The sequence below is a fragment of the Leptolyngbya sp. FACHB-1624 genome (genome assembly GCF_047649235.1).
In the GTDB taxonomy this organism is placed as follows: Bacteria; Cyanobacteriota; Cyanobacteriia; order Leptolyngbyales; family Leptolyngbyaceae; genus Leptolyngbya; species Leptolyngbya boryana.
The window spans coordinates 5,736,869-5,967,554 of the sequence record NZ_CP180258.1; the positions used below are offsets into that span (position 1 = coordinate 5,736,869).

The 230,686-nt window shown below is 47.3% G+C and carries 214 protein-coding genes and 1 tRNA gene (2 of these 215 cut by a window edge); 102 read left to right on the forward strand and 113 right to left on the reverse strand.

All coding sequences use genetic code 11. From position 1 onward, the window contains the following. Positions 1-588: the beginning of an alpha/beta fold hydrolase gene (locus ACMUEV_RS27345; protein WP_017286020.1), read on the reverse strand. 645 nt of this gene lie to the left of the window's left edge; only the first 588 of its 1,233 coding nucleotides appear in the window; its start codon is at positions 586-588; its stop codon lies off the left edge, out of view. Positions 589-775: 187 nt separating this feature from the next. On the opposite strand from ACMUEV_RS27345, the gene ACMUEV_RS27350 reads away from it, so the two are divergent. From ACMUEV_RS27350 to ACMUEV_RS27365, 4 genes are all read left to right on the forward strand, one after another. Then, a complete protein-coding gene (locus tag ACMUEV_RS27350) occupies positions 776-973 on the forward strand; it encodes a hypothetical protein (protein WP_017286019.1) in 198 nt (65 codons plus the stop codon). Between the two features lie 9 nt (positions 974-982). Continuing rightward, positions 983-2,158, forward strand: coding sequence for a hypothetical protein (locus tag ACMUEV_RS27355; protein WP_190651424.1), 1,176 nt, complete (start codon positions 983-985; stop codon positions 2,156-2,158). Between the two features lie 14 nt (positions 2,159-2,172). After that, complete coding sequence (locus ACMUEV_RS27360) at positions 2,173-2,562, forward strand: DUF2267 domain-containing protein (protein WP_190651426.1); 390 nt, start codon at positions 2,173-2,175, stop codon at positions 2,560-2,562. A 386-nt stretch (positions 2,563-2,948) separates the two neighbouring features. Next, positions 2,949-3,734 (forward strand): hypothetical protein, encoded by a 786-nt coding sequence (locus ACMUEV_RS27365; protein WP_190651428.1) that lies wholly within the window; start codon positions 2,949-2,951, stop codon positions 3,732-3,734. Here the strand turns inward: ACMUEV_RS27365 and ACMUEV_RS27370 are convergent. Continuing rightward, positions 3,712-4,137 (reverse strand): VOC family protein, encoded by a 426-nt coding sequence (locus ACMUEV_RS27370; protein ID WP_190651430.1) that lies wholly within the window; start codon positions 4,135-4,137, stop codon positions 3,712-3,714. The genes ACMUEV_RS27365 and ACMUEV_RS27370 overlap by 23 nt on opposite strands. A 55-nt stretch (positions 4,138-4,192) precedes the next feature. Between ACMUEV_RS27370 and ACMUEV_RS27375 the strand changes: the two genes are divergently transcribed. Continuing rightward, a complete protein-coding gene (locus ACMUEV_RS27375) occupies positions 4,193-4,960 on the forward strand; it encodes a TIGR00297 family protein (protein ID WP_190651432.1) in 768 nt (255 codons plus the stop codon). A gap of 75 nt (positions 4,961-5,035) precedes the next feature. Here ACMUEV_RS27375 and ACMUEV_RS27380 read toward each other — a convergent pair whose 3' ends face one another. Beyond that, positions 5,036-6,157 carry a glycosyltransferase gene (locus tag ACMUEV_RS27380; RefSeq protein WP_190651434.1) on the reverse strand — a complete coding sequence of 374 codons (1,122 nt, stop codon included), beginning with the start codon at positions 6,155-6,157 and terminating at the stop codon, positions 5,036-5,038. Positions 6,158-6,380: 223 nt separating this feature from the next. Here ACMUEV_RS27380 and shc point away from each other — a divergent pair, with 223 nt between their 5' ends. Further along, complete coding sequence (shc, locus tag ACMUEV_RS27385) at positions 6,381-8,402, forward strand: squalene--hopene cyclase (protein ID WP_190651436.1); 2,022 nt, start codon at positions 6,381-6,383, stop codon at positions 8,400-8,402. 84 nt (positions 8,403-8,486) lie between these two features. Here shc and ACMUEV_RS27390 read toward each other — a convergent pair whose 3' ends face one another. The 4 genes from ACMUEV_RS27390 to ACMUEV_RS27405 form a co-directional block, all read right to left on the reverse strand. Beyond that, positions 8,487-8,855 (reverse strand): phosphomannose isomerase type II C-terminal cupin domain, encoded by a 369-nt coding sequence (locus ACMUEV_RS27390; protein WP_036045191.1) that lies wholly within the window; start codon positions 8,853-8,855, stop codon positions 8,487-8,489. 62 nt (positions 8,856-8,917) lie between these two features. Beyond that, complete coding sequence (locus ACMUEV_RS27395) at positions 8,918-10,408, reverse strand: MBOAT family O-acyltransferase (RefSeq protein ID WP_190651439.1); 1,491 nt, start codon at positions 10,406-10,408, stop codon at positions 8,918-8,920. Between the two features lie 363 nt (positions 10,409-10,771). Then, entirely contained in the window at positions 10,772-12,922 is a 2,151-nt protein-coding gene (locus tag ACMUEV_RS27400; RefSeq protein ID WP_190651440.1) for an FG-GAP-like repeat-containing protein, read from the reverse strand. Positions 12,923-13,331: 409 nt separating this feature from the next. Beyond that, the gene (locus tag ACMUEV_RS27405) at positions 13,332-13,679 is read right to left on the reverse strand and encodes a DUF4870 domain-containing protein (RefSeq protein ID WP_190651443.1); all 348 of its coding nucleotides are present in this window, start codon (positions 13,677-13,679) and stop codon (positions 13,332-13,334) included. A 116-nt stretch (positions 13,680-13,795) separates the two neighbouring features. Between ACMUEV_RS27405 and prfC the strand changes: the two genes are divergently transcribed. The 5 genes from prfC to ACMUEV_RS27430 all read left to right on the forward strand — a co-directional run bounded on the left by prfC (position 13,796) and on the right by ACMUEV_RS27430 (position 21,968). After that, complete coding sequence (prfC, locus tag ACMUEV_RS27410; RefSeq protein WP_017286007.1) at positions 13,796-15,424, forward strand: peptide chain release factor 3; 1,629 nt, start codon at positions 13,796-13,798, stop codon at positions 15,422-15,424. Between the two features lie 137 nt (positions 15,425-15,561). Next, positions 15,562-17,751 (forward strand): zinc metalloprotease HtpX, encoded by a 2,190-nt coding sequence (locus ACMUEV_RS27415; RefSeq protein WP_190651445.1) that lies wholly within the window; start codon positions 15,562-15,564, stop codon positions 17,749-17,751. A gap of 562 nt (positions 17,752-18,313) precedes the next feature. Beyond that, positions 18,314-18,769, forward strand: coding sequence for an RNA recognition motif domain-containing protein (locus ACMUEV_RS27420; protein ID WP_017286004.1), 456 nt, complete (start codon positions 18,314-18,316; stop codon positions 18,767-18,769). 100 nt (positions 18,770-18,869) lie between these two features. Continuing rightward, the gene (locus ACMUEV_RS27425) at positions 18,870-19,748 is read left to right on the forward strand and encodes a hypothetical protein (RefSeq protein WP_017286003.1); all 879 of its coding nucleotides are present in this window, start codon (positions 18,870-18,872) and stop codon (positions 19,746-19,748) included. Between the two features lie 396 nt (positions 19,749-20,144). Beyond that, entirely contained in the window at positions 20,145-21,968 is a 1,824-nt protein-coding gene (locus tag ACMUEV_RS27430) for a ShlB/FhaC/HecB family hemolysin secretion/activation protein (RefSeq protein ID WP_017286001.1), read from the forward strand. Positions 21,969-22,108: 140 nt separating this feature from the next. Here the strand turns inward: ACMUEV_RS27430 and ACMUEV_RS27435 are convergent, their stop codons facing one another. From ACMUEV_RS27435 to ACMUEV_RS27455, 5 genes are all read right to left on the reverse strand, one after another. After that, positions 22,109-23,545, reverse strand: coding sequence for a hypothetical protein (locus ACMUEV_RS27435; protein WP_190651447.1), 1,437 nt, complete (start codon positions 23,543-23,545; stop codon positions 22,109-22,111). Between the two features lie 95 nt (positions 23,546-23,640). Continuing rightward, a complete protein-coding gene (locus ACMUEV_RS27440; RefSeq protein WP_394359053.1) occupies positions 23,641-23,796 on the reverse strand; it encodes a DUF433 domain-containing protein in 156 nt (51 codons plus the stop codon). A gap of 39 nt (positions 23,797-23,835) precedes the next feature. After that, positions 23,836-24,933 carry a tetratricopeptide repeat protein gene (locus tag ACMUEV_RS27445; RefSeq protein ID WP_190651449.1) on the reverse strand — a complete coding sequence of 366 codons (1,098 nt, stop codon included), beginning with the start codon at positions 24,931-24,933 and terminating at the stop codon, positions 23,836-23,838. A 24-nt stretch (positions 24,934-24,957) separates the two neighbouring features. Then, positions 24,958-25,671: a 16S rRNA (uracil(1498)-N(3))-methyltransferase gene (locus ACMUEV_RS27450; protein WP_190651451.1), complete on the reverse strand. Its 714-nt coding sequence runs from the start codon at positions 25,669-25,671 to the stop codon at positions 24,958-24,960. 67 nt (positions 25,672-25,738) lie between these two features. Further along, positions 25,739-27,079, reverse strand: coding sequence for an NAD(P)/FAD-dependent oxidoreductase (locus ACMUEV_RS27455; RefSeq protein ID WP_190651453.1), 1,341 nt, complete (start codon positions 27,077-27,079; stop codon positions 25,739-25,741). Positions 27,080-27,463: 384 nt separating this feature from the next. Between ACMUEV_RS27455 and ACMUEV_RS27460 the strand changes: the two genes are divergently transcribed. The 3 genes from ACMUEV_RS27460 to ACMUEV_RS27470 all read left to right on the forward strand — a co-directional run bounded on the left by ACMUEV_RS27460 (position 27,464) and on the right by ACMUEV_RS27470 (position 30,823). Further along, complete coding sequence (locus ACMUEV_RS27460; RefSeq protein ID WP_017285994.1) at positions 27,464-27,751, forward strand: YiaA/YiaB family inner membrane protein; 288 nt, start codon at positions 27,464-27,466, stop codon at positions 27,749-27,751. Positions 27,752-27,868: 117 nt separating this feature from the next. Beyond that, positions 27,869-30,136, forward strand: a complete 2,268-nt coding sequence (locus tag ACMUEV_RS27465) for a PBP1A family penicillin-binding protein (protein WP_190651456.1) — start codon at positions 27,869-27,871, stop codon at positions 30,134-30,136. Between the two features lie 414 nt (positions 30,137-30,550). Then, the gene (locus ACMUEV_RS27470; RefSeq protein ID WP_144056127.1) at positions 30,551-30,823 is read left to right on the forward strand and encodes a hypothetical protein; all 273 of its coding nucleotides are present in this window, start codon (positions 30,551-30,553) and stop codon (positions 30,821-30,823) included. Here ACMUEV_RS27470 and ACMUEV_RS27475 read toward each other — a convergent pair. After that, positions 30,816-31,286, reverse strand: coding sequence for an ureidoglycolate lyase (locus tag ACMUEV_RS27475; RefSeq protein WP_017285991.1), 471 nt, complete (start codon positions 31,284-31,286; stop codon positions 30,816-30,818). The two genes, ACMUEV_RS27470 and ACMUEV_RS27475, sit on opposite strands and share 8 nt — an antisense overlap. A 104-nt stretch (positions 31,287-31,390) precedes the next feature. Here ACMUEV_RS27475 and ACMUEV_RS27480 point away from each other — a divergent pair, with 104 nt between their 5' ends. Then, positions 31,391-31,831 carry a hypothetical protein gene (locus tag ACMUEV_RS27480; RefSeq protein ID WP_190651457.1) on the forward strand — a complete coding sequence of 147 codons (441 nt, stop codon included), beginning with the start codon at positions 31,391-31,393 and terminating at the stop codon, positions 31,829-31,831. Here the strand turns inward: ACMUEV_RS27480 and tsaB are convergent. The 4 genes from tsaB to ACMUEV_RS27500 all read right to left on the reverse strand — a co-directional run bounded on the left by tsaB (position 31,828) and on the right by ACMUEV_RS27500 (position 33,792). Then, a complete protein-coding gene (gene tsaB, locus ACMUEV_RS27485; RefSeq protein ID WP_190651459.1) occupies positions 31,828-32,427 on the reverse strand; it encodes a tRNA (adenosine(37)-N6)-threonylcarbamoyltransferase complex dimerization subunit type 1 TsaB in 600 nt (199 codons plus the stop codon). The two genes, ACMUEV_RS27480 and tsaB, sit on opposite strands and share 4 nt — an antisense overlap. Positions 32,428-32,557: 130 nt before the next feature. Next, positions 32,558-32,866: a DUF3593 domain-containing protein gene (locus ACMUEV_RS27490; RefSeq protein ID WP_017285988.1), complete on the reverse strand. Its 309-nt coding sequence runs from the start codon at positions 32,864-32,866 to the stop codon at positions 32,558-32,560. Continuing rightward, on the reverse strand, positions 32,863-33,168 hold the full coding sequence (locus ACMUEV_RS27495; protein WP_017285987.1) for a DUF2499 domain-containing protein: 306 nt from the start codon (positions 33,166-33,168) through the stop codon (positions 32,863-32,865). Before ACMUEV_RS27495 ends, ACMUEV_RS27490 begins: the two co-directional genes overlap by 4 nt. Positions 33,169-33,219: 51 nt before the next feature. Continuing rightward, positions 33,220-33,792 (reverse strand): Uma2 family endonuclease, encoded by a 573-nt coding sequence (locus ACMUEV_RS27500; RefSeq protein WP_190651461.1) that lies wholly within the window; start codon positions 33,790-33,792, stop codon positions 33,220-33,222. A gap of 258 nt (positions 33,793-34,050) precedes the next feature. On the opposite strand from ACMUEV_RS27500, the gene csaB reads away from it, so the two are divergent. Beyond that, positions 34,051-35,100, forward strand: coding sequence for a polysaccharide pyruvyl transferase CsaB (gene csaB / locus ACMUEV_RS27505; RefSeq protein ID WP_190651463.1), 1,050 nt, complete (start codon positions 34,051-34,053; stop codon positions 35,098-35,100). Here csaB and ACMUEV_RS27510 read toward each other — a convergent pair. Both ACMUEV_RS27510 and ACMUEV_RS27515 read right to left on the reverse strand, forming a co-directional pair. After that, positions 35,080-36,666: a glucose-6-phosphate isomerase gene (locus tag ACMUEV_RS27510; protein ID WP_190651465.1), complete on the reverse strand. Its 1,587-nt coding sequence runs from the start codon at positions 36,664-36,666 to the stop codon at positions 35,080-35,082. The genes csaB and ACMUEV_RS27510 overlap by 21 nt on opposite strands. Positions 36,667-36,799: 133 nt before the next feature. Beyond that, positions 36,800-37,759, reverse strand: a complete 960-nt coding sequence (locus tag ACMUEV_RS27515; RefSeq protein ID WP_190651467.1) for a M48 family metallopeptidase — start codon at positions 37,757-37,759, stop codon at positions 36,800-36,802. Between the two features lie 7 nt (positions 37,760-37,766). Between ACMUEV_RS27515 and ACMUEV_RS27520 the strand changes: the two genes are divergently transcribed. Further along, the gene (locus ACMUEV_RS27520; RefSeq protein ID WP_190651469.1) at positions 37,767-38,387 is read left to right on the forward strand and encodes a CpcT/CpeT family chromophore lyase; all 621 of its coding nucleotides are present in this window, start codon (positions 37,767-37,769) and stop codon (positions 38,385-38,387) included. A 16-nt stretch (positions 38,388-38,403) separates the two neighbouring features. On the opposite strand, the gene ACMUEV_RS27525 is transcribed toward ACMUEV_RS27520, so the two are convergent. The 4 genes from ACMUEV_RS27525 to ACMUEV_RS27540 form a co-directional block, all read right to left on the reverse strand. Further along, positions 38,404-38,856, reverse strand: a complete 453-nt coding sequence (locus ACMUEV_RS27525) for a MarR family winged helix-turn-helix transcriptional regulator (protein ID WP_190651470.1) — start codon at positions 38,854-38,856, stop codon at positions 38,404-38,406. A gap of 56 nt (positions 38,857-38,912) precedes the next feature. After that, positions 38,913-39,734 (reverse strand): carbohydrate ABC transporter permease, encoded by an 822-nt coding sequence (locus tag ACMUEV_RS27530; protein ID WP_017285980.1) that lies wholly within the window; start codon positions 39,732-39,734, stop codon positions 38,913-38,915. A 33-nt stretch (positions 39,735-39,767) separates the two neighbouring features. After that, positions 39,768-40,568, reverse strand: coding sequence for a class I SAM-dependent methyltransferase (locus tag ACMUEV_RS27535; RefSeq protein WP_190651472.1), 801 nt, complete (start codon positions 40,566-40,568; stop codon positions 39,768-39,770). Between the two features lie 75 nt (positions 40,569-40,643). Next, positions 40,644-41,918, reverse strand: coding sequence for a glycosyltransferase (locus tag ACMUEV_RS27540; protein ID WP_017285978.1), 1,275 nt, complete (start codon positions 41,916-41,918; stop codon positions 40,644-40,646). A gap of 401 nt (positions 41,919-42,319) precedes the next feature. Here ACMUEV_RS27540 and ACMUEV_RS27545 point away from each other — a divergent pair, with 401 nt between their 5' ends. The 3 genes from ACMUEV_RS27545 to ACMUEV_RS27555 all read left to right on the forward strand — a co-directional run bounded on the left by ACMUEV_RS27545 (position 42,320) and on the right by ACMUEV_RS27555 (position 46,667). Continuing rightward, positions 42,320-44,689: a glycoside hydrolase family 9 protein gene (locus ACMUEV_RS27545; RefSeq protein ID WP_190651474.1), complete on the forward strand. Its 2,370-nt coding sequence runs from the start codon at positions 42,320-42,322 to the stop codon at positions 44,687-44,689. Positions 44,690-44,698: 9 nt separating this feature from the next. Further along, positions 44,699-46,081, forward strand: a complete 1,383-nt coding sequence (locus tag ACMUEV_RS27550) for an oligosaccharide flippase family protein (RefSeq protein ID WP_190651476.1) — start codon at positions 44,699-44,701, stop codon at positions 46,079-46,081. 136 nt (positions 46,082-46,217) lie between these two features. Then, a complete protein-coding gene (locus ACMUEV_RS27555) occupies positions 46,218-46,667 on the forward strand; it encodes a ferritin-like domain-containing protein (protein WP_017285975.1) in 450 nt (149 codons plus the stop codon). Here ACMUEV_RS27555 and crcB read toward each other — a convergent pair. The 3 genes from crcB to ACMUEV_RS27570 are packed head-to-tail and all read right to left on the reverse strand — an operon-like array spanning position 46,659 to position 48,480. Beyond that, complete coding sequence (crcB, locus tag ACMUEV_RS27560; protein WP_017285974.1) at positions 46,659-47,042, reverse strand: fluoride efflux transporter CrcB; 384 nt, start codon at positions 47,040-47,042, stop codon at positions 46,659-46,661. The genes ACMUEV_RS27555 and crcB overlap by 9 nt on opposite strands. A gap of 31 nt (positions 47,043-47,073) precedes the next feature. Then, positions 47,074-47,544, reverse strand: a complete 471-nt coding sequence (locus ACMUEV_RS27565) for a hypothetical protein (RefSeq protein ID WP_017285973.1) — start codon at positions 47,542-47,544, stop codon at positions 47,074-47,076. Between the two features lie 51 nt (positions 47,545-47,595). Then, positions 47,596-48,480, reverse strand: a complete 885-nt coding sequence (locus ACMUEV_RS27570; protein WP_017285972.1) for a PhzF family phenazine biosynthesis protein — start codon at positions 48,478-48,480, stop codon at positions 47,596-47,598. A gap of 199 nt (positions 48,481-48,679) precedes the next feature. Between ACMUEV_RS27570 and ACMUEV_RS27575 the strand changes: the two genes are divergently transcribed. Beyond that, a complete protein-coding gene (locus ACMUEV_RS27575) occupies positions 48,680-49,858 on the forward strand; it encodes a septal ring lytic transglycosylase RlpA family protein (RefSeq protein ID WP_017285971.1) in 1,179 nt (392 codons plus the stop codon). Here the strand turns inward: ACMUEV_RS27575 and ACMUEV_RS27580 are convergent. After that, complete coding sequence (locus ACMUEV_RS27580; RefSeq protein ID WP_190651585.1) at positions 49,852-50,472, reverse strand: helix-turn-helix domain-containing protein; 621 nt, start codon at positions 50,470-50,472, stop codon at positions 49,852-49,854. The genes ACMUEV_RS27575 and ACMUEV_RS27580 overlap by 7 nt on opposite strands. A 174-nt stretch (positions 50,473-50,646) precedes the next feature. Here ACMUEV_RS27580 and ACMUEV_RS27585 point away from each other — a divergent pair, with 174 nt between their 5' ends. After that, positions 50,647-51,279: a J domain-containing protein gene (locus tag ACMUEV_RS27585; RefSeq protein ID WP_017285969.1), complete on the forward strand. Its 633-nt coding sequence runs from the start codon at positions 50,647-50,649 to the stop codon at positions 51,277-51,279. 87 nt (positions 51,280-51,366) lie between these two features. Continuing rightward, positions 51,367-51,633 carry a DUF3143 domain-containing protein gene (locus ACMUEV_RS27590; RefSeq protein WP_017285968.1) on the forward strand — a complete coding sequence of 89 codons (267 nt, stop codon included), beginning with the start codon at positions 51,367-51,369 and terminating at the stop codon, positions 51,631-51,633. On the opposite strand, the gene ACMUEV_RS27595 is transcribed toward ACMUEV_RS27590, so the two are convergent. From ACMUEV_RS27595 to ACMUEV_RS27605, 3 genes are all read right to left on the reverse strand, one after another. Continuing rightward, the gene (locus tag ACMUEV_RS27595; RefSeq protein WP_190651586.1) at positions 51,630-52,577 is read right to left on the reverse strand and encodes a glycosyltransferase; all 948 of its coding nucleotides are present in this window, start codon (positions 52,575-52,577) and stop codon (positions 51,630-51,632) included. The two genes, ACMUEV_RS27590 and ACMUEV_RS27595, sit on opposite strands and share 4 nt — an antisense overlap. Before the next feature lie 94 nt (positions 52,578-52,671). After that, on the reverse strand, positions 52,672-54,393 hold the full coding sequence (locus ACMUEV_RS27600; RefSeq protein WP_190651478.1) for a diflavin flavoprotein: 1,722 nt from the start codon (positions 54,391-54,393) through the stop codon (positions 52,672-52,674). A 126-nt stretch (positions 54,394-54,519) separates the two neighbouring features. After that, on the reverse strand, positions 54,520-56,256 hold the full coding sequence (locus ACMUEV_RS27605) for a diflavin flavoprotein (protein ID WP_190651480.1): 1,737 nt from the start codon (positions 56,254-56,256) through the stop codon (positions 54,520-54,522). 115 nt (positions 56,257-56,371) lie between these two features. Here ACMUEV_RS27605 and ACMUEV_RS27610 point away from each other — a divergent pair, with 115 nt between their 5' ends. Then, the gene (locus tag ACMUEV_RS27610; RefSeq protein ID WP_190651482.1) at positions 56,372-57,154 is read left to right on the forward strand and encodes a pantothenate kinase; all 783 of its coding nucleotides are present in this window, start codon (positions 56,372-56,374) and stop codon (positions 57,152-57,154) included. 245 nt (positions 57,155-57,399) lie between these two features. On the opposite strand, the gene ACMUEV_RS27615 is transcribed toward ACMUEV_RS27610, so the two are convergent. From ACMUEV_RS27615 to ACMUEV_RS27625, 3 genes are all read right to left on the reverse strand, one after another. Then, positions 57,400-58,194 (reverse strand): phytanoyl-CoA dioxygenase family protein, encoded by a 795-nt coding sequence (locus tag ACMUEV_RS27615; protein WP_190651484.1) that lies wholly within the window; start codon positions 58,192-58,194, stop codon positions 57,400-57,402. Positions 58,195-58,385: 191 nt separating this feature from the next. Then, positions 58,386-58,919 (reverse strand): GNAT family N-acetyltransferase, encoded by a 534-nt coding sequence (locus ACMUEV_RS27620; RefSeq protein ID WP_190651486.1) that lies wholly within the window; start codon positions 58,917-58,919, stop codon positions 58,386-58,388. 100 nt (positions 58,920-59,019) lie between these two features. Further along, positions 59,020-60,294, reverse strand: coding sequence for a glycosyltransferase (locus tag ACMUEV_RS27625; protein ID WP_190651487.1), 1,275 nt, complete (start codon positions 60,292-60,294; stop codon positions 59,020-59,022). Between the two features lie 119 nt (positions 60,295-60,413). Here ACMUEV_RS27625 and ACMUEV_RS27630 point away from each other — a divergent pair, with 119 nt between their 5' ends. Continuing rightward, positions 60,414-61,028: a TetR/AcrR family transcriptional regulator gene (locus tag ACMUEV_RS27630; RefSeq protein WP_190651489.1), complete on the forward strand. Its 615-nt coding sequence runs from the start codon at positions 60,414-60,416 to the stop codon at positions 61,026-61,028. A gap of 69 nt (positions 61,029-61,097) precedes the next feature. Here the strand turns inward: ACMUEV_RS27630 and ACMUEV_RS27635 are convergent, their stop codons facing one another. The 5 genes from ACMUEV_RS27635 to ACMUEV_RS27655 all read right to left on the reverse strand — a co-directional run bounded on the left by ACMUEV_RS27635 (position 61,098) and on the right by ACMUEV_RS27655 (position 65,644). Further along, complete coding sequence (locus ACMUEV_RS27635; protein WP_190651491.1) at positions 61,098-62,111, reverse strand: methyltransferase; 1,014 nt, start codon at positions 62,109-62,111, stop codon at positions 61,098-61,100. Positions 62,112-62,472: 361 nt separating this feature from the next. After that, on the reverse strand, positions 62,473-63,612 hold the full coding sequence (nspC, locus tag ACMUEV_RS27640) for a carboxynorspermidine decarboxylase (RefSeq protein ID WP_017285958.1): 1,140 nt from the start codon (positions 63,610-63,612) through the stop codon (positions 62,473-62,475). Positions 63,613-63,615: 3 nt separating this feature from the next. Next, entirely contained in the window at positions 63,616-64,815 is a 1,200-nt protein-coding gene (locus tag ACMUEV_RS27645) for a saccharopine dehydrogenase family protein (protein ID WP_190651493.1), read from the reverse strand. A gap of 135 nt (positions 64,816-64,950) precedes the next feature. Next, positions 64,951-65,253 (reverse strand): hypothetical protein, encoded by a 303-nt coding sequence (locus ACMUEV_RS27650; protein ID WP_017285956.1) that lies wholly within the window; start codon positions 65,251-65,253, stop codon positions 64,951-64,953. A gap of 70 nt (positions 65,254-65,323) precedes the next feature. Beyond that, entirely contained in the window at positions 65,324-65,644 is a 321-nt protein-coding gene (locus ACMUEV_RS27655) for an RNA recognition motif domain-containing protein (RefSeq protein WP_017285955.1), read from the reverse strand. Between the two features lie 236 nt (positions 65,645-65,880). Here ACMUEV_RS27655 and ACMUEV_RS27660 point away from each other — a divergent pair, with 236 nt between their 5' ends. Beyond that, entirely contained in the window at positions 65,881-67,803 is a 1,923-nt protein-coding gene (locus ACMUEV_RS27660; protein ID WP_190651494.1) for a S9 family peptidase, read from the forward strand. A gap of 173 nt (positions 67,804-67,976) precedes the next feature. On the opposite strand, the gene ACMUEV_RS27665 is transcribed toward ACMUEV_RS27660, so the two are convergent. Beyond that, positions 67,977-68,489: a hypothetical protein gene (locus tag ACMUEV_RS27665; protein WP_144056124.1), complete on the reverse strand. Its 513-nt coding sequence runs from the start codon at positions 68,487-68,489 to the stop codon at positions 67,977-67,979. On the opposite strand from ACMUEV_RS27665, the gene ACMUEV_RS27670 reads away from it, so the two are divergent. Then, complete coding sequence (locus tag ACMUEV_RS27670; RefSeq protein ID WP_017285952.1) at positions 68,464-69,069, forward strand: hypothetical protein; 606 nt, start codon at positions 68,464-68,466, stop codon at positions 69,067-69,069. The two genes, ACMUEV_RS27665 and ACMUEV_RS27670, sit on opposite strands and share 26 nt — an antisense overlap. A 207-nt stretch (positions 69,070-69,276) precedes the next feature. After that, positions 69,277-71,469, forward strand: coding sequence for a DEAD/DEAH box helicase (locus ACMUEV_RS27675; RefSeq protein ID WP_190651497.1), 2,193 nt, complete (start codon positions 69,277-69,279; stop codon positions 71,467-71,469). Positions 71,470-71,541: 72 nt separating this feature from the next. Here ACMUEV_RS27675 and ACMUEV_RS27680 read toward each other — a convergent pair whose 3' ends face one another. Then, positions 71,542-71,901: an STAS domain-containing protein gene (locus ACMUEV_RS27680; RefSeq protein ID WP_197693294.1), complete on the reverse strand. Its 360-nt coding sequence runs from the start codon at positions 71,899-71,901 to the stop codon at positions 71,542-71,544. Positions 71,902-72,093: 192 nt separating this feature from the next. Beyond that, the gene (gene hemF, locus ACMUEV_RS27685; protein WP_190651499.1) at positions 72,094-73,155 is read right to left on the reverse strand and encodes an oxygen-dependent coproporphyrinogen oxidase; all 1,062 of its coding nucleotides are present in this window, start codon (positions 73,153-73,155) and stop codon (positions 72,094-72,096) included. A gap of 328 nt (positions 73,156-73,483) precedes the next feature. On the opposite strand from hemF, the gene ACMUEV_RS27690 reads away from it, so the two are divergent. The 4 genes from ACMUEV_RS27690 (at position 73,484) to ACMUEV_RS27705 (ending at position 76,702) form a co-directional block, all read left to right on the forward strand. Beyond that, positions 73,484-73,990: a hypothetical protein gene (locus tag ACMUEV_RS27690; RefSeq protein ID WP_017285948.1), complete on the forward strand. Its 507-nt coding sequence runs from the start codon at positions 73,484-73,486 to the stop codon at positions 73,988-73,990. 50 nt (positions 73,991-74,040) lie between these two features. Continuing rightward, a complete protein-coding gene (locus ACMUEV_RS27695; RefSeq protein ID WP_017285947.1) occupies positions 74,041-75,111 on the forward strand; it encodes an Mrp/NBP35 family ATP-binding protein in 1,071 nt (356 codons plus the stop codon). Between the two features lie 12 nt (positions 75,112-75,123). Continuing rightward, positions 75,124-76,410: a rod shape-determining protein RodA gene (rodA, locus tag ACMUEV_RS27700; RefSeq protein WP_190651501.1), complete on the forward strand. Its 1,287-nt coding sequence runs from the start codon at positions 75,124-75,126 to the stop codon at positions 76,408-76,410. A gap of 97 nt (positions 76,411-76,507) precedes the next feature. Continuing rightward, on the forward strand, positions 76,508-76,702 hold the full coding sequence (locus ACMUEV_RS27705; RefSeq protein ID WP_017285945.1) for an NAD(P)H dehydrogenase subunit NdhS: 195 nt from the start codon (positions 76,508-76,510) through the stop codon (positions 76,700-76,702). A gap of 97 nt (positions 76,703-76,799) precedes the next feature. Here ACMUEV_RS27705 and ACMUEV_RS27710 read toward each other — a convergent pair whose 3' ends face one another. From ACMUEV_RS27710 to ACMUEV_RS27725, 4 genes are all read right to left on the reverse strand, one after another. Further along, complete coding sequence (locus ACMUEV_RS27710; protein WP_190651503.1) at positions 76,800-77,672, reverse strand: alpha/beta fold hydrolase; 873 nt, start codon at positions 77,670-77,672, stop codon at positions 76,800-76,802. 211 nt (positions 77,673-77,883) lie between these two features. Then, positions 77,884-79,350 (reverse strand): M16 family metallopeptidase, encoded by a 1,467-nt coding sequence (locus ACMUEV_RS27715; RefSeq protein WP_190651504.1) that lies wholly within the window; start codon positions 79,348-79,350, stop codon positions 77,884-77,886. Positions 79,351-79,355: 5 nt separating this feature from the next. Further along, positions 79,356-80,882 (reverse strand): M16 family metallopeptidase, encoded by a 1,527-nt coding sequence (locus ACMUEV_RS27720; protein ID WP_190651506.1) that lies wholly within the window; start codon positions 80,880-80,882, stop codon positions 79,356-79,358. Between the two features lie 55 nt (positions 80,883-80,937). Then, complete coding sequence (locus ACMUEV_RS27725) at positions 80,938-81,246, reverse strand: hypothetical protein (RefSeq protein WP_017285939.1); 309 nt, start codon at positions 81,244-81,246, stop codon at positions 80,938-80,940. A gap of 373 nt (positions 81,247-81,619) precedes the next feature. Here ACMUEV_RS27725 and ACMUEV_RS27730 point away from each other — a divergent pair, with 373 nt between their 5' ends. Beyond that, positions 81,620-82,144 carry a photosystem I reaction center subunit XI gene (locus tag ACMUEV_RS27730; RefSeq protein ID WP_017285938.1) on the forward strand — a complete coding sequence of 175 codons (525 nt, stop codon included), beginning with the start codon at positions 81,620-81,622 and terminating at the stop codon, positions 82,142-82,144. 104 nt (positions 82,145-82,248) lie between these two features. On the opposite strand, the gene gmk is transcribed toward ACMUEV_RS27730, so the two are convergent. Further along, a complete protein-coding gene (gene gmk, locus ACMUEV_RS27735) occupies positions 82,249-82,821 on the reverse strand; it encodes a guanylate kinase (protein ID WP_017285937.1) in 573 nt (190 codons plus the stop codon). A gap of 135 nt (positions 82,822-82,956) precedes the next feature. Further along, positions 82,957-83,202 carry an extracellular matrix/biofilm regulator RemA gene (remA, locus tag ACMUEV_RS27740; RefSeq protein ID WP_017285936.1) on the reverse strand — a complete coding sequence of 82 codons (246 nt, stop codon included), beginning with the start codon at positions 83,200-83,202 and terminating at the stop codon, positions 82,957-82,959. A gap of 60 nt (positions 83,203-83,262) precedes the next feature. Between remA and ACMUEV_RS27745 the strand changes: the two genes are divergently transcribed. Next, positions 83,263-85,005 (forward strand): NFACT family protein, encoded by a 1,743-nt coding sequence (locus ACMUEV_RS27745; protein ID WP_190651508.1) that lies wholly within the window; start codon positions 83,263-83,265, stop codon positions 85,003-85,005. A 456-nt stretch (positions 85,006-85,461) separates the two neighbouring features. Here ACMUEV_RS27745 and aroF read toward each other — a convergent pair whose 3' ends face one another. Next, a complete protein-coding gene (gene aroF, locus ACMUEV_RS27750) occupies positions 85,462-86,307 on the reverse strand; it encodes a 3-deoxy-7-phosphoheptulonate synthase (protein ID WP_190651510.1) in 846 nt (281 codons plus the stop codon). A gap of 367 nt (positions 86,308-86,674) precedes the next feature. Further along, on the reverse strand, positions 86,675-87,475 hold the full coding sequence (locus tag ACMUEV_RS27755) for a mechanosensitive ion channel family protein (RefSeq protein WP_190651512.1): 801 nt from the start codon (positions 87,473-87,475) through the stop codon (positions 86,675-86,677). Between the two features lie 123 nt (positions 87,476-87,598). On the opposite strand from ACMUEV_RS27755, the gene ACMUEV_RS27760 reads away from it, so the two are divergent. Both ACMUEV_RS27760 and ACMUEV_RS27765 read left to right on the forward strand, forming a co-directional pair. Then, positions 87,599-87,862, forward strand: a complete 264-nt coding sequence (locus tag ACMUEV_RS27760; protein WP_190651514.1) for an AbrB/MazE/SpoVT family DNA-binding domain-containing protein — start codon at positions 87,599-87,601, stop codon at positions 87,860-87,862. Continuing rightward, on the forward strand, positions 87,856-88,176 hold the full coding sequence (locus ACMUEV_RS27765; protein WP_242044452.1) for a type II toxin-antitoxin system PemK/MazF family toxin: 321 nt from the start codon (positions 87,856-87,858) through the stop codon (positions 88,174-88,176). Before ACMUEV_RS27760 ends, ACMUEV_RS27765 begins: the two co-directional genes overlap by 7 nt. Before the next feature lie 126 nt (positions 88,177-88,302). Here the strand turns inward: ACMUEV_RS27765 and ACMUEV_RS27770 are convergent, their stop codons facing one another. The 3 genes from ACMUEV_RS27770 to ahcY all read right to left on the reverse strand — a co-directional run bounded on the left by ACMUEV_RS27770 (position 88,303) and on the right by ahcY (position 91,315). Then, positions 88,303-88,482 carry a hypothetical protein gene (locus ACMUEV_RS27770; protein ID WP_415354709.1) on the reverse strand — a complete coding sequence of 60 codons (180 nt, stop codon included), beginning with the start codon at positions 88,480-88,482 and terminating at the stop codon, positions 88,303-88,305. Positions 88,483-88,492: 10 nt separating this feature from the next. Next, on the reverse strand, positions 88,493-89,917 hold the full coding sequence (locus ACMUEV_RS27775) for a GUN4 domain-containing protein (protein WP_190651521.1): 1,425 nt from the start codon (positions 89,915-89,917) through the stop codon (positions 88,493-88,495). Between the two features lie 120 nt (positions 89,918-90,037). Beyond that, positions 90,038-91,315 (reverse strand): adenosylhomocysteinase, encoded by a 1,278-nt coding sequence (ahcY, locus tag ACMUEV_RS27780; protein WP_190651522.1) that lies wholly within the window; start codon positions 91,313-91,315, stop codon positions 90,038-90,040. Positions 91,316-91,717: 402 nt separating this feature from the next. Here ahcY and ACMUEV_RS27785 point away from each other — a divergent pair, with 402 nt between their 5' ends. The 4 genes from ACMUEV_RS27785 (at position 91,718) to ACMUEV_RS27800 (ending at position 93,352) form a co-directional block, all read left to right on the forward strand. Beyond that, on the forward strand, positions 91,718-92,056 hold the full coding sequence (locus ACMUEV_RS27785; RefSeq protein ID WP_190651524.1) for a hypothetical protein: 339 nt from the start codon (positions 91,718-91,720) through the stop codon (positions 92,054-92,056). Between the two features lie 59 nt (positions 92,057-92,115). Then, the gene (locus tag ACMUEV_RS27790) at positions 92,116-92,385 is read left to right on the forward strand and encodes a hypothetical protein (RefSeq protein ID WP_017285925.1); all 270 of its coding nucleotides are present in this window, start codon (positions 92,116-92,118) and stop codon (positions 92,383-92,385) included. Positions 92,386-92,473: 88 nt separating this feature from the next. Next, positions 92,474-92,848: a hypothetical protein gene (locus ACMUEV_RS27795; protein ID WP_190651526.1), complete on the forward strand. Its 375-nt coding sequence runs from the start codon at positions 92,474-92,476 to the stop codon at positions 92,846-92,848. Between the two features lie 165 nt (positions 92,849-93,013). Further along, a complete protein-coding gene (locus tag ACMUEV_RS27800) occupies positions 93,014-93,352 on the forward strand; it encodes a helix-turn-helix domain-containing protein (protein ID WP_190651528.1) in 339 nt (112 codons plus the stop codon). On the opposite strand, the gene ACMUEV_RS27805 is transcribed toward ACMUEV_RS27800, so the two are convergent. Further along, positions 93,336-94,817, reverse strand: a complete 1,482-nt coding sequence (locus ACMUEV_RS27805) for a dolichyl-phosphate-mannose--protein mannosyltransferase (RefSeq protein WP_190651530.1) — start codon at positions 94,815-94,817, stop codon at positions 93,336-93,338. The genes ACMUEV_RS27800 and ACMUEV_RS27805 overlap by 17 nt on opposite strands. Before the next feature lie 267 nt (positions 94,818-95,084). Here ACMUEV_RS27805 and ACMUEV_RS27810 point away from each other — a divergent pair, with 267 nt between their 5' ends. From ACMUEV_RS27810 to ACMUEV_RS27830, 5 genes are all read left to right on the forward strand, one after another. Continuing rightward, positions 95,085-95,795, forward strand: coding sequence for a response regulator (locus ACMUEV_RS27810; protein ID WP_017285921.1), 711 nt, complete (start codon positions 95,085-95,087; stop codon positions 95,793-95,795). Between the two features lie 76 nt (positions 95,796-95,871). Continuing rightward, positions 95,872-96,111 carry a hypothetical protein gene (locus ACMUEV_RS27815; protein WP_017285920.1) on the forward strand — a complete coding sequence of 80 codons (240 nt, stop codon included), beginning with the start codon at positions 95,872-95,874 and terminating at the stop codon, positions 96,109-96,111. Positions 96,112-96,213: 102 nt separating this feature from the next. After that, positions 96,214-97,620: an argininosuccinate lyase gene (gene argH / locus ACMUEV_RS27820; RefSeq protein WP_190651532.1), complete on the forward strand. Its 1,407-nt coding sequence runs from the start codon at positions 96,214-96,216 to the stop codon at positions 97,618-97,620. Between the two features lie 5 nt (positions 97,621-97,625). After that, positions 97,626-98,084: a thioredoxin-dependent thiol peroxidase gene (bcp, locus tag ACMUEV_RS27825; protein ID WP_017285918.1), complete on the forward strand. Its 459-nt coding sequence runs from the start codon at positions 97,626-97,628 to the stop codon at positions 98,082-98,084. A gap of 71 nt (positions 98,085-98,155) precedes the next feature. After that, entirely contained in the window at positions 98,156-98,611 is a 456-nt protein-coding gene (locus ACMUEV_RS27830) for an NUDIX domain-containing protein (protein WP_017285917.1), read from the forward strand. Positions 98,612-98,701: 90 nt separating this feature from the next. On the opposite strand, the gene ACMUEV_RS27835 is transcribed toward ACMUEV_RS27830, so the two are convergent. Beyond that, the gene (locus ACMUEV_RS27835; protein WP_190651535.1) at positions 98,702-99,511 is read right to left on the reverse strand and encodes a prepilin peptidase; all 810 of its coding nucleotides are present in this window, start codon (positions 99,509-99,511) and stop codon (positions 98,702-98,704) included. An 82-nt stretch (positions 99,512-99,593) separates the two neighbouring features. Continuing rightward, positions 99,594-99,836: a hypothetical protein gene (locus tag ACMUEV_RS27840; protein WP_017285915.1), complete on the reverse strand. Its 243-nt coding sequence runs from the start codon at positions 99,834-99,836 to the stop codon at positions 99,594-99,596. Positions 99,837-100,079: 243 nt separating this feature from the next. Between ACMUEV_RS27840 and ACMUEV_RS27845 the strand changes: the two genes are divergently transcribed. Next, the gene (locus ACMUEV_RS27845; RefSeq protein WP_190651537.1) at positions 100,080-100,616 is read left to right on the forward strand and encodes a hypothetical protein; all 537 of its coding nucleotides are present in this window, start codon (positions 100,080-100,082) and stop codon (positions 100,614-100,616) included. Continuing rightward, the gene (ribD, locus tag ACMUEV_RS27850; protein ID WP_190651539.1) at positions 100,616-101,704 is read left to right on the forward strand and encodes a bifunctional diaminohydroxyphosphoribosylaminopyrimidine deaminase/5-amino-6-(5-phosphoribosylamino)uracil reductase RibD; all 1,089 of its coding nucleotides are present in this window, start codon (positions 100,616-100,618) and stop codon (positions 101,702-101,704) included. Before ACMUEV_RS27845 ends, ribD begins: the two co-directional genes overlap by 1 nt. Here ribD and ACMUEV_RS27855 read toward each other — a convergent pair. From ACMUEV_RS27855 to ACMUEV_RS27870, 4 genes are all read right to left on the reverse strand, one after another. Next, entirely contained in the window at positions 101,696-101,911 is a 216-nt protein-coding gene (locus ACMUEV_RS27855; protein ID WP_017285912.1) for a hypothetical protein, read from the reverse strand. The two genes, ribD and ACMUEV_RS27855, sit on opposite strands and share 9 nt — an antisense overlap. Positions 101,912-102,071: 160 nt before the next feature. Continuing rightward, positions 102,072-103,028 (reverse strand): DUF362 domain-containing protein, encoded by a 957-nt coding sequence (locus tag ACMUEV_RS27860; protein ID WP_190651541.1) that lies wholly within the window; start codon positions 103,026-103,028, stop codon positions 102,072-102,074. Positions 103,029-103,234: 206 nt separating this feature from the next. Then, positions 103,235-103,846 carry an SAM-dependent methyltransferase gene (locus ACMUEV_RS27865; RefSeq protein WP_190651543.1) on the reverse strand — a complete coding sequence of 204 codons (612 nt, stop codon included), beginning with the start codon at positions 103,844-103,846 and terminating at the stop codon, positions 103,235-103,237. 20 nt (positions 103,847-103,866) lie between these two features. Continuing rightward, on the reverse strand, positions 103,867-105,219 hold the full coding sequence (locus ACMUEV_RS27870) for an APC family permease (RefSeq protein ID WP_190651545.1): 1,353 nt from the start codon (positions 105,217-105,219) through the stop codon (positions 103,867-103,869). A 215-nt stretch (positions 105,220-105,434) separates the two neighbouring features. Between ACMUEV_RS27870 and ACMUEV_RS27875 the strand changes: the two genes are divergently transcribed. After that, on the forward strand, positions 105,435-106,496 hold the full coding sequence (locus tag ACMUEV_RS27875; protein WP_190651547.1) for a peptidoglycan-binding domain-containing protein: 1,062 nt from the start codon (positions 105,435-105,437) through the stop codon (positions 106,494-106,496). Between the two features lie 15 nt (positions 106,497-106,511). Here ACMUEV_RS27875 and ACMUEV_RS27880 read toward each other — a convergent pair whose 3' ends face one another. The 3 genes from ACMUEV_RS27880 to ACMUEV_RS27890 all read right to left on the reverse strand — a co-directional run bounded on the left by ACMUEV_RS27880 (position 106,512) and on the right by ACMUEV_RS27890 (position 110,692). Then, complete coding sequence (locus ACMUEV_RS27880; RefSeq protein ID WP_017285907.1) at positions 106,512-106,973, reverse strand: Fur family transcriptional regulator; 462 nt, start codon at positions 106,971-106,973, stop codon at positions 106,512-106,514. Positions 106,974-107,206: 233 nt separating this feature from the next. Beyond that, complete coding sequence (gene sigC / locus ACMUEV_RS27885) at positions 107,207-108,451, reverse strand: RNA polymerase sigma factor SigC (protein WP_017285906.1); 1,245 nt, start codon at positions 108,449-108,451, stop codon at positions 107,207-107,209. A 357-nt stretch (positions 108,452-108,808) separates the two neighbouring features. After that, positions 108,809-110,692, reverse strand: a complete 1,884-nt coding sequence (locus ACMUEV_RS27890) for a DNA/RNA helicase domain-containing protein (RefSeq protein WP_190651549.1) — start codon at positions 110,690-110,692, stop codon at positions 108,809-108,811. Positions 110,693-110,769: 77 nt separating this feature from the next. Here ACMUEV_RS27890 and ACMUEV_RS27895 point away from each other — a divergent pair, with 77 nt between their 5' ends. Continuing rightward, the gene (locus tag ACMUEV_RS27895) at positions 110,770-111,894 is read left to right on the forward strand and encodes an extracellular solute-binding protein (RefSeq protein WP_242044443.1); all 1,125 of its coding nucleotides are present in this window, start codon (positions 110,770-110,772) and stop codon (positions 111,892-111,894) included. On the opposite strand, the gene ACMUEV_RS27900 is transcribed toward ACMUEV_RS27895, so the two are convergent. Next, positions 111,872-112,456 (reverse strand): hypothetical protein, encoded by a 585-nt coding sequence (locus ACMUEV_RS27900; protein ID WP_017285903.1) that lies wholly within the window; start codon positions 112,454-112,456, stop codon positions 111,872-111,874. The two genes, ACMUEV_RS27895 and ACMUEV_RS27900, sit on opposite strands and share 23 nt — an antisense overlap. A gap of 130 nt (positions 112,457-112,586) precedes the next feature. Between ACMUEV_RS27900 and ACMUEV_RS27905 the strand changes: the two genes are divergently transcribed. Together ACMUEV_RS27905 and ACMUEV_RS27910 are read left to right on the forward strand one after the other, a co-directional pair. Next, the gene (locus ACMUEV_RS27905) at positions 112,587-113,012 is read left to right on the forward strand and encodes a hypothetical protein (protein WP_017285902.1); all 426 of its coding nucleotides are present in this window, start codon (positions 112,587-112,589) and stop codon (positions 113,010-113,012) included. A gap of 67 nt (positions 113,013-113,079) precedes the next feature. Then, positions 113,080-113,604, forward strand: coding sequence for a DUF456 domain-containing protein (locus ACMUEV_RS27910; protein ID WP_017285901.1), 525 nt, complete (start codon positions 113,080-113,082; stop codon positions 113,602-113,604). 27 nt (positions 113,605-113,631) lie between these two features. On the opposite strand, the gene ACMUEV_RS27915 is transcribed toward ACMUEV_RS27910, so the two are convergent. After that, entirely contained in the window at positions 113,632-114,666 is a 1,035-nt protein-coding gene (locus ACMUEV_RS27915; protein WP_190651551.1) for a type IV pilin-like G/H family protein, read from the reverse strand. A 314-nt stretch (positions 114,667-114,980) separates the two neighbouring features. On the opposite strand from ACMUEV_RS27915, the gene ACMUEV_RS27920 reads away from it, so the two are divergent. The 3 genes from ACMUEV_RS27920 to ACMUEV_RS27930 all read left to right on the forward strand — a co-directional run bounded on the left by ACMUEV_RS27920 (position 114,981) and on the right by ACMUEV_RS27930 (position 118,444). Continuing rightward, positions 114,981-115,910: an Hpt domain-containing protein gene (locus ACMUEV_RS27920; protein ID WP_190651553.1), complete on the forward strand. Its 930-nt coding sequence runs from the start codon at positions 114,981-114,983 to the stop codon at positions 115,908-115,910. 39 nt (positions 115,911-115,949) lie between these two features. Continuing rightward, entirely contained in the window at positions 115,950-116,831 is an 882-nt protein-coding gene (locus ACMUEV_RS27925; RefSeq protein WP_190651555.1) for an NAD(P)-dependent oxidoreductase, read from the forward strand. A gap of 335 nt (positions 116,832-117,166) precedes the next feature. Further along, a complete protein-coding gene (locus ACMUEV_RS27930) occupies positions 117,167-118,444 on the forward strand; it encodes a glycosyltransferase family 4 protein (RefSeq protein ID WP_190651557.1) in 1,278 nt (425 codons plus the stop codon). 59 nt (positions 118,445-118,503) lie between these two features. Here the strand turns inward: ACMUEV_RS27930 and ACMUEV_RS27935 are convergent, their stop codons facing one another. After that, on the reverse strand, positions 118,504-119,187 hold the full coding sequence (locus ACMUEV_RS27935) for a hypothetical protein (RefSeq protein ID WP_190651559.1): 684 nt from the start codon (positions 119,185-119,187) through the stop codon (positions 118,504-118,506). 286 nt (positions 119,188-119,473) lie between these two features. Here ACMUEV_RS27935 and ACMUEV_RS27940 point away from each other — a divergent pair, with 286 nt between their 5' ends. The 7 genes from ACMUEV_RS27940 (at position 119,474) to ACMUEV_RS27970 (ending at position 125,743) form a co-directional block, all read left to right on the forward strand. Continuing rightward, the gene (locus ACMUEV_RS27940) at positions 119,474-120,526 is read left to right on the forward strand and encodes a Fe(3+) ABC transporter substrate-binding protein (RefSeq protein WP_190651561.1); all 1,053 of its coding nucleotides are present in this window, start codon (positions 119,474-119,476) and stop codon (positions 120,524-120,526) included. Continuing rightward, a complete protein-coding gene (locus ACMUEV_RS27945; protein WP_190651563.1) occupies positions 120,526-121,179 on the forward strand; it encodes a MotA/TolQ/ExbB proton channel family protein in 654 nt (217 codons plus the stop codon). Before ACMUEV_RS27940 ends, ACMUEV_RS27945 begins: the two co-directional genes overlap by 1 nt. Positions 121,180-121,201: 22 nt before the next feature. Then, the gene (locus ACMUEV_RS27950; protein ID WP_190651564.1) at positions 121,202-121,576 is read left to right on the forward strand and encodes an ExbD/TolR family protein; all 375 of its coding nucleotides are present in this window, start codon (positions 121,202-121,204) and stop codon (positions 121,574-121,576) included. Positions 121,577-121,663: 87 nt separating this feature from the next. Beyond that, positions 121,664-123,472: a proline--tRNA ligase gene (locus ACMUEV_RS27955; protein WP_190651566.1), complete on the forward strand. Its 1,809-nt coding sequence runs from the start codon at positions 121,664-121,666 to the stop codon at positions 123,470-123,472. 235 nt (positions 123,473-123,707) lie between these two features. Continuing rightward, positions 123,708-124,196, forward strand: coding sequence for a GNAT family N-acetyltransferase (locus tag ACMUEV_RS27960; RefSeq protein ID WP_268182574.1), 489 nt, complete (start codon positions 123,708-123,710; stop codon positions 124,194-124,196). A gap of 4 nt (positions 124,197-124,200) precedes the next feature. Continuing rightward, complete coding sequence (locus ACMUEV_RS27965; protein ID WP_190651570.1) at positions 124,201-124,977, forward strand: DUF2993 domain-containing protein; 777 nt, start codon at positions 124,201-124,203, stop codon at positions 124,975-124,977. Positions 124,978-125,083: 106 nt separating this feature from the next. After that, a complete protein-coding gene (locus ACMUEV_RS27970; RefSeq protein WP_017285887.1) occupies positions 125,084-125,743 on the forward strand; it encodes a GerMN domain-containing protein in 660 nt (219 codons plus the stop codon). A 3-nt stretch (positions 125,744-125,746) separates the two neighbouring features. On the opposite strand, the gene ACMUEV_RS27975 is transcribed toward ACMUEV_RS27970, so the two are convergent. Further along, positions 125,747-126,103 (reverse strand): ArsR/SmtB family transcription factor, encoded by a 357-nt coding sequence (locus tag ACMUEV_RS27975; RefSeq protein WP_017285886.1) that lies wholly within the window; start codon positions 126,101-126,103, stop codon positions 125,747-125,749. A 461-nt stretch (positions 126,104-126,564) separates the two neighbouring features. On the opposite strand from ACMUEV_RS27975, the gene ACMUEV_RS27980 reads away from it, so the two are divergent. Next, on the forward strand, positions 126,565-127,647 hold the full coding sequence (locus tag ACMUEV_RS27980; protein WP_017285885.1) for a Gfo/Idh/MocA family protein: 1,083 nt from the start codon (positions 126,565-126,567) through the stop codon (positions 127,645-127,647). Positions 127,648-127,776: 129 nt separating this feature from the next. Here the strand turns inward: ACMUEV_RS27980 and ACMUEV_RS27985 are convergent, their stop codons facing one another. After that, a complete protein-coding gene (locus ACMUEV_RS27985; RefSeq protein ID WP_190651571.1) occupies positions 127,777-129,192 on the reverse strand; it encodes a glycosyltransferase in 1,416 nt (471 codons plus the stop codon). Positions 129,193-129,340: 148 nt separating this feature from the next. After that, positions 129,341-129,961, reverse strand: coding sequence for an acetoacetate decarboxylase family protein (locus ACMUEV_RS27990; protein ID WP_190651573.1), 621 nt, complete (start codon positions 129,959-129,961; stop codon positions 129,341-129,343). 87 nt (positions 129,962-130,048) lie between these two features. Here ACMUEV_RS27990 and ACMUEV_RS27995 point away from each other — a divergent pair, with 87 nt between their 5' ends. From ACMUEV_RS27995 to ACMUEV_RS28005, 3 genes are all read left to right on the forward strand, one after another. Continuing rightward, entirely contained in the window at positions 130,049-130,789 is a 741-nt protein-coding gene (locus ACMUEV_RS27995; RefSeq protein WP_190651575.1) for a DUF2993 domain-containing protein, read from the forward strand. Between the two features lie 116 nt (positions 130,790-130,905). Further along, positions 130,906-131,742, forward strand: a complete 837-nt coding sequence (locus ACMUEV_RS28000) for a tetratricopeptide repeat protein (RefSeq protein WP_190651577.1) — start codon at positions 130,906-130,908, stop codon at positions 131,740-131,742. 9 nt (positions 131,743-131,751) lie between these two features. Continuing rightward, positions 131,752-132,576, forward strand: a complete 825-nt coding sequence (locus tag ACMUEV_RS28005) for a tetratricopeptide repeat protein (RefSeq protein ID WP_017285880.1) — start codon at positions 131,752-131,754, stop codon at positions 132,574-132,576. Here ACMUEV_RS28005 and ACMUEV_RS28010 read toward each other — a convergent pair. Then, positions 132,540-133,043: a universal stress protein gene (locus ACMUEV_RS28010; RefSeq protein ID WP_017285879.1), complete on the reverse strand. Its 504-nt coding sequence runs from the start codon at positions 133,041-133,043 to the stop codon at positions 132,540-132,542. The two genes, ACMUEV_RS28005 and ACMUEV_RS28010, sit on opposite strands and share 37 nt — an antisense overlap. A 215-nt stretch (positions 133,044-133,258) precedes the next feature. Further along, positions 133,259-134,539 (reverse strand): beta strand repeat-containing protein, encoded by a 1,281-nt coding sequence (locus ACMUEV_RS28015; protein ID WP_190651579.1) that lies wholly within the window; start codon positions 134,537-134,539, stop codon positions 133,259-133,261. A gap of 102 nt (positions 134,540-134,641) precedes the next feature. On the opposite strand from ACMUEV_RS28015, the gene ACMUEV_RS28020 reads away from it, so the two are divergent. Next, positions 134,642-135,775 (forward strand): ISAs1 family transposase, encoded by a 1,134-nt coding sequence (locus tag ACMUEV_RS28020; protein ID WP_415354710.1) that lies wholly within the window; start codon positions 134,642-134,644, stop codon positions 135,773-135,775. Between the two features lie 3 nt (positions 135,776-135,778). Here ACMUEV_RS28020 and ACMUEV_RS28025 read toward each other — a convergent pair whose 3' ends face one another. From ACMUEV_RS28025 to ACMUEV_RS28055, 7 genes are all read right to left on the reverse strand, one after another. Next, positions 135,779-137,188: a filamentous hemagglutinin N-terminal domain-containing protein gene (locus ACMUEV_RS28025; RefSeq protein ID WP_242045016.1), complete on the reverse strand. Its 1,410-nt coding sequence runs from the start codon at positions 137,186-137,188 to the stop codon at positions 135,779-135,781. 100 nt (positions 137,189-137,288) lie between these two features. Continuing rightward, entirely contained in the window at positions 137,289-139,748 is a 2,460-nt protein-coding gene (locus ACMUEV_RS28030; protein WP_242045018.1) for a beta strand repeat-containing protein, read from the reverse strand. Between the two features lie 103 nt (positions 139,749-139,851). Next, positions 139,852-140,643, reverse strand: a complete 792-nt coding sequence (locus tag ACMUEV_RS28035; protein WP_190653909.1) for an S-layer family protein — start codon at positions 140,641-140,643, stop codon at positions 139,852-139,854. Between the two features lie 75 nt (positions 140,644-140,718). After that, positions 140,719-141,464, reverse strand: a protein-coding gene (locus tag ACMUEV_RS28040) for an IS1 family transposase (protein ID WP_415354656.1) whose coding sequence is annotated in 2 segments (ribosomal slippage) — positions 140,719-141,209 and positions 141,209-141,464 — 747 coding nt in all. Because the reading frame shifts where the segments join, the coding sequence is not laid out codon by codon here. Positions 141,465-141,518: 54 nt separating this feature from the next. Further along, positions 141,519-143,189, reverse strand: coding sequence for a filamentous hemagglutinin N-terminal domain-containing protein (locus ACMUEV_RS28045; RefSeq protein ID WP_190653033.1), 1,671 nt, complete (start codon positions 143,187-143,189; stop codon positions 141,519-141,521). Between the two features lie 114 nt (positions 143,190-143,303). Beyond that, positions 143,304-145,706 (reverse strand): S-layer family protein, encoded by a 2,403-nt coding sequence (locus ACMUEV_RS28050; protein ID WP_348251551.1) that lies wholly within the window; start codon positions 145,704-145,706, stop codon positions 143,304-143,306. Between the two features lie 258 nt (positions 145,707-145,964). Then, positions 145,965-148,451, reverse strand: a complete 2,487-nt coding sequence (locus tag ACMUEV_RS28055; RefSeq protein ID WP_190653031.1) for a filamentous hemagglutinin N-terminal domain-containing protein — start codon at positions 148,449-148,451, stop codon at positions 145,965-145,967. A 177-nt stretch (positions 148,452-148,628) separates the two neighbouring features. Between ACMUEV_RS28055 and dps the strand changes: the two genes are divergently transcribed. Beyond that, positions 148,629-149,195, forward strand: a complete 567-nt coding sequence (gene dps, locus ACMUEV_RS28060; RefSeq protein WP_190653030.1) for a DNA starvation/stationary phase protection protein Dps — start codon at positions 148,629-148,631, stop codon at positions 149,193-149,195. Here dps and hemW read toward each other — a convergent pair. Continuing rightward, positions 149,185-150,363: a radical SAM family heme chaperone HemW gene (gene hemW / locus ACMUEV_RS28065; RefSeq protein ID WP_190653029.1), complete on the reverse strand. Its 1,179-nt coding sequence runs from the start codon at positions 150,361-150,363 to the stop codon at positions 149,185-149,187. The two genes, dps and hemW, sit on opposite strands and share 11 nt — an antisense overlap. Positions 150,364-150,683: 320 nt before the next feature. On the opposite strand from hemW, the gene ACMUEV_RS28070 reads away from it, so the two are divergent. The 5 genes from ACMUEV_RS28070 (at position 150,684) to ACMUEV_RS28090 (ending at position 155,512) form a co-directional block, all read left to right on the forward strand. After that, positions 150,684-151,763, forward strand: a complete 1,080-nt coding sequence (locus ACMUEV_RS28070; protein ID WP_017285872.1) for a PIN/TRAM domain-containing protein — start codon at positions 150,684-150,686, stop codon at positions 151,761-151,763. Between the two features lies 1 nt (position 151,764). After that, entirely contained in the window at positions 151,765-151,944 is a 180-nt protein-coding gene (locus ACMUEV_RS28075; protein ID WP_017285871.1) for a hypothetical protein, read from the forward strand. 26 nt (positions 151,945-151,970) lie between these two features. Further along, on the forward strand, positions 151,971-152,822 hold the full coding sequence (locus ACMUEV_RS28080) for a 3'(2'),5'-bisphosphate nucleotidase CysQ (protein ID WP_017285870.1): 852 nt from the start codon (positions 151,971-151,973) through the stop codon (positions 152,820-152,822). A 75-nt stretch (positions 152,823-152,897) separates the two neighbouring features. Beyond that, the gene (locus ACMUEV_RS28085) at positions 152,898-153,590 is read left to right on the forward strand and encodes a Crp/Fnr family transcriptional regulator (protein WP_026148354.1); all 693 of its coding nucleotides are present in this window, start codon (positions 152,898-152,900) and stop codon (positions 153,588-153,590) included. A 116-nt stretch (positions 153,591-153,706) separates the two neighbouring features. Beyond that, entirely contained in the window at positions 153,707-155,512 is a 1,806-nt protein-coding gene (locus tag ACMUEV_RS28090) for a M61 family metallopeptidase (RefSeq protein ID WP_190653028.1), read from the forward strand. Between the two features lie 76 nt (positions 155,513-155,588). On the opposite strand, the gene lysS is transcribed toward ACMUEV_RS28090, so the two are convergent. Beyond that, positions 155,589-157,109, reverse strand: a complete 1,521-nt coding sequence (gene lysS / locus ACMUEV_RS28095; protein ID WP_190653027.1) for a lysine--tRNA ligase — start codon at positions 157,107-157,109, stop codon at positions 155,589-155,591. A 175-nt stretch (positions 157,110-157,284) separates the two neighbouring features. Between lysS and cysE the strand changes: the two genes are divergently transcribed. Next, positions 157,285-158,058: a serine O-acetyltransferase gene (gene cysE / locus ACMUEV_RS28100; protein WP_190653026.1), complete on the forward strand. Its 774-nt coding sequence runs from the start codon at positions 157,285-157,287 to the stop codon at positions 158,056-158,058. Positions 158,059-158,140: 82 nt separating this feature from the next. Here cysE and ACMUEV_RS28105 read toward each other — a convergent pair whose 3' ends face one another. The 5 genes from ACMUEV_RS28105 to ACMUEV_RS28125 form a co-directional block, all read right to left on the reverse strand. Continuing rightward, a complete protein-coding gene (locus ACMUEV_RS28105) occupies positions 158,141-159,097 on the reverse strand; it encodes an NAD-dependent epimerase/dehydratase family protein (protein ID WP_190653025.1) in 957 nt (318 codons plus the stop codon). Then, positions 159,094-160,218, reverse strand: coding sequence for a hypothetical protein (locus tag ACMUEV_RS28110; protein WP_190653024.1), 1,125 nt, complete (start codon positions 160,216-160,218; stop codon positions 159,094-159,096). The genes ACMUEV_RS28105 and ACMUEV_RS28110 overlap by 4 nt, the downstream gene beginning before the upstream one ends. A 63-nt stretch (positions 160,219-160,281) precedes the next feature. Beyond that, on the reverse strand, positions 160,282-161,547 hold the full coding sequence (locus ACMUEV_RS28115) for an FAD-dependent oxidoreductase (RefSeq protein ID WP_190653023.1): 1,266 nt from the start codon (positions 161,545-161,547) through the stop codon (positions 160,282-160,284). 43 nt (positions 161,548-161,590) lie between these two features. Then, positions 161,591-163,129: a phytoene desaturase family protein gene (locus ACMUEV_RS28120; protein ID WP_190653022.1), complete on the reverse strand. Its 1,539-nt coding sequence runs from the start codon at positions 163,127-163,129 to the stop codon at positions 161,591-161,593. Positions 163,130-163,366: 237 nt separating this feature from the next. After that, positions 163,367-164,101 (reverse strand): GerMN domain-containing protein, encoded by a 735-nt coding sequence (locus tag ACMUEV_RS28125; protein ID WP_190653021.1) that lies wholly within the window; start codon positions 164,099-164,101, stop codon positions 163,367-163,369. Positions 164,102-164,327: 226 nt separating this feature from the next. Here ACMUEV_RS28125 and ACMUEV_RS28130 point away from each other — a divergent pair, with 226 nt between their 5' ends. The 5 genes from ACMUEV_RS28130 (at position 164,328) to ACMUEV_RS28150 (ending at position 169,301) form a co-directional block, all read left to right on the forward strand. Beyond that, complete coding sequence (locus ACMUEV_RS28130) at positions 164,328-166,721, forward strand: response regulator (protein ID WP_190653020.1); 2,394 nt, start codon at positions 164,328-164,330, stop codon at positions 166,719-166,721. A 100-nt stretch (positions 166,722-166,821) separates the two neighbouring features. After that, the gene (locus tag ACMUEV_RS28135) at positions 166,822-167,469 is read left to right on the forward strand and encodes an Hsp20/alpha crystallin family protein (protein WP_190653019.1); all 648 of its coding nucleotides are present in this window, start codon (positions 166,822-166,824) and stop codon (positions 167,467-167,469) included. A gap of 22 nt (positions 167,470-167,491) precedes the next feature. Next, positions 167,492-167,665, forward strand: a complete 174-nt coding sequence (locus ACMUEV_RS28140) for a hypothetical protein (RefSeq protein WP_017285856.1) — start codon at positions 167,492-167,494, stop codon at positions 167,663-167,665. 68 nt (positions 167,666-167,733) lie between these two features. Continuing rightward, positions 167,734-168,243 carry a Cys-tRNA(Pro) deacylase gene (gene ybaK / locus ACMUEV_RS28145; RefSeq protein ID WP_017285855.1) on the forward strand — a complete coding sequence of 170 codons (510 nt, stop codon included), beginning with the start codon at positions 167,734-167,736 and terminating at the stop codon, positions 168,241-168,243. 65 nt (positions 168,244-168,308) lie between these two features. Beyond that, positions 168,309-169,301: a glycosyltransferase family 2 protein gene (locus tag ACMUEV_RS28150; protein ID WP_190653018.1), complete on the forward strand. Its 993-nt coding sequence runs from the start codon at positions 168,309-168,311 to the stop codon at positions 169,299-169,301. 5 nt (positions 169,302-169,306) lie between these two features. On the opposite strand, the gene ACMUEV_RS28155 is transcribed toward ACMUEV_RS28150, so the two are convergent. From ACMUEV_RS28155 to ACMUEV_RS28170, 4 genes are all read right to left on the reverse strand, one after another. After that, positions 169,307-170,230: an RluA family pseudouridine synthase gene (locus ACMUEV_RS28155; RefSeq protein WP_190653017.1), complete on the reverse strand. Its 924-nt coding sequence runs from the start codon at positions 170,228-170,230 to the stop codon at positions 169,307-169,309. A 23-nt stretch (positions 170,231-170,253) separates the two neighbouring features. Then, the gene (locus ACMUEV_RS28160; protein ID WP_242044733.1) at positions 170,254-170,571 is read right to left on the reverse strand and encodes a nucleotidyltransferase family protein; all 318 of its coding nucleotides are present in this window, start codon (positions 170,569-170,571) and stop codon (positions 170,254-170,256) included. Positions 170,572-170,588: 17 nt separating this feature from the next. Further along, positions 170,589-171,398: a uroporphyrinogen-III C-methyltransferase gene (gene cobA, locus ACMUEV_RS28165; protein ID WP_190653016.1), complete on the reverse strand. Its 810-nt coding sequence runs from the start codon at positions 171,396-171,398 to the stop codon at positions 170,589-170,591. A 129-nt stretch (positions 171,399-171,527) separates the two neighbouring features. Then, the gene (locus ACMUEV_RS28170; RefSeq protein ID WP_190653015.1) at positions 171,528-172,256 is read right to left on the reverse strand and encodes a sirohydrochlorin chelatase; all 729 of its coding nucleotides are present in this window, start codon (positions 172,254-172,256) and stop codon (positions 171,528-171,530) included. A gap of 94 nt (positions 172,257-172,350) precedes the next feature. Here ACMUEV_RS28170 and ACMUEV_RS28175 point away from each other — a divergent pair, with 94 nt between their 5' ends. Next, positions 172,351-173,409 carry a hypothetical protein gene (locus tag ACMUEV_RS28175; RefSeq protein WP_017285848.1) on the forward strand — a complete coding sequence of 353 codons (1,059 nt, stop codon included), beginning with the start codon at positions 172,351-172,353 and terminating at the stop codon, positions 173,407-173,409. Positions 173,410-173,414: 5 nt separating this feature from the next. Here the strand turns inward: ACMUEV_RS28175 and ACMUEV_RS28180 are convergent, their stop codons facing one another. After that, positions 173,415-174,695: a hypothetical protein gene (locus ACMUEV_RS28180; protein ID WP_190653014.1), complete on the reverse strand. Its 1,281-nt coding sequence runs from the start codon at positions 174,693-174,695 to the stop codon at positions 173,415-173,417. Between the two features lie 417 nt (positions 174,696-175,112). On the opposite strand from ACMUEV_RS28180, the gene pds reads away from it, so the two are divergent. Together pds and ACMUEV_RS28190 are read left to right on the forward strand one after the other, a co-directional pair. After that, entirely contained in the window at positions 175,113-176,528 is a 1,416-nt protein-coding gene (pds, locus tag ACMUEV_RS28185; protein WP_190653013.1) for a 15-cis-phytoene desaturase, read from the forward strand. An 11-nt stretch (positions 176,529-176,539) separates the two neighbouring features. Continuing rightward, entirely contained in the window at positions 176,540-177,508 is a 969-nt protein-coding gene (locus tag ACMUEV_RS28190; RefSeq protein ID WP_316425900.1) for a phytoene synthase, read from the forward strand. Here the strand turns inward: ACMUEV_RS28190 and ACMUEV_RS28195 are convergent. Further along, positions 177,505-178,317: a C39 family peptidase gene (locus ACMUEV_RS28195; RefSeq protein ID WP_017285844.1), complete on the reverse strand. Its 813-nt coding sequence runs from the start codon at positions 178,315-178,317 to the stop codon at positions 177,505-177,507. The two genes, ACMUEV_RS28190 and ACMUEV_RS28195, sit on opposite strands and share 4 nt — an antisense overlap. A 149-nt stretch (positions 178,318-178,466) precedes the next feature. On the opposite strand from ACMUEV_RS28195, the gene ilvD reads away from it, so the two are divergent. The 3 genes from ilvD (at position 178,467) to ACMUEV_RS28210 (ending at position 183,421) form a co-directional block, all read left to right on the forward strand. Further along, positions 178,467-180,152: a dihydroxy-acid dehydratase gene (gene ilvD, locus ACMUEV_RS28200; RefSeq protein WP_017285843.1), complete on the forward strand. Its 1,686-nt coding sequence runs from the start codon at positions 178,467-178,469 to the stop codon at positions 180,150-180,152. 355 nt (positions 180,153-180,507) lie between these two features. After that, the gene (locus tag ACMUEV_RS28205) at positions 180,508-182,376 is read left to right on the forward strand and encodes a GTPase family protein (RefSeq protein WP_190653012.1); all 1,869 of its coding nucleotides are present in this window, start codon (positions 180,508-180,510) and stop codon (positions 182,374-182,376) included. A 97-nt stretch (positions 182,377-182,473) separates the two neighbouring features. Continuing rightward, the gene (locus ACMUEV_RS28210) at positions 182,474-183,421 is read left to right on the forward strand and encodes a GDSL-type esterase/lipase family protein (RefSeq protein WP_190653011.1); all 948 of its coding nucleotides are present in this window, start codon (positions 182,474-182,476) and stop codon (positions 183,419-183,421) included. Between the two features lie 130 nt (positions 183,422-183,551). Here ACMUEV_RS28210 and ACMUEV_RS28215 read toward each other — a convergent pair whose 3' ends face one another. From ACMUEV_RS28215 to ACMUEV_RS28225, 3 genes are read right to left on the reverse strand one after another with little or no spacing between them, the layout of a single operon-like run. Continuing rightward, the gene (locus ACMUEV_RS28215) at positions 183,552-184,217 is read right to left on the reverse strand and encodes a GAP family protein (protein ID WP_190653010.1); all 666 of its coding nucleotides are present in this window, start codon (positions 184,215-184,217) and stop codon (positions 183,552-183,554) included. Continuing rightward, positions 184,210-185,445 carry an ATP-binding protein gene (locus ACMUEV_RS28220; protein WP_190653009.1) on the reverse strand — a complete coding sequence of 412 codons (1,236 nt, stop codon included), beginning with the start codon at positions 185,443-185,445 and terminating at the stop codon, positions 184,210-184,212. The genes ACMUEV_RS28215 and ACMUEV_RS28220 overlap by 8 nt, the downstream gene beginning before the upstream one ends. 4 nt (positions 185,446-185,449) lie before the next feature. Next, the gene (locus ACMUEV_RS28225) at positions 185,450-186,910 is read right to left on the reverse strand and encodes a site-2 protease family protein (protein ID WP_017285838.1); all 1,461 of its coding nucleotides are present in this window, start codon (positions 186,908-186,910) and stop codon (positions 185,450-185,452) included. 104 nt (positions 186,911-187,014) lie between these two features. Between ACMUEV_RS28225 and ACMUEV_RS28230 the strand changes: the two genes are divergently transcribed. Continuing rightward, the gene (locus tag ACMUEV_RS28230; RefSeq protein ID WP_017285837.1) at positions 187,015-187,743 is read left to right on the forward strand and encodes a hypothetical protein; all 729 of its coding nucleotides are present in this window, start codon (positions 187,015-187,017) and stop codon (positions 187,741-187,743) included. Here ACMUEV_RS28230 and ACMUEV_RS28235 read toward each other — a convergent pair. Then, positions 187,735-189,774, reverse strand: a complete 2,040-nt coding sequence (locus ACMUEV_RS28235; protein WP_190653008.1) for a PAS domain S-box protein — start codon at positions 189,772-189,774, stop codon at positions 187,735-187,737. The two genes, ACMUEV_RS28230 and ACMUEV_RS28235, sit on opposite strands and share 9 nt — an antisense overlap. 200 nt (positions 189,775-189,974) lie before the next feature. Between ACMUEV_RS28235 and ACMUEV_RS28240 the strand changes: the two genes are divergently transcribed. Further along, positions 189,975-193,748, forward strand: a complete 3,774-nt coding sequence (locus ACMUEV_RS28240; RefSeq protein ID WP_190653007.1) for a DUF4912 domain-containing protein — start codon at positions 189,975-189,977, stop codon at positions 193,746-193,748. A 15-nt stretch (positions 193,749-193,763) separates the two neighbouring features. After that, positions 193,764-194,603, forward strand: a complete 840-nt coding sequence (locus tag ACMUEV_RS28245; RefSeq protein WP_017285834.1) for a carbonic anhydrase — start codon at positions 193,764-193,766, stop codon at positions 194,601-194,603. Positions 194,604-194,682: 79 nt separating this feature from the next. Here ACMUEV_RS28245 and ACMUEV_RS28250 read toward each other — a convergent pair whose 3' ends face one another. The 6 genes from ACMUEV_RS28250 to crtR all read right to left on the reverse strand — a co-directional run bounded on the left by ACMUEV_RS28250 (position 194,683) and on the right by crtR (position 202,728). Then, positions 194,683-195,654, reverse strand: a complete 972-nt coding sequence (locus ACMUEV_RS28250) for an ABC transporter substrate-binding protein (RefSeq protein WP_190653006.1) — start codon at positions 195,652-195,654, stop codon at positions 194,683-194,685. A 133-nt stretch (positions 195,655-195,787) separates the two neighbouring features. Continuing rightward, the gene (locus tag ACMUEV_RS28255; protein ID WP_017285832.1) at positions 195,788-196,045 is read right to left on the reverse strand and encodes a hypothetical protein; all 258 of its coding nucleotides are present in this window, start codon (positions 196,043-196,045) and stop codon (positions 195,788-195,790) included. A 145-nt stretch (positions 196,046-196,190) separates the two neighbouring features. Continuing rightward, positions 196,191-196,556, reverse strand: a complete 366-nt coding sequence (locus ACMUEV_RS28260) for a phage holin family protein (RefSeq protein ID WP_026148352.1) — start codon at positions 196,554-196,556, stop codon at positions 196,191-196,193. 91 nt (positions 196,557-196,647) lie between these two features. Further along, the gene (locus tag ACMUEV_RS28265) at positions 196,648-199,917 is read right to left on the reverse strand and encodes an efflux RND transporter permease subunit (protein WP_190653005.1); all 3,270 of its coding nucleotides are present in this window, start codon (positions 199,915-199,917) and stop codon (positions 196,648-196,650) included. A gap of 38 nt (positions 199,918-199,955) precedes the next feature. After that, positions 199,956-201,392: an efflux RND transporter periplasmic adaptor subunit gene (locus tag ACMUEV_RS28270; protein ID WP_017285829.1), complete on the reverse strand. Its 1,437-nt coding sequence runs from the start codon at positions 201,390-201,392 to the stop codon at positions 199,956-199,958. Positions 201,393-201,792: 400 nt separating this feature from the next. After that, a complete protein-coding gene (gene crtR, locus ACMUEV_RS28275) occupies positions 201,793-202,728 on the reverse strand; it encodes a beta-carotene hydroxylase (RefSeq protein ID WP_017285827.1) in 936 nt (311 codons plus the stop codon). A 226-nt stretch (positions 202,729-202,954) separates the two neighbouring features. On the opposite strand from crtR, the gene ACMUEV_RS28280 reads away from it, so the two are divergent. After that, on the forward strand, positions 202,955-203,752 hold the full coding sequence (locus ACMUEV_RS28280) for a COP23 domain-containing protein (RefSeq protein WP_190653004.1): 798 nt from the start codon (positions 202,955-202,957) through the stop codon (positions 203,750-203,752). Positions 203,753-203,879: 127 nt separating this feature from the next. On the opposite strand, the gene ACMUEV_RS28285 is transcribed toward ACMUEV_RS28280, so the two are convergent. Next, a tRNA-Gln gene (locus tag ACMUEV_RS28285) sits at positions 203,880-203,952 on the reverse strand. A gap of 169 nt (positions 203,953-204,121) precedes the next feature. On the opposite strand from ACMUEV_RS28285, the gene ACMUEV_RS28290 reads away from it, so the two are divergent. Continuing rightward, positions 204,122-204,547, forward strand: a complete 426-nt coding sequence (locus tag ACMUEV_RS28290; RefSeq protein ID WP_017285825.1) for a hypothetical protein — start codon at positions 204,122-204,124, stop codon at positions 204,545-204,547. Here ACMUEV_RS28290 and ACMUEV_RS28295 read toward each other — a convergent pair. The 7 genes from ACMUEV_RS28295 to ACMUEV_RS28325 all read right to left on the reverse strand — a co-directional run bounded on the left by ACMUEV_RS28295 (position 204,531) and on the right by ACMUEV_RS28325 (position 210,650). After that, positions 204,531-204,857 carry an MGMT family protein gene (locus ACMUEV_RS28295; RefSeq protein ID WP_190653003.1) on the reverse strand — a complete coding sequence of 109 codons (327 nt, stop codon included), beginning with the start codon at positions 204,855-204,857 and terminating at the stop codon, positions 204,531-204,533. The genes ACMUEV_RS28290 and ACMUEV_RS28295 overlap by 17 nt on opposite strands. Positions 204,858-204,861: 4 nt before the next feature. Beyond that, on the reverse strand, positions 204,862-205,224 hold the full coding sequence (locus ACMUEV_RS28300) for a hypothetical protein (RefSeq protein ID WP_017285823.1): 363 nt from the start codon (positions 205,222-205,224) through the stop codon (positions 204,862-204,864). Positions 205,225-205,250: 26 nt separating this feature from the next. Beyond that, positions 205,251-205,673 carry a hypothetical protein gene (locus tag ACMUEV_RS28305; protein WP_190653002.1) on the reverse strand — a complete coding sequence of 141 codons (423 nt, stop codon included), beginning with the start codon at positions 205,671-205,673 and terminating at the stop codon, positions 205,251-205,253. 283 nt (positions 205,674-205,956) lie between these two features. Further along, complete coding sequence (locus ACMUEV_RS28310; protein WP_190653001.1) at positions 205,957-206,850, reverse strand: tetratricopeptide repeat protein; 894 nt, start codon at positions 206,848-206,850, stop codon at positions 205,957-205,959. Positions 206,851-206,918: 68 nt separating this feature from the next. After that, a complete protein-coding gene (locus tag ACMUEV_RS28315) occupies positions 206,919-208,466 on the reverse strand; it encodes an ABC transporter ATP-binding protein (RefSeq protein ID WP_190653000.1) in 1,548 nt (515 codons plus the stop codon). A gap of 135 nt (positions 208,467-208,601) precedes the next feature. Beyond that, a complete protein-coding gene (locus ACMUEV_RS28320; RefSeq protein ID WP_017285819.1) occupies positions 208,602-209,549 on the reverse strand; it encodes an ABC transporter permease in 948 nt (315 codons plus the stop codon). Positions 209,550-209,555: 6 nt separating this feature from the next. Further along, positions 209,556-210,650: an ABC transporter permease gene (locus tag ACMUEV_RS28325; RefSeq protein WP_017285818.1), complete on the reverse strand. Its 1,095-nt coding sequence runs from the start codon at positions 210,648-210,650 to the stop codon at positions 209,556-209,558. A 116-nt stretch (positions 210,651-210,766) separates the two neighbouring features. Between ACMUEV_RS28325 and ACMUEV_RS28330 the strand changes: the two genes are divergently transcribed. From ACMUEV_RS28330 to ACMUEV_RS28340, 3 genes are all read left to right on the forward strand, one after another. Further along, a complete protein-coding gene (locus tag ACMUEV_RS28330) occupies positions 210,767-212,173 on the forward strand; it encodes an ArnT family glycosyltransferase (RefSeq protein ID WP_190652999.1) in 1,407 nt (468 codons plus the stop codon). After that, the gene (gene folB, locus ACMUEV_RS28335) at positions 212,170-212,532 is read left to right on the forward strand and encodes a dihydroneopterin aldolase (protein WP_190652998.1); all 363 of its coding nucleotides are present in this window, start codon (positions 212,170-212,172) and stop codon (positions 212,530-212,532) included. Before ACMUEV_RS28330 ends, folB begins: the two co-directional genes overlap by 4 nt. Positions 212,533-212,878: 346 nt before the next feature. Beyond that, positions 212,879-213,013 carry a hypothetical protein gene (locus ACMUEV_RS28340; RefSeq protein WP_277880452.1) on the forward strand — a complete coding sequence of 45 codons (135 nt, stop codon included), beginning with the start codon at positions 212,879-212,881 and terminating at the stop codon, positions 213,011-213,013. Between the two features lie 3 nt (positions 213,014-213,016). Here the strand turns inward: ACMUEV_RS28340 and ACMUEV_RS28345 are convergent, their stop codons facing one another. From ACMUEV_RS28345 to ACMUEV_RS28355, 3 genes are all read right to left on the reverse strand, one after another. After that, positions 213,017-213,673: a hypothetical protein gene (locus ACMUEV_RS28345; protein ID WP_190652997.1), complete on the reverse strand. Its 657-nt coding sequence runs from the start codon at positions 213,671-213,673 to the stop codon at positions 213,017-213,019. Between the two features lie 148 nt (positions 213,674-213,821). After that, positions 213,822-214,190: a hypothetical protein gene (locus ACMUEV_RS28350; RefSeq protein WP_190652996.1), complete on the reverse strand. Its 369-nt coding sequence runs from the start codon at positions 214,188-214,190 to the stop codon at positions 213,822-213,824. A gap of 116 nt (positions 214,191-214,306) precedes the next feature. Beyond that, on the reverse strand, positions 214,307-214,918 hold the full coding sequence (locus ACMUEV_RS28355; protein ID WP_190652995.1) for a hypothetical protein: 612 nt from the start codon (positions 214,916-214,918) through the stop codon (positions 214,307-214,309). Positions 214,919-215,519: 601 nt separating this feature from the next. Between ACMUEV_RS28355 and ACMUEV_RS28360 the strand changes: the two genes are divergently transcribed. From ACMUEV_RS28360 to ACMUEV_RS28385, 6 genes are all read left to right on the forward strand, one after another. Next, entirely contained in the window at positions 215,520-219,449 is a 3,930-nt protein-coding gene (locus ACMUEV_RS28360) for a PAS domain S-box protein (RefSeq protein ID WP_190652994.1), read from the forward strand. Positions 219,450-219,455: 6 nt separating this feature from the next. After that, positions 219,456-219,905, forward strand: coding sequence for a response regulator (locus ACMUEV_RS28365; RefSeq protein WP_242044732.1), 450 nt, complete (start codon positions 219,456-219,458; stop codon positions 219,903-219,905). Between the two features lie 178 nt (positions 219,906-220,083). Next, on the forward strand, positions 220,084-221,625 hold the full coding sequence (locus tag ACMUEV_RS28370) for a sensor histidine kinase (protein ID WP_190652993.1): 1,542 nt from the start codon (positions 220,084-220,086) through the stop codon (positions 221,623-221,625). A gap of 313 nt (positions 221,626-221,938) precedes the next feature. Beyond that, on the forward strand, positions 221,939-223,465 hold the full coding sequence (gene bchB / locus ACMUEV_RS28375; RefSeq protein ID WP_190652992.1) for a ferredoxin:protochlorophyllide reductase (ATP-dependent) subunit B: 1,527 nt from the start codon (positions 221,939-221,941) through the stop codon (positions 223,463-223,465). Between the two features lie 367 nt (positions 223,466-223,832). Further along, complete coding sequence (locus ACMUEV_RS28380; protein WP_190652991.1) at positions 223,833-224,753, forward strand: DNA polymerase III subunit delta'; 921 nt, start codon at positions 223,833-223,835, stop codon at positions 224,751-224,753. 180 nt (positions 224,754-224,933) lie between these two features. After that, positions 224,934-226,283: an FAD-dependent oxidoreductase gene (locus ACMUEV_RS28385; protein WP_190652990.1), complete on the forward strand. Its 1,350-nt coding sequence runs from the start codon at positions 224,934-224,936 to the stop codon at positions 226,281-226,283. 15 nt (positions 226,284-226,298) lie between these two features. Here ACMUEV_RS28385 and ACMUEV_RS28390 read toward each other — a convergent pair whose 3' ends face one another. Both ACMUEV_RS28390 and ACMUEV_RS28395 read right to left on the reverse strand, forming a co-directional pair. Beyond that, a complete protein-coding gene (locus tag ACMUEV_RS28390) occupies positions 226,299-227,678 on the reverse strand; it encodes a serine hydrolase (protein ID WP_190652989.1) in 1,380 nt (459 codons plus the stop codon). Between the two features lie 148 nt (positions 227,679-227,826). Next, entirely contained in the window at positions 227,827-228,546 is a 720-nt protein-coding gene (locus ACMUEV_RS28395; protein ID WP_190652988.1) for an RNA methyltransferase, read from the reverse strand. Positions 228,547-228,606: 60 nt separating this feature from the next. Here ACMUEV_RS28395 and ACMUEV_RS28400 point away from each other — a divergent pair, with 60 nt between their 5' ends. From ACMUEV_RS28400 to ACMUEV_RS28415, 4 genes are all read left to right on the forward strand, one after another. Beyond that, positions 228,607-228,765 carry a DUF2256 domain-containing protein gene (locus tag ACMUEV_RS28400; RefSeq protein ID WP_071596137.1) on the forward strand — a complete coding sequence of 53 codons (159 nt, stop codon included), beginning with the start codon at positions 228,607-228,609 and terminating at the stop codon, positions 228,763-228,765. Between the two features lie 61 nt (positions 228,766-228,826). Continuing rightward, on the forward strand, positions 228,827-229,780 hold the full coding sequence (locus ACMUEV_RS28405) for an isoaspartyl peptidase/L-asparaginase (RefSeq protein WP_017285807.1): 954 nt from the start codon (positions 228,827-228,829) through the stop codon (positions 229,778-229,780). A gap of 288 nt (positions 229,781-230,068) precedes the next feature. Next, positions 230,069-230,251 carry a hypothetical protein gene (locus ACMUEV_RS28410; RefSeq protein ID WP_190652987.1) on the forward strand — a complete coding sequence of 61 codons (183 nt, stop codon included), beginning with the start codon at positions 230,069-230,071 and terminating at the stop codon, positions 230,249-230,251. An 81-nt stretch (positions 230,252-230,332) separates the two neighbouring features. Next, on the forward strand, positions 230,333-230,686 hold the 5' end (the start) of the coding sequence (locus ACMUEV_RS28415) for a valine--pyruvate transaminase (RefSeq protein WP_190652986.1). The gene runs 915 nt beyond the window's last position; the window shows 354 of its 1,269 coding nt (coding positions 1-354); the start codon lies at positions 230,333-230,335; its stop codon lies off the right edge, out of view.

The following is a 230,686-nucleotide window of genomic DNA, read 5'->3' on the forward strand; positions in this document are numbered from 1 at the left end:
GCAAGTCCGCCAAAAATCATGAAGCTGTTCGACCCAAAGTTCGATCGAGTAATCAATATCAGGCTTATCAGACGCGCCAAAGCCTAATAAGTCGATCGCATAAACACTATGATGTTTTGCCAGCACAGACATATTCTGCCGCCAATGCCCGATCGAGCCACCAAAGCCATGCACAAAGATCACAGGCACTTGACTTCTAGGATTGGGAATCACGGAATGATTGATTTTCCAGTTGTGCCAGAAGAACGTTTGCTGATAGCCCAGTTTCCGCAATTGCGCGATCGAGGGTACAGATTTGACCGAGTGTAGATCAGAAAAAACGGGCTGAAAGAATTCGGTCAGTCGAAGCGCCAATTCCTCGGATCGAGGACTCAGCAATGCCCACCCCATTGCCATTAAGGTTGTGACAAAGAGTTGAATTAGTTCGACAGCAGAGGGAAATCCACCCGAAAAGAGGGCAAAGGTACGATCAACGATCGCCAGCAGCCAAGCCAGAATTCCAAACTCCCACAAGTCAATTTTGAACTGATCCAGAAATGGCTGAAAGTCCTCTAGGGTAAATTGGCGTTCAGTGGTTTGGCAAAACATAGAATCTGTGTCTTCTACAGAACAGTTCCTTTACTGTGGAACGCGATCGCCAAAGTTTCCTCTATTGAAGTGAGTGCTCTACGAAAATCTCAAGGTGCATCTTAACAACGGCTAACCTTTCCTCCGACAGATTTCGCCCCTTCAAACATTAGTTGAATGGAAAGAAGAACCGATGAGGAACATAGCTATGCCTGATTCATATAGCCATAGAAGTAGCCCAACGAAAACCAACACGAATCAAAACGGGCTGATTGATACTAATCCTGGAGATACACCGACTGAACCAGATTACAGTCGGGATGATCAAGAAATAACTCCGGTGAATGAAGCAGCTTTAGAAAGACCTACAGAGAAAGCACCTCAAGAGAATCAAGAAAAATCATAGGAGATTGTCGTGAGTGTTTTAACGATCGAGGAAGTGAAAGGATTAGTTGAGCGATCAAAGAGTTGGTGCGTTTCGATTTACCTGCCAACCGTTGTCGCTGGAACTGAGACTCGACAAAATGAAATTCGATTTAAGAACCTTTTTCGAGAAGCGCTGCAAAAATTACAGGACAACGGACTCTCTGAGGACGAAGCCAATGATTTTTTGCGCCCCGTGACTGACCTGATTGAGTCGGAAGACGATTTTTGGCAGCAACAAGATTCGGGTCTTGCACTGTTCATCACGGATGATTTTTTCCGTTACTACAAAGTGCCACTCGATTTGTCTGAGCTAGTTGTGGTCACGGATCAATTTCATCTCAAGCCGCTTTTGCCGCTGCTGACGGGAGACGGGACATTTTATGTGCTCGAACTCAGCCAGAAGCAAGTGAAATTGTTTGAAGGCGATCGCTACCATCTCCGGGAAATCAATGTTCCCAACTTGCCGCAGGCGATGGATGAAGTCTTGCAGTATGACGACAATGAACAGCGAGGACAATTCCGCATCGGCACGACGAGTGGAACTGCGAATTTCACGAATTCATCAGCCGGAACAGGTGTGTTTCATGGGCAAGGTGCGCCTGAGCAAGATGATGTGAAAAAAGACTATGGTCAGTTTTTTCACGCGATCGATAGTGCGTTGCACGATTTTCTCAATGGGAAGCGATCGCCTTTAGTGCTTGCTTGTGTGGAGTATTTAATGCCGATTTACCGGGAAGCAAATACTTATCCCCATCTGATCGAAGAAGGCATTACCGGAAATGTCAAAGACACTGCAATCGCCGAGTTGCATCAGCAAGTTTGGTCGATCGTGGAGCCTTACTTCTTGCAGGCACAAGAACAAGCAGCGCATGATTATCACGACTTATCAAACACAGAATTGATCTCGACCAAGCTCGAAGAGACTGTTCCGGCAGCTTACTATGGGCGAGTCGATCGATTGTTTGTTGCAGTCGGCGTACAGAAGTGGGGCAGATTTGATCCGAATGCCAATGAGATCCAAATTCATACCAATGCTGAAGTAGGAGACGAGGACTTACTAGATGCAGCGGCAATTCAGACATTGATCAATGGAGGAATAGTCTATGCAGTGGAGCCAGATGTGATGCCTGCTCCTGCGCCGATCGCGGCAGTGTTTCGTTACTAATTGGAGACTAATTGATGAATTACGATCAGTTCATTCGAGCAGTAAAAGAGTCGGCATCATTTGAATCGCGAGAAGGTGCAATTCAAGCAACAAAAGCAACGTTAGAAACAATGCGAGAAAGATTACTCGGAGATGAAGCTAGCCATCTTGCGGCACAGCTTCCCAAAGAATTGGGAGACTGTCTGCGCGGGCGTGAAGGACAAATGGGAGAGCATTTCAAAGTTGATGAATTCTATCGCCGAATTGCAGAGCGCGAAGGCGTAGATGCGGATGTTGCACAAAGTCATGCGACGGCAGTGATGTCTGTGCTGCGCCAAGCTGTGAGTTCAGGAGAATTTGCAGATGTGCGCCTCGGATTTGCCAAAGATTACGACGAATTGTTTGCTGCGATCGCAAATTCTTAGAACTTCCTCATTTTCAGATGCAGTGGGAGGCATATCTATGCCTCCCATTTTTCATGTTGAAATCATTCCAGTGAAGACGCTCTTATTCTCAGCCAGCACCTTCTCCAAATCGATGCTCAAACCCTTGAAGATTTCTCAGTAGCGTTACGGATTACTCACAACTCTTATATTTGGATTGTGTTAATTTACACTTCAACTTTATGAAATTACTGTAGAGCAGATTTCAAAGTACCTGATGTTACTTAAGAAACTCAGTAGAGTTGCACGTAATATTTATTTTTTCAGACATTACACGACCGTAATTTCCCCTCAGTATTGACCTCCTACCCTCCCTTGCTGCAGAAGAGTGCTTCTCAAACTTGATCCATGATTAGGAGCGTTGCTCAATGAAATTCACTATCCAAACCGTTATGCAGGGCTTGATGTTGACAGCCCCGATCGTGATAAGTTCCACGATCGCTATTGCACCAAGCCAAGCGGCAAGTCTTGCAGCATCCAGCAGCAGTTTACTCCTGAACAACTTTACCTGGCAGGGAAATAACCTCAACTCAGGTATCACAACTTCCACCAAGACAATTTCATCTCCTGGCTCTGGCGCGTTCGCTGAGGCTCCCGCAGATGCACTCACAACCGTAGACGAATTAGATCAATTCTCAGAAGCATTCGCCACAGGGATGGGATCAAACTATTTTGCAACTGCTGAAAGCTTATCCTTTACTGAAATTAACTTTGATACGCAATGTGGCTGTTTTCAGTTCGATTTTGAGGCTGCACTTGCTGCGATCGCATTTGCCACTGAACCAGGAGAGTACGCCAGCGCAAATAGTCTTGTCGCGTTCGGCATCTTCAATGGTGAGAATTTGATTGATTCATTTGAAGCAAGCTTATCCGCAAACAATCCCTTTAATCTGATTCGCAGTAGCGACTTCATCCACATTGACGCTATCTTCGACAGTGGATTCGGGGTCGAAATCGCCGGGTTTTATCAGCGGCACTTTGAGCCTGAAACCCAGTTGACGGTACACGGCATCACTCGAACCGATGCCACAGCCACAGTCCCAGAACCTCCTATGTTTGCAGCTTTAGTCATTTTGCCGGGACTGTTCTGGCTCAAACGTCGATCGCAGATGAAAGCACTGCCTCAAGAAATTAGCGATCGCCAATCTGATTAAGATCGCCGCCGAAAATGGCAGTCGAATCGGTGTAGTGTTTGTACTCCATCAAATTGCCAAAGGGGTCAATCAGAAAAAAGGTGGAATGTTCAAGCGGCATACCCACAAAGCGGTGTTTCGGTTGTTGATAGAACGAGAGTTGTTTTTGCTGAGCGCGATCGAGCAACGCTTGCCAATCGGACTTGTTGGTAAAAATCAGCCCAAAGTGACGCGGATAGATCCCTTTTTGTGGAGTTATTTCATCCTGCGTTACATGGGCAACCAATTGATGATCGTATAAGTTCAAAATTGCAGCTTGATCATTTTCTCGCCCTAAACCGCAGCCTAAACCGTCCACATAGTAAGCCTTTGTCGTGGGAATATCCCGCACTGGAAAGGCGAGATGAAATAGCACTGAATTCATGATTTCGCCGCTCGTTGATGTCAGAATCAATTATGGCGAATTTTTTTCTGTGCGTATGCCTCCAGCAATTCCTTCGATGACAGATTGGCTGATCGCGATCGTGCTGAATGCGGTTTTGTTAGGACTGCTGGCGATCGCGCCTAAGAAGCTTCTAACTCCGGGCGGCATTGTCAATGCTTGGATTTTAGGTGTGATTGTTTGGGGCTGTTTGGGCTGGCGAGGTTACTTGCTGGTCGTCTTTTATTTTCTAGTTGGTTCAGGCGTAACATTCGTTGGCAAGGCGCAGAAAGAAGCATTAGGGATCGCAGAAGCGCGATCGGGCGCAAGAGGGGCAGGAAATGTTTGGGGATCGGCGCTAGTCGGGGCGATTTGTGCCTTATTGGTGTTGGGTTTAAATGTAACGCAGTTCGCAATCGATTTCATTCCACTCTTGGCATTGGGATATGTCGCGAGTTTTTGCACCAAGCTTTCTGATACTTGTGGAACTGAGATTGGTAAGGCTTACGGGCAGAGAACTTTCTTAATTACGACATTAAAACCCGTCCCCCGTGGAACAGAAGGCGCGGTGAGTTTGGAAGGCACGATCGCAGGAGTTGTGGGATCGGTTGCGATCGCAATCGTCGGCTGGTCGCTAGGATTAATCAGTCCGATTGGCATTGGAATTTGTGCGATCGCGGCTTTTGTAGCCACGACGATTGAAAGTTTGATCGGAGCGACGATCGAGGATAAAGTCCCATTTCTAACGCATGATGTCGTGAATATTTTGAATACATTGATTGGGGCGATTGGGGCGATCGCGATCGGATTGCTCCTGCCTCGCTAAACTGACCGATCCTTAGCACTAGCTTAACGTCGTAAATACCTCTGATTTTTCGGAATGGGTTAGGATTGCAAGATTTTATGTGCCATAGGTGCGACCTTTCCAGGCTCCGCCTTTACCTTGCCAATGTTGGAGTGCAGAGTCGATCGTCATTAAGGTATACAGAAACGCGATCGCGGGCAAACAAAATGCAGACCAAGCGGGACAGCGATAAAATCGCACAATCGGAAAATAAGCGATCGACATCAACACATACGTCACGAACCCGATCCAATTCAGCACAAGAATCGGAGCAAGGTAAACCAAACCCATTCCTAGCACCGATCCAACCAGCAAGATTGGCGAATAGTTCAATTGGGTATAAGCCGTTCGAGCGACCATTTTCCAAATCGTATCGAGTGAATCGTAAGGACGGAGGCTAATTGTCGATCGCGTTAATCCGAGCCAAATCCGTCTCGTTCCACTTGCCTTAATCGCATCTGCCAGAGCACAATCATCAATTAACGCCTGCCGAATGGCATACATTCCACCAATTCGCTCCAATGCCTCGCGTCGAATTAAACTACAACCTCCTGCCGCTGCCGCTAGCGTTCGAGTCGGATCATTTGCCCAGCGAAACGGATATAACTTGGCAAAAAAGAACACAAATGCTGGAATTAATAGCTTCTCCCAAATGCTCACACAGCGTAAGCGCACCATTAGCGAAACTAACTCTCGATCGTCTGCGATCGCCCAACTCACTAAATCCCGCACATTCCCTGAATCATGTTGAATATCTGCGTCCGTCAGCAAAATGTAGTCCGGCTTTAGCTCTATTGCTCGTTCAATTCCCTGCTGCACCGCCCAAAGCTTCCCTGTCCAGCCACTCGGCAAAGGCTGAGCTGGAATGATCTGCAACCGAGCAGATTGATTGCATTCTTCAGCCGTTGATCGCGCAATTTGTGCTGTGCCATCCGTGCTGTGATCATCGACGAGAAAAATCGTGAGAGAGCCTGAAAAATCTTGTGTCAAGAGCGATCGTAACGTCAGCGGCAGCATATCCGCCTCATTGCGCGCTGGAATCACCACACAAACCGACGCACTCTGAATTTCACCTGTTGGCAACCGCTGATCCATCCGCCAAAACTGACCTCTGAACGCTAGCAAATAGACCCAAATCAAGAAACTCACGATCGAAATCCCAAGAACGATATCAGACATGTCAAGCTCACCATGAAGGCACGAATTTTAGCGGAGCGCTGGAAATGGCATTTCTTCGCGTCGATGAAAACGTTACCTTAAATTCCCAATACATCGTCAAGGTAAAGTGGAAATTCAAGAGGATTTACTCTAGAACAAAAAACAAGATCAGTGCAATCAGCACAGTCTGGCAGAGAAGCCGATGCAGATGATAAGGTTTGGGTTGGTGTGAGGAGTATCTAAGATGTCAGCGCTAGAAAATGCGATCGAAGCCAGTCAGCAATATCTACTGTCGTTACAAAAACCAGAAGGCTATTGGTGGGCAGAACTCGAATCGAATGTGACCATCACCGCAGAAACGATTCTGCTGCATAAGATTTGGGGCACTGATCAAGAGCGACCGTTGCAGAAAGCTGAGCAATACTTGCGATCGCAACAACGAGAACATGGAGGCTGGGAACTGTATTACGGCGACGGCGGCGATCTCAGTACCACCGTTGAGACGTACATGGCACTCCGGTTATTAGAAGTTCCGGCAACTGATTCCGCTTTGATCAAGGCAAAAGAATTTATCCTGGCACGCGGCGGAATTAGCAAAACTCGCATTTTCACAAAATTCCATTTAGCGTTGATTGGATGCTACGACTGGCACGGCATTCCATCTATTCCACCTTGGATTATGCTGCTGCCGTCACTGAAAATTGAGGTTCCCAATCCATTTGGATCAGAGCCGCTATTTTCGGGACATACGTTCAGTATTTATGAGATGTCGAGTTGGGCGCGGGGCAGTACTGTACCTCTGTTAATCGCGTTCGATCGTAAGCCTGTCTTCATTACAAATCCGACGATCACGCTCGATGAGCTTTACGTCGAAGGCGTGAACAACGTCAAATATGAATTGCCCAGAAAATCAGACTGGACAGATTTATTTCTCGACCTCGATCGAGCTTTCAAATTTGCAGAAGAGTGGAACCTTGTCCCGCTCCGAGAAGAAGGAATTAAAGCTGCCGAAAAATGGGTTCTCGAACGGCAAGAAGCAACCGGAGACTGGGGCGGAATAATTCCCGCGATGATCAATTCTCTGATTGCATTACGGTGCTTAGGATATGACGTAAATGATCCTTACGTGATCAGAGGCATGAATGCGATCGATCATTTTGCGATCGAAGAAGAGAACAGCTATCGAATTCAGCCTTGTGTTTCTCCCGTTTGGGACACTGGATTAGTCGTTCGATCTCTGATCGAATCTGGGGTAGCTCCAGATGATCCAACACTGGTCAAAGCAGGAGAATGGTTGCTCGAAAAACAAATTCTCAGTTACGGAGATTGGGCAGTTAAAAACACTCAAGGCAAGCCCGGAGCCTGGGCGTTTGAATTTGAGAATCGATTCTACCCAGACGTAGACGATTCGGCTGTTGTGGTGATGGCACTCGACTTGATCCACATGCCGAATCAAGGTTTAAAGCGACAAGCGATCGCTCGTTGCGTCGAGTGGATCAGCACAATGCAGTGTAAACCGGGGGGCTGGGCAGCTTTTGATCTCGATAACGATCAAGACTGGATCAATGAGGTTCCTTATGGCGATCTCAGAGCAATGATTGATCCGAATACTGCTGATGTGACTGCGAGAGTGCTGGAAATGTTGGGGCAGATTGAGCCAGAGGTAGGAGTTGCCATTACTCCAGAAAAGCTCGATCGTGCTCTGCGCTATCTCACCCGCGAACAAGAAAAAGATGGCTCATGGTTTGGACGTTGGGGCGTGAACTATCTCTATGGAACCAGTGGTGTTTTAGCTGCCCTCGCAAAAGTTGCTCCGAATACGCATCGGCGAAGTATTCAGCGCGGTGCTAATTGGATTGTGAGTGTTCAGAATCCCGATGGAGGTTGGGGCGAAACTTGCGAAAGTTATAAGAATCCAGCGCTAAAAGGACAAGGAGCGAGTACTGCCTCTCAAACCGCTTGGGCATTAATTGGATTACTTGCAGCAGGCGATGGAACAGGCGACTATGAATGGGAAGCGATCGACAAGGGAGTCGCTTATCTAATTAGCACTCAGCAAGATGGAGCCTGGAATGAAGATTGGTTCACAGGCACTGGATTTCCGGGTCATTTCTACCTGAAATATCATCTCTATCAGCAGCACTTCCCCTTAACAGCTCTCGGTCGCTATCAGACCAGTTTAAAACAGCGATCGAGTTTGAAAGTACCGCTGAATCTGAAAGTTAAAGAAGTGGATACAGTTCAAGCTGGAGGACAAGAGCTATAGCGATTCTGTTTGAGTTGTGAATGCGTGGAAAAGAGTGGGGAGTAGGGAATGCTCTGAGTTAGGTTTTCCCCATTCCCCATCTCCTCAAGAATTCGGATCTTTCTCAAACCGAACAATATCGTCCTCACCCAAATACTCCCCATTCTGCACCTCGATCATCACGAGCGGAATCACTCCCGGATTATCCACCCGATGTGGCGTTGCCATTGGGACATAAGTGGATTGTTTCTGCATTAATACCTTCTCTTCTCCACCACAGATCACTCGGGCTGTCCCAGACACGACAATCCAATGTTCACTGCGATGGTAATGCATCTGAGTACTAATATGTGCTCCCGGCTTAATCTCAATTCGATTAATTCGATATCGCTTCGATTCTTCTAAAACCGTCACCGTTCCCCAAGCCCGAATCTCTGTTACCTCTGCCGGGCTAGCTGTTTCTTCAGTTTTCATAGCAGAAACTTCAGTTACTCCACTCTCCATCATGCAAGAAAATCCTCCTAAATCCGAATGAATTAGAAATCAAAGTAAATGTATTGCGTACCTGCTTCTGGAGCAAGTTGCCATACCACGTACCAACACAGGGGAACTAGCAAAAGCTTCAAATGCCAAGTTAAATTCAACTTCAAGCTGCGCTGTAACAGATAAGCGAAGACCATGATCAACGCGATCGCGCTCAAGACCATGACAATCTGAGGCGGATTCAACCCAACTGCTTCTATATAAACTTTTTGAGCATATTGCACATCCGCCGAATAGCCCCAAAGTCGCTCTACCACCTTCAACGCAGAATCAACATTCGGCAACCGGAAAAAGATCCACGAAATGAAGACCAACGATTGAGTCAAAGCCCAAGCGACTAACATCCCAGGCAAACTTGACCAAGCTGCTGCAATCCAGGTGAATTGTTTTGCGATCGCGACATTCAATCGGTGGATGGCGAGTCCAATTCCATGAATCACACCCCACGCCAAAAATCCCCACGCTGCTCCGTGCCAAATTCCCGCGATCGTCATCACAATCAGCAAATTCAAACAAGTCCGAAACAATCCGCGCCGCGATCCACCCAAAGGAAAATAAAGGTAATTGCGCAACCAATCGCCCAAGGTCATGTGCCAACGTCGCCAAAAATCAGCCAGGCTTGTCGTCAGATAAGGAAAATTAAAATTCTCTGGAAGTTTGATCCCGAGGAGCAATGCACTTCCGCGTGCTACATCCACGTAGCCACTAAAATCGAGATAAAGCTGGAACCCATACGCAATAATTGCTAACCACAGATCTGCACTTCCTGCGCGTTGAATATTGTCAAAACTTAAATTGACGAGGACATTTAAGCGATCTGCCACTAATCCTTTCTTAATCGCTCCACAGGCAATTAGCCAAAGCCCTTCTGTAATCTGCGGCATTTGAGGCGCTTGAACTGCCTGGATCTGTCCGACAAACGGGTGATAGCGCGTAATCGGACCAGAAATCAACTTGGCAAAAAACAGCTTATAGGCTGCAAAATCGAGAAACCCTTGAGCCGCAGGCGCTCCCCGATACACATCGACTAAATACGCAATACATTCAAAACAGAAAAAGCTCAGTCCAAAAGGTGCAATGAGGTGAATATCTGTCCAGTTTGCAGTTTGTTGAATCGTTGGAATATCTAAGATTTCTCCGATCGTTCCAAACACAAACGGCACATATTTAAATCCTACGAGCAACAGGACATTGAGAAAAATCCCCGCGCACAGCACGCGCAACCGTCGCTGATTCCAGTCAGCTTGAGCAAACTGCCAATCTTCAATTCGCCAATCTGGCGGCACTCCCATCGCCCGCCCTAGCCAATAGTTAATCACTGTCGCGACCAGCAACAGCGGAATATACTGGGCTTGAAGTGACGCATAAAACACTAAACTGGCGAGAAAGATTAACCAAGATCTCAACCAAGTTGAACGTGCCGACCAGTACACTCCGATCACACAAAGCAAGAAAATGGCGTACAGGGGCGAGAGAAATTGCATAGACGACTAGCGCGGAAAAAAGAACTCGATCGCGTCTAGTGTACTGTCAAACCTGTAGTTCAAAGCAAGAAAAAAGCAGCTGAATCGCTGCTCTTAAAGATATCAAGGGTGATCTAAAAACATCAAACCAACGATGCAGAAGTATATCTCAGGACTCCAGCCCACACTGGTATCTATAAGTGTGTGTCCATTGAAGCGATCACGATCGCTTCAATGGACACTCCAACAACCGTCCCTCGTTTCCCGAAGATCTCGCTAACTCCTGACCATAATAGGCTTAGCGTTTAACTGTCCCTATGCCCTGCAACTCAATTTGAGTTCGGGGCAGTTTTGTTTTAAGGCAATTTTGCTTTAAACAGGGGTTTAAGCCGTTGCCTGAATCTGATCAGACAACCTAGGCGAAAGAATCTCTGTCCGTACGGCTGCTAAACAGCCTCTACAGCCGCATTTGTAGCTCAACAGAGCTGCTCCACCCGGATTCGGCGACGTGCTCGCCGTTACACTGGCAAGATTGGGCAGCGCATAAGGTTGAATTGCGCCAAAATTCACGCTCCATCCCAAATCGCGTAACGCTCCCAAAGTTAGGCTGCTCATTGGCATTGCGACTCCCGGAGATTCCGCAAACGGAGTCATCAACTCGATATCAAACCGCCGCTCATCCCAGTGGAAAAAGACCTGTGGCTCGATCGGAACCGCAGTTGCAGTGCCCGTGCCTAACAAATCGCCATAGGCTGCTGCTGCATAACTGTTGGCGCGATACGTGGCGCTGGTGCGATCGATCCAAGTCTGACCTGCTCTAACCCGCGTTCCGTCTGAGTAGGCAAATTCAAGCGGCTCCCAAATTGTCCCAAATCCGAAGACGTGAGCCAACTCATGAATCATGATGTCGCGTAAATAAATCGGATTTGCATTGAATTCAGCAATCTTCCGAGTATTGAGCGTACTCGCGCCGCGGGTAATCACGAGATTATTTGCTGAGTCTAGCGTGAGCGTTGGTCCGGATAATGCCAATGTGCCAGTATCAGCAGTGCCATCTTGGGCAACAAGATTTTCACCCGTTAATGCAATGTCTAACGTATTCGATCGTGTGATGCCTGTGCGATTGAGAATCACTCCTTCCCAGAACCTTGCTGCTTGATTAATTGCATCACGTGCAGCGGAATTTAATCCAGCTAGAGAATCGGCGAACGTCAGCGCAATCCGAAACTGCTGATCATCACTAGCAGCAGCCGTAAAATTACTCGAAACGGTGTAGTTCGCTGCTTGATTTCGGTAGCTTAGAACTTCTACAAGATAAGTCCCAGGATTGATAAATCGACGAATCGATTCTGCCGCTGTGCCGCGTTCCCATTGCCAAGCGAGAATTTCGCCGCTATCGATCACGCCATTGCTATTTACATCCTGAATCAACCGGATATCTGAATCGCCCGTAAGTCCAGTCAAACTCGCGGTGAAGATTCCAGATTGACCAATCGTGAAGCGGTAAAAATCGCTCGTGTTGCCAGCATCGACGCGATCGCTGCGCGAAAAGATTGGAGCTTGATTCTCGGCGGTCGCAATTGTTCCGCCACTGGTCAGTGTGCCTGTGCGTGACGTTGAAGTTGTCGGCGTGATCAAGAGCGAAGCAGAGCGCTCGAGAGTCGAGGTCGGTTGCCAATCTAAATTCGGTTCTGTGAAGACGGTTGTGGCATCGGCTACACTGCCATTTCTGACAAACCAACCTAATAATTCTCCAGTTGATGAATTGCGCCAGAGTAAATCGGTTGTTCCATCCCCATTGAGATCCGTTCTACTCAGCGATTGCCAATCAGAACTGAGCGATCGTCCTGCTGTGGTTTGAACGCGCTGTATGCCGTTGTAGAGCCAAAACTGCGTCTCCCCGGTTGTCTCATTCCGCCAGACCAAATCCGAAAAGCGATCGCCGTTAAAATCTCCAATGCCCGCAATTTTCCAATCCAAGCTAGGCGCAGGATCAAGATACAATCCCTGGGCGAAAACCCCATTGTTGAGGGTCCAGACTGCGGTTTGTCCGGTATTGAGGTCATACCAAATTAGATCCGGAGAGCGATCAAGATTCAGATCCGTAATGCCCTGAATTCGCCAGCCCCCTGGTCCCGTTGAAGCGATCCCTGTTTTCTGTGCGATCGCTGTATTATTCAACAGCCAAAGTGAAGTTTCTCCACTCTCAGTATTCTGCCAGAGAATATCAACGGAGCCGTCATTATTAAAGTCAGCTAATCCTGCAACACGCGAATTGAGGTCAATGACGGGATCTAGTGCGATCGTCTGAGCAGTGCCATTCTCCAACTGCCAGATTCGCATTGCTCCCGTGCGAAAATTCCGCCACAGGAGATCTTGTTGCCCATCTCGATTGAAGTCTGCGATCCCTGCAACTTGCCAATTCGCATCGGCTTCAGTCGGTAAATCATTCCGCACGACTGGGCTTGAACTTGCGATCGACCAAATCTGATTTGCGCCTGTTGTCACATTGCGCGCCAGCAGATTAGTTGTCACTGTAGTGTTAAAACTGCTAGCTCTCGCGTAGATGGATCGAGTCGCTCGGCTCGATAATATCCTTTCTAGAATAGAATCTGAACCGAGGATCATTGCCTCTGCACTCAAAGAATGGTTGAGACTCATTGTTGTCCCTCCCGCTGCTGAGAGTTTCCACACGAAATTTTGCCCCAACCCGGGTAGACGAACCGCTCGAACACTTTAGCCACCGTATTTCTCAACCCTCAAATAGGCTTTGAGCAAGATCGCCTCTACGTGCGATCGCGCTTAAAATTTACTCGTCTCTGACAAGCTCAATCCTGAGTGGTAGATTTCCTGAACCCTGGCGACTATTTTATGGGGAAAGCTCCGAGATTAAACGGTCGGTTTCATCAAGCTTTCACAAAGTAAATGCAAAGCGTACGTAAAGTTACAGCAGTCTTAAGATAAATGGATATCTATACGGTTGTTCAGGTCGCTCAATCACCTTGACGATCGCCAAAATCGGAAACAGCCAACTACAGATCAAAAGTCCAATGCCGATAACCATCGCAATCGGGATACCAATAACGGTGGCAGCGAGCACCCCTGCTAAAATTCCATATGCGTATAAATTGATATGAAAATTCAGTGCTTCACGGGCATTGTCTTTAATGACCCAGTCGTCCGTGATCAGCAAAATTGCGATAGGAATCCCGATGGAAACGAGGGTAGCACTAAAGAAAATTGATCCGTGACACAGTGCGGAGAGAAGTTTTTGTTGTCCGATGGATTGCATGAGGAGAATCAAACTCGATGCTTTTGAATCTAGCGACAATCCCACCGAATTTGTTGTTAGCTTTAAGATATCGTTATGAATTGGGATTGCCCGCACTCTAACTCTGAGCCACTAGCATGTCGATCGAACTTCAGTCCGAATTGCAGGAAGCCGTAGAACGGCGACGAAATTTTGCGATTATTTCTCACCCCGACGCTGGGAAAACGACGCTGACCGAAAAGCTGTTGCTGTATGGAGGTGCGATTCATGAAGCGGGTGCGGTGAAGGCTCGTCGCGCGCAACGTCATGCGACTTCAGACTGGATGGCGATGGAGCAACAACGGGGTATTTCGATTACCTCAACCGTGCTGCAATTTGAATATCAGCAGTGTCAGATCAATCTGCTCGATACGCCAGGGCACCAAGATTTTAGTGAAGACACGTATCGCACCTTAGCGGCGGCGGACAATGCCGTGATGTTGATCGACGCAGCTAAAGGTCTAGAACCGCAGACGCGCAAGTTGTTTGAAGTCTGTCGCATGCGATCGCTGCCGATCTTTACCTTTGTCAATAAGCTCGATCGTCCGGGTCGGAGTCCGATTGAACTGATGGACGAAATCGAGCAAGAACTGGGGATGCAAACCTATGCTGTGAATTACCCAATCGGCATGGGCGATCAATTTAAAGGAGTATTCGATCGACGATCGCGCAAGATTCATTTATTCGAGCGCAGCAAACATGGGAGCCGTGAAGCGGTCGATACTGTTATCGATTTGGGCGATCCGAATATTGAGGATCTGCTAGAGAAAGATCTGTATTACCAATTCAAAGACGAACTGGAATTAGTCGAAGAAATTGGGTCTGAATTTGACCTAGAAGCAATTCACAAAGGGCAAATGACGCCGCTCTTTTTCGGAAGTGCCATGACGAATTTTGGGGTTGAACTATTCTTGAATTCGTTCTTAGATTACGCTTTGAAGCCCGGTGGACATACGAGCACAAAAGGTGAAATTGAACCCACTTATCCGGAGTTCTCGGGTTTTGTCTTCAAGCTGCAAGCGAATATGGACCCGAAACACCGAGATCGCGTTGCCTTTGTGCGAGTCTGTTCGGGCAAGTTTGAAAAAGATATGGTCGTCAGCCATGCTCGAACTGGAAAAACTGTGCGATTGTCTCGTCCTCAAAAGCTATTTGCTCAAGATCGAGAAGTCATTGAAGAGGCATATCCAGGTGATGTGATTGGTTTAAATAATCCCGGCGTTTTCGCGATCGGTGACACGATTTACAACGGTCAAAAGCTCGAATACGAAGGGATTCCTTGCTTTTCGCCAGAATTATTTGCGTATTTGAGAAATCCCAACCCGTCGAAGTTCAAGCAATTCCGCAAAGGAGTGTCAGAACTGCGGGAAGAAGGAGCCGTTCAGATCATGTATTCCGCCGATGAAGCAAAACGAGATCCCATTCTCGCAGCTGTCGGACAACTTCAAATGGAAGTCGTGCAATTCAGATTGCAGAATGAATACGGCGTGGAGACAACGGTTGAATATTTGCCCTACACGGTTGCTCGCTGGGTAGAGGGTGGCTGGGAAGCGCTCGAAAAAGTCGGGCGAATTTTCAATACGGTCACGGTGAAAGACAGTTGGCAGCGTCCTGTGTTGCTGTTCCGCAATGAATGGAATTGTCAGCAGTTGCAAGGCGATCATCCGGAGTTGAAATTGAGTGCGATCGCGCCTGTGGTGTCGGGGCAGCAACCTGTGGAGATTTAGTAGGGAGTAGGGAGTGGGGAGTGGGGGGAATGTTCCCTACTCCCCGCTCTCCACCCCTTCATCTGACTAAGCCACGAGCCGAAATTTAAATTTTTACCTGGGTACTCTAAGAACGCTGTATTTTAGGGAATCCTACTATGTCTTCTTTTCCGGAATCGGCTTCTCGTTTAGAAGGGCTAGAAGCAGGATTGGCAGCGCTTCAGAGCGAAAATTACCCAGGCGCGATCGCGCAACTTTCAGAATTTCTGGCATCTGCATCGGATCTCGATCAACCTGATGCGTTAAAGGCGCGAATTGGCATCATTCGAGCCAAAATCCAGAGTGGACAGACCGAAAGCGCGATCGCACTCTGTCAAGAACTTCAGCACAGCCAGAACGAACAAGCACGGGCTTGGGCAACTCAAACGATCGCTAAACTCACGCCTGTCGAAACAGGATTTGTTCCGATCGAGCCGAAACAGAAAACGCGGCGAAAACGAGTGCAGCAAGCTCAGCCGATTCAGCAAGTTCAGCCGATTCAGGAAACCCAGGAATCTAGCAGCGCATCGTCTCAAGCCGCGCTGGCTCAACCCGAAAAAACTCAGCATGTTTGGCAAAATGCCGGACGCGCACAACGCTGGCAACCCTTGCGCCGCCTGAATCCTGCTCGCCTGCAATGGGCAGAAATGGGCGCAGTTGTGATGCTTTTTCTCACACTCTACGGTATCTGGTCAGCCGCGATCGCAGCGTCTTGGTTTTGGTTTCGGGTGCAGCGATGGTTAAATCTGAGTCCACTCATTCCAGAGGGCGAAGTTCCTGCACTAGGCTTAGGTTTGAGTCTCGTCATTGCCTTCATTGCCTCCCCGTGGATTTTAGATGCGATTCTGAAGCAGTTTTATGGACTCAAGCCTCTGTCTACTGCTGCACTGACTCGTCATAGTGCGGAATCTTCCCGATTACTTCAACGCTTTTCTCAACAGCAAAAAGTTCCGATTCCAAAACTCAGGATTTTGCCAACTCAAGCGCCAATCTCTTTTACTTATGGCTGTTTTCCTAAATTCGCTCGAATTGTCGTGAGTCAAGGATTATTCGACAGTTTAACTGAAGAAGAAATTGCTGCAATTTGTGGATATGAATTAGGTCATATTGCTCAATGGGATTTTATCTGGATGTCGCTGATTGCAGTTGCGCTACAAATTCCTTACATCTTGTATCAACAGTGCGCGATCGCGAGCGATTCACTGAAAGCTATTCGGATTCAAAATGCTTTTTTAACTAAATTGTTTCAAGTTTTAAGTGCGGTAGCTTCGATCATTTCTGCACTTTCATATGGATGCTTTTCGCTTTTTCGTTACTCAGGATTGTGGCTATCTAGACAACGAATTGTCTATAGCGATCGCCAAGCTTGCAATTTAACGGGCAATCCAAATGCATTAGCTCGCGCCCTAGTCAAAATTGCGATCTCGACTGACGAAACAATTCAGCACGAAAAGCAAACTCCTGCTGTGCTAGAAAGCTTTGAGTTACTTAGTCCAATCAGCTATCGCAGCGCTACTACACTCGCCAGCTTATTCAAGCATCTTCCGATCTCTACCCTATTTCAATGGGAACAAGCGAATCGAAATCGCATTGAACTTATGCTGAATCAGTCCCATTCGCTCTTGGGAATTCGCCTCAATCAACTCATAAATTATTGTCAGGAATGGCACATCACACCTGAGTTTGAAATTGATTCTTCTGTCGTCGAGAATCGCAAGCGCAATCTTGTTGAGCTTGCACCTTGGTTAGGACTAATGCTCGGTAATGCGATCGCAATACTCTTATGGAGTATTGCTTATCTCCTCCATAGCCGTGGCATTTATCAACTCAATTGGCTTGCGAGTGACTATAGCTTATTTACTGCCTTTTCACTCATCGGCTTCGGTCTAGGAATGCTAGTGCGATTTAATCGATTTTTTCCTGAATCTCAGACCGAACAAGCTCATCTCATTCGCTTTCTGACTCAGCCAACGCTCACTCCAATTGATAGCCCGAAAATTCGTCTTGAAGGAAGATTAATCGGGCGTACTGGCACTCGCAATCAACTTGGACAAGATCTAATTTTGCAAACTGAATCCGGTTTAATTCACTTGAATTACTGCTCGCAATTTGGCGCGATCGGCAATCTCTTCTATCGGTTTTCAATCGGACAACCTGTAGTTGTGACGGGCTGGCTGCGTCGGAATGCCACGCCTTCGGTTGACGTTGAAACACTGCATAGTGGATCGCTCTTGCGAAGCGGGCATCAAACCTGGTCAGTTGCGGTCGCGATGGCTACGATTCTACTTGGACTGCTGCAAATTCTGTAAAGAATTGTTGCAATTCCCCGACAAAACTGTTACATTTTGTAGCAAGGAGTTCAACTCGCCGAATGTGGCTAGGTCGAATGCGAAATCGACCCTTCAAACTCTCGGTAACAGGTTTTCTCCTCCCAACACAGCAAGCTGAACCAGTCGATTGAAATGATCGGCTGGTTTTTAATGTGGAGCAGTCCGGCACAATCTACCAAGAAGGCATAGAACTCAAGAGGGAAATTGCAGCATCTACTCGAATCTGACAGACGAGCATGATACCTTTAAGAGTGGCGCATCTCCTGAAGGGACACAGTAACCTTGTTACTGATCCTGTAATCCTCTAGTGATCACTAAGCCTACTGAGTGCGATCGGTTATTCCTAAACTTTCCGGGTTCAGTTTGAATCCCATCGGAAGAGGTTTTCGGTAAGATCGTAACTTGCGGCAAAGCTGGCTGCGGGAGGTAACGGAAATGTCATTCAGCCGTATCCTTCGCCCATCACGTCAGAGTGTTAGTTTAGATGAATGTTGCCCTAGCGCTCTCTTAATTCGGATTCCAAGTCTGGAGGTGTCTCGATATGTCAGTTCGTTTATATGTGGGTAATTTACCCGAAGATTTAAGCCGTCAAGACCTCGAAGCTGCATTTGCGGATGCAGGGGAAGGCGTTACGGCAAAGCTGATCACCGATCGTAAAACGGGTAAATGTCGTGGCTTCGGCTTCGTCACCGTCAAAACTGATGAGTTGGCAGATCAATTCATCGAGAAATACAACGGAGTCAGCATCAAAGACAACGCGATCAAAATTGAGAAAGCGTTGCCTCGTACCAAAGATAAGGCAGATGAACCTGAAGCAGCAGCTTCAAATGCTGGTGGATCTTCGGCAAAACGCAGTAAAGGCGGCAATAACAATAACAAAGCTCGCCGTTCGACGACTCCTGCTGGCGATTCGGATTCGGTTCAACCTGATCCACGTTGGGCACAAGAGTTGGAAAAACTCAAACAGATGTTGGCGACTCAAGCCACCAACTCTTAACTCAGTGACGCTGATCCAGGATTAGCGTCATTTCTTCTTGCGTTTCAATCGCTTCTGGGCGGGAATTCTAAAGCCTGTATTGGTTTGGTTTTAGCTTGAAATGAAGCGTTTGAACGATCGTGCATTTAACCTCCTCCAGACCGAAATTCGTCGGTGTCTTGGTGCTAATGGGATTGGGCAAGTTCAAGCTGAACTTGCCCTTCGTCGTTTGGAAAAGCTGCGCCAACAAACTGGCAGTCCTGTGATGGAATCAGAGTTACAAGCTGCGATCAGTGATTTGATTCCTCAAGCGAATCCGAAAGTTTTCTCTCAAGCAGCCAAGATTAATCGTCCTGCCTCTAAATTTTGGGCGAGACTGAAGTTTGGAACGGCGTTGCTCGTATTGGGTGCAGGGACGGTCGGCGTTGCCAATTTACCGATTCCGGGGATTCGGAATGTCGTTTTGAAAGAGGCTCCGTTTTTACTAGCGCCGACTCACATGTCGATGCATCATCACTATCGAAGTGCGATCGCGCTCATCGAGCAGGCAGATCAACTGGTGAACCAAGCCACTGCGTTTGAAGATCACGAATTCGGGGCTGAGAAAGTTAAAGCTGCACAGACGCATTTAGATCAATTGCCAGTTTCACTGCTAGAAGATCCGGAGGATTACTGTAATGCGGCAGGATGTAGTTTTACGACGGATGAGTTTCGAGTAGCCCGTCAAACGGTCGCTCGCATGGAGGCAAAGCTATTTCAGGAGAAGAATGCTCAGACTCGGTTTGAGCAGAGTAATCAGAGGTTAGCTGAGTCGATTCGGATGATCGATAATGGCGCGTTAGGCAACGATCGAGCCAGAGCCTTAGCAGATTGGCGATCAGCAATCGATGCATTAGATCAATTGCCGAAAACGACTTTGGCAGGTCGGCTAGCTCAAAATAAAATCACTGCGCTGGAACGGGATTTTCGGGCGATTGTGGGATCAAATCCAAAGAATTGAATTCCAATTCATTGCGTTGACTTTGGAATGTTTGAGGAATTTCAGGAGTTAAAGCCGCCTCGAAGCGAAATTACCCGTATACGACGACTGTAACTCGTTGGTCAACGAAAATCTTCGATCGTGGATCAATCTTCGCCCTAAAAATCAGATTCGTCTTCGGGTAAAACATCATCGCTGCCCCCGAAATTTCCTAAAAAACTTACAAAATATTACACAGTTAAACCTTCCACCGTTCGACTCAGGAAGGTTTTCTAGTGGTATGGACTCCCTGCCGATGAGGATTTGTGGAATCGATCGTAGCGTAAAAGCCTTGAGTTGATTTCCGACTTTTATTCCTGGGAATACTACTTCTATCCCGGTAACAGCTTCGCCGTCGATCATCTTTAGGTTACTACTATGTCTTCCCAATCCCCCTGGACGCTTGCTTCTTTGAATTTTCTGGGCGTACTGACTTTGGCAGGTTTAAGCTTCCAAGATATTGCTCTGGCAAATGTACCGGATAGCCTTGCCGTTTACGTTGGTAACGTAGCATCCCGCCCTAGAAATCTTGAAAAGCTTAAAGCTGAGATTCCTGCTGAAGGTTCGACCGAATCCAAATCTTCGACTGCACCTTCAACTACATCTTCGACTGAATCCGAAACTACATCTTCAACTACCTCCTCATCAGAATTGTCGGCTCCTGAAGTGCTTCCTGCACCCAAGCTTCCAGAGCTAGAATCGACCGAAACTGCAACTGCAACTTTCCGAGTCGATCGCTTTGACATCACAGGCAGCACAATCTTCAAACCCGAAGATTTCCAATCCGCAACAGCTCCTTATGTCGGGCGAGATCTTACCTTTACGGATCTGCTCCAAGCACGAGCAGCCATCACCAAGCTCTATACGGATCGCGGATACACTACCACTGGCGCATTGATCGAACCCCAAACAATGGAAGACGGGGTTGTCAAGGTGCAAGTTGTGGAAGGGACGCTCGAAGATGTCAAAGTCAATGGAAACCACCGATTAAACGCAGACTACATTCGCAAGCGAATTCAGCTTGGTGCAGGTGCGCCGCTTAATGTTGCTCGCTTGCTCGAAAATCTTCAGCAGCTTCGTCTCGATCCACGAATCAGTAACGTTTCTGCGGATTTACAATCGGGAGTTCGCCCGGGCACAAACTTACTGCAAGTAGATGTCCAAGAGGCAGATAGTTTTAGCGTTAGCACTTCATTTGATAATGGTCGCTCTCCTAGTGTTGGCAGTTTCCGCCGTAAGTTAGAACTGCGAGAAGGTAATCTACTAGGTTTCGGTGATGCGCTGACGTTTGGCTACTCTAATACGCGAGGCAGTAATACGATCGATTTAAACTATACAGTCCCAGTCAATGCCCGGAATGGGGCACTCTGGTTTAGCTATGGCTCCGGTCGTAACAATGTGATTGAAGAACCTTTTAGTGTTCTTGATATTCAATCAAAATCGCGATATTACGAATTTGGGTTTCGTCAACCGTTGCTTCAACGTCCTACTAAAGATTTAGCGATCGGACTGGTTTTCTCTCGTCAAGAAAGCCAAACAGAACTCGGGTTAGATGGCATCGGTGGCTTTCCACTGTCTCCGGGTGCAGACTCAGAGGGACGCACGAAAGTTTCTGCACTGCGATTTTTCCAGGAGTATACACAGCGGAGTACGCAGCATGTATTTGCGTTGCGATCGCAGTTTAGCTTAGGACTCAACTGGCTGAATGCGACCGTGAACGAGAACGCTCCTGATAGTCGCTTCTTTTCGTGGCGGGGGCAAGGTCAATGGCTAAGACAAGTTGCACCTGAAACCTTGTTCTTAGTTCGGGGTGATGTGCAACTTTCGGGCGATTCGATGCTGCCGCTGGAGCAGTTTGGCTTGGGTGGGCAAATGACGGTGCGCGGCTTCCGTCAAGATGCACTGTTAACGGATAGTGGGGCATTGTTGTCGGCTGAGTTTCGGTTTCCGATTGCCCGATCGCGTAATCTCGGAACTTTCCAACTGGCTCCTTTCATTGATTTAGGCACAGGCTGGAACATTGGCAGCGCAAATCCTGAATCCAATACGCTCTTAGGTGCAGGGCTAGGATTGATTTGGCGACAGAGCGATCGTATGTCGGTTCGACTGGATTGGGGGATTCCAATTACGTCTTCTGGGGGCGATAAGCGATCGCTACAAGAGAAAGGACTCTACTTCTCAGTTAACTATACTCCGTTCTAATTTGCCTCAAAGCCTAATCTTCAGAGATTAGGCTTTTTTTAAGTGAATCGCTATTTGCAGATATACAACTGAGAACGCCTCTATCACCGTCAGGGAGTAGAGGCGTTTAGCAAAGAAGTCAAGACTTATACTTCGCAAATTTAGAAGAGTTCAGCTTTGAATTTCTCATTGATTCGATCAATAATTTCTGCCTCTTCAGCCGTGACTACACCGTCTAGCTGAGCAATTTTCTGACATTGCGCGAGCAGAGAAACAGCAAAATCCTGATTGACTTGATCAAGCAAAGTCTCTAGAGAAGGTGGAGAGTGTAAATTGGCTGCGATCGCTTCTAACGAAGCGGGGCTGAAATTCATTTGCTTCAGATCTGGAAAAATTTGCTGCCAGGTTGTGTTCGGCTGCCCAGCAACCATCAGATGGACTAAAATCTGATCCATGATGACTTCTTGAGCCATCGCGCCTTTTAGATATGCTTCACCTGTAGATTGAAAGTCTTCTAATGTTGGTGGCAGGGCTGTTTGACTAATTTTTGCCTCATAAAACTGACAGGCTGCATGACCTAACGCATAAAGCATCACGGCATTGCTGCTTGCTCCGATCGCTGCTCCCGCAACGGGTACATTCCGCAGCAAACCTAATCCAGCTTTAATCGCATGTTGTCCACCAAGTGCTAACCCGAAAATCGTTACAACTTCACCTTTTCGTTCCGATGCTTTCAGATCCATTCCATATGCACAGGCTATCTGATAGACCATCTCCGCTTGCAAAGCCATGGTTGCTGCTAAATCGACAACAAAGACCGCAGCTGCGGCTCCAGGTACTAAGCTACTGGCTAAGCCTGTGCCCCCAGCGTAGATTGATTTCTCTACTATGATTCGATGAGCAATGTTGTAAGGCTTTTCGTTTGGATATTTCTCTTTGAGATGTGCAACGTGCGCCTCTGCTCGGACAACATCGACTTGGCTAATGGATGCCAGCACCAAATCCATCTTTAACACTTTGGTTGCTTCTTTCAGCAAAGGGCTATCACTCACGACATCAACGAGATAGCCCACACTTGCTGGAGCTTGCATGACTGTATTGGCGATCGCGCCACCTGCCCCAACTGCGCCAGTTGCTATCGCTTGCCCGGTTTGAGTTGCTGCATTCCCAATTGCTCCTGCGGTTCCAACCACTGCTCCAGTTACGCTTCCTCCGACTTGGGTCGCTGTTTCAGTGACAGCGCTTGCTGCACTTGCGATCGCGCCAAACATTGATCCAAACATTGAAGTGCTTGGTTTTGAAACGATCTGAAATTCTTCCTGCCAGTCAGGAAATTCTTCGTCTGCTTGCTTGCCAGAAACTTTGACGATCGCAATCTCAGAATTCTGCAATTTTGCAATCTCTTGACGAATGAACTCTACTGATGTCTTCTGATCAGGAGTCTGTGCGCCTTCAAGGACAATCTTTAAACAACGATCTTTCAATGCGGTCTTTGCTTCAATCTGTTGTGGGTGAAGATGCTGATTGATCAGAGTTGCAATTGCCGTAGTTGTATCACCTTGTTGGGCAAGTGCTGTCAGGTTGGATTGGGAATTCATAATCGCAGTTTCTGCATGATTTCCTCAAAATTCCCTCATTACGTTTTTCCATAACGTAATCCTAGTCTTTGTTATAGAGAGTTAGACAGTAGGTGTTAATGGTTAATGTTGAGTGCTTCTCGATCGAGATAAATTGCCAGTAGCTCAATGACCCGACGAACAGTAAGGCGGAGATTACGAATGCAGGGTTGTCCATTCATCCGCTTTGGATTACTGGTAATACGATCTAACTTTATGGGAAGCGCCGCAATGGTTCATCATTATCTTAGCTTTTAGTTTTGTCACACACTCTATCGGTGAGCATTACGGTTAAAAGCGAGACTGCTATAGAGATGAAAGGCGGAACTCCAAAGGGCGTGATCGTACTCTTGCACATGAGCAGGCAACCTTTCGAGCAACATTGGAAACTCGATCGCGGTTTCTCCAAAGCTACTAAAATCTGCCCATAACGGCTGTTTGAGAAGCTGCTCATTTAGGAAGTTTTTCAAGCTATTCCAGTGCTGGCGATTCATCGCTTGATCAAGTTCGATCGTGGCATCTCCCATCGCGCCAAATTCGATCCCTTGATCAAACTGATAGCGCCAATCACACATGCGCAGAATACAACGACGCTTTGGTAGATGCAGATCATACACTTGCAGATAGTCCAACGTTTCTGCTTTACTCCGTCGTTTGACTTCTCTACCAAGAATGACATCGGTTACATTTTCTAGGATGGGTAACTGTCCCTCCACTCGCTGACTGACTTCTGACCAATCAAAGCTCAGTGAGCCTAGTTGTCCTTGCTGATCTTGACAAACGACGATCGCTTGAGGCGCATAGTCTTCAAAATACTGCACTTCAAAGACTGAAACCTGTTGTAAATCGACCTCAGTTACGCAGAATGCCGGAATATTCGCGGTTCTGAGTTGTTCGGTGTAGAGATTCATTTCTCCGATCGCACCTAAGCGATAAATCTTCCAACCGCGATTTGGTAGGTGCAATCGAGCCGTGTACACATCCAAATTCATGATTTGAGCCAGAGCTTTTGCCGCTTGAGCACGAATTTCCGGCGCGATCGCTTCAAGAATCAATAAGCCCGGTTCTGTATTTTGAGGATCAGATTTGGCGGCCGCGATCGCTTGTTGACGTTTGACTTGTAATCGCGCTTCAATGCGTTGCAGTCCTTGCCGCGCGTGAGACACAATTTTCGGATGTGTGACACTTTTCAACAGTTGCTGGTAGATTGCTGTTGCATTTTCAAAATGTTCTGACACTTCGTACAAACGCGCTTTGTAGATATGCCCCCAAGGGTTTTGAGGTGATTCTTTGAGGAATTCTTTTAGCAAACGAGCGGCAAGATTGTAATCTCGACGATCGAACGCCGCAGCAATTTGATCCAGCGACATACATTAATGCGAAAATCTGCTCTTCTAGTCTTCACTCGCAGCGCGGCTTTCTACCATTCCGGCAATCAGAGAAAGGGCTGTGACCGGAGCCGTGACTGCTCTTAAAATGCGTTTTCCTAATGTGACAGGCTGATAGTGGTGTGCGATCGCCAGTTCAATTTCTTGCGCTGTCCAACCTCCTTCACAGCCGATCGCGATCATGACCGATTTGCCCAACTCACAATTGAGTAAATGCTGAGATGAGCCTCGCTCGGCACAGAGAAATTTTGAATCGGCTGGCAGATCTAATGCGGTTTTGAAGGGCAACGGTTCTAAAATCGTGGGCACAATTTGCCGCTCGGATTGTTCAGCAGCTTCTTGAGCAATGCGCCGCCAGCGATCGAGTTTATTGCCACTGGGATTGAGTAACGTGCGATCGCTGATCACGGGCACAATACAGCTTACGCCTAGCTCAGTCACTTGCCGAACTACGTCATCAAATCCGGTTTTCGGCAGAGCTAACATTAATGTGACCGAGACTGTTAGCTCTGATGATGCGTGGATTGATTCAATCAATGTGGCTTGATCTGATTCTAGAATGGCAGCCCAAGTTTGACCTTTGCCATCGAGTGCAATAAAGCGATCGCCATTTTTCAATCTCAACACGCGTTGAAGATAATGCTGCTGTTCTGAAGATAAAGCAACGATTGAACCTTTGACCTGAGATTCAACAATCACTAGCCTTTGGAGTTGGGACATCTGAACAAACACAAAAAAACAGGCACTCGGTTTTAACCCTGTGCCTGTTTATTATCAATCGATCGGGTTACACCTCGACCGGGGTTTCTTGTCTGGGTCTTGCAGGTGGAGCTTCTATAGGTGCTGGAACCCCTCCTGTAATAATCCGCGCTCCGCGTGCCCGAGTGATATAGTTCCACGCCCACTGAATCATCACGACGAGCTTATTATCAAACTCGATCAGGAAGTAAACGTGTGCCACAATCCAAATAAACCAGGCGATGAATCCCGACAGGTGGAATCCGCCGACATTCGCAACGGCTTTATTTTGTGCAATGACTGCAAGGCTGCCCAAGTCTTGGTATTTAAACACGGGTAGTGCTTTGTTTTCGACTCGCGCCTTGATCAATTTCGCAACAAATTTTCCTGCCTGCATTGCGACGGGGGCAATCCCAGGCAACGGTTTGCTTTCTGAATCTGCCCAGTGTGCTAAATCGCCAATCACGAAGATATTTGGATGATTCGGAACACTCATATCCGGCTCAACCATCACCCGACCAGCGCGATCGAGTGATGCCCCAGTCCGATCAGAAATCACTCGACCTACGCCTGAGGCTTTCACCCCAGCCGCCCAAATGATCGTCTTGGCAGAAATTACTTCCCGCTCGTCGTTGTATTCCAACGTCACGGTTTCGCCATCGATGTTGATCACCTTGGTCTTCGTCCGCACCGTTACCCCTAGTTTTTCAAGGGATTCAGCCGCTTTGACCGACAAATCAGCCGGATACGGAGGCAAAACTCGATCCAAGCCTTCAACGAGCAGAATTTGAGCTTCTGTCGTATCGATGCTCCGAAAATCATTCTTCAGCGTTTCTTTTGCAAGTTCTGCGATCGCGCCTGCAATCTCAACTCCGGTTGGACCCGCACCCACGACCATAAAGGTCAGCAGCGATCGGCGCTTTTTGGGATCAGTCTCTTTCTCGGCCGCTTCAAATGCCGAGAAAATCCGGCGACGCATTTCGACTGCATCTTCGACCGTCTTCAAACCCGGTGCATCGTCTTTCCATTGGTCATTGCCAAAGTAGTGATGGCTTGCACCCGTTGCCACGATTAAGCTGTCGTAAGGAATCGTGCCACGTCGAGTCACAACTTGATGATTCTCAGGATCAATATCGATCGCTTCTTCCATCAAAACGCGAGCATTTTTCTGACGGCTGAGCACAGAGCGCAGCGGTGAAGAAATGTCCGCTGGCGAAAGTGTCCCAGTCGCAACTTGATAGAGGAGCGGTTGGAACAGATGAAAATTGCGTTTATCAATGAGCGTTACTTCAACATCGGCGCGGTTGAGGCTTTGAGCGGCATATAAGCCCCCAAATCCACCCCCGATAATAACCACACGATGCTTGGGCGGTGTTGTCACAGGTTCCATAGGTTGTCAACAATGCTGATGTGGGAAGGCAGTTACGTAAAGCGCACTCTGAACGGCAGAAACAATCCGAAGAGCCAAAAATCCGTAATAAAAACGTGTGTCTAACTCATCGATCGCTGTCCCTCGCTCCTCGTTCAAAAATGCCCGATCTCTACTCAAGTGTAATTAGCCCGTTCGTAAATTTGTGACAAATTGTAACTGAAATTGGGATATTTTACTATTTCGTCACAATGTCTTGATGATTCGAGTCGCTTCTTTCATCTTCTACGGACTTCTTAAGGCGAAACAGGACGAATTAGAGAGTGTCCTATTTTTTATCCTACGTATCCGAATTAAACACTACCGTTAGAGACATCAAAACCGTTCTTGAATTTAGAGGTCACCATGCAAAAGTATGATAGTTCCACTCAAGCTCACAGCAGCGCTTGGATTTTTCAGTCTTGGGCATCGTTTGTGATTTCACTATCGGCGACGACGATCGGGATTTGTTATCTCCCGGTTGATGGCTGGGTGAAAGGTTACATCGGCATGGGAACGATTTTCACAGTGGCATCTACCTTTAGCGTGGCAAAGACGACTCGCGATATGCACGAAGCGAAACGAATCATTTCACGAGTCGATGAAGCGAAATTAGAACGAATGTTAGCGGAACACGATCCCTTCAATAAGTAGTTAAGTGGGAAATAGAGGAAGAGATCTGGAAAAGTGGGAGGCAGTTTTCCCCCACTCCCCACTCCCCACTCCCTACTTTGACTAGAATATTGTCAGTTCTTACCGATCCCGCCCCGCATGACTCAACCGCCTCTGCCCCCTCGCCGTTCCCAAACCGTCCTCGGCACGCTCACTCAAGCTGTGAAGACCACCTTCACGCGGATCGACTTTTCTAAGCTGAAGTTGAAGCCAAATGCGCGAGTGCCAGAGCTGTTGATTCAAGATGCTGACGCTCCAAAAGCACAAGTTTTTCCGCTTTTGGGCGATCGCTATACGGTGGGGCGCAGTTCTAAGTCTTGCGATATTGTGGTGCGCAATCCCGTGGTCAGCCAAGTTCATGCGGTGATTAAGCGCGATCGCAAACGGAAATTTTTAGGATTGCCTACACGATCGAGATTTGTGATTCGCGATGAAGGGTCAACGAATGGCATGTATCGCGGCAAACGCAAGCTAAAATCGACGATTCTTTACAACGGAGACATTATTACGCTTGGGCCGCCTGAACTTGAGGCAGCCGTTCGAGTGCAATATAAAGACCCCTTACCCTGGTATCTGAAAGCCGTTCGATATGGACTATTTGGGGTGAGTGGGCTGAGCGCGATCGCAACGTTAGCGATCGCCTTTGAGTGGCAAAGATTTTCTGTCTATCCGTTGCCCGAATCGGTTCAAGGACCAGTCGTGGTGAATTCACGAGATGGTCAACCTTTGCGGACACCAAGAACCGATCGACATATTGAAATTCAAAATCTCTCGGAGTTTTCGCCCTACTTGCCGAGAGCCGTTATGGCATCTGAAGATTCTCGCTATTACTGGCATTTTGGGGTCGATCCGATCGGGACACTTCGAGCAGTCGTTACGAACGTTCGAGGCGGCGAGATTCGAGAAGGCGGAAGTACGATCACTCAGCAACTTGCGAGAAGTGTTTTCCCAGATTACGTAGGACGGCAAGATTCGGCGGCTCGGAAGATTCGAGAAGCGATCGTCTCACTCAAACTCGAAACCGTTTATAGCAAAAACTTTCTGCTCAGAATGTATTTGAACCGAGTTTATCTGGGCAGCGGGATTTACGGATTTGAAGATGCGGCTCAGTTCTACTTTGGTAAAGCGTCTAAAGATTTAACGTTATCCGAAGCCGCCACACTGGTGGGAATTTTGCCTGCGCCGAACAGTTTTAACCCAGTGACCAACTACAAAGCGGCAGTTGAATATCGCGATCGCGTGTTGGAACGGATGGCACAACAAGGCATGGTGTCTCAAGAAGAAGCCGATCGTGCTCGTCGATCGCGGATCGAAATTAGTCCAAAAGCACGGCAAGAATTGCAGGGATCAATTGCGCCTTATTTCTACAGTGCAGTGTTTGATGAACTGGATTCTTTGCTCGGCGGGAGATTGGCAAGAGAGGGGAATTTCATTGTTGAAACCGGACTCGATCGTAAAATGCAAGCCGCTGCTGAGCGCAGTCTAAAAAATAGCGTTGAAACGAACGGAGCGAGTGCTGGATATTCTCAAGGCGCAGTGGTGACGATCGATGCGAAAACCGGAGCAGTCCTGGCACTGGTCGGCGGTGTGGATTATCAAGAAAGTCAATTTAACCGCGTGACTCAAGCCCTACGTCAACCCGGATCAACCTTCAAAATTTTTGCTTACGCCGCTGCCCTAGAACAAGGGATTTCTCCCGGAACCACCTACTCTTGTGCGCCTCTAAACTGGGGAGGACAGACTTTTGCGGGATGTTCAGGCGGTGGGGATTTCTATACGGGTATGGCTCAATCGTTGAATGTTGTTGCGCTGCGAGTGGCTCAAGATGTGGGCTTAGATAAAGTGGTGCAGATGGCACAGCGCATGGGGGTGCAATCCACCTTGAAAGCCGTTCCGGGTTTAGTCTTAGGACAGAGTGAAACGACTCCTTTGGAAATGACCAGCGCGTTTGGAGTCTTGGCAAACGAAGGCGTTCGGAATCGTCCGCATACGATTAAACGCATTATCGATAGTGGGGATTGTCAAAATCGTCAAGATATCTCGACGTGTCGAGTGATTTATCAGGCGGATCAAGATAGTGAGAATAATGCACAAGTGATCCAGCCTGAAGTCGCCAATACGATGACAACATTGCTGCGCGGGGTTGTGCAATCAGGCACGGGGCGCAGTGCGGCGATCGGGCTTGGCGAAGTGGGCAAAACGGGAACCACCAACGACAACAAAGATCTCTGGTTTATTGGCTATGTCCCCAGTCAGAAGATTGTCACGGGGGTTTGGCTCGGAAACGACGATAATAAGCCGACTGACGGAAATAGTGGCTTAGCGGCAAAACTCTGGGGCGATTACATGCGACAAGTTGTACGGTGAAATTTTCATAGGCTGAAAGGAGGATCGATCGCAAGATCAGGATGTTCCGAAGTGTTCGGGGGTCGCGTCCATGCTCATTTCAGCTTCACGAATCTTGAATTGGATAGCTCCGAAGAAATACGGACAGATAAATTTCATCTATTGGCGATTTAGTCAATTGTGTAGAGAAATCGCCATCTGAATCTGAAATTGGCTCAATTTCAGGCATTTTTAATTATTATTTCAGTAGAAAAACCTCTACCTGAAGGTAGATTGTCTAAAAACTTTGTGAAACCTTTAATGTTGTCAAGTGTGAAAACACTGGCTCTCCCCTACTACCAGACTGAGATGACTAAGATCAGGGCGCAAGTTCAATCATTTTTGTCGATCGACACCTTGTCCGAATCGTGTGATTCCCAATTTTTTTGTGAAACTATGACATCCTCCCTTTTAAGTAAAATTCCACCTGAGCGAGTCGGTTTGACTGGCGAATATGACCACAGTGGTTTAGCAAAACGAGTTTTACAGGCTTTTCAAGCTGAATTTTCTTCTGAGGAGCTAGAAGGTGTCAGAGTCACGCAACGCGGCAAGATTGTGGTTCTGCTCGGGAGTGTGGCAGACGATCACATGCTGGCGAGATTGGTCTGGATTGCTCTGCGAGCCGAGGGCGCGATCGGGGTTGAAACGACCGGAATTCGGCTCAAATAATCTCAAATTCAGTTCCATAGGTCGATTTCAAATCGCAGGTGTCGTGATCGACGAGATTGGTGTCGCTAAGTTCGAGATTGTAAAAGTCAACGACATCGCTATCGAAGTAAGGTCCGGCATGCCAGGTTCCGAGATCGAGCTTGATGAAGCAATTGCCGGGAATTCGGAAGGCAGTCAGATCTGCGATCGCGGGTGCAGCGGCTTCAGATGGAGGTGCGACGGCGATTAGCCATTCTCTGCCTTCTAAAGCGCCGAGACACTGCGTGCATTGCTGATGACGGGTGATTTTATGAAACGTTCTCCCCCGATGCTGCAATCGCATAATGTAGAACCGGGGGATGCCATTTTGCAGGTGAAGTTGGGCATCTTCTCGATCGAAAGTTTTGCCATCGACAGAGGCTTGAATCACTTGTCCAAAGGGGCGGAAGCTTTCAGGGGTAATCAGATTTGCTTGAAGCTGCATTGATCTCTTTCCAACGGTTTATGGTGAACCTTTCTTGGGATTGACGATCGAGGGAATTCATTCCTTCTAGGATTCATACGTCGTCAATGTTGAGGATATGACTGATGAATACATTAAACCGAGTTGTGCGCGAAATTCGCCGAATTGTATTGGTGATTTTTATTGTAGGAATTGCTGTGATTGCACCGATGCAGGCAGCTCATGCAGCCGATCCATCCTATTCTCCGGGTGCGCCGGATAGCCCCAGTGCTAAGCAAAGAACGATCTATGAAGGGAAAGGGGCATCGAGTGCTGAGGCTCAACCAGGCGCAAAGCAAATGATGCAGAAGATCAATCGCGACTTGGATAGCAATAACAGCGATCGTCCTAAAACGACGGGTGAATGGAATCGCGAAGCTCGTGAAACTGAGGGTAATCTTGGACAACGGGTGAAGCGGATTGCTGAGGAAACGAAGGAAGCCGTGAAAGATTTCGGGCAAGTGTATCCGGATACGGCAGAGCGCAGTGGCGATGCATTGCAAGAGAGTCTCGATCGCTCGAACTAATTTGCTTTGATTGCAACTGGATGTTGACCGTAGTGGGGGAGCGCTTCTGACCAATGGGGGCGCTCCCCTTTTTGCCACTGTTGCAGCGCGATCGCTAAGATTCCCTCAACATACTGCCCTTGTTCTGAACCGACCTCAATTCGGCGATCGATGGAATGCTGATCCAAAGCATCTCTCCATTGCTCAGTTGTCATCACGGCATCCGATTGAATTGCTTCGCCATTTCGGTAGATTGCTGTGTGGAGTTCACCTCGCTGAGCAGGCATCTGTAGCGCGATCGTGCCTGTGTGACCTGATGCAACGGCTGCCAAACTCGAAACCCCGAACAGAGGAATTTCTAACTGTTGGGCTAAAGTGCGAGCTAGCACTACACCGATTCGAGTTCCCGTAAAGCCTCCCGGCCCGATCGCCACGGCAATAAAGGCTAAATCTTGCCAGGTTTGAGGGGCGAGAAATTCGACTAGATGGGTGTGTAATAGACTTGATAGGTCGCGTCCTAGGGGTTGAACCGACAATCGAGATTCACCTGAGAGAGAAGCGATCGCGAGTCCTAAATCAGGACTACTGGTATGAATTGCAAGGGCAAAGTTTGGCATAAGGGAAGAGATGGATCAATCGAGAGAATGCGTTGCGACTTCGTTCCACACTCGCTTCAGTAAAGAATGTTCGGCTTCAGTAGCTTTCGTAGGTTGAGCGAAGTCAGAACCTCATGCCTACGAACTGGTTTTAATTCGACTCTTCTTGAACGGGTGGCTTTTTCGCAATCAAAGCTTGGCGAAATCCCAAAACCACTAAAATGTTTGACAACGTGAGAAAAGACTCTGCACTGCCATGTAGCCAATCTACATCTGCAAGCTGCTTGCCGTAATGAATCTTGGCATAAATTCCCGCTGGAATTGTGATCGCAACAAATACAAGTGTCATGTAAAAGCCAATCAGGGCGAGTCGAGGCGTTTTACCCGATCGCGTTAAAAACCACAAAAACCCCAAGTAGGGAAACAGCGACATTGCAAAAAGCGTTTCTTTAGAAATCATGATTCCGAATTTTGAGTAGAGCGCCAAATCCACCAGCCCGCTGCACAACAGGTACAGTTTCCAACGACGGTCATCGCTGCTTGAAGGGTAACGAGCCAATCGAGCGCAGGTGGATTGTCAAAGAAATGCCAGGTACAAGCGCACATTGCGCTGACGAGTGCAGGCAACATTCCAAAAGAGAGCGATCGCCAAACCAAATCGCCACTTACTTCGGCATATCGCCAAATCAGCCAAATCGCTGCAATCCATTCGATCACGCTGGAAACGTGAATAATCCAAGTGGGAATTGAGAGAGCCGTCATAGTAGAGTGAGAGACACTCGTTCAATTCTAGAGGTTTCGAGCCTCGCTAATTTAAGAAATTGCGAGTTTCAGCCAGCTAAACAAATCGCCGACAGTTAGCTGCAAGTTTGACATAAAAGCAGGAACGGGTAGCAAATGTTCTGGTTCCTGAAGAAAGTCGGGTTGTTGATCGGATGGATAGGCAAAAACTGATTTCAATTTGGGATCAATGAGCCAACCCATTTGGCAGCCAAACTTCAGACAGTGCAAGATGTTTGCGGTTACCTTCGATTGATTTTGGTCGGGAGAAAGAATCTCGATCGTCCAATCAGGAGCAGCATTGAACGTGTTCGCAATATCTCCCTCCTCATCTAAAGGAATTCGATTCCAAGTAAAGACTGCAATATCAGGCACGATTGAGCGGTCTCCAAAGGTGCAACGCAGTTCTGGAAGTGCTAATGCCATCTGGTCTGATTCAGCAATGGAGTTGATCTCTGTCACGAGTTTCCCTTGTAGTTTGCTGTGCCTTCCTTGTGGTATGGGCTTTTGCACCAATTGACCTTGAAGATATTCGGTGGCAGGCTTGGTTTCTGGAAGCCGCAAAAACTCTGCTAACGTTAGCGCTTTGTCAGAAATCTGCACCATCGTCAATTCCCCAACGTGCTGATGATTTGGAATATTGCATCATCATAGCGATTCCGACGATCGCTAACCCAGGAATGAACAGGTCGATTGCTTCGCTGCATCATTTCCATGAGCGCAACGACTTTTTGATGGTGCAGAAAACGACTTGATTGGGCTTGAGAGATGAATCATCCAAATAATCTAGGTGGGAATTGAGAGAGCCGTCATAAAAGTCGTAAAGTGATCCTGTCTAATTCTAGAAGCTCTTAGGCTCCGAATATGCGTGTTGTTTTATGCGGCTACTATGGCATGGGAAACGCTGGAGATGAAGCCTTGCTCGCTTCGCTTCTGCAACTTCTCCCGAAACAGGTTGAGCCGATCGTGCTTTCCGGCGATCCGGCTCAGACGGGCGATCGCTACGGTGTCGAAAGCTGTCATCGCAAATCTTTTCCAGAGGTCTTCAGCGCATTACGACGATCGCAAGCCTTTATCTGGGGCGGCGGCAGTTTGATGCAGGATTCCACCAGTGCAATGAATCCCATCTATTACGGTGGTTTGATGCGCTTAGCGCAGTTCATGGGGTTGAAAACGATCGCTTGGGCACAGGGAATTGGGCCGCTTCAGCGATCGTGGGTCAAAGGTTTTACAAAATCGACGTTTCAACGTTGCACAAAAGTCAGCGTTCGAGATCAGGCTTCGGCTGCTTTATTGAATCAGTGGCAAATTCCTTTCACTCTTGCGCCTGATCCCGTTTGGGCAATGGAATCGACTCCAGTTGAGGGCTTATGGAATTTATCTGCGCCGCGAGTAGCAGTGAATTTGCGATCGCACAAACATCTCACGCCAGAGCGAATTGCAGTTTTCACCCGTGCATTGATTGATTTTCAAAAAGCGACGCAGACGTGTCTATTACTTCTGCCGTTTCAAGCGAGCCAAGATTTTGCCCTCGCTCAATCGCTGCATGAAGCACTTCCCGAAGTTAGTCATATTTTGCAGATCAAACACCCGCAAGAATTAAAAGGCGTGTTTCGAGGCGTGGAAATGACGATCGCGATGCGACTACATGCCTTGATCATGGCAGCGTCAGAAGGCTGTCGCTGTTTTGGACTAAGCTACGACCCGAAAGTGACTCAACTCATGAGCGATCTAGAGATGGCAGGATGTGCGATCGCAGGTTTGCCAACAGATCCAAATGAGTTGAGTCACCTATGGATCGAGCTTTATGCCAATGGCGACTCACTCTCAGAGAATCAAATTCATTCCTTAGTCGATCGAGCTTTCTTGCATCAAACTATTCTTGAAGAAGTGTTAGGTGGCGCTGACCGTTAGGCTTCCCGGTTTCGCAGGATCACCATGAAGAGTGATGCCACGATTGTTCGCCGCTAAATGCCGCACAATTTTGTAGACGGATTCAACATCATCTGGCACACCTGCATTGAGTGCCAAAGTTGCAAGTGGAATTGGTGTGTTCTCTTTTTTGAGGGCTTCCATCACCTTGCTTTGAACATCCAAAACAACCGCAGCAGCTTTCTTACCTGCTTCTACACCCGGTTGATGGTACGAATTGATATTGACTAAAAATCCGTATAGACCCACAGCCCGATCGTATAACGCAATCAAAGCTCCAACCATTCGCGGGGTCACTTCTGGAATCGTTAAAGTGATGGAATCCCGTTCATTTTCATACAAAGCTTTACGAGTTCCTTGGAGCAATCCAGAAAGATAATCGCCCGAAGTAACACCGGGTTCAACTTCGATCGAAGAACTCGATCGATCTTTCAAAACTTCAATAAAGGTGAGAAAGAAATTCGGCACACCCTCCCGCAGTTGTTGAACATAAGCGTGCTGATCGGTTGTGCCTTTGTTGCCATAGACTGCGATGCCTTGATGCACCACATTGCCATCGAGATCCTTTTCTTTGCCCAAGGATTCCATGACTAGCTGCTGAAGATAGCGGCTGAACAAGAGCAAGCTGTCTTTGTACGGCAAGACCACCATATCTTTTTTGCCTTTGCCATCGCCGGAAAAGTACCAGCAAAGCGCGAGCAGTGCCGCTGGATTGGATTTGAGATCAGGAATGCGCGTGGCGATATCCATTTCTTTCGCGCCTTCTAGCATTTCGTGAATGTTGATGCCTTGCAGAGCGGCTGGAACCAGCCCAACGGCTGAGAGTTCTGATGTTCGACCGCCCACCCAATCGTGCATCGGGAAGGTAGTGATCCAGCCTTCGGATTTTGCTAATTGGTCGAGATTGCTGCCTGTTCCGGTAATTGCGATCGCTTGCTTGCTGAAATCCAACCCTTTTTCTCGGAAGGCGTTCTGAACTTCTAGCATGCCGTTCCGAGGCTCTGGAGTGCCACCGGATTTAGAAATCACAACGACCAGAGTCGTGCTTAAGCGATCGCCCAATTTGGCTAAGACGCGATCGATTCCGGCGGGATCAGTGTTATCGATAAAATGGATTGCCATTGCAGGCGCATCCGCACTCAAGGCTTCGGCTACAAATTGAGGACCGAGCGCTGATCCCCCAATCCCGATCGATAAGACATCGGTAAATTTGGTGGCACTCGGGGGATGGATTGCACCAGAATGAACATCGTGCGTGAACGATTCGATTTGCTGAATCGTTTCGACGATATCTTTTTTCAGATCCGCATTCGGGGCAAGGTCGGAATTTCTCAGCCAGTAATGTCCGACCATACGATTTTCGTCTGGATTCGCGATCGCGCCTGCTTCGAGGTCTTTCATCTGAGCAAAAGCGTGCTCGAATTTTGGCAGCATCGTTTCTACAAAGCGATCGTCAAACCGCATTCGGCTGATATCGAGATAGAAGTCTAACCCCTCATGATAATACAGCCAGTCTTGATAGCGTTGCCAAAGTGCAGAAGCAGTCATACCCGTAGCCCTCAATTTGTAGCTCTGATGATTAGTTTATAAGGGGTGGGGGCTTCGAGAGTAGACGATAGGGAAGATTTAAGGAAAATTGGGGAGTGGGGAGTGGGGAGATAGGGGATGGGGAGAGAATTTTTTAGTCTGGTCGTTTCAAGCGCTCGATTTCTTTCTGTAATTCTTCGATTTCGCGTTTTAGGCGGTCGGCTTCTTCGGTTCGGGGTTCTGTGTCTACGGAACCTTCTGCGCCCACTCGGACATAATTGCCTTGCCGGATATTTTGGAATTCGGAAGAAGTTGACCATTCTTGCAAAAAGCGAATTCGCTCGATCGTGAATGGATGTGATTGAAATACGCCGCTTGACAAATCGTTATAGAGCGAAAATTTATAGAATTGGTTCAGTTGATCCTCGTCTAAGGCTTGATAGCGATCGCTCTGTTTGATCAATTCATCGAGGTTCATTTCGTGAGCATATTTTTTAGATCCGCCTGCTAGACGCATCATGCCTGTGAGAGTCAGGTTCAAATCGTCCATGACGAGAAGAGACGCACGATCGGCAGAAAGTTCTGCTTTTCTCAACCATTCATAAAATGCCATCAGTAAGCCTGTGCTAATCAGGCTGCTCAGTCCAAAGGTCAATTCAGACAGACCCGCGATCGCAAAATATGCCCAGGTTGCCATTTGCATCAGGGTGGTGTGCCCGCATTTTAAGTGACCTAATTCGTGAGCAATCACCGATCGCAATTCTGTCTCACTCAATAAATCCAGCAATTCAGAATTCAACACGACACAAGGGCGTTCTTGTCCCAAGGCATAGGCGTTGACGACGGGCGATTGCGAGACGAACAAAGCGGGTTCTGGTGAAATGTCTAAACTTTGCAAGCATTCGCGAAAGATTTGGTAGACCGAAGAGAATTGTCTCGCTCCGACTTGAATCGAATTTCCCATCAAATAGATGTAGCGAGGACGTTCATAGATAAATTCAACAAATTTACGAGCGACGAGATCGAAACCGGGGACACGTCTCAAGGCATCTTCAGCTTGGCGATCGAGCGGATGACGAAAGGCTTCACTCGAAATTCCGGGATAGTTTGGCATAATAACTGTGCTAAGCGATCGTATTTATCGTAGCGAAATCGATCGAGAGAGAAACCAGGAAATTAACGTGCTTTCAACGCTGGCAGAGTACCTTGCAGGAGAATTTGACAATCGTGCTCAGGCGATTGAAAGTCCAATCTGGTTTGTGCATCTGCGACTGTGGCAGCGTCCGGTCAAGCTTTTTACCGAAGATAGCTTCACGATTTTTGCAGAACAATCGAACGTTTTGAAGTTGGATCAGCCTTATCGACAGCGATTGTTGAGATTGCAGGAAACCGCAGGTGTAATCACGGTTCAGTACTATCAATTTAAAGATCCAAATTTAGTGCGAGGAGCCGGACAACGCCCGGAACTTCTCGAAGGCTTAAGCGAATCGGATATCGAACGACTTCCAGGGTGCGTTTTGCAGGTAAGTGAGTCGGCAGGGCGGTTTATTGCATCTGCACCTCCTGAAACCTGCTGCAAGTTCTCACTCCAGGGAACTGTGATTCAAGTTTCTTTGGGCTTTGAAGCAATGCGCGATCGCTTTTTGAGCTACGACAAGGGCATTAATCCCGAAACGCAACAGGCGATTTGGGGGGCATTAATGGGCGCGTATGAGTTTGAGAAACTGCGATCGTATGAATGAACGCTCACCTCAGCAATCACTGAAAAATTGACTTCAGACGACTGAGCGCTGCTTGAATCTCTTTCAATTCGGTCGGACTTAAGCGATCGAATCGTTCTTTTAGATAAAGCGTATGTTGCGGAAAAATCTGCTCAAATAATTGCTCGCCTTCTGGAGTTAGCACAATCAAAAAACAGCGCCGATTTTCCGGTGGAACTTCTCGCCGAACCAGTCCTTTTTGTTCTAAGCGATCGACGATTCCGGTTAAGGTGCCTTTTGTGACTAAAGTTTTCTCAGCTAACTGATTCATGAACATGCCGGATGTATTGCCGAGCGTGCAAATCACATCGAACTGAGGTGGGGTCAGTCCTGTTTCTCGGATATGGGCTTCGTCGTAGGCACAGAAGGTCTGGTAAGTGGTTGCGAGTTCGCGCACAGTAGGGTAGAAGGGCTGTTTTGCAGCGGTTTTAGAATCAAGCTCAACGTTCACAGCAATGCTTTATCAGGGTTCAGTTACTATTTTACATCAAACTGTTTTAATTAGAACTATCCTTTCACCCCGCTTCCGGCTTCCGTCGGAACGATATAGCGCTGCATCACCAAGAAGAAAATCAGAATCGGCAAAATCGAGATGACGGATCCTGCGGCAATTAAGCGCCAGTCGAGTGTGAACGTTCCCGCAAGATTTGAGACTCCCAGTGGCAGCGTGAAAAATTCAGGTCGATCGAGGATCAACAGCGGCCACAAGAAATCACTCCACGATCCGATAAAGACAAAAATCGCCAACGTGACTAAAGCCGGACGAATCGAGGGAATCATCACATGCCACCAAATTCCTAATTCTGAGCAGCCATCCATTCGCGCGGCTTCTTCGAGTTCTTTTGGCACACCTTGAAAAGCTTGACGTAATAGAAAAATTCCGAATGCAGACGCGATCGCCGGAAAAATAATGCCGAGATAAGTATTTCTCAGCTCTAAATTGACGGCTAAAACATACAGCGGAATCATCACAATCTGAAATGGAATCAGAATCGTTGCGACGATCGCGCTGAAAATCACTTCTCGTCCAGCAAAATTCAATCGTGCTAATGGATAAGCTGCCAATGAGCAGAATAGTAAATTCAATCCAACCGTCAACACAGAAACCAACGTGCTATTGAACAGATATCGTCCGAATGGATTACTATTCCAAACGGTAACGAAATTCTCAAGCGTCGGTTTGACCGGAATAAAGCGCGGCGGAAATTGAAAAATATCTTCAGTCGGAGACTTGAACGCTGTGCTGATGAGCCAAACGAGCGGAATCAGCATCAGAACTGCGATCGCGCTTAATAATCCGTAGGTTAATATCGATCGACCAATCCGCATAAGTTCCCCCGCAAACTGATCGTCGATTTTATATTACTTCGTTGCCACCACTGCTAAATTCCAAGCCATCCGCTTCATCAACGGCAATTTTTTCAGAATCTTGTCTAATTTTTCCAATCGCAAGTAGGTTTTCTCTAATCGAGCTTGTTCGAGAATAATTTTCTTCCAATACCGTTCTTGATTGGGATTCACTCGCTCGATCAGATAGAACTGCAAGAAAATCCAGAGCGTTGCAATCCAAAAGGTATCGAAATCGGTTTTGGCATAAATCGATCGAATAAAGTTGACAATGCCAATATCCAAAGGAGTTTCATCCTCTGTCCGCACTTCTGTCGCCATGAGACGGTAGACATTAATCACCGGATTATGCCGCAACGGATCCCAAAAACAAGCCTTGCCACCAGGTTTGAGAATTCGATGCATTTCTCGCAGAGTGATTTTCGGATCAGGAATGTGATGTAAGAGATTCGAGGCATAAACAATATCGAAGGTATTGTCAGGAAAATCGATCGCCATTGCATTCACGACGCGCCCTTCAATTTTCACGCCATTTTTCTCAGCCAATTGCAGCGCTACATCCACCATTCCCGGCGAATAATCTGCGGCAACACACCGCGCTCCCAGTTTGGCAAAATACACGCTATTCTCACCCGCTCCACAGCCGAGATCGAGCAGCAATTTCCCACGCACATCCCCAAGTTTTCTGAGAATAAAGCGATTTTCAGGAGCCGTACATGCCTCGAAATAGTCCGAAACTCGAATGCCATCGACATCGATCGTACTTGCCCACTGATCGTGAAATTCCTGTTCTCGACTTAAGAAATCTTCCTTCATGAATGCCAAGCGATGAAGTTCGCTTTATTGTACTGTGGCGGGAATGAGATCGCCGCTTTACGATTGCGGAAAGATTCAACCCACAGTTGCAACCTCTCGCTTCGTTGCTAAACTGCCCGGAACCACATACTGCTTGATCAAATTACTGCGATGCTCAAAAACCGTTGCCTCATCGTAAAGGGTTCCAGATTTCGCCGCTTGCTGAACAAGCTCACAGAGCTTTTCGCGATCGCGATCCAATGCCACAATCTGATCAGCTAAGGCGGTTGGATTATTCAATGGGGTGAAAATCCCGCCGCCGTATTGAGCGACCAAGCCGCGTGGATAAGGACTGTCATACCCAACAATCGGCAAGCCAGAAACTAACGCTTCTACCAGACAGCGCGGCGATTCCGGCGTTTTGTGGCAGAACATAAACACATCATTCTGATGCATGGTTTCTAACATCTGAGCGCGATCGCTGACAAATCCACCAAACGTGATCAGATCGGCGATGCCTAACTCGATCGCCATTTGCTTCATCTGATCGAGCAGATGCCCATCACCAAGCCAAGTTGCTTCAAGCTGCAGCCCCCGCTGATGCAACTGGTGAATGATCGTCACCCAATCAAATGCCCCTTTCATCTCGACCGCACGACCGACATAGCAAATTTTCAGCGGTTGATTACGCTTGAGTCGATCGAGCTTTTCTGCTAATTGTGCTGCGCTAATCTGATCGGATTTCTGCGTGTGAATGTCATAGACGCAATAGGAATTCGGATTTAAAGGAGAATACGCGGTAAAACAATCTTGCCCTTGAAACAATCCAATCTCCGCCTGTCGAATTGCCTGCTGCACATATTTCTGTGTCAACGGCAAGGTTAGCGTTTCCTTGACTCTGATCTTCAGCGTTTCTTCTTTCAGCAGTCGTCGGGTCACTTCATACTCGACCCGATCTGCCCACACAGCATAAGACCGATTGAGCCGAACTGCCTCCTGGCAGGCGACCGTTGCCCAATCTCCAATCCAAACCGCAGGCGCAAAGCAGAGCAGTTGGCATTCTTGAATCTTTTCTCGTAGGAGATTACGGATCTTCCGATACTGACGCACGTAAATAATTGGTTTATAGGCAAATGGTAAAGGCACTAATTCAATCTGGTCGGCACAAGGCAAATCCTCGATCGCTCTCCAAGTTTCGGTTTTAGAAAGTTCCTGTGCTTCTGCCTCTGGCAAAACTGGCGCTGCCATCACAACGCGACCAAAATGCTCAACCCACCGAATCAAGCCGTCACAAGTTTGCTCATCCAACCCATAGCGTCCGTCCACGACTCGGAACGGAACGGGAACGACGAGTAACAAACTAGTATCCATAGCGTAAAAATCCCCTGCCTACAATAAAGTCAAGAATTGGGTCAAGTAGCGAATTGCATTTGTGAACAAATTGTGAACAAATTATGTCAAAAGGTGGGTGAACCCGGACTTTTGGCTAAATTGCCCTGCAATTCTATGGTCTGCAACAGTCAATAAGTATAACTACTGAACCTTTGTGCGGGAGAGCTTCATAGAAACAACACAATTGTGAAGCGTCTGCTTATTCTCCTGAAATCCAATTAAATTCTAGTGTCCTGCCTAGTGAAAATTGCTTAAATCGGGCGAGAGAAAATTGTTTCTTTAAACACTTGATCAAATTCCGCAAGGTTTCCATAAACTTACGGTTCTGGGTGAGATTGGATTGCAGAATAGATAGGGAGATTTGCGGAAAGCGTAATTTTATGAAGCTTCAATCCTTGATTCCACTAGGGTTAGGTCTAGCGTTGACCGGCTGTAATGTTTCGGGTGTCGATGCAGGCAACCGCCCTCAGATTAAAGTGAATCAGGCTTACTTAGTCAAGCCTGACCTTTTGGCAATTCGGATTGAAACCGGAAAGATCATTCACGCTCAACAGACTCCCTACAAACCCCAAGCGGGCGATCGCATTGAGCAACCTCGTCCGGTGGACGAAGATTGGGTGATTCGCAACGGTAAAGCGATCGGGTCTTTAGTGGGCAAACAGCGCAACATCTTATATCCATTTGATCAATTTGTCCCGTCTCCGTTTGATTCCCAATGGGCGGATCGCATGACCAGCTACCGGATTACTTCCCAAGAAGACTCCACCTATTCGGCAAATCTTAATCCAACCGCGGTCTATCGCAAATCTAAACCCACCGACATGGCACGCGTCGGTCAATGGAAATTTGAATTTCCGATGCTGCATACGATGTATCTGAAACTTCCGAGCGCGCTGAAAGCTGGAAAGACTTATCAGATCAACTTTCCAGGCAGCAGTGTTGAAACTGTCTCGTTTAAATTTGAGCCAAATCGGACGCGAAGTGAAGCGGTGCATGTTTCACACATCGGATTCACTCCGAAAGAAACCGCCAAGGTTGCGTTTCTCTCAACTTGGCTCGGAAACGGGGGACGACTGGAATATGGTGCAGGTCTGCCCTTTGCTGTGATTGACGAGCAGACGAATCGCAAAGCCTTTACCGGGAAGACTCAACTCTCGCGCACGAGTCAAGAAAATGAAGATCCGCGATCGCGCAATTACACGAATACCAACGTGTACATGATGGATTTCACCGCTCTGCAAACTCCTGGGAAATATCGAGTTTGCGTCGAAGCGATCGGGTGTTCTGGTTCTTTTGAGATTCGACCCGATGTTTGGAAAAACGCCTTCTCCATCTCAGCTCGTGGACTTTATCATCAACGCAGCGGCATTGCCTTAACAGCACCCTATACCCAATGGACGCGCCCGCGGGCGTTCCATCCGCAAGACGGCACGGTTGTGTATCAATCCAAAACGCCAATTTCTCAAGTTGATCAAGGCATCGGCACTGCAGAATATCCCAAAGCACTCGCGGCAGGTGAAACGAAGCAAACTGTCCCGGATGCTTGGGGCGGCTATTTTGATGCGGGCGATTGGGATCGCCGGATTCAACATGTCGAAGTCTCGCGGCACATGCTTGAATTGGCAGAACTCTTTCCGAACTACTTCGATCGCGTCTCTCTGAACATCCCAGAATCCAAAGACCGCTTACCCGATGTGGTCAATGAAGCCCTTTGGACGATCGACTTCTTCCGCCGCCTCCAAACGCCTGACGGTGGAATTCGCGGCGGCATCCAATCCCAGCGCGATCCGCGTTTAGGGGAAGGAAGCTGGCAAGAGTCTTACAAAATTTATGCCTATGCTCCGGATGCCTGGTCAAGCTACCTCTATGCAGGCGTTGCCGCGCGAGCCGCGCACTGGCTCAAGTCTAGAGATGCCCAACTCGCAAAAACTTATCAAGAGAGTGCCCTGCGAGCGATGGCATATGCAGAACGGGTTTCAAGTGGAACTTCAATGCCGAAACCCGTTCGTGACAGTCGTAACTTAGCCGCGCTAGAACTTTATCAACTAACAGGCAGTGGCTCCTGGCATCAGATCTTTCTACAAACGACCGTCTTCAAAGATCCCGCCCAGGATGTGATCGTCTGGGATGAACATGATCAGCGCGATGCGGCATTCTTGTATGCGCGAATGCCGAGAGAATTAGTCGATGCAACCGTTCAGAAAAATGCGAATAATGCCCTAGTGCGGGATGCGGATACTGCATTAGCCGTGGGCGAGCAAACTGCTTTCAAATGGTCAAAAGAAATGCCGATGCATCCGATCGGGTGGGGAAATGGTCTTGGTGCGCCGAAAGCAGTGTCTTTGGTTCGCGCTCATTACTTAAGTCAAAATCCGAAATATCTACGATCGAGCGTGCTCGCAACTCAGTTTTCACTGGGCGCAAATCCCGATAACATGTCCTACACGACAGGAGTCGGATACCGCACTCCGCGCAATCCGTTGCTCATTGACCAGCGCGTGCGGGGCATTGAACCGCCGCCTGGCATTACCGTATACGGTCCGTATGACCCAGTGTTTTATAGTAAGACCTGGACGATCGACCTATTCAAAGATGTTCTGTTCCCTGCCCCGATGGACTGGCCCGCCACTGAATCGTATTTTGATATTTTTCTGTTTCCGATGGCGACAGAATTTACGGTGATGCAGTCCATTTCTCCGACCGCTTATCTCTGGGGCTATTTAGCTGCCCATACTGCTAGGAACGACTAGAGCAAACATATGACCAACTCACTCAAGAAAGTGGCGCTCAGGGGAGCATTCTGGACAATTGCGGGTTACGGTAGTCAACAAATTCTCAGGCTAGGCAGCAATCTGATTCTGACGCGCTTATTGGTGCCAGAGTATTTTGGTCTTATGGCTCTGGTCAACACGATCAGAATCGGAATCGAGCTATTTTCCGACTATGGGATTACGCAGAGCATTATTAGCAATAAGCGCGGTGATGACCCCCTGTTTCTTGATACTGCTTGGTCATTGAAAGTGATTCGCGGCTTTCAAATTTGGGCGATTAGTATTTTGCTCGCCTACCCGATCGCTCAACTTTATCAAGCCCAAGATCCGCAGGGGCAACTCCTATTTCTGTTGCCCATTACCGGCTTTACAGCGGTCTTAGAGGGGGCAGCTTCGACCGCGGTGCTGACTTGGGAGCGCCATATCGAAATCAAGAAGATCATGCTCTACGACATGAGCATTACTATCGTGACGCTTCTGATTTTGGTCTTGCTGTGTTGGTGGCATCCGTCTGTCTGGTCATTGGCAATCGGAGGTGTCGCTAGCTCGGCAATTAACATGGTGGCGAGCCATTTCGTCAATCGTAAACATCACAATCGCTTTCGGTTTGATAAAGAGATTCTCAAAGAAATTCAGAATTTTGGAAAATGGATTGCGGTGGCATCGTCGATGATGTTTTTGGCGGATCAAGCCGATCGCTTTATTTTGGCAAAGCTCCTCTCGTTTGAGAGGTTGGGGGTATATACGATCGCTTACACGTTAGCGAGTATTCCGCGGAGTGTGATTCAAGAATTGAGTGTAAAGGTGATCTTTCCCACCATCTCGAAGCAGTTGGATTTGTCGCGATTGCAGCTTCGCGCCAAAATTGTGAAACAAAGATGGTTACTTTTGGTGGGTACAGCAGTCTTTCTAGCCGGATTGACGGTGTGCAGCGATTGGTTCATTATGCTGCTGTATCAAGGGCGAAATAAGCATTGGGAGCAATACCAGGATGCAACTTGGATGATGCCAATTCTGTGTTCTGGAATTTGGTTTTCGATTCTGTTCTATACGACTAGCCCGACTTTAGTGGCAATTAACAAGCCGATGTATTCGGCGCAAAGTAATTTTGCTCGACTGAGCATCGTGGGCTTAGGGATGCCGTTAGCATTTTCTCAATTTGGTGAACTCGGTGCGATCGTGGTTGTGGCGATGAGTGATTTTCCGTTGTATGTGGTGAATCTTTACGGGTTGAAGCAAGAAAAGCTATCGTGTACGATGCAGGATGTTTATTGTACGGCTTTCTTTGTAACGACGCTTTCTCTCTTGCTTTTGCTGCGATACTCATTGGGTTTAGGTGTCCCAATTCATGTGCTGTTGCAAGGGTCTTAATAAAGTACAGCCTTTGATCATTTAGGAGAGGGTTACTTTGCAAAACAACCAAAGACAACCTTAGAGATTAAAAATGCCTAAATGAATCAGAATTGCTGTTAAGGTGTGAGATCCTAATCTTTTACAGAGTTCGTCCATGATGAAAGATCTTGATCTCGACAAAACAACTTACTTACTCAATTCCATTATGGAAGCAGAATTGGCGGGAGTTGTTCGGTATACGCACTATGCTCTCATGGTGACAGGACCCAATCGGATTCCGATCGTGCAATTTCTAAAAGCCCAAGCGAGTGAATCCCTGCTACATGCTCAGCAAGTTGGGGAGATTCTGACGGGATTAGAGGGACATCCGAGTTTGCGAATTGCCACGATCGAAGAAACCGATAAGCACTCGGTCTATGATATTTTGCTGGAAAGTTTGAACCATGAAACGAATGCCTTGAATCTATACAAACAACTGCTGGATGTTGTTGAGGATGCCAGCATTTATTTAGAAGAATTTACACGCGGAATGATTGGACAGGAAGAATTGCACGGCATGGAATTGAAGAAGATGCTGCGCGATTTTCATCCGAATTTAGCTTAGTCTACGTGCCAGGAAGCTGCCGAACTCTAACCCGAGATAGCCAATTGCGGCGCTTCCTAGCCAGTACAGTAAAGCAAGGCTATGATTGCCAGATTTGACCAGCACTGAGGTTTCGAGTGCGTAAGTCGAAAATGTCGTGTAAGAGCCGAGAAATCCGACCGCAAAAAATAGCCGTAGTTCTGGTGTGCCGATGCCTCGATCGAGAAAATACGCCACAAAAAATCCCATCAGCATTGCCCCGGTAATGTTGATGAAAAAGGTTCCATAGGGAAATTGCACCCCAAACACCCGCCCAAACCATAAGGTGAGATAGTAGCGACTGAGTGCGCCTGGAATTGCACCCAGACTAATGGCGATCGCAGAAGAAACGTTCACGATTATAGATTTGTAGATGATGGACTGCGAGCTAGTTTTGAGCGTTTTGATTTTTGCGTGGATTCAGTTCTGCACATTTTGCAACGGCAGCTTCGTAGGCTTGAGTGTACTCTTTGCCACCTAGCATCAAATCTCCGTAATATTCATACGGGGTTGATCCATAAATCGGCAGTGGATCATCTTCTGGATAGTCCTCTTGCGCTTCTTCTAAAGCTTTTCTCAACTGTTTAGCTGTTAATTTTTGAGCAGGATAGTAGTGAATGTGTTCAGGCTTGCGGTTGAGATGTGGCAAAGACGGATCGAGAATGCGATCGCTTAACTCTAACCAGCCATGCTCGATCGGTTTATAGGGCGCACCAACACAAGCTACAAAGCCCTGCACATACAATGCGCCATCGACGACTGAAACTGCTTTCGAGGCATTTTGAAAACTTGATTTGGCTTTACTCTTGATGCGAGTCGCAAGCTCGATCGATTGGTCTGGATCTAGAGGTTTATCCATATTACATCAGTAGGATTCAGGCTCTTTCTAGGGTATCGAGAAACGGGCAATTTAAACAAATTCACCTTTTGCGACCAAAATCGTTTTGCCGCCCACAGAAATATCAAAGGTCTGATTTTCCTGGCTAGCTCGTAAGAACAACACTGAAGGTCGTCCGATCATATACCCTTGTTCGACTCGAATATCAATCTCCGTTTGCCCAAAGTAGGCATGTTGGACTAAATATGCGGCAAGGCATCCATTCGCACTGCCTGTTGCCGGATCTTCAGGAATGCCTAACCCATCGGCAAAGACGCGTACGCTCAGTTGATTGGCTGCATTGAGTGGCTCAGGGCAAAATACAAGGATTGCTTTCGCGTCCATCGTCTTGATGCGTTGGAAAAATAAATCTTTGTTCACTTTCGCCTGTTGCAAAGCGTCTTGAGTTTTCAGCGGCACGATCAAGAATGGAACGCCAGTCGAGACGGTTTCGATCGCAAACCGATCGTCAATTTGATCTAAACTCAGCCCTAGGATAGATGCAACTTCAGCACGATCTAGACCCATACCAAACGTAGGTTGATTCTGCTGCATCCAAAGCATGTCAATGGACTGATCGGCATACTCGATCGTCACTGGAATCTGCCCAACTTGCAAATTTAATCTCACGATTGATACTGAATCTTGGATAATCATCTGTTGCAAAACGAACGCGGTGCCAAGCGTGGGATGCCCCGCAAATGGCAACTCCTGCTCTGGTGTAAAAATCCTCACGTTATAACCTTCTGATTGCGGACTTTCAGACAGAATAAAGGTCGTTTCAGAATAGTTCATTTCCTTTGCAATCGCCTGCATTTCCTCGGTAGTGAGTTGGGTACTAGCTCGAAAAACAGCAAGTTGATTGCCTGCAAATTTGTGTTCAGCAAATACATCTACGATATAGAACGGTAATGGCATAGTTTTAAGTTGTGGGAATGTGCCAAAAGGTACACGATTAAGCCAAAAAAGGCAGCTAGCCTAGTGAAATTACGCCTTGGGGATAATCCATTTTGTGTCGCGAGAACTTTATAATAACCCTTGGTAAAAGTGTATTGCTAAATACAATCTTGAGATTTAACCTCATCACAAATAACCAAAAATGTTGATACTCGGACTTATGTGGGTCGCTTCGTGGTTTAGTGGAATCCCGAGTTTTGGGACGAAGCTACTAGAAACGCCCAAATTTCTCACCCATGTTCTGTGTAACAGCCGCGCGTGCCATTCTACCGTGCTACCTTCTTCTTCGCTTCAACCGCTGGTACTCGGAACATCCCCTACTTCTTCTGCTACTTCTTCTGTCTCGCTCGATCGCTCAGAAACTTCCACTTCCCAAACCTGGTTGAGCACAGTCGAGACACTCGTCTTTAATTCAGAAATTGCTCCAAATCTCAATACGATTCATCCGGTAACGCAGTTTATCGATGCAATGCAGTCTGTGTTTGATCAGTTGCCAGTCGTGGCTGACTCGAAACAGATGGACAGAGCGATTGCGATCGTTGAAGTGGGCTATGACGGAGCGCTGCTCGGCGAAAATCCTCCTATTCTCCCGAAACTGGGATTTTGGCAATGTCCAACCTGGCAAATTGGCTCGTCTGATTCGATTGGAGGCTATCAAATCTGGCTCAAGGGCTGCCAAATTGCAACGGTTCGCGATCGTTCGACCGCAGAACTGTTTAGAAAAGAGTTACGTCGAATGATGACGACTCCGAATTTCGATGCTTCAAAGGTGCGGGCTGCAATGGAATTGGGTCAGCCAAGGTTGAAGTTCGGAGATCGCAGCCTCTTGACGATTACGGATCAGATTGCTGCCCAAACTGGTCGTCCAGCGGAAATGATCGCGATCGAATGGGCAAACAATCTCCGCATCGCACTGGGGCAACCTAGCTTGGCTTTAGCAGATGCCCAAGCCCAGATGTATGGATTAGAGCCAACCCAGCAGTTTATCGATGGCATGGCATCCTGGTATGGACCCTATTTTCACGGTCGCCAGACGGCAAATGGAGAAATTTTCGATCAAAACGATCTGACGGCGGCACATCCGACCTTGCCTTTGGGGACATTTCTCAAAGTGACGAATCAACTCAACGGCAAGAGCATTGTCGTGCGGGTCAACGATCGCGGTCCGTATTTTGACAATCGCGTTCTCGATTTGTCGAAGCGCGCTGCTGCCATCATCAATGGCGAAGAGCGGGGCGTTGTCCCGATCGAAGCGGTAGTCATGCAGTCGGCGGTCGTCGCTCGGACTCCCATCAACAAACCCCCGCAGCAGGTGGCGCGCTTGGTGACAGGCTATTGATGCAAAATGATGTGGCGCTTGGTGTCGATCGAGAGCCAGCCAGCTTGTTTCAATTGACCGAGTAATCGAGTAACGGTCACACGAGTTGTGCCGATCGCGTTGGCTAATTGCTGATGCGTCAGGCGAATTGTGAATCGGGTGCCGCGTTGAGTCGGCTGCCCGATTTCATGCTGGAGCAGAATCAGTAACTGTTTCAGGCGTTCTTCAACGCGACGGCAGCCCGATAGCGCCAAAAATGCTTCTGATTGTTGAAGTCGGCGGCTGAGGTGGCGAAACAGTCCTTGACAGAGTGCAGGAGAGCGTTCGACTTCTGAGATCGTCAAGGGCAGCAGATCGACATCGGTTAATGCGATCGCTTGATAGGGTGTAATCCAGGTCAGCGGTAATCCAAAGGGCATCGAAGGAGTCACGATACTGAGGAGTGCTTCATCGCCTGTTGGATGCAAGGTGTTGATCACGACCACACCGCGACAAGTTACCCAAATCTGATCAGGGCGCAATGGAATTCTCTGACCGCTTCGGAAGGGTTGAAGGGTTCGTTCTCGGTAAAGTTGTTCTAAAAGTCGTCTAGAATCGGGTAGCTCAATCTGTGGTGGTGCGAACGATTGAATCATGAACTCTGCTCCATCTTGAAAGCCCGCCATTCACTGTAGTCTTTGAAGATCAAGGGCAGGTAATCCCTGGGTTTGGATTGGGTTAAGATTTGCAGCACACTCCAAAACCGCGAAAGTCTTGCAGAGTTTTGCTAGGGCGACAATAATAGTCCTAATGCTTTGAAGGACGAGCCAGTGGCAGAGGAAAAACGATCTGATTCAGGAAACGAGCCAAATCATTATGCGTTGTTAGGGCTGCATCCTTCGACTTCGGTGCGGGAGATTCGCCAGGCGTATCGGGAACTGAGTAAGCTTTATCATCCGGATACGACAGAACTGCCGACCGCGATCGCAACGAGGAAGTTTCAGCGTTTAAATGAAGCATACGCGACCTTGAGCAATCCGGAGCGTCGTACAGCATACGATCGCGCAATCGGATATTCGCGGGTAGTTGTGGTGCGCCCTTTGCCGAGCTTGCACAAGCCGAATCAGCCTGAACCGAAGTCCTCAGCGTATTTGGATGCAACGGATCGACCTTTATCTCCGGGCGAATTGTTTGCGCTATTCATCCTGGGTGTAACGTTTGTTGGATGTTTGATTTTGGCGATTATGATCGGCATTACTCGCGGTGATCAAGCATTTCAGCCACTCACGGCTCAACATTTCACAGTGAAAGAAATTGTAGAAGAAGTGCAGCCAGTTCAAGAGACACCTGCACAAGAACTTTTACCCTCGCCGGAGACTGCATCTGAAAATTCTGCATTGAACTCTGCATTGACCACAGAGATTGAGCAAAAGACTGAGCCATCCAATCCGCCAGTGTCTTAGAGAACTTGGCTTTGAATTGAGGAATGAGCCAATCGTTGATAGAAATGAGATATACCCCAAATCCTTACAGGTGAAATTACTCTAGCTATGGCTTTACCTTCTGCCGACACTCCGCTTTACAATCATCCGCTGCCTGCGATCGAAGAATGGCTTTCTGATATGGGCTGCGAACAAGATAGCCAGGAACTTCACTGCTGGACGATCGAACGCCCAAAATGGCAGGCTGAACTGATGTTAGATGTCGATCAACTGAGCGTGCGATATCTCAACATTGAGGGGCGTGATATTCAGCGATCGTTCAAATATTCGCTCAGTCGTCAAGATGTTGAGGATGCGGTATTTGGTGGTCCTTAGGGCTTGAGTTTGCGAAGTCCTTGGAAGGCAGTTTGTCGCAGCGATTTGGGCAAGAGCGAGAGGGCTAAACCTGTATAGGCTTTAGAAATTGAAGCGAACTTGCCCGATCGCACCAAGTTTCGTCCGGTTTCGGTATCGCCGATTTCGATCAGGCGCAATCCAAGCAGCAATTGAGTTTCAGCGAGCCGCGATCGCCGAATTTTCTCTAAACCTGAATCAGGGAATTCAAAATTGGTGAGATAAGTGAGCTTGTCTTTGAGATAGGGAATGGCGCGATCGATGCCTTGCTGTTCCGCATGAACACGGTATTCCATGAGGCGTTGAGGTAAGTAATATCCTTGCTTTCCCTCTAAGGCTAATCTGACGAACAAATCATTATCTTCGCAGTTTTGAATGTTGGGGCGCATGTAGTCTACCTCATGCAATGCTTGTGTTCTAAACAGCGTTGCCCCAATTTGAAAACTTTGTTTGACGAAGACTGTTGCGAGTAGGTTATCGGGAATGCCTTCGGATAGTTCTGTTCTGCCCCATTTGTGAGAGTTATGATCGCTAAAAGCATGGTCTCTCTGCCCTTTGGAATCGATGATCCAATGATCAGTTCCGACAAAATCGATCGTTGAAGTGCGATCGAGAATTTCACTTGTTTTCTCTAAGAACTCAGGCGTTAAGCGATCGTCATCGTCGAATTTAATAAAATACGTTCCGGTCGCGACTTCAAAGCCCGAACGCATGTTGTTACTTTTGCCAACATTGCGAGAATGCCGGATGTATCGAATTCGGGGGTCGTGATAGCGCGATAACACTTCTGGCGTGGCATCTTTTGAGCCATCGTCACAGATGATCAACTCCCAATCGGCGATCGTTTGTGCAAAAACACTGTCGATCGCATCCGGCAAAAGGTGGGCGCGATTATAGGTGGGAATACAGATGCTAATTTTGGGCATATCGAAAGGGAGGTGGGTTCCCATTCAATATCGACAAGATTGGGGCGTGAATATCAGAGGGAGTGGGGACTTCCCATTCCCCTACTTCCCCACCTTAATAGGCAGTCGCAGACTTACGATGCTGAATCGCAGTCATTCCCGTCGTTTCGAGGACTTTGCCATTCTCGACAGTCGCGTACAGTAACCAATGATCGCCGCAGTCCATCCGGTTTTGGATTTTGCACTCTAGATAGGCGAGTGCATCGAGTAACACGACACAGCCGTTTGCCGCAGTTTCCGTACTTAATTCAGCAAAGCGATCTTCTCCGGGGGCAGTCATCTTGATGAAATTCCGTCTGACATTTCGACCTTCTCTCAGAATGTTCAGAACAAACGGCGTTTCAGCTTGATCGAGCACACCCTCAGCCCGACCTTTCGGAACCGCGATCGTCACACCAGGTGGTGTAAAAGTCGCTTGCGAAACCCAAGAAGTGAGAATTCCAAACGGCGTTTCTCCCTGATTTGCGGTAATGACGCATAATGACCCAATGACACGACCTAAAGCTTGCTCAGTACGATCGCTTTGAACTTCTGCAACAACTTGACGAGGCGCACGCGCTTTTTTCGCTTTCTTCAATGCCTGAGCGAATTCTGTCCCTGCCTTTTCACAGTGCTGTAAGTCTTCCTCAGTCGGCTTGAACTTGACGCGAATGGTGTCAAATCCAAAGGCAAATCCAGCATCTTGCAGTTTACTTTCGAGTAAGTCGATCGCTTCTCCACTCCAACCGTATGACCCAAACACGCCCGCAATCTTGGTCTTAGAGGCAGTAGAAAGGACTAAACCTAATGCAGTTTGCATTTGAGTGGGGGCATGTCCGCCGAGGGTTGGAGAGCCGATGACAAAGCCATCACATTGCTCGATCGCGGCTGTAATCTCTGCCGGATCGGCGAGTTCACAATTGATCGATTCGACGTTGATTTCAGAATCGGTTAAGCCTTTCGCAATCGCGTGAGCGACCGTTGCGGTATTGCCATAGGCGGAAGTGTAAAGCAGGGCGACGGAGAGTTCTTGAGTTTCTTGCTGCTCGCACCATTCGAGATATTCAAGTTTTAGGCGGCTTTGGCTGTAGCGAACAATCGGGCCATGACCGACTCCATACCATTTGGGGCGGAAGCGGGAGAGTTTGTCGATCGCATCTTCAACTTGTTTGGACTGAGCTGCATGTAGACAATCGAAGTAGTAATGTCGATCGTCATCGAGTTTTTTCCAGTTCTCATCGAAGATCGGATCATCGCAAACGTGAGCGCCAAAGAACTTGTCTGTATAGAGAATTCGAGTCGCTGGATCGTAGGTGCAGATTCCATCGACCCAGCGTGGAGTGGGTGTAAATGCAAACTGCAATTCATGCCCTTTTCCGAGATCGAGCACTTCTTCCCCTCGAACTGCGTAGAGGTTGAGTTCTTGATTGGGAAACGCCGCTTTCAGAGTATTGACCGCAGGTTTAGAGCACACGATCGTAATCTGTGGCGCAATTTCCAGCAGTCGCTTGATAGTCTCAATCCGATTGGAGTTCACGTGACCGAGAATCACGTAATCCAGCTTTTGAAAGTATTGATGATCGTGGAGTTCTTTCAGAAAAATATCGGTGAAGGATTCTCCGGGCGGATCAATCAGGGCACTTTTCTCAGCCTGAATGAGATAGCTATTCGCGGTTGTGCCTTTTTGTCGCGCGTATTCGACTTCAAACTTGAGACGATCCCAAGTGCGAGATCGTAAAACTCGCGTATTTTGGGCAATTTCGGCAACTTGGACATCTCGCGATCGAGGTTGAACCATAGGACAAATCAAGGGTTAGGGGGTAGGGAGTGGGGGAATGGGGGAGTAGGGAAATGATAAGAATTTGCTCTTTGAACCATGAGGTGCGAACTAATCTACTCCCCATTCCCCTACTCCCCCACTAGATTAATAGTGGTTTCCAACTTTCCGATGATGAACCGCTGTCAGCGAATCTGCTTTCGCAACTCGTCCAGCAGTCACGGTGCTGTAAACAATCCAGTGATCGCTACATTCCATTCGGCTGACGACTTCGCATTCCATGTAGGCCAAGGCATCCGCCAGAATCGGTGAACCATTGGTCGCGGGATAGTTTGCGACATCGGCAAAGCGATCAGCCCCCGGTGCAAATCGCTTTAAGAAGTGCTTCATCAAGGTCTGATACTTGCCTTCCTCTAGCGCATTCAACACAAAGCGATCGCCGACATGTAGGAACGATTCAATTGCTCGATCTTTGGCAACCGCGATCGAGACTCCTAACGGCTCAGAACTCGCTTGAGCAACCCAAGAAGCCAACATCGCACTAGAGATGTCGCCCTTTTTCGCCGTGATGATGTACAAACCGCCGCTAATCCGACCGAGGGCTTTATCTAACTCGGTATCGAGCGCTTTCATCTGTTTGACGGTGCGATCGCGCGTTAGCCATTGTCCTAAGTCGGTTCCAGATTCTTCGCAAAGCTGATAAATTGCTTCGGTGGGTTCGACTTCAATCTTGATCGGCTCGAACTTCTCAGTTAATCCAATTTCACGGAACTGGTTGCGAATCGGGTAAACGGCTTCATCGTTTCCGCCCCCGACTTCAAATAATCCAAAGTTCTGTTTGGAGTTCGCCGCTGCCAGAATAGTTCCCAGTGCTGCCTGCGCGTTTTCTGCAATTTCGCCCACTTGAGGAGCCATGCCTAGCACGACCGCGCTGGATAATTCAACCAATTCCCGCACGTCTTGAGGTTCTGCAACTCGCAGATCCATCATTTCAACCGCAACGCCTGTTTTCGTGATTCCGGCTGCGATCGCTTGGGCAATGCGATCGCCATACCCATATCCCGAAACATAAAACAACCCGACGGTTGTGGTTGCTTTTGCTTGGCTCTGGCTCCAATCTTTGTAGCGTCCAACTAATTCTGCAATGTTGTAGCGCAGCAGCGGGCCGTGACCAGTCGCGATCGTGGTGAATTCTGGCAATTCGCTGATGCGTTTGATAGCACCAAGTACTGATCGAGCATTCGGAGCCATCAAGCAATCGTAGTACAGACGAAATTCAGCTTCGAGAATTTCTAAATCTTCGTCGTAGGTGTGATCGTCGCAGAAGTGCATCCCGAACGCATCACAGGTAAAAAGCGTCTGGGTTTTGTGGTCGTAAGTAAAAATGGTGTCAGGCCAATGCAGATTCGGAGCAGAGACGAATTCGAGTTCGTGACCGTTGCCGAGATCTAAGCGATCGCCACTTTTAACAATCTTGCTCTTGAAAGACTGATGCACGAGTCCTTCTAAAAACTGAATCGCCACTTTTGCCCCAATCACCGTAATCTCAGGGTTGAGCGCTAAGACATCGCGGACTAAGCCGCTGTGATCCGGTTCAGTGTGGCTGATGATGAGATAATCAATTTCCTTCGGATCGATCAACTCATTCAGTGCGTCTAAATAGAGTTCTTGAAATTTGGCGTGAGAGGTATCAACGAGCGCGACTTTCTCACTTTTAATCAGAAAAGAGTTGTAGGTTGTACCGTTTTCGAGTGAGAATTCGATGTCGAAGCGATCGCGATCCCAGTCTAAACAGCGGATCGTCGTTGTCTCAGGAGCAATTTCAGCGATTTCAGTTGTGAGGCGCACTCTTGATCGAGCGGGGCGAGAAGCAGAAGCGACCATATACCAATCTCCCTACGAACAATATGTTAACGGTAAAACAATTTTCTTAATCTGTTTCAATTCTCTCTCGTTATAACTCAGTTTGTAAAGTTTTAATAAGCAAGGATACCTATAAATGAATCTAATCGATCGTGAATGGCTTGCGCTCAATATCGGCAATTCCCGGCTGCACTGGGCTGTATTCAAAAATGATCAGATTCAAGCAAAATGGGATACCCCGCATATTGTCGAGAAAACACAGGATTTATTGACTTATTTTCCTTCTAATCGTATATCACATCTGATTAATTTTACTAATCAATCAAAGCCACGGAATGATATTGACTGCGAGCTATGGATCGCGTCTGTTGTTGCGAAGCAATCCAATTACTGGTCTGATTATCCTCAACTGTATTCAATTCAATTGCAAGATGTTCCGATTCAGCAGCTTTATCCAACTTTGGGTATCGATCGAGCTTTAGCGCTTTGGGGTGCAATTCAAGTTTATGGGAGTCCAGTGCTGGTAATCGATTGTGGAACAGCGCTGACTTTTACCGGGGCGAATGAGAATAATCAATTGGTTGGAGGTGCGATCGCGCCTGGTGTGCGGTTGCAATTTCGATCGTTGGGAAATCACACATCGGCATTACCAACGATCGAGCAAGTTGCAACGTTGCCGAATCGCTGGGCAACCGATACGGTTCACGCGATCGAGAGTGGGATTTTGCACATTCTCTTAGCAGGTATCCGAGATTTTATTGCCGATTGGCATCGACAGGTGGGAGAAAGCGCGATCGTGTTAACGGGAGGAGATGCAAATTTGATTGCTCAATTCTTGGAGTTGGAACAGGTTCAGACTGATTTAGATTTGGTGTTTTGGGGAATGCGATCGCTTCGGAATCATCAGAAAATGGTTTAGAGGATGTGGTCAGCTTTTTCGATCGTAAACTCTGCGTTGCTGCAATTCATGGCTCTCCTCCAAGAAAGACCGGATTGATTGCAGCACGGCAAACGTCGGTTAAAAGAAAATGAACGGAACGTCAGAAGAACTGACTTCATTACGCTTCAGGAAGTAATCAAATTACTCAGATGAGTAATTTGATTGCTCAAGAGTAAACCTCTGCATAACGATGGCGCTCACAAGCCGCAGGTAATCTCTGCACCTTAACCAATTACATTTGGGTGTTCCGGTGCATTGCGGGTGTTGGACTGCAATTTCTGCACGTCCTTAAAAATAGCAGACTGAAACTCATGTCCGAGTAACTGTTTGAGTTTTGGGCTTGCCTGTTCTAGAAAAGTTGGCGACATCTGCTGTGCTAGGTTTTCCAGCGGACGGACAAACTTTGGATTGTAATTTCCTAGAACTGAAACGCGCGGCTTATCTGAGTGATTTGTAGATGTGTCATGCCAACAAAGTCCGTGAGAAAGAACGACTGAACCTGCTGCTCCAGTGACTTTATAGGCTGAGCTCGAAAACTCCTCTCGCTTAGGAAATTGGCAAAGCTTCTGGGTGTCTGCTGCAAATAAAGGAGCGCCGTTAGTTTCTGTAAAGTCTTCCATCATCCAGATTGCTTGAACTTCCATCACAGGGGTTGCTGGATAGGGAGGAGTCATGGTGAAGTAAGGATAATCGACATGTGCGCCCATACTACTAGCACCTGGATAAAGGATATGTGCAGAGAACCCACCAAGGGTCATATCGCTTCCGAGAATTGCCTCCAAAACCTCTATCACTTTCGGATGCTGTACCATTTGCTCAAAGATTTTTGCTTCTTCGAGCAATCTGTATAGGCGTGATCTCTCCCCCGTCTTTAAAAATCTTCCTGCTGGTTCTTCTGAGGCGAGTTTGAGGATTTGCAATCTAGCTTCAGAAACTTCTTTAGGTGTGAATAACTCTGGCAATAGAACATAGCCTTTGCCTTGAACAATTTCTTCTGCTAAGGATGTAACATCCCACATAGATTATTTCCTCTAAGTACCAGCATTGTTACCATACAATGAAATTAACGCGAATCCCAAAGCAGATAGCTTGAACAACGAACAGTTGTAGTTATCAGATGCAGATAATCTTCGCTAGCCCCTAGTATCCTTCAAAGTTTCAGTGCATTGCGGTCCTCATACTACGATCGCTCACCATTTTCTTTTGGACCCTACTTACTAATTGCATAGCAATAACAGTCTCGTGGCTCTTCGGAAATATTTGGGTGAATGAACCATCGTTTCAAAACCCCTTCTCTCTGCATTCCAACTTTCTCCATCACTCGTGCCGATGCAGGATTTTCAACATCACAGAAAGCCCAGACTCGATAGATCTCATTCTGTGCTAATGCCCAATTCGTCAGTGCTTGCATCGCTTCTGTTGTATACCCTTTACCCCATTCTGACCTTGCAAGAACATATCCTAAATCTGCTTTGTACTGATTAATGCGAATTTCTATCATCCCAATCAGTTGGGCATCTTGCTTGCAGATCAGTACATAAGGAAATGCAGAGTGATTCGCCCAAACCGAAATACATCGATCGATGAACTCATCGGTCTCTCTAATAGACTGATGAGGTTGCCAACTCAGATACTTCGTTACCTCTGGGTCTTGTGCGTATTGCTCAAATATCAATCCTGCATCTTCAGGTATTGGCTGCCTCAAGCATAATCGCTCCGTTTCTAGAGTTTTTGGTGGTTTCATAGCACATTCCCAAGTTCCAGACTCAACTCACAGCTTACTAGATAGACAAGGGCAGTGCAGACTCAACTCAGAATTTTAGCGCTAGGTTTCTCCAGTGTCGTCATAGAAAAGTGTGGAGCTTTTCTAGCTCTTGTACGATTTCGACTGCATGAGCAACTCCATCTTCAGCTTGAATCTTTGCTCCTAGATCGGCAGCACGTTGGCGCATTGCTGAATCGTTCATAACCTGCTGAATTGCTTTTGCCAATCTTTCAGCAGTAAGGTCTTTACGAGGAATCGGTGCTGTCCCTACGCCTAATTCTGCAACGCGATGTCCCCAAAAAGGCTGATCACCAAAGAAAGGAATCACAATGGTCGGTATCCCTGCTCTGAGTCCCGCGGCTGTTGTCCCTGCACCCCCATGATGAACGACAGCCGCGACCCGTGGAAACAGCCAAGAATGGGGAATTGAATCCACCATAAAAACCGTATCTGGCAAATCACGCTTACCCAGACCCCGCCAACCCGATTGCAAGATAGCACGTTGTCCCGTAAGTGCGATCGCTTGTAAGACTAGATCTGCTGTTTCTTCTGGATTTCGACTCACCATACTCCCAAATCCAATAAACACAGGGGGAGAACCATTTTGCAGAAACTCTAGTAAAGCGAGAGGTGGAGACCAATTGGGAGGCTCATCTAAGAACCAATAGCCAGTCATATGAGTATTCTGCCAATCCGAGGGTTTCGCAATCACAGATGGACTTAACCCATACAGGATGGGATAACGCTGAAGATGAACCGAATGATAATTTCCCCAAAATGGGGCAGCGGGCAACTCTAGCACTTGTTGTCGTGCTAATCCATCCCCTGTCCGCGCTCCCTGCCACATGATCTGTCGAAAGACATGATGCGACAGTCGATTGACAGTTCCGCCAAATTTAGCAATAGATTGAGGAAACAAAACAGCGGGAAAGGCTTGAGTCGGCGTAAAAGGAAAGATGTATGCCTGAAGCAACGGGATCTTCAGCTTCTCAGCAAGGGAAACACCGAGGAAGAGTCCGCCTACGCCTGCAACTAGCAGATCCATTCCCTGAGCCGCGACCAATCCGCCCTCTGCCCAATCGATCGCGGCTCGTTGAGAAGCTTTCGCTGTACGTGCATTAATCGCCAGAAAATTCCCGCTTTCTAGCAACTGACGGTTCGCGGGGTCTTCTAGAAAAGCTTGGACGTTGCCCTTAAGCGGATAGAACTCTAGCTCATATGAATTGACTAACGATTCAAAGTTTTCGTGGGTGGCGAGTCGAACGCTGTGTCCTGCGGCTTTCAGCCCTTTGCCTAAAGCAACGTAAGGCTGAACATCTCCTCGACTTCCCATCGCCATAATCATGATTCGCATTATTGATCCTCTCTTTTCATTGCTCGCTGTAGAACTTGCCTGTAAAATGTGAGTAATTGCTCATAATTTTATGGGCGATCGCACTCCTCTGACAACTCGCATTTCCAGAAGCCCTACCGATGTCTCCTAAACCTTCTGCAACCCCACGTAAACAACCAAAACAAGAGCGATCGCAAGTCACTGTTGAAGCGATTCTCTCGGCAACGGCTCACATTTTGACGGAAAACGGGTATAACCAACTGACGACGAATCGGGTGGCTGAACGGGCTGGTGTGAGTATCGGCTCGCTGTACCAATACTTTCCGAATAAGGAAGCTTTGATTTTTGCTTTAGCGGAGCAGCATGCTAATGAAATGGTGCAATTAGCAAAGCAGCATTTAGAAGGACTCAGCGATCGCACAATTCCAGAGGTGCTGCGACAAATTATTAAAGCAGCATTGGCGGCTCATGCTGTGAACCCTAAGCTTCATCGCGTTTTGCATGAACAGATTCCCCACAGTGAAGTGATGAAACGCTTAGATCAGGCAAAGATAGAAAATCTGCTGCAATCATTTCTCGCACAACGCTCTGATCAGCTTCGACCCAAGAATCTAGAGTTAGCAGTTTTTATGGTTGAGCGCACGATCCGAGCTTTGATTCATGGGGCGATGATCGATCATCCTGAGTTGCTCAAGACTGGGGAATTGGAACAAGAACTAACGCTGATGTTGTCAGCATATTTAGTCAAAAGTTGACCAGAGTAGATTCAAGATTTGCTTCAACAGATGGCTTTTAACATAAAAGTATTGGGCAGCCATTTTCTGCTATTTAATCCCAATCACCATCGAATCTGGGCCAACTAAATGCTCAACCCGGATCTGAGAAAAACCAGCTTCTTTCATCCATCCAGAGCAGTTAGCACCTGTGTAGTCGAAGCCTCCCGGTGTCTCGATTAGCATGTTCAGGCTCATCATCAAACCAAAGGCATTCTTTGAGCGATCGTCATCAATGAGTGCTTCATATACGACGAGAGCACCTCCAGATGGAACAGCATCGAATGCTTTTGCAATCAGCATTTTCTTCGTCGGTAGATCCCAGTCGTGCAGAATATGCCCCATCAGTACTACGTCAGCTTTGGGCAGATCGTGCTGGAAAAAATCACCTGGCACAAACGACAGACGGTCTGCTACCCCTGATGTCGTGCTGTACTCTTTAAAGAAAGGAGCAACCTGGGGCAAGTCGAATCCGAAACCCTGTAAATGCGGGTTTGCTTTTGCGATCTGAACTGCTAAATCACCTTGGGCTGTGCCTACATCTACGAAGGTGCGGTAGTCTTTCCAGGGAAAGCGTTGTGCGATCGCGACATTAGAACCTCGGCTCACTCCTGTCATCGCAGAAAGAAATTCTTTCAAGCGGTCTGGCTCGGCATAGAGGGTTTCAAACAGACTAGGATCACCTGTCCGATATTCGTTTTGCGGTTGCCCAGTGCGGAGAGCGTCAGTGAGATGACCCCAGAAGGGATACAAGCGGTGGTTCGCCATCTCTAGGATTCCTCCGACGTAGGAGGGCTTGGTTCGATCGAGGAATAGATTAGTCTCGATCGTATTCGAGTAGAGATCGCCTGTGCGTTCCAGGAAGCCAAGCGCGACTAACGCATCGAGAAAGTCACGCGCCGAGCGTGGGTGCAACCCTACCAGATCTCTGATTACGTCAAATGGCTTGGCACCATCTGCCAGTTTAGTAAATAGGTCGATTTCGATAGCACTCAACAGCGTCTTTGATGCCCAGAAAGCTAGCCCTGTTTGCAAGATTTTCTCTGGACTTGGTTGTTCACTCATGCTGTTCTCCTAAAACCCAAAAGTCGCGCTCAGATATTATTTTTGTTTACTATTTACGATAGATTTACCCAACTTGTACAGACGAACTATTGTTCCGAATCATACCTTTCGACAGCCGATTAGACAGACAATTTAAGGATTTCTTCTCGAAGCGCTTAGCGCTCAAAAAAGTTCGTCTGTCTCAGAATGAATGAAATATTGGGGAGCTTCATCCCTGCAACAAGTCATGCGATCGGCGGAAGTTTAGCGCTCTCACAAAAAACTAGTAGATTGCTAAGATTGCCTCTCGCTTACTAACAAAAGCACTCCAAGTCTTTCAAAGACTTGGAGTGCTTATCTTATGAACTAACCTAATTACAAACTAGCCCATTCGAGATCGATAGTCCTCATACCCAAACGTTCGCCACAATTCAAACGAACCATCTTGTTTGAGACAACCGATCGATGGATGCGTTACCCCGTTAAACATTGTTGTTTTAACCATGGTGTAGTGCATCATGTCCTGGAACAATAAGCGATCTCCAACCTCTAAAGGTCGATCAAACTGATAATCTCCCAAGAAATCTCCAGCCAAACAGCTAGCACCACCTAAGCGATACCCAGTTTGACCTTCTGGCAACACAGAGGCTCCAGTAATCTCTGGCTGATAAGGCATCTCTAAGCAATCTGGCATATGTGCTGTGAATGAAACATCTAGCATCACATGCGTCATGTTCGGCATTGGAATCAGATCCAATACTGAGCTTAGTAAAAAGCCTGTCTGCCAAGCGATCGCTGAACCCGGCTCTAGCATCAATTGCAAGTTCGGATACTTCTCATGGAAAGCTTTCAGAACTGCGATCGCATGATCGACATCGTAGGTTTCATGCGTCATCAGATGTCCGCCCCCAAGATTGAGCCATTTCAACTGAGGCAGTAAATGACCATAGTGTTCCTCAATGTTGAGCAGCGTTTTCTCCAAAGCAAACGAATCACTTTCACAGAGGTTATGCGAGAGAAACCCCTCAATTCCATCCGGTAAGCGATCGCCCAATTGCTCAGGTAGTACCCCCAAGCGTGATCCTGGCACACAAGGATTGTAGAGCGCAGTTTTCACAGGAGAAAAGAGCGGATTGATCCGAATCCCGATCGAAGCATTGCGCGGGAATTTGAGCGATCGCTCCCACTGACTCAAAGAATTGAACGTCAAATGCGAAGCAGACGCGAGTAACTCCGGTAAGTCCTCGTCCCGATAAGCAGGCGAGTACACACACAGCGCACCCCCGAAAAACTCCGATGCCAGTTGCGCTTCCCACAGTGAACTTGCAGACGCTCCATATAGACTTTCGCGAATCATCGGAAAGCTATGAAACAGCGCAAAGCCTTTCAGCGCCAGTAACACTTTTACGGGCGCATCTCGCTGAACCCGCTCGAAAATTTGCAGGTTGCGTCTCAGCTTTGCCTCTTCCAGCACAAAACACGGCGAAGGAATATTCGCCAAGACCTCATTGACTTGTTCCATCAGTTAGATCGCCTCAAAGGGAGAAGGTTGACCAATGACTTCATGCCAAGGCAGCCCCATGTCACCCAACTTTGCTAAGAATGGATCAGGATCTAGCTGTTCAACGTTGAACACACCTGGCTTTTGCCAAGTTCCATTCGCCACCATGAGAGCACCTAGCGCTGCCGGAACGCCTGTGGTGTAGGAAATTGCTTGTGCCCCGACTTCTTGATAAGCCGCAGCATGATCGCAATTGTTGTAGATGTAGTAGGTCTTTTCTTGACCATCTTTGATGCCGCGAATGTGACATCCGATCGACGTTTGCCCAGTGTAAGTTGCTGCTAGAGAAGCCGGATCAGGAAGCAGCTTCTTCAACATTTTCAGAGGCACAACGGGTGTCCCTTCATAGTCGATCGGATCAATTCGGGTTAATCCGAGCGTTTCTAGCACCTGAAGGTAGTTGATATAGCTCTGTGAAAAGGTCATCCAGAACCGTGCTCGCTTCAAAGTCGGAATGTGCTTCACCAGCGATTCGAGTTCTTCGTGATAGAGCAAGTAAGATTCGCGATCGCCGATATGGGGATAATCAACAGGGCGATGAATTGATAAAGGCGGAACCGTGATCCATGCGCCTTTTTCAAAATAGCGTCCCGGCTGAGTAATCTCGCGAATATTAATCTCTGGATTGAAATTCGTTGCAAATGCTCTGCCATGGCTACCGGCATTGCAATCGACGATATCTAGCTCGTGAATCTCATCAAAATGATGTTTCAGAGCGTGAGCAGTAAAAATGCCGGTCACACCTGGATCAAAGCCACAGCCTAGAATCGCAGTTAGTCCGGCATCATAAAAGCGGTCTTGATAAGCCCACTGCCAGCTATACTCGAATTTCGGATTGTCTGGAGGCTCGTAATTCGCCGTGTCAAGATAATGCACACCTGCATTCAGGCAAGCATCCATCAACGCCAGATCTTGATAGGGCAATGCCACATTCACCAAGACATCTGGACGGAACGACTTCAAAAGAGCCACAGTTTGAGAGACATCATCCGCATCGACTTGCGCGGTTTGGACATGCCTACTGGAAATACTTTCTGCAATCTGGTTACACCTTTCTACCGTTCGGCTGGTAAGCAGAATTTCCTCGAATTCTTCCAGTGCAGCAAGTTTGTGAGCCACTACTCTGCCAACCCCGCCTGCGCCAACGACCATCACTCGTGCCATTTTTTCTCCTTTGCGCTTCGTTTAGAAGTCCGCGATTATCGATCCCCTAGATACTTCTAGATTTTCTGGACACATCATTATGACACGGGATCTTGTCCGTCGTTATGTATCAACAACACAATCTGGAAATTTCATTCAATCCACTGATAGGCGCGTTGAAATCGATCGCAATTCGTCTGGAATTTCACTGACTTCTGGAAATTCCAACAGCGTCTCAGACAATCCTAAGTATCCGGATTCTGCGAACGATAACAGCATTCGTTGTAATGCAAACCAAACTTCCGGCTCAAATTCCCAGTCGCGTCCTCGTTTGGCTCGACCTGCGATCGACTTTAATGCCCAAAAGTAACTATTCCGGACGATTGACCCACCTTTTTTGAAGGGCGGGACATCTTCGTGATGCAGATACAAAATATCCGACTCAATTCTTGCTCTCATCTGTCTTGAATCCAAAAGAAATTCCCCTAATGCACACACATTAGGGGAACCTAAATTTTAGCGAATCAAATTAATAGCGCTGCGAGAATCCACCGCTACGACCGCCACGACCGCCGCCACTGCGACCACCGCCGCCGCTACCCGATTCTTCACGGGGCTTCGCCTTGTTGACGCGCATGTCGCGACCCATCCATTCCGCACCATCGAGTGCCTCGATCGCTGCGTCCTCTTCGGCATCCGAAGACATTTCGACAAACCCGAACCCACGCATCCGTCCAGTTTCACGATCAACGGGAAGCTGAACGCGCTTAACAGATCCGTATTCTGCGAAGATCTCAGTTAAATCCTCGCGTGTAACCTCATAGGACAGGTTACCTACATAAATCGACATTGAAAGAATTCTCCAGAACCAGAAATGAACGAGGCAATCGTATCGGAGGGTGTGCCTGCTTTAGCGCTAACAAACTTGCAAGTTTTAATGGAAAACGAACGAGTCACTGTCTAGGAAAAACAAACTGAATCAGCCGAGCTAAATACCTCTCATTACTCACTGTAACACGAATCTTTATTGCAGACCGTTTGATTCAATTACACTTGAGAAGTTTCGATGTTGTCGCGGAGATGGCTATGGCTGTTGCATCTTATGGGGCGTGGAAGTCCCCGATTAGCTCAGATTTGATTGTGGCGGGCGCGATTGGGCTAGGTCAAATCAAGCTCGATGGAAAAACAATCTATTGGAGCGAATCGCGCCCGACCGAGGGCGGAAGGAATGTGATTATTCGACGTTCAGAGAACGGTCAGACAGTCGAGGTCACACCTACTGCGTTTAACGCTCGTACCCGAGTGCATGAATATGGAGGTGGGGCGTTCACAATCATTGATGAGACAGTTTATTTCTCAAATTTTGCTGACCAGCGCTTGTATCAGCAGAAGGTTGGAGAGGAACCGATCGCGTTAACTCCCGAAGCTGCGATTCGCTACGCAGATGTGATTTTAGACAAAAAACGCGATCGCTTAATTTGCATTCGAGAGGATCATCAAAATGCAGATCGAGAGGCAGAAAATACGATCGCGAGCATCTCTCTCAAGGATCACTCTCAAACTACCTTAGTCGCTGGATCTGATTTCTACATGTTTCCTCGATTAAGTCCGGATGGATCTCGATTGAGTTGGATTTGCTGGCATCATCCTGACATGCCTTGGGATGGAACCGAATTATGGACAGCGAAAATTCAGGATGATGGTACATTAGCAACGCCTAAAAAAATTGCAGGTGGACGAGAAGAAGCGATTTTTCAACCGGAATGGTCGCCCGATGGAAATCTGATTTTTGTCAGCGATCGTACAGGCTGGTGGAATTTTTACCGCTGGAATCCAACGACTCAAACTGTAGAAGCCCTGTGCGAAAAAGCGGCTGAATTTGGATTGCCGCTTTGGGTGTTTGGCATGTCTACCTATGGATTTGCAGGCAACAACATTATTTGTGCTTATACCGAGAATGGGATGAGCAGATTGGCGAGTCTGGATCTCAACACACTTGAGCTTAAAAATCTTGAATCTCCCTATACCAGCATTGCAGGTGTTCAGGTTTGTCCAGATCATGCGGTTTTTGTTGGCGGATCATCAACTGAACCGAGCGCGATCGTCAAATACGATTTCAACACTCAACAGTTTGAAGTCCTCAGACGAGCCAGTGAACTCAGGATTGATCCAGGCTATTTGTCCATTCCAGAAGCGATCGAGTTTCCCACGGAGAACAATCTCACGGCTCATGCGCTTTACTATGCGCCGAAGAACAAAGACTTTCAAGCTCCCGAAGGCGAGCTTCCTCCGATGTTAGTTAAAAGTCATGGAGGCCCAACGGCTGCAACTTCTGCTTCATTCAACTTGGGCATTCAGTACTGGACGAGCCGTGGGTTTGCTGTCCTTGATGTGAACTATGGAGGCAGTACTGGATATGGTCGAGCCTATCGAGAAAGACTCAAAGGGACTTGGGGAATTGTCGATGTGGCTGACTGTGCAAATGGAGCAAAGCATCTCGCAGAACAAGGTAAAGTCGATGGCGACCGCTTAGTGATTGCAGGCGGAAGTGCAGGCGGTTATACAACTTTGTGTGCTCTAACTTTCCGCAATACCTTCAAAGCAGGTGCAAGTTACTATGGCGTAAGCGATCTTAAGGCTCTTGCAGAAGATACACATAAATTTGAATCACGGTATTTAGATGGCTTGATTGGAGCTTATCCAGAACGGGCTGATTTGTATCACGATCGCTCTCCGATCACTGCTGTCGATCGCTTGTCTTGCCCAGTCATCTTTTTCCAAGGTGACGAAGATCGGATTGTGCCGCCAAATCAAGCTGAAATGATGGTCGATGCTTTGAAAGCGAAAGGCTTACCTGTTGCGTATGTTCTATTTGAAGGAGAACAACATGGATTCCGCAAAGCAGAGAATATCAAACGCGCATTAGATGGCGAGTTTTACTTCTATTCGCGAGTATTTGGCTATACGCCTGCGGATACGATCGAACCTGTTGCAATTCACAACCTCTAAAGTTCAACGTTTCCAAGCCTTAGATGGATTGCACCCTGCTTTCAAACTGAAATGAGGTTCTACTGATCAAGTAGAACCTCAAAACGTCTTAGCGGAGACAAATGAATACCGAGTCAGCTTTCAAAGTGAACAGATTGACTGAACACGCCAAACTCTAAAATCCGAAAATTGTACTAGCTAGCACAGATAGGCTTATTGTTCGCATTCAAGCGAATCTTACCTTCTGACCCACCCACCATAAACGGTGCAGTCTGATCATCAACCACACGCACGAATGCAGGCTTATCTTTCAGGCAAGCACTCACGGCTGCGCCCCAAGCTGGCAAATCTTTCGCCATTTTATCAGTAATCGGGGTATCGCTAGTAACACTCGCTTCCTGAACAACAGCAATTTGGATCGGTAAGGTAAACTTCGCTGCTGTGTTAGCACTCTCAGGTAAAGTCACTTGCTGCACACCCGTGATCGTTTCGCTTTCTAGCACAGTTGTCGTTGCCATGGGTTGCGTGCTAGGAGTTGAAGACTGTTCAGCCGGAGCAGTTGGCTGAGTAGGCGTAGTTGTCGATTCCGGTGTGGTCGAAGGGGTAGTGGGAACCGTGGTATCCGGTGTGGTCGAAGGGATAGTGGGAACCGTAGTATCCGGTGTAGTTGTCGATTCCGGTGTGGTCGAAGGCGTACTCGGAGTCATCGGAGCGCTTGTTGGAGAAGCAGGCGTTGTCGATGAATCAGGAGCAGGCGTTGTTGTATCCGGAGTCGAAGGCGTTGTCGTTGCGCCAGGAGTCGAGGGAATTGAAGTTGGGCTGACAGGTGTGGTCGCGGGGGTTGCAGATTCAGCAGGCTTCTCGACTGTGGGTAGCGTCGGCTTACTCTCAGATGGCTTCTCTGTTGTTGGCATCGTTGGCATGGAGGTCGGAGTCGATGCAGGAGTCATCGTCGAAGGAGCCGAGGTCGGCATAACTGGGGTTGAACCTGGATTAGCAGGAGTGGTACTGATTGACGGCATCGAAGGCATTTCCGGCTTTGCGATCGGAGTCATTGAAGGCGTGCTGGTCTGGTTTACCGTAGGAGTTGCAGACTCAGTGTTAGAAGGCTTCTTCACCGATTCAGCGATCGTTGGAACCGCATACCCTGCTAAGACAGCAGCAGCTATACCAAAAGCAGCAATCTGTTTCCGTTTGCTCACGTTAGATCTCCGAAATTTGCTAGAGGGGCTAAATCTTCTTTCGTATTCAGGACGCACCTGGATGATTCACACAGCTGACATCTAAAGGTCGAGCAATGTCCGCATGAATTGGAAAGCGGCAGACTAAGCGAACCGTACCGAAGGATGTGTAAATGGCTCAACCAATCGGGAGACAGATAATAGATTGGCACAGGGTTAGGATACAAAGATGCAAAATCAAGGTCTTAAAGGCGAAATTCGGCGCTAAAGTAGGCTGTGCAGTAGGCTCAGTAGTGTGTTGAGGGAATCGAGCATGCAAGACCCGTATTATCAGCTAGCGCCTTTCATTCAGGAGTATATTTACGCACAAGGTTGGAGCAGTTTACGCCCAATTCAAGCAGAAGCGTGCAGAGTTTTATTCGATACCGATCAGCATCTTCTGATCGCCGCAGGCACAGCATCCGGGAAAACTGAGGCTGCATTTCTTCCAGCGTTGACGTTACTGCATGAAAATCCATCCCGCAGCGTTGGTGCAATTTACATTAGTCCAATTAAAGCTTTGATCAATGATCAGTTCGATCGATTAACGGATCTCTTACGGTTCGCGGATTTGCCCGTGTGGGCATGGCATGGAGATGTATCTCAAAGCCGGAAGAAAAAACTCCTGGCAAATCCGCGTGGCATTCTGCAAATTACGCCTGAATCGTTGGAGAGTTTGCTGATCAATAAAAGCTCTGACATCGATCGTATATTTGGCGACCTTCGGTTTGTGATCATTGACGAAGTTCACGCATTTATTGGCAGCGATCGCGGTTGCCAAATCTTGTGTCAACTTTCGCGCCTTGCGAAGCTGACAGGTAACCAACCGCGTCGAATTGGACTGTCTGCAACTCTGGGCGATTATTCTTTAGCAGAAGCATGGTTGCGGGCAGACACTTCTCCATCTGTCACCACCCCAAAAATTGAAGGAGCCGCGAGAAAAATTCAGTTGTCGATCGAACATTTCTATGATCCGGGTTTAGTTGTCCGGGCAAAAGGAGATACCCGCGATCGCGTCTTTAATCCCTATCATTTGTATTTGTTTCAACAGACAGAAGGGCGGAAGAGCCTGATTTTTGCGAATGGGCGGACTGCAACCGAAGAAGCGATCGCGGCATTGCGAGAAATTGCCCAGGCGAAAGGCGCACCGGATATTTATCACGTTCATCACGGCAGTATCTCGGCAGCATTGCGAGAGACGGCTGAAGAAGCCATGCGGGATGGGGAGAAGCTCGCAGTGACGGCAGCAACCGTGACGTTTGAAATGGGAATCGATTTAGGACATCTCGATCGCGTTCTGCAACTGGAAGCACCTGCTTCAGTTGCTAGCTTTCTGCAACGCTTGGGTCGATCAGGGCGAAGAGGCGATACCGCCGAGATGCGATTTGTCTGTGCAGAAGACAAGCCGACAGGCGAGGAAATTTTACCTGAGGAGATTCCTTGGCAGTTGTTGCAAGCGATCGCGATTATTCAACTTTACATTGAGGAAAAATGGATTGAACCTGCACGGGAAATGCAGTATCCATTCAGCTTGCTCTATCACCAAACAATGAGTACGTTGGCAGCGCTAGGAGAATTGTCGCCAAGTGAGATCGCGCAAAATGTTCTCAAATTGCCCCCCTTTCAATCGGTGACTCAAGATGATTTTCGGTTGTTTTTACGGCATTTAATCGACATTGATCATTTAGAACAAACTCCGACTGGGGGTTTGATCATTGGGATTACAGCCGAAAAAATCATTAACAATTTCAAGTTCTATGCGATTTTCCCGGATACCGAGGAGTATCTCGTTAAGCATGATGGAAAAGCAGTAGGGAGTATCATCGTTCCGCCACTGGAGGGTGATCGCTTTTCACTGGCGGGCAAAACCTGGGAAGTGATCGAGGTCAATGCAAAGAAGAAAACGATCGTTGTGATTCCTAGTACAAAATCCGTGACTTCTAGCTCATGGCGCGGCAGTATGGGCGAGATTCATACTCGAGTGTTGCGGCGCATGAGAAAAGTGCTGCAAGAGTCAACGATGTATCCTTATTTGCAACCCGGTGCGAAACGGCGACTCCAAGAAGCAAGAGAGCTAGCGCAATACAAAGGCTTTTTACATCAACCGATCCAACTGGTTGAAGAGGATGTTTGCTGTATTCTGCCCTGGATGGGAACGATTCCATTTCGGACCTTGGAGCGATTTTTGCGGTTTTACGCGAAAGATGCTTTGGGACTGAAAAGTATTAAAGGGCGATCGCCTTATTTTCTAATCGTTCGATTGGGAAAATGCAAGCTAGAGACTTTGGATCACGAGATTCGATCGTTAGCCGATCGCCGCTTAGAAGCGAATATGCTCCTGCCTGATGATGAGATTCCAAAGCTGCAAAAGTTTGATCCTTACATTCCATCAGAATTGCTCAGAAAAAGTTTCATGAGCGATTATTTGGATCTAAAAGAACTCACGACGGCGATCGCCAAGTGGTAATACTCAATTTCACCAAAGCAGAGTTGAAGATGAAAGCCCTTGATCGGAAAATCTGTCATCGTTTCAATTGGGTTAACTTGCCAACTTTTGCGGCGCAGTTCCCAGAGCTTCCTCTTCACTCTCAAAAATCTCAAATACTGAATCCATCATCGTGACTTCAAAGACCAGTTTTGCCTCTGGATGCACATTGCAGAGCTTAAAGCTGCCGCGTGCTTTATCTGCATCCCGCATCCCTGCTACTAGCGAAGTCAGCCCAGAACTATCAATAAAATTTACCTGACCTAAGTTGACAATAATATGATTTGTTTGTTTCGCAATACAGTCCTGTAACTTGGTGCGGAACTGCCACGCTGTTGTGATATCTAAGCGCCCACTCGGATTAAATACGACGATCGTATTGCCATCCGGGGTACTAAATACTCTTTGCTCCATGAGGATCGACTTCTGCTCCATATTAATCAGGACTTGCTTCGTGCAAGCGATTGGGGGGATTCTCTAGGTCAGTTATGCCCAAATCAGGGAAAATGCTAACACCATTACCTTCTGCAAAAAGAGGGAAGCGCTAGAAAAACGCTTCCCTCGACATGCAAGGCTTAACAAATGGATGTTAATGGCTAATCACCATTAAGCTGAGTGTGCCCCGCTTTGTGACCAATTGATCCAATCTTGTGGCTTCAAGAAAATGTCATACAACCGAGCTTCTGGACTTCCAGCTTCTGGTTCATACCCATATTCCCACCGCACCATCGGAGGCAGTGACATCAGAATCGATTCTGTGCGTCCATTGGTCTGTAAGCCAAAAATTGTGCCGCGATCGTAGACCAGATTAAACTCGACGTACCGTCCCCGGCGATAGAGTTGGAACTGGCGTTCGCGATCGCCATATTCGGTATCTTTGCGTTTTTCAGCGATCGGAGTATATGCAGGTAGAAACGCATTTCCGCAAGATTGAATAAACGCAAACAGATCTTCCCAAGTCCGACCTTGCACTGCACCCACTTGTTGACTGTATTGTGCGGCAGGGGTGTCCATTTGCGAACCTGGATAGAAAATCGGATACAAAACGCCTTGAGTGTCCTGATAGTCAAAGAAGATACCGCCAACTCCACGAGTTTCATTGCGATGCTTCAAATAGAAGTACTCGTCACACCAGAGTTTGAAGGTGGGATAGTATTCAGGATGATGCTGATCACACGCCTGCTTCAGCGTTTGATGAAAATGGATAACATCTTCTTCAAAGGGATAGTAAGGCGTTAAATCAATACCACCGCCAAACCACCAAACGGGACCTGCTTCAAAGTAACGATAGTTCAGATGCACGGTTGGAATGTAAGGATTCCGGGGATGCAGTACCATCGAAGTCCCCGTCGCATAGAAGCTATGACCTTTCGCTTCGGGACGCTGCACTAAAATCGAGGGTGGCAAATCCTTGCCCCAAACTTCGGAAAAATTGACTCCGCCTTGTTCAAACACACGACCTTCGCGCATCACTCGCGATCGCCCGCCACCGCCTTCGGGTCTCGTCCAACTATCTTCGCGAAACGTCGCTTCACCATCAACGGCTTCTAAGCCTTTACAAACTTGATCCTGGAAAGATTTCATCCATTGGCTCACCCGCTCTCTTGAATCTTGAGGCGGTAGCGCTTGAGTCGTTTCGGTCTTGTCGGAAGTGGAGAAGGCAGTCATAAACGTCGGTTCCTGGAACGAATCGCTTTACTATCGGTGAAGAAGTTTAAAGGTTCCGTTAGGTTCGAGCAGCAGGATTGCTCAATCTAGACGGTTCAATTAGACTATCGCGAAACGGTTCCTGTCTAAACAGTTGAGCCGATTTCCAAGGTGCGGATCGCGCATCCTGTGCGGAAAGTAGGGATCGTAAATGTTTATAACGTTCTGTGACTTCTGCCCCAAGAAGTCGGTCAGCATCTTGAGAAGGATGACGATCGGGGACTCAATTTGGCTAAGATCAATCACCCCAGCTTTAGCGTACAGGTTCGCCTTAGAGGAGATGAATATTATGCTGAACTTTCCTTGGACATTCTTCTACCGCAAGCGGCGACGTGTCGAAATGACATTAGCGCGATCGTACCAAGCGATTAGTTCAGCGTCGGTCGATGATCTCTGGAAAAAAGTCATCGATTTAGCGGATGTATCGTGGCATCCGATGATTTCGCACACGAATGTTCCGCGAGGGCAGGTGGCAAAGCCGGGATTGATTTATGAAGCGGTGACGCGATTGGGACCGTTTCCGATTCGGATTTTTGTCGAGCGGGTTGATCCGCGAGAATTGTTGAGTGTGAGAATTATGGCAATTCCTGGGCTTGAGGAACGGATTCAGTACGAAGTGAAATCAACTGTTTCGGGCACGAGTATTGCGTATTCGGTGACATTGCAGGGGTGGTTGTCGCCATTGATTTGGTCAATTATTAAGCCCTATGCGGCACGAGTGGCTGAGGATTTGGCACATGCGGCGGAACAACCGGAATTACCGCGATCGAATCAACGCAGTTGTTTAGACTTCTAACGAGATCCGTAGAACGGTAAGATCGAATCAAACCCTGACTCGATCTCTCCATGCTAGAAACTCTTAGTGCAGAATCCGTTTTAGAAGTGCTTAAACCAGTTCAAGACCCTGAACTTCAAAAAAGTTTGGTGGCGTTGAACATGATTCGCAATGTGTCGATCGATGATGGTAAGGTTCGATTTACATTGGTCTTGACGACTCCTGCCTGTCCGTTACGTCAGTTTATTGTCGAAGACTGTGAGCGGGCGATTAAAACTTTACCCGGTGTGACATCTGTCGAAGTCGAAGTGACCGCTGAGACACCACAGCAAAAATCTTTACCCGATCGTACTGGGATCGAGGGTGTGAAAAATATTATTGCGATTTCCAGTGGTAAAGGTGGCGTTGGGAAAAGCTCAGTTGCCGTTAACGTTGCAGTGGCATTGGCGCAAGCTGGCGCTAAAGTCGGTTTAATCGATGCCGATATTTATGGACCGAATGCTCCGACAATGTTGGGGCTTGAAGGATCGGGTGTTGCAGTTACGCAAACAGAACAAGGTGAAATTCTCGAACCTGCCTTCAATCACGGAGTCAAATTAGTTTCGATGGGGTTTCTGATCGACAAGGATCAGCCTGTGATCTGGCGAGGTCCGATGTTGAATGGTGTCATTCGTCAGTTTCTCTATCAAGTTCGGTGGGGTGATCTCGATTATTTAATCGTCGATATGCCTCCGGGAACTGGAGATGCTCAATTGACGATGGCGCAAGCGGTTCCGATGGCGGGGGCAGTGATTGTTACAACTCCTCAAACGGTTGCGCTACTGGATTCTCGGCGCGGGTTGAAGATGTTTCAACAATTGAACGTCCCAGTATTAGGCATCGTTGAGAATATGAGTTATTTTATTCCGCCGGACATGCCCGATCGACAGTATGACATTTTCGGTTCAGCCGGAGGCGAAAAGACTGCGGCGGAGCTAAATGTGCCTTTGTTGGGCTGTGTACCGTTGGAAATCCCGCTGCGTCAGGGCGGAGACAAGGGAATTCCGATCGTCGTTGGCGATCCCGATTCTGCTTCGGCAAAAGCATTGACACAAATTGCTCAGCAAATTGCTGCTAAAGTATCCGTTGCAGCACTCGCATAAGCTCAAATTTCTATGTTTCGCAAGAAAAAGTCTCCGATTCCGTCTACGCTCCGACCTTGGCTTCAACCCTGGCAAGATATGGACTGGTTTTTGTTAGGCGCAGTCCTAGCATTGACTATTTTAGGAGGGTTGATGATTCACAGTGTGCAACTGAATCATACGGAGCGACGGGACTGGATGTTTCACGCTCTGATTGGGAGTGTGGGCACCTGTTTGATCTTCGTCATCTCTCGGCTGCGTTATGATGCGCTGCTGGCTTGGAAATGGTGGATTTATGGCGTGACCAATGTGGCACTGCTGCTCGTGATGGTTGCGGGAGTTGAGGAAAAAGGGGCACAGCGATGGCTAAATGTCTTTGGCTTTGGGGTTCAGCCGTCTGAGTTTGCGAAGTTGGGCGCCATTATTACGCTGGCTGCGATTTTGCATCAGCGATCGGCATCGACGTTGCCTCAAATGCTGAAAGTTTTGGCGATCGCAGCTTTGCCCTGGGCGTTAATCTTTTTACAGCCGAACTTAGGCACATCGCTGGTGTTTGGTGCAATTACCTTCGGGATGTTGTATTGGGGAAATGCGAATCCGGGCTGGCTACTGTTGCTGATTTCTCCGGTGATTTCTGCGATTTTGTTCACAACGTTGGTGGCAAAAGGCGCGATCGGGATTGTAGGGTTGGGACTGTGGGTTGCTTTCGTTGGCGTGGTTGCCTGGAGGACTTTGCCTTGGAAGACTTATGGAATTTTAGTGCCAGTGGTGATCAATACGGTCGCAGGTGGGCTAGGTCAAGTGCTTTGGCAATTTGTGTTGCATGATTATCAGAAAGCTCGAATTCTGACGCTGATTGATCCAGATCAAGATCCGCAGGGGGCTGGATATCATGTCATTCAGTCCCGAATTGCGATCGGGGCTGGAGAAACCTTCGGACGAGGATTGTTTCATGGAACTCAAACCCAGCTAGAGTTTATTCCTGAACAGCATACAGACTTTATCTTCACTGCGATCGGTGAGGAATTAGGCTTCGTTGGTTCGATCTTTGTGTTAGGCGCTTATCTGCTGATCTGTTATCGCCTGCTGATTATTGCTCAAAGTGCAAAGGATGAGTTTGGCTCACTGATTGCTGTGGGTGTGTTCTCAATGATTATTTTCCAGGTGTCGATCAATATCGGCATGACGCTCAATCTTGCACCTGTTACGGGAATTCCGCTGCCTTGGTTAAGCCACGGGAATGCGGCGTTATTGATGAATTTTTTGGCGATCGGGTTAGTCGAATCAGTGGCGAACTCTCGACAGAAGTCAAAATTCTAATCAATTGGAAAAGTGCGATCATCGCATCGACGAGAATCAATATCAGGGAAGCCGAGAGCCACGGTAAACTGATAGTGAAACGTATTGAAGCAGAATTATGTTTTTACCAGGTTCAGCCGTTCGCGTGACGAATGTTAACGATATTTACTACGGGTTCCAAGGACTCGTACAGCGGATTAGCGATGGGAAAGTTGCAGTCCTGTTTGAAGGGGGCAACTGGGATAAACTAATCACGTTTAGAATGTCGGAACTTGAAGTGGTTGAAACTGGGAAGAAAAAGGCAGGAAAGTAATCTGCTCAATTTTTTGAAGATTCTTTAGAACTCCAGGTTTTCTGAAAACTTGGAGTTTTTGCAATATGCAGCTTCCCAATAGGAAAAAGTGCAGTTCCTACTTCTCTACACTCAAAAATTCTTGTAATAGTCCAGCCACGATCGCAGGTTGCTCTAACGCGACTAACACTCCCGAATCCGGCACGACTTCAAACGATCGCACTCTTTCATTCAAGTCCGACAACCGTTGTCCCAATCTTACGTCTGTAAACTGCGCTTCTTCTCCCCAAACGATCGCAGTTGGCGTTGTCAATTGCGGCAAGTACCGCGACAAATCAAAATACAAATCTCCTCTTAAAAATGCCAACGCTGCATACTCTGCATTGGGCTGACGCGCAGATGCAAGATAGGCATTCACCATCTCTGGAGTAATGCGATCGCGATTCACAAACAAGAAATTCTCTAAGAAATTCCGAACGGCGAATTCATTCGTGGCTCCGATCGCATAAATCACGCGATCTAAAATCGGTGTATTAATAATCTCTCTGGGAATTCGTCTGCCTGCTCCCTCACCAAAATCATCAAATCCAGATGGACACACCAGAAACAGTGACTTCACTAAGTCAGGATGCTGAATTGCGACGCGAATCGCTAATGCACCACTCAATGAAGAAGCCACTAATATTGCAGATTCACGGGTTACTTTTGGGAGAAATTCAGCGATCGACAAGACATAATCTTCCGCTCGGTAATCTCGTGCGGGATGACTTGACTCTCCCCAACCTAAAAGATCCGGCGCAATGATTTGATGCTGTCTTGCAAATACTGGATAGACTTTTGACCATTCATAAGCTGAGGAACCACCACCGAAGCTATGAAGGAAGACGATGGGAGATCGTTCCACTACTTCAGTTTGAGTGTAGTAAGCGATCGTTCCTAAGCTAGTTTGAGTATTCTTCTGTCTAAATCCTGGGGGCTGAAATTGCAGCATGAGACTCGCTTTGAACGCATCAAGTAAATTCTACTCAGCCAGACTTGATCTCGTTCTCTATCTTGCAATTGACTTTACTTTGAGCCGCTTTTTGCGGGTTAAGTTTTGGCTTAGCTCAACCCGCAAAAAAGTAGGATTATGCTGTTCTGAGATATTAACTCTACCTGGAACCGGGGATTTTAGGGTGACTTTCTAAAGCAGAAGTCAGTCTCTATCGATCTGCCGCAGGTTGATTTGGTTTCGGAATCGTAATATCTACAGCTGTTACAGGTTGTCCCAAAGTCGATAACGGTGGATTAATTTCCTTCTCATTTCCAACTACGATCGTGACTAACTTCTCAGGCTGTAAATACTTCTGTGCAACCCTTTGTACATCTGCAACTGTCGTCGCTTCTACGCCTTTACGGTACTGGAAAATGAAATCCTTTGGATAGCCAAAGTACTCATACCGCAACAATCGAGAAAGCGTCTGTGCTGGATCTTGGAAATTAAAGATAAACGAATTCAAAACTGTATCTTTCGCAAATCCTAGCTCCTCTTGTGAAATCGGCTCTTTGCGAATCCGTTCAATCTCTTTTTTCACAGCTTGAATGAATGGCACGGTTGCCTGCGATCGCGTTTCTCCCGCTGCTAAAAACACACCCGGATGATCAAACTGCGCCCCCCAACTTGCATACACTGAGTAAGCTAAGCCTTGACGCGATCGCACTTCATTAAACAATCGTCGCCCAAACCCACTTAGCACATCTTCCATCACGCTTAAAGCCGGATAGTCAGGACTGTTCAACGATCCGCCTAAATGTCCAATTTGCAGATAGCTCTGATTCAATTGAGGCTGATTGACAAAGAAAATGCCGCCTTGCTTGGCTTGAGTGACCTGTGGAAGCTGACGAGGCATCGCTTGACCTGTCGGTTTCCAGGTTCCAAACTTTGCTTCGATTAGCGATCGCATTTGTTTCGGATCAAAATCTCCCACTATGCCAAGGAGCATCTGATCCGGCCGGAACGATCGCTGATAGAAATTGACTAAATCCTGGCGAGTAATGTTTGCAAGTGTTGAAAACTCAGTGATTCGAGCATAAGGACTCTCAGCACCGTAGATCAATTTCTGAAACTCTCGTCCTGCAATACTATTCGGGTCATCATTGCGTCGAGCAATTCCGCCCTGGGCTTGAACTTTCGCGATCGCGAACTGATTTTCTGCAAATGCAGGTTGTTGGATCACTTCTGCAAACAGATCAAAAACTTCTGGCAAATCTTCGGTCAGCGTATTGAAACTCGCATTTCCAGCCGTGGTTGAAATACTCGTTTCAATGCTGGCGGCACGTTGTTCTAGGAATTGATTCACCTGATTGGCACTACGTTTCTGAGTTCCGCCAGAGCGCATCACCGTTCCCGTCAGCTCACCCAGTCCAACTTGATTCGCAGGTTCAAATCGATCCCCAGTTCGGACGATCGCAGTTCCACTCACTAAAGGCAATTCGTGATCTTCCATCAAATACACGGTTAAGCCATTTTTGAGCTTGAACTGGGTATAGTCGGGGACTTTGACCTCTGGAGGGGACGAGAATTTGAGATCTGTATAATGCTTGGGCGTATCTGCCACGGCGGGATGAACCCGCAGCAAAACAACCAGACAGGCAAGAACAAATAAACTTGAGAGTCGGAATAATTTCATTGTGCTTATCCTTGCGGCAAAATTCGACCAATGGTGCGGTTTTGATCAGTAAAAGTCGCGGTAGCAACTCGCTGAATATCCGCAGGAGTAATTTTCTCGATCGCATCAACTTGCTGAAACAAATTCCGCCAGCTTCCCGTTTTCACCTCGTATTCCAACAATGCCTGAGCCATGCCCATATTAGAATCGAGCGATCGCAGTAATCCGGCTCTAGCTTGAGTTTTAACGCGATCGAGTTCTTGTGCTGAAACTGGCTGAGTTTTTAAGCGCTCAATTTCTGCTCTCAGTGCAGATGCCACTTCTTCGAGCGATCGACCGGGAGCCGTCAACGCATAGAACAAAATCAAATTCGGGAATTTATCTCCGGGGAATCCATTTAGTCCCTGTGCGGCTAATGCTAATTTTTTCTCTTCGACCAGCGATTTGTAGAGTCGAGAAGTCCGTCCGTCGCTGAGAATCGATGTCAGCGTTTCATAGACGGCATTATCTGGATGGTTCAATGCCGGGCGATGATAGCCTTCCAAATACCAAGGCTGAGATTGCAGCTTGAGAGTAACTTCTTTCTGCTGCGTCTGCGGTGGCTCGACTGCAAGGACATCTGGCGGTGCAGGTTTTGCTTTATATCGACCGAAATAAATTTGAGCGAGACGGTTGACTTCGGTGGGATTGACATCACCAACAATTGCGATCGTCAAATTATTCGGAGTGTAATGCGTGTTAAAAAAGTCCGTTACATCCTGGCGAGTCAGATTGACCAAATCTTGTGAATAGCCAATCACTGGGCGGCGATAAGGATGAACTGTAAACGCTTTTCCTGTGAAGGCTTCGATCAATTGCCCGATCGGAGAATTCTCAGTTCTTAGCCGTCTTTCTTCGAGGATGACAGATTTCTCTTGATAAAACTCTCGAAACACTGGGTCTAAGAAGCGCTCAGATTCCAAGGACATCCAAAGCTCTAACTTATTCGACGGAAAACTGTAAAAATAGCGAGTCGCATCTGCGGACGTATTTGCATTTAAGCCAACTCCACCCGCCTGCTCAACAATTCGCCCTAATTCGTTCTGTCGCCCTAGCCGTGTGGCTTCAGCTTCAATGCGAGTAAATTCTGCTTGCAGGGCTGTGACATCTTTCTTTTGATCTTTTGCAGCTTTAATCTCTGCTGCTAGCTGATCTAATTTTTCTAGGAGTGGCTGCTCGGCTTTGTAATCACTTGTTCCAATCCGAGTTGTTCCTTTAAATGCCAAATGCTCTAAAAAGTGGGCAACGCCAGTTTTTCCTTCTGGCTCATCCGCTCCACCGACATCGGCATAAGTGAGAAACGAAACCACTGGCGCTTGATGCCGCTCCAAAACAATAAACTTCAAGCCATTCTCTAACTTAAACTCGGTAATATTCTGAATGACTCGATCGAGATAAGGCTGAATCGATTGAGTCTGAGGCAGAGTTCTCGCCCATCCGATTCCTGGCGCACTTTGCCAACTCAACAGAAAAACTAATCCAAAGCTCAGGATCGCTCGACTTATTCTTTTCATTCCACGAAACCCTTAAGGCACGTTCTCTATCCTAGAGAGTTTCGTCAAAATTGACCTATTTTGCGTCGAACTTATCCGTTGAAGTCGTAACTGTAAAGATGTACGTATCAAACAAACCACCGACCACAGCACACGCGCATCCAATAACAATGACACCTTCCCAAGCACTGCCATTGCCAAAGGTTGCAAGGAAATAGAGCAATTGAGTCGCGCAGGCTTGCCCGAACAACATCAATCCCGGTACAGATCCAATGCAGAGCAGAATGATGATTGCACTGCCAATTAACGCGATCGGTGTAAGAAAGCTGAGCAACACCGCGAGCAATAGCGACCTTAGATAACTGATGGTGATGCCAAATGACATAGATTCACCTCAATGAAACGAACTTGAATGAACAGGCTGAACTCTTCTAACAATACGGGGGATTTCTAGGTTTGGGGCGAGTTGTTGCTAAATCTTAAATCTTTATAAAGAAACTTGGTGAACTAGATTGCAATGATTATTGCACTGGGGCTAAAAATCAAGCTGTAAATCGGGCTACAGGTTTATAAACCCTTACATTCCGAATCTTGCAGTTGATTTCCAGCGATCGCAATATATCGATATCCGGCGATCGCAGCGTCCGAAACTGGTCTAACAAAAGAAAGATTTTTCCTCACTTCTAAAGGCTGATGAAGCTGGCTTGGTGCATTTCTAAGATTGCTTCTAGAACCCTATAAAACTGGATCTATTTCTTATGCAAGTTCTCAGACATCCTGAAGCAACGAATGACCCCAGAGATCCCCGCAATAATGAGGTCGTTTCTCCCGGTGCTGATATTTATGACGGCAACCTATCTACGCCAATCAATTCTTCTCCGCTCGTCAAATCCTATCTTTCAGCGCTGCCTGCTTACCGCCAAGGTCTTTCTCCTCAACGTCGCGGCTTAGAAGTCGGCTTTTTCCACGGGCTGTGGATTATTCTTCCCTTTACCTTGCTAGGTCCTTTACGCGACACTCCAATGGCAGCGCTCTCTGGCTTGCTCTCCGGATTTGGGTTGCTCTTGATTTCAGCCCTGAGCATCTCACTCTACGGCGCAACCAATCCCCCCGCTCCTACTGCAACGATTACTACTCCTAACCCGCCCCAAGAACTCGCAACTGGGCACGGTTGGAATGAGTACGCAGGTGGATTTCTGCTTGGCGGGGTTCTCGGCGCGGTTCTGACCTACTTCTTATTGTCCAATACAGCCTTATTCCAGCACTTTGGGACGGGTCTGTAAACTCTGTTAACCCGTTAAACTAAGTGGGCATCATAAAGATCGCCCACTTGTTGTAGTGTGTAGTCAACTTGACTGCACGAGACAAATTGCTGCGCTAAATTGACTCAGCAGACAGCTGCAACTGGCTCGAATAAAGCGATTTCAATTTCGCCCAGCGCCCGTTCTAAATCGTCATTGACAATCTGAATGTCAAATTCCCCTGCTGCTTCTATCTCTTCCCAAGCTCTCTGGAGCCGACGTAAAATTGCGGCTTCAGGATCTTGGGCGCGTCCTCGAATGCGAGCTTCGAGTTCTACCATGGAAGGCGGAGCGATGAAGATTTGCAGAGCGCTCGGGAACGATCGCCGAATTTGGCGAGCGCCATCGAGTTCGATTTCGAGAATGACCCATTTTCCGGATCGGATTTTTTCTTCGACGGGCTTGCGAGGAGTGCCGTAACAATTCCCAGCAAATTCAGCCCATTCGAGAAATTCCCCTTGGGCGACCATACGCTCAAATTGTGGTCGGGTGACAAAGTGATAATTTTTGCCATCGACTTCTCCGGGGCGGGGGGATCGAGTGGTTGCCGAGACAGAGAGAAATAGATCGTCCTTGTGGCGCTGAAGAAGCGACTTTAGCAAGGTTCCTTTTCCGACTCCGCTTGGCCCTGTTAAAACAATTAGTCTACCCTTGCTCATGGCTGCCTAATTTATTTGATGCGCTAGTGTTCCCAGTTTTCTGATTCTGTGAGTATAGCTTGCAACGCTCGTTGATAGGATGAAGGATTCGGCGGAAAAAATAAAATTTTCTCGGAAATTACGGTTTTCTTAGTTCTACCCTTCTAAAAAACGATGCGCAACTGTCTCAGGTTGGATCGCTGAAAGGACGACGTGACCGGAGTCCATGACAATGACAGCGCGGGTTCTGCGTCCATAGGTGGCATCGATCAGCTTCTCCCCTGTACGGGCGTCGCTGATGATACGCTTAATGGGTGCGGATTCGGGACTGACGATCGCGATGACTCGGCTGGCGGAGACGATGTTGCCAAAGCCGATGTTAATGAGTTTGATCTCCGTCATGAGAAAAAATTGAGAGAACTTGTTTTTTCACAATACTGAAAAAATAAGAGGGGGTAGAAAATGCAACCAGTTGATTTCACAACGCTAATGGCGGTCTGTGCGGAATTGCGATCGCAGTGGCTTCCAGCCAGATTTGAACAGGCGTATCAGCGCGATCGCTTTACAGTTTTATTGGCGTTGCGAACGCTAAAGCAGCGGGAATGGTTAACTCTATCCTGGCATCCGCAGGCAGCCCGGATGCATATGAGTGAGCCGCCGCCTCGCGATCCGGATACATTCACATTTAGTCAGCAATTGCGGCATCAGCTAGGTGGATTAGCCTTGGTCGCGATCGAGCCTGTTTCTCCTTGGGAAAGAGCGATCGATTTGCAGTTTGCGCATCGTCCAGGGGAGCCTGCGCTATGGCATCTCTATATTGAAATTATGGGTCAGTATAGCAATGCCATCTTGGTGAATCAGGAGAATGCGATTATCACGGCAGCGCATCAGGTGAGTTCCAATCAATCGAGTGTGCGTCCGATTCAGACAGGGCAGCCGTATGAGTTGCCGCCTGCTCGACTCGATCCGGCTCCCAGTCTGGCAGAAGATTTTGAACGTTGGAAATCGAGAATTGCTCTTGTTCCAGGTGCAATTCGGAAAAATCTGGTCAAAGCTTATCGAGGATTAAGTTCTTCGCTGGTTTTATCGATGGTTAAAGCGGCAGAAATTCAGCCAGATCGCTTAACTGATGAAATGTCTGACGTTGAATGGCAGCGATTATTTGAATGTTGGCAATTTTGGTTGAAATCGCTTGAGGCTGAGAATTTCCAACCAGGATTTACTTCGTCCGGCTATACAGTGCTCTGGGGTCAGGGAGAAACGAGCGTTCAGAACATGATCGATCGCTATTATCGCGATCAGTTGAATCAGCAGGTTTTTACTCAACTGCTTCACCAGATCACTCAGCGATTAAATGCTGTCCTTGGAAAGCTACGAGTCAAAGCAGAAGGATTTGAAAATCGATTAGACCGTTCGGATCGAGCAGACCAAGCGAAACAACAAGCGGACTTGCTCATGGCTCATTTACACCTATGGGAGCCAGGTATGCAATCCATCGAGCTTTGCGATTTTGAAACCGGCGAGCCTGTAACCATCCCACTCGATCCAGAAAAGAATGCAGTTCTGAATGCTCAAAGCCTTTACAAGCAGCATCAGAAATTAAAGCGAACCCGTGCCGCGATCGAACCTTTATTAAAAGCGGTTCAAGACGAGATGTTTTATTTAGAAGAGATTGAAACGGCGATCGCGCAATTCGATCGCTACGAAACTCCAGACGATTTGAAAGCGCTCGAAGAGATCCGGGATGAATTAGTTCAGGAATGCTATCTCGAAGGCTCTGAGTATCGAAAAGCGACAACTCAGCAAGATTCTGAAACTCAACCCTACCGCTACAAAACGCCAGGCGGATTTGAGCTTTTGATCGGTCGGAATAATCGCCAGAATGATCAACTCACGTTCCGAACGGCGACGGAATACGATTTGTGGTTTCACACTCAAGAAATTCCGGGCAGTCATGTTTTGTTGAGACTGGAACCGGGAGCGATCGCGGATGAAAAAGATCTGCAATTTACGGCAAATTTAGCCGCGTTTCATAGCCGTGCCCGTCAAAGCGAACAAGTTCCGGTGGTTTACACGGAACCAAAACACGTTTATAAACCGAAGGGCGCAAAGCCTGGAACCGTTATCTATAAGCAGGAGCGGGTCATTTGGGGGCAACCGCAGCAGGGTAGAGAATTTGCGATGTCGCACCGACCGATTAGTTAGATCTTAGAAACAAAGAATCAGTCATCAGGAAGATATATGTCCGAGAACCATGAAGTTTCATGACAAAAGTTTTGTGTATGTTGTTACAATAGCAAGCGAATAGGGATTATTACTCTATGAACCCGCTGCAATTTTGGGAAAAAGCGCAGATGGGTTTTCTCCAATGTGAAACGACAACAGGTTGATTCAGAGCCGATCTCTCAAGGGGTTGGCTCTTTATTTATGTTTATCAGTATCCGATAAAAATCATTGTATGTTATGTAACAACAGATTGCGATCTTTGAGCGATTAGACTGATTTTGATCTTGTTATTGAGTCTGAATTAATACTCAGATTATTGATTCTTTTGCAACGGCTGGAGTGATTCAGTTGTCCCCGGAGTCTTCTCATTTTGGGAATCTAGAAGTCTTCTTGAACTTACAATCGCCTCCAACTCGTTCCATAAAGCTCAAAACTCTAAGCGATCGCGAAACATCCTTCATAGACGGTTCGACCCACTGCTTTTGCCACAGGCTGCACACTTTGCACCAACTGCATCATGCTCTCGATCGACAAAGCCTGTTGTGCATCTGAAACCGATTGATCAGGTTCGGGATGACACTCAATGATTAATCCATCTGCTCCACACGCGATCGCGGCTCTCGACAAATCTGCAATCAATTCTCGCCGACCTGCCGCATGGCTCGGATCAACAATCACAGGTAAATGCGTAATTTGCTTCAACGCAGCTACAGCACCCAAATCCAAAACATTGCGGGTGTAATTGTCGAAGCTGCGAATTCCTCGCTCACAGAGCACGACATTCGGATTGCCGTGGCTCATGATGTACTCGGCTGCCATCACGAATTCTTCGATCGTTGCTGCGAGTCCTCGCTTCAGGAGAATCGGCTTATCCGTCTGCCCCAACGCTTTGAGTAAATCGAAATTCTGCATATTCCGGCTGCCCACTTGCAGCATGTCAGCATATTGAGCGATCTCTTCAATTTGAGAAATTGCCATGACTTCTGTGACGACCGGCAAATCATAGCGCTGACGAACGGTTGCTAAGATTTCCAGTCCCGCTAAACCAGAACCCTGGAAAGAATAAGGGGAAGTGCGTGGCTTGTACACACCTCCCCGTAATGCTTGAATCGGAGCCGATTTTAATTCCCGTGCGATCGTTTCCATCTGTTCCAAACTCTCGACAGCACAAGGACCACCGATAATCACGCTCGCTTCGCCGCCAATGGCAACACTATTTGACAGAGACACGATCGAGTTGGAAGTGGACTCAGTTTTGCGGACTAATCTAGCGTCTTTCATGGAATGAACTCCTTAAACTTGGTTTGGTGAACTTCAAACAAAAAACCCGGAACCTGATTTGAGGCTCCGGGTTGCAATCACACATGCAAATGACTTACCCAGAGCGCCTGCAGGTAAAAAAGTAAAAACCGTAAAACCAGGAAGTGAGATAAGTCATTGCAAAGAGGATGTTGGGAAAGAAGATTTTGAGAATAAAAAAACCGCAGATGTTACTCTGCGGTTCACCGGACGGACTCATGAGGATTTACCTCGCCGGGTGAACCGCCGATCGCCAAAAAAAGTAAAAGTAGGAAGTGCCGAGTTGCATTTCTCTAGGTTGGCTTGTAAATCTGTTACTTTGAACCCTAACAGAGCTTTCTTAGGTTCGTCAAGTACCCGATTGGGCGACTTGTTTGGCGGGGATGGATTGAAGTGCTTCCTGAACGAGTTGTAAAATCTCCGATCGCACTTGTTCGTGATGAATCGCAGCACACCAGGGACGTAAATACAAAATTGTTGCGTCAGGTGTAATGCTCTCGACGTGACAAGTTGGACGAGGTTCGCGCAATACGAGGGGATGAGGTTGTACCAGCGATAACAGATGCGTCATGGTCGAGTCAATTTCGCGATGACCAATATTAATCTGTAAATCGACTCGCCGCGTTCCCATAATCGTATTATTCTTCAGTGTTCCACTAAATAAATTGCTATTGGGAACAGTAATGCGAACATTATCAGGCGACACGATCGTGGTCGAAAACAACCCAATACTGTCCACCATGCCTGCTACACCTGCACCTTCGATCGAGTCTCCGACTTCAAATGGTCGAAAGCTAACTAACATCACGCCTGCCGCAAAGTGGGACAAGCTATTTTGCAAAGCTAAACCAATGGCTAAACCTGCTGCACCAATGATCGTAATCACGGTTGTCGTTTGAATCCCGATCGCATTTAAAGCTGCAACGGTTCCCGCAATCCAAACCATAATCGATGCGACTTGAATCAGGAACTTTTGCAGGGTTGGCTCTGCATATTTAAGTAGGCGAAATCCGATCGGTCGAATAGCGTCTGCGATCCAACGAGTAACAAGCAGAATCACGATCGCCCAAATCACTTTTGGCAGATTCTGAGATGCCAAATTGATCAAGGTATCACTCAGCGATGTTACCGTTTGAGCGTTAAATGGCATGAGTTTTTACCTCCTTTAGCTTATCTAGTGAGGATTCTACAGAAGAAATGTAAAGCATCCCGTATTACTCATTGACAAATTTTGCCTACGTGATCACAATGTATATACATTTTTCTTCTAATTATGAGTGGAACAATTCGGACTCGACTTGTCAAATTTGGTAATTCTCAAGGAATTCGGATTCCGAAGCCGTTACTAGAGCAAAGTGGCATTCAAAGTGAAGTTGAAATCGAAGTCGAAGGCAATCGTTTGATTATTCGTCCTGTATCTCATCCTCGTGCTGGATGGGAAGCAGCGATCGCTGCGGAAATCGCAAAATCTGGGGATGAAGGCTTGCTAAATGATGAAACCTCAACTCAATGGGACGAAACCGAATGGCAATGGTAGTGCGTCGGTTTGACGTGTTTCTAGTTCAGTTAGATCCTACCGTTGGTTCTGAAATCCAAAAGACTCTTCCTTGTGTAATCATCTCTCCTGATGAAATGAATCGCCTACTCAAAACAGTTCTGATAGCTCCATTAACTTCTGTAAGACGAAATTTCCCATTTCGAGTTGATTGTCAGTTTCAAGGCAAAGTGGGTCAAATTGTCCTGGATCAAATTCGAGCAGTAGACAAAACCCGACTTGTTCAATTTCTGGATCAAGTTGGCGAGGAGCAAAGAGCGATTCTCGATACGCTAGCTGAAATCTTTGCAGAATGAGCAAAGCGATCGGAACCATTTCGATCGCTTTGCTCATTCAAAGTATTCATCAAATGTTGTATATCGAAGTTTGGATTGTGTCATGCCACTGCCTTAATAACTAATGTCACCTAGATTCTGATTGCTTCAATTAAGTGGCAATCGATCGTAAGATTCCGGCTCTACATCAGGAACCTTTGCTAAAACTGCTTCGTATTTTTCTCGACTTCCTCGTTTTGCCAAGTCTTCTAAATAGGTTTCAGCGGTGAGTGCGGTGATCTTTTCGGTAACGGCTGTCGCAATAAAGTGATCGATATAAGATCCCATGCTACGCATATCAGCGAAGTCCTGCATGAGAGAAGAAAATTCTAAGGTATGACAACGTATTCCTATCCTCTTCTGAGAGGTTCTTCTGGTTGGCTAGTTTGCTATTGTAAAAATAATCAAAGAAACTTCTTTTTGGCATACGCATCTTTAATAGCTCAAGCTCTAGTAACCTTGTCTCCTTTCTAGCTACATATGCTAAATGGAAATATGCAGGATGGAACCCAGACGACTGCCCTCCAGAAACAGAGGTACCAGAAGTTCCCTCTCTAGTTTGGTAGCTTCGACTCTTAAGCCATCCCACACGATCTCCAAACCTATTCCAATCTTCACCGTATTTCGTTGGGCTTCCGCATTCTTGCCAAATCCGCTTCTGCACACTGAAGCCAAACCTCCCTCCACTATGCTTTCTCCACAGTCGATCAATTGTCCGTAAATCTTGGGATGGGAACTGCCGTAAATCTTCCTCTCGCAACCATTTTTCTTTCTCTCTCCCTGTTACTGCACACATAACTCGGAATGTTTCTTCATCCGCGTCCTGCCACTGCCCCTTCTTCAGCATATTTCGCAGTGGTATGTAATCGATTCCTTTATCAGACAACACCTCTTCATAATATGGAGCCAGAACTTTCTGCTGGAGTGCCGCAACATTTTCATCCGAGAGTACGAGCATTACCTGTAACCGTTTCAATCGAGTCTGAGATGTCTCAGTTAACGGAAATTGCTGTTGCACCATTCCTTCCAAAGTTTGAGCATAGGTTTGAAACGGATGCAGAACAGACTGTTCGATCAATGCAGCTTGTTCAGGGGAGAGGGCGAGACTTGACCTAAAACTCTCCAAAAAGATCCGATTTGCAGCAGAAATCTCGCCGATTCCCTCTTGCACACATTCAATCACTTCCTGGCGATAGCTTGCCTCTCCTGGTTCAGATTCCTTAATTCGTTGTGTTTCAATATCATTTGTCAGCAGTGGTGATTGATATTCTCGCTTGCGTTGAGCAATCCGCTCTGCTGCAAGCCGAATTCCTTGCGCCACATCCATCAATGCCTCGTCCTCGTTTTCCCATTTCGTTACCGGACGTGCATTCTTTGGAAGCGCTTGCAATCCCCCAAACGGTGTACCCTGCCAATCTACTGGACGCAGAATTACTGGAATGACACAAGCTTTCCCAGTGTCATGGTGTCGCATAGCTTGATCAAGTTCAACACCATAGCAGTAGTCTGAAGCAATGAATGAGGAACTAATCAGTAGCAAAATAATGTCAGCAGTTCTCAAATTACAATCAATTTCATCTTTCCACTCACTTCCCGGCGGAATTTGTCGATCGTGCCATTCTTGAATCACATTACTCCGCTTCAAAGCGCTCAAATGCTCCGCGACTTTATCCCGCAGTGCCTCATCCTTGTGAGAGTAGGAGAAGAAGATACTGATTGACATCCTGAAACATCTAATACACGCAGATATATTCTATCGTCCAATTTTAGTGATTTCAGCAACAAGAAAGGTAGGCAGCATGACACTACCTACCTGAAGTGTAGATTAGACGGTGGGGAACGATTAGGTTCCAGAAGTCCAGGAGTTGATGTATTCGATTTGCGACTCGGTTAAGCTATCGATCGAGAAGCCCATCGCTTGCAGTTTCAAGCGAGCAATTTCTTGATCTAACTCAGTCGGAACCGGGTAAACACCTGGCTCTAGCTTGCCTTTGTTCTGCACCAAATACTCTGCTGCCAATGCTTGGTTTGCAAAGCTCATGTCCATCACTGCGCTCGGATGTCCTTCAGCCGCAGCCAAGTTCACCAAACGACCTTCACCCAAAACAACAACGGATTTGCCGCTCTTGAGGATGTACTCTTCGGTGAAGTTCCGAACGGTCTTCACTTCGGTTGAGCGCTCTTTCAGCGATTCGAGATCAATTTCGATATCGAAGTGACCAGAGTTACAGACGATCGCGCCATCTTTCATTGCATCGAAGTGGCTGCCATTGATCACGTGCTTGTTACCTGTCACGGTGATGAAGATATCGCCACGCTTCGCAGCTTCATCCATCGGCATGACTTGGAAACCGTCCATCACAGCTTCGATCGCTGCAACTGGGTTGATTTCCGTCACAATGACGTTTGCGCCTAATCCACGCGCACGGTTTGCAGTTCCCTTACCGCACCAGCCGTATCCTGCAACGACAATCGTTTTGCCTGCAAGCAGAATATTGGTTGCGCGGATGATACCGTCGAGGGTGGATTGACCTGTGCCGTAACGGTTATCGAAGAAATGCTTGGTTTCAGCATCGTTCACGTTTACTGCCGGGAACGTGAGCGCACCGTCTCTTAACATCGCTTGAAGACGGACGATCCCGGTTGTGGTCTCTTCCGTGGTTCCAATCAGGTCTTCGAGTTGGTGTTTGCGTTGTTGTACTAATGTTGCAACGACATCACAACCGTCATCAATGATGAGGTTAGGACGGTGGTCAAGCGCGATTTGCACGTGCTTGTGGTACGTATCGTTGTCTTCACCTTTGATAGCGAAAACGGGAATTTCGTAGTCAGCGACTAAGCTTGCTGCTACATCGTCTTGAGTTGACAGCGGATTACTTGCGATCAAAATCGCGTCAGCTCCACCAGCTTTGAGTGCAATCGCGAGATTTGCAGTCTCGGTCGTGACATGGCAACATGCGACGAGTCGAATGCCTTCAAACGGCTTCTCTTGAGCGAAACGATCGCGGATCTGCTTCAAGACGGGCATTTCCCGCCCAGCCCATTCGATCCGCTGTTTTCCAGCAGGTGCGAGGGCAAGGTCTTTGACTTCGTATTTCAAGCGGACGGGTGTTGCGGTCATGAAAATGTTCCTTTTTCAGAGAGACATCAGAGTTGGGGTGTAATTCCCCTTAACAAACTAACTTGCCGCTTCAAATTAATCCATCTCGTCGGAAAAATTCTTAGATATGGATCGCTGACGTAGCAAGTCATTCCCACTGTCAAGGGGGAAGTCACTAAAGTCAAGGTGATCAATAAAGCTTTTTAGGGGCTTTACAAAGCCTTGCTCGACTTCTTTGAAAGCTTAACCTTTCTTTAGGAACTGTGTGCACTTTACATATAAATCGGCTAATATAGTACATATATACCAAACACAGTGTGAGGGGATAAACCGCCCCATGTGAGACGGGAATTGCGCTAAAGCAGGCGAATTTTTGTAGTGGAATTTAACTACAATAGAAGAACGACACATTCTTTCCTTTCTATGAATACTTTTGTCCCGATCGGTCGATTTTTCTCGCTGCGAGATGGACGTGTTGGACAATATCTTTCGAGTCGAGTTTTAGTAGTGCGCGCTCCGTTTCGGCGATCGCTGAGTAGTTGTTATTTCGGTTTTGACAAGCTAAATCAAGCTCAAAAATTTGCTCAATCGCTTGCGAGTTCTGGTTATCGATTCTCGGTGCAGAAAAGCCAAGTTTTGACTCAGTTTACGTTTGAAATTAAGCTTGTCGGCGACATTGAGATTGCGAAACGCTTGGCATATTGGGATCGCAAAGATCAGCAACAACTGCCCAAACTCCGCCGTAAAATTCTTGCCGCTTAAGCTTGAAATCGTAGCGATTTTGCACTACAATAGTACAAGTGATTCAAGGTTCTTGTTCCATGACGAAGCATTACATTCTTCAGCTTGATCCGAATGCCAAGTATGAATGGGATCGTTGTTCGTTACGTGACCCAATTACCGCCGATCGACCTGGTTTTGCAGAACTGATCGCGCAGGCAGTGGGCGAGCAACCCGGTTCTTATCTCGTGTCCGTCAAGATTGAAGTGCAGGTACTCGAGCAAGCTGCGCCTCAATCCCAACTGATTCCCCCGACTCTGACCGAATTGCCGTCTGAGTTAACGGCTCGTGTGCCTCAACTCGTCGCTTAAGGCTTGAAAGGCTGTCTGTTGTTCGTAGTCGGTGTCAAATTCTGACCCGATGGCTACTGACCACTTCATTATTTTCAGGATGTCAGTCATGAAACTTCGATTAGATCAATATCCCAGTGCGATCGCTCAAGCGTCTCAGCATGTGAATGAGCTAGAGCAAAATATCGCAGAAGTTCGCTATCACATTGCTCGATTGGAAGGCAATGCCGATATGGTGGTGGCGTTTGAGACGGCGCTAAAAAATGACAACCAACGCAAAGCTCGGCGGTTTGAAGTCCTACAAGTGAATTCCGAGTATCAGCGGGCAGTGGATGCGCTGAACCGAGCCACAACCGAAAAGGCGAATGCGTTTGCTCATCTCGAGCGGTTGCGGAACGAGTTCAGTGTCGCCAAGTTAGAAGCACGATTGACGATCGCGCAACAGTTGAGCGGTTTGGAAGCGCGTGAGTTAGTTGGTTTGTAAGACATTGAAACCCGGTTGGCAGCAGAGCGACGCAGCGTTCTGCTGCTTTTCTATGGAAACATCTGTACGATATATCAGCGTAAAAAAAGACCTTTACCATGTGCGGCAAGGTCGTTCAGTTGATTCAAGTTCTCAGAAGCATAGCGTAATCGAAGGTGGGGCTTTATGCAAGAAAGAGTGGTGGAGGTAATTCGGGAACTGATGAAAACCCAAGGGCTGAGCATTCGTCAGATTTCCGCCAAAATCGCTGAGGAGCATGGTGGGAGTGCATTAGGCTACACTCAGCAGATCAATCGGATTTTAAACGATCCGCAATATGAGCCGAGTTTCGCCACGGTGGAAAAAATTCTGGCAGCCTTAAAATTTTCGATGTGGCAGATGCCAATCAATTTGAAGACCGTAGAAGTGCGATTAGATCATCTGAGTAGTGAGATCTCAGAAATTAAATCCTCGATCGCTCAACTGATGTCAGAGATCGAAGGATTGACTAAACCCAAGACCTGAACCACATCCGCAATTTGTATTCATCTAGGGTCAGCGGTAAGCCGAGATAGATGGGCATCCAAAAGATAAAACTGATGGCACAAATTACCATCACACCAATCCCGATCGCACGAAATTCGCGGGTTCTAAACCAGCGATCGACGAGCCAAGCCAAGCCCATCCCGGCATATACCGATGAACCCATATAGTGATACAAAAACACACATCTCGATACAGGAACCCAGGGTAATAGATTCGCTACATAGCTAATCAGCAAAAATAAGACAATCCACAGCTCTTGAGGCGGCAAAAAACTGAGTCTGGGCGCATTGGGGATAGCCAAACTCGGCAGGATCTTCCAGTGTTCGAGCAGTATCCAAACGAGAAATGCGATCGCGATCGACGAAAACCACCAAAGAAACGGATTCCCCAGGGCATGAACATCGTAAACAACCCGCCCTGGCTCAAGTACTAATGCCGAGTTTCCACTAGGGATCGGAGCGTTGATAGACTCGGCAACCTGGTAAAAATACGCAACAGGGCGGAGCATGGGTATCCAACTGTACCAGGTTGAACAGTAAGGATGAATGTTTGATCCGCTGCCAACTCTTTGGTGATAAATCAGAATTTGTCTTTGAACTTCGAGAAAATCAAACTCTGGATTGAGGTGAATATGAGGCAGCCAAATTAACCAATAAACAAGTGCAGGAATTGCAGCGAAACAGAGTAAAAAATATAACAAATTGATCTGTGTAAGGCGATATAGAGACGAAGTCGGTAATGAATTGGTCGGAATTTGTTCACTTCCTTTTGAGCTTTGACGAAACCAATTCAGCACACGAAAACTCCAGCCAATTCCCCACAATAAATAAATGCTTGCCAAGAACCATAAACCATTCCATTTGATTGAAGCAGACGCTGCAAAAAATACGCCGGATAATACTAGAGAAAAATTCAATCTTTTGGACGATCGTAAACTTAATAACAAACACCATTGCCCTAATAATCCGAATAGCACCAGATAGACGTTATTGAGGGCATAACGAGACTCAACTAAGAATAGACCGTCCATCGCAGCAAGGCTTCCAGCGACGAGAGCATAGCTTCGGCGGCGGCTCAGCTGGAATGCGATCGCGGCAATAACCAGTGGAATAAATGAGCCTGTCAATGCATTTAGCCAGCGGTAACTCCAAGTACTCAGTGTGGAACCCGTGAGCGAATTAACAGTATCTCGACCGATCGGGATTTGATTGCCAATCCAAATTCCGATCGCGATCAAATATTTACTTAAAGGCGGATGTCCATCAAAAAAATTTGTGCCAGTCAGGTAGTTATTTGCAAACTTTGCATAGTAAACTTCATCAAAGACTAGGGTATTGAATCGCTCGAGTCCCCAAAATCGGAGACCCAACGAAACGAGAAATATTCCAAGTAGTCCTAGCCGAAACCATGCAATCGGCTTGATCGGTTGCTCAGTCTTCCGCATCACAGTTTGTTGGAGCCTATTTTTCTAGTCTTTCAGCATACTGATTTCTCAATGGATTTGGTAAATTTCTGTCACAAAAGACTTGATTTCTTCTATCAAATAATAAAAAATACGTTTGGTGAAGTTTCGTGAACGATTTGCATGACATCTTTGATTTGCTAAGGAGCATCTGCGATCGCAGCCAGGTTTGGTTCAGAGTCTGCGTGATTTCTTGGATATCCAAGCCCTATGCCTGAAAATCAATATTGAGTTGAGGAACCGATTATCATGATTCGCGTATTGCTGGCAGACGATCAGAACCTGATTCGAGAGGGTCTGAAAGCGCTTCTAGATCAAGAACCCGATCTACAAGTGATTGCGGATGTGGATAACGGCTATGACGCAGTGCAGCAGGCAGAGGCGCTCCTGCCCGATGTTGTGCTCATGGATTTGAAAATGCCTCGAATGGATGGAATTACAGCGACGCAGACTATTTGTGAACGTTGTCCAGACACGCGGGTTTTGGTCTTGACTGCTTCGGATGATGAAATTTCAGTGCGCAATGCTTTACAGGTCGGAGCACACGGCTACCTGCTGAAAGACATGTCCCCCGATGAATTGGCAAATGCGGTGCGGACGGCTCATAAGGGATTTACTCAGCTGAGTCCTGGGATTTTACAGAAAGCAATGGCTCCAGCGATCGAATTAGAAACGATGCCCATTGAAACCCCTGCCACAAATGTTTTGCCTTTCGTTCCGTCTCAGCGCCGCACGTCTTCGAGCAATTTACCGCCTGGATTTTCCAAGCTGACCGCACGTGAGCGTCAAGTTTTGCGTTTGATTGCAGAAGGCTCAAGTAATCGAGAAATTGCAAGAACTCTTGACATTTCCGAAGGCACAGTTAAGAACCACGTTGCGAGTATTTTAGGACGGCTGAATTTGCGGGATCGTACGCAAGCCGCGATCGTTGCCACATCAGTCATGCCCTTACTGAACTAGCGTTTTCTCGGACTCTGCTTAGAAATCCATGTGGTAATACTGTGCTGAAAGGAAACACGCTGTACAGAAAATACTCATGGCACACTTCATCTTAGACTTACCGACTTGGTTGAATAGTACGACGCATCTCGGCGATCTGTTCCAAACCATGCAATCGATCGATGTCACCATTTTTGCTCAAGAATTCAAACCGACTGATATCACCGGAGATGTCAGCAAAAGTTGGAATCACTTCGTCAGAACCGGACAAGTCTGGGCGTTCGTGATTGGAATCGTAGCTGGCTATCTGGCTAAAACTTTTACTTCGTTTGGCTAAGCAATGGGGTGGGGATGAAGAAATTTTATTTGGGCTTCATCCCTCATGTGATCGCGGTTTAGGGTAGGCTTAAAACTTGCAGTCGAGCGAGAAAAATTTCTCTTGAGTTCCCAGCCTTCTGAATCCTCTCAACCCTCTCAAACCTGGAGTCAACGCTTTGAATCTGCGTTGCATCCTGCGATCGCGCAGTTTAATGCCAGTATCGGGTTTGATATTGAATTAATTGAATACGATCTCACCGGATCGCAAGCTCACGCGAAAATGTTGGCAAAGACCGGCATCATTTCTGAAGCGGAAGGTGAGCAACTTGTCACAGGATTAGAGCAGATCCGCCAAGAATACCGTGCCGGACAATTTCAACCCGGAGTGGATGCGGAAGATGTCCATTTTGCGGTGGAGCGGCGCTTGACCGAGATTACGGGCGATGTTGGCAAGAAGTTGCACACGGCACGATCGCGCAATGATCAAGTCGGAACCGATACCCGGCTCTACTTGCGTGCCCAAATTCAAGACATTCAGCAGCAGCTTCGAGAATTTCAAACCGTCTTGCTGGATTTGGCACAGCAGCATGTGAAAACGCTGATTCCGGGCTATACGCACTTACAGCGCGCTCAGCCGATTAGTCTGGCGCATCACTTGCTGGCGTACTTTGAGATGGCACAGCGGGATTGGACGCGGCTCGGAGAGATTTACCAGCGAGTGAATGTATCGCCTTTAGGCTCTGGTGCGTTGGCAGGCACAACGTTTCCGATCGATCGACATTATGCTGCTGAGTTACTCGAATTTGGCGGATTGTATGAAAACAGTTTAGATGGCGTGAGCGATCGAGATTTTGCGATCGAATTTCTCTGTGCTGCCAGTTTAATCATGATGCATCTTAGCCGCCTATCAGAAGAAGTGATTTTCTGGGCATCGCAAGAGTTCAGTTTTGTGGCACTGAAAGATAGCTGTGCGACGGGTTCGAGTATCATGCCCCAGAAGAAGAATCCCGACGTTCCAGAATTAGTGCGCGGAAAAACAGGACGGGTGTTTGGACATTTGCAAGGCATGTTGGTGCTGATGAAAGGCTTGCCGCTGGCGTACAACAAGGATTTGCAAGAAGACAAAGAAGCCTTGTTTGACTCCGTGAAAACAGTCCGGGCATGTCTAGAAGCGATGACCATTCTGTTCCGTGAAGGATTGGAATTTAAGACGACGCGGCTAAATCAAGCCGTATCTGAGGACTTTTCTAACGCGACAGACGTGGCAGATTATTTAGCGGCAAAAGGTGTGCCTTTCCGAGTGGCATATAATCTGGTCGGTAAAGTCGTGCGATCGTGTTTAGCAGAAAATAAATTGCTCAAAGATCTGTCGCTCACCGAATGGCAGGAATTGCATCCAGCCTTTGAAGAAGATATTTACGAAGCAATTGCCCCTGTTCAAGTGGTTGCGGCTCGAAATAGTTTCGGGGGAACCGGATTTGAGCAGGTTGAACGGGCGATCGCGTCGGCAAAACAACGATTAGGGTAAGAACTATGGCGCTGAAAGTGGGCGATCGCGCTCCTGATTTTTCACTCCCTGATACCGATGGAAATCTCGTTAATCTAGTGGATTTACGCGGCAAACGGGTGATCTTATATTTCTACCCTCGCGATAATACACCAGGCTGTATCAAAGAAGCTTGTGGCTTTCGGGATGCCTATGCCGATTATCAAGCTCAAGACTTCGTAGTGTTAGGGGTGAGTACAGACGATGCAAAATCGCATGCGAAGTTTGTTAAAAAGCACAATCTTCCATTTCCCTTACTTTGTGATGAAGGCGGGAAAGTTGCGGAGACTTACGATAGTTTTGGTCTAAAGAAATTTATGGGTAAAGAGTATTTAGGCATTACCCGGAATACATTTGTGATTAGTCCAGATGGTACGATCGAGAAAATCTACCTCAAAGTTAAGCCAGAGTTTCATGCGGCTCAAGTTCTCGCGGATTTAGCCTGAACTACAACGTTAGATTTCTTTGTGCTCAGGGTATTACTCAGACATCCCTACAAATTCTGTTCCCTAAGTTTATGAGTCGGTTGTGGCACTTTTTTCAAACTGTTTTAGGGGTGGTTTTCCGTCATCCTGTGACTGGCACAAGCATTATTACGGTGTTGCCAGACGATCGCATTGTGTTGATTCGTCGCCGCGACAATGGCTTGTGGGGCTTGCCGGGGGGGATTGTCGATTGGGGTGAAGATTTGCCAACGGCGATTCGGCGTGAATTATTTGAAGAAACCGGGTTAGAACTGACAAAAATTCGCCGCTTAGTTGGAATTTATTCGGCTCCCGATCGCGATCCGAGAATGCATTCGATCTGTGTGGTCGTTGAGGTCGAAGCAACAGGCAAGTTTAAGCCGAAAGATGTCAATGAAGTCTTGGATGTGAAAGCTTTCCATTGTTCGCAGTTGCCGCCCGGAAAGCTTTCTCATGACCATGGTCAGCAACTGCAAGATTACTTTGCAGGACGCACTACGCTCGCCTAAGGCAAGGAATTTAAACTGAGTTCAATGATTTCAAATCCTGGCGGAAATGAGTTGGATCGCACGCGAAGCTTGCATCCGAACGGTTCCAGGTTAAATCTGAAACAGTTGCAAATAGCTTGATATCCATTGCTCTCCCCAAAAGAGACTTAACCCCGCTCCCAAAGCCAAAAATGGACCAAACGGCATCGCTTGCCGCCGCGCCAATTTTCCAAGCGAGAGTGCCCAAAGTCCAGCAATTGATCCAGTCAAACAACCCAAGAAACCCGTCAATAACAACAGCTTCCACCCTAACCAAGCTCCTATCATTGCCATCAGTTTTGAGTCACCTGCCCCCATTGCGGTTTGTCCCAGCATCATCGATGCCACAATTGAGATCGCATCCAATAGCCAAATTCCGACAATTGCTCCAATCACTCCCGTCATAAAATGCTGAATTGCTCCTGGTATTCCTGCGATCGAGAACCCAACGATCGCTTGAAACACCAATCCCAACACTAATCCTGATTGCGTCAAGGAATTGGGCAACAGCATGGTGTCGAAGTCGATCATCGACAGCGCCAAGAGCCAACTAATAAATGCCCAAAATCCCAGCGTTTGCAGCGAAAGATTGAAAACCGCAAAGACTAGGACAAAAAGCATCCCGGTTGTGGCTTCTATCAATGGGTAGCGAGGGGAGATCGGACTCTTACAATGTCCACATTTTCCTTTTAGTCTAAGCCATCCAAACACCGGAATGTTCTCGCGTTTTCTCAAGCGAGTTAGACAATGCGGACAGCGCGAAGGCGGATAGATCAAAGATAAACCAGCAGGTAAACGGTAGATGACCACATTGAGAAAACTACCGATCGATGCACCGATAAAAAAGACAATCAGAAAAGCTGGAACTGCGAGAATGTCCATCACTTGAGACAAGTATTAGGGCAACTCTCATTTAACTCGATCGAATTCAATTCAGCGCCCTAACCCTTCAATTCTCGTATTTTTACTCAATCAATTCAAACGGCACAAAACATTCTTGAGGCAGCAAAATCGGTTTCCCCGAAAAAATAATTTTGCCGCGATGTGTAATCCGATTAATCGCGACCCCTAATGGTCGATCGATATCGGGATGTACCGAAAAATAAGTTTCATAGATCAGTCGCGCCGATTGAATGAGAGTCGGATCCAGATAAGTTGAAAAATCATCTACATCCATTTCTTGATCAACTTTCGTCAAAACATCCATCTTCAGTCACATAGAGATTGACTGTATACTATGCCAAAAATTGCAACTGGAGCGCAAAAAAAGTTAGTTTATTGAGCCTGAGTATCTTCCTACTTGCCCCTCTCTACTCCCTATCTTCACAAATGTAATGTTCTCCTCACGAAGTTCATTGAAATTAGATTAAATTCACCTAACGGTTAGTGAGTAAAGCGATGACAACAGTTTAGAATTCAGAGATACCATTGCCAATCCTGAGCTACTCCAGTGTCAGTTACTCGGTTCCTCCGCAAAAGCGGATTCATTCGTCGTCAGACTTTCCTCGCTGTGATGGTCTTCCCAGACGAAGCCTCAGTGTTTCAAGCCTATCGTTTGCTGCATTATCACGGTATTTCGCCCGAACATCTCGCGATCGTGGGCGCGGGTTATAGCAATCCCGAACATGTCGGTTTGCTTAAACCGATGCAGCTTGCTATCCGCAAAGCTCGATTTCTCAGCATTATCTTGGGCACCTTGGGCGCGATCTCTGGATTGGGTTTGTTTCTTGCTGCCCAGTTCGATCTGATTCAGATGACAGAATTAGAATCGCCATTTTTAGTACCAGCTTTATCGATCGTCAGCGGATTTTTTGGCGCAGTCATTGGCGCATTATTCGGGCTGTTTGGTGAAGGAACGACGGCGAGTATTTATCGACATCATCTCGATCGTGGGCAGTATTTGCTGATGATCGAAGGCTCCGAACGGCTTGTGCGCTGGGGACAAGAAATCTTAAGCCACTATTCAACTTCTAGTAGTTTGTATTGATGGCAACAGCAGACGAATTCGATCGGGCAATGATGCAGCGGTGTCTGGAGTTGGCGAGGCGAGCAATTGGGCGTACGGCTCCAAATCCCATGGTCGGCTGTGTGATTGTGTCAGATGGTGAAATTGTGGGCGAGGGGTTTCATCCGAAAACGGGAGAGCCTCACGCTGAGGTGTTTGCGCTGCAGCAAGCGGGTGCGCGATCGCGCAACGCGACTCTCTATGTCAATCTAGAACCCTGTAATCACTTTGGTCGAACTCCGCCTTGTTCTCAAGCAGTCGTGAAAGCTGGACTGAAGCGAGTGGTCGTCGGCATGGTTGACCCGAATCCGCAAGTTGCAGGCAAGGGAATTGCAACGCTTGAGAATGCAGGGATTGAAGTCACGGTTGGTGTTGAAGAAGAAGCATGTCAGACGTTAAATGAAGCCTTTGTGCATCGAATTTTAAATCGTCGCCCGTTTGGGATTCTCAAATATGCCATGACCTTGGATGGAAAAATTGCGGCAACATCGGGTCATAGTAGCTGGGTGACTGGGCAAATGTCGCGGCGGCGTGTTCACCAGTTACGGACGCAGTGTGATGCGATCGTCATTGGTGGCAATACAGTTCGCAAAGATAATCCTGAATTAACCACGCATGGACTTTCAGAGTGGCAACCCTTGCGGGTCGTCATGAGCCGCAATTTGGATTTACCAACACTGGCGAATCTCTGGAAGACTGAGATTGCTCGAACTGTCGTATTTACAGGGCTGAATGCCAATTCAGACATTCAAGAAAAATTGAGCCAGCAAGGCGTTGAAGTTGTGAATTTGGAGACGACTACGCCTGCTGCGGTGATGGAGAATCTCTACGATCGCGGAATGAATACTGTGCTTTGGGAATGTGGTGGAAATCTAGCAGCGCAAGCAATTCGCCAAAGTTGTGTGCAAAAAGTATGGGCATTTGTTGCGCCGAAAATTATTGGTGGAGAGCACGCACCAACGCCGATCGCAGAATTAGGACTCAATCAGATGACCGATGCGATTCCGTTAACGCGGGTGACCTGGAGCACGATCGAATCAGATTTACTAATCGAAGGCTATTTAGGCTAAGCGTTCATAGGCTAAATCCCGAATCAAAGCGAGCCGAGAATAAACATAAGTCGAGAGCAGCGAATTCTCTTCTGAGTTGAGGGGTTGCTGCGTATTCACTTGGCGCAGAAGAGACTGCACCAAGTTTGCATCATCTAGGTTAACCAGATGAGTGGCTTGGGTCGTCTCTACCAGCGCCCAGAGTTGACGAATCAAAGATGGGTTCATAGGAACAAAGGATGAGGTTGCTGTTTCCACAATACTGAATCTGCCTATCCTGAAAGCCAGACATTACAAGCTGAAATAACAGTTATTAAAAGATTATTCTGCGCCTGTATATCGACAGGACAGTCGGAAATATTGTGACTTTCCTTCATCCTTTCACACATTAGCGGTAGGCTGCTATCGGTTCTTTGATGAAGCGGATATACAGATGTTTGAAAGTTGATTTCAGAACGCGAGGCGCACCAAAATCAATGGGCATCATTTTGTCAGGAAGCTGCCAATCTGAAATCTGTAGATCTACGGGTTGAAGCAGTGGAAAGTCAATTGCATCAATGTCCGAACAGAGTCCTAATCGCTGGCTAGCTACAATCGTCGGTACAGTGTTGGGATCGACTTGTAGAATGTCAACGATCGCTCGGTCAAGAGAAAATATATCACGCGATGCTCCCAATACGCCTAAATCTTTTGGTTCACCGCCGCTTGGTCCATTGCCTTCGTGTCCGATGATGCCATCTACGATCGTTAAATCTGGATCGATTGTTCGCGCTGTCTCAACTAACATCGTGCCAAAACGAGATTGATCTTTCCCCGCTTCCATGTGCCACCAAGCTTTCATTTTGCCTGGAACACATCCGAATAAATTTTTCACACCCATTGTGACAGTCAATTGCATGTGCGATTTGACTTTAGGTAGATTGATCACGACATCCGCTTCGATCGCTTGTTTACAGAGCAATAAATGATTGAATTCTTCACCAACTGTTTCATACCGTTTGCCTTTGAATTCAACGATCGGTAAATTGAGCGACTCAGTGAGTTCGAGATAACCACTTGCCTTTGCGACTCCTAGAGCGCTGCCAAAGGCGGGACTATCTCCTAAGAATGGCTTTCCACCTGCTTCCTGCACCATTTTCGCAACGCAGTAGGCAATCTCAGGACGCGTCACGCATTCTTTTCCGGGGCGGGCACCCGTCAGGAGATTGGGTTTGAGTAAAACGCGATCGCCCGGTTTGACGATGCTGCTGATTCCGCCCAGAGGTTCAAGCAATGCTTCGAGTGCAGCCCGAAGTTCTGTTAAATCGTAAGAGGTAGCACGCAGCAGACTAACGGTTGGTTTCATACGCTTAGAAGGTTTTTTATTACTTTAACCGCGATCGAAAAATCCTATTGCAAAAGCACGCTCAGAATTTTTCACATTTTTTGGGAGTGCTGACTGAGTGAGGTCGAGTTACCTTGTGGAAGCGCAAACGGATGCAGACAAGAAGGCAATTCTAGAGTGCAGTGCTAGACTAACGATCAATCAGCAAACCTGCTGAAACCAAACCGTCATTTTTTCAGATTCGCTGGAACCTCTTCAGGTACAACCCAGTAATAAACCGTTGTTCCGCCAACGTTCACGACTTGATCAGGTTTCCAATCGCCCATATCAAAAGCATGAGACACAATCCGTGTGCCTGGTTTCAACTGCAATAATTTAGGACGCAATTCGAGATTGATCCGAGGTAAAAGATAGAGCGAAATCACAGTCGCCTTGCTTAGATCTGTTTTAAATAAATCTTGCTGAGCAAACTTCACCAGATCACTCACGCCTTCTTTTTGGGCATTTGCGTTTGCTTCTTGAATCCGTTGCGGATCGATATCTACTCCAAATCCACGAGTTCCGAATCGTTTTGCTGCGGTAATAGGAATCCGACCATCTCCACTTCCCAGGTCATACAGCACATCATTCTTCCCAACTTTCGCAACTTTGAGCATGGCATCAACCACTTCAGTGGGAGTAGGCACGTAAGGCACATCAAGCTGCGGAGACTCTTCGACTTGAGCTTGTTGCGGTGCTGCGGAAGGTTCAGAGGTTGCAGTTGGAGTAGAAGTTTGAGCACATCCAGTCAATGCCAAACTGACAAGACTGATAGTGATCATGAAAGTCTTAATCGTCATATCTCAGTTCTCCTAGAGCTTTATCGAAGTTGATTTTGCCGATATAGCACTGGAATTCCCAATGCTAGAACAACTACGCCTGCGATCGCACCCGTTTTCACATACACCAAGCTCGAATACAGCAAGTACCCACAAATTAGACAGAACAAGATTGGCGTGATGGGATAAAACGGAACGCGAAATCCATTTTCCTGAAGTGGCTCCTGCGATCGCAAAATAAATACGGAAATCCCAACCAGCAAGAAAAAGAACCAAAACACTGGAGCTGTATAGTCTACCATTGCTTCAAAACCCTTGCGTGTTAGTACTCCTAGTCCAATCAAAAACAAGGAGATTGCGCCTTGTACAAGTAAAGCGGTGGTTGGAGTATTCTGCTGTGATCGCCAAGTTCCTAAAGCCCGAAATACTGAGAAATCTTGTCCCAAAGCATAGTTTGTCCGTGCTCCAGTAAAAATCGTTGCATTCATCGCTCCTAATGCTGAAATAGCAACGAGGACGCTAATAAACACAACTCCAGGTTGTCCAAATGCTCGTCGCATGAGTTCTGCTGCTACCGCAGGCGAGTTTGCCATTGCACTGATGCCGAGTCCATGCAGATAAGCTGCATTAATTGCAACATAGATCGCTGTGATAATGCCAATACTCCAAAGCAGCGATCGCACAATATTTCGCCGAGGATTCTGAATCTCAGCAGAGATATAGGCGGCTTCATTCCAGCCTCCATAAGACAGCAAGACGAGAATCATTGCGAGTCCCCAACTGAGTGAGGATTTTGACTCGGTTACAACAGGTGCAGCAGTCGGCGATGTGAAGAGTCCAATTATGACAACTAAGATCAGCCCAACGACTTTTGCCGCACTTAAAGCATTCTGTACTCCCTTGCCCAAGCGCAATCCTGCTAGATTGATCACAGTAAAAAGAACAATTGCGCCTGCGGCATAGATCGGAGTCGAGAAGTTACCCAACGAAAAAATCTCAGAGGCATAATCACCAAAAACAAAAGCAAGGAGAGCAATCGAGCCAGTTTGCACAATCGTCATTCTTGCCCAAGCAAACAGAAACGCGATCGCGTTTCCATAAGCTCGCTGTAAGTAGTAGTAATTACCACCCACATGAGGATAATTCGTTGCTAGCTCCGCATAGCACAATGCTCCAATCAGAGACACAACGCCTCCTGCAATCCACGCCAACAGAGCAGCCGAATTTGTTCCAGTATTCGCTGCAACCAATGCAGGGGTTTCAAAAATCCCTGCTCCAATCACAATTCCAACAATCAACGCGATCGCATCAAACAAATTTAATGTAGTCTTGGGTCTAGCAGACTCAATTTGGGTAGTAGAAGCAATCGAGCCAGAAGAGTTGGGTAAACCCATAGCGACACCTAATTAACAATGATTGCTATCGCAACCTTAGCACCGGATTTTAATGTACTGAGAGAACGGACGCGATCTAACTTTCGATAGAAATCAAAGGCTTTTCCGTAATCTACATCTGTAGGAAAAGCGATCGCTTTATGGTATGGGTAATATAGTTTCAGAAGCGAAAACTCTTCATTTTACTCCCATTCACGAAAGTTGCTCAAGAAATTATGAAAATGGTCGCATACTGGCATCTAGCTGGCGAAAGTAAGTCTCCAGATTACGCGCAAATCGCGCAAGCCCGCTCTGGAAAAATCGGCATTCGGATCTTGAGCGTATTGATGGGATGCGCGATCGCTGGATTCACTCAAATCGCAATGGCACAGGAGCTTTTAAGAAAAGGAAGTTCGGGGCAAGCAGTGGTCGAATTGCAGAATCGCTTACAAGAGCTAAATTGCTATGACGGTTCCATAACTGGATACTTTGGCGATCAGACCGAAACAGCGGTCATTCGATGCCAGCAACAATTTGGAATTGAAGCCGATGGAATTGTTGGTGCATCAACGTATAACGCTTTGGGGATTGGAACGACTGTAAATCCCGATACAGGTTTTGAGAATCAGTTCAGAGATCGATTACGAGTGGGCGATCAAGGGTCACGTGTACAACAGTTACAACAGCAATTACAAGCTGCCGGATACTATTACAGCGAGATCGATGGCGTATTTGGCTCTGCTACTCAGAGCGCTGTGATTCAGCTTCAGAGAGACTTCAGATTGCCTGAAACAGGCGAGGCTGATGCTTCAGTTTATGCAGCATTAGATCGAGGAAGTGTGCCTACCTCCCCGACGAACAGACCCGGAACAGGCTTACAGCGTGGAGATAGGGGAACCCGAGTGAGCGAACTCCAACAACAACTCAACCGATTAGGGTATTCAGTTCGAGTAGACGGTATTTTTGGGGCAAGTACAGAAGCAGCCGTCTTAGATTTTCAGCAGAGGAACCTGCTTGCAACGACGGGTGAGGCAGATGCACGAACGCTGAATCAAATCAGACAAAGTGCAGAATCTTCTGCCTCGCTGAATGTTCGTCGCTATGTGGTCATTGTTCCGATCCCTACAACAACAGAGTGGAGTCGGGTACTCAACATTGCGCCTAGTGCCACTCCTCGCAAGGATCGATTAGGAGACTACGCTGAAGTGAATCGTTACACGACACCCGAAGCAGCAGAGAGAATTGCCGCAAATTTGAGATCGCAAGGATTTCCCGATGCTCGTGTGATTTTTCGATAACGATTTTTCGATAACTTAGAGCGGTAAGAGAGATCGCTGACAGGTCGGACAAACGGCGTGAATTGTTAACTGGCAGTCTAGAATGTGGTATCCCTCTTTCTGGGCTGCTTTTGTACCGATTTTCAAGATCGGGTCACTTTTGAATTCGATCGTTTTATTACAGCGTACGCAAATCAAATGATGGTGATGATGGAAAGGCTGGTTAATCTCGTAATGCTTGTGACCCTCTGCTAATTCAAGCTCGCGCAGGATTCCCATTCGCGACATTAATTTCAGCGTGCGATAGATCGTCGATAAACTAATTCCCTCATTCTTTTCCTGAAGCTCATGATACAAATCTTCAGCACTGAGGTGTTGACCTTCAGGAAGCTTTTGAAAAACATTCAGAATAGTTTCACGTTGCGGAGTGAGCCGCCATCCTTTTTCATTCAGTTCCGCTTTTAGCGAGGCACTGGTATATACAGGAGCGTTTAGCATTGTCAACAAAGCCTCCTTTCTTGAGAATCATAGCATATAAAAATAATAGGCGATTTGCAACAAGTTCGCCTTATTGAAAATAATCTGCAATTAACTTTTTCAAAAAATTACCCCGCCTGCCTTGCTTGACTAAGCGGAGTCGATGGCTATATCTGCCTTGAGAAAGTCCCCATTGATTGGATTTACGTACAGCGAGTTTCGGCTTCGCTGCACATAAATCCGATGGCAATTCCTCAGCTCAGCGATTCGAGATAGTCCCGAACGCGATTGCGCCGTTTCGGTTGACGAAGTTTTTGCAGCGCCTTCGCTTCGATTTGTCTCACTCGCTCTCTAGACAATTCGAGCGCGCGTCCAATCTCTGCTAAAGAATAAGGATGTCCATCGCTTCCTAGACCAAAGCGCATTTGAATCACATCTCTTTCACGAGTGGTTAAATCGGCAAGCAATTGCAGCAAATCTCGGCGCAGTGACTCCCGCATCAACGTCTCTTCAGGCGTGACTTCTTCTGTTTCCAGCAAGTCGCCGAGTTCGGTGTCTCGCTCTTTGCCCACTTTGGTTTCTAGCGATACAGACCGCGGAACTCGCAACAACACTTCCCGAACTTGAGGCGGTGTCATTTCTAGCTCTGTTGCAATATCTTCGATCGTGGCAGTTCGCCCCTTTTCTTGAGAGATTTTGCGCTGAGCTTTTTTGATCTTATTCAGCTTTTCCGTAATGTGGACGGGCAGGCGGATTGTCCGGCTTTGAGTGGCGATCGCGCGCGTGATGCCTTGCCGAATCCACCAATACGCATAGGTGCTGAATCGGTAGCCTTTGGTTGGATCAAACTTCTCAACGGCTCGTTCTAAGCCGAGTGTGCCCTCTTGGATCAAATCTAGGAGTTCTAAACCGCGATTTTGATATTTCTTGGCAACGGAGACGACTAACCGCAGGTTCGCATTGATCATGCGAGTCTTCGCAGTGAGTCCTTGACTTTGAATTTGCTCGAGTTCGGCAACGCTGAGTTTCACAACTTGTGCCCAATGTTGTTTGCCTTCTGCCAAGAGAGGTTTGAGGTTAGCGACCTCGATATTTGCTTCGGCAGCCCAGCGTTCGAGAGACGGGCGGTGGGTCAGTGTGGACACCAAGCGATCGCGGGCATCCATTAGGTCTACAAATTGACGGATAGAATCATTGCCTTTGTTAGCGGCATCATTGCGCTGTTCTAATAGCTTCATGTAGCGTTGAACTTTTTGCGCCTCAGCCACTTCCTCGTCGCGTCCAAGTAAGTGGTAGCGGCCGATCTCTTGCAGGTAGAGCCTCACTAAGTCAGTGGTTTTCCGTCCAGCGGCGCGCATTTCCATTTGCCCTGCCAGTTCCGCTTCAAGTTCAGCGAGATCCGCATTGGGATCAAATTCGGTTTCTGATAGGGTTGAGGGTTGCTCTAGTGTAGAGGGATCAAACTCTGCATCAGCGTAGAAAGAAGTTGCTGGCATCATGTTCCGTTTGTGCGCTATGTGGAAATCGTTCTGTTGGTTGCTTTGCTAGTGTTCCCGTGCTTCGGGACTCTGAAACAGAGTTTAAAGTTCCAGGAAACGTAGAAACTACCGATGACATTGGATTCGAGCAGGTTTTTGAAAATTGCAGTCTGCAATCTCCTCAGTTCTTGATAGGGACTACACGCGATCGCGGGTGCAATTCGGAATTTACACAGGAAAACTTTCCCGTGTCATCAAGTTGGAGTCAGTATAGTGACGATAAAAGGGATATAAAGTGATTGAGATCATTCCGTGTTTTGACCCAGATCACGTTTCAACGGGGGCTAAAATGATGTGTGATTGATGACATTACCTTTTTCACAACTCGGGTTTGGTCATCCGGATCGAATCTAGCCTCTGTAATCCGGCTGATTCTAAAGCGTCAAAAGTACTGTCCATCTTGCTCTCAGGCGGAATAAATACAATGAATCCGTCGCGTCCCCGGGTAAGTAAAACTCGATAGCTATTGAGGCGTAATTGTCGGGGATTCTGCACATTTTTTTGGCGATTTGTTGTTTTCCAATCCTCGTTTTGCCAAATCAAATCGTCTCCCCAACCCAAAATTGGAAAATCTAATTCTAACCCTTGGCAACTGAACTCAGTGACGACTCGATCAAACGTGCAGCAAGAGGTTTCCGTATCAGGTGGTTCGACATACCATGCGCTAACATTGAGTCTTTGAGTCGAGAGATAGTCGTTTCGGATGCCATATTGAGTGAGATTTTTGGCACGAGACGAGGCAACTAGTCCGTAGCGTTTGTCAGGTTGACCCTGGTAGCGATCGCGACAATAAATTTTCGCAACTTCCAAATCACGAGTCAGGTAACAGTCAAATCCTTCTGCAATCATCAAGGGCATGATAGCCCTAGCTTGTTCAATCTCACCGGCTAAAACATGAGAAACCCAGGTTTGAACATATTGTGCAAGATGCGATCGCAAAGACGTGGTCAGATTCAGCAAGGAATTGGTATGAGTGGGCTGATCAAAGAATTTTGCGTGTTCTGGTGAACAGTGAACTTGCCAAGACTCGATCGAGCTTTGTAATCCCTGATTCCATTGCTCGATTCCGCCTTCTTCTCCGACATGGATCGTTTGCCCTTCGCCAATTAAACCAACCAGTACACACCAATCTGGGGTGCGTTCACAGATCCGTAGAACTGTACCAGGAGCAGCACTTTGAATGCCATATTTTTTGGACATGCGATCGCTATCCCAAGCCCTTTGAGCTTCATCGAAAACAATGATTTGCTCTCTAGGGGCAGCTTGGCGACGAGCTTCGTGCTGGATGTAAAAATTCCGAATTTCTCGAACCAAGGCTTTGCTTTTGAGGGCATATTGCAGAACGTTAATCAGTGGGCGGTTTCCAGATAGAAAAAGGGCATTGTGATCGGTTTGGTAGACGAACTGTAAGCCGACGAGCGTTTTCCCTGAACCTGGAACGCCTGTGATCAGAACAAGATGGCGTTCTTTTTTCTCTGAGGCTTGCTGCACTAAGCGATCGAGAAATTCAAGTATCTCTGGAATGCCCGCACTTTGGGCACGTCTGATATTTGGCAATGGCTCTTGCTGAAAAATTCGCCGCGCTGCTTCGATCACCGTAGGCAAGGGTGCATAATCTGAATTCACCCAACTTGTCGGATCGATTTCCGGTTGCTTTGCAGGTAAGGATTCCAAATAGGTTGAAATTTGAGTGGGCTTGAGAATTTGAACTGCGTTACGGGCTGCATTCTCTTTGACGGAGCGAGTGGGAATTAGAACTGCGCTGACTGGATGTTGTGCCGATGCTTGATGATATTCGGATAAGTCTCGCGCATAGGCAGCAACTTGATCGCAATCTGCATTGGAGGCTGAAGTATTTTGTTTGAATTCAAAGACGACAATGTGTCCTAAACCGAGCATCACTAAATCAGGACGACGACCGCCTTCACCCGGCAGTTCGTATTCAAAAATCAATGTCCAGGATTTGCGAGTCAGAGCAGACAATTGCGATCGCAAAATTTCTCCACAGTCTTGCCAAGCCTGTTGTTGGGTTCCGGCTGAATTTTGATGATAGAGCCTTTGATAATTCGTTTTGAGTGTTTCAAGCCAATCTGCTTGAGAACAGGTGAGAAATTCATCAAGTGACCCCATCCAACCGTAATTCGACATCGTTTTTGCGATCGCAACTTTCCCTACTGTTGCAAAAAATCGGGAACGCGGCATCTCGATTGCGACGGAAAGAATTCCCAGCAATCTTGGCAAATAAAGTCTAAGATTGCTGTGATGGAAGGGTTAGGAAAATGGATCGACGCAGTTTCATACTAGGAATGGCAGCATTAGGAACCACGCTGAGCGGATGCAGTTCTGACCCCTCAGCATTTCGAGTGAGATTGCTGAAAAATTCCATTCCAAGCCAGCTTCCAAACGAGTTTCGCAGACAACTCAAGCAAGATATCAAGCTCGATTTCAAGCCTGCCAATCAGCTGCAAGACCTGTTTAATGACTTGCAGGCTTGGAAACAGAAGCCAAGTCGCAATCAAACATCATCACCCGGTTTACCCTTCATCAGTCAGTCTTCTGAGCCAATTCCAGACTTGATCACAATGGGCGATTACTGGCTTTCCACTGCGATTCGCCAAAACCTCATTCAACCGCTTGACCCGAAAGCTTGGCAGCTTTGGGCACAACTGCCCGATCGCTGGAAAAAGATTGTCACTCGCGACAATCAAGTTTGGGGTGCGCCCTATCGGTGGGGTGCAACGGTCATTGCTTACCGAACGGATATTTTCCGCGATCGTAATCTCCAGCCGCCTCAAGATTGGGCAGATCTGTGGCGCGAAGATTTACGGGGTCGAATTGCCTTACTCGATCAGCCGAGAGAAACGATCGGACTCACACTGAAAAAGCTTGGTCAATCCTACAACACCGCTGATCTCAATAAAATTCCAAATTTAGAACCGGAGTTAGTCGCGTTAAACCGACAAGCCAGAGCCTACAGTTCTAGTACGGCTTTGCAATCCCTGATCCTGGATGATGTCTGGGTTGCAGTCACTTGGTCTACTGATTTTCTACAAGCAGTAAACCGTAATCCGACGATCACTGCGATTTTCCCCAAGTCTGGTTCTGCTTTATTTACTGACTTGTGGGTTCGTCCTGCTCCGGTTAGTTCAAAAGCGCCGATTGCAGATTGGATTAACTTCTGTTGGCAGCCCGATATCGCGCCCCAACTTTCCCTGATCAGTCAAGCTGCATCCCCAATGCTTTCCACATTGGATGCCAATACTTTTCCAGAAAAACTTCGGCAAAATCCGCTGCTGGTTCCGCAGCCAGAAGTCCTTGCTCGTAGTGAATTTCTAGAACCCATTCCCGACGCTACGATTGAACAATACCGTTCTCTCTGGGCTAAAATCCGAGCGTCGGCTTAGTCGGCGACCAGAAGTTCGTACTCGCTAAATTATCAAAAGAAGCACAAGCAAGTCTTTCATCTGCATCTTTTGCCGCAATCTCTGAATTGAAGTTACAGGTATAGGCTGCGACTATGCTGCCTTGCGGATCAAACACTCGCAGATTATAGCCATAGCCTGTTGTCGCTGTGCCAAATTTTTGGATGAACTCATAGCGATCGAAGAAATCCAGCGAACTCCAAAGCTGAGCATTCACAACTACATCGACTCGGTTGGGTTCTTCGATGCCAGGACAGGCAAGCCACCCATTGACTAAGCGATCGCCGTATTTATTTTGAGCCGCAAGCTGATCCCGAATCCACCATAGACTCGGCTCTGTCAATTCTGTCTGCTGAATATTTGTATCTGTAATTCCAGCGATATTAGAGCTACACATCCCCTGCTGGATCATCTTCGGATTAAATGGAGTGGTCGAAGGTTCAAGCGCAGGTTTTGCGACAACACTTTGACTCCCTAGACCTAGCATCAAACTGATGCGAATGAAGTAGTGTAAGCCAGTTGAGAAAACGTGTTGCTGTGTCATATTGAGTTGAGCGAATTGAGCTGAACGAAATGTTCCAATCTAGCTGGCTAATCGACGTTGAACTCTGAGCAAAAGTGCCTCTCAATCTGTTGTAGTCTATCTGTTTAAAAATTAAAACCCTCAATATTCTATGTTTGATCCGCTCCGCCCGTTGAAATATCTTCCTTGGATAGAATTGCTGCAAGTTGCACTTGTCACGATCGGATTTACAGTTTTATTAGATTGGGCGTTTTTTCAGGCAGCAAGTACTCCTGCTCTACGACCCATTGCTGCACGAGTTCTACAGTCACCGCTTGGATTTTTGCTCGAATTAGCAGCAGCAGTTGGAATTGGAGCATTAGCAGTTGCTATCATGGAACGCTGGTTCCGCCGGAGAATTTTAATTACGAACTCGGTTCTCTGGGCATTAGTGCCGTGTTTGGCACTGTGGCTGTGGCTGCGATCGTTTTTGCCAGACTCGATTTTTCCGCAGCTATTGACTCCGGTTCTAGGGATGAATGCCGTAATTTGTATAATTTTAGGGGTGTTTTGGAAGGGAAAACCCTATTGGCGATGATTCAATTTGTCGCTTGAATACGCTACCGTAGTCTCAAAGGCTTTTACTTACTCAAAGGACGCTCGTGATGGTTGCTCTGTATTGGGTTTTAGTCGTTGCCATGCTCGTTGGCATTGTGGGCGCGATCGTTCCGGGCATTCCAGGAACAAGTCTCATTTTGGCAGCGATCGTCATTTGGGGTGCAGTTAAAGGATTTTCAGATATTACGATCGCGTTAGCAGTGGGTGTGCTCGTCTTTCTGATGAGCTTAGGCATTGATTTTCTCGCAACCTACTGGGGTGCTAAAAAGGCAGGGGCAAGTAATTGGGGACAGATTGGTGCGTTCGTGGGATTTGTGCTCGGATTTTTAGGCTTTTTGCCGACTTTGCCAATCGGAGGACCACTCGGACCCATCATCGGAATTTTCTTTGGTCCTCTGGTGGGTGCGATCGTTGGTGAATATCTCTACCGAAAAGATTTAATGATCGCGGTCAAAGCTGGCTTGGGAATTGTCGTAGGTTCGATCGTTGGCAATCTCATCCAGGGCGTTCTTGCAGTTATTGCAGTGACCGTCTTCATTTTCACAACGTTCCCGACCGTGATGGGAGGTTAGACAAACCACGCTCGCCAGTCTTGCAATTTAAGGCAATTTCTGTGATCGCGCTCCACACTCTAAAGCCTTAGAGCCTTTTGCTGTTTTCGGCTTTTCTGGAGCTTGCACCGATGGCTTTAGAGATTGGCAAATTACACGAGTCGTTCCCGATGGACTCAGGCTGACCACACTGATGTAACTCTGTAAATTTGCTTCCCGAGGAATCGCAGTCATCACGGAATCTGTTCCGACTCGCAGGCGATAAGCATAACTATAGCTTTGAGAAATCACATTCGTCGATCGCTCTAATTCTTCTAAGCTACGCGCAAAGCGATTATTCTGCGTGTAAAAATTTTCCTGGGCAGTTGTCATCGCCTTCAGATAGGTTTCTGCCTCTTGCTGCTTCGCCTCAGGTGAATCACTTTGCGGTTTCATGACCGCCTCAACCGACTTGGAACCCTGTTGCTTCGAGGTAGACCAGAACGCCGTCGTTCCACCCACGACAAATCCACCGATGACAACCAACGCGACCGGAAGTGCATAGACTCGCCACCGCTTCTTCACCCAACCTCGAAATGAAAGCGTTTCTTCTTCTTCCTCAATTTCTTCCTCATCGATCGCAACTGCGGATTCCATTTCAGGAAGCTCGTCCTTAATCGGTGGCGTTAAGGTTGCAATTCGCGAAGCTGATTCCTCAATTTTGTCATCGATCGCAACTGCGGATTCCATTTCAGGAAGCTCGCCCTCAATCGGTGGCGTTAAGGTTGCAATTCGCGAAGCTGATTCCGTTGATCGCAGAGAAAACTCACGTGTCCAAGCAAATGCCTCATCTCCGGCTCTTTTTCCTTGTGCCCGTACTGATCGAATTGAGTCATTGCCTAACTCAATCAATCCCTTCTGAATGAACGCTACGAGCGTTTCCTGATTCAGCGGCTTTTGAGACTCTAAAGAAATGCACAAACAGTCATCCTCAATGCCCGCTCGCGCTGTGATGCCTTTGGGAGACAATACTGCATTCATCAACGCTGCGATCGCACTTGGCTCACCTTGTTTTGCAAGCTCTAAAAGGTTCGACTGTTCCATAGACACAAACTAATCTCAAGCTTCAGATCTCAACGAGCCGCGAACGAATTGCCTTTACTTTACCGTAATCCATAGCGTTATCCACTGAAATCGTAGATGCTTCAGGATAAGAACTGACCGATTTTGAAAAAATCTGAATTGGAATTGTGAAGAAATAATTTCATTAAACTTGCATCTTGTAAAATTGCGGCAAAGAATTGTCTTAAAAGCAATTTAGCCTATTTTTGACGTGAATTCTTACCGTCCCTGGGAACACTGAAAAGGTAAAGGGAGAATCTCCCGAACTGGAATCTGTCACTTTCAGGAGCAGGGCGGTGCAATCGGTTAAACAGCAGCAAATTCTCGGTTATTTCATCGAAGAAGCAAAAGAACATCTCGACACGATCGAACAAGGCTTGGTCGATCTCGCTGCTACGATGGCGGATTCAGAGCGGGTCAATGAACTGTTTCGTGCCGCTCACTCCGTTAAAGGTGGGGCAGCAATGCTCGGCTTTGACAGCATTCAGAGAACTGCGCACCACTTTGAAGATTGTTTCAAAATTCTCAAAGAACATCCGGTCAAAATTGACCAACGTCTCGAAGATCTCTTTTTCAAGGGGTTTGACACCCTCAAAGAATTAATCGAAGCTTTACAAAGCCCATTTGGCTTACGTGAAGAAGATGCTCAGCAAGCCGTTGCTGCTTCAGAACCAACTTTCCGAGAATTGCAGGCTTATCTCGAAGCGCTCAAAACCGGAAAAGCTTCTCCCTCGAAAGGCAATATGCTGCCTCACAATGCTGCGACTCAGATTACAACGATTCTCAAGGGCATGTTGCAGCTTTTCAAACAAGGTGATTCTCAAAAAGGTCGCCAGCAGCTCGTCGCACTCTGCAATCGTCTGATTCAAGTCAGCAGTACCACAAAACCCTGGGTGACATTACTGCAAACCGCTCAGCGGGCGATCGCAAATCCCAAAAATACCTACGCATCTCTTGCCCCCATCGTCATTAAAGACCTCAAACAAGCGAGTGATCTTTTACTCTTAGGTCAAGCCGAGCAAATCAGCATTACGGCTAATCTGCAAAAACTGCTCAATCCAGCATCTGCACAGCCTGCTTCGGCAAAAGCTGCCCCATCTCCAGCCGTGAAGCAGCAGGTTACGATTCCACTCGAACCGAGAGCAGCAGCTCGGACTCTGCTTGACGTGTTTAACAAGTCGGAACTGATCGAAATTGCTGAGTTCCTGATGAAAGCGATTCAATAGTCCATTAGACTGTGAAAGGCACAGTCTGGAGTCGCGCTCATGGTGAAGGTTAGCTTTCTGGGCATCGGGTTGATGGGATTACCAATGGCGCAACGTCTAATCGGTGCAGGTTATTCCGTGACTGCTTACAATCGCACCGCTACAAAATTAGAAAAGCTCTCTGAAGTCGTAAACCCAAAGGGCAGCATCGCGATCGCACACACTCCTGCAGAAGCGATCGCGGCTTCTGATTGTATCGTGCTGATGTTAACCGATGCCCAAGCCATTCGAGATGTTTTACATCAAGCTGATTTAAGCAATCGAACTATCATCCAAATGAGTACGATTTCGCCAGATGAAAGTCGCGAGATTTGCCGCGAAGTGATGGCAGCAGGTGGAGCTTATTTAGAAGCTCCAGTTCTAGGAAGTATTCCTGAAGCAAAATCGGGAAAACTCATTGTCATGGTCGGCGCAGAGCCAGAACAATTTGAACAATGGAAACCTTTGCTGCAAACCTTGGGCGAAAATCCAGTTCTGATCGGGTCTGTCGGTTCAGCTGCAACAGTCAAATTGGCACTGAATCAATTGATTGGTTCGTTAACGAGTGCATTTGCTGCAAGCCTTGGGCTTGTCTTACGACAAAACGTTGATGTTGAAGCGTTTATGAAGATTGTGCGGCAGAGTGCCTTGTATGCGCCGACATTTGACAAAAAATTACAGCGGATGATCGATCGAGATTTTGAACATCCAAACTTTCCAACGAAGCATTTGCAGAAAGACATGAACTTGTTTGTTGAAACTGCAAAGTCGTCAAATTTAGATACGGCTTCTATTGAAGGAGTGCAGCAGATTTTACAAACTGCAATCGACCTCAATCTAGCTGACCTCGACTACTCTGCATTGTTTTCGGTAATTGTTCCTGAAGAATCAAAAATTCATTGAAAGTATAATTTTCAGCACTCTCCGGAAATTGGCACGCAGCGTTGAAATTTAATATAGACCGCCCCCGTAAAAGGTTCATTCCTGACTTTTCACTGAAATTTATATCTCAACGCTAGATTCTCGGCATTTCTATAAAGCGATGTAACGAGTCATCATTTGTGGGCAACCTAGAGTTAGCGTCCCTAAATTTATCTTCGATTTCAAGTCTAGAAACTCACAGGACAGTTTCTTGCCGGTGATATGTGACCCCCTAGCGCATCTTCAGTCTCCAGCAGGTTGAGTTCGACTGAGTTTTATGCACATCGTGACCATTGCCGTTTGGGTTCACCAAAATTATGCGTGTTTTGATCTATTCCTACAACTACTACCCAGAGCCGATTGGAATTGCACCATTAATGACAGAACTCGCGGAAGGTTTAGTCCGCCGGGGACATCAAGTTAGAGTCATCACTGGAATGCCGAACTATCCCCAACGTCAGATTTATGAGGGTTATCGGGACAAGCTCTACATGACTGAGAAACGTAATGGAGTGATCATTCAGCGAAGCTATATGTGGGTAAAACCAAAGCCGAGTCTAATAGATCGTGTTTTACTAGATAGTAGTTTTGTTGTCACGAGTTTCCTACAAGCTCTGAAAGGCTGGCGACCCGATGTCATTCTCCTAACGGTTCCGCCCTTGCCTGTCTGTGTGCCTGCAGCACTCCTAAGCTGGTTCCACAACTGTCCGATCGTGCTGAATGTTCAGGATATCTTACCAGAAGCTGCCGTTCATGTAGGACTGCTCAAGAATAGAACCATGATTCGCGTGTTTGAAGCGCTGGAAAAGTTTGCTTACCGCACGGCTCATACCATCAGTGTGATTGCAGATGGGTTTGTTGAGAATTTAGAAGGTAAAGGTGTGCCGTCCAGTAAGCTCACTTGTATTCCAAACTGGGTCGATACGAGCTTCATTCGCCCGCTATCAAAAGAAAATAATGCTTTTCGGCTAGAGAACGGGCTAGATGGAAAATTTGTTGTGCTTTATGCCGGTAATATTGCCCTGACCCAAGGGCTGGAAACAGTGATTGAGGCTGCGGCACGATTGAAGCATCAGCGTGATATTGCTTTTGCAATTGTTGGAGAGCCAAAAGCGATCGAAAACCTCAGACAGCATTGTGAAGCCCACGGTGCAGACAATGTAAGACTGTTGCCATTTCAACCGCGTGAAAAATTGCCAGAAATGCTTGCTGCGGCTGATGTAGGCTTGATTGTGCAGAAACGCAATGTAGTGTCGTTTAACATGCCATCAAAAACTCAGGTATTACTCGCGAGTGGGCGAGCAGTCATTGCCTCTGTTCCGAGTACTGGCAGTGCGGCAAAAGCAATCAAGAAAAGTTGCGGTGGCGTAGTTGTCGAGCCAGAAAATCCTGAAGCACTTGCAGATCAGATTTTGGAGTTGTACAACAATCCTGAACTGACGAGCAAGCTAGGGAAGCAGGGAAGACAATATGCGATCGAACGTTACTCCTTTGAGCAAGCTTTGAATCAATATGAGGCGTTGTTTGAGAAAGTTGTGAGAACGCCTGCCGTAAAACCTGCCTATATGTTCAGTGTCAATAAGTCGAGCAGCTAGCTTTTAGGCTACGTATTTCCAATAGTTTGATGCCCTCATTGCTAAAGTGAAGGCATTTTTTATAATTGCGCTATTGCTGTGATTTGATCATAAGACAGTAAGTTATCATCACGGATATAAGCCGTTCCGCGATCGCTCCAGATCATGTGCAAATAGTAGGACTGCGTGCCATCTTTTGCAACGAGATAGACCCGAAAGCCTGTGTCTGGTTCTAGTTCTTGTCTTGTCAAAACAAAGCCTTGCTTTTCAAGCTGTTGCTCAAGTGTTCCAGCGACAGTTCGACCATTTGATTCTGCAATTTGCCAACATCCGATTCGACCTTGGCAGCCTGGAGTCGCTCCAGTAATTTGCAGGACATCTGTAGGAGATGGGCTAATGGTTGGTGAAGGACTTACGGTAGGAGATGGGCTGACCGTCGGGGACGGGCTGATCGAAGGCTGTGGAGATGGGCTGACTTGCGGTTGAGGTTGAACTGCTCGCTGAAGTGTGGGAGTTGCAGTCGGCGAAGGTTGAACGGTCTTAGAGGGTTGGACTTTAGGGGAAGGTTTTGGAGTTGGAGAAGTGATCGCGGATGGAGAAGGCGACGGCTTTGGTAAGTTCATCACATTCACTGAGTTCTCAGACTTCGGTGGCTCAATGTCTGAGTCAGTCGATGGAATTGGTATTGCGAAAAGGAATCCGTGCAGCCCAATTGCGATCGGGAGCATGTGCCAAAGCTGGAGATGGGGCAGTTTGAAGATCATGATCGCGACACAGGAGCAGAGACAATACTCAATTTGCAAATTATTCCTGTCTGATCATAAAGCAGTAACTAAATAAATTGTCAATAGTCTGAAGAAGTTTTGCCAGTGATATTGCGCAGAACCCTTGCAAAATATAAATTCTAGATCGACTTAGGGATTCTCAATGCGGATTCACTTGACAAAGATTTGGAACTCTCTTAAATTACTTACTAGAAAAAAGTCTCAATAATGACGACAAGCTCAGCAAGAAGTGCTATCGGACTTTTAAGAACATAGATGGAGTGTTATGGCGATTAAACGGCGGATTTTCTTGGCTTCAGGCGCAGCAGTGGCAGCGATCGCGGTTCATCAGCTTGTCAAAATGCAAGCAGGCACATCAGCGGGAGTGGTGAATCTTTATTCTGCACGTCACTACGATACAGATAATGCGATCTACGAAGCATTCACCAAGAAAACGGGCATCAAAGTGAATCTGGTCGAAGCAGATGCAGACAAACTGATTGAGCGGATCAAAAGTGAAGGTGCAAACAGTCCGGCAGATGTTTTGATCACCGTTGATGCAGGCAGACTGTGGCGTGCTCAAGACGCGGGATTGTTCCAACCTGTTGACTCTGCGGTCTTAAAGTCTGCCATTCCTGAAAATCTGCGATCGCCCAACAACCTATGGTTCGGGTTCACCAAGCGGGCGCGGGTGATCATGTATAACAAAGACCGTGTTAAGCCTTCTGAACTGAGCACTTATGAAAATTTAGCTGATCCGAAGTGGAAAGGACGGTTGATTGTACGATCGTCGAGTCACGTTTACAATCAATCCCTCACGGGTGCACTGCTCGAAAAGCATGGCGAGCAGAAAGCTGAGGAATGGGTCAAGGGATTAGTTGCAAACTTTGCGCGATCGCCAGAAGGAAATGATACGGCTCAAATTAAAGCGATCGCCGCAGGCCAAGGTGATTTGACGTTAGTGAATACTTACTATTTACCTCGCTTAGCAAAATCAAATAAGCCTGAAGAGAAAGAGATTGCTTCCAAGATCGGCGTGTTTTTCCCGAATCAGGGTAAAGATGGGAGCGGAACTCACATCAATATTAGTGGCGGAGGCGTCCTGAAGACTGCTCCGAACAAGGCAGCGGCAATTCAATTTTTGGAGTTTCTAGCCAGCAAAGAAGCACAGCAAATTTTTGCTGCAAGCAACAATGAATATCCTGCGGTTGCAGGCGTTCCGGTTGATTCTGTCTTGCAGAGCTATGGAACGTTCAAGGATGATAAGCTGAATGCTGAAATCTTTGGGCGCAACAATGCGAAGGCGCTGCAAATTATGGATCGGGCTGGCTGGAAGTAATGTCAACGCTACTTGATTTAGCGGCAAAAGGTGGACCTGTGATGATTCCGATGACAGGTCTATCTGTGCTCACGATTGCTTGTGCCTTAGAACGGGCATGGTTTTGGTGGCATGTGTTGAGGGGTGAGGATCGCTTGGCACATCAAATTTTGGCGGCGGCTGAATCTGATTTGAATCAAGCGCGATCGATTGCCGAATCTGCTTCGGAAATCGCGATCGCGCGATTTTTATATGCGGCATTGAAGCTGGATCGTCCTGAGCCGGAAACCTTTCGACTGGCATTAGAAGCTGCCAGCGATCGCGAATTTGTCAAAATGCATAAGGGCGATAAGCTGCTCGAAACGGTGATCGCCATGGCTCCGTTGTTGGGACTCTTGGGAACAGTGACGGGGCTAATTGTCACATTTTTTAATTTGAGAATTGGTGGATCTGAGAGTGCGGTGGATACTTCTAAAGCTGCATTGGGGATTGCCGAGGCATTGATTACAACCGCAGCGGGAATGATTGTTGCGATCGTGGCTTTGTCAATTTTTCGGGTGTGTGTGACTTTGCAAGCGAAGCAGATGGACTATTTTGCTGAGATTGGCAGTGAGTTAGAACTGATCTACCGACAGGTCTGGTACAACAGAGGTCATTTGCGCCATGAGATCTAAAGCAAGGCAACGTGGAACATCTATGCCTGAGATCAATCTCGTGCCGATGATGGATGTGATTATGACCATCCTGACATTTTTCATTATTGTGTCGATGACGTTGACCAACTTTCAGTCGGTTGATGTGGCATTGCCAACTGCTCAGTCTGGGGTCAATCGAGAACGACCGATTGAACCGATGATTGTGGGGCTGAATCAACAGCAGCAAATTTTGTTGGAAGGCAGCCCTGCAACTCGTGAGCAGCTAGCACAAGAGATTCAGAACTATCTCGCGCAGAATCCGAAAGGCTCGGTTGTTTTGAAGGCTGATCAAAGATTGCCTTACCAACAGGTTATTCAGGTTTTGGCAACGTTGAAAGAAGTGGGTGGCGATCGCGTGTCTTTAGCGATCGAATAGTTTTGCAAAATCGATCGATCAACTCCGGAGCAAACTGCCATTGCCTTCTAGAATAGGATGTGGTTTTTTGCAACAAGGGCACGATCGATGCGGCTATCTCAGATGCTATTTGTAACACTGCGCGAAGATCCGGCGGAAGCCGAGATTCCCAGTCATAAGCTTTTGGTACGAGCAGGGTATATCCGGCGGATTGGCAGCGGCATCTATTCGTATTTGCCTTTAATGTGGCGGGTGTTACAGAAGATCTCGCAGATTGTGCGGGAGGAAATGAATGCAGCAGGCGCACAAGAATGCCTGTTACCGCAGTTGCAGCCGTCGGAATTGTGGAAAGAGTCGGGGCGTTGGGATACATATACCAAGGCTGAAGGAATTATGTTCGCGCTCATCGATCGTCAAGATCGTGAAGTGGGCTTGGGACCGACCCATGAGGAAGTTATTACGACGATCGCACGCGATATGATTCGTTCCTATCGTCAATTGCCTCAAAATCTTTATCAGATTCAAACTAAGTTCCGTGATGAGATTCGTCCTCGATTTGGGTTAATGCGGGGGCGCGAATTCATTATGAAAGATGCCTACTCATTTGACGCAGATGAGGCAGGGATGAAAGTGACGTATCAGAAAATGCACACGGCTTACTGCAAGATTCTGACTAGAACAGGCTTGAAGTTTCGGGCAGTTGATGCGGATTCAGGCGCGATCGGGGGTTCTGGGTCACAAGAATTTATGGTGCTTGCAGAAGCCGGAGAAGACGAAGTTCTCTACACCGAAGATGGGAAATATGCAGCAAACGTGGAAAAAGCGATCGCGCTTCCGCCAGATGTTGTGACCTCTCCTTTTTCCAGTTATGAGAAACGCGAAACGCCAGGAACAGACACGATCGAAAAGGTTTGCAAGTTTCTAAAATGCTCCCCTACGAATGTTGTTAAAAATGTTCTCTATCAAGCCGTATTTGATAGTGGCATCACTGCATTGGTCTTAGTTCACATGCGCGGTGATCAAGATGTCAATGATGTGAAACTGCAAAATGAACTGACCAAACTTGCTGATCAGTTTGGCGGCAAAACTGTGATTTCGCTGACGGTTCCCGACGCGGAAGCTCAACAGAAGTGGGCAGCAAAATCTTTGCCATTGGGATATATCTCACCCGCGATCGCGGATGATTACATCAAGGCCAGTAAAGAGATTGCATCGAAATTTGTTCGATTCGTGGATCAAACGGTGACAGATTTAGAAAATTTTGTCACAGGTGCAGATGAATCTGGCTATCACGTTGTCGGCGCAAACTGGGGGAAAGAATTCCAGAAACCTGCTTTAGTGGTCGATGTGCGGAAGGCGAAAGCAGGCGATCGCGCAGTTCACGATCCATCTCAAACGCTGCAAACCGCTAGAGGTATTGAAATCGGGCATATTTTTCAACTTGGAACGAAGTACTCGCAGGCGATGAATGCGACCTACACCAACGAGCAAGGGGAGGAAATGCCTTTAGTGATGGGTTGTTATGGGATTGGGGTTTCGCGATTAGCGCAAGCTGCGGTGGAGCAGTCCTATGACAAAGATGGCATTATTTTTCCGGTTGCGATCGCGCCTTATCACGCGGTCGTTGTGATTCCCAATGTCAATGATGCGGATCAAGTCAGCGCTGCTGAGAAGCTATATGCAGAATTGAATCAGGCAGGCGTTGAGACATTGTTAGACGATCGCAATGAGCGGGCAGGCGTGAAGTTTAAGGATTCTGAACTAATTGGAATTCCATATCGAATTGTCACCGGGAAATCTTTGAAAGATGGCAAGGTCGAAGTCGTACAACGGGCGACTAAGGCGGTGCAGGAACTTGCACTCGATCAGGTTGTGCCAACTCTGAAGCAATGGGTGACAGAAGCGCTGCATTCATAATTTTGAGCAAATTTTGAGCAGCAAGTTCTCAGTTAAATGGGTAAAGTTCAAATTTTTCGTGGGATTAACGTGAATTCGGGATAAGAGATTTCGCTCTTGTGCCGATGTGAATGGAATTCACGCCTAAACGTTAACGAACTGACGTTGGAATTAGGTTTCGACTTCGCTCAACCCACGAAAAATTTTTGTTCTTGCGCGTTTGCGTTGAGCTTTGTCGAAGGCTTGACGAAACGGAGTGAACTGGACTAAAGAGGCAACCGCGATGCACATTCGATTGTTTGAAGAACGAGACGCTGAACAGATTGCACAACTGTTTCATGACACGATTCGAGAAATTAATCGTCGTGATTATTCGCCGTCTCAAGTCGCAGCCTGGGCACCGGATGACATCTACTTCAGAGATTGGGTTGCAGTCTGCTCACAGCGAATCACTTATGTTGCTGATGATCACGGTGTGATTGCTGGCTTTGGTGAACTCGAATCGAATGGTCATATTGGCTGTTTCTACTGCCACAAAAACTATCAACGCTGTGGAGTAGGAAAGCAAATTTATCAAGAAATTGAGGCAAAAGCGATCGCACTAAATCTTACACAACTCGTCACAGAAGCCAGCATCACAGCAAGACCTTTCTTTGAAAAAATGGGGTTTTCAGTTGTGAGAGAACAAGAAGTCTATTGTCGAGGTGAGCAATTCAAGAATTACGTGATGCAAAAATTACTCTGAATCCATGGAATTTTTCACAATTTTGCTTTCTAGCTTGCTTGGATTAGTCTCTCCAGCAGGTGTCGTCGTCGATCGCATTGCAGAATCTCAAATCCGCAAGCAACTCGTCAGCGCAGACCAGCTTCAAGTCCGAGTGGACAATGCGCCCAATTATCAAATTGCTCAAGGAAGAATCGATCGCATTCTCATCGCAGGTCGCGGAATTGTACCTGTAAAAGGAGTGCGACTTGAACGATTTGAACTGGAAACCGATGCGATCGCACTTAACCTGAAACGCCGCCAACTGATGCAACCGCTTCAGGCTGGAATTCGAGTGAGTCTCACTCAGGAAGATCTCAATCGCGCCTTGCAATCTCCACAGGTGACTGCTCGACTTAAAAATTTGAGTCTTCAATTGCTAACGCGATCGCAAGCCCGACAAGCTGAGCGTTACGATTTTCTCAATCCTCAAATCACGCTTTTGCCACAAAATCGCGCTCGATTTGCAATCGAACTTCAAGAGCAAGGTGATCCCGCTAAATTAAAAATCGTCGCAGAGGCTCAACCGCAAATTATTTCAGGTCGATCGCTACAACTGAATGATTTGAGAATCTGGGCAAATGGTCAAGAAAGTCCAAAGCAAATCACTGAAGCGATCGCCAATTTGATTCGCGATCGTCTCGATCTGCGGCGATTGGAAGCGTCCAATACAACCGCTCGAATTTTAACTTTGGTACTCAATCCCTCCAACTTAGAGATTGCGGCTTTTGTACAAATCCGACCCGACGTAAGGAAACAATAACGGTTTGTGTCAAACATCCGAAATTGCGCTAAACATAGCTGTAGAACTTCTACAATCTGTCAGGACTCAGACCTGGCAATTTCTGCCCTAGTTGAGGACTTCTCACATGCAAGAGCATCCGCGCCGTTTTCCACTCGGAATCGTAGTTGGATTATCCACGCTGGTTGTTGCGACCGGTAGTGCAACTGCATTTTTCACTTGGCAACAAGCCCAGAAACAAGCACCCACTCCTGTTGCTGTAGAGCAGCCTCAGACCCAAGATCCCCGAACCGCTGCGTCTGTCCCATCAGTTTCGCAAAATCAAATTAAGCCGCAAGCCCCAACGACTGAAAAAACAGCGCAGGTCTTCTGGCTCAAAGATAGTGCAACCGATATGGAACTCGTTCCAGTTGCCATCAAAGTGAAATCTGACGATCGCCAAGAAGTTTTACTCACAGCTGCGGTGAATAACCTTCTGAACAATCCGCCGACTCAAGATTTAATGACTGGCATCCCCCAAGGAACCCAGCTTCGCAGTCTCAAGGTCAAGGCAGATTCGATCTATGTCGATCTGACCAGACCGTTTACTGCAGGTGGGGGCAGTTTGTCGATGACGGGTCGCTTGGCTCAAATTCTCTATACGACAACTAGCCTTAACCCAAAAGCAAAGGTCTTCTTATCGGTTGAAGGAAAGCCTTTAACAGTTTTAGGGGGAGAAGGGCTAATCGTTGAGCAACCCTTGACGCGAGCGCAGTTTGAACAAGACACAGGCACGAAGCAGGAATAAATCCTACCGACGACTGGCTAAGCTGAAGGCTCGGAAATACTGAGCTTGCTGTTCAATCCGAGTCGCTAAGCGATCGCAGACCAGATTACATAACTCGAAAATCAGATCGTCTTCGACGCTGTAATATGCCAGCGTCCCTTTCGATCGCCGAGTTAAGATTCCCGCTTGCAGCATCACCTTGAGATGCTTAGAAACATTAGCTTGACTCGTATCAGTCGCTTCAACGAGATCCTGAACGCATTTTTCGCCATCTCGTAGTAAATTGAGAATGCGAAGACGCATCGGTTCACCTAACACACTAAAATAATCAGAAACTTGCTGCACGACTTCAGGTGGTACAGGTTGTGCGGGAGATTTCATGTCAATTTGACAACGGAATGACTTGATCCCAGATTCTAGCCAGTCATAATGCTCTATAGCAATAGAGTCATCTGAGCCTTACGTAATTTTGGCGAAAACTTCATAAAAACCTCGGCATCTATAGAGATGACATGTCGTAATTTCACGCAGAGTAGCTTTCAACCTGATGCAAATAGACTTGGAAGTCAGAAAGTGCGACATAGCAATTTAATCGAATGCTTTTGAATCGATTGGAGCGCTTAATAAAGGGCGGGAAGTTCTCGATCGCAGATCTACCAAGCAATTCAAAACTCCGTCTCTGGGCGTAGAAATTAAAAAAATCAGCGCACTATTGTAAAAGGGAACTTACCATGCACTTTGGAATTCTTCATAAATAATGTCGCTGTGATAGTATCTGGATGTCTGAGGAGATTATACGGCTGTTTAATCAGCACAATTTCGGTGGTGGAGGAGGAATAAGAGTGCAAAACAATATCCCAATTGGGTATTCCCAGTTTGGTGTATCCCGGAATCAGCCAGAACCTTTGCGGATTGGCGTGATTGGTGTCGGGAATATGGGACAACATCATACCAGGGTGTTAAGTCTGCTGAAAGATGTTGAACTGGTCGGAGTTTCGGACATCAATGTAGAACGCGGGTTGGACACGGCTAGCAAGTATCGTGTCCGATTTTTTGAGGACTACCATGATTTGTTGAATCATGTCGATGCGGTTTGTATTGCCGTACCAACACGGTTGCATCATGGGGTCGGAATGGCGGCTCTGAAGGCAGGGGTTCATGTTTTAATTGAAAAGCCGATTGCAGCAAGTATTGCCGAAGCAGAATCGCTTGTGAATGCGGCAGCAGAATGTCAGTGTATTCTGCAGGTTGGACATATTGAGCGATTTAACCCCGCGTTTCAAGAACTCAGTAAGGTTCTGAAAACTGAAGAGGTTTTGGCGCTCGAAGCTCATCGGATGAGTCCTTATAGCGATCGTGCAAATGATGTATCGGTTGTCTTGGATCTGATGATTCACGACATTGATTTGCTGTTGGAACTGGCAAATTCTAAGGTCGTGAAATTGACCGCAAGTGGTGGGCGTGCCTCGAATTCAGGTCAGTTGGATTATGTGACAGCGACGTTGGGCTTTGCCAATGGCATTGTAGCAACACTGACCGCGAGTAAGGTGACCCATCGGAAGATTCGACAAATTTCAGCCCACTGTAAGAATTCACTGACGGAAGCAGATTTTCTCAATAATGAGATTCTGATTCACCGTCAAACGACCTCGAATTACAAGACGGATTATGGACAGGTCTTATATTGCCAGGACGGTCTAATTGAGAAAGTGAAAACGAGCAATATCGAGCCGCTTCATGCTGAATTGGAGCACTTTGTCCAGTGTGTCCGGGGTGGTATGGCTCCCTCAGTTGGCGGAATTCAGGCATTGAAGGCACTTAGACTGGCGAGTTTGATTGAGCAGATGGCACTCGATGGTAAAGTGTGGCATTCTTCGCCAGACTCAAAGGTAATTGAACTCGATACTGCCGCGATCGCGGTTTGAGGGAGACATAAAATTTGCGCCGATCCAGACAAATCCAGATCGGCGCAGGGATTGTAAAAATTAATAGGTTTAAGAGGGTTAGAAGTGTTTAACCCTCTTTTGTTTGTTTTGTAGAATGTTTTGTGAGATTCAGTTTGCTGCACCGTGATGCACAGTCTTCACCCACTTCAGCCGCTTCTGACGGATGGACATTCTCAATGTTGCAGTTGAGACAATGACAAACCAGTGCAACATATAAACCGCACCTCGTAATCCTTGAAAGATCTGAGTCAAGATTGAGATATCATCTTGACTTTTCAGTTTTTGAACTCGACGCAATCCACCAATCGCACTAAATAAGAACAAGAACAGCGTCATCGCAGAAATCGGACTCGTCAGCATCATCCGATGGCGCAAAACCGCCATGAGAAAATCGGGAATGGCTGCAGTTGGCATCACATATTGCAGCATCCAAAACATCGCGAGATCGATTGTTTTGCGACTGCCCATGCGATTGCGTAAAATCAGTCGCCAGTAATCGAGATAGCGTTGATAGCCGCCTTCTGCCCAGCGATTTCGCTGATGCCAAAGCGCGATCGCGTTTGTCACGCCTTCTTCGTAAACGGCTGGCTCTGTCACGACTTCAATATCCCAGCCGCTCAAATGCAATCGGAATGTCAAATCCAAATCGTCTGTGATTGTTTCTTCGTTCCACCCCCCACAGTCGAGCAAAGCTTCTCGACGAACGAGTTGTCCATTTCCGCGCAGTTCACCTAATCCTCCGATCGCGGCTCTCTGCTGCTGAATAAACGCATCCAATGCCATTTCTGCCATTTGTCCTTGGATCCAGAAATTCTCCGCCTCGTTGGAGTGAAATTGCGGTTCAGCCTGAATGATCGCTTTTCTCACTTGGATCGCGCCGATATCTCCTCGCTCAAAAACGGGGATAACTCGACGCAAGAAATCTGGCTCGACTTGAGCATCGGCATCAAACACGACTAAGAATTCACCCGAAGTGAGTGGAAAAACTTGATTTAATGCGCCAGATTTTCCGCCACTTGAGTTTTCAGGACGATTGAAAACTTTCAGTTGGGGATATTGAGTCGTTAAATGGTCGAGCACTTCAGGCGTTTTATCAGTGCTGTTATCGTCAATTACCCAAACTTCGTAGCGATCGCGCGGATAATTCAACTCACACAGCATTTTGACCAAGCGCCCGATCACAGCTTCCTCATTCTTTGCCGCAACCATCAGCGAAACTGTAGGAAATAGATCATCATCTTCAAGAGGCTTTGCGAAGGCATTTGGGCGGGCAAGCATCAAGCGCATTGCATGAATACTCATTAGGGTCGTCACGCCCAACACAAACCAGTAACCCCAGGTCACTAAGTGCAGCGCGATCGTGCCACTCCAAATGGCAGCAAAGACAATCGCTGCTTTTTTCCTACGTCCTTGAAAACCGCGAAACGTATCCGGCTCTTTAGACCCGTTGGGTTCTTCGGGCAGTTCTGATAACAGTGCTGCCAGCGATTCAAGCTCGTTTTCTTGCCAAGAATTCTCCGACATAGGTTGTGATGTCTAACACCCAATAAAGTGAAGTTGAAAATTCAGGTTACTTTAATTTCTGTAACCTTTTCTTCAACTTTCGTACTCTGACAGCTTACCTTGCGATCGCCGAATTTCAGCGTTTTCTTCTAGGGGTTCGTGATTCGGATTACCCGACTCGCTTCGGAGCCGCGACGGTAAGTTCCAGAGATTCGGCACGCAGGGCAAGCCAGGGCTGAGTTCTGATCATGTGAGCAAATGGGCTAGATGCTGGAATATCGAGTCGAGCAGAAATCAGTGATAAATTGGCGATCGCTTCGCTCTCAAACCTTGCAAGCTGTTCCAGACTGGAATAAGTTCCGAATTGTCCCCGCTGTCGCCAAAGATTGAACTGCCAGGTTGGCGTGAAATCGCACAGAATGCGATCGCCTTGTTTGACCATTGCACCTCCGTTCGATTGCCAGACAAATTGTGCTTCTTCTTTCGGCAAACCCCAAATCTTATGTCCTCCTGCGATTGAATTCAAATCATCAACATAAATATGCGAAATCCAAGCTCCGATATTTCCGCCTTGGCGAACTAAAGCGGGTACAACAATGAGTTCTCCATACGTCAAAGTTGAGCCAGGTTCATATTTTCCGAGCACAATGCCGCCGATCGTTTTTCCAGGTAAGACTTGAACAATTTCGAGATCAGTTGGGATGCATTTTTCTGCTTGGACAACATCAACTAGATGCAGCGTCAAAAAGCCGTAACCTTTGAGAATCCAAGGGGCAAGGGGATAATTCATATGAGATCTCCAGAGTTTCTTCCAAAATGTAGAGATGTTTTATCAGCAAGAAATCTAGATTAGTGAGGAATTAAATTTAAAAAAGCTATGTCTGAGCGATCGCGAACTGAAGAGAATATTTTTGCGGAATTTACAAAGCTAGTTTTGGCAACTCAACTCGATGAATTCAGAAAAATAGCAGTTTCGATGAGAACGAATCTAGGTAAGCTCTTTCAAGGCGAAATCAATGACGTTTCAATTCAGGCGCGCGATTTTGTTAAAGATGAAATTCAAGTCCAAGAATTGGAAGTCAAGACGGATCAAATTTCAATTGATCCGCTCAGTATGTTATTAGGAAAAATCCGATTAAGTGAGCCAATTGATAGTGAAATCCGGCTAACTCTCTCTGAACAAGATCTGAATCAAAATATGAATTCAGAGTATGGAAAGTCTTTATTAAAACCCATTGAATTAACCGTCGATCGCGAAATTATTACCCTTGAATTATTGCCTCCCTCGGCGATTCGCCTCTTAAGTGATAATAAGCTGCGGTTTACGGGAACTGTAGAGATTAAGCGTGCGAAGCAACCGCAGACCTTAGCATTCACCTGCATTATTTGCCCACGTGCTGAGACAAGTCCTGTTCGATTAGAGACATTCTGTTGTACCCCAAATGCTGGGCAATCTATTCCCTTTATGATTGCACTTCTGCAATGGATGGAATCAATTCTCAATCGGCCCTACTATGAAATCGAAGGCATTGCATTTCGATGTAAAGCATTAGAAATTAAAAATAAAGTCTTAACAACTGAGCTTGAAATTCACGCGCGAAAAGTTCCCGATTTGTAATTAAAATCACACCCATTTTCTCTCGATTTCGCCTTATCAATTTTCATAACGTTTGTGATTCCTAGCACATCTTCTGGGAACCTTAACAAGGAACGTGTATAAGACGGAATTGGGTGATGAGCCAAGCTCAAGACGTTGAAGTAACGCTCTTCTTTCAGAAGGGGTTATATCTCAATAAACAGAAAGCCTACGAAGCCGCGATCGCGAGCTATGAAGCCGCACTAAATATAAAGCCTGACTATCCGGATGCTTGGTACAACCGGGGCAACTCGCTTTACCATTTAGGACGATTCGAGCAAGCGATCGACAGCTACTCTCAAGCGATTGAATACCAACCGGGTTTCCCTGAAGCCTGGAACAATCGCGGCAATGCTTTAGATGAATTAGGACGCTATCAAGAAGCGATCTATAGTTACGACAATGCGATCAAGTACCGCGCTGATTATCACTGGGCGTGGTACAACCGAGGCATTTCGCTTCGGAACATGGAGCGTTATGAAGAAGCGGTCAATAGCTACGATCGCGCGATTGAATTCAAGCCGGACTATTACTGGGCTTGGTACAGTCGTGGACTCGCCTTACGAAAACTGGGTCAATTAGAACGAGTCGTAGCCAGCTACGATCGGGCGCTCGAACTCAAACCTGACTTCGAGGAATCCTGGACAAATCGCGGCAACGCACTCTACCACATGGGCAACATTGACGATGCGATCGAAAGCTACGATCGTGCGCTTGCGCTCAAACCAGATTCTGCCACGATCTGGTACAACAAAGCCTGCTGTTACGCACTTCAGGGCAAGTCTGACCTTGCTTATGAACATCTGCGACGTGCAATCGAACTCAATCCTGATGAATATCGCGATTTAGCTCAGAGCAATGCTGACTTTGCTGCATTGCGTCGAGATAATCGATTTCTATCGTTGCTGAGCTTTCGTGCGCCTCGCGAGTCGTAAATTCTGCCCATGCTTCCCTCTGATGAAATTCGGTATCGCAATGCAGGACGATCGCTATCTCTGCTCGGTCGATATGGAAAACAGTATGCGAGATTTGAGCAAATCTTAGCGATCGATCCTGATCATCCGAATGCGCTGTTGTGTCGGGGTTATGCACTAGAAAAGTTAGGTCGCTATGAAGAGGCGATCTCAACTTTTGAACGTGTGATTACACTTCGCCCTCGCATGGCTTTGGCATGGCAAGGACGCGGAATTTCATTAGGTCGAATCGGACAATATGAAGAAGCTTTGACAAGCTTTAATCAAGCCTTGAAATTTACGCCAGATGATTATCGCAGTTGGCAAAATCATGGCAAAACGCTGATGAATTTGTATCGCTACCAAGATGCGATCGCCAGTTTTGATCAAGTCATTGCTTTGAAACCACAAAATTACAAAGCTTGGTACAACCGAGCGATCGCGTTGTCATCTCTCAATGAGCATGAGGCGGCTTTAACGAATTTAGACATTGCACTGAAGATCAAGCCCGTCTCAGACTACATCTGGAATTATCGAGGGCAAGTGCTTGGAAAGTTAAATCGAATCCCGGAAGCGATCGCAAGTTTTGAGAATGCCGTGAAAATTAATTCTCGGAGTGCCAGTGCCTGGTATGGTATGGGTTGTTGCTATGCACTCAAGCGAGATGCAGAAGCAACGATCGAGAATTTAACCCACGCGATCGAGCTTTCAGCTTCAATCTATCGCAACCTTGCTGCTACAGATCCGATTTTCAACTTTTTACACAACCGTTCGCAATTTCAGGCATTGCTAGAAGCTGGAACCAAGGCTTCTTGAACAATGAGCACTGAGCATCGTGCATGGTGCATGACATGATTACTGACACTGCCTAAAAAGAATTCACTTAGTCCTGATCTGCCTCTACGTCCCACCACAATTAGATCCGCGTTCCAAGTTTGCGCGATCTCACAAATAGATGTGCCCGGATCACCGACATGTTGTGTAAATTCACACCGGACTCCAGCCGCAGTTGCAGCGGCATCTCGTGCCCGTAACATGTCCAATCCAGCTTGTTCAACTTGGGAAAAGAGCTGGGCTGAAGATTGAAGTAAAGCCTCATGGTGCATCGGATAGAGACCATCGGGCATTGGATAAACAGGAGTTGGCACACCTTCGTCGATCGGGCTGATAATATGCAGTAACATCAATTCAGCATGATTTGTTTTGGCAAGCTCGACCGCTCTCTCAAATACGGCTTGACTCGAATCAGAGTGATCCAGCGCGACTAAAATCTTGTGGAACATACGATTCTCCTAAATGTTGTAGGCAAAGGCATTGAACTGGCTTTGAAGAGGAGTTGATCAGTCTTTGCTACTAACAGTATAAAATGCCTAGCTTGGTATTGCCGCTGGGTGTTTTCGCTTCTTAATATTCGATCGATGCTGACCACAACCGGGATGATTTTTGAGCCAAACAAGAGTACGACAATCCTCATCATTTAAGCGGAACTTGAACAGCTTCAGGAGTTGGGTGTAGTTGCACAAGTCGCGATCGCATTGGATAGGAGAGGTCTTACGGCTGTTAACTCCACTTTGCCTGTTTGGGGATTGCGATACCAATCTGTGGCTTGCACGATCGTTGGAGTTGACGTGGGAGCTTGAGCGATCGCGGATTTGTGAAAAGCCGAGAGATCACGCATATCATTCCAGGAACGATTGTGGCTGACTTCTTGAGTTGGATTTTGAGGAATCCCGCCTCGTCCTGTAATCACAAAACTACTCCCTTCAGTGCCGGAACAGGCAGCGGCGACTTGTTGGTTTGAATCGATGAGTGTGGTGGATAGCTCGACTAAGCCAGAGTTCGGGTCAACTCCTACATTGTTGACATCAACAGTACCATTCACGCCGAATTCAGAGCTTGCGGTGATGTCGTTTTCTAGGGTTAAGCGATCGCGATATTTCAGCCCAATAATGCCTTGAGTCGTAATCTGGATATTCCCTCCACGACCTTCTACCGCATTGGCAATAATGTCACTATTTTCTAATCCCACGATAATGGGTGCATCAATGGTAATGTTTCCGCCAGTCGAAGTTCCTGTAGCACTCGTAACAATTTGACTACCTTGCCGGAGCAGTAGCAAATCACGGGCTTGCAGCCAGATATTGCCTTGATTACCACCATTGACCTTGGCTTGCAGACTCGCACCATTGTTAAGAAAGACAGTCCCCGCATTGATATTGAGGTTGCCTGCATCGCCGGTTCCGGTATTACTAACAGTAACTTGGGCAGCGTCACGAACGGCAACAGAATTTGCAGTAATGTTGACTGAGCCTGCGGCAGCCGAGGAGGAGGAAGAGGCTGTAATGGTACTGGGCAAATATTGACCATTGATTTGAGACAGGGCTCCCCCCTGAACATCGATCGAGTTCACGTTCAAGTTCACATTTCCGGCTGCACCTTGCCCCTGGCTAGATGCACTGATTTGTCCTCCATTAAAGACGCGCAGACTGTCCGCTGTCAGATGGATAGTTCCGCCTGTCCCCCTTGCCCCATTGCCAAGGGAAGTAGTAATTCCTGTGAGCGTTTGGCTATATCCATCCACGATTGGATCGCTAACTTGTACCTCCCTAGCTCGAATATCAATGCTTCCGGCTGTGCCTTGTGCACCTGGTAAGGCACCAAAGAATGGGTTGATTTGAGAACCTGCGACTTCACTAGCAATGGCTCCACCCTGAGATAGTTTTAAAAGTCCTGTGTCAATTAAAATATTCCCCCCTTGTCCAGATGATCCTGCTTCCAAGGTCGTGAGAACTGAACTAGATAGGCCACTAAAGGTAGGGCAAACGCAAGAAAAAAGTGACGTAGGCTAAAAGCAGTGTAACCCGCTTGAGAGACACTGCTCATGACTCAACCTACGGATGCGCGGATTCTCACGCACTTTGCTGATTTGGCAGACCCTCGCGATGAGCGTGGCAAAGATCATTTACTTATCGACATCATCACAATCACGATTTGTGCCGTCATCTGTGGGGCAGAGAGTTGGGTGGATATCGAACTGTATGGGCAATCGAAACAATCGTGGTTGAGCAGTTTTCTGAAGTTGCCGAACGGCATTCCGTCGCATGATACATTTGCGCGGGTGTTGGCTCGACTTGACCCAGAAGCGATGCAGCAATGTTTTCTGGGTTGGATTCGTGCCATTAGCACCTTGAGTAAGGGCGAAGTCATCGCCATTGATGGCAAGAAGGTGCGCCACTCTTATGATACTGCCAACGGCAAAGGTGCGATTCATATGGTGAGTGCTTGGGCAAGTGAGAATCGCTTGGTGTTAGGACAACAGAAAGTCGATGCAAAGTCGAATGAGATTACAGCAATTCCAGAATTGCTAGAAGTCCTAGCTCTCGAAGGCTGTATCGTCACGATTGATGCGATGGGGACACAGAAAGAGATCGCTGCGACAATCATTGAGCGCGGTGCAGACTATGTGCTTGCTCTCAAAGGCAATCAGGGTGGATTGTTTGAAGATGTGCAGTGGTTATTTGAGCAAGCTCAAGCCGTGCAATTCCAAGATGTCGCGCATGACTTTGTGCAAACGATAGACAAAGGACACGGACGCATTGAGATTCGGCGGTGCTGGACGTTGGCAGACGCAGAACTGGATTATTTGGTGCAGAAGCCGCAGTGGAAAGGACTGAAGACCGTAGTAATGCTTCAGCGCGAACGCAAAATTGAGGGACAAACGAGCAGCGAAACGCACTACTACATCAGTAGTCTCGACCCAGACGCGGCGAAACTCTTAGCTGCCATCCGCACCCATTGGACGGTGGAAAACCATTTGCACTGGGTGTTAGACGTTGCTTTTGATGAAGATGCTTGCCGTATCCGCAAGGATTACGCACCGCAAAACTTTTCCCTGTTGCGTCACATTGCGCTCAACTTATTAGGACAAGACAAAACGACGAAGGCAGGCATTGCAGCGAAACGAAAAAAGGCGGGATGGGATGATGGTTATCTTCTCAAAATCCTGTCTCAATAATTTTCATGCGTTTGCCCTACCACTAAAGGTGGTTCCCTGCATCTCCAAACTCTCGGCAGCCCGAATGATAATGTCTCCAGCTTTGCCATTGCCCCCGATTACACTACCTGCGATACGGCTACCGCCCAGAAGACGTACCCGATCTGCCTCAACCGTGACCTGACCACTCTGATTATTGTTTCCAGCCACAATCACACTCATAATCGTAGTTGCAGTCAATGTGGGTAAAGTTTCAAATCCTCGCATCTCCACATCAGTCGCCCGAACCGTCACATTCCCGGAGCTAGAGTGATTCCCCGCAGTGGCCGATCGCAGAGTAGCCGAATTAGCGATTTGTAACCGTCCCGTTTCAACGGTTACATTGCCCGCTCGTCCAGTGGCAGTCGGCCCAGGCAGCGCAACAATACCAAATGAATTGCCCACCGAAGTGGAAATCCCATCGAATCCAAAGGGAAAATTAGAATCTGTTGCACCTAAAAGATCAACAAACTCCATCGTGTTAACTGTAATATCCTGTCCTTCTCCAGAGAAGGTAAAAGATGTCATGTTTGAACTCTCTTGCAAGGTCAATCCCCGTCCTCGCACATTGATGCCTCCCCCAGCAGTCATTCCACTAGCATCGACCAAGGCAGCTTGTTGTAGAGTAATAGTGCCCCAAGTCGCTGCTGTTGCTGGGCTGGCTAATTGCCACGACTGGGTGTTGGTTGCGATCTGTCCATTTCGCAAGGCCCACAGTTCGATTCGTCCTCCAGGGGCAGATATCGTTGCACTACTCAAATCGATCTGACCACCCACCAGTGCTAAGGTTTGCATCGGAGCTACTGCCAGGGTAGGTGGTCGGAATGAAGGATTGGCCGTGGCAGCACCCTGTACTTGAATGGGGCCTGCGTTTGCCCCCATCTGCAAGCCTATGGGTGCGCTGATCGTCAGTAAAGGCGTTCCAGAATTAACCGCGCTAAATTCTGTACCATCCGCAAATTTAACGCTACTAGCTGTCGTTCCGACAAATGACCCTCCCAGATTCAGTGATGCATTTGGTCCAAATAAAATGCCACTGGGATTCAACAAAAATAAGCTAGCAGAACCATTGGCTTGAATCAGTCCATTGATGTTGGATGCAGTTCCCCCCGTGACGCGTGCAAAAATATTCTGCACATCTAAGGCATTGTTGAAACCTGCTGAACCACCCGTGGGTAATGAGAACTGGCTGAAACTATGAAAGAGATTGTTGCCAGAACGTGTGCCTCCCTCAATCGTGAAGGCAAGATTGTTCGGAGTTTGAACTGTCGTTGCTAGGGTGTTGTCGGGAATGACTTGAGCATCAACTCGATCCATTCTGAGAACATGGTCGGTATATCCAAGAGCGATGGTACTGAGTCCAACCCACATTAATCCAACTACAGCCTGCTTCATAACGTTTAACCTTGAATTTTGGAATGTCAAACGTAGAGTGCCCGTGCTTCAAAAAACATCATCTTGCTGTATAAAAAAGATACTGTTGGCAAGCAGAAACTTAGGAAGGGCTTTCAGTTGAGCGAGGTTTGCTGGCACAAGTGGCAGATGGAGTGCTGGAAGTAGGATGTGCTGCAACTAATTCGACTTTTCCAGTTTGAGGATTGCGATACCAAGCCGATGCTTCTACAATCAAGGGTGATGAATTTGGCGACTGAGCGATCGAGGGTTTGTGGAAAGCTGAAAGATCACGCACATCATTCCAGGTGCGATCGTGGGTCACCTCTTGAGCCGGATTCTGAGGCACTCCACCTCGCCCCGTGATCACAAAGCTACTGCCTTGAGTCCCGGAACAGCCAGCCGCGACTTGTTGGTTTGAATCGATCAATGTGGTGGATAACTCGACTAAGCCAGAGTTCGGATCAACTCCAACATTGTTCACTTCGACGGTGCCATCTACGCCGATTCCGGAACTAGCAGTGATGTCGCTTTCAGGTGTTGTGCGATCGCGGTATTGTAATCCGATAATGCCTTGAGTCGTAATTTGGATATTTCCGCCTTTACCTTGTGCTGCATTGGCGACAATATCACTATTTTCTAATCCTACGATCACAGGCGAATTGAGCGTGATATTCCCACCGTTACCATTTCCACCCGAAGTTACCGCGATCGCGCTATTGCTCCGTAGCAGTAACAGCTTACCAACTGCTAAATCAATATTTCCGCCATTTCCTGACGCTGTTTGTGCCTGAATGCTAGCTTGACGATCTAATTGAATAGTATTAGCTTTGATGCTCAGCGTACCACCATTGCCATCCCCTTGATTCGTCACACTGACGGTGCCGCGATCTGTCAAGATTAGATTAGGTGTGGAAATGCTAACACTGCCTGCATTTGCGATTAAAATATCGGGAAGCCCAAATTGCTGCCGCAGTTGTGGGTTTAAGGATAGGACAGAAGAGTTGATGCTGCTATTATTGCTCTGATTGTATCCTCTGATCTCGATAGATTCTGCCGCGTTAATTCTCAGATCTCCGCCATTTCCCATAAAGAATGTCGTTGCTGCAAGGGTTCCGCCATCGAGAATTTGTAACCGATCTGTCTCCAGGGTGAGAGCCTTAGCAGTTCCGGTTGCAAACGTGACTGAACCAATAGCGCTCTGGAATCCGAAGCCGTTGCCGCCCGTGATCGTTGTTTGATTGTTGTGAATTGCAACTTGCCCACTCGCACCGCTGCCAAAGGTTGCTGAACTCAAGGAAGCGCCACCGGAAACGACTAAACTATCCCCATTGACCAGAATGTCACCCGCATTTCCCGAACTGTAGTAACTAGAGGTGCTGAGACTACTCACACTCCTAGGATTGCTGAGTGAAAAACCAGATACTTCAATGGCAGTTGCCTGAATGTCAATATTCCCGCTTGTAGCCGTTCCTATCGTTGAAGTATTCAATCCTGCCCCTGCTTGGACAGTTAGCTTGGGAGTAACAACACTGACGTTGCTTCCTGCTGCAATGCCAAACGTTTCACTCCGAATTCCACTCCAAATGCGTGAGTCCGTTGCACCAATCATGTCGATCGCGTTTGAAGCTCGCAGGCGAATTTCCCCACCCGGCAGGTAACCAAAATTTTGTGACAGGATCAGTGAACCATCGGTGAATTGAATCTCTCGCCCTTGAAGCTGTACCGATCCGGCATTAACGCCACTCACGTCGAGAAGCGACTTTTGGGTGAGTTGAATATTTCCAAAGCTCTGATCCTGCTCATAGTCCAAGCGATACCCCTGGGCGGTAGGAATGAGGTGAATCAGACCTGCACCACTCAGACTACCTAATTCGACTCGTCCCTGTGGGGCGCTTAGAGTTGCACCATTGAGATTCAAATTGCCGCCCATCAAGGCGAGGGTTTGTCCTGGTTGAACGCGCAATTCTGTCGCACTGGGAACTACAGCGATGGGAGGCAACCCACTAGGATTGGGATTACTCAGAGCGTGCCCTGTTCCTTGAACAGTAATGGATGCCGGATTGCTCCCCATTTGCAATCCCACAGGAACACTCATCGTTAACAAAGGGGGTGCCATTACATTGTCGGCATACCACTCTGTACCATCGGCAAATCTGAGACGATTTGCAGTTGTTCCCAAGAATGAGCCACCCAGATTCAAACGAGCATTCGCACCAAAGAGAATGCCATTGGGATTGAGCAAGAATAGATTGGCAGTGCCATTGGTTTGAATTAAGCCATCAATGTTGGAGATGGTGCTACCCGTAACACGACTGAAAATATTTTGAATGTTAGTCGCGTTGTTGAAGAGAGCAGACCCACCTGTGGGAATAGAGAATTCTTGGAAGCTATGGAAAAGATTCGTGCCGGAAGTCGTGCCGCCTGTGATGGTGAAGTCGTTGAGCGATCGTGTGACTTGAGTATTGAGGGTCGTGTCGGGAAGGACTTGTTGCGCTTGAACCGGAAGAGTGAGGGTCAAACACATTCCCAAGAGCACGGAGTGTAGCACGGATCGCACCATAGAAGCTTCTCTTGACAAATAGGAGACTCAGTCAATGTGCCCCAAAAATCATCAAGAGAAATGTTGTGTAAAGAATTTAATTGCAGGGTCGAATTACTTGACACTAGAGCGCAGTTGTAGAGGAGCCACAGGTTGCGGCAATGTGAGGTTTAGTTGGTACAGTGGCAACCAACTCGACTTTGCCCGTTTGGGGATGGCGATACCAAGTTGTCGCTTCTACGATTGAGGGTGATAAATTGGGAGCCTGAGCGATCGCTGGTTTTTGGAAAGCTGAGAGATCGCGGGTATCATTCCAGGCACGCTCACTTCTCACAGTTTCAGCCGGATTTTCTGGCATTCCGCCACGTCCTGTGATCACAAAACGGCTGTTTTGAGAACCAGAACAGCCATCTGCGACTTGTTGGGTTGAATCGATGAGAGTTGTGGATAGCTCGACTAAGCCAGAGTTAGGATCAACGCCGACATTGTTGACTTCAACAGTGCCATTCACGCCGAACTCAGAACTCGCCGTGATGTCGTTTTCGGGGGTTAAGCGATCGCGGTATTGTAATCCGATAATGCCCTGAGTGGTAATTTGAATGTTTCCGCCTTGACCCCTCACAGCATTGGCGACAATATCGCTATTTTCTAATCCCACAATGATGGGTGAATTGATCGTAATATTGCCTCCATTTCCCTTTTCGCCTGCCGTTGCCGTAATGCTACTATCGTGACGCATCAATAAGAGATCCCGAAGTTGAAGGTTAATATTGCCCCCCTCGCCTGATTCAGCTGCCGCAGTAATGCGACTCTGATTCTCTATCAGGAGGCGATTGGCGATAATCTGCACATTTCCTCCAATGCCTGGCCCATCATTTTGGACACTGAGAGATCCTCCATCTAATAGGTGGAGCAATGGAGTGTTTATGATTAAAGAACCTGAATTACCGCTAGGAATCTCAGGTAGTGTTCTAGATGTGTGGGCATAACGTTATACTGCTCGCCCGAACTCATGACGGTTGATGAATAATCCAATCACAGTATCATGCATCTTCTCAGTCTTGGAAAAACAGATCGTCTTTCTGGCAAGTCGCTTGATCCGAGTTCTCAAAGTTAGATGCTTCCGCTCAATGCGCTGTGTGTTGGCTTTGCCAACCGTATGGTGCTGCTCATCTAGCAATCGCAAGTAAGCTCCCCAACTATCGGTGTAAAACCGCTGAATCGAAAAAGGAGCTAACAGTTGCTGAAGTTGCTTAAGAGCTGAGTCTTCATGGGTGGCTAGCACATAGGCAAGTACTTTTCCAGTTTGATGGTCAATCGCGTGCCACAACCATCGTTGATGCTGCTTTGACTCGACAAAACTCCACATCTCGTCCAGCTCCGCCGCCTCGACTCTGACGACCATGACTGCCGTGTTATCCGGTTGGTGCTGTTCGAGCAGACTTGTGTTTACTTGTTCAAGTTGGCTTGACTTTTTTTCAGCGTTTCAATCACAGTCGTTGGGCTAATCTTCAACACTCTGGCGGTATCACGAATACCACTGCCGTTGATTGCCATGTCACTGATTTGCGCTTTGACTTCAGGCAGTCGTCCTCGATAGCTAAAGTTCAAGATAAATGATCGTCTGGAACACTCTAAGTTACGGCAACAATACCGTTGTTTTCCAGCAGCACTGCGACCATGCTTAACGACATCCACACTCTGGCAATCGGGACATTGAACAGGTTCTAGGACCATCTCTAGACTCAGCCCTCTAACACATCGTTTTCATTCTGCCATATATCCACACATCTAGAACACTGCCGGAATCTCAGGTAGCCCAAAAGCAGCTTGAACATCTGGACTGAGCCTCTCAGCATTTGAAAAGATCCGAGAGGTTGTCCCAATTGCATTTCCCTCAGTTCCACGACCCTCTATAGTGATGGACTCCGCAGCATTAATTGTCACACTGCCGGCTGAGCCAGTTGCGAAGGTAGACGATCCCAGAGATGCTCCTGATTGGATCACCAATCTAGCTGTGTTGATAACAGCACTCCTTGCATTTCCAGAATCTTGCACGAATGTAGACAGCGAACTTTCTGAAAATGCAATAGGATTGTACCCTACAATTTCGATTTGATCAGCGACATCTACTTGTATAGTGCCAGTCTGCCCAGACTGAAGCGAGACAGATGTAACAGCGCCAGAGTCGAGAATTCTAAGGTTATTCGCAATTATTTTGATGTCCCCTGCGTTACCCATATCGAAAGAAAATGTGACAAGGGCAGAATAAAGGAGTGGATTTGTGGAGTTAAAGCCACTGACCTCGATCGTGCCGCTCGCATTCGCTGTAATGGTTCCACCGTTGACTTGATTGCCAATTGTTGAAATTCTTGCGCCATCCTGGAGAGAGATTTGGGCAGCAGAAATCGTAATATCTCCTGTCTGACTAGTGCCAAAGTTATCGATTTCGATCAGACTGCCCAACTGATGATTGGCTGTATTGCCGACTAAGCTCAGCGTACCTGTCGCATTGATTGAAATTCCTCCTGATGGTTGGGTTCCAAAGTTTTGGATCAAAGCAGCAGATCCTTCAGTTAAGCGAATGTTGCGTCCTTGCAAGTGGATAGAACCAGTGCCGTCGCTGGCATTTAGTAGTGATTGTTGCGCTAGATGAATATCGTTAAATTGCTGCACCGTGGAGTAATTTCCTGTCCAACCTGTAGATGTCGTCTTGAGTCCAACTTGTCCAGCACGGACACTGCCTATTTCTAGATGCCCTCCTTCATTTGTCGTGATCACGCCACCAGAGAAGGTTATAGCACCACCGATCAGTGCTAGGGTTTGATTGACTCCGGCTTGTAGTCCAAGAGGAGCATTGCTAGCATCGATCGTTCCAAAGCCAGTGCTATCGATCAGTTGATTGCCTTGACCTTGGATGGTAATACTGCCAGGATTCTGTCCCATCTGTAAACCGATTGGCACACTCATGGTCAGCAAAGGTGGATTACTGGAATTGACTGCACTAAACTCAGTCCCATCGGCAAACTGAATGCTATTCGCAGTCGTTCCCACAAAGGAGCCGCCAATGTTCAATCTTGCATTGGCTCCAAACAGAATGCCACTGGGATTAAGCAGAAAAAGACTAGCAGTGCCATTCGTGTTTAACAGTCCATCAATATGGGAAGCACTGCCTCCAGTGACACGAGCAAAGATCGTTTGAATATCTGTCGCGTTATTGAAACTAGCAGAGCCGTTTGTGGGGACAGAGAATCGGTTGAAGCTATGGAAGAGGTTGTTGCCGGATCGAGTGCCCCCGTCGATGGTGAAGTCGAGGTTGTTCGGCGTTTGGACAGTGGTTGCGAGGGAGGAGTCAGGGAGGACTTGAGCAACAGTGTGATCGATTTTGAGGATCAGGTCGGCACATCCGAGTGTGACTGTACTTAGAGCGACCCACATCAATCCAGCGACAGCCTGCTTCATTGCATTCAACCTCAAATTCTGGAGTGTCAGATGTAGAGTGCCCGTGTCTCACAGAACATCATCTCGACTGTCGGAAAAGGATACTGTTGAGAATTGGCTAGAGAGGCTTTGAGTTTAGTGAGGGTTGCTAGCACAAGTGGCAGATGGATTGAGGTAGGTAGGGTGTGCTGCGACTAATTCGATTTTTCCGGTTTGAGGATGGCGATACCAAGTTGTTGCTTCTGCGATCGTAGAAGCAGAACTAGGTTGAGCGATCGCTGTTGTTTGGAAAGTCGAAAGATCACGCATATCGTTCCAAGAGCGATCGCGGCTCACGGTCTGAGTTGGATTTTGCGGCACTCCACCACGTCCTGTGATCACAAAACTACTGCCAGTATCGTTAGAACATCCTGGCACAACTTTTTGGGATGAATCCGTGATATTTTCTGGTAACGTGACTAAATCAGAATTGGGATTCACTCCCAAATTATTAATCTCAATGGTTCCATCAACACCTGATCCACCACTGGCTGTAATGTCATTGCCTTCAGTGAGTTCAGGACTAACCTTTAAGCCAAAGATCCCTTGCGTTGTGATGTTGATATTTCCACCTCGACCCGTGAGTGCACTTGCAATAATGTCACTGTTATTTAGTCCAAGAATAATGGGTGACTGAATGGTAATGTTGCCACCATCACCTGTGCCTAAAGCAGTTGTAACAATCCAGCTTTTATCTCGCAGAATTAGCAAATTTGTTTGGACATTGATGTTGCCTCCCTGTCCTGAGGCGGTAAAGCTAAATAAACTACCCACATTTCTCAGTTCTAGCTTTTCCGTATTAATATTCAGTGCCCCTGCATTGCCAATTCCATAGTTACTCGCATTAATCCTACCGTTATCGCTAATTCTGAGGAGCGGAGTATTAACGGTAACGCTTCCTGATGAACCCATAATAGGGGGCACGGTTCCACCCGATAACTGGGAAGCATAGGCAGTAGGCAGAGCGCTGACGCTTGATGCGATCGCACTACCATAGCTCACTAAGGGTGCTGTGCCACTGAGATCGATCGATTCCGTCGCATTGACCGTCAACTCTCCGGCATTGCCAATTCCTAGACTCGCGGTTGTAATCGTACCGCTTTCCCTCAGGATGAGCGTCCGAGTATTCAGCAACAAATTTCCGGCATTGCCAGTTCGACCGTTTGTTGTAGCAGCAATTAGACTCGTGTTCCCGGCGGGTGTTGCACCACTCACGTTAACGCGATCAGCATCGATCGTAATATTGCCACCTGCACCCCTGGCAAAAGTTGTAGAGCCAAGAAATCCACCGTCTACAATTGAGAGGTCGCGGGTTTTGACCTGCACATCACCTGCTTTTCCTGTGGAGAATGTGAGACTTCCTAGAGCGGTAAAGGCTGAGAAATCGCTTGGGATATACCCACTAATATTCAAATGGGTTGTTGTGATGTTAATGGTTCCACTGTTGGCAGCACTATAAGTCCGGTTGCCCATCAGTGCACCCTGCATCAGACTCAAATCGGGTGTCACAATGTTAATATTGCCACTCATCCCGCTGCTAATGGTTTCGTTGATGATACTCGTGCGGATTTTGAGATCGGATGTTGTACCGGATAACTGCACACGATCGGAAGCAAAAACATTAATATCTCCAGACTTTTGGCTGCTTCGATTCTGTGCCCATAATGTAGAACCGCCGCTGAGGTTCACCGTACGACCTTGTACTTGAATTGAACCCGCATTGATACCATTGACTTCGACGAGCGATCGTCCTGCAAGATGAATGTCACCCAATGTAGTAACCTGCCCATAATCTAGGGCAAAGCCTTGATTGAGCGGATTGAGTTTCACCTCACCTTCCGCCACACCGCCCAGTTCGACTCGCCCTTGCGGAGCACGTAAAATGCCGTCATTGAGATTGATCGTAGACCCTATCAGTGCGAGGGTGCGACCTGGCGTTACCGCTAAACTCCCCTCAAACGTGGTAGGAATGTAGGGCGCAAGAAGGGAATCTTGGGCAGTCAGACGGTGTCCAGTTCCTTGTAGTGCAATATTTCCCGAAGGTCTGCCAAACTGTAAGCCAATCGGCGCACTGATTGTTAACAAGGGCGGAGTGCTGGTGTTTATCGTACTAAACTCCGTGCCGTCAGCAAACTTGAGACTGGAGGCGGTGGTGCCAATAAATGAGCCACCCAGATTCAAACGAGCATTTGCACCGAAGAGAATGCCATTGGGATTGAGCAAGAATAGATTGGCAGTGCCATTGGTTTGGATGAAGCCATCAATGTTGGAAACAGTGCCGCCTGTGACGCGAGTGAAGATGTTTTGAATGTTAGTCGCGTTGTTGAAGAGGACAGAGCCACCTGTGGGAATAGAGAATTCTTGGAAGCTATGGAAGAGATTCGTGCCGGAAGTGGTGCCGCCTGTGATGGTGAAGTCGTTGAGCGATCGGGTGACTTGGGTATTCACAGTAGAGTCGGGAAGTACTTGTTGTGCTTGAAGCGGGAGGGTGAGGTTCAAACATATTCCCAAGCACAAAAAATTCAGTACTGTTCGCAGCATGAAAACTTCTCTTAACACAGATAGGCGACTCAATTAATGTGCCCTCAAAATCATCAAGAGAAATTTTATGTGGCGATAGATTTAATTGAAGTTTTGAATTAGTCAAAAATTCCCTATTTGTAAGGTTTCATAGACATCTCAAACCACTGTAGGTCATGGAAAATTGAAATGAGTCAAAACTCCAAATTTTTAAGTGCAGGGTCGAATCAATTGGCACTAGAGTACAGAAGGAGTCGTACAGGTTGCAGCAATGTGAGGTTGAGTCGGTACAGTGGCAACCAACTCGACTTTGCCCGTTTGGGGATGGCGATACCAAGTTGTCGCTTCTACGATCGAGGGTGATAAATTGGGAGCCTGAGCGATCGCAGGTTTATGAAAAGCCGAGAGATCGCGGATATCGTTCCAGGCACGCTCACTTCTCACAGTTTCAGCCGGATTTTCTGGCATTCCACCGCGTCCTGTGATCACAAAACGGCTGTTTTGAGTCCCAGAACAGCCCGCTGCGACTTGTCGGGTTGAATCGATGAGGGTTGGGGATAGCTCGACTAAGCCAGAGTTGGGCTCTACGCCGACATTGTTAACTTCAACGGTGCCGTTCACGCCGAACTCAGAACTAGCAGTGATGTCGTTTTCTGGCGTTAAGCGATCGCGGTATTGTAATCCGATAATGCCCTGAGTGGTAATTTGAATGTTTCCGCCTCGTCCCTGATCAGCGTTGGCAACAATGTCACTATTTTCTAATCCTACGATAATGGGTGTATTGATGGTAATATTCCCTCCATTTCCCTGTCCGCCTGCTGTTGCCGCAATGCTACTACCAGAACGCATCAATAAGAGATCCCGAAGTTGCAGGTTAATATTGCCACCCTCGCCTGATTGAGCCACCGCAGTAATGCGACTCTGATTTTCTAGCTGGATATCATTGGCGATAATTTGTACATTTCCTCCAATGCCTGGGCCATCATTTTGGACACTCACAGCGCCGCCATTGCTGAGGCGGAGTGAGGGAGTATTAATCTTTAAAGATCCCGAATTACCACTGGGAATGGGGGGTAATCCAAATGCAGCTTGAATCTCTAGACTGACCTCTTCAGCATTGGAATAGATGCGAGAGAACGTTCCAACCGCATTTCCTGCTGTTCCCTGACCTTCAATCTCGATGGACTCTGAAGCATTTACTTCTACGTTACCCGCTGAACCTGTTGCAGCCGTAGAGGATCCTAAAGATGCACCCCCGGTTATTACTAATCTTGCTGTGTTGATCACGGCACGATTCGCATTGCCAGCCCCCTGGGTATAGGTAGACAGAGAACTTTCTGAAAATGCCACTGGATTGTAACCCGCAATTTCGACTTGTTTAGCCGCATTGACTTGGATTATGCCTGTGTTCCCATCACGCGCAGCAACCGAAATCATTGCGCCAGAATCCAAGACCTTGAGATTTTCTGTAGATAATGCGATGTTACCCGCATTGCCACTGCCAACTGAAAATGTGGCAACTGCTGTGTACACTGCTGGATTACTGTTGTTAAACCCAGTAATTTCAGTAGTACCATTAACGTTGATATTGATGTTTGCTCCAGCAGTGGCGCTTCGGGTTCTAGACATAATTCTAGAGCTATCTCGAAGAAATAGCTGAGCCGCAGAAATGAGAATGTCTCCAACCTGACCACTATTTAAGTTATTACTTTGGATCAAACTCCCTAATTCACCATTGGAAGTATTGCCTTGCAATATTAGAGATCCTTTTGCATTGACCGTGATTCCCCCTGCCGGTTGTGAACCAAGGTTTTGAAGTAAAGCCGCAGATCCTTCTGTCAAGCGAATGTTTTGTCCTTGGAGCTGGATGGAACCATTACTCCCACTAGCATTCAATAGCGATTCCTGCCCCAAATGAATATCGTTAAATTGATGTACTGCTGAGTAATCACCAACCCAGCCCGTTGGAGTGGGTTGAAGTCCAACCGTTCCACGACTGACACTCCCGACTTCCAGATGCCCACTGCCCTGGATAGAAGCAACTCCACCAGAGAAGGTCACTGCACCACCAATCAAGGCTAACGTTTGATTTGCGCCAGCTTGTAAGCCAGTAGGACTGTTGATCGCGCTGGCTTGACCAAAACCAGTGATATCAAATAACTGATTGCCTCGCCCCTGCACAGTAATTGCTCCTGGATTCTGTCCCATTTGTAAACCGATCGGTGCACTCATGGTCAACAAGGGCAGACTACTGGGATTCACTGCACTAAACTCAGTGCCATCCGCAAATTGAATCGCATTGGCAGTCGTCCCGACAAATGACCCGCCGATATTCAACTGTGCATTGGCACCAAACAGAATGCCATTGGGATTGAGCAGAAACAGACTAGCCGTGCTATTGGCTTTGAGCAGCCCATCAATATTAGAAACGTTGCCTCCGGTGACGCGAGCAAAGATAGTCTGAATATCTGTAGCATTGTTGAAGAGAGCAGAGCCGCCTGTAGGAATGGATAACTGGCTGAAGCTATGAAAGAGGTTATTGCCGGAACGAGTGCCGCCATCGATCGTGAAGTCGAGATTGTTCAGCGTTTGAACTGTCGTTCCTAAGGTGCTGTCGAGAAGGACTTGAGCATAAGTTCGATCTATTCTGAGGATATGGTCGGTATACCCAAGTGCGATGGTACTTAGACCAACCCATACTAATCCAGCGACAGCCTGCCTCATCGCATTTAACCTCAAATTCTGGAAAATCAAACGTAGGATTCCCTAATTCATTATTTTCTGATCTATATAAAAAGATAAGTCAGCAAGCCTTTAGAGTGACCGGAGGGGATTTCTTGGCAATTTCCTAAGTTTCGTTTTGCGATTAGACTATTAGGAAACGTCCTGAAAAAAACGAATATGAATAGTACTCCGCTTCATTTCACACGAATTGATCTTCCAGCAAATGTTCGATCGAAGATTATCGACATTTTGAATCAGACCTTAGCAAATACACTTGATCTCAAGACTCAAGTGAAGCAGGCTCACTGGAATGTCAAGGGAATGGATTTCTATCAGCTTCATCAGTTGTTTGATGAAATGTCATCCGAGTTGGAAGAGTTTATCGATCTGGTCGCTGAAAGAGTGACTGCTCTGGGTGGCACAGCGCTTGGAACTGCAAGACTTGCAGCACAGACCTCGGAGATCCCCGAATATCCGATCGATATTTTTGATGGCAAATCTCATCTGATTGCTTTAGCAGATCGGTATGCACCCTACGCAAAACTATTACGAGATGGGATTTCGGAAACAGACGACCTCGGAGATGCAGATACAGCAGATTTGTACACTGAGGTATCCAGAGCGATCGACAAACGTCTGTGGTTTCTAGAAGCACATTTGCAAGCTGAAGGAACTCCAGTTTCAACCAACGGAAGTTCAGCAGAAACAAAAGCAACCAACGGTAAGAAAAAGTCTAAAAAGTAGACTCATCTTCTTCAAAAGCTGCGAACAATGTTGTCAAAATAACATTGGAAAATAGAAATCCTTCTGGATCAGTGAGTCGGATACTTGCTGCTGTGATTTCGACCCAGTTTGATGTTTGATAGGGTGCTAAACATTTCACAATTTCAGCGATCGCAGCTTCTCCGAATTGGGTTTTGAACTGTGCTAAATCAATGCCTTCTTTGAGCCGTAAGCCAACCATCAAACTATCTAACATCAGATCAGTTTGACTTACTTCGGCTTCAGATTGTGCTGTGCCAATCCAGTCGTAATACTCTTTCAGTTTGCGGGGGCGAGAAACCCGATCGCCATTCAAATAGCTGGTTGCTCCCATACCAAAGCCATAAAACGATCGATTCTCCCAATACACGCGATTGTGTTGACATTGATATCCCGGTTTCGCATAGTTGGAAATTTCGTAATGCTCAAAGCCCGCATTCGTCAACGTGCGTTGTGCGAATCGGTATAAATCAGCCGTTAATTCATCAGACGGAAGCGGCTTTTCACCCGGTTTCAATTGCTTCCCAAATGGAGTTTGCGGCTCGATCGTTAAATCGTATGTGGATAAATGTGTGGGAGAAAGCGCGATCGCTTGCTCTAACGACTCTTGCCAACTCTCGATCGTTTGATGCGGCAAACCTGAAATCAAATCCAAACTAAAGTTCTCAATTCCTGCTTGCCGGATCAGATCTACTGAAGTGTAAATATCTTCGACTGTGTGTGTTCTTCCGCAGGCTTTCAAAATGTCCGATTGAAATGCCTGAGTGCCTAAACTAAATCGATTCACACCCGCTGATTTGAAGCCTTTAATTTGTTCGAGATCAAACGTTCCTGGATCAATTTCCATTGAAATTTCGGCATCTGAAAGAATGCCAAATCGGTGATCGAGCTTATCTAAAATTTGCTCAAGCTGTGACACCGCTAAAAGTGACGGCGTACCCCCGCCAAAAAAAACAGTTCTTAACGGTTCACCAAAATCATGAGAGCGATCAATTTCTTCACAGAGCTTTTCAATATATTGAGCAATAGTTCCAGAATTCCTGCCATTTCGTTGATCCCCTACAACCGAGATCGGAAAATCGCAATAAAAACAACGTCTTCGACAGAAGGGAATGTGCACATACGCGGAAGTTGGAACATTAAATTCCATAACAATTCACTCATTTTTTAGACCAAAATATTGGTTTTTCAAAACTCTCTGACGGTTGCCTCTCAGAAAGTCCAGCATTTGTATCACAAACTACGACTAAGATACGGTAAACCTCCCATGTAATCGGTATTTGGACACAGGAATCGATAAGCTCTCAAGATATAATGGTGCAAAGTCAAGCCCGATCGCTAAGCCTGACATACTCTAAAATTCTAGTCTGGCGAATTTCTGTCTTTAATTTCGCCTCAGAGACTTGGCACTTGGTTTGACTCGTAATTTTCCCGTACAGACGCGATCAAATGCGTCTCATCTTACCCATTATGCTTGACGCAATCATCATTATTTCATTCATCCTAGCAGGGGCGGGAACGGGCTTTCATGGCATTGAAGCATTGCCGGGAAGTGTACTGCAACAAGTCTCAAATCCAGATGCACTGCGCTGGGTCTGTGCGGGATTTGGGGCAATGTTTGGCTTAGCGATCGGGCTAATCGCGCAAAGCGGATTCCGCCGTATCGAGCGCCAAATCCGTCAACTTCCAGCTTATACGCTTCTGAGTCGCGCGATCGGCTTAGTCATGGGACTGCTCGTTGCCAATTTGCTCCTTGCGCCAACGTTCTTACTGCCGATTCCTCCAGAGTTTTCATTCTTAAAACCGCTGGTTGCTGTGGTTGGCAGCATTATGTTTTCGGTTTCAGGCATGTCACTTGCGGATGTGCATGGGCGATCGCTGTTACGGTTAATCAATCCGAGCAGTGCAGAAACGCTGCTTTTGTCTGAGGGAACGATTAAACCTGCGACTACGAAAGTACTCGATACGAGTTGCATCATTGACGGTCGAATTGCTGATCTGTTAGATACAGGATTCTTAGAAGGTCAATTGCTCGTGCCGCAGTTTGTCTTACAAGAACTCCAGCAAGTCGCAGATGCATCCAACGATCAAAAACGAGTGCGCGGACGGCGTGGACTCGACATTTTGAATCGGGTTCGAGAAAGTTATCCCGATCGAGTGATCATTCATTCAGCAGATTACGACGATATTCAAACCGTGGATGCAAAACTGGTGCGCCTGGCTCAAGAGATCAGCGCAACGCTCTTAACCACGGATTACAACTTGAATAAAGTGGCAACGGTTCAGAAAGTTCCGGTTTTGAATGTCAACGATTTGACCCAAGCGATTCGTCCTTCATACTTGCCGGGCGACAGCATCGACCTGAAAATCTTGCGAGAAGGCAAAGAGCCTGCTCAAGGCATTGGCTATCTAAACGACGGCACAATGGTTGTGGTTGAAGATGGGCGCAGTTATGTTGGTGGTGAGCTGCAAGTCGTGGTGACTAGTTCATTGCAGACCTCTGCAGGTCGCATGATTTTTGCCAAGCCGAAAACATCGGCTGTCGCTTGAAATGAGTCGAGTCCGAGAAAAACAATGTGCGCTCTGTGACAAATCCGCTCCAGTGCTCTACCGTATTCAATACGATGAGTTAGGGGAGTGGATTTTTGTATGTCGAGACTGCTGGAATCAAGTCAGTCAAGACAATCCCTTCTATCTCTATGGCGGCACTTGGAAAGCCCACAAACGTTAAGATCACTAAATTCCTTACTATCCGCCATGTCTCTGAATTCTGCCCAACTGACCGAGATTCGCCAAATTGTTCGATCGTGTGGACAACAAGCAAAAACTCTCTCTGCTGAAAAGTTTGAAGTGTTTCAAAAAGCGCCCGGTGATTTTGTCACCACGGTGGATCAAACGCTCGATCGCCAACTGTCTGAATTTTTTACCCAGCTTTTCCCTCAAGACGGCATTATCACAGAAGAAAATGCCGACTCTCGAAAACGCTATCAGTCTGACTATCCAAGATTTTGGTGTATTGATCCCCTGGATGGAACGCAGGACTTTATTCATGGCGATCCCGATTACGCCGTTTTAGTTGGACTGTTAGAGCAGCAGCGTGCAATCGCGGGTTGGGTGTACGCTCCTGAGCACGACATTCTTTACTACGGCGGAAAAAATCTTGGAGTCTGGGAAGTTTTGGGTAACGCAGATCCTCAACCTTGCTTTAGCCCGCTCTCACCTCCGAATTCGTATCGCGTCATTATTGGCGACAAGGATTTCAGAAATACATCTGAGAAAATTGGGGCTGCGATCCCTGAAATTGAATTTTTGCGATCCCCTGGTAGCTTCGGCTTGAAAGTAATGAATGTGGTGTTAGGCAAAGCCGAAGTTTATATTTATTTGAATCGCCGCGTCAAAATTTGGGACACGGTGGCTCCGATGGCGATCGCCGAAGCTGCGGGATTAGTCTGTCTTGATCTCGATGGCAAACCGATTGAATTTACGCCGGAAGTTTTGGATTTAGAGAGTTTGGCGCATCAGCAAGCGATTGTCATTGGCAAACCTGCTGCGATCGAATTCTTACTGCCGCGCTTAAGAGATGTTCTTGATCCCCAACTCTCATATTGAGTTTGGCTGTGATGGATATCACGGTGAGAAAAAAGGGAACGTTAATACTGACCCCTTTTCTCCATGGATCGCGCAATGCAGACCGAAGTATTCAGTGAGTTATTTCCGTTACTGGCGGCAGCAAATCCAGAAACCCTAGACTGGTTACTTTCTGTCGCAACCGAGCACGAGTACCCCTCTGGCAGAGCCGTTTTGATGGAGGATGCTTGGGGCAATGCAGTGTATTTTGTTGTTTCGGGTTGGGTCAAGGTTCGCCGACATTCTGGAACAGGTGAAGATGTTTCGACGCTGGCAATTTTAGGGCGTGGGGATTTCTTCGGAGAAATGGCAATTTTAGACGAATCTCCGAGATCGACGGATGTGATTGCCCTCTCGAATGTCCGACTGATGAGCATTTCGGCGCAGCGCTTTATCCAGACTTTGTTCAAAGATCCTCAGTTGCATCATCGTATGTTGCAGTTGATGGTCAGACGGTTACGCCAAACGAATTTTCGTTTTCAGTTACGACATCAACCGCCTGCGATCAAGTTAGTCAATACCTTAGTCAGCTTAGGCGAGAATTATGGACAGACTTCAGGATCAGGAGTTGATATTTTCAACATTCCAGCGAAGGATTTGGCAGATGTATCGGATATTTCAACCGAGGAAACGAGCAAGATTCTAGAAAAATTAAATAGCAAAGGCTGGATTCAAATTAATCCCGATCAGCAAGTGATTCATTTAGTGAATTTAAAACAGTTGATGCAGTTAGCAACCAAAAAACCTTAGTTCGATTTTAGAGTTGAAATTTCGGTGTCGGGTCGATTGATCTGACACCGTTTTATTTTTGGAATCAGATTCGTATGATAGGGGAGAGCCGTTTTGAGAATTAAGTGAGCATCAGCATGAACCGTGAAGATTTTGATTGGGCAGGATCACAGCAGTCTCAAGAAGTTTCCGATCCTGTAAAACCTTTCACGCTTCATTATGCGATCGCGATGCCTCAGCCAGAGACGCATCTTTTCGAGGTGACGCTACAAATCCGGAATTGCCAATCTGCTACAGTCGATCTCAAAATGCCAGTCTGGACACCGGGATCGTATCTGGTGCGCGAGTATTCTCGGCATCTCCAAGGCTTTAAGTCTGCCTCACCCTGGCGAAAATTAGCGAAAAATCACTATCAAATTTCAACTGAAGGCAAAGACTCAATCGAGCTTCGGTATCAAATTTTTGCGAACGAATTGACGGTCAGAACGAATCATCTGGATGAAAATCACGGCTATTTCAACGGAGCCGCTCTATTTTTCTACGTTCCAGGATTTCAGAATCAGCCGATTCAAGTCATGATCGAGCCTCCGTATCCAGATTGGAAAGTTGTCACTGCTTTACCCACGATCGCGAAAAATACATTCGTTGCAAAAGATTTTGATACATTAGTTGACAGCCCATTTGAGATTGGAAAACATCAATCTTATGAGTTTGATGTGTTAGGAAAACCTCATCAATTTGTGATTTGGGGAGAAGGAAAATTCGATCTCAATCGCTTAATTCACGACACGAAAAAAGTGGTCGAAGTCGAAGCAGAACTATTCGGTGGATTGCCCTACGATCGCTATTTCTTTCTGCTCCATTTAACGGCGAATTCTTTTGGCGGATTGGAGCATAAAGATTGCTGTTCGTTGATTTATTCTCGGTTGGGATTTCGAGCGAAGGACAAATACGATCGCTTTATCCAGCTCGTTGCCCATGAATTCTTCCATTTGTGGAATGTAAAACGAATTCGTCCAAAAGCTTTGGAAGTATTCGACTATGAAGGTGAGAACTACACCCCGTCTCTCTGGTTTAGCGAGGGAACGACCAGTTTTTATGATTTGATTCTGCCGTATCGAGCCGGGGTCTATGATGCAAAAGCCTATTTAAATGCTTTGAGTCAGGAAATTACACGCTATTTGAATACGCCAGGTCGGATAGTTCAGCCGTTAAGTGAATCGAGCTTTGATGCTTGGATCAAACTCTATCGACCGGATGCGAACAGCGCAAATTCTCAGATTTCTTACTATCTCAAAGGTGAGATGGTGACATTGCTGCTAGATTTGGCAATTCGGATCAAACACGCGAACCAACGATCGTTCGACGATGTAATGCGCCAAATGTGGGAGAAGTTTGGAAAAGACGAGATCGGCTTTACTCCAGAAGACTTAACGAGCGTGATTGAATCGATCGCTGGATTTGATTTGACGAATTTCTTCGATCGCTATCTCCACGGCACAGAAGAACTGCCATTTGATGAATATTTGGCTGGATTTGGATTACGGCTCAGTTCAAATGCTGGTGCTGCAACGCTGCCTCCATTAACCGGGATGACAGTAAAAACCGAGAACGGGCGAGAAATGATCAAGTTTGTTGAAGCGGGATCACCTGCTCAGAAAGCTCGGATCGATCCGGGTGATGAATTGCTCGCAATCGATGGATTACGAGTTGCGTCAGGTCAGTTTGAGGAGCGTTTAAGAGATTACAAACCCGGAGATACGATCGAACTGACTCTGTTTCATGGGGATGAATTAAAAACGCGATCTCTGACGCTAGGTTCTCCGCGCGCGACACAATTTGCGATCGAAGCGATTGAACAACCTTCTCCTCTACAACAAAGCAATTTTGAAGGCTGGCTCGGTGTGCCATTAAGTGCAGTTAGCCGTTCAGTTGAGAAGTGAATCTGATAATGGGAGTGGGAGCAATCCGAGCCTAGGTTCTCCCTACTCCCACTCCCAAACTGAGCGCAGTTGACGACTAACTCGATTTCTTCTCCACCTCATCCGCCTCCACCTTTTCCGGCTTGAGCAATGGGAAGGCAATGACATCGCGAATACTTGCAGCATCGGTGAGCAGCATCACTAATCGATCGATACCAATTCCTAAACCTCCCGTTGGCGGCATCCCATATTCCAACGCTGTTAAGAAGTCCTCATCAACGCCTTGGGCTTCTAAGTCTCCAGCCGCTTTTCGAGCAGCTTGAGCTTCTAAACGTTCACGCTGATCTAAGGGATCAGTTAACTCTGAAAAACTATTGGCAGTCTCACGACCGACCATAAATAATTCAAAGCGTTCAACCAGTCCGGGCTTCGATCGATGTGGCTTCGCTAGCGGAGAAATTTCGACCGGATAATCCAAAATAAACGTCGGTTGAATCAAGGTCGTTTCGACTGTTTGTTCAAATGCCTCGTTCAGTAATTTGCCGATCGAAGGACAATCCTCGATATTCTGCAATCCAGCCTCTTTTGCCGCCGCTTTTGCCGCTTCTAAATCGGTGAATGCTGCAAAATCGATCCCAGTCTTTTCCTGCACAATTTCGTGCATCGTGACTCGTCTCCAGGGTGGAGTCAGATCAACGGGTTCACCTTGATAGGTCAGCTTGAGTGTCCCGATCACATTCTGAGTTACGGTTGTGATGATTGCCTCGGTGAGGTTCATCATGTCGTGATAGTCGGCGTAGGCTTGATAAACCTCGATCGACGTAAACTCCGGATTATGCCGAGTCGAAATCCCTTCATTTCTAAAAATTCGACCCAGTTCAAACACTTTCTCAAATCCGCCCACAATCAAACGTTTGAGATGCAACTCTGTCGCAATTCGCAGATACAACTGCATGTCCATCGTGTTGTGATACGTGATGAACGGACGCGCATCCGCTCCACCCGCTTCACTCATCAACACAGGCGTTTCAATCTCAATAAAGCCTTGCTCATCTAAATAACGCCGAATTCCAGCCGTGATCAAAGCCCGCTTGCGGAAGGTATCGCGCACTTCAGGATTCACAATCAAATCGACGTAGCGCTGACGATAGCGTTTTGCGACATCTGTTAAACCATGCCACTTATCCGGCAAGGGCAACAGCGACTTCGTGAGGATGGTGTACTCTTTCACGTAAATCGATAATTCGCCTTTATCGGTGCGCTTGATGGTGCCTTTCACGCCCAAGAAATCACCTGCATCTGAGAGCTTATCGAGCTGCTTGAATGCAGTTTCGCCCATGTTTTCTTGAATCCGCTTTTTTTCTAAGTAAAGCTGAATCGTTCCGGTTTCGTCTTGAATAGTAAAAAATGCCAACTTACCCAAGAAGCGGCGCAGCATAATCCGACCTGCGATCGCAACTTCGATCGGGTCTTCTTCACCGCTCGGCAACTCAGCAAATTTTTCCTGCAACTGTGCCGCAGAGTGCGTTGATTCCCAGCGATAGGCATAGGGATTGATCCCCAACTGCTTGAGTTGATCAACCTTTTCGATCCGAGTTTGGCGAAGTTCGTCTGACATAGAAATTGAGAGAATGCAGCCTTTTATTATAGAAGTGCAACGGGCAAAGAAGTGGACATCGCAATTATCAATTTGAAATTCACGATCTTTGAAATTCACGATCGCTTCACTCAATGAGGCTCCTTGACACGCTAAGATAAACTTTGGTCTTATCACGCCACATAGGGATGCCACTGTGCTGAAAAGCCTGATTGCTGACTTCAAAATTATTTTCGATCGTGACCCTGCTGCCCGGAACTGGCTGGAAGTTTTGTTTTGCTATCCAGGGCTGCAAGCTTTGATGTTCCATCGCTTCGCTCACTGGTTGTACAAAGTCGGCATTCCGTTTGTGCCGCGCTTTATGTCGCAAATTTCCCGGTTTATTACTGGGATCGAGATTCACCCTGGAGCAACAATCGGACAGGGTGTGTTTATCGATCACGGCATGGGTGTTGTGATTGGTGAAACGGCGATCGTCGGAGATTATGCGCTGATTTATCAAGGGGTAACGCTAGGCGGAACTGGTAAAGAGTGTGGAAAGCGTCACCCGACCCTGGGCGAAAACGTGATTGTGGGAGCCGGGGCGAAAGTTCTAGGCAATATCCAACTGGGCAACAATGTGCGGATCGGGGCGGGATCGGTTGTCCTGCGCGATGTGCCTTCGGATTGTACCGTGGTTGGTGTGCCGGGGCGGATTGTTTACCGGGCAGGAGAGCGAGTTGAGCCGTTAGAGCATGGACGACTGCCGGATTCAGAAGCGCAAGTGATTCGGGCACTTGTCGATCGTATTGAATCTTTAGAGCAACAAATTCAGATTCTGCAAACTCGTGATTCTTTAGCTGTTTGCTATGCGATGCCTGCGGCTGAATCTTCTGAACCTGCTGTCGAAGAGGCTGCGGTTCAGGATGGAGAGGCTTGTCGATTGCGCGATCGCGTGATTGATGAATTTCTCGACGGAGCCGGGATTTAATGCCTGATATCGTACTCTTGTTGGATTTGTAAGATCTTGCAAGTTGGGGAATGGGGGAGTAATTTCTCCATTCCCCATTTCCCTATCCCCTCATCAGAGATTTAAGGGTAACTTCCGGCGATCGCGGATTCCACCCCAATTCTTGCCGAGCTTTCGTCGCATCTACTCGAACACAGCGATCGTAGAGGTAATGAACCCGCTCATTGTCGATTGGAGGTTGCCAACCTGAGAGGCGACCGATGGGATCAAGAATGCTCGCAACGATGCGCACTAAAGCTTTTGGAGCTTCGCGAGGGGCAGGGATTCCGGTTTCTTGGCTAAAGATCTCGAACATTCCTTTTGTTGTAAGATCACCTGCTGAAATGATGTAGTACTCGCCTGATTTTCCGCGATCGACGGCAAGGATCATCGCTTCTGCAAGATCATCGACATGGACAATGCCAGTGACTCTGCTGCCTCCTGCCCATACTTTCAGCCGACCTTTTTGAAACGCACTCAAGACAGGCAGGAAATGTGGATCATCTTTACCGAAAATGCCAGAAGGCATCACACTAGCAACCCATAAGCCATCTTTTACTGCTTGATCGACGAGTTGTTGAGCCTGGTACTTAGTACGATCGTAAGCAGAAGAAAACTCTGCTTGAGTACGCTGAAAAGTTTCATTAATCACGTTGCCTTGCGTATCCCCAAAAATCCCGATCGTGCTGCAATAGATCATTTTTGGGACATTGACGGCTTTTGCGACTTCTAAAACAGCGCGAGTTCCTTCAACATTTACTCGCTCCATTTCAGCCGCATTCACGATTCCAAGTTCAACATAAGCGGCTGTATGAAAAACAACATCTACACCCGTCATGGCTTCCGTTAAAGCCGCACGATCGGTAATGTCACCATAAACAAATTTGACGTCACAATCAGCCAGACGAGAGACATTACTAGATTTGCGAACCAATCCAGTAACTGAGTCGCCTCGGGCTAGTAGTAATTTGACTAAATGAGATCCGGTAAATCCATTTGCTCCAGTTACTAATGCTCTCATAGCTGTTTTTCATACATGCGATAGGTTTTGTAGATCTTACCGCCTGAAGCTTCGATCAGTTTTCTGGAGCGATCGTTGTCTTCATAGACCCAGGATAGTTCTGCTCGTTTGTAGGGTTTGCCTTTTTTGATTCCTCCTTGGAGTCCTAGATAGATTAATCCAAGCGGCACAAGTTTTCTCTGAAATTCGGGTAAGGAACAAATTGCAATCACCCGACCTTGATTAATCTGCCGACGATACCAGAGGAATTTGAGAATTCCGAGCCAATTGAGCTTGCCATTCACGTATTTCAGCGGGATGTTGTAATCAGGTAATCCCATCCAGAAGCCAATCATTTCACCGTTGTATTCTGCGATCGGAAAGACATCGGGATCGACTAAATCTTGCAGCGATCGCGCTTCGTCTAAGAATTCTTCTAACGTTCGAGGGGTCGAACTCCAATTATTCGCAAATGCCTTATTGAAGAGGTTATATAAGCTCACACAATCTTGCTCAAATTCCTCGCCTTTAGTTCTTAACGGTCGGAATGTGACTCCTGATTTACATGCAATTCTATAGCCTTTTTCAAACTCAGGAGAAAGAGGTTTATCAAGTGGGAAATCATAGGCATAGGCATCTTTTGCTTTTGTCCAGCCGAGTGTTTCCAGATAAGTTGGATAGTAGGCTGGATTGTAAGGCATCATCACCATTGGAGGTGAGTCAAAGCCATCGACTAGAAATAAACAGTTATTGTGAGTCGAGAGATCAATCGGGCCTCGAACTTCGGTCATGCCTTGCGATCGCAACCAATTCTCTGCAGCTTCAAATAGTGCTTTTGCGACTTCAATATCATCCACGCACTCAAAGAAGCCAAAAATCCCGATCGCTTTTCCTTCTCGTTCCACTAAGCGATCGTTCACTGCTGCGACGATTCTTCCGATCGCGGTGCCTCGACTAATCGCAATAAACTGTTTGAGCCTGCCGTATTGGAAAAAGGTATTTTCAGGCTTGAACTGCTTCGCAACATCGCTCCGTAAAGGAGGAACCCAGTTTGGATCTCCGGAGTACACAACCCAAGGCACATTGACAAACATGTCTTGCTCAGTTGCAGATGTCACCGGAAAGACTTCAAAGGTTGGCATGATTCTTGACCAGTTCTTCACTGCTGACTATACACTGGCAGAATCCCCGAAGCAATTTTTAGATTATGGGCTTGCATAAGTTTCCTGATTTCGCAAACTTGACGATCGCTCAATTCCCGCTATCCGATGTGCAACTCGCAGCGCTGAAGTAATGGCTCCCTCATGCAAACCATCCCCAAGGTATGCGCCAGCATGATACGTATTGTTTTCTCCATTAGTGCGGATGACCTCATCTCTGTATCGAAAAGCTTCTACCGTATAGAACGGAGTATGGTGCTGTTGAATATGTAGCACCTTCGCAGGATCAATCAAACTCTCCAGATTAAACGCTAAGCTATACTGCACCGATGAGGAGATGCCGCAGAGTTGATTGAGATAAGCGTTATATCCCCATCCTCGGTCAGTTTGAAAGAAATCAAATTCTGAAAATTGCTTCACCCCATGCCGTTGATACATTGAACTATCTGTGTGCATCAGGGTTTGGGCATAGCTCTCTTTCCAATTCGCAAACCGTTGAATTTCTTCTGGCGTTGGATCACCCAGTAATTTCAAGACTTGATCAGGCGGCGTTGCAAACACAACTTTATCAAAGACCTGGGTTGCTCGATCGCTGAACGAAATTCTGACGCTATTGGGTGTTCTGAGAATCTCTGTAATTCTGCAATTGGTGAAGATCTCGCCCTGAAAACGCTCTAAGATTTTTTGAATATAAGAATAAACACCGCCTTTAATTCTCACCCAATCAACAAACACATAATCTCGTAGCGCTGGAATTGCTAGCTCTGCGGGAAAGTTATCGATCGAGCTAAACGGCATCGAGTAGCTATACATGCTGAGCAACTTCAGCCAGTCCATTTGAATGCACGATCGCTGCCAAAATTCAGACATGGATTTCCCATGTAGTGATTGAGGTGTAGCACTGCGCGTCTTTCTCCACAACCCGATTGAGCGAGCATAAAGCAAAGTTAGGTTGAATGTCTCGATCGCGCGTCGCATTCCAGTAAAATTCTGCTGAATCACACCCCTTGATAGAAAGTGCCGCCCATTCTGAAAATACAACGCAGAACCTACCTGAACAGGCTCTAATTCTACTTCTAGCTCTTGCATCAATTGCAGAAAGTTCCGAAAAGCAACTGGAAATTCTAGTACACCGCCTTCTAGTACCTGATTACAGTCAGAGCAGCTAGGCTGAACGTTTTGATTCAGCGTGCGAATGTGTCCGCCTAAAATCGACTGACGTTCAAAAACACTCACCTGATGACCTTGTTGATCGAGCAAGTAGGCAGTGACTAACCCGCTTGCTCCGCCGCCTACGATCGCGATTTTCATAGTTGTATTTCCAGATGAATCGGACGTTTTGACCTACGAATTCTTAGCCTTTCGATAAAATCACATCGCCTGATAATCGTTGATACAAAAGTGCTCCCGTCCAAAAGGTCGGAGCAAATCCGGGATATCCCGATGAAGCATTGCAGAAGTAGAAGTTCTTCAGCGAGGTTTCGTGATTGAGTCTACCGAGCGTCATGTTCTTTGGGGTTAAACTTGAGCCGTAAGAGTTCCCCTGAGGACACCCACAGAACCGCTCATTTGTCGTTGGGCTACCTGTTACTTTGAAGACGATATGCTGCCTAAAATTTGGCACATAGTACTGCTCAACCACATCTAAAATCGAGTCTAAGATCTCTTCTTTTTTCTGGTAGTACGCTTTACGATCGCTCTCCTTCAACTTCCGAAAGTACTCGTAGTTCGCAACCGTCAGAAATTCAACAATCTGACAGTCTTCCGGGCAATCTCGGTGTGTGTCGCTCATCAATGTGGGTGTTGTAATCGCAAAGCTAGGACGAGAAAAATCATTCTTCTCATACATCTCATAGAAAGCTTCGTTTAAGTCTGGATGCTCCGTGTGAAATGTATTCCATCTTCCAAAGCCATAGTCTCGCAAATCTAAATCTTTCACCACACAGTACGCCATGTAGTTTGAAGGCGAATAGTCATAGTTCAGTTTTTGCCGAATCGATCGCGAAAACTTCTCTTCTCCAATCATTTTGGCAGCTTTCTTCGGGTCGATGTTACACACGATCGTATTGCCTGTAAATTCATGCAGTTGATGCGTAACGCGATCGAAGGTTTGCACCCCAATAACTGCATTATCCTGAAGCATAAAATTGGTAACTTCCTGATTAAGCAAAACTTCGCCGCCATTTGCTTCGATGACTTTGACGAGGGAATTGATCACATGCTCAAAATGCTGCACAGGGTAGAATGCGCCGTTTTGATACCCTGTAAACAGAATCACCCAGGCATAAAAGGATAATTGATCTGGTGGTAGTAAGAAGTCTTGCCACTGCAAAGCTAGTAAGGTTTGTGCTTCTTGCGGCAGCTTGAATTTATCAAACACATCCTGAAGTGTGCTATTAAGATAGAGCACTGTAGAGAATACTTCTCCAGAATGCTGCAACAATTCAACCGGATTGATCGGCGGCGATAATCGCTTTAAGCCTGCACTAGTCTTTTCTACTTCTAAAACAAACCGACGAATTTGATCGGTTGCTTCAGGGAAAAGGGCTGATAATCTACGAATCAGTTCTTGCGGGTCTGAAGGAATGTTTAGCTTGTAACCAGGCATCCGCATGTGGTCGAATCCATCGGGATCGTATCGATTGAAGGTGACATCCTGATCTAAGCCTAGTTTTTTTAAGACTCGATTGACGGTTTGCCCTTCTCCACAGTCCCAAACATAATGCAACTGGGCATTAAAACGATACTTCTTAGCTAAGGTAAACGTATGCCCAAACCCGCCTGGATACTCATGAGCTTCTAAAAGCTGCACTTTTTTGCCAGAGTTTGCCATGAGAGCTGAAAAGACCAATGCGGATAAACCACTGCCCACAATCAGATAATCCGTAGTCATGGGACATTTCCTGCAAGTGTGATTAACGAGTAAAAAAGCCTTGTTCGCTTGATATTGACGGATGCAATGAATTTACTCATCCATCTCTAGATAGGGGCACGATCGCGCTCTTATCTGCGATTACTGAGAAAAGAAGCCAGCCAATAGCAGAGGAACGAGCAATAGAGCAGCAGCAATCAGAAGCAATGTGCCAGGCTCAACAGTGAAAACCCACGGTTTTTTGGGATCAGACATTATTTACTCCTGAGTTAAGTAATCGTTGACAAATTGTTGACGGGTCATCGGTTGTCGCAAGATTAAACCTTCGCCGCCTAGCGGATTGTCTTCATTCAATGGTTTCCCTTCTACAGACAAGTACACTTTGGCTTGTGGATCAAGACTGGTCGCCGTATAAAGCACTTGTGCGACTCGATAGATCATCGAAGTACTGCCACCGCCTTGTGTAAATTCTTGCGACAGGTTGAGGTGAATGCCATCCGGTTTGATCTGCAAGCTTAACAATCGGGTTCCTTTGGGAATCGTACTGTCTAAGCGATCGAGCTTCGGATGCGTAAATAGATAATTGAGTGCTTCAGTCAGGGCAGCAGTTTCAGTTCGTTGAGGGACGCGCGCCATGGCAACTGGAACCATCTCAATCTGTTGTCCTCTAGCTTGTAACCAATAAACTTGGGCAGGCGGCTCAAAGATCGGTTGGGTGACCGTTTCTTCCCCAGATGGAACCCGTTTCGGTGCGGTAGGCGCAGAGGAGATTGGAGTTTTTGAGGTTGGCTGAGCTTTTGCTGTCGAGTGTGGAACTGTACTCGGAACTGTGTTTGCAGATTGCTCGATCTGAGCCGAGGGTTGAGATTGTATCACCAAGCGAGGATGGTTCGTTTGCCAGATGATCCAAGCCGTGCCTCCAGTTAAAGCTAAAAGCAGCGATAATCCAGCAATGACATCAGGATGAGGGGAACGAGGGATCTGAAGTTTCATAAGACACTCCTGTCCGGAGAATCATGTTTGAGAGGCAGGAACTGCTCTCTTAGCTTTTACTCTAAATCAGAAAATTGAGGAACTTGTGAGGATGAAACTGTAACGGCTTGTGTAACGGTTTGCGAAACTGTTTCATTGAATTTTTGTTACCAATTCTTTCTGGAAATCGTCAGCATCTTCAGACTGGCACACAATAGAAATGGCAACCTGGCTATCAAGAGGCGTTATGAGGATTCTGGTCATTGAAGATGACGAATTAACGGCTCAGGCATTGACAACCATCCTCACTGCCCACCACTATGCTGTGGAAGTTGCGAAAGATGGCAAATCAGGACTTGCCCTCCTCGACAGTTTTGAGTACGATCTGTTAATTCTCGACGTTGGACTGCCGGACTTGAATGGAATCGAAGTCTGCCGACAAGTGCGAAGTGTAGTCCCGCCTTCTGAAAAATCACAGGCTCCTCAACTTCCGATTCTGCTCCTCACGGCTTACCAAAGTCCTCACGATCGAGCGCTTGGACTCGATGCGGGCGCGGATGATTATGTCGTGAAACCATTTGATGAAGAGGAATTAGTCGCAAGAATTCGGGCGCTGCTGCGTCGAGCGAGTTCAACAAGTACTCCTGTGCTCGAATGGGGAGATTTGGAATTAAATCCTAGCTCTTGTGAAGTCAGCTACCGTTCTATACCGCTGATCCTAACTCCAAAAGAATATGGACTCTTAGAACTCTTTTTACGCAACAGTCGAAGAGTTTTTAGCTGTGGCAATATTCTGGAACACTTATGGGCGTATGATGCACCCGGAGAAGAAGCCGTTAGAACTCATATCAAAGGCTTGCGACAGAAACTCAAAGCAGTAGGGGCACCTGCAGATTTTATTGAAACCGTTTATGGAATTGGGTATCGGCTCAAACCCTTAAGCGGTTCTACCCTACTCGCATCGACCATTCCGACTTCGGTTGAGCAGGAAGTTCGATCTAAGCTCGGTGCAGTTTGGACAAGCTACAAAGAGCGCATCAATGAACAGATTGCCATCATTGAGCGAGTTGCCTGTGAATCCGATTGGACACTGCATACATCAGCCACTCGACAAGCCCACACCTTAGCAGGGGCTTTGGGCACGTTTGGCTTTGCAGAAGGTTCGCAGATTGCTCGAAACATCGAACAGATCTTGGCAGGATGTCCCTTAAAACCAAGAGCGTTGAAACAACTGCAAGAACTGCTTGCGACGCTCCGCCGAATCATCGATGTTCCGGCTTCGAGTTCTGCTCCGGTTTGTCCAGAAGTCACTCCGGCGATCGTAAATCTCGTCCCTGATCAGTTACCTTCTATCTTGGTGATTTCACACGATCGCGGATTTCTTGATGCGTTAGAAAGTGAATCTTTGTTGTGGAACTATCAATGTACGATCGCGACGACTGCTAAAGCGGTGATTAAAATTTGCCAAAATGATGCTCCTAGCATTGTTCTCCTCGATCTCGACTGTTTTGACTCGATCACACCGAGCATGGCTTTACTGACTTCGTTGCAGCAATGCTGTTTGACAATTCCAACAATCGTACTAACTTCGCACAACGAGTTGACAGAACGCTTAGAAGTTTCCCGACATGGCGGACGGCTGCTCTTACAAAAAGCAACTCCCATTCCACAAGTGCTAGAGGCAGTTTCTCAAGTACTTCAACGCACGCTACCGACGCAGTCGAAGATTCTGGTTGTCGATGATGATGTCGCTCTTCTCGATGCGCTGACGGTCTTGCTCAGTCCTTGGGGATTAAAGGTGTTTACGCTCAATGATCCGCATCGCTTTTGGGAAACTTTAGAAGCAGTTTCACCGGATGTGTTAGTGCTTGACCTCGAATTTCCTGATTTCAAGGGGATTGAACTTTGTCAAGTCGTGCGGAACGATTTGCATTGGAATCACCTGCCTGTTGTGATTTTGACCGCTCACTCAGAATCAGAAACGATCTCTCAAGTCTTTGCTGCGGGTGCGGATGATTTTGTTAGTAAACCGATCGTGGGTGCAGAATTAGTTGCCCGGATTCTCAATCGGTTAGAGCGGGTCAGACTCGTTCGACAAATTTTAGACACTGACCCGCTGACTGGCGTGATGAATCGGCAGAAATCGACCCAGGAACTAGAAGCATTTTTACGATCGTCGGATCGGTCTCACCAATCTGTTGCGATCGCGGTAATTGATGTCGATCATTTACGCAGTGTCAATGCTCAATATGGTCATGCCGCAGGCGATGCGGTCTTGCGGCAATTTGGGCATTTACTCCAGCAATCGTTCTGTAGCGAGGACATTGTTGCACGCTGGGGTGGAGAAGAGTTTGTGATTGGCATGTATGGCGTAACGCGCGAAGATGGGGTGCAACGCTTGATGCAAGTGCTAGAGCGATTGAATCAGCAAGCTTTAACGACCGAGAACGGAGAAATCGTACATGTGAGCTTTAGTGCTGGAGTGGCACAATATCCCGAAGATGGCAAAGACTTAAAAACTCTCTATCGCACAGCAGATTTAGCGCTGCGTCAAGCGAAACGCTTGCGAGAGGAAACCCATTCTCAGCATACGATTAGCTCAATTCTCCCAGCCGAATCGGATGTCGTTTTAAAGTCTTGAGCGATCGTGCTTCCTCACAAGTTCCTCACAGTGTTTTTTTATCCTGAACTTAGAGCGATCTTCCCTCGCTCTCATCGAAAGAACGCCAGGAGGAACAGATATGTCGCTGATTCATTGGCAACCGCTGAAAGATTTGGAAACTCTGCGTCATCAGATGAATCAGATGTTTGATACGTGGACGCATCATGACACGGGAGGTGCACCGGGACGTGGAATGACTTGGACACCTGCGATCGAGCTAAAACAAACCGAAACTGATATTGTTCTCAAAGCAGAAGTCCCAGGTGTGGACGCGAAAGATTTAGATGTTCAAGTGACCGAGAATGCTGTGTCGATCGCGGGCAGTCATCACGCTGAAGAACGAACCGAAACAGAAGGCATGGTTCACTGTGAGTTGCGTTATGGTCAGTTTCAGCGTTGGGTTCCACTACCAACACCTGTCCACTATGAGCAAGCTAAAGCAGACTTCAAGAATGGCATTCTTACTTTGACCTTGCCGAAACTTGAACCCACTCAGCAACCTATGTTCAAAGTAAATCTAGAAGACAAGCTGCGAACTACAGCCACCCAAAATCGTCTCGATGATGAACATCGTCAGCAGACCGCGCATCGCCGAGCGGAAGATGCGCTGGAAACGATGTCGGAAGGCGATTTGGATCAAGCCGTTCGAGAAACTGTGACTCAGGATCGACAACACGAAGAACATCGCCAAGACGCTGTTCATATGCGAGCAAAGAGCGAAGGCTAACTTGATTTTGAGGAGAAATGGTATGTCTACTACACACGATCGATCTCTATGGCAAACGGTGAAATCGATTCCGCATAACGTGATTCAGTTTATGTCAGGCGCGATCGTTCGGATCTTTGGCACGAGTGATGATGACTATCCTGCCACTGGGGTGCAACCGTTTGAAGGAGAACCAACCAAGGAGAAACATTTCTAACTTGGCTGTTTCTAACTTGATTATGGAAGGCTGGTGAGGAGTGACAAAAGCTGAGAGGTTTGATTACTATGATCAAGCCTCTCAAATTTTTGGTGATGAAGACGAATGCGGTTCGAGTTTTAGATAACTTAGGAATCTCTTACGAACTCAAAGAATACGAAGTTGATCCAGATGATTTGGCAGCAGAATCGGTTGCCAAAAAGATTGGGTTGCCTCCAGAACAAGTGTTCAAAACGTTAGTCGCGCGCGGGGATAGAAATGGCATTTGTCTTGCCGTCATTGGGGGCGATATGCAGCTTGACCTGAAGGCACTCGCAAAGTTAACAGGCGATCGCAAAATTGAAACTGTCGCACTCAAAGAAGTTCAACCTCTCACAGGTTACATTCGCGGCGGAGTCACGGCACTCGCTTGTAAGAAGGATTACCCCGTTTATGTCGATGAATTGATTGAACTGTTTGACACGATTTCGATTTCGGCAGGAATGCGCGGATTGCAGATTTTATTAGCGCCGAGCGATTATCTTCGGGCGGTAAAGGGGACGTTGGGAGCAATTGCACAAGACAAACCGGCAACTTAATTCGAGAAAAAATGGTCTTTTTGACATAAGCTAAAGCTTGCTGATTGTTTAAAATTCTCACCTCCATGATTTCTAGTGAATTGTCGATCGCGCTACCCGTAACTGTTCAACCTGATGTGTCGATCGTCGTGCCCATTTATAACGAGGTTGAGAGCATTCCGAGATTACTAGACGCGATCGGGACAAGTGCGAGCAATGCAGGATTAAGCTACGAAATTATCTGCGTGGATGACGGGTCTAGAGATGGTTCGGATGCACTCCTGAAACAGCAGGCACAACTGCGGAATGATTTGAAAGCGGTGATTCTGCGGCGTAATTATGGACAAACTCCGGCAATGGCAGCCGGATTTGGGCAGGCGCGAGGCAAGGTGATTATTACTTTGGATGGCGATTTACAGAACGATCCAAGTGATATTCCGAATCTTTTGCAGAAGCTTGATGAAGGATACGATTTGGTCAGTGGTTGGCGCAAAAATCGTCAGGATGCCTCTCTGACTCGTGTTTTGCCCTCGAAGATTGCAAACTGGCTAATTGGCAAGGTAACAGGCGTACAACTGCACGATTATGGCTGTTCCTTAAAAGCGTATCGATCTGAACTGGTTGCCGATATGAATCTCTATGGCGAATTGCATCGGTTCTTGCCTGCTCTAGCGTTTATTGAAGGTGCAAGAATTGCAGAAATCCCGGTGAAGCATCATGCGCGGCAGTTTGGTCAAAGCAAGTATGGACTCGATCGAACATTTCGGGTCGTGATGGATTTGCTGACGGTTTCGTTCATGCGCAAATTCTTGACCCGTCCAATGCATGTGTTTGGATTGTTTGGATTGGCTTCGTTGGTTGCGGGACTCTCGATCGGGTTTTATTTAGCATTGATCAAAATTGGCTTTGGCGAAGATATTGGACAGCGCCCGCTCTTGATTTTGGCAGTGGTGCTCTTTCTAGCAGGCTTAAATCTGTTTAGTTTTGGCTTACTCGCTGAGATTTCAATGCGAACCTACCACGAATCGCAAGGTCGCCCGATTTATCGAATCCGGGAGATTGTGGGACGCGAAGAGTAGATTTGTTAGGACTGCGATCGCCGTCTTAATACGTCTGCTAACTTTGTGAATGACTCCGGCAAAGGTGCGATCGCTTCAATCCATTCCTCTCGAACCGGATGAATTAATTTCAATCGCCAAGCGTGCAGGGCTTGTCCTGGAAGATTCACACCGATCGATCGTCCCGAACTATAAAGCGGATCTCCAACAATCGGATTTCCCATAAAAGCGCTATGAACTCGAATTTGATGGGTTCTTCCTGTTTCTAGCTCAAACGCTAAGAGCGTATAGTTTCCCAATCGCTCTTTAATTTTCCAGTGCGTGATCGCGCGTCTGCCGCCTTTTTCTTCGGGAACGATCGCTTGTTTTTGACGATCGACAGGATGTCGCCCAATCGGTTGATCAACTGTTCCGCTCTCTTGCTTGGGTGCGCCATAAACGATGGCGTAATAGTCCCGCCGTGCTGTTTTCGTCCGAAATTGCTCTTGCAGATGATGAAACGCGGCTTCTGTTTTTGCAACGACGATCGCGCCTGTTGTGTCTTTATCGAGTCGATGCACGATTCCCGGACGTTGAATTCCATTGATTCCGGGCAAACTTTCACAATGAGCTAGTAAAGCATTCACCAATGTTCCCGAATCGTGTCCAGCGGAAGGATGCACGACCATACCTGCCGCTTTGTTAACGATGATCAGCGAATCGTCTTCGTAGAGAATGTCTAATGCGATCTCTTCTGGTTTGAGTTCGAGCGGTTGAACTTCGGGTAGTTCAATCTGAATGAAATCGCCATCTGCGATCTCTGCTTTTTTCGATTGGCAGAGTTCTCCATTCACTTGAACGTAACCGGATTCGATTAATTTTTGAATCCGCGATCGCGACAAATCAGGCAGTTGATCCGCCAGATATCGATCGATGCGAATATCACTTTCTTCAACGTAAAATTCAATCATTCGTTCTAATATATTGCAAATACTCACACGCTGAAGGGGACAAATTCGACCTCTTCTAGAATGCGTTCACCAATATAAGGGCTTAAAGATTCAATCGTGACTAGATCAACGGATCGACCAAACAACTCCTCTAGGAAAAAAGAGAGACGAATGAAATTGTCGAACGTTTTTTGCTCTGGCTCAAAGGCTACCAAGATATCAACATCGCTACGATCGCTGATGTCAGTCTCTCGGACAAACGAGCCAAAAATCCCACAACGACTTACCCCAAATTGATGTAACTCTTGTTGATAGTCTCGCAAAAGCGACAATACTTGAGCTTTTGTTTGGACGGGCATCATTTTTTATGACAACGCAATCATGGCAAAGCTTCTCCATTTCTCAAAATAGTTGGAAATTGTGGACGGCACTCAGACAAAATCTCATGTAAGTTCACGACATTGCCAATTACCGCGATCGCTGGCGCACCAAAATTTGCGGCTTCCATTTGTGCAGGCATCGTCGCTAAGGTTCCAATCAATTCCTCTTGCTCCGGTCGAGTGCCCCATCTGACCATCGCGATCGGCGTTTCTAAACTCAACCCACCTTGATTTAACTGTTCAATAATCGTCGGCAAATTGTGAACGCCCATGTAAATCACGATCGTTTCTGACCCTTGAGCGATCGCGCTCCAATTGACTGCCGGACGATATTTACCTGCTTCCTCGTGCCCGGTTACGAACGTCACCGATGAACTATACGATCGATGCGTCAGGGGAATTCCTGCATAAGCAGGAGCCGCAATTCCGGAAGTAACTCCAGGAACCATTTCGACAGGCACACCTGCATCAATTAGATCCGTCATTTCTTCACCACCGCGCCCAAAAATAAACGGATCGCCCCCTTTCAAGCGCACTACGATCGCAGCTTCTTGAGCTTTATCGATCAACAACTGATTAATCTCAGACTGTGCCATCGAATGCCGTCCGCGACGTTTTCCAGCATCGATTTTCTCAGCGATCGGATTGATCATCGCTAAAATCGGCTCACTCACTAACGCATCGTAAACAACAACATCCGCGCACTCTAACAAAGTCTTACCTTTCAGCGTCATCAAACCGGGATCGCCAGGTCCCGCACCGACTAAATATACTTTACCGATACCAGCCGAATGTGTTGTATCTACCATGAGTGTGGCGAAGTTTGCGAAGGGGAAAAACCGAGTATGGCTCAGTCTACTCAATTTAAGAGTCTACTCAATCTTAAGAAGTGATATCTACTACGTTTGAAACTGGATAATTGAAAAATTGTGAAATGATTATCTCAGAATACTAGCGGACTGCGTTGATCGCATTGCTAATTCTGGCGCAATCCATTCCACAATCAAATTGACGAGATCCTCGCAAAAGTCAAATGCACTGAGTAAATGCAAAGACGAGTCTGGATATTTCTCGTCAAGCGTTTGAACCGAAGCCGAGATCGCATCTGTTATCCCGCCTGAGAAGAGAAAGTAAGGCAAAATCACAATTTCCTGACATCCCTGCAATTCCGCCAAACGTGAATCTAATTTCGGCTCAACTGACCAATACGCAGAAACAGCATCGATCGCAGTTGCGAGTTCTTCAATGACAGCGTTTCCACCAGGGCGACGGCTGCCATGAGACAGCAGAATTCTTACATCTGAGGGAATCTGACGAATTCGCTTGGCTAAAACTTTCTCCAATCCTGCATAGCTGCCCAGATGAGGCAGCACTTTGAGTTCGGCTGAAATGTTCGCTTGCGCGATCGCAATCTGCTCTGGAATGTCTTCCATCACATGCACGCCAGGTAGCAAAAAGAGAGGCACAATCTGGATTTGAGAGATGTCAGGATGCTGACGGCTAAACTCCTCGATTTGCTCATGTAAGGGAGTGGGAGCGCATTCTAAAACAGCCGCTCCTACTGGAGTAGAAAGGTGCTGTTCCATGCGATCGCGCAGTTGATCGATCGCGATCTGGGGGCGAATATCCCGACTTCCATGCGTAACGAGAAGATAGGCAGAACGCAAGACTTAAGCCTCTCAAGAATTGTGAAGTTACGTAACATAATAGCGTTTCTGCTTCTGCTCTAACCGAGGATCAGAAAGATTTTAATCAAAGGCGATGAGAAAGCGACTGCTGCTATTGATTTTGGGTTTCGCATTACTGCTGACTCAACGTGCAAGTGCTTATACCCCTGCACAGCCTTACTCACTGTGGTTTTACTTTGATCGTGCTCCTGAAGCGGTGCAATTTGTGGAATGCAAATCGACAAGTTCTCTGCTCTGTGATCAGCCCAAGTTATTAATTCAGTATGGGAACTGTACCGATGTCGTCTGTTTGAAAACGCAGCCCGTTTTGCGATCTCCATACAAATTTGAATGTGCAGAAACGGCTTGTCTCTATCAGGAACCACTTCAGAGTCAAGGTTCTAGAGATCCGATCTTTCAATTGATTGTTCAATTTTCCAATCAAGCTCGCTCCACTCCGCCTTTTACGGCTGATTTTCGTAGTCGGATTGCGGGATATCGCGATCGCCATTTCACGGTAATTCGTCAGAATCAATCGCTCCAAGTCGAACCTGACGAAGCAATGAAGCCAACCCGTTGGGAAGTGTTTGGCATCGCATTGACGATTACACAGTGCAGTGAATTCGCGATCGCGCTGCTCTGCTTGGGTGTTCTCAGATTTAATCGATCTCAAGTTGCAAGAGTGTTGCTCTGGATCGGATTTGTGAATCTACTAACCTTTCCAGTCGTGTGGTTTTTCTTTCCATCTTTGCAAGCGTTTCAGTATCGATCAACTCGCGTCTTTGGTGTATTCAGTTTATTCAATGCGATCGGGTTTAGCCTGGCACTGGTTCATCAAAAAACAATTACGACGAAAACAATCATTAGAACTGGAATCGTCTGGTTTTTCTGTTTACCGATCGTACTAATTGCTGCATTCTTGTTCGCGGTGCTGGTTGGCTATGCAGAATTTCTACCGACAGCTTTAGGCGTTCCCAGTCTGATCACACTGATGACTTCTCAAATCTGCGTGGCGATTTGGGAAGGATGGTTATTAGCGCGATCGCAAAGTGGTCTATCGAACTATCATTCTTACTGGTTAAGTTTGTTGATCAATCTATGTAGTTTTCTATCCGGCTTAGCATTACTTCCTACATTGCAGCAGGTTGGGTGAGCGAATTATTTCGGTACCACTTTTAAAATAATCGGCGCATCTGGTACATCCATCGTTACTCTTCTCGGAGCCGAAAATGTCGCTGTTGCACTCGACGATCGATTCGGTAAAAAGGTCGCTGCTGCTTTAGTTGGAGTCAACAAATTCACGGTCACTCGCTGAGTTTTGTTCGCGTCTGTACTTTCGGTGTTCAGCCACATGACTAAGTAAAAGTCACCATTCCTCTTCTGCAACAAGGTATGCCGTAAGTCTTTTACATTGCCGCTGAAATAGTAAGATAAGCTTCCAGGAGCACTGCCGCCAGACTGATCATTCAAAATCCGAATCAGATTACGTACCGCATAAAAGGCAGGTTTCGGAGTGCCATCAGCGCGAATGATGCCAAAGTTATTCTCTTGATCTGGAGCCGGACGCTGATCCATGAGTTCGTAGATAAACGTGCGTTTGATCCCACGATTGAAAAACTCCAAATACGTTCTTGGAATATACTTCGCAGAGACTTGCTCGGTCACAGCTTTGTGCGTTGTGACGCGATCGTGAATGGCATTGTGGTATCCCGTCTCGGTGACAATAATCGGTCGATCGCCTGAAAATTGTTTTGTGAGCGGCAACCAACGCCAATCAAAATCTTGCCCCGGCACACGTCCCCCTGAATAACTGTGCATATTGCCCAGTTCACTATAAGCCGCGAGCGAGCCAACTTTTTTCCCATTCTCTGGTTGTGCCATGGAGGGAGCCAGCACCGGAATATTTGCCGTGGCTCGATCGCTCTTAAGCGCGCGGAACATATCCGCTTGATAGTTGCGCAATCCCTCTGGAAAAGACTTACCCTTGTAGCTCATCCTTTCCGCATTCACATCCCATTCGTTCGGTCCTTCTACCCCTGCCACATAAGGTAGTGCTTGCTTTACCTGATCGACGACATTCTGCGGTGTAATGTTGTCACGTGGATCCATCACTAACGTCGATCGAATCCCCTGTGCTCCTAAGCGGCGCATTTTGGCATACATTTTGGGATCATTCCCGCCGTCGCGAATATGTCGAATCCCCAACTCTCGCAGTCGGGGTTCAACCACATCTTCAAAGCGTCCATAGCTTGTATCGATGTAGCGCAAATGCGTTGCAATCCCTATCGAATCAATAAACGTATCCACAGGTTTTGCACGTTCTCGAACCGTATTCGCGATCGCGACCGTCATTCCATAATCTGTGCTGAGCGGCTGACCTGTAAACACCTGAAGTGCGTATGTTCCTGCACTGAAAACCGCAGCGATTGATTCGATCATAGTTCTATCAGAGGGACTAATAATATCGCTTCGCTCATTGAGCAGTTTGAGATCTAGATTATTCAGTTAGGTTATCAAGCCTGACGTCAATCGCTGTCGATTGAGCCAGATTAAACTGAATGAAAATTTGAAGCATTGATTAGACTCGATGAATCATCAATGAGGATGAGATCATTTCGTTATCTGAAATGATCATTCATCCAAACGTAAATTCGATCATCCGTCTCCACTTTGAATCTTCTGTAGGATTCGTAACGCCGTTCACGAAGCTGAACACTGAGAAGACCTGCGAGACCCTACAGAACTTGAAGATTCGCGGTTTTATTGCGCAACTTTCTTAAAAAACTCCGAAAATGTAACGGATTGCAACGTATAATTAAACCCAATTGTCGATCACAGGTTAGGTGAACAGACTACATGCGAGTAGCGATCGCCGGAGGCGGCTTAGCAGGATTAGCCTGCGCGAAATATTTAGTCGATGCTGGACACACGCCAATCGTGCTGGAAAGCCGCGATGTACTAGGTGGATTAGTTGCAGCTTGGAAAGATGAAGATGGCGACTGGTACGAAACGGGGCTTCATGCCTTTTTCGGCGCTTATCCGAATATGCTGCAATTAATGGGTGAATTGAACATCCTCGATCGACTCCAGTGGAAAGAGCATGCTCTGATTTTTAATCAGCCTGAAAAGCCTGAAACCTATTCCTACTTCAGCGTTCCCGACATTCCCGCTCCCTTTAACGTCATTGCTTCGATTCTGAAAAACAATGACATGCTGACCTGGGAGCAGAAAATCCGCTTCGCGATCGGGCTGTGGCCGGGTGTACTCCGCGGTCAAAAGTACGTCGAAGACATGGATAAGTACAGTCTGCTGGAATGGCTACAGCGTCAAGGCATTGGCGAACGAGTCAGTTCTGATATCTTTATCGCTGCCTCAAAAGCACTGACGTTTATCAATCCTGACGAAGTTTCAGCGACGATTATTCTCACAGCACTCAATAAATTTTTACAAGAACGTTACGGCTCTAAGATTGCTTTCTTAGATGGTTCTCCCACAGAAAGATTGTGCCAACCGATCGTCGATCACATTGTTGCAGGCGGGGGCGAAGTTCACCTGAAAAAGCCGCTCAAGCAGGTCTTGTTGAATGAAGATCAGTCTGTGAAAGGCTTCTTGATTCGGGGACTAGATGGCGCACCAGATGAAGTTATCACCGCAGATAAGTACGTCTCTGCCATGTCTGTAGATGTGATGAAAGTTCTGATGCCAGAGCCTTGGAAAGCAATGCCATTTTTCCAAAAGCTCGAAGGCTTAGAAGGCGTTCCGGTGATCAACTTACATCTCTGGTTCGATCGCAAATTGACAGACATCGATCAGCTATTGTTCTCTCGCTCCGACTTACTGAGTGTCTATGCTGACATGAGCATTACCTGTAAGGCGTACGAAGACCCCGATCGCTCAATGCTGGAATTTGTCCTAGCTCCTGCAAAAGATTGGATCGACAAATCCGACGAAGCGATCATCGAAGCGACGATGAAAGAATTAGAGCGGTTATTCCCGCAACATTTAACTGGGGAAAATCCTGCTAAGTTAAGAAAATATAAAGTTGTGAAAACGCCGCGATCAGTCTACACGGCTTCTCCGGGTCGTCAGGCATACCGCCCATCGCAGGAAACGCCGATCGCAAACTTCTATCTTTCAGGAAGCTACACGATGCAGCAATATCTAGGAAGTATGGAAGGAGCCGTGCTTTCTGGTAAGCTGACAGCGCAGGCAATTACGAACGCGCCTGCTTCAACTGCCACTGAATCACCCCGATTAGAGACCAGTCAGTAGCAATTCGCACTTTGTCAACTTCCACCCTTTCCTCCGTCTTACGAATGCTGCAATTGCCCGAACAACCCTCTTCCTACCTGCGATCGCTAGCTTCTGTCGATGAGGCTTACGAACAGTGTCGCCAACTGATGGAACACTTCACGAAGTCTTTCTACTTAGCGACGCTGCTATTCCCGCTCGAAAAGCGGCGGGCAATCTGGGCAATCTATGTCTGGTGTCGCCGGACAGATGAGCTTGTCGATGGCTTTAATGGCAAGCAAGCCACGAACGATACGCTTGATCAGTGGGAAGAGCGCTTAGAAAAAATCTTCGCGGGCTATCCCGAAGATGATTTCGATGTCGCACTGGTTGACACGGTGGAGCGCTTTCCGATCGAGATTCAACCGTTCCGCGACATGATTGCGGGACAACGGATGGATCTCTATCGCAGCCGCTATGAGACGTTCGATGAGCTTTACTTGTACTGCTATCGGGTTGCAAGTACGGTTGGTTTGATGTCCACGGATGTGATGGGGCTAGCTGAGCCAGATACGACTGCGCCCTGGTATCGTCCTGAACCTAGCTATTCGCCGTTAGACGATGCGATCGCGCTCGGTGTCGCGAAACAGTTAACGAATATTTTGCGCGATGTGGGTGAAGATGCGCGTCGGGGTCGGATTTATCTACCGCTTGAGGATTTAGCGCGGTTTAATTACACCGAAGACGACTTGATGAAGGGTGTGAATGACGATCGCTGGAAAGCCCTGATGAAGTTTCAGATTGAGCGAGCGCGGCAGTTCTATGCAATGGCAGAGCGTGGCATTGGTTCATTAAATGAAGATGCCCGCTGGCCAGTTTGGTCAGCCTTGATGCTGTATAGCCAAATTTTGAACGCAATCGAGAACAATAATTATGACAATTTCAACCGTCGGGCTTATGTACCCGGGTTGAAAAAAATGTCGTTGTTACCAATTTCTTGGCTGAGAGCAAAAGTCCTTTAAGCTCTCGACAACCGGTGTAGCCACATAAAGTTCGGACCTTCTGGCGAAGCACAGCGTTGAATCAGATTGTAAGAATACGAGAGATTGTCGCCCGGCAAATCATTGCGATAGCCGTCCTCAAACCACTCGCCAAACGGATCATTCACGCGCAAGCCGACGCGATCGTATCCGCGCACGACTAGAATATGTCCAAAGCTCGTAAAGTATCCATGCAGAATGCAGGGCTTGCCTTCGGAGATCGCTTTACGAATATCGAGCATTCGCCCTTGTAAAGTCAGGTCATCTTTTAATCCATAATCCTCTGCCATGATCGCCAAATCATGCGGATCATGGCGGCTTAAGCCTTTATTTTCCATGTAGCGATAGAGTTCATCCTCAAACTGCACCGCATTTGTTCGCTTCGGAATCTGGAAATACCGCATCACCATCGCAAAACTTGTGACATTGCAAGCTCCTTTCGGATTCTCAGCATTGTTGAGTTGCGTATGATAAGGGACATTTAAGAGCTTCGACGACGGTAGCGAAAAATTCGGCAGTCCGATGCTAGCTTTGCGCTCAAAGTTTTTCACCTGTCCGCGTTGATTAAAAATCTGAACATGCGGCTGAAAGACATACCAGGTATTGCGCGGAGGTCTGCCCAAAAACTGATCAACGAGTGCAACCCGAACATGATTATTGCCCACGGGTTTGTAAGAGTGAACAGTAAACTCCTCACCAACTGGGACACTGATTTTATCTTGAGCCGATAGCTTAGAAGAATCCGCCGTGGACTGTTTGAATGTTGTAGATTGCAGAACTTTGAGTTTCATAAGATTAAGCTTCCCTGACGCTAGCAGTTTACTCCGGATAAGCGATGTCAACTCAGGAATCAGACGTAAGCCGCGCCGTTTCGGATCACAACGTCTTAAAATGATCAGTCTGTATCATACAGACCGATTTTAGACTAGCGAGAAAGATCATGCCCGAAAATCTAAGAAGCCAAGCTATCACTCAGGGGGTTCAGCGATCGCCCAATCGTGCGATGCTGCGCGCTGTGGGATTCCAAGATGCCGATTTCACAAAGCCGATCGTCGGGGTTGCAAGTGCTCATAGTACGATTACGCCTTGCAACATGGGAATTGCACCGCTTGCCATTCAAGCAGAAGAAGGCATTCGGGCGGCAGGCGGTATGCCGCAGATGTTTGGCACGATTACGATTAGTGACGGGATCTCGATGGGTACGGAAGGGATGAAATATTCTCTCGTCTCGCGAGATGTGATTGCCGATTCGATCGAGACTGCTTGCACCGGGCAAAGTATGGACGGCGTAATCGCGATCGGCGGGTGTGATAAAAACATGCCGGGAGCCATGATTGCGATGGCACGAATGAATATTCCAGCGATTTTTGTCTATGGCGGCACAATTAAGCCGGGTCATTTAGACGGACAAGATTTGACTGTCGTTAGTTCGTTTGAAGCGGTTGGACAGTACAGTGCTGGCAGAATTAACGAAGCCATGCTGTATGCCGTGGAGCGAAGTGCTTGTCCGGGTGCGGGTTCGTGCGGTGGAATGTATACCGCAAATACGATGTCCTCGGCATTTGAAGCGATGGGCATGAGCTTGATGTATTCGTCTACGATGTCGGCGGTGGATCCTGAAAAAGCAGAAAATACCGCACTGGCTGGAAAGGTCTTAGTTGAAGCGATTCGCAATCAAATCCTGCCGCGAGACATTATTACGCGCAAGTCGATCGAGAATGCGATTTCAGTGATCATGGCAGTGGGTGGTTCGACGAATGCTGTGTTGCACTTTTTAGCGATCGCGCATTCAGCGGGTGTGCCTTGGACGATTGATGATTTTGAAACGATTCGCGAACGGGTTCCGGTGCTCTGTGATCTCAAACCTTCGGGTCGTTATGTGGCAACAGACTTGCATCGGGCGGGTGGAATTCCGCAGGTGATGAAAATGCTGTTAGCTCATGGCTTGCTGCATGGAGATTGTTTGACAATTACTGGAGAAACGATCGCAGAACGGCTGAAAGACATTCCCGAAGAGCCGCGTGCGGATCAAGATGTGATTCGTCCTTGGGATCGACCGATGTATGCGACTGGACACTTAGCGATTCTCAAAGGCAATTTAGCGACAGAAGGATCGGTTGCGAAAATCACAGGCGTGAAGAATCCGAAGATTACAGGCCCCGCTCGTGTGTTTGAGTCTGAGGAAGAATGTCTAGACGCGATTTTGGCAAACCAGATCAATCCAGGCGATGTTCTCGTCATTCGCTACGAAGGTCCGAAGGGTGGCCCTGGAATGCGCGAAATGCTCGCACCGACTTCGGCAATTATTGGCGCAGGCTTAGGCGATTCAGTTGGCTTGATCACCGACGGACGCTTTTCGGGTGGAACCTACGGCATGGTTGTCGGACACGTTGCACCGGAGGCGTTTGTCGGCGGTACGATCGCACTGGTTCAAGAAGGCGATGAAATTACGATCGATGCTCCCGCTCGTTTACTTCAGTTGAATGTAACCGAAGAGGAATTAGAAAAACGCCGCGCTGCCTGGAAACCCCCTGCACCGAGATATACCAAAGGCGTGCTAGCAAAGTATGCCAAATTGGTCTCGTCGAGCAGTTTGGGGGCAGTGACGGATTTGGGATTGGGTTGATTTGAGTAGAGAGATAGAGAGAAAACTAGAATGATGCCTTAGAGGGTGTTTGAAAAGCATCAACAATTTCCTCGCTCCGTTCTAGCTCGCCCTGGAATAGAATTCCGGGCTAACAGTGCGAAGTCCTTTTCAAAGGACTGAAGACCTGATTTTGATTGGCTGTTAGTCCCTTCAGTGGACTTCGTTCAACTAGCCCTGGACTTCCAGTCCGGGGGCGGGTGAATGCGATGAACGATACTTTTCAAACATCCTCTTACTCCCCACTCTCCACTCTCCATCTCAAAACTTCAAATTTTTTCCCAACAATCTTCTCCCCAATCTGCCCTAGCATGGAGAAAACCATTGGAATCAGACTATGGTGCGACTTCGGATTTGGCAGTGGATCGTTTTGGCACTCCCGATCGCAGTTGTGATCGGCTTTCTGCTGATTTCAGCAGGACTCCAAATCCATGAATGGGGAATCAACTGGATTTGGGCGATCGTGGCAGTAATCTTCGTCGGGTGGCGCTGGCTGCTGGTGAAATGGACACAGCCTGCACTCAGTCAAGTTGAAGCGATCGTTGCTGAACTCTCAGAAGAGACAATCGAACTCAGCGACTCTCCTGCAACCAATGCGACTCGACAAGCCGAAACCGAAGTTCAGAAAATCTTAGCTGAAGCACAATTCGATCCGCCCATCTGGCAGGACTGGAACATCTTTTGGCAACGCTGTCAGAGTTTGATTCGCGCGATCGCAAATATTTACTATCCAGATGCTCAAAAGCCGCTGCTGAATATCTATGTTCCACAAGCGTACTCACTGTTGCGTGGAACTGTGGATGACTTAGATCAATGGATGCAAAGACTTGCACCTGTCTTGAATCAAGTCACCGTGGGACAAGCTGTTCAAGCTTATGAGATCTATCAAAAACTAGAGCCTTCTGCGCGGAAAGTGCTGCGAGTGTGGAACTGGGCGCAATGGTTTCTCAATCCTGCGGTCGCAGTTGCTCGAACTGCAACACAAAGTAGTAGTAGCAAAGCAACTCAAGAACTCCTAGGCAATCTTAGCCAAATGTTGCGAGAAGCAGTTTTGCGAAATCTCGCAAGACAAGCGATCTCACTCTATAGCGGCAAGGCTGCACCTGTTCTACCTGCGATTGAAACACCTGCAAAATTCCAAACCTTAAAAGAAGTCATTGCTCAAGCAACACCCGTCGAAACAGTCGCACAAAAGCCTGTTAGCTTATTGCTTGTCGGTCGAACTGGAGCCGGAAAAAGTAGTTTGATCAATACCTTGTTTGTGCAAGCACAGGCAAAAGTCGATGCACTGCCTTCGACGGATCAAATCCAAGATTATCGTTGGGAAACAGAGAGTGGAGAGACTTTAACGCTCTGGGATACACCGGGCTATGAGCAGGTTGAACGCTCTGATTTTCGGCAGCAAGTCCTCGATTATGCTGCAAAAACAGACTTAGTTTTACTCGTTTCGCCTGCACTCGATCCAGCATTGCAAATGGATTTGGACTTCTTGAATGCACTGAAGGCGCAAGAACTGCCAACCCTTGCGATCGTCACGCAAGTCGATCGCTTACGTCCGATTCGAGAATGGACTCCACCGTACAACTGGCAATTCGGCGATCGCCCCAAAGAAGTCTCGATTCGAGAAGCGGTTGCCTATCGTCAAGACGTGTTGGGCGAAGTTGCTTCATTCGTCTTGCCACTCGTCACAGCGGGTGAACATCGAGAAGCTTGGAGCGTGGATGACTTATCGATCGCGATTCTGAACAGCCTTGATCCAGTCAAACAAGCGCGGCTCGCCCGGTTTCTCAAAAACATTGATGCCCGCACTGCAACTGCCGCGAAGATTATCGATCGCTATACCTTTCAAATGGCGACAACTCAAGGCTTAACCGCATTTCTAAAAAGCCCCGTTCTGAGATTTCTGTCCACGATCGCGACAGGTTCACCCACATTAGCCCTATTACTCGCAGAACAAATCCCGATCGAGCAATTACCGATCGTCGTGGGTAAATTGCAAATGGCGTATGACCTCTACCAATTGCTGCAACCCTCAGCCCCGCTTGACTTTAAAGCCTTATGGTCAATTCTGAGCGATAGCTCATCGACCCCCGATCGAGTCGCATGGGCATTTGGGCATGCGTTAACCGAATATTGGACACAAAACTTATCGATCGAAAATCTGGAAATCCGCTACCGCCACTACTTAGACGCAAAACCACTGTGAAATTTAGACAAATCTTCTGTGAAGGATTGCAAAACCCTACTGACTGTGTAATATTTATCACGTTATTAGGGATAAACAGCAATCCTCCGAGCAGTCTATGACAGCCCCCACCGTCTTTGCCTTGACGTTTGCATCTGCGGTATTACCCACACCATCGGTATCCGTTCCTCCGACTTCGCTCCCGCCAGAAAAGTTCCCGATCTCAATTACTGAACCCAGAATCGCATCTTCTCCGTTGAGTTCGACGGTTTCAGTTCGACCTGAAGTGGAGATCCAGCCTGAGTTTTCTTCAGAGGTTGCCCCGCTGGTGTCTGCGCCTCGATCGGGTGGACAACTTTACCTGCAACGCTTATCTGCTTTGAAAATCGGCAAACTCTACACCCGATTGCCCAGCGACAGTTTCCGAGAAATTTGGCAAAATTCCTCTGTTCAGCCGACGTATGAACAGTGGCGAAAATTACTTGCTCTAGAAGCGAAGGCGGTATCAAGACGCAATGGCGATCGTCAACTCTCGATTCTACTCGGTGATTCCTTAAGTTTATGGTTTCCGGGCGATCGCTTACCGCAGTCTCAAATCTGGCTGAATCAAGGCATTTCTGGTGATACGACTTGGAATATCTTGGCGCGCTTACCGGATATTGCGAACACCCGCCCCGATCAAATTTACGTAATGGCAGGGGTGAATGATTTGAAAATGGGGGCAAGCGATGCTGAAATTATTTGGAATATGCAGCGAATTCTCAAGCAGCTTCGCGCAATGCATCCTCGCACCAAGGTGATTGTCGAATCAATCTTACCGACTCGCACCCCCAGGATTCCCAGCGATCGCATTATCCATATCAATCAGCAATTGCAAGAACTTGCACGCCAAGAAGGAGCAACCTATCTCGATTTATTTGCACAATTTGCCGATCACGATGGTCAGATCCTATCGGAATATACGACCGATGGAATTCATCTCACATCTCAAGGCTATGCAACTTGGCAGACTGTGTTCCAGGATTCTGATACAAGGGTCGCGGCGGCTCCGGTTCTGGCAAATTGATCTGAGATTTGAGCGGGGAATGTAGTTGTCGATCGCATGAATTTTGCGGAGTGGGGAGATGGGGAGAAAGAAACCGATTTTCCTACCCCCCTATCAGATTGATTGTGATGAACTCGTCGATATGCAGCATTCAAATCACCGATCGCCCAAATCCCTGTGCGATGCTATCAGCGATTAACACAATGCCGAGTAAAATCAGCACAACTTGAAACAGAACCGGAAACCAGCGGCTTACAAATTCTTGAATGAGCGCGATCGCTTGAGTAGAACGATTCTGAGCGATGACATAGACGACCACGAGCAGAATCAACGGCAAAACAAAGATGACATCGTAAAACAGTAAGAGCAATGCTAACTCTGTCAAAGATGGATTCGTGCGAGTCATTTGTTCGATCGCAGCGAGATAAGGCAGTGCCGTTGGCGCTTCAGTGAAGGCAAGCATGAATCCAAAGAGAAACATATCGCTCGGTTTCAATGACTTTGGGCGTTTCACTGCTGTTTTCGATATCAATTTCTGAAAATTCCAGCCAAGATATAAAAGTGCAATTCCTAAAAGAAATTGCAAAATGAATAGAACCGCACCCAATTGATTGAATACTTTTGCAATTAATTGCATCATGCCGAATGCAATCAGCATTCCTGCAATCCAAGCCGCTAAGATTTCACCCAAAATAAATGCGATCGATCTCGGAACAGGCTTTGGTGTGGTCAATAGATACACCTGCGCTGCAACTGCATTCGGATTAATACTATCCAAGAGCGCGATCGCGCTAATTGTCCAAAGTAATTCACTCATGCGTCAGTTCGGATTTGAGAAAATCAACAAACTGGCGAGCCGTTCTTCCCGATCGCCCATTGTGTCGCGTCGCCCACTGTAACGCCCGAAACTCTAAATCATCTACTGAAATGCCCGCCTGCTCTGCAAGGTGATGCACAATTTTCAAATAAGTCGGTTGATCCGCAGGTTCAAACGTTAACGTTAACCCAAAGCGATCTCTAAACGATAGTTTCTCTTGCACAGTATCCCAGTTGTGAATCTCATCGGCATCTCTAGGTCTAGGGCGATCGTCAAAAAATTCTCGAATCAAATGCCGTCGATTCGACGTTGCATAGACCACAACATTCTGAGGGCGAGCCGTTAAATTGCCTTCTAGAACCACTTTTAATGCCTTATACGCATCGTCATCTTCTTCAAACGACAAATCATCGACAAAGATGACAAACTTCTGAGGTAGATTGCGTAATCCTTCTACGATCGCAGGCAAATCTCTCAATTCTGACTTTGCCACTTCAATCAATCGCAGATTCTCATATTTACCCAGTAGTGATTTGACCAGCGACGACTTCCCTGAACCACGACTGCCATACAGCAAAATATGCAGTGCAGGTAATCCAGCCAGCAAAAATTCTGTATTCCGCAACAGTTGATCGCGTTGAGACTCATACCCGGCTAAGGCATCGAGTCGCACCGGATCAGGAGTCGCGATCGCGTTTAATTTCCCATTCTGCCAACGGAATGCAGAGTACTCGGCAAACCTTCCAGTTCCAAACTTGCGATAGAACGAGAGTAACTCAATAAACTCACCTGCCCAATCTTCAGAAACTTCTAAGCGTTTCTGAATTCGTTCAAACTCCTGATACCGAGAACGACTATCGACCTGAATCAAATGATCTCGCCAAGGAACGAGATCCAATAACTCAGCAAATTGAGCACACCCAAGTTGATAAACCTCTTGCAGAATTCGGGCATCACGCCGAACCGCATGGATCAATTCATCGGGAATAAAACTTTCATGCGCTTGCTGAGTAAACGCATTCTCTGAAAGCAGAATTCGATTCAGTAAGTAATCTTTCCAGCCTTGCCGGAGTTTTGCTAACGCTGAAAACCAATCTGCGTAAGCCCGAATTGCAATTTCAGGGCGATCGAGATTCTCTAGTACAGTGAGAAAAGCACCAGCGATCGCATCTTCAAAGACATCGCGATACACCAATAGCGATCGACATTTCTGAACCAATCCTTTCATCACTCTACATTCCCAACACAGCCGTTAAAAACTTTGGCACAGGTAACACTAAGAGAATTAGAATCACCAACGCCATAAATCCAATTGCCTCACGCCATCCATCAACCTCAACCACATCATTTAATGTCGGTTCATTTAATGCAGGCAACAACAATAATAAAACCGCCCAAAGCAGCAGATGAGGATACACAATCGCCAACCCAAGCAATAAAAATCGCGAAATCCGACCAATTCTCGCCCCGATCCGCCGTCCAAAGATAGCATGAACCATTCTCCCACCATCAAGCTGCCCGATCGGCATGAGATTAAATGCCGTGAATAATAATCCGATCCACCCCGCGATCGCTGTCGGATGTAATCGAATCGCTGCCTCCGCGGTCAACTCTTCCCCAAAGACTAACTTACTAAACAAGGCAAGCACGATCGACAATCTTGGATCAAGCGCCCGAAACTGAAAAATTCCGGCCTGTCCCTGAACCCCGACCAATTCCGACTGCACCAAGCCCCACGCTAACAGCGGAATGCTAACACTCAACCCCAAAAACGCCCCAACTAGCCCAATATCAAACAACGCCTTGCGATTCGGAATCCGCGATGCCAACCGCGTAAAGCCCCCAATCGTCCCAACGGGGAAAAAGGGCAGTGGAATAATCGGAATAAAATACGGCAACGTCGTTGCAACCTGAAATTTCCGTGCCGTGATGAAATACCCAAAACTGCGCGCACCAAAAAACATCAAAATTGCGATCGAATAAGGAAACCCATCCTCCAATAGTGCCGGAATCGTTGGCACTCGTCCAACCACCTGCAATCCTGCCCAAGTCGTCGTAAATAGCGTGAGAAATCCTAGCACAAACGCAAATCCAGGACGCAGCGCACCCGGCTGATGTTTTGCTTCAAACGCGGGCACAGAATTCAGCACCAATTCAAAAAATGGCTCTCCTGGAAAATATTCCTGAAAAATCACATCAAAGCGATCGCCAAACTGCGCTTCAATATTGGTCCGAATGATGTCATATGCCTTTTCCGGCGCAGTTCTCAGTTGTCCACGGCAAACAACTCCCTGCGGATGATACTCCAAATGCCGCAGGTAAAAAACTGACCAAGGAAAGCAGGTTTGCAAATTCGATTCTTCAGCTGGATTGAGAGGGCGGAGGCTGGCAAGACTGGGAGGTTGCAGATCGGGAATCGGTTCGGGCGGAACTGGCTCATCGATCGGCTCTGATCGAGAAATGCGCCCTCGTTGAATCAGATATAAGTACAACACCAAACAGCCTGCAAATAAAATTGCGGTATATCTCAGGGGCATCGTCTGTCCTTGTGACACAACGGTCCAGATCAACAGAATCAAGACAGGCAGCATTGCCACCAGCCACAGTAGCCACACGGGCGTGCGCGTGAGACTTGCGACCCACTGGGTAATAAATAGATAGGTAATCAGTCCGAGCAGCAGAAGCCAAATCATGAGCCGAAAAAAAGGGGTCTAGGGCATGGAAGAGAATTGCAGGATCTGGCACAATCAACGGTGGCGGTTTGCCATATTCTTTAGTTTGAACGATTTAGAAGTTTGTGCCCCTAGAATCTTCAATTCCTTTAACACCCCAGTCACGCCCTGCAAAAGCTCCACGTCTGGTTTTGACTGAGGAAACCTGTGCGCAGGATCGTCTTGTCCCAATTTTCGCATTTCCACCGAATCGTGACACACTCGGTGGAACATCCTATCTCATTGTAGAAAAAGAGGGAAATGTGCTGATCGACTGCCCAGCGTGGGATGAGCAGTCGCGATCGTTTCTCGATGCCCAAGGGGGTGTAAAACAGCTTGTGATCACGCATCGCGGCGGAATCGGCAAAGTTCGCGACATCCAATCGGCGTTTCACTGCGACGTGATCATTCAAGAGCAAGAAGCCTATTTACTCCCGAATCTTACCGTCACTCCATTTCAGGAAAATTTAATGATCTCGCCACATCTAGAGGTCATTTGGACTTCAGGACATTCGCCTGGAACCGCCTGTGTGTATTTGAATGCGTGCGGCGGTGTGCTCTTTTCGGGACGGCATTTAGTCGCAGATTCTCAAGGCAATCCTGTACCGCTCAGGACTGCGAAAACGTTTCACTGGCTGCGGCAAATTCGCAATGTGCAAAAATTACTCGATCGCTTCGATCGCGATACGTTGAATTGGATTTGTCCGGGTGGAAATATTGGCTTACTGCGAGGCAAAACAGCAATCGATCACGCCTACGAGAAATTAGCCCAGCTTGATTTGGAGCAGTGTGTCAAACAACAGCCTTTACTGTGATTGACGAATGGGAAGTTCGATCGTAAATTCTGTCCCCTGACCGGGTTTAGATTGGCACTTCAACCTGCCGTGATGTTGATCGGTGACAATTTGATAGCTAATTGCCAGACCCATTCCAGTACCTTTGCCCACAGGTTTCGTCGTAAAGAATGGGTCAAACATGCGAGCTTGTACCGATTCAGGAATCCCGACACCACTGTCTAGAATTCGGATTCGCACCCAGTTTGCACTGATAAATTCGGTGTGAATCTCGATCACTGGCGCACAAACTTCGCTGACTGCATCGATCGCATTCGTCAAGATCTGGAGGAAGACTTGATTTAAAGAACTCGCAAAACATTCCACCTTCGGCAGTTGGTTATAGAACTTTGAAACTATGATTTTCGACTCAGCCTGATGCAGTCGGCTTTGCAGAATCGTTAAGGTACTTTCAATCCCGTCGTGAATGTTCACAGGCTTCAGTTGCGCTTCATCGAGTCGAGAAAAGTTACGCAGAGACAACACAATTTCTCGAATTCGCTCTGTTCCGGTTTGCATTGAATCAAAGATACTTTGCAGATCTTTGTAAATAAAATCGAGATTGATTTCCTCGATAAACGCTTCAATGTCTGGAATTGAATGACACTCATGAGTTTGATACAACTTAATCAACGCAACAAGATCCTGAAAGTAATTCATGGCGTGAATAATGTTGCCGTGAATAAACCCAATGGGATTGTTGATTTCATGAGCAATTCCGGCAACGAGTTGCCCCAGAGAAGACATTTTTTCACTGTGAATCAGTTGCGCTTGCGTTTTTTGAAGTTCTTGCAAGGCATTTTCTAGATCGATCGCTTGTTGTCTAAGCTTTTCTTCATTGGCTTTGCGATCGCTAATATCGCGCACAATGCTCAAAATACTGACGAGTCCTCCGTTCGAGCCTCTAATGCTAGACGTATTACACAACGCCCAGTACCAGTCTCCATCTTTACGTCTAGCCCGAAACTCGATCGCAGATTGCCGCTCTCCAGTTTTCAAAAGCTCCTCGATGGAAGCTTGAACAATGTGCAAATCCTCAGGATGAATAAAGTCGGACAAGGGTTTGCCGAGCAGCTCTTTGGCTAAGAATCCAGAAATTTCAAAGACTTTAGGAGAAATATAAGTAAAGAGACCCGTGGGCGAAAAGGCACAAATTAAATCATTGGCATTTTCCACAAAGCTGCGAAACCGCGCTTCACTTTCTGCGATCGCGCATTCTGCCTGCTGGCGCTGGGCTTCAAGCTGCTTGCGATCGCTGACATCAGTGACAATGCCATCCCACACGATCGCTCCATCAATTTGCAGTTCCGGCTGTGAATGTCCTTCAATCCACTTGATCTTGCCAGAAGACAGAACATTCCGCCCTGACCATTTCCAGGGTTCAAGCGTTTCTGCTGAGTGTCGAATCGATTCTTCAAATGATGCGCGATCGTCGGGATGAATTTGACCAATCAGCAAGCCTGGATCTTCTTGAATTAACTCGGGTTCGACTTCATAGATGCGCTCAGAAACCCGGCTGACAAACGGAAAACTCACAGTTCCATCCGGCTCAAGCCGAAACTGATAAATCATACTGGGAATATTCGTTGCCAGACGTTGAAATCGAGCTTCGCTTTGTGTCAGTGCCTTCTCCACATTTTTTTGGGCACTGATATCGCGAACCAGGACTAAAGCTTCTGTCTCACTGTAACGGCGGACTCGAACTTCTTCGTATCGAATTTCATCGTTCCATTCGATCTGCTGTTCATACACTTGCATCTCATTCGTCGCGATCGCAGATGCAACATATTCCATCTGCTGTTGAGCGACTTCTGCTGGAATGATTTCATCTAAGCGTCTACCGTACCAATCGAATTCTCGCCCGTATGCTTTGAAGTTTTTGGGGAGGTGATAGTCGAGGCAAACCCCGTTGCGATCAATCCGTAAGATTAAATCTGGGATTGCGTCTAATAAAATCTGATAATCGCGATCGCGCCCGCTGGAACTGGGGTTTGTCCACTGCTCAACACTCATTGCCTATCTTCATACAGGAATCTTTCGTAGAGTTCCCGATTTAAACTAGGCGCTTACCAATGCGATAGAATCATCCTTACGGGTGCGCTCGATCACATCGCAAGATCCTCAACGCATTGGCAGAGGCGGATTTTGAGCGATCGCTATATAATACTTTGCAAAATCCAAGATCTGCACTGGTGTAAGAGGCGTTTGAATTAATGTTGCCAAACCAAAAATCGTCTGCGCTCGGTTTTGCGCTGCTGTTAACGACTGTTGCAACGGTAAAACCCCTAGAATCGATCTTTGTTCCTCAAACTTTGGCTCAAGCCGCGCCCACAAGTTTCCCGTTTCCGTCTTCTGTGCCCTCAGGGACAACGATTCAAATTGATGGTTCGAGCAGTATGGTAACCATCAACCAGGCTTTGAAACAACGATTTGAGCAGCAATTTTCAGGCAGCACCATTAATCTCAACTACTCGGGCACGCCAGCTGGATTACAGGCATTGCGCGATGGCAAAATCGACCTCGCTGCGATCGGTCGTCCGCTCACCGCATCCGAACGCCAAGAAGGTTTAGTGCCTGTTGCCCTCGAACGCGGCAAAATTGCCATTATCACCAGTCCAGACAATCCCTTCAAAGGCGGGATCACCGTTGTTCAACTCGTCAAAATCGTTCGGGGTGAAATCACCGATTGGTCAGAATTAGGCGGCGCACCTGGAAAGATTCGGTTTATCGATCGCCCCGATCTCAGTGACACCCGGACAGCATTTCGGAACTATTCTGTCTTCATTCAACCGTCTGAGTCAGTCAGCAGCAGCAGTCCAATTCGTACCCCTGAAGACAGCACCCAAGCGGTTGCCCAACAGCTCGGTCAAGACGGCATCAGTTTTGCCCCTGCCAATCAAGTTTTAGGGAATTCCAGCGTCCGGATCGTGCCCATGCACAACACGTTGCCGAATGATCCCCGCTATCCGTTCTCACAGCCGTTCTACTACGTCCATAAGGCGACTCCTTCTCCGGGAGCCGCTGCACTGTTGGGTTACATTACTTCGGATGTAGGACGTAATTTAGTTCAAACCACAGAAAGCGATCCGGCTTCACTCGCTTTAGATCCTGCGACTCTCTTTGCCGCTGGAACGGCTGCAACAGTTGCCTCATTGAATCCAGGAAATCCAGGAAATATCGGCGCAGGTGCAGGTTCTTCTCCCGCTCCCGCCCCCTCTCCTGCTGGGGCTGCTACTCCAAATTCAACTTCAGGCACAGCTCCAGATGGACAAGCCCCAGATTCAACTGCTAATGCGCAAAAGATTGCAGAACAAGTTCCGGCTGGATCTGCCAATGAACCAACGATCGTCGGGCAAGTTCCGGCTGGATCTGCCAATGCGCAACCATCGTCTAACAACGACACGAGTAACAACGATAGTGGTATTCCAGGATGGCTCTGGTGGTTACTGCCACTCGGATTGGGAGCACTGCTTTTAGGTTGGCTTTTACGCGGTCGGCGATCGACTCCCTCAACTGCTGAAGTTCCACCTGCTGCGCCCTCTCCATCCCCTGCTCCAACAGCACCGCCTCCACCTCCGCCACTCATGACTCCGAGCGAACCTGATATCAGTCTGGCTTCTCGCGCGGAATCTGTGATCTCATCGGATCGCGCAGCGATCGCGGAAGTTCAACCCCCGACGATTCCACCGGCTGCAATGGGTGGAGCAGCCGTCATTGCGGGTGCTGGAGCCGCTGCCGCAGCATCACAATTAGGACGTGCTGATGCGGGTGACAGTCCTGAACCGATCCCACAATCCACAAGTGAAGTCGAGCCACCTGCTGAGGTTGCGGGTGCTGGAGCCGCTGCCGCAGCATCACAATTAGAGCAAGCATTAGAGCACTCTGATGTCGAGGGCGTTCCTGAATCAACGACTGCTGCATCTGCAATTGAGGTCGAGCCGACTGCTGTGCCTGAGCGCCCCTTAGTTGAAATTCGAGAGATGCCGCCGATTGAAATGACTGCACCTTCAATCGAACCTCCCGAAGCTCCGCCTGAATCCGATTTTGATCTCTCTGGTGCAGCCGCTTTAGGGTTAGCTGGATTAGGGACTGCGGCTTGGATGAACCGGACTCGATCGGGAGTCCCACCCGAGCCGGAACCCCTTGTAACGTTAGATGCGATCGAGGATTTAGACGCGCCAGAAGATGCCATACTCGACCAACCTGCGATCGAGCTGAATCTTGATGATGCACCCAGCGTTGTCGAAGCAGTTCCACAACCTTCTTACGAGCAGTTAGCGTTCGAGCAAGGCGTTGCACCGATCGATGCTACTGACGCGACAGAACCGCTGGTCGAAAACTCAAACAATGCTCAAGGCATGATTCCAGAAATTGCTGCATTCGGTGGTGCTGCTGCCTTGGGAGTGGCAGGAATGGGGCAAGCGGGAGATAATTTTTCCGGGATTGATCCAGAACCGCAGTTAGAAGAAGTGATCGAGCCAGAGGACATCGACGAAACTCCTGCGAGTGTTGAATCTTCTGATCTAGAAATTATCGATGCTGAGCCGATCTCCGACGATGAAGCGCGCTCAATTATGGATAATTCTGAAGCACAAGTGATCGAACTTGAGGAGCCACCTATAATTGCGGCAACTTCTGAAGTCGAATCTGTAGAAGCAAGTTCTTCTATTCCAGAAATTGCTGCTTTAGGTGGAGCCGCAACAGCAGCAGGGTTAGCAGGCATCGCAGGTTCTCGCTTAGCAGATCAAGAAGCCAATCTTGAATCTCCTCAGCCAGAAGTGCCCGACACTCAGGAGACACCTGCCATGATTGATCCTTCTCAACCCGATGCAAGCGCAGCATCTTCAGACGAATCTACAGACGAATCTGCATTACCCGGAATCGCCGCAGTCGGCGGAATCGCTACCGGAATGGTCGGTATGGCAATGGCACGATCGGATGAGGGTCAAACGATCGTAGAATCAGCTCGGTTTGATGTCGGACAGACCGATTTGTCGAGTGAAGCTTTAGCAGATGTGGATGAAGGCTTACCAGATTTACCCGACGGCTACGGGGACAGTCGGATTGTGCTGATGCCGCGCGATCCGCAATGGGCTTACGCCTATTGGGACATTCCTAACGAACACAAATCCGAACTGCGTAATCAAGGCGGACAGAATTTAGTGCTGCGATTGTACGATGTCACGGATGTCGATTTAGCGCATCAAAGCCCGCACAGTTTGCAGCAGTTTGCCTGTGACGAAATGGCGCGCGATTGGTATTTGCCGATTCCTGTCAGCGATCGCGATTACATTGCAGAAATTGGGTACATGACTGGAGATGGACGCTGGTTGATGCTGGCGCGATCACACTCTGTACGCATTCCTCCAGCTTATCCGTCTGCCTGGGAAAACGATCAATTCGTCACGATCGACTGGGAAGAAGAACTCACAGGTAAAACTTTCTTGACATTAGGATCACCCGCCGCTGAAAGTGAAATAGGCAGTCCGAATGGCATGTATGATCAGATCTTCGACCTGTCACAAGGCGCAGAACTGCAACGCATGGCTGGATCGATTTTCGGTTCAATGCAGCAGGTTCCGGCTGCCGCTGTCAGTTCGTTTGTGTTCCCGTCGGGGATGGGAATGTGGGCGTTGCCAACGGTTTCGGGCATGTCAGGCATTGGCATGTCAGGAGTCGGCATGTTCTCAGGTAGTGCGATTCCGGCTCGTCCGCGCAAATTCTGGCTGGTTGCAGATGCGGAACTGATTATCTACGGGGCAACAGAACCGGATGCGACTGTCTCGATCGGCGGACAAATCATTCCGCTCAATCCAGACGGAACCTTCCGATTCCAGATGTCCTTCCAAGATGGTTTAATCGATTATCCGATCTTGGCAGTCGCGAAAGATGGGGAACAAACGCGATCGATTCATTTGAAGTTCAATCGCGAAACCCCCAGCCGCAATACGAATACCAAGGATGAAGCGATCGATGAGTGGCAATGATAACAGGAAGGGAGAATGAAAAAGTTAATTCAAGGACATCAGCAGTTTTGGGAAAGCTATGTGCCGTCTCATTTGGATCAGCTTGAGGAACTGTCGCATGGGCAGAAGCCCAGAGTGCTGTTCATTACTTGCTCGGATTCGCGGATTGATCCAAATTTGATCACCCAAGCGGGTATTGGTGAACTGTTTGTGATTCGCAACGCAGGCAATATTATTCCACCGTTTGGAGCCGCGAACGGCGGAGAAGGAGCAGCGGTTGAATATGCGATCGCGGCTTTAGACATTCAGCAAATTATTGTCTGTGGACATTCGCATTGTGGCGCAATGAAAGGCTTGTTGAAGTTGAACAAGCTTCAGGAAGACATGCCCCTAGTATATGACTGGCTCAAACATGCTGAGGCAACTCGCAGATTAGTCAAAGAAAATTACAGTCAGTACAGCGGCGAAGAATTGCTTGAAATTACGATCGCAGAAAACGTCCTGACTCAAATCGAAAATCTCAAAACTTATCCGGTCGTTCATTCCCGTCTATATCAAGGCAAGCTAGAAATTTACGGCTGGGTTTATCACATTGAAACGGGTGAGCTTTTGGCATTTGATCCGGAGACCCATGCTTATGTGCCACCTCAAAGCCAGCTTTCGCCGCGTGAACTGGGCGCATTTTATGAGAAAACCAGCGCGCCACCCGTGGCTTGTAATTTGCCTCACAAAGAGGACAATGGCAATGGTCAGTTGCGCCAACCTGTGACGATTCGCTCTCAAGTCAAATCCGCTGAGCCTGTCCCTCAAACCGAGGTTATGCCTTGGTTGACGGCTGAGCAAGCCCAACGGATCTATCAAGGATCAAAGCGGTAGAATGCACTATTTGGGGCGGATCGTCGCCCCTTAAAAAGTTTGAGCATTGAACGCAAAGTGATGTTTTTACAATGCGCTCTTAAAGCGCTTTCACAAGCGAATCATCGTAGATAGATTTCACATCTAGCGGTTGTTGAACGACTTTGAAATCGTAAGCAGCTTTCGCAACAAGCTCAAAATTTTTGATCGCATTGTTCGGGTTTTGGGGATTGAACCCGATCGTTTTATTGCCCTCGATATCAAACAATGCAATTCCCGCCAGTTGTTCACGCAGTTCGGAAGATGAAATCCCTAAGCGTTGAGCAGCAAGCAAGAGCGCAGATTCATCTCTAGTTTCTAAGAGTTTGATTCCTTTATCAACTGCTTTCAGAAATGTCAGCAAATCGGCTCTGCGATCAGCAATCAACTGCGATCGCGTGACGAGCACATCTGCAATTAAATTTGTGCCCTTGGTGCTAAAGAGAAGCTCTCCACCACCTTCCTTCAAGGCTTTGCTCAGAAAAGGTTCATAAGTCACAGCAGCATCCACCCGCTGTGCACTAAATGCAGCAGCAGCAGCAGCAGCAGACATATCTTTGATATTGAGATCCTTTTCGCTCAACCCCCCTTTTTCCAAATAAGCCCGCAGAAAAACCTTTTCAAACAATACATTTTCACGAGCTATTGTTTTGCCCTTGAGATCTGCCGCAGTCTTAATTCCGCGCCCGACAATGCCATCTGACCCATTAGAGTAATCGCACAGAAAGATAATTTTCAGACTGGAGTCTTTTCCAGCCATGTCAATCACATCTCCGGTTGTCACCCAAGCCAAATCCGTTTTCCCAGCTAGAAATGCATCAACTTGCTCAGTTGTGGACTGATACAACAGGTCTTGAATTTTCAGTCCTGCTTGTCCATAAAAATCCTTTTTCATAGCAATATGATGTCCTGAATAGCCAGACCAAGGCGTTGCAGACACAGCGAGAGGAGTCGATTGAGAAGAGCAAGCAACTGACCAGAAAAACGTAATACAGGCAATGATGATCAGGCTAATAGACCGAGGCTTAAGCATCTACAGATTCCTTGAACCATAAAACAACGCCAGATTCTTGCGGAACTGGCGCTGAATATAGATTTTAAACTGAGAGTAGAATTCAATTTAGAAAGAACAGGTAGAATTAAGCATTCTTGCGGACGATCGCCAATCAGTCCTCGCTCAAGCTGCAAAACTCATCAGTCGTCAGCAAAAGTTCGCCATACTCTGGAACCCAAGCGAGCCATTGATCCTCAGCCACTTGGCAAAGAAGCCGCCCCTGGTCAGAACTGTAAGCTGTCGGGGGATTGAGCAACTGCACCCACATCGATGGCGTAAATCGCGGAGCGCAGGAAATCGATTGTGCTTGAAGCATCTGCCAGCCAGCACCCGATCGATCGAACCCATAAATTTCTGAATTAAGAGACATAAGCAAACTTCTCTGAAGCGAAGAGTCAAATCTGTAGCTTATAATACATTTTTTTATCCTTCAGGGCAGGATCTGTATTAGAAAGTTACCTGAAAACCCCCAGATGTCGCGCCTACCGACTGGGGGTTGATCAGATTCGAGTCATCTAGACGTTTGGCTTCAGATCAGCGTTGCGTTCTGCAAAGTACTTATTCAAGAAGGTACTTGCCAATGACAGAATCACCGGAGCCACGAGGAATGAAATCAGTCCGTGTGCTTGGAAACCTGGAACTAAAGCCGCCGCTAGGGTAAAACAAATACCGTTAATCACGATCGAGAATAAGCCCAACGTTACTAAGTTAATCGGCAACGTCAAAAGCGACAAAATCGGCTTCACAAAGGTATTGATTAAACCAATCACAATCCCTGCAATCATCGCAACTGCAAAGCTTTCAATATTCACGCCCGGTAAAACAATATCGACGACAAGTAAGCTCAGTGCAGTCACTAAAATCGTTAGAACATATCCCATGAGTTTTCCCTCAAATCTATCAATACGGATTTTTTCTAACCCTAATCGTGACTGATCTGCTGAGGAAATCCCCTCTCCATCCAGGTAGATTTCAATCTCTTTCGGAAGTCGCTGCTGATTCACGGGGATGTTTACTATTGCCGTCCAAACTTCCATCAACTGGAGCTAGACGTTTTGCAGGTTTTCTCAAGCGATCTTCAAATCCTTTAATCACAATATAAAGGACAGGAACAATGAACAAACTTAGGAAAGTTGCGACAACCATCCCACCGACGATCGCAGTCCCCAAAGATTGACGAGCCGCCGCTCCAGGTCCAGTTGCAATCACCAAAGGAAGTGCGCCGATCGCAGTTGAGATCGCAGTCATGAGAATTGGTCTTAACCGTTCTCGTCCTGCTGCAACGACTGCACTCGCAATTCCTTTACCGGCAGCACGCTCCTCGTTGGCAAATTCAACAATCAGAATCGAGTTTTTACTCGCCATCCCGATCAGCATCACGAAGCCGATTTGAGTGTAGACATCATTTGCAGTCCCCCGCAAGAGAACAGCTAAGAGTGCGCCTAGAATTGCTAGGGGCACAGTCAGCATGATGATCACTGGATCAATGTAGTTCTCATACTGAGCAGCTAGGGTAAGAAACACAAAGACGATCGCTAATCCGAAAATAAAGAATGCTGCGCCCCCTGATTCGATTTCTTCCAGTGAAAGCCCTGACCATTCAAAGCCAAAGCCTCTCGGTAAGGTTTCTCTCGCAACCGCCTCCATCGCTTGAATCGCTTGCCCAGAACTTGCCCCCGGTGCTGGAGCACCGTTTAATTCGATCGAGCGGAACAAGTTGTAGTGAGTGATAATCGATGGTCCTGTATTTTGGGTGACTTTGACTAAGTTCCCCATCGAAATCATCTGTCCAGTTGTACTGCGAACATACAGTTTCTTAATGTCTTCAGGGTTTGATCGATATTGTTGATCCGCTTGAACATAGACACGATACGCTCGGTTGAACTGGTTAAAGTCATTCACATAGGTAGACCCGAGAAAGACTTGTAAGGTATTGAAAATATCATCGAGCGGAACTTGCAGTTGATTTGCGCGATCGCGATCCACTTCTACCGCGATTTGCGGCGTATTCCCGTTAAAGTTCGGACGTAATTGAGCAATCTGAGGACTTTGCGGCGAAGGATAAGCGGTTGCACGACCGATAAATTTACCCAAAGTCTCACCCATTGCTTGGAAGCCTAAATTAGTGCGATCCTGCAAGTGAAACTCAAATCCACCAAAGTTCCCAATTCCAGAAATAGCAGGCAAATTAAACGGCAGCACAACCGCTTCCTGAATCGATGCCATCTTGGGGAACAGTCCGAAAGGTTTTGGGAAAAACCCACCAATAATCGAGTCTAAAGATTGATCTGCACCGCGACGCTGATCCCAAGGTTTCAGGGTAGTAAAGATGATTCCGTTATTCGGAGTTGCGCCACTAAAGCTAAATCCGCCGACTGCAAAAATGTTGGCAACTTCTGGTTGAGCTTTGAGAATCGCTTCTGCTTTTTCTAAAACTTTTTCGGTATAGCCAAGCGAAACCCCTTCAGGCGCTTGCACAATTGTGATAAATACCCCTTGATCTTCATCAGGGATAAAGGCTTGCGGCACAAGGTTATAGACAAAGTAGGTCAGCGCTAATGCTCCTGCAAAAAAGGTCAAGACTAATCCTTTTTTGCGCACGACGCGATCGAGGTTTCTTGCATAAGCATCACGAGTTTTATCAATGCCCCAATTCACCCGCCGGAAGAACCAGTTATTGCTAGCTGCTTGTCCGCGACGCAGCAGCAATGCCGAGAGCATCGGTGTAAACGTCAATGCGTTAAAGGTAGAAACTGCAACCGAAAATGTGATTGTTAAAGCAAATTGTCGATAGAGTTGTCCGGTTGTCCCTGGGAAAAATGCCACCGGAACAAACACAGTCATCAAGACCAATGAAGTCGCAATCACCACTCCAGATAAAGTATTCATTGATGCGATCGCAGCTTCCACTGGATTCATATCTTCATCTTGAATCCGCCGAGTGATATCTTCAATAATCACGATCGCATCATCGACTACTAAACCCGTTGCTAGGGTTAAGCCAAATAGCGTCAGCGTATTGATCGAAAATCCCAGGATCTTGACAAAGATGAAGGTGCCAAGAAATGCGATCGGAATCACGATCGACGTGATCAGTGCTGCTCTCCAGTCTTGGAGAAACAAGAACAAAATCAAGACAACTAAGATAATTGCCTGAATCAGCGAATCGACAACCTCACGCGCCCCTGCTTCAATAAAGACAGTCGTATCAAATGCTACGTCATACTTTAGTCCAGGCGGAAAGTTACTCGATAAGCGTTGCATCTCATCTTTGACAGCTTTTGCCACATCTAGCGCGTTACTGCCAAACTGTTGGTTCACTCCTAACCCAACGCCTCGATGCGTCACGCGATCTTGCGTCGTAAATCGCAGCAATGACCCATAATTCTCAGCCCCAAGCTCAGCCCGACCAATATCTCTCAGCCGCACTAAAGCGCCAGACTGTGCCGTTCGGATGACTAAGTTATTAAATTCCTCAGCTTCTTTGAGTCGTCCTTGTGCCGTGACTGAATATTGGTATTCCTGTCCGGGGACTGCTGGCGCTTGCCCAATCTGTCCCGCCCCAACTTGCACGTTTTGCTGTCTGAGCGCTTGCACGACATCTTGCGGCGTTAACGTTCGAGCAGCAAGCCGTTCTGGGTCGAGCCAAATCCGCATGGCGTAAGTTCGTTCACCAAAGATCTGAACTTCGCCTACGCCTTTCAGCCGTCGCAATGCATCTCTCAAATACAAATCTGCATAGTTACTCAAGTACAGATCATCATAGAAATCTTGATTTTTCTTGGGGTCTTTTTCCGAGTAAATCCCGATCGCGAGTAGAAAATTATTGTTTGTTTTAGTGACCTGAACTCCAGTTTGAGTCACAGGACCAGGTAAGCGCGATTGCACAGTCGAAACGCGATTCTGCACATCAACAGCAGCTAAATCCTGATCTCGTCCTAAATCAAACGTCAGGTTAATGTTACTTACACCATTATTGGCACTGGTCGATTTGATGAACTTAACGCCAGTAATCCCGTTCAACTCGCGCTCTAGAATGTTCGTGACGGTCGATTCAACGACTTCAGCATTCGCACCGACGTAGTTCGCTGTCACCCCAACTTGAGGCGGAGCAATGTCTGGATATTGCGCGATCGGTAACGTCGGAATACAAGCAATCCCTAACAGTGTGATGACAATCGAACACACTGTCGCAAACACAGGACGTTTAATAAAAAAATCGGAAACAGACAAAATCACCATAATAGATTCACGCCTGTGAAAGGACTATTGTGAGAGGGCTATTGCTGAGAAGACTGTTGAGCAGGAACTTGAGCAGCATCCATGATCGCAGCACAATTTTGCAGTTGCAAAATTCCAGAAGTAATAATGCGATCGTTGGCGCTCAGTCCTTCGACGACTTCTTGTTCATTGCCAATAATTCTGCCGAGTTGAATCGGCTTTTGGGCTGCAACTAACATGTCCGGATTCGCTTCAAATTTTCCGCCCCCTTGAGGTGCGGCTGGCTCTGAACACCCCGATGCACTTAGCGGAGCAGCAACAAAAATAAAATCTCTTCCCCCTAATCGAGAGATTGCCGTTGTAGGCACGAGTACGCCAGGTCGATTACTCCAAACAACGCGCGCGCGCACAAATTGCGAAGGTCGCAAGTTCCGCACATTCTCAAAGACTGCTTTTGCTTGCACTGATTGCGTAGTCGAATCAACATTCGGGGCAACAAAGGAAATTCGACCTGTCTGTACTTCTTTGCCTTGATCATCGAGCAGTTTAACAGGTAAGCCTAGCCGCAAAGCGCTCGATCGCTCTAACGGGACTTGAATCTGAACTTCTAACTGCTGATTCTGAGTAATATTCAACAATTGGGAGGTCGGACTCACTGTATCACCGACTTTAATCGGGATTTCCCCAACGGTTCCAGTAAAAGGAGCAGTGATCGTATAGTACTGCAATTGAGCTTGTCCCTCTGCAATATTGGCTTGGGATTGTTCAAAAGCTCGGCGATTTCGCTCAACGACGGATTGCGCGCGGCTAATCGCAGAACGTTGCGCAGCAATATCTGCATCTGCTTGTCGCAAGGCTGCTTGAGCAGTCTGTAGAGCATTTAAACGCTGATCAAGAATTTGTTTACTGGTTGCGCCCTGTCTTTGCAATTCGACAAAGCGATCGTACTCTTTCTGGTTCAATTGCACGTTTGAAAGTGCTGTCGCACGCTGAGCTTGCAGCGATCGTAAAGTTTGCTGTTCGTTTTCAACATCTGCTTGGGCTGAATCAATGTCCGCTGCTGCCGTTTGCGATGCCGATTGCCGACTCGCAACTTGAGCACGCTGTTCGCGATTGTCAATTTGTAAAATAGCTTGCCCGGCAGTCACTTGCTGACCAGGTCTGACATAGATTTGCGAAATCTGTCCACTGACCTGCGGTTGAAGCGTAATGGATTGCCGAGAATCTAAGGTAGCGGCATAGTCAGAGCTATCTTCGATCGTTGAACTTTTCGGGTTTGCCAACGGGACTGGAGTCGGTTGAGGCTTCATCTGACTCACAATCATCAGAGGCAGAATAATCCGATTAAAGACAATCCAACCCAATCCGCCAACAACTGCAAGTCCAATTAACCCTGGAATCAGAAATTTACGCCAGCGCGGACGACGAGGCGGCAATTCTGAAACTGGGGCATCTGTCTGAGCGAATCCAGCGCGATCGGTATTTTCGCCATTCATATTCAAAGTGCTGTCAGGAGGGTTGAATGAAACGGTAGAAGGGGCGAAATCGTCGATCTCAAACTACCGAGCGGTCTTAAAGAAGCTGAGAAACAGATGTATTATTTTAGGAATTCTACCAGAGCATTTCGTACATTACTAAGAATACGAACCATATTGTCTCACTCCACAGGTAGATCTTAGCAACAAAAAAACTAGCTCCATCCATCTTTTCGAGAGTGAGCATAGCATTGTGACTCGATCTAAGTTTTGCCCTACGAGTAGAAGATCCTTATCATAGTCTCGAACACCTAAAGGCGCAAAAAATTCCAGCACTGTTTGTGCTGGAATTTTTTGGTTGACTCTCTGTGCTGACTCTATGCACCCAGTCATCCCCAAGGTGAGCCGGATCGACGATGGCTCATAGCTTGGATGAGAGAGAAACTTTGGGTTCTTCAGAAATCGGAGTTTCTTCGCGTTTTGGCTTGCGATGAATCCGAATGCCTAGAAAGATGTCATAAACAAATCCTAAGAAATCTTCTTTCAAAAGCCCGATCGATTGGGGTGATCCCTTCTCATCCAAAATTGGCTTCGCTGCATAATAAGCAGCTTCATACTTATACCAGGGGACAGCAGGCCATAGATGATGCACCAAGTGATAGTTCTGACCCATAATCAGCCAGTTCAAAATCCTACTCGGATAGACTCTCGCATTCAACCAACGATCTCGTTCCTTAAATGGACGATGAGGCAAATAGTCAAAGAATAATCCCAAGACTAACCCCACGATCGCTAAAGGCACAAACCAAAAATTGAACACATATCCCAGAAAATGAAACTGGCACGCAGCGTAGATTACAAGCGCCAAAGATAGCCGTGCCAAAAACCACTCAAAGAGTTCATTTTTCTTCCATAATTTGCGCTGGAAGAAGAAGAACTCGTGATACATAAACCGTGCATTGATGATCCACAAGGGTCCGAATGTAGATACAACATGATCTGGATCGTTTTCTGGATCATTCACATGAGCATGGTGCTGAATATGAACCCTCGTAAAGACGGGGTAAGAGAAACAGAGGAGGAATGCGCTCCCGTGACCCAAAATTGCATTCATCACTTTATTGCGATGAGCCACACCATGACAGGCATCGTGGATGACTGTTCCAACCATATGTAATGCCAAGACATTAAGGCAGAAACTAATCCAATCCACCCATCCCCAAAACCAATATCCTAACGTCGAGATAATTGCGATCGCGACCGACAGCAAAAAGATCAACAACGTTGGATTAAAATCACCAGGCGCTCCCAGTAACTCCCTTGGAATCGTCAGGGGCTTCGTTGCCGCCTCCGACATCACACCGTCTCTCCTTGCGAATACTCAGAAAAGTATACGTCAAGGCATGTCTTTAAGTTAAGTAACGGCTTTCTAAGATTTTGCAATCGACCCGTTCGCTTCTCTCTAAAGGTAGATTCTTTTGCAGTTGGGAACTTCAGAAGATCAATTTAGGTCAATCCAGTTAGAACGCCGTTCAGAGTTCAAATCTTTCTAAATTAATTCACAACGATCGAGGTTGATTCCCATGTCGCTACGACCTGTAAGCTGGGCAAAAAATAAAAATAAAGTAGTTCGAGGAACGTTACTTTCGTTGAGCGCGATGATGATCGCAAGTAGTGCAGCTGTAGCACAAACGGCTCCAGGCGATGTCATCATTCCCACTGAACCCGATCGGGGCGGTTCAACCACGATTCCGGTTCCCAATCCGGACGGTTCAACTACGATTCCTTCTCCCACGGCTGCGGGCACTCGGTTTGCGTGCCGGGTGAACAATGGACAAAATACGGTGATGTATTTCCCGGAAAATCAGCCGAATCAGGCTTATCCGTGGGCAGTTCCCAGCAATATGGGTGGGGGCTGGGATGCTCTACGTCGGTGTAATGAAATCGCGCGTCGTCTTGAATCATATCGCCCTGATGGTCTGCGAGAAATGACGACTGGCGTTGAGAATGGCTACAACACGATTTGTGTCACGACGGATCGGGTGCCAAGCTGCCGAATTGTGCTGACGGTGCCCAATGGACAAGATCCGTTAGCGACCCGCGATCGTGTTTTCCAAAATCTCTCAGTAGCGGATAGTGGTCAGCAAACCCAAGGCGTTCTAACTTATGGCAGTGGTCGTTCTGATGTGCTTGACCAGTTGGGGAATCTGCTTGGAGTTCGAGGTCGTCGATCGACTGCGGTGACGAATGGTCCAATTAATCTCAAGCCCTTCCTGTCTCGTTCAGATCGAGGAACTGGGGAAAAATTAGTCGGTGGGGTGCAGACTCGGACAAATCGTCCGGCAGGTCAATCGACTCCTCGGATTTTTCAACGCCGCTAAGGGTAGGGAGATGAGGAGATAGGGAGTCAATTTCCAATTTGGGAAAACATTTTTCCTTCTCCTCTTTTTGCTCAAAAACAGTAAAAGGCTCGCGAGATTAAATCGTGAGCCTTTTACTGCTTGAAGACTGGGGCGCTAGGATTCGAACCTAGGAAATGCCGGGACCAAAACCCGGTGCCTTACCGCTTGGCTACGCCCCAACGCGCTGCCTTACGTATATTAACACTAAACCCCAAGAATATGTCAAGAATTTTTAGAGGCATACAAATCTTGGTATCAAGTCGTACTGCTTCCGAGTTGAGATGTTGCGTATGATGAAGAGATAAAAATCCAGTTTTTTATCTCACGCTGATTGGGAGCCGCACGATCGTGAATGCAGCAGAACAAGCGACTAGTTTAGAAACCGCAAGCAAGATTGCAACGATTACAAATTTAATTAAAACTGACTTCCCAGATGCACGAGTCGATCTCAAACCTTGGGCAAATGACCCAGACACCCGTGAACAAGTTGATCCAGACTCGATCGATATCGGATTTCATTTTCCAGGGCGTAGTCGCTTGTTTCAGTGCCGCAGTGTCCTAATTCAGATTCGCTTTCACTCAGATGATGAAACTCACATCAGACGAGCGATTGGCGTTGAGACCGCTGGATTTGATCACCAAGGTAAACAGTGGCAGATGTCCACCGTTCAGGATTGGATTGCTGAAGGAGAAGGTCAACCCGCACCCGAATCGGTGATGCGATTGAAAGAATTTTGTCAGCGAGTTTTAGAAGTCTTCAATCAAACTGCGTGAGATCCGGTTGCCAGCGATAGCGATTCAAACTCAGTTGGGTTGCTTTGAAAACAATGCCTTCGGCTTCTAAACGCGATCGCTGAATATGATCCATCCCTTCTCGACGCGGCGACATCGAGATTTCTCCTTTAGCATTCACGACTCGATGCCAAGGCACAGCCAACGTGTCATCTGTGGCACGAAATAGAGCATATCCGACTAAACGCGCTTGTCTTGGTAGTCCTGCAAGCTCTGCAACTTGTCCATACGTTGCAACTTGCCCATAAGGAATTTGGCGAACGACAGAGTAGATTTTCTGATACTTCGACATTCTCTTATTGCAGACTGCAAATAAAGGCGGCGAGAGCTTTATGGTAATTCGTCTCAGGCTTCATCCACGGGTCATTGACCGTTGTGTAATTGATTCTCGATCGCGTGGCAAAATAGCCCATCCGAATTGTTCTAAACTGCTGTGCTTCGCAATTCATTTCCACTCTCGAATAGGCTGCTTCCGCATTCACTAGATCGTAAATGATTTTGTCGTCAGACTTAATAATGCTATTTGTCTCAATGTAGGAAGTCCCATTTACTTCAGTGTTCGGAACAGGCTTCCAAGCTGGATTTTGCAGCTCGAAGGTTTCGGCTTGAGCGGGAGTCGCAATCAGCAATGCAGCGCTTATGAAAAGAATCGATCGCATTACAACTCCCAAACTCAACTTTTCTATTATGGATTACTTGGGCGAGACAGACGATCGCGAATCTTTTGCAAAGAATTAGAGGTATTGATCGGCGATCGCGGTTGTGGAAGCTGACTGTCAGGCCAATTAGGCAAATCAAAACAAGGACATTCGGTAGGTGGCATCCCCAGAGATCGAGTGGGAACGGGCATTGCACACCGCGCACAAGGATTAATTTCCCAAATGGGTGAAAGTAAATCTGTAATCGTCTGAGTTGTGCCTTCGATATAGCAGTCTCCGGCTTCAGGAGAAGTCACTAACTTCCAGCAAGCCTCAAACTCATCGCTATAACGATCGCCTGCAATCACAGAAGTCGGCTTGACGGCTTGCTGTCCATTATGTGTCATGAGCCGCTTTCCTAACTGTAACCAGTAGGCGAGATACTGTCTAACTTGCTGCTCAGATGCCATAAAATGAGTCACAAAAGATACCTTTAACTTTGCGAGGTTTGAGAAGAATTAGTCTCAATCCCAGGGCAGGTTAAGGAGTGGGATTTTGAGACGAATGATCTACTCCTCTAGGGTATCGTGTCGCTTACCGAGTCAGTGTGAACAAAATCTTTAGAAAGTCTGATCTTTAGAGAATGTCAGTGTAATAGAGTCTCGTTGGAGCAAGCTTTTGATATGTCAGAACTTGCAAGTTGGGGAATGAGGAAAATAGCTCCCTGCTTCCCCAACCCATATAGGACTGCGATCAATTCGCTGTGAGTTTAGTGGGTGAATTCCCTTGAGTTAGCTCTTGGATAAAAGGCTGGCTGCCAAATTGGCGGGCTAGCCTGATCGCTTTCTGGGTATCTGCTCTTGCCGCTTGGTTTTGTCCAATTTGTTCATAAGCCCGAGCGCGGTACTCGTAAGCTTTGACATAAAAGGGATTGAACCGAATTGCAGTTGAGAAATCCTCGATCGCGGCTCGATAATCCTGCATCCAGAAATAAGCAACCCCGCGATCGATATACGGACGCGCCGACCCAGAGGGGAGCAACTTGACAGCTTGATTGAACAAATTAATCGCCGCCCGAAAATTGCGTGCATCAATCTGCTGATAGCCTTGCTCGATCAATGTCCAGAGTTGGGAGTTGGGAGGTTGTCCTGCGGTGGCAACACGCAGTTCGAGTAGGCTCAACTCGCTCTGATATAAATGCCTGGAAGTCTGACGAGCCAAAAGTGCAGCACTTTTTTCAGTATCGAGTTTGGCTTGGCGATCGTCGCCTAATTTCGCGCGCACGAGTGCTAAACCAGAGTACGCGATCGCGGCTGTTGGATCAATTTGCAAAATGCGGTTATAGCTCTCCATGGCTTGTGCAAGCTGTCCACTTTGCAGCTGGGCAAATCCTCTGCCGCTATAGGCTTCCTTGAATTTTGGATCGAGTCGGATCGCTTGGTCAAAGCTCGCGATCGCATTTTCATAATTGCGAGTTCGCAACTGCTGCAATCCGCGTTCAAAGGCGCGATCGCTTTCGCTCGGCTCCATTAATTTCGGAGCCGTCGGCGACACTTGAGCGAAAGATAACGGCTGCCAACCGCCGAGTGAGATCATCAGGCTTAAACATGTAAACAGACAAATCTGAGCACCTTGGGGTGTCTTCATAGCGGGATTTCAGTAAGGAAAGGCGACAAATTCGTAATTTTTTACAGAACTTGTCGGTGACTTCCTTATTAGTGCCCAGTCATACTGCGTCCGATCTCATTAAAGTCAGCATTGTCAATTGAACTTTCGTATAAAAACTTACCGCCGCTAATCACAAGAATGCGATCGGACAATTTCAGCAATTCATCTAAGTCTTCACTGACGAGCAGCACCGCAACGCCGCGATTGCGGGCTTGCAGAATTTGTCCATGAATATCTTCGACGGCTGCGAAGTCTAGACCAAAGCAGGGGTTGGCTGTAATCAGCAGCTTAATGTGATCCGAGGAAAGTTCGCGCGCCAGAACAGCCCGCTGTACGTTTCCGCCCGATAAGTCACGAATGGGTGTCTCAGGCGTTGGCGTTTTAATTTTGAAACTTTGAATCAGAGATTGGGCTGCGTCTCGAATCGCTTTGAAGTAGAGCAGAATTCCTTTCGATTGGGGAGGACGATCGAAGGTTCTTAAGGCTAAATTTTCTGCCACACTCATATGCGGCACGCAGGCATTTTTTAGCGGTTCTTCAGGGAGGACAAAGACGCGATGTTCATACATTTGCGCTCGTGTGGCTTGATAGCGTTCTCCATTGACGAGCACTTCTCCCGCTGTGGGCTGTCGCTGTCCAGCGAGCACTTCCACAAATTCGCGCTGACCATTGCCTGAAATTCCAGCAATTCCGACAATTTCACCACTGCGAACATTCAGATTAATCCCCGAAACGGCTTCGAGTCCGTTATCTTTATCGGCGTGCAGATCGCGAACTTCGAGAACCGGAATCGGAGCATCATGCGTCACTTTCTCAACGGGCTTGGGTTCGCGCCGTTCGCCCATCATCATTTCTGTGATGTCGGGTACGGTGAGAACTTTCATGCTGCCTGTTCCAGCTAATTTGCCGCGTCGCAGTACGGTGATTTCGTCTGTAAAGCTTGTGACCTCACGCATCTTGTGGCTAATCAGTAAGACACTGAGTAAGCCTGCACTGACTTGCTCTCGAAGCAGTCCTAAAATTTCATCGGCTTCGTTGGGAGTCAGGACTGAGGTTGGTTCATCGAGAATCAGAATTTTGCTCTTTAGGTATAGCAGTTTCAGAATTTCTAGCTTTTGTTTTTCCCCAGCTGCCAATTGTCCAACTAGCGCATCTAACGGCAATTGAAAGGGCGAAGTTTGCATGAAAGCCGAGAGCTTTTCACTCTCTTCTTTCCAATTAATGACTAAATTTCCTCCCGATCGCGCAATCACTAAATTTTCTGCAACCGTCATCGCGGGAACAGAGGTGAAATGCTGATAGACCATGCCAATTCCGTATTTTTGGGCATCGCGCGGAGATGCGATCGTACAAGCCTGCCCGTCTAATTTCACCTGTCCGCTGGTTGGCGTATAGAATCCCATCACACATTTGACCAGGGTGCTTTTCCCGGCTCCGTTCTCACCGAGTAGGGCGTGGAACGTTCCAGGTCTGAGGGTCAATGCCACATGGTCTAGAGCGGTAAACGTTCCGAAGCGCTTCGTCATTTCCTGAATTTCGAGAAGTGGCGGAGCGTTTCGAGTCTCGATCGTAGAGGTTTCAATTTCGGTTGTCATGATTACTAATGCGGTTATCTTTGCGCTTCGGTTCCGTTGGCTGACTTATTGTTTCAATCTTCCAGTCTGCGAGACTGTCATCCTGAGACGGGAAGCCTGGCGATTTTTGGAGGTTCTTCCCGGATCTCTACCCTTCTAATTCAAAGTTCCCAATGCTCCCGGTGCTCCTGAGATGGTTCGTTTCGGGGAACAGGTCAAAATCATAATCACTAACGTCAACACATACGGTGCTGCATTAAACAGATAATATCCCCCGTCGATGCCGACTGCTTGCAGGGCAGGGCCGACAGCTTGTGCTCCTCCAAAGAGGAGTGAAGCCCACAAACACTGAACGGGATTCCATCGTGCAAAAATCACGAGTGCCACTGCCATCAGTCCTTGCCCACTCGAAATCCGTTCTGACCAACTTCCCGGATAGTACAGCGACAAATACGCGCCTCCAACTCCGGCTAAAAATCCACCTGCCATTGTGCAGAGCATCCGCACTTTCTTGATCGAAATGCCCATTGCCAACGCTGCTTCTGGATTGTCTCCTACAGCGCGGATAAATAAACCCCAGCGCGTTGTTTTGAAAAACCAGGTCATCGCAGGTGCAATTAAAATTCCCAGGACAAACAATGGATTAATTTTGAAAGTCTGCTGGATTTGTGCGATCGAACTCCAATCTCCGAGTCCAATTGCCGGAAGTTGCGGCGCAGAAGGTTGAATGAACGGCTTTCCGAAAAAGAATGCCAAGCCACTGCCAAAAATAATCATGGCAATCCCCACGGCGACATCATTGACTTTGGGTTGTTGAGACAGCCACGCATGAATGAATCCCAAAAACACTCCCGAAAGTCCAGCGACAAAGACACCGAGCCAGGGAGAAAGAGCACTGCCAACCATCCCTTGTGTAAGATAAGAAACGCCATAAGCACTCATCGCTCCCATCAACAACGTTCCTTCTAAGCCGAGGTTGATCTTGCCGCTTTTCTCGGTCAAGCATTCTCCTAAGCTGACAAACAAAAAGGGCGCGCTACCTCTCAAGGTTCCCGCCACAATGGCTAAGGGCACTCCCCACCAACCGATCGCTTCTGTTGCCATATTGAATTAACCTCCTAAAACTGCAGACGCTGCGGGCACTTTCGGTGCGGGTTCTTTGAACACTCGGAATCGACCGTACAAAGATTCGCTGTACAGAACCACGAGGAACACTAACCCTTGAAGGACAAAGACGGTAGCATCGGGCATTCCTAACCGTCGCTGCAAGATGCTCCCACTGGCGAGAATGCCGCCAAATAAAATGGCAATTAAACCCGCAGCGATCGGGTTATTTCGGGCAACGAATGCAACGAGAATGCCAGAATAACCGTAGTTTGCGTTCAGGGATTCATTGGCTCGTCCATGCACTGCGGCGATTTCAACCATTCCCGCGAGTCCTGCACAAGAGCCTGCGAGAAAACAAATCGCGATCGCAAGTTGTCCGACTGGAAGTCCAGCAATGCGGGCAGCTTTAATGTTGCCTCCCGCCGTTCGAGCCGCGAATCCAAACGTTGTGCGCTGGATTAAGAAGTAAGCAATCACACAGGCAATAATGCCGTAGATCAAACCGTAATGCACTCTGGGAAACAGGGGGATTGTGCCTAAGCGATCAAGGTCTGGAATGGCATAGCTAGAAGGTTTATTTAACGAGCTTGGATCGCGCATCGGGCCACCGACGAGATGATTTAACAGCGCGATCGCAATATAGTTCATCAATAAGCTACTAATGGTTTCATTTACACCTCGGTAATGGCGCAGAGCACCAACGATTGCAATCCACAATCCGCCTGCACCCATTCCTGCAAGCGCCATCATCAGTTGCGTAATCGTGGCTGGAGCTTGATTGACCGCAGAGAGTCCAACGATCGTTGCGGCAATTCCTCCGATGACCAGTGCGCCTTCATTGCCGATGATTACTAGCCCCAAGCGGGCGGGCAATGCGGTACAGAGAGAAGTGAGCATCAGCGGCGCGGCGCGGATCAGGGAATTTTGGAAGGACAGCCAACTGCCGAATGCAGCTTGATAAATCGCTCCATATACTTCAAAAGGATTTGTCCCAACTGCGAAGCAGAATAGACCAAATAGAAAAAGTGAAAACAGTAGAGCGCCGATCGGAATACAGATCGCCTCTAAAGTTCTCCGCCATGTCCCGGTGGTAAGCATATCAAAACACCCTATGCTGAATAGGGCGAAGTCTACAGTTGAGAAGTCATCCTTTCATATTCACGATGTTTTCACTGTGTCTAAATTGACGTTTTGTCAGAGTGTCATAGGTTTTAATGATCTTTTTCTTTTGTGCTTTTTTGCTACTGCGAATAATATTTTGGTGGTTTGCGTTCCCGAATTCGGATGAAGCTTACTACTGGTTATGGGGACAACATCTCGATTGGTCTTACTATGACCATCCGCCTTTAGAGGCTTGGATACAAGGTCTGTTCACTTCTTTGTTCGGGCGTTCAGCGTTCGTGCTACGACTCCCGAACTTGTTCAGTAATGTTGCTTTTTTCTACACTTATTATCGAATTGTTATTTATCTTCATAAAAATCTAGAGTTTTGGAAAGTGATGCTTTTGGTAGTATCATCGCCGCTCTATTTTATATTTCTAGGTTTTGCTTGGCATGATCATTTGTTGATCACAGCTTCCCTTATATCTGCGTATTTATTGATTCGGTTTTTAGATACTTATTTGACAGATGGCAGAGGAGAAACTTGGCGGTTGTACGCAAGCGCGATCGCGCTTTCTTTCGCGTTTCTTTCTAAATACAATGCGATTTTTGTCGCGATCGGCTTTTTTGCAACGGTAATCACACATGCTCGATTACGACCGTTATTTCGCGATCGCAGGCTGTATATCGCAATTGCGATCGCTTCTACTGCGTTGATTCCAATTGTCATTTGGAATGTCTCAAACGATTTTCTGTCTTTTCGATATTATGTCGATCGTAGTGTTCGCCCAGTCGATCCTGGAATCAAAATTGGTCCATTTCTAGGGTTTACATTAGTTTCACTGTTTGTTGTTCCGCCGTTTAGCTGGATTGGCTTTTACCAACTGTTGAAAACTCGCTTACCCATTCAATCGATTTATCCAACTGTAGCGTTTTGGGTGTTTGTTCCTTCAACAATTGGATTAACTATCATTTCGCTTGTTTCGGCTGCATTGTATTACTGGAACATTACAGCGTATCTATTATTATTTCCGCTGCTGCCTTTTGTGTTCCGAAATTTCAAAGCACAGGCGATCTATGGCTTGATTATTTCGGCAGTACTTGTTTTTCACTATACGGTCTTCCCGTTGACTGCCTTGATTGATCAACAGAGTGATCCAGATTCACGAATGTTATTTGGATGGAAAGAGGTTGCAGCGATCGTTGAATCTGAAGCTCGAACGCTGAACGCACCGCTGCTTGTCACGTCTGATTATCGGTCTGCTTCAGCTTTAGCGTATCAAATGAATAATCGCGATGTGATTGCCATTAGCGATCGCATTGATCAGTTTGATTTTTGGCATCGGAATTTACCCAGTGGCAAAGATGCAGTCATTGTTTCGGATGATTGGTATCCGGCGGAATTAATGGTACTCTCAAAATTCGATCGTACTTCTGAGCCGATCACAGTTCCTGTCAAACGCTTTGGAGTCTGGATCAAAAATTACTATGTTCGTAAAGGCTATGGACTGAAATCATGACGGATTGCATTCACTTGAGCCGAATTCGTGGCTACGGCTACATGGGCGCATTACCAGAAGAACAAATTTTGGGGCAATGGTTTGAGGTTGATCTCACTTTATGGTTGGATTTATCCAAGCCAGGACGCACTGATGTGTTGGCAGACACGCTCGACTATTGCAATGTGATTGACGACGTTCAAACGCTGATTAAGACCTCAAAGTTTCTTTTACTAGAGAAGTTAGCAACCGCGATCTCAGATAAGATTTTGGGCTATCAGCAGGTCAATCAGGTGCAGGTCAAAGTAGTCAAACCAGCCGCTCCAATTCCTGACTTTGACGGCAAGATTACGATCGACATTCTTCGCAAGAAAGGTTAACTGCTGGTTGACTCTAATTCTGCGTGACTCCATGATTTATTCAGCCAAAATCTGAGTCAAAGCTGATCACGCGTTGATTGTACCGCCGCTTTTGACGCGTAACCGACCCTTTATTAGAAGAAAGCCAGAATTACCTGCTCGACATCAATGACTTACGCTTTCATATCGCTAATACGTTCGAGATTAATTTGACTCGAAGTTGATCGCCCGTCTTCACAGTGACTCTATGTGCATTACGACTCGTTAAGGCTTCAGGTGCTCGCGTGGGATGGATTAGTCCGTATACAATCGTGTTACAAGCCTTGGACTATTGCCGGACTAATGCACGTCCTACAACCGTCCTCAAATGTGTATTGCAAGAGATGCACCGATTCCAGAGGAGCTTAAGAGCATTTTGCCTACGGTGGAACAGTTGGAAATAGAGCTAGAGAATGCGGCGGGTGAAATTGAAGCTCGCGAGCAAGAGCAGCATACAGACTAGTATCTATGGCAGCGTTACAGCTGATTGCAGCGTCAAGATATACATGCTGCCTTGAGGAATTTTTACTACAGTTGCTTTTTTGGGAGAAAGTAACCCATACACTAGCCCAATCCCTGTTCCAGCCAGTGCACCTTTCTTGATGCCATCGACATCGTTGATATTACCTGCACCGAAGGCAGTTCCAACCAGTCGTCCACCCACTTGACTTGCTTCGCGAGCACGATCGAGGCCAGATTGAACGGTCACCGTTTGCCCTGGAATCAAGACACTAGAAGCCTGGATGGGAACAGTTCGCCCACGAATCACCAGGAAGTCTGCCATGACGGAAACGCCACCTTTGCCGGGTTTAAGCCGAGCACTGAGCAAGGCGCCTTTGGGTGCGATTTCGTTGCCTGCTTCATCGAAGATGGGTTGAGCGAGGAACAAAGTCGTCGTTTGCTCAGTATCAGCGGTGAGTGTGAGATCAGCAGGAAAAGCAATTGCGATCGCACTCATCGCAGGAATGGTGCGGGTTGAGGTGGGATTGACAGCAGGATTCGTATAAACGGCTGTTGGGGTTCCGGCGGGTTGGAGGTCTTGCGTTCCAGCGTGAGCGGGGAGGTAGGGAGTCAGGCAGGTTGCAGCAGCGATCAACGTTGCGGAGAGGTTTGCGAATTTCATAATGAGGATTCCTCGTGAGTGTGTTGGGTGTTATCTTCTTCTACGAACAGGTCGATCGTTTTATTCACGAGTGTCTTAAGAAGGCAAAAAAGTGAGCATCTTGATCGCTCAAAATGCTCACCGTCCAGATAGAAAACACACTCACGATCTACCAAGATGGAAACTTAAAGAAGTCCTGGGTATCAGCAGGTCTCAATTCTGTCATTTGTGAATCTGAGGGATCTACAGGCTTGGTTTCATGCTCCCGGTCGCCAGGTTCAACACAACTGTCAGGGGGTGCAACAGTTTTGCCTTCACATTGAGTACAAGCTCCACTATGAATCAAAGTCCAACCAATGCGATTTAAGCCGAGATCGGTTTTGGTTTCATAGATGCCAGAGAAGTTTTGCCGGAAACAACCTTTTTGCATAAATGCGTTTTCTTCAGCAGTCGGGGTCTCGTTGGCTTTGACAGTTGGGCTGATGGCTCCCAGTAAAAAGAGCGAGAATGCGGCTCCGAGGAAGAATTTAGATTTCATGAAATTAGTTCCTATGTGAGAAAGTGAGGACGATCTAGATTTAGAAGTTGGATCTCAGCTTCGCTTAGCCCATGAGAAGCTACGAATTGGGACATTGAGCGAAGTCGAAACGTGGCTTACCATTTGAGTAAGCTTTCAATGAATTTGTTGTTTGCTTCGGTCTTAATCGCTTCGAGCTTCCCATCTGTGGCAATCTTCACCGATTGAACTTGAGCATCGGCTTGGTAGGCTGCCGCATCTCTCGTCGCAGCCGCTTTGACAAAATCACTACAGTCTTTACCCGCAGCAGTCGGAGTCGAGGTCTTCGAGTATTCTTCGTCGCGGCTGCTATTGCGATTTGAGTTCGAGCGATCTCGTTTACCTTCATCCGAGCTTGCATGATTGTGCGAGGCAGCTTTTTCGTCTGACATATTTGCTCCGATGCCCATGAAGCTTGCTCCTCTGGAGCTTTTCTCACTGGAGGTACTGGCATCGTTGTCGGTTTTCTTCCAAGCATCATTCTCAGCAGATTGGGACATGCCATCGCGACCGGATGAACTGCGGTGTTCGGCAGTAGCATCTTTGACGACATCATTGCAGAGGAGACGAGGGTCAGTGGAGAGTACGCTGCTACCAGGGTCGAGAATCGAACCGCCGTATTTGTCGAGTGGGCCTGCGAAAGCGGGAGTCAGGGGAGCGAGGCAGGATGCGGTTGTGAGCAAGGTAGCAGCGATTTTTGCGAATTTCATGATTGAGACTCCTTGAAGTAGTGCGAAGTGTTTTCTGGATTGGTTCTACTCACCTTTACGATTGGGTGAGTGGGTTTATTCAGTGCAGGATGCGAGTGAGTTTTGAGTTGACTCAAATCCTTGCTACTTCTCTCTACGATGGAGAAGGCTGAGTTATTCATCTCCATTAAAAAAGCCACGATTATGATCAATCGTGGCTTCTCGTCTCCAAACGATATATTTTCGAGTCGAGATCGAAGATCAGATCACCAGGAGTTCATCTCGATCGATTGAACAGATCGACCCGAATGCGTTGATTTTTGAGATTTCACAATTGGTACGACAAGAGAAAAACTAACTTTGCTGGCTTTGATAGAGTTAATGATACAGAAGTCACTTCTCTGTCGCCCCTTCGTCTAGAAGTCGCACTATGACAAATTGAGAACTCCTTGCTCCCAGAACAGATCGATCTGTTAGATCAGATTCTGGCGACCTCACCCGATCAGGGTTATGTTTTCGATTGCAGAGAACGATATCTATATGCCAGCCCAAAAGGATTAGCTGAATTACGACTGGCGTAATTAACGGGTTGAATGTGAAGTGTTCAAAAGGGAGAACAGTGATGAGTATGGAGCGGCGATTTTTAACTTATAGTGCAGCGATCGGCTTGACGATCATCGCTACCCTCCTTAGCTTTTGGTTAGAGGACATTCTCTCTCGAACGACCGGAGTCTTCTTCTACATTGCGATTGCGATTAGCACTTGGTATGGGGGGCGGCGATCAGGCATCGTTACAACGGTTCTCTCTGTACTAGCTCTCGACTATTACTTCATTGTCCCTATTCACCAAATTCATATCTCCAAATTTGAAGACTTTTTTTGGCTTCTTCTCGTTGCAATTGTAGGACTAGTCATCAATTTTTTAACGGCTACCTTACAGGAAAGTAAACAAATTGCAGCAGAGCGAATGCAGCTTCTGCGGCAGGAGCAAGCAGCCCACAACGAGATGGAGGTGCTGCTACAACAATTAGAAGCAGAACGGCATCAATTGGAACAGATACTTCAACAAATGCCTGTAGGAGTGGCGATCGCAGAAGCCCCGTCTGGCAAACTCCTCTTTCATAATGAAGAAGCTACTCGGTTACTAAGGCATCCCCTAATCGAATCAGATACGTATCAGGGATATATCCAATACGGCGCAATCCATGCCGATGGACAGCCTTACAAACCAGACGAGTACCCGCTCGCACGTTCTCTGTTGTCTGGAGAAGTGGTCAAAGCGGAGGAAATGCCCTATCGGCGGGGAGACGGCACAACCACTTTATTTGCAGTTAGTTCCGCTCCAATCCTAAATCAAGCTGGACAAATTGTTTCAACGGTTAGCACTTTTGAAGATATTCGAGATCGTAAACACGCAGAACAAAACTTAGCGAAAGAACTCCTGCGGATTCAGACTCTCTTCAATACCTCCTTTGATGGCATTGTAATTTTGGATGGGCAAGGCAGAGTCGTGAATGCCAATCCCCGTTTTGCTGAAATGATAGGGTACACCCTAGAAGAAACTTCAAGGCTCCATGTCTCTGATTGGGATGCTCAGTTCACTGACGAAGAACTTCAGCAAGTTATGCAAGACTGCTTAAGCAGAAAACAGGGATTGTTTGAAACGAAACACCGCTGCAAAAATGGCTCAATCTATGATGTAGAAATTAGCTACAACGTCGTGGAGTGGGAGGGAGAGATCTTACGCTTCTGTGCTTGTCGAAATATTAACGAACGGAAACGGATCGAAGCTGAGCGTCGTCAGTTTCAGCTTGTTTTGCAAGAGAAGGAAGCTTCATACCGTCAACTATTTGAAAGCAATCCCCAACCTATGTGGGTATACGACCTGGAGACATTACAGTTTCTAGCCGTTAATCCTGCTGCTATTGCCAAATATGGCTATTCCGAAAGCGAGTTTTTGTCTTTGACCATCGCTGATATTCGTCCTCCTGAAGATGTGCCGCGCTTACTAGAAAATGTTACGAGGGTTGAAGAAGGTTTAGACCTTGCTGGGATCTGGCAGCATCGGATGAAAGACAGTCGCCTCATTCTGGTTGATATCGTCTCTCATACCCTAGAGTTTGCAGGACGACGGGCTGAACTGGTGCTGGCTCACGACATTACCGATCGTAAACGTGCTGAAGAAGCACTACAGGAAAGAGAAGCCATTCTTCAGCTATTTGCCCACAATGCTCCAGCAGGCATTGCTATGTTCGATCGAGAGATGCGTTATGTGATGGCAAGCCAGCGTTGGACAGAGGATTATAATCAAGCGATAATCGGGCGATCGATTTACGACCTCTTCCCTGACTTGCCCGAACGGTGGCGACAAGTTCATCAACGCTGTTTAGCAGGGGCGATTGAGAAATGTGATGAGGATTTGTTTGTGTGGGCAGATGGTACCCAGCAATGGATACGTTGGGAAACTCGTCCCTGGTATACCGCAACGGATGAGATCGGTGGAATCATCATCTCTGCTGAAGATATCACCCAACGTAAACAATCAGAGATAGCCATTCTGCAATTAAATCAGGAACTCCAGCAAAAAGTGACTGAATTGCAGACGTTGTTAGAGGTGATTCCGATCGGGATTGGCATTGCTGAAGATCCAGAATGTCAGCAAATTCGAGTCAATCCCGCCTTTGCCGACGCACTCGGTATTTCGTCTACGGTCAATGCGTCGCTCAACGCACCGGAAAAGGAGCGCCCAACCAACTTCAAGGTCTATCAAAATGGACGAGAAATGGCACCGGAAGAATTACCGCTCCAATACGCGGCGGCTCATGGCGTTGAAATTCGAGATTTAGAAGTTGAGGTTGTCTTGCAGGATGGCACAACCATCACACTTCTGGAATATGCCGCTCCCCTATTGGATGAAGCTGGACAGCCGAGGGGCAGCGTGGGAGCCTTTCTGGACATCACTGATCGCAAACGAGCAGAGATCGCGTTGCAGGAAAGCCAGGAACGATACCGCACGCTAGCTCACAACTTTCCCAATGGATCCGTGTTACTGTTCGATCAGGATTTGCGCTATGTCTTGGCAGAGGGGCAGGCATTAGCCCAAGCTGGGCTGACATCCTTAGTAGGAAAGACGATTTGGGAAGCGCTGGATGCTGAAATCTGTCGCTTGCTTGAACCCCTGTACCGAGCGGCACTGTCAGGGCAGGTTCAGACGATGGAAATTCCCTTTGGAGATCGCATCTATTTTGTTCACTGTTTACCCATTTTCGATGATCAGGAATGTGTGAATCTGGGTATGGTGATGGCTCAAGACATTACCCTGCGAAAGCAGGCAGAACAGGTCTTGAAAACGGCGCGAGATGAGTTAGAACGGCAGGTACAGGAACGCACCAGAGAACTCCAAGAAGCAAATATTCTGCTAGCTCAACGGGAACGAGAGTTTAGGACACTAGTGGAAAATACGCCGGATGTGATTACCCGCTACGATCGTCAGTACCGCTATCTTTATGTCAATCCGGCTAAAGCCAAACTAGCTAACATTCCACTGGAGTCTTACCTCGGCAAGAAGCCTTCCGAATTAAATCACTTCAAAGATATGACTCAATTCTGGGAGGCATCTCTTGAAGAGGTGTTTGCCACAGGTGAAATGCGAATCGATGAGATCACGTTCGTTACGTTAAATGAACCTAGAATCTACCACGTCTACATGGTTCCAGAACGAGATGCCAATCATTCCATTACTTCTGTGTTAGCAATTGGACGAGATATTACTCAACTCAGACAGGCTGAAGCATCCACCCGCAAGTTTGCTGAAGAGTTGCAACGCTCAAATCAGGAGTTAGAACAGTTCGCCTATGTCGCCTCCCACGATTTACAGGAACCACTGAGAGCTATTACAAGCTTTACTCAACTCCTGGCGCAGGATTACCGAGAGCAACTCGATGATGATGCCGACATGTACATCGAGTTTATTGTGGATGGCGCAACTCGAATGAAACAATTGATCAGAGATTTGCTCGCCTACTCTAGGATAGGTCGTTATGAACTGCAACGACAATCCGTCGATTGCAATGCCCTACTAGAACGAGTCAAGAAAGACCTACAGATACAGATCGCTGAGAACCAGGCGATGATCACAGCAGACCCCCTGCCCATCATTACGGCAGACCCCAATCAAATCGCAAATCTCCTACAAAACTTAATTAGTAATTCCTTGAAGTACCGGAGTGAGGCAGATCCACGGATCCACCTTTCAGCTCAACGTTGTACAGTAGAAGGCGCTGATGATTTGAGCCCTCCTGGTTCTTCGCGCTTGACAATGAAAACTGAAGAATGGTTGTTCTCTATTCAGGACAATGGCATTGGGATTAAGCCTCAATATGCTAAACGCATCTTTGGTATCTTTCAGCGCCTACATACCAACGATCAATATTCTGGCACGGGTTTAGGATTAGCTATTTGTCAGAAGATCATCGACCGACATCAAGGACGAATTTGGGTTGAGTCTCAACTGGGGCAGGGAGCAACCTTTTTCTTCACAATTCCTCTGTAAGAACTCATGATGACATCTCACGCACGATTACTCAAAATCCTGCTCGTTGAAGATTCCAGAAGTGACGCTGTTCTCATCCAAAGAACGTTAAGAGGCAGTAAGCTTGTGAACGAGTTGCATCTGGTGCGAGATGGAGTTGCAGCCACTGACTTTCTCTACAGAAGGGGGGAATATGTAGACGCTCCTCGCCCTGATCTCATCTTGCTCGATTTGAACTTACCCAAAAAAAACGGTCGCGAAGTACTCGCTGAAATCAAGGCAGATGAGGATCTGATGACAATCCCCGTTGTGGTTCTGACCACATCTTCTGATGAAGCAGACATCTTGAGAAGCTACCAGCTTCATGCCAACTGTTATATGGTCAAACCAGTTGATCTGGAACAATTTGTGGAGGTCGTTAAGTCGATCGAGAATTTCTGGCTTGCTTTAGTCGAACTTCCCCCTGAGCAAAGTTAAGACTGAGCAAAGTTAAGAGTTTTTTAACGTCTGTATCAAGTATCCTGATTCTGGAAAGGTAGCAAAAGTATCTTTAGTAATTTAAGACCTCATCAGAGTGTATTGATTTTAATTAAATCTTAGTTATAGATATTTTTACTGCTCGGCTTGAATTCATTCAGAATCCGGTAGACAATTTATGAGTACTCAGGTCATTTCTGCCTTGTTGGTTGAGGATAATTCCGCAGATGCCGCTTTATTGATGAAGTTGCTGCAATACAATGATCATGATACAAAATCTTGGCAAATCACTCATACCAAACGCCTAGAAGCTGCCTTAGAGCATTTGCATTACACTGAATTTGATGTCATTCTCCTTGACCTTTCATTACCTGATTCTCAAGGACTTGAGACTGTTATTCAAGTTCAAACTGCATTTCCCTATCTCCCGATCGTCGTACTAACAGGGTTGCAAGATGAAGCATTTGCTCAGCAAGCAGTTGCTCAAGGTGCCCAAGATTATTTGGTTAAAGGACAAGCTACCGCAGAACTACTATTGAAGTCCGTGAGCTATGCGATCGAGCGATCGCAAATCCTCAGAAGACTTCAGGAGAGTGAACACCGTTTTCGTGAAGTGTTCAACCAAACCTTTCAATTCATGGGGTTACTTAGCTCCGCTGGGATAGTTCTAGATATCAATCAACCGATGCAAGAAGCCTGCGATTTTCAAGATGAGCTGATTCTCAACCATCCCGTTTGGGAAGCTCCTTTTTGGCAATTAAGTGAACAATCTCAGCTCTGGTTGCAAGAAGCTGTATTCAGCGCATCTCAAGGTGAAACAGTGCGTTCAGAACTTCAAGCTTTCTCTCCTAGCGGGAGATCATGGTGGCTTGATGTATCTATCAAACCTATGAGAAGTAAGGATGGCAGCATTAGTTTGCTCATCGCAGAAGGACGAGACATTGGTCAACTCAAGCGAGCAGAGGCAGAAATTCGCCGCTCCCTTGAAAAAGAGCAAGAACTCAGCCAAATGAAAAATAGCTTTATTTCAATGGTGTCTCATGAGTTCCGTAACCCCATCTCAACCATTAGCTTTGGGGCGCGTCTTTTAGAAGATTATGATCTACCGGAAGAGCAAAAAACACGATGTTTTGAGCGGATTCATCGAGCAATTGATCGAAGTCTTCAGTTGCTTGATGAAATTCTAGTACTCGGTCGCACAGAAGACGGACGAGTTGAAGTTGAACTGACTCAACTGGAACTGAAAGAATTTTGCCGTGAAATTGTGGAGAGTTTTCAAATTACTCAAGGAAAATCTCATCACATCATTTTTGCGATCGAAGGTCATACCACTCAAGCTAGAGCAGATGCTTCTCTACTCAAGCACGCGCTTGACAACCTGTTGTCCAATGCCATCAAATATTCTCCAGAAGGAAGCGTTATTCGGTTTACTTTGACTTGTCAGGGGGATCAGGCTAAGTTCTGTGTTCAAGATCAAGGAATTGGTATTCCTCAGAAAGATCAACCGAAATTGTTTGAGGCTTTTTACAGAGCTGGAAATGCCTGCAAGATCCAAGGAACGGGGTTGGGACTAGCGATTGTCAAACGATGTGTAGACCTGCAAAAAGGGCAAATTCATTTTGAAAGTCAAGAAGGGATTGGAACGACTTTCACAGTCATCCTTCCACGCAACTGGATCCAACTAGAACACGAGCAGGTTACGGAATATTCTTTTCAATGACATTGAAAGGAAAATGAGAATTGCCAACTTTCTGAAGAGATATTCACGCTTGTGTGCTTGTGAAACTGCGATCGACAGAATTCCGGGTTCTCCCCACTCCCCACTCCAAATTCATTCATAGAGTTTGTTGTAGTTTAGCAACGAACTATTAAGAATCACTGACTGTGAAATCACTCTCTAGCCGCTCCTGAAAACGGTTTGCAGCTTTTTTGATGGCAGTGCGATCGCGTAACACATCACAAAGCAAGTGCCAACGCGGTCAGTAACTTTGAGAGAATGCAAGAGCAATCTCCACATCATCATTTCACGCTTCATGAAATTAGCTTATTGGATGTACGCGGGTCCCGCGCATATTGGCACTCTCCGCATTGCCAGCTCTTTTAAAAATGTTCATGCCATCATGCACGCGCCGCTCGGCGACGACTATTTCAACGTCATGAGATCGATGTTGGAGCGGGAGCGGGACTATACTCCAGTGACAACCAGTGTTGTCGATCGACATGTACTGGCTCGGGGATCTCAAGAAAAAGTCGTTGATAATATCACCCGTAAAGACGCTGAAGAACATCCCGATTTGATTGTTCTGACTCCGACTTGTACCTCCAGTATTTTGCAGGAAGATTTGCAGAATTTCGTCGAGCGCGCACAACTTGAAGCAAAAGGCGATGTGATGTTAGCGGATGTGAATCACTACCGCGTCAATGAGCTCCAAGCAGCCGATCGCACGTTACAGCAAATCGTGCAGTTCTACATCGCTAAAGCTCGCAAGCAAGGCAACCTCGTCACCGAAAAAACCGAAAAGCCTTCCGTCAATATTTTCGGAATGACGACGCTTGGATTCCATAACAATCACGATGCGACTGAACTGAAAAGGTTAATGTCTGATTTGGGCATTGAGGTGAATGCGATCGTGCCCGCAGGCGCAAGCGTTCATGAGCTGAAATCGCTTCCCCGTGCTTGGTTTAACCTTGTGCCGTATCGCGAAACCGGGTTAATGGCAGCAGAATATTTGCAGCAAGAATTCAACATGCCTTATGTTGACATTACTCCAATGGGCATTGTGGAAACAGCACGCTGTATTCGCAAAATTCAGCAAGTGCTCAATGCTCAAGGTGCAAATGTTGATTATGAATCGTTCATTGATCAACAAACGCGATTTGTTTCTCAAGCGGCTTGGTTTTCTCGATCGATTGACTGCCAAAATCTCACGGGCAAAAAAGCAGTCGTGTTCGGAGATAACACTCATGCAGCAGCCTTGACAAAAATTCTGTCACGCGAAATGGGAATTCACGTATTGCTGGCAGGAACTTATTGCAAATACGATGAAGCATGGTTTAGAGAACAAGTCAGCGAATACTGTGATGATGTCTTAGTCAGCGATGACAATGGACAAATTGCAGATGCGATCGCGCGGCTCGAACCTGCTGCAATCTTCGGAACTCAGATGGAACGCCACGTTGGAAAACGGCTCGATATTCCGTGTGGTGTGATTGCGGCTCCCATTCACATTCAAAACTTCCCAGTGGGCTACAAGCCATTTGTGGGCTACGAAGGAAGCAATCAGATTGTGGATTTGATCTACAACTCGTTTACTTTGGGAATGGAAGATCATCTGCTGGAGATCTTTGGCGGTCACGATACAAAAGAAGTGATTACCAAATCTGTTTCAGCCGACTCTGATTTGAACTGGAGTAAAGACGGACTGGCAGAACTGAACCGTATTCCGGGCTTTGTGCGCGGTAAGGTGAAGCGGAACACTGAGAAATTTGCCCGCGATCGCAATATTACTCAGATCACTGCCGAAGTTCTTTACGCTGCGAAAGAAGCAGTGGGTGCTTAGTTGATCAATCAGTCGCCGCTAGTATTCGATTTTGCGGCGACTGATGGAACTATGCGATCGTGTTTTAGATGATGTTTGAACAGTACCGTTCATTGCAGTTCACCCGCCCCAGAAAAGTAATCGTTCATCGCATTCACCCGCCCCGGAATGGAATTCGGGGCTAGTTGAACGAAGTCCACTCAAGGGACTAACAGCCAATTAGAATCAAGTCTTCAGTCCTTTTAAGGACTTCGCACCGTTAGCCCTAGACTTCCAGTCCGGGGCGAGATAGAACGGAGCAAGAAAACTAGCACTCTCTCAAGCGAATCTGCGCAATTCTCTACTCGCTTCGATTACACTGGATCTCTGTCTTTCACAAGCGCTCTCCATGTCTGTTTTCGCTGAGTTAATCGGGCAATCTCAAGCTGTCGAATTGCTAGAAAGTGCGATCGCGCAAGATCGTCTCGCTCCGGCTTATCTATTTGTGGGTTCTCCGGGCATTGGGAAAAGTCTAGCTGCTGAATGTTTTCTCGAAACCTTACTCGCATCGTCTCGATCGCGGATTCTCAATCGTAATCATCCTGATTTGCTTTGGGTTGCACCAACTTATCTCCATCAAGGTAAAAGACTAAGTGCTGCCGAAGCTGAGGCTGCTGGAGTCAAGCGCAAAACTCCCCCGATGATTCGCTTAGAACAGATTCGAGAGGTCAGCCAATTTCTCAGTCGTCCGCCATTAGAAGCGGTTCGATCGACCGTTGTAATTGAGCAAGCTGAAACCATGCCCGAAGCGGCGGCAAATGCTCTACTCAAAACCTTAGAAGAACCCGGACGAGCAACCATTATTCTCCTCGCGCCCAGTCTTGAGTCAGTTCTCCCAACGATTGTTTCTCGCTGTCAACGCATTCCTTTCTCCCGACTCGATGCGACTTCAATGGCAGAAGTCTTGAGTAAAACTGGACATGAAGCGATTCTGGCACAGCCGCAGTTACTAGCACTAGCACAAGGCAGTCCTGGAGCCGCGATCGCACATCAGCAAAAGCTCGATTCAATTGACCCAGAACTCTTACAGGCTGCAATGACCCTTCCGAGAACATTACGAGAAGCCTTGACCACGGCAAGAGCGATCGCAAAAAACACCGATAGTGAAACACAACTTTGGCTGATTGATTACTTGCAGCAAGGCTATTGGGCACAGATGCAGCATCAGGAGCGACCTCTGCAACTTTTAGAACAAGCGAAAACAATGTTACTGGCTTACGTTCAGCCGCAGCTTGTCTGGGAAGTGACTTGGATGCAGTTAATCAATTAACCGTGATGATCCCCTGATAAACCAGCGCATATTCTACACGGGCATACGTTAGTCTAGGTAAGGTGTTTTAAAGGTGAGCGCTGATAGCATTCTATTTCGGTGCGGAATCATAATGTGAGCGCAGAGTCTTTCTATCCTTTAAAAACACCCTCTAGGTAAATCTCGATCGGCACTTAGGAAATGACAGAGCAAGTTTATGATGTGGTTGTAGTGGGCGGTGGCGTTGCAGGAGCCGCTTTACTTTATTCCCTGGCAACGTTCACGGATTTGAAACGTGTGGCACTGATTGAAAAATACTCACAGGTCGCGACGGTCAATTCCAAATCAACGAACAATAGTCAAACCATTCATTGCGGCGATATTGAAACGAATTACAGCTTGGAAAAAGCGCTGAAAGTTCGTCGTTCCGCAGATATGCTTGTGCGTTATGCCACCCAACTACCGCCTGCAATTCGCGATCGCGTGATTTACCGCTATCCCAAAATGGTTGTGGGTGTTGGATCTCAAGAGAGTGATCTCGTCCGGCAACGGTACGAGAACTTTAAGCCGCATTTTCAGAACATGCAGCTGCTCGAAAAAGCTCAAATTGCTGAGCTTGAACCGAATGTGGTGCAACTCAATGGACAAGAACGACCGGAAGAATTAGCCGCGATCGCGATTCAGAATGAATATACTGCCGTGAACTATGGTGCTCTGGCACAGGCGATGGTGGAGCAAGCACAGGAAGTTTCAGGCAAGACCGTCGATCTAAGATTAGGCAATCCTGTGCAATCGATCGAGCCTGTCGGCGAAAATTATCGTATTACGACCGCAGATGCTACGATTACGGCTCGATTTGTGGTCGTCTCAGCAGGCGGACACAGTTTACTATTCGCACACCGGATGGGCATCGGTTTGGAATATTCTTGTTTACCGATCGCAGGAAACTTTTACTACACGCCGCAAGTGCTCAATGGCAAAGTCTACACGGTGCAGAATGACAAACTGCCTTTTGCTGCCATTCATGGCGATCCAGATGTCACCATGCCTGGAAAGACGCGCTTTGGACCGACAGCACTGCCGTTACCGCTGCTAGAGCGCTACAATTTGCAGACTTTTGTAGATTATTTAGAAGTGCTGCGTCTCGATCGGAGTGTCAGTGGTGTGCTCTGGGATTTATTCAAGGTTCGAGACATTCGCAATTACATTTTCAAAAACTTTGCCTTTGAAATTCCTGTTGTCAATCGTCGTCTGTTTCTCAAGGATGCTCAAAAGATCGTGCCATCATTACGGCTTTCAGATCTTGAGTTTGCGAACGAAGTCGGTGGAATTCGTCCGCAATTGATTGATAAGACCCAAGGTAAATTAATCCTAGGACAAGCAGAGATTGATCCAGGCGGCGGAATCCGGTTTAATGTGACGCCTTCACCTGGAGCAACGACCTGCTTAGGCAATGCGGAAACCGATCTCTTACGCATTCAGCAACATCTCGGCTGTACGGTCGATCGCACTTGGTTTAATGCCGATCGCGCTGCTGAAATCGAGGTCTAGACCCCGAAAATTTCATCAAGGCTGCGCGATCGTCGATGGATTCGATGGCTCTGCGCCTTGTGGATTGACAGGCGGACTCATCGTTGGGTTCGTCTGTGGACTCATCGTCGGACTCGGTGAACTCGCCTCCGACTGCTGATTGAAATATTGGTACGTCAACTCAGACATTTTGCGAATTGCATCACCCGCGCGATCGTCATTATGAGGACGCTTCACCATTGCAGCCATAAAGTACCGCTTCCCATTTGGCAAATCAATCATGCCCACATCTCCCAACATCATGCCGATATCGCCAGTTTTATGAGCAATCACTGCTCCCTGTCCTAGCCCTTGTGGAATCAATGAATTGTTCACTACTTTCCGCATGATGGTCAGCATTCTTTCATGCGATCGCATTGAGACTAATTTGCCACTATTGACTGCACTGAGGAGTGTTACCATATCGCGCGGACTACTCGTATTCGTGCCTTGCAGGTCTGGTAGAGCATTCTGGATGACGGTATTGGTCAGTCCCCAAGCTTGAAACCGTTGGTTCACTGCCTCTTTTCCACCCAAGAGATCAATGATCATATTCGTCGCAGTATTGTCACTAATATCAATCATCTTCGTTGCAACTTGAATTGCCGGGAACTGCGAACCCGGTTGAGAATCTTGCAAGTCACCAGACTCTGCTGCAATTTGTTCTTTTTTGAGAGTCAGAGGTTGATCTAATCGAACTTTACCTTCATCAACGGCCTGAAAAAAAGCAACTAAAATCGGAAACTTAATCGTACTAGCAGCAGGGATCGCATTCGAGCCATTGATATCAAAGTAAGCACCCGTATCTGCATCAACCACCATTAAGCCAGGGGTTAATTGAGTTTGCGGTGCGATCGCGCTTTGAATCTGAGTTTTCAGTCCGCCAATCTCTTGAGCAAGTTCTAGCTGTAATGTCGGCGTGCTGGGAGCAGCAGGCGGGGATTGTTCAGTTTTAGGAGCTTCTGCTGTCGTGCGACTGGCTGGATCAAAAATCGATAAACTCGTTCCTGCAATCACCCCAATTCCAATGCCTAAAATCAGCAATCGAGTGCCGTAGAGAAAGGCTAGTGCAGATGCACTTTTGGGACGGGGCGGGGCGATTGCTTTGCGTGCAGGTTTAGAACGACGCGGCTCAGGCGGTGGAACCACTTCTAAACGGCGACGAGCTTGCTGAGTGCGAGACTTAGGAAACTCCGCTGTTTTTTCCATTGTTTTGTCCGTGCGCCGTGCTCGACGAGTGCGAGGCGGTTCAGGTTCAGAACTGCGGTGGGGTTCAACCGGACGACGGCGCGATCGTGGCGCTTGTGCAATACGAGAACGCACACCAATCTCAGAGCGGTTTGAATTTGATCCTGACTCGTCAGTTCCGTCCCACATTGAAAATTCTCTCCGTTGATCAAGCGTCAAGTTTTTCGCAAAATGCACGCTATCCGTCTTCGTTTTTGAATCCGAGATTTGCGTTGTGTCACCTTACATGTCTTAGGGATTTTACATTGACTTCGTGAAACTGATCCGATCCAATTGTCTAATCTTCAGAAGTTTTTGTTTGTGTCGCCCATTCCACTTGCCGCAAAATCCCGCGCAGCAAGGAAACTTCCGCTTCTGAAAGTTCAGCCCGATTAAACAGATGGCGAAATTTTTCCATTCGACTTGCTGCGGTATGCGGTTGCAAATATCCAATTTTCAATAAAACCGATTCGAGATGTTGATAATAGCGATCGAGTGCATCTAACGAACACAAATCGGTGAATGTCTCTGAAGTTACTGGCATTTGAAAAAGCTCATAACAACAAATTGCGACAGCCTGAGCTAAATTCAAAGATTGATACTGATCGCTCGTCGGAATATACACAAACCGCTGAGCATATTTAAGCTCATCATTACTTAAGCCCCGATCTTCAGACCCAAAAAGGATCGCTGTATTTAATCCCGGCTCCAACAACCAAGGCAATGCCTGACGAGGATGTTCCAATGTCGTGTCCAGCCGCGATCGCACCGCAGTCGCTACTGCCCGATGACATCCCACCAATGCCTCCGGAATCGACTCCACAATTTTTGCAGCTTCTAAAACGTCGATCGCGCGCATCGCCATTTTCCGAGCATCATCCGATTGCAAATCACATTTGGGATTTACCAAAACCAACTGATGCAACCCCATATTTTTCATCACCCGCGCGATCGACCCCACGTTTAACGCACCCGCAGGCTCGACTAAGACAATCCGAACTTGAGAAACTTCCGGCATGATCAAATCGTAAAAAGTAAGCTAGAGAGAAGCAAACCTCATCTTATCCCGCCTACCGTCATGCCCCGCCATCGCGCCAAATCCGATCTTCCCACCAAAATCTGTCCCGTCTGCGGTCTGTCTTTCACTTGGCGGAAAAAATGGGCAGATTGCTGGGACGAGGTGAAATACTGTTCCGATCGCTGTCGAAACCGCAAAAATCAGCGTGCCTCTGAGTAACGGAGAACCCTGGCATGATAAGCTTTTGTGCTATCTAATCCCAATTACGAGGATGCTTAGCATGTCTGTCGATCGCGTTCAGCCCAAGTTGATCATTCATGGTGGAGCCGGAAGTTCGCTCAAAGGTAAAGGGGGAGCCGAGGCGGTTCGGCGATCGCTGCACAAAGTTGTTGAAGAAGTCTATGCCCTTCTCCTTGCAGGTGCGACCGCAACCGAAGCGGTTGTCACCGGATGCCAACTTTTAGAGGATGATCCCCGGTTTAACGCTGGAACTGGCTCGGTCTTGCAATCCGATGGTCAAATCCGCATGAGTGCTGCCTTAATGGATGGCGCACGGCAAAGATTTAGCGGAGTGATTAACACCTCACGGGTCAAAAACCCGATCGAACTTGCCTTATTTCTGCAAACGTCTGACGATCGCGTTTTATCAGATATGGGTTCAGCCGAATTGCTGCGAGAATTGCAACTTCCTCTCTATGATCCCCTCACCGAATTGCGCTTACAAGAGTGGATTCAAGAGCGCGAAGGCAACTTTAACCGCGCCATGGCAGGCGTTGTCGCTGAAAAAGAATTGATTTCCGAATCGGCTGGACGAGGCACAATTGGCGTTGTGGCATTGGATCATCATGGACGACTTGCTGCTGGCACCTCGACAGGCGGAAAAGGCTTTGAGCGGATTGGACGCGTCAGCGATTCTGCAATGCCTGCGGGAAATTACGCAACTTCAGAGGCAGCGATTAGCTGTACTGGCATCGGCGAGGACATTATCGATGAATGTTTAGCCGCAAAAATCGTCATTCGTGTGACAGATGGACATTCGTTATACAGCTCGTTTGAAAAATCTTTCAAAGAAGCCGAGAAAAACCGCCGCGATTTTGGCGCAATCGGACTGACTGCAACCGGAGAGATCGGCTGGGGGAAAACCAGCGAGGTACTTTTAGCGGCGTATCATACTGGCGATCGGATTGGTGACACGCTGGAACTGCCAGACGGAATGGAAGTCGGAACTGTGTGACAGTTAAAATTCCGTACACTGACTAGAAATTACTGAGAAACCTATGCGTATCTACGGATGTGCTGAGGAAAATGCGTAGGTATGCTTTTACGTAGAGATAGGCAAGTCTACCGAAGTAAGGTCGTCTATGTTTAGGGGGTCTCACCCCTCAGCCCTCAAGTGTGAGACTTTCCCTAAGATCCTGATATCAGGGCAATTCCGATATCTATCTGCAATCTCTCACTCCCCCTGAGAGATTTGCCCCTTCCGTAATTTCCGCATCAGTCACCCTTCCCCAAGCGTTGTGTTATGGCACTGGCACAGGTTTATCAACTCAAAGTCGAGGTCGCTCAAGCGTTTTATCAGCTTGGTGTCACTTATCATGCGATCGGTAATGCCCCAAAAACTTGTGAAACCCTTCGTCAAGCCGAGCGCTTGTTGAGCGAAGTCGAAGCGGTTCAGAAAATTGAGCAAGTGTTTCGCCATCCTTAAGCACGGTTGCAGCAAAAATTAATGTTTGAAGTGTGCCTTTCGTCGGTAGCATCAAGATTCCCTTATTAGTTGTAATCTCTGATGAATCCTGCGCTAAGCCAACTCGGAACCGATATGTCGCGTCTGTCCGGAGTCCGGGCAATCATGAAGGACATTATTGAGACGTTACGAGCCGGAGCCGGACAAACTTTCATTAATCTCAGTGCTGGCAATCCAGTGATTTTGCCCGAAGTAGAACAACTTTGGCGAGATTGCACGACAGAACTGCTTGCTAGTTCCGAATACAGTGAGGTTGTTTGTCGGTATGGTGCAAGTCAAGGGTATCAACCGTTAATTGATGCGATCGTTCAAGATTTTAATCAACGATATGGCTTAAATTTGAGCGATCGACATATCTTGATCACGCCCGGCAGCCAAAGCCTTTACTTCTATGCA

What these genes read in the sequence shown, in the direction of transcription:
- ACMUEV_RS28300 (WP_017285823.1), bottom strand. Translation starts at nt 205,224, where the DNA reads ATGCGATCGATTCTTTTCATAAGCGCTGCATTGCTGATTGCGACTCCC.
- ACMUEV_RS28225 (WP_017285838.1), bottom strand. Translation starts at nt 186,910, where the DNA reads ATGATTTGGCTTCTGCTGCTCGGACTGATTACCTATCTATTTATTACC.
- ACMUEV_RS27970 (WP_017285887.1), top strand. Translation starts at nt 125,084, where the DNA reads ATGCAAGAGCATCCGCGCCGTTTTCCACTCGGAATCGTAGTTGGATTA.
- ACMUEV_RS28350 (WP_190652996.1), bottom strand. Translation starts at nt 214,190, where the DNA reads ATGAAATCTAAATTCTTCCTCGGAGCCGCATTCTCGCTCTTTTTACTG.
- ACMUEV_RS28305 (WP_190653002.1), bottom strand. Translation starts at nt 205,673, where the DNA reads ATGGCATCTGAGCAGCAAGTTAGACAGTATCTCGCCTACTGGTTACAG.
- ACMUEV_RS28325 (WP_017285818.1), bottom strand. Translation starts at nt 210,650, where the DNA reads ATGCTTACCACCGGGACATGGCGGAGAACTTTAGAGGCGATCTGTATT.
- ACMUEV_RS27915 (WP_190651551.1), bottom strand. Translation starts at nt 114,666, where the DNA reads ATGGAACAGTCGAACCTTTTAGAGCTTGCAAAACAAGGTGAGCCAAGT.
- ACMUEV_RS27950 (WP_190651564.1), top strand. Translation starts at nt 121,202, where the DNA reads ATGCCTGAGATCAATCTCGTGCCGATGATGGATGTGATTATGACCATC.
- ACMUEV_RS28295 (WP_190653003.1), bottom strand. Translation starts at nt 204,857, where the DNA reads ATGTCGAAGTATCAGAAAATCTACTCTGTCGTTCGCCAAATTCCTTAT.
- ACMUEV_RS27350 (WP_017286019.1), top strand. Translation starts at nt 776, where the DNA reads ATGCCTGATTCATATAGCCATAGAAGTAGCCCAACGAAAACCAACACG.
- ACMUEV_RS28125 (WP_190653021.1), bottom strand. Translation starts at nt 164,101, where the DNA reads ATGAAACTTCAGATCCCTCGTTCCCCTCATCCTGATGTCATTGCTGGA.
- ACMUEV_RS27530 (WP_017285980.1), bottom strand. Translation starts at nt 39,734, where the DNA reads ATGCGGATTGGTCGATCGATATTAACCTACGGATTATTAAGCGCGATC.
- ACMUEV_RS27465 (WP_190651456.1), top strand. Translation starts at nt 27,869, where the DNA reads ATGACTCAACCGCCTCTGCCCCCTCGCCGTTCCCAAACCGTCCTCGGC.
- ACMUEV_RS27995 (WP_190651575.1), top strand. Translation starts at nt 130,049, where the DNA reads ATGTCTGAGCGATCGCGAACTGAAGAGAATATTTTTGCGGAATTTACA.
- ACMUEV_RS28180 (WP_190653014.1), bottom strand. Translation starts at nt 174,695, where the DNA reads ATGATCGAATCAATCGCTGCGGTTTTCAGTGCAGGAACATACGCACTT.
- ACMUEV_RS27865 (WP_190651543.1), bottom strand. Translation starts at nt 103,846, where the DNA reads ATGACGATTAAGACTTTCATGATCACTATCAGTCTTGTCAGTTTGGCA.
- bcp (WP_017285918.1), top strand. Translation starts at nt 97,626, where the DNA reads ATGGCGCTGAAAGTGGGCGATCGCGCTCCTGATTTTTCACTCCCTGAT.
- ACMUEV_RS27650 (WP_017285956.1), bottom strand. Translation starts at nt 65,253, where the DNA reads ATGAGAGCAAGAATTGAGTCGGATATTTTGTATCTGCATCACGAAGAT.
- ACMUEV_RS27690 (WP_017285948.1), top strand. Translation starts at nt 73,484, where the DNA reads ATGCTGAACTTTCCTTGGACATTCTTCTACCGCAAGCGGCGACGTGTC.
- ACMUEV_RS28310 (WP_190653001.1), bottom strand. Translation starts at nt 206,850, where the DNA reads ATGAAGACACCCCAAGGTGCTCAGATTTGTCTGTTTACATGTTTAAGC.
- ACMUEV_RS27765 (WP_242044452.1), top strand. Translation starts at nt 87,856, where the DNA reads ATGGTAGTGCGTCGGTTTGACGTGTTTCTAGTTCAGTTAGATCCTACC.
- ACMUEV_RS28120 (WP_190653022.1), bottom strand. Translation starts at nt 163,129, where the DNA reads ATGACTACGGATTATCTGATTGTGGGCAGTGGTTTATCCGCATTGGTC.
- ACMUEV_RS28030 (WP_242045018.1), bottom strand. Translation starts at nt 139,748, where the DNA reads ATGGTGCGATCCGTGCTACACTCCGTGCTCTTGGGAATGTGTTTGACC.
- ACMUEV_RS28405 (WP_017285807.1), top strand. Translation starts at nt 228,827, where the DNA reads ATGTCTGTCGATCGCGTTCAGCCCAAGTTGATCATTCATGGTGGAGCC.
- csaB (WP_190651463.1), top strand. Translation starts at nt 34,051, where the DNA reads ATGCGTGTTGTTTTATGCGGCTACTATGGCATGGGAAACGCTGGAGAT.
- ACMUEV_RS28235 (WP_190653008.1), bottom strand. Translation starts at nt 189,774, where the DNA reads ATGAGTGTTGAGCAGTGGACAAACCCCAGTTCCAGCGGGCGCGATCGC.
- ACMUEV_RS27610 (WP_190651482.1), top strand. Translation starts at nt 56,372, where the DNA reads ATGAATCTAATCGATCGTGAATGGCTTGCGCTCAATATCGGCAATTCC.
- ACMUEV_RS27770 (WP_415354709.1), bottom strand. Translation starts at nt 88,482, where the DNA reads ATGGGATCTTATATCGATCACTTTATTGCGACAGCCGTTACCGAAAAG.
- ACMUEV_RS27705 (WP_017285945.1), top strand. Translation starts at nt 76,508, where the DNA reads ATGTTTTTACCAGGTTCAGCCGTTCGCGTGACGAATGTTAACGATATT.
- ACMUEV_RS28160 (WP_242044733.1), bottom strand. Translation starts at nt 170,571, where the DNA reads ATGATGCCCGTCCAAACAAAAGCTCAAGTATTGTCGCTTTTGCGAGAC.
- ACMUEV_RS27975 (WP_017285886.1), bottom strand. Translation starts at nt 126,103, where the DNA reads ATGAAATCTCCCGCACAACCTGTACCACCTGAAGTCGTGCAGCAAGTT.
- ACMUEV_RS28000 (WP_190651577.1), top strand. Translation starts at nt 130,906, where the DNA reads ATGAGCCAAGCTCAAGACGTTGAAGTAACGCTCTTCTTTCAGAAGGGG.
- ACMUEV_RS27540 (WP_017285978.1), bottom strand. Translation starts at nt 41,918, where the DNA reads ATGGATACTAGTTTGTTACTCGTCGTTCCCGTTCCGTTCCGAGTCGTG.
- ACMUEV_RS27795 (WP_190651526.1), top strand. Translation starts at nt 92,474, where the DNA reads ATGAAACTTCGATTAGATCAATATCCCAGTGCGATCGCTCAAGCGTCT.
- ACMUEV_RS27380 (WP_190651434.1), bottom strand. Translation starts at nt 6,157, where the DNA reads ATGTCTGATATCGTTCTTGGGATTTCGATCGTGAGTTTCTTGATTTGG.
- ACMUEV_RS27940 (WP_190651561.1), top strand. Translation starts at nt 119,474, where the DNA reads ATGGCGATTAAACGGCGGATTTTCTTGGCTTCAGGCGCAGCAGTGGCA.
- ACMUEV_RS27375 (WP_190651432.1), top strand. Translation starts at nt 4,193, where the DNA reads ATGCCTCCAGCAATTCCTTCGATGACAGATTGGCTGATCGCGATCGTG.
- ACMUEV_RS28270 (WP_017285829.1), bottom strand. Translation starts at nt 201,392, where the DNA reads ATGAATGGCGAAAATACCGATCGCGCTGGATTCGCTCAGACAGATGCC.
- ilvD (WP_017285843.1), top strand. Translation starts at nt 178,467, where the DNA reads ATGCCCGAAAATCTAAGAAGCCAAGCTATCACTCAGGGGGTTCAGCGA.
- dps (WP_190653030.1), top strand. Translation starts at nt 148,629, where the DNA reads ATGAATAGTACTCCGCTTCATTTCACACGAATTGATCTTCCAGCAAAT.
- ACMUEV_RS27900 (WP_017285903.1), bottom strand. Translation starts at nt 112,456, where the DNA reads ATGACACAGCAACACGTTTTCTCAACTGGCTTACACTACTTCATTCGC.
- ACMUEV_RS27470 (WP_144056127.1), top strand. Translation starts at nt 30,551, where the DNA reads ATGACATCCTCCCTTTTAAGTAAAATTCCACCTGAGCGAGTCGGTTTG.
- ACMUEV_RS27810 (WP_017285921.1), top strand. Translation starts at nt 95,085, where the DNA reads ATGATTCGCGTATTGCTGGCAGACGATCAGAACCTGATTCGAGAGGGT.
- nspC (WP_017285958.1), bottom strand. Translation starts at nt 63,612, where the DNA reads ATGGAACAAGTCAATGAGGTCTTGGCGAATATTCCTTCGCCGTGTTTT.
- ACMUEV_RS27425 (WP_017286003.1), top strand. Translation starts at nt 18,870, where the DNA reads ATGAAGCGTTTGAACGATCGTGCATTTAACCTCCTCCAGACCGAAATT.
- ACMUEV_RS28010 (WP_017285879.1), bottom strand. Translation starts at nt 133,043, where the DNA reads ATGTTCCACAAGATTTTAGTCGCGCTGGATCACTCTGATTCGAGTCAA.
- ACMUEV_RS27905 (WP_017285902.1), top strand. Translation starts at nt 112,587, where the DNA reads ATGTTTGATCCGCTCCGCCCGTTGAAATATCTTCCTTGGATAGAATTG.
- prfC (WP_017286007.1), top strand. Translation starts at nt 13,796, where the DNA reads ATGTCGATCGAACTTCAGTCCGAATTGCAGGAAGCCGTAGAACGGCGA.
- ACMUEV_RS27935 (WP_190651559.1), bottom strand. Translation starts at nt 119,187, where the DNA reads ATGATCTTCAAACTGCCCCATCTCCAGCTTTGGCACATGCTCCCGATC.
- ACMUEV_RS28090 (WP_190653028.1), top strand. Translation starts at nt 153,707, where the DNA reads ATGAACCGTGAAGATTTTGATTGGGCAGGATCACAGCAGTCTCAAGAA.
- ACMUEV_RS28110 (WP_190653024.1), bottom strand. Translation starts at nt 160,218, where the DNA reads ATGCCAACCTTTGAAGTCTTTCCGGTGACATCTGCAACTGAGCAAGAC.
- ACMUEV_RS27565 (WP_017285973.1), bottom strand. Translation starts at nt 47,544, where the DNA reads ATGGATAAACCTCTAGATCCAGACCAATCGATCGAGCTTGCGACTCGC.
- ACMUEV_RS27855 (WP_017285912.1), bottom strand. Translation starts at nt 101,911, where the DNA reads ATGAACCCATCTTTGATTCGTCAACTCTGGGCGCTGGTAGAGACGACC.
- ACMUEV_RS28220 (WP_190653009.1), bottom strand. Translation starts at nt 185,445, where the DNA reads ATGAAAGGATTGGTTCAGAAATGTCGATCGCTATTGGTGTATCGCGAT.
- ACMUEV_RS27710 (WP_190651503.1), bottom strand. Translation starts at nt 77,672, where the DNA reads ATGCTGCAATTTCAGCCCCCAGGATTTAGACAGAAGAATACTCAAACT.
- ACMUEV_RS27655 (WP_017285955.1), bottom strand. Translation starts at nt 65,644, where the DNA reads ATGTCGATTTATGTAGGTAACCTGTCCTATGAGGTTACACGCGAGGAT.
- ACMUEV_RS27715 (WP_190651504.1), bottom strand. Translation starts at nt 79,350, where the DNA reads ATGAAATTATTCCGACTCTCAAGTTTATTTGTTCTTGCCTGTCTGGTT.
- ACMUEV_RS27720 (WP_190651506.1), bottom strand. Translation starts at nt 80,882, where the DNA reads ATGAAAAGAATAAGTCGAGCGATCCTGAGCTTTGGATTAGTTTTTCTG.
- ACMUEV_RS27625 (WP_190651487.1), bottom strand. Translation starts at nt 60,294, where the DNA reads ATGCGAATCATGATTATGGCGATGGGAAGTCGAGGAGATGTTCAGCCT.
- ACMUEV_RS28260 (WP_026148352.1), bottom strand. Translation starts at nt 196,556, where the DNA reads ATGGGATATGTTCTAACGATTTTAGTGACTGCACTGAGCTTACTTGTC.
- ACMUEV_RS28155 (WP_190653017.1), bottom strand. Translation starts at nt 170,230, where the DNA reads ATGATTGAATTTTACGTTGAAGAAAGTGATATTCGCATCGATCGATAT.
- ACMUEV_RS27580 (WP_190651585.1), bottom strand. Translation starts at nt 50,472, where the DNA reads ATGATTCAATCGTTCGCACCACCACAGATTGAGCTACCCGATTCTAGA.
- ACMUEV_RS28380 (WP_190652991.1), top strand. Translation starts at nt 223,833, where the DNA reads ATGTCTGTTTTCGCTGAGTTAATCGGGCAATCTCAAGCTGTCGAATTG.
- ACMUEV_RS27775 (WP_190651521.1), bottom strand. Translation starts at nt 89,917, where the DNA reads ATGTCAATCAGTATCTTCTTCTCCTACTCTCACAAGGATGAGGCACTG.
- ACMUEV_RS27390 (WP_036045191.1), bottom strand. Translation starts at nt 8,855, where the DNA reads ATGAAAACTGAAGAAACAGCTAGCCCGGCAGAGGTAACAGAGATTCGG.
- ACMUEV_RS27620 (WP_190651486.1), bottom strand. Translation starts at nt 58,919, where the DNA reads ATGAAACCACCAAAAACTCTAGAAACGGAGCGATTATGCTTGAGGCAG.
- ACMUEV_RS28115 (WP_190653023.1), bottom strand. Translation starts at nt 161,547, where the DNA reads ATGAAAATCGCGATCGTAGGCGGCGGAGCAAGCGGGTTAGTCACTGCC.
- ACMUEV_RS27660 (WP_190651494.1), top strand. Translation starts at nt 65,881, where the DNA reads ATGGCTGTTGCATCTTATGGGGCGTGGAAGTCCCCGATTAGCTCAGAT.
- ACMUEV_RS27910 (WP_017285901.1), top strand. Translation starts at nt 113,080, where the DNA reads ATGGTTGCTCTGTATTGGGTTTTAGTCGTTGCCATGCTCGTTGGCATT.
- ACMUEV_RS27570 (WP_017285972.1), bottom strand. Translation starts at nt 48,480, where the DNA reads ATGCCATTACCGTTCTATATCGTAGATGTATTTGCTGAACACAAATTT.
- sigC (WP_017285906.1), bottom strand. Translation starts at nt 108,451, where the DNA reads ATGATGCCAGCAACTTCTTTCTACGCTGATGCAGAGTTTGATCCCTCT.
- ACMUEV_RS28410 (WP_190652987.1), top strand. Translation starts at nt 230,069, where the DNA reads ATGGCACTGGCACAGGTTTATCAACTCAAAGTCGAGGTCGCTCAAGCG.
- ACMUEV_RS27840 (WP_017285915.1), bottom strand. Translation starts at nt 99,836, where the DNA reads ATGGATGTTTTGACGAAAGTTGATCAAGAAATGGATGTAGATGATTTT.
- ACMUEV_RS28400 (WP_071596137.1), top strand. Translation starts at nt 228,607, where the DNA reads ATGCCCCGCCATCGCGCCAAATCCGATCTTCCCACCAAAATCTGTCCC.
- gmk (WP_017285937.1), bottom strand. Translation starts at nt 82,821, where the DNA reads ATGAGCAAGGGTAGACTAATTGTTTTAACAGGGCCAAGCGGAGTCGGA.
- ACMUEV_RS28395 (WP_190652988.1), bottom strand. Translation starts at nt 228,546, where the DNA reads ATGCCGGAAGTTTCTCAAGTTCGGATTGTCTTAGTCGAGCCTGCGGGT.
- ACMUEV_RS27945 (WP_190651563.1), top strand. Translation starts at nt 120,526, where the DNA reads ATGTCAACGCTACTTGATTTAGCGGCAAAAGGTGGACCTGTGATGATT.
- ACMUEV_RS28360 (WP_190652994.1), top strand. Translation starts at nt 215,520, where the DNA reads ATGAGTATGGAGCGGCGATTTTTAACTTATAGTGCAGCGATCGGCTTG.
- ACMUEV_RS28385 (WP_190652990.1), top strand. Translation starts at nt 224,934, where the DNA reads ATGACAGAGCAAGTTTATGATGTGGTTGTAGTGGGCGGTGGCGTTGCA.
- ACMUEV_RS27815 (WP_017285920.1), top strand. Translation starts at nt 95,872, where the DNA reads ATGGCACACTTCATCTTAGACTTACCGACTTGGTTGAATAGTACGACG.
- ACMUEV_RS27460 (WP_017285994.1), top strand. Translation starts at nt 27,464, where the DNA reads ATGCAAAAGTATGATAGTTCCACTCAAGCTCACAGCAGCGCTTGGATT.
- ACMUEV_RS27745 (WP_190651508.1), top strand. Translation starts at nt 83,263, where the DNA reads ATGCAACCAGTTGATTTCACAACGCTAATGGCGGTCTGTGCGGAATTG.
- ACMUEV_RS28390 (WP_190652989.1), bottom strand. Translation starts at nt 227,678, where the DNA reads ATGTGGGACGGAACTGACGAGTCAGGATCAAATTCAAACCGCTCTGAG.
- ACMUEV_RS28255 (WP_017285832.1), bottom strand. Translation starts at nt 196,045, where the DNA reads ATGTCTCTTAATTCAGAAATTTATGGGTTCGATCGATCGGGTGCTGGC.
- tsaB (WP_190651459.1), bottom strand. Translation starts at nt 32,427, where the DNA reads ATGCCAAACTTTGCCCTTGCAATTCATACCAGTAGTCCTGATTTAGGA.
- ACMUEV_RS27830 (WP_017285917.1), top strand. Translation starts at nt 98,156, where the DNA reads ATGAGTCGGTTGTGGCACTTTTTTCAAACTGTTTTAGGGGTGGTTTTC.
- ACMUEV_RS27575 (WP_017285971.1), top strand. Translation starts at nt 48,680, where the DNA reads ATGTGGGTCGCTTCGTGGTTTAGTGGAATCCCGAGTTTTGGGACGAAG.
- ACMUEV_RS27365 (WP_190651428.1), top strand. Translation starts at nt 2,949, where the DNA reads ATGAAATTCACTATCCAAACCGTTATGCAGGGCTTGATGTTGACAGCC.
- pds (WP_190653013.1), top strand. Translation starts at nt 175,113, where the DNA reads ATGCGAGTAGCGATCGCCGGAGGCGGCTTAGCAGGATTAGCCTGCGCG.
- ACMUEV_RS27675 (WP_190651497.1), top strand. Translation starts at nt 69,277, where the DNA reads ATGCAAGACCCGTATTATCAGCTAGCGCCTTTCATTCAGGAGTATATT.
- ACMUEV_RS27760 (WP_190651514.1), top strand. Translation starts at nt 87,599, where the DNA reads ATGAGTGGAACAATTCGGACTCGACTTGTCAAATTTGGTAATTCTCAA.
- ACMUEV_RS27875 (WP_190651547.1), top strand. Translation starts at nt 105,435, where the DNA reads ATGAAAATGGTCGCATACTGGCATCTAGCTGGCGAAAGTAAGTCTCCA.
- ACMUEV_RS27600 (WP_190651478.1), bottom strand. Translation starts at nt 54,393, where the DNA reads ATGGTTCAACCTCGATCGCGAGATGTCCAAGTTGCCGAAATTGCCCAA.
- ACMUEV_RS27475 (WP_017285991.1), bottom strand. Translation starts at nt 31,286, where the DNA reads ATGCAGCTTCAAGCAAATCTGATTACCCCTGAAAGCTTCCGCCCCTTT.
- ACMUEV_RS27490 (WP_017285988.1), bottom strand. Translation starts at nt 32,866, where the DNA reads ATGATTTCTAAAGAAACGCTTTTTGCAATGTCGCTGTTTCCCTACTTG.
- ACMUEV_RS27515 (WP_190651467.1), bottom strand. Translation starts at nt 37,759, where the DNA reads ATGCCAAACTATCCCGGAATTTCGAGTGAAGCCTTTCGTCATCCGCTC.
- ACMUEV_RS28240 (WP_190653007.1), top strand. Translation starts at nt 189,975, where the DNA reads ATGTTGCCAAACCAAAAATCGTCTGCGCTCGGTTTTGCGCTGCTGTTA.
- ACMUEV_RS28365 (WP_242044732.1), top strand. Translation starts at nt 219,456, where the DNA reads ATGATGACATCTCACGCACGATTACTCAAAATCCTGCTCGTTGAAGAT.
- bchB (WP_190652992.1), top strand. Translation starts at nt 221,939, where the DNA reads ATGAAATTAGCTTATTGGATGTACGCGGGTCCCGCGCATATTGGCACT.
- ACMUEV_RS27680 (WP_197693294.1), bottom strand. Translation starts at nt 71,901, where the DNA reads ATGGAGCAAAGAGTATTTAGTACCCCGGATGGCAATACGATCGTCGTA.
- ACMUEV_RS27635 (WP_190651491.1), bottom strand. Translation starts at nt 62,111, where the DNA reads ATGAGTGAACAACCAAGTCCAGAGAAAATCTTGCAAACAGGGCTAGCT.
- ACMUEV_RS28195 (WP_017285844.1), bottom strand. Translation starts at nt 178,317, where the DNA reads ATGAAACTCAAAGTTCTGCAATCTACAACATTCAAACAGTCCACGGCG.
- ACMUEV_RS27510 (WP_190651465.1), bottom strand. Translation starts at nt 36,666, where the DNA reads ATGACTGCTTCTGCACTTTGGCAACGCTATCAAGACTGGCTGTATTAT.
- ACMUEV_RS27595 (WP_190651586.1), bottom strand. Translation starts at nt 52,577, where the DNA reads ATGCCCAAAATTAGCATCTGTATTCCCACCTATAATCGCGCCCACCTT.
- ACMUEV_RS27435 (WP_190651447.1), bottom strand. Translation starts at nt 23,545, where the DNA reads ATGAATTCCCAATCCAACCTGACAGCACTTGCCCAACAAGGTGATACA.
- ACMUEV_RS28130 (WP_190653020.1), top strand. Translation starts at nt 164,328, where the DNA reads ATGAGGATTCTGGTCATTGAAGATGACGAATTAACGGCTCAGGCATTG.
- ACMUEV_RS27835 (WP_190651535.1), bottom strand. Translation starts at nt 99,511, where the DNA reads ATGGACATTCTCGCAGTTCCAGCTTTTCTGATTGTCTTTTTTATCGGT.
- hemF (WP_190651499.1), bottom strand. Translation starts at nt 73,155, where the DNA reads ATGACTGCCTTCTCCACTTCCGACAAGACCGAAACGACTCAAGCGCTA.
- ACMUEV_RS28340 (WP_277880452.1), top strand. Translation starts at nt 212,879, where the DNA reads ATGTGTATTGCAAGAGATGCACCGATTCCAGAGGAGCTTAAGAGCATT.
- ACMUEV_RS27495 (WP_017285987.1), bottom strand. Translation starts at nt 33,168, where the DNA reads ATGACGGCTCTCTCAATTCCCACTTGGATTATTCACGTTTCCAGCGTG.
- ACMUEV_RS28105 (WP_190653025.1), bottom strand. Translation starts at nt 159,097, where the DNA reads ATGAGAGCATTAGTAACTGGAGCAAATGGATTTACCGGATCTCATTTA.
- ACMUEV_RS27665 (WP_144056124.1), bottom strand. Translation starts at nt 68,489, where the DNA reads ATGACTCCGAGTACGCCTTCGACCACACCGGAATCGACAACTACACCG.
- ACMUEV_RS28265 (WP_190653005.1), bottom strand. Translation starts at nt 199,917, where the DNA reads ATGGTGATTTTGTCTGTTTCCGATTTTTTTATTAAACGTCCTGTGTTT.
- ACMUEV_RS27500 (WP_190651461.1), bottom strand. Translation starts at nt 33,792, where the DNA reads ATGGTGCAGATTTCTGACAAAGCGCTAACGTTAGCAGAGTTTTTGCGG.
- ribD (WP_190651539.1), top strand. Translation starts at nt 100,616, where the DNA reads ATGGCAACAGCAGACGAATTCGATCGGGCAATGATGCAGCGGTGTCTG.
- ACMUEV_RS27645 (WP_190651493.1), bottom strand. Translation starts at nt 64,815, where the DNA reads ATGGCACGAGTGATGGTCGTTGGCGCAGGCGGGGTTGGCAGAGTAGTG.
- ACMUEV_RS27590 (WP_017285968.1), top strand. Translation starts at nt 51,367, where the DNA reads ATGGCTTTACCTTCTGCCGACACTCCGCTTTACAATCATCCGCTGCCT.
- ACMUEV_RS27790 (WP_017285925.1), top strand. Translation starts at nt 92,116, where the DNA reads ATGACGAAGCATTACATTCTTCAGCTTGATCCGAATGCCAAGTATGAA.
- ACMUEV_RS28080 (WP_017285870.1), top strand. Translation starts at nt 151,971, where the DNA reads ATGTCTCTGAATTCTGCCCAACTGACCGAGATTCGCCAAATTGTTCGA.
- ACMUEV_RS28085 (WP_026148354.1), top strand. Translation starts at nt 152,898, where the DNA reads ATGCAGACCGAAGTATTCAGTGAGTTATTTCCGTTACTGGCGGCAGCA.
- ACMUEV_RS27965 (WP_190651570.1), top strand. Translation starts at nt 124,201, where the DNA reads ATGGAATTTTTCACAATTTTGCTTTCTAGCTTGCTTGGATTAGTCTCT.
- ACMUEV_RS27800 (WP_190651528.1), top strand. Translation starts at nt 93,014, where the DNA reads ATGCAAGAAAGAGTGGTGGAGGTAATTCGGGAACTGATGAAAACCCAA.
- rodA (WP_190651501.1), top strand. Translation starts at nt 75,124, where the DNA reads ATGTTTCGCAAGAAAAAGTCTCCGATTCCGTCTACGCTCCGACCTTGG.
- ACMUEV_RS28320 (WP_017285819.1), bottom strand. Translation starts at nt 209,549, where the DNA reads ATGGCAACAGAAGCGATCGGTTGGTGGGGAGTGCCCTTAGCCATTGTG.
- aroF (WP_190651510.1), bottom strand. Translation starts at nt 86,307, where the DNA reads ATGAAAGACGCTAGATTAGTCCGCAAAACTGAGTCCACTTCCAACTCG.
- ACMUEV_RS27870 (WP_190651545.1), bottom strand. Translation starts at nt 105,219, where the DNA reads ATGGGTTTACCCAACTCTTCTGGCTCGATTGCTTCTACTACCCAAATT.
- ACMUEV_RS27725 (WP_017285939.1), bottom strand. Translation starts at nt 81,246, where the DNA reads ATGTCATTTGGCATCACCATCAGTTATCTAAGGTCGCTATTGCTCGCG.
- ACMUEV_RS28205 (WP_190653012.1), top strand. Translation starts at nt 180,508, where the DNA reads ATGGTGCGACTTCGGATTTGGCAGTGGATCGTTTTGGCACTCCCGATC.
- crtR (WP_017285827.1), bottom strand. Translation starts at nt 202,728, where the DNA reads ATGTCGGAGGCGGCAACGAAGCCCCTGACGATTCCAAGGGAGTTACTG.
- ACMUEV_RS28210 (WP_190653011.1), top strand. Translation starts at nt 182,474, where the DNA reads ATGACAGCCCCCACCGTCTTTGCCTTGACGTTTGCATCTGCGGTATTA.
- ACMUEV_RS27890 (WP_190651549.1), bottom strand. Translation starts at nt 110,692, where the DNA reads ATGCCGCGTTCCCGATTTTTTGCAACAGTAGGGAAAGTTGCGATCGCA.
- ACMUEV_RS28005 (WP_017285880.1), top strand. Translation starts at nt 131,752, where the DNA reads ATGCTTCCCTCTGATGAAATTCGGTATCGCAATGCAGGACGATCGCTA.
- ACMUEV_RS27555 (WP_017285975.1), top strand. Translation starts at nt 46,218, where the DNA reads ATGATGAAAGATCTTGATCTCGACAAAACAACTTACTTACTCAATTCC.
- ACMUEV_RS27405 (WP_190651443.1), bottom strand. Translation starts at nt 13,679, where the DNA reads ATGCAATCCATCGGACAACAAAAACTTCTCTCCGCACTGTGTCACGGA.
- lysS (WP_190653027.1), bottom strand. Translation starts at nt 157,109, where the DNA reads ATGTCAGACGAACTTCGCCAAACTCGGATCGAAAAGGTTGATCAACTC.
- ACMUEV_RS28055 (WP_190653031.1), bottom strand. Translation starts at nt 148,451, where the DNA reads ATGAGGCAGGCTGTCGCTGGATTAGTATGGGTTGGTCTAAGTACCATC.
- ACMUEV_RS28315 (WP_190653000.1), bottom strand. Translation starts at nt 208,466, where the DNA reads ATGACAACCGAAATTGAAACCTCTACGATCGAGACTCGAAACGCTCCG.
- ACMUEV_RS28075 (WP_017285871.1), top strand. Translation starts at nt 151,765, where the DNA reads ATGAGTCGAGTCCGAGAAAAACAATGTGCGCTCTGTGACAAATCCGCT.
- ACMUEV_RS27990 (WP_190651573.1), bottom strand. Translation starts at nt 129,961, where the DNA reads ATGAATTATCCCCTTGCCCCTTGGATTCTCAAAGGTTACGGCTTTTTG.
- ACMUEV_RS27360 (WP_190651426.1), top strand. Translation starts at nt 2,173, where the DNA reads ATGAATTACGATCAGTTCATTCGAGCAGTAAAAGAGTCGGCATCATTT.
- ACMUEV_RS27450 (WP_190651451.1), bottom strand. Translation starts at nt 25,671, where the DNA reads ATGTCCCAACTCCAAAGGCTAGTGATTGTTGAATCTCAGGTCAAAGGT.
- folB (WP_190652998.1), top strand. Translation starts at nt 212,170, where the DNA reads ATGACGGATTGCATTCACTTGAGCCGAATTCGTGGCTACGGCTACATG.
- ACMUEV_RS27730 (WP_017285938.1), top strand. Translation starts at nt 81,620, where the DNA reads ATGCAAGTTCTCAGACATCCTGAAGCAACGAATGACCCCAGAGATCCC.
- hemW (WP_190653029.1), bottom strand. Translation starts at nt 150,363, where the DNA reads ATGGAATTTAATGTTCCAACTTCCGCGTATGTGCACATTCCCTTCTGT.
- ACMUEV_RS27880 (WP_017285907.1), bottom strand. Translation starts at nt 106,973, where the DNA reads ATGCTAAACGCTCCTGTATATACCAGTGCCTCGCTAAAAGCGGAACTG.
- ACMUEV_RS27925 (WP_190651555.1), top strand. Translation starts at nt 115,950, where the DNA reads ATGGTGAAGGTTAGCTTTCTGGGCATCGGGTTGATGGGATTACCAATG.
- ACMUEV_RS28215 (WP_190653010.1), bottom strand. Translation starts at nt 184,217, where the DNA reads ATGAGTGAATTACTTTGGACAATTAGCGCGATCGCGCTCTTGGATAGT.
- ACMUEV_RS27535 (WP_190651472.1), bottom strand. Translation starts at nt 40,568, where the DNA reads ATGAAGGAAGATTTCTTAAGTCGAGAACAGGAATTTCACGATCAGTGG.
- ACMUEV_RS28345 (WP_190652997.1), bottom strand. Translation starts at nt 213,673, where the DNA reads ATGAAATTCGCAAACCTCTCCGCAACGTTGATCGCTGCTGCAACCTGC.
- ACMUEV_RS27785 (WP_190651524.1), top strand. Translation starts at nt 91,718, where the DNA reads ATGAATACTTTTGTCCCGATCGGTCGATTTTTCTCGCTGCGAGATGGA.
- ACMUEV_RS27955 (WP_190651566.1), top strand. Translation starts at nt 121,664, where the DNA reads ATGCGGCTATCTCAGATGCTATTTGTAACACTGCGCGAAGATCCGGCG.
- ACMUEV_RS28280 (WP_190653004.1), top strand. Translation starts at nt 202,955, where the DNA reads ATGTCGCTACGACCTGTAAGCTGGGCAAAAAATAAAAATAAAGTAGTT.
- ybaK (WP_017285855.1), top strand. Translation starts at nt 167,734, where the DNA reads ATGATCAAGCCTCTCAAATTTTTGGTGATGAAGACGAATGCGGTTCGA.
- ACMUEV_RS27930 (WP_190651557.1), top strand. Translation starts at nt 117,167, where the DNA reads ATGCGTGTTTTGATCTATTCCTACAACTACTACCCAGAGCCGATTGGA.
- ACMUEV_RS27615 (WP_190651484.1), bottom strand. Translation starts at nt 58,194, where the DNA reads ATGTGGGATGTTACATCCTTAGCAGAAGAAATTGTTCAAGGCAAAGGC.
- ACMUEV_RS27805 (WP_190651530.1), bottom strand. Translation starts at nt 94,817, where the DNA reads ATGCGGAAGACTGAGCAACCGATCAAGCCGATTGCATGGTTTCGGCTA.
- ACMUEV_RS28070 (WP_017285872.1), top strand. Translation starts at nt 150,684, where the DNA reads ATGCTTGACGCAATCATCATTATTTCATTCATCCTAGCAGGGGCGGGA.
- ACMUEV_RS27545 (WP_190651474.1), top strand. Translation starts at nt 42,320, where the DNA reads ATGAAGCTTCAATCCTTGATTCCACTAGGGTTAGGTCTAGCGTTGACC.
- remA (WP_017285936.1), bottom strand. Translation starts at nt 83,202, where the DNA reads ATGACGGAGATCAAACTCATTAACATCGGCTTTGGCAACATCGTCTCC.
- ACMUEV_RS27605 (WP_190651480.1), bottom strand. Translation starts at nt 56,256, where the DNA reads ATGGTCGCTTCTGCTTCTCGCCCCGCTCGATCAAGAGTGCGCCTCACA.
- ACMUEV_RS28250 (WP_190653006.1), bottom strand. Translation starts at nt 195,654, where the DNA reads ATGCTTAAGCCTCGGTCTATTAGCCTGATCATCATTGCCTGTATTACG.
- ACMUEV_RS27455 (WP_190651453.1), bottom strand. Translation starts at nt 27,079, where the DNA reads ATGGAACCTGTGACAACACCGCCCAAGCATCGTGTGGTTATTATCGGG.
- ACMUEV_RS27985 (WP_190651571.1), bottom strand. Translation starts at nt 129,192, where the DNA reads ATGTCGGAGAATTCTTGGCAAGAAAACGAGCTTGAATCGCTGGCAGCA.
- ACMUEV_RS28045 (WP_190653033.1), bottom strand. Translation starts at nt 143,189, where the DNA reads ATGAAGCAGGCTGTCGCTGGATTGATGTGGGTCGCTCTAAGTACAGTC.
- ACMUEV_RS27480 (WP_190651457.1), top strand. Translation starts at nt 31,391, where the DNA reads ATGAATACATTAAACCGAGTTGTGCGCGAAATTCGCCGAATTGTATTG.
- ACMUEV_RS28330 (WP_190652999.1), top strand. Translation starts at nt 210,767, where the DNA reads ATGATCTTTTTCTTTTGTGCTTTTTTGCTACTGCGAATAATATTTTGG.
- ACMUEV_RS27755 (WP_190651512.1), bottom strand. Translation starts at nt 87,475, where the DNA reads ATGCCATTTAACGCTCAAACGGTAACATCGCTGAGTGATACCTTGATC.
- ACMUEV_RS27430 (WP_017286001.1), top strand. Translation starts at nt 20,145, where the DNA reads ATGTCTTCCCAATCCCCCTGGACGCTTGCTTCTTTGAATTTTCTGGGC.
- ACMUEV_RS28175 (WP_017285848.1), top strand. Translation starts at nt 172,351, where the DNA reads ATGAGAAAGCGACTGCTGCTATTGATTTTGGGTTTCGCATTACTGCTG.
- ACMUEV_RS27550 (WP_190651476.1), top strand. Translation starts at nt 44,699, where the DNA reads ATGACCAACTCACTCAAGAAAGTGGCGCTCAGGGGAGCATTCTGGACA.
- ACMUEV_RS28150 (WP_190653018.1), top strand. Translation starts at nt 168,309, where the DNA reads ATGATTTCTAGTGAATTGTCGATCGCGCTACCCGTAACTGTTCAACCT.
- ACMUEV_RS28245 (WP_017285834.1), top strand. Translation starts at nt 193,764, where the DNA reads ATGAAAAAGTTAATTCAAGGACATCAGCAGTTTTGGGAAAGCTATGTG.
- ACMUEV_RS28020 (WP_415354710.1), top strand. Translation starts at nt 134,642, where the DNA reads ATGACTCAACCTACGGATGCGCGGATTCTCACGCACTTTGCTGATTTG.
- ACMUEV_RS27695 (WP_017285947.1), top strand. Translation starts at nt 74,041, where the DNA reads ATGCTAGAAACTCTTAGTGCAGAATCCGTTTTAGAAGTGCTTAAACCA.
- ACMUEV_RS27420 (WP_017286004.1), top strand. Translation starts at nt 18,314, where the DNA reads ATGTCAGTTCGTTTATATGTGGGTAATTTACCCGAAGATTTAAGCCGT.
- ACMUEV_RS27370 (WP_190651430.1), bottom strand. Translation starts at nt 4,137, where the DNA reads ATGAATTCAGTGCTATTTCATCTCGCCTTTCCAGTGCGGGATATTCCC.
- ACMUEV_RS27630 (WP_190651489.1), top strand. Translation starts at nt 60,414, where the DNA reads ATGTCTCCTAAACCTTCTGCAACCCCACGTAAACAACCAAAACAAGAG.
- ACMUEV_RS27895 (WP_242044443.1), top strand. Translation starts at nt 110,770, where the DNA reads ATGGATCGACGCAGTTTCATACTAGGAATGGCAGCATTAGGAACCACG.
- ACMUEV_RS27415 (WP_190651445.1), top strand. Translation starts at nt 15,562, where the DNA reads ATGTCTTCTTTTCCGGAATCGGCTTCTCGTTTAGAAGGGCTAGAAGCA.
- ACMUEV_RS28140 (WP_017285856.1), top strand. Translation starts at nt 167,492, where the DNA reads ATGTCTACTACACACGATCGATCTCTATGGCAAACGGTGAAATCGATT.
- shc (WP_190651436.1), top strand. Translation starts at nt 6,381, where the DNA reads ATGTCAGCGCTAGAAAATGCGATCGAAGCCAGTCAGCAATATCTACTG.
- ACMUEV_RS28355 (WP_190652995.1), bottom strand. Translation starts at nt 214,918, where the DNA reads ATGAAATTCGCAAAAATCGCTGCTACCTTGCTCACAACCGCATCCTGC.
- ACMUEV_RS27395 (WP_190651439.1), bottom strand. Translation starts at nt 10,408, where the DNA reads ATGCAATTTCTCTCGCCCCTGTACGCCATTTTCTTGCTTTGTGTGATC.
- ahcY (WP_190651522.1), bottom strand. Translation starts at nt 91,315, where the DNA reads ATGACCGCAACACCCGTCCGCTTGAAATACGAAGTCAAAGACCTTGCC.
- ACMUEV_RS28370 (WP_190652993.1), top strand. Translation starts at nt 220,084, where the DNA reads ATGAGTACTCAGGTCATTTCTGCCTTGTTGGTTGAGGATAATTCCGCA.
- ACMUEV_RS27860 (WP_190651541.1), bottom strand. Translation starts at nt 103,028, where the DNA reads ATGAAACCAACCGTTAGTCTGCTGCGTGCTACCTCTTACGATTTAACA.
- ACMUEV_RS28135 (WP_190653019.1), top strand. Translation starts at nt 166,822, where the DNA reads ATGTCGCTGATTCATTGGCAACCGCTGAAAGATTTGGAAACTCTGCGT.
- ACMUEV_RS27445 (WP_190651449.1), bottom strand. Translation starts at nt 24,933, where the DNA reads ATGTCGCTGGATCAAATTGCTGCGGCGTTCGATCGTCGAGATTACAAT.
- cobA (WP_190653016.1), bottom strand. Translation starts at nt 171,398, where the DNA reads ATGGTAGATACAACACATTCGGCTGGTATCGGTAAAGTATATTTAGTC.
- ACMUEV_RS28025 (WP_242045016.1), bottom strand. Translation starts at nt 137,188, where the DNA reads ATGAAGCAGGCTGTAGTTGGATTAATGTGGGTTGGACTCAGTACCATC.